This is a genomic window from Rothia mucilaginosa (assembly GCF_001061665.1).
Lineage (GTDB): Bacteria > Actinomycetota > Actinomycetes > Actinomycetales > Micrococcaceae > Rothia > Rothia mucilaginosa_A.
On record NZ_JVSP01000016.1, the window covers coordinates 1 to 230686 of the forward strand.

169 protein-coding genes, 4 tRNA genes, 1 other RNA gene, 1 pseudogene, 1 CRISPR repeat array and 1 riboswitch (1 of these 177 cut by a window edge) are annotated in these 230686 nt (G+C 61.7%); of the genes and pseudogenes, 104 read left to right on the plus strand and 71 right to left on the minus strand.

Annotated features, from left to right (window positions below; genetic code table 11):
- Together ADJ95_RS09315 and ADJ95_RS07665 are read right to left on the minus strand one after the other, a co-directional pair.
- Nucleotides 1-679: pseudogene (locus tag ADJ95_RS09315) on the minus strand (hypothetical protein); the annotation flags it as partial.
- An 8-nt stretch (nt 680-687) separates the two neighbouring features.
- Complete coding sequence (locus ADJ95_RS07665) at nt 688-1404, minus strand: DUF6318 family protein (RefSeq protein WP_049334051.1); 717 nt, start codon at nt 1402-1404, stop codon at nt 688-690.
- Between the two features lie 440 nt (nt 1405-1844).
- Between ADJ95_RS07665 and zapE the strand changes: the two genes are divergently transcribed.
- A complete protein-coding gene (gene zapE, locus ADJ95_RS07670) occupies nt 1845-2894 on the plus strand; it encodes a cell division protein ZapE (RefSeq protein WP_049334052.1) in 1050 nt (349 codons plus the stop codon).
- A 130-nt stretch (nt 2895-3024) separates the two neighbouring features.
- On the opposite strand, the gene ADJ95_RS07675 is transcribed toward zapE, so the two are convergent.
- On the minus strand, nt 3025-6174 hold the full coding sequence (locus ADJ95_RS07675; RefSeq protein ID WP_049334053.1) for a CRISPR-associated helicase/endonuclease Cas3: 3150 nt from the start codon (nt 6172-6174) through the stop codon (nt 3025-3027).
- Between the two features lie 318 nt (nt 6175-6492).
- Here ADJ95_RS07675 and casA point away from each other — a divergent pair, with 318 nt between their 5' ends.
- The 7 genes from casA (at nt 6493) to cas2e (ending at nt 12805) form a co-directional block, all read left to right on the plus strand.
- The gene (gene casA, locus ADJ95_RS07680) at nt 6493-8235 is read left to right on the plus strand and encodes a type I-E CRISPR-associated protein Cse1/CasA (protein ID WP_239662821.1); all 1743 of its coding nucleotides are present in this window, start codon (nt 6493-6495) and stop codon (nt 8233-8235) included.
- Nucleotides 8228-8842 carry a type I-E CRISPR-associated protein Cse2/CasB gene (gene casB, locus ADJ95_RS08990; RefSeq protein WP_053088821.1) on the plus strand — a complete coding sequence of 205 codons (615 nt, stop codon included), beginning with the start codon at nt 8228-8230 and terminating at the stop codon, nt 8840-8842. Before casA ends, casB begins: the two co-directional genes overlap by 8 nt.
- A 28-nt stretch (nt 8843-8870) precedes the next feature.
- Nucleotides 8871-9992 carry a type I-E CRISPR-associated protein Cas7/Cse4/CasC gene (gene cas7e / locus ADJ95_RS07690; RefSeq protein WP_049334055.1) on the plus strand — a complete coding sequence of 374 codons (1122 nt, stop codon included), beginning with the start codon at nt 8871-8873 and terminating at the stop codon, nt 9990-9992.
- Nucleotides 9992-10741, plus strand: a complete 750-nt coding sequence (cas5e, locus tag ADJ95_RS07695) for a type I-E CRISPR-associated protein Cas5/CasD (RefSeq protein WP_049334056.1) — start codon at nt 9992-9994, stop codon at nt 10739-10741. Before cas7e ends, cas5e begins: the two co-directional genes overlap by 1 nt.
- Nucleotides 10738-11418 (plus strand): type I-E CRISPR-associated protein Cas6/Cse3/CasE, encoded by a 681-nt coding sequence (gene cas6e, locus ADJ95_RS07700; protein ID WP_049334057.1) that lies wholly within the window; start codon nt 10738-10740, stop codon nt 11416-11418. Before cas5e ends, cas6e begins: the two co-directional genes overlap by 4 nt.
- Before the next feature lie 110 nt (nt 11419-11528).
- The gene (gene cas1e, locus ADJ95_RS07705; protein WP_049334058.1) at nt 11529-12470 is read left to right on the plus strand and encodes a type I-E CRISPR-associated endonuclease Cas1e; all 942 of its coding nucleotides are present in this window, start codon (nt 11529-11531) and stop codon (nt 12468-12470) included.
- Complete coding sequence (gene cas2e / locus ADJ95_RS09165; RefSeq protein ID WP_080974972.1) at nt 12467-12805, plus strand: type I-E CRISPR-associated endoribonuclease Cas2e; 339 nt, start codon at nt 12467-12469, stop codon at nt 12803-12805. The genes cas1e and cas2e overlap by 4 nt, the downstream gene beginning before the upstream one ends.
- Before the next feature lie 93 nt (nt 12806-12898).
- A CRISPR array of direct repeats spans nt 12899-15552; the repeat unit is 29 nt; unit sequence ATGTTCCCCGCGCGAGCGGGGATGAGCCG.
- 159 nt (nt 15553-15711) lie between these two features.
- On the opposite strand, the gene ADJ95_RS07710 is transcribed toward cas2e, so the two are convergent.
- Nucleotides 15712-16443, minus strand: a complete 732-nt coding sequence (locus tag ADJ95_RS07710; RefSeq protein WP_049334059.1) for a nicotinamide mononucleotide transporter family protein — start codon at nt 16441-16443, stop codon at nt 15712-15714.
- Between the two features lie 450 nt (nt 16444-16893).
- Here ADJ95_RS07710 and ADJ95_RS07715 point away from each other — a divergent pair, with 450 nt between their 5' ends.
- The 4 genes from ADJ95_RS07715 (at nt 16894) to ADJ95_RS07730 (ending at nt 24400) form a co-directional block, all read left to right on the plus strand.
- A complete protein-coding gene (locus ADJ95_RS07715) occupies nt 16894-17979 on the plus strand; it encodes an S-layer homology domain-containing protein (RefSeq protein WP_049334060.1) in 1086 nt (361 codons plus the stop codon).
- Between the two features lie 349 nt (nt 17980-18328).
- The gene (locus ADJ95_RS07720; protein ID WP_049334061.1) at nt 18329-21316 is read left to right on the plus strand and encodes a DUF5074 domain-containing protein; all 2988 of its coding nucleotides are present in this window, start codon (nt 18329-18331) and stop codon (nt 21314-21316) included.
- 557 nt (nt 21317-21873) lie between these two features.
- Nucleotides 21874-24075, plus strand: a complete 2202-nt coding sequence (locus ADJ95_RS07725) for an LPXTG cell wall anchor domain-containing protein (RefSeq protein WP_049334062.1) — start codon at nt 21874-21876, stop codon at nt 24073-24075.
- 249 nt (nt 24076-24324) lie between these two features.
- Nucleotides 24325-24400 (plus strand) — tRNA-Glu (locus ADJ95_RS07730).
- Between the two features lie 216 nt (nt 24401-24616).
- Here the strand turns inward: ADJ95_RS07730 and ADJ95_RS07735 are convergent.
- The 4 genes from ADJ95_RS07735 to msrA form a co-directional block, all read right to left on the minus strand.
- Complete coding sequence (locus ADJ95_RS07735; protein ID WP_049334063.1) at nt 24617-25444, minus strand: DUF6318 family protein; 828 nt, start codon at nt 25442-25444, stop codon at nt 24617-24619.
- 164 nt (nt 25445-25608) lie between these two features.
- Entirely contained in the window at nt 25609-26439 is an 831-nt protein-coding gene (locus ADJ95_RS07740) for a DUF6318 family protein (protein WP_049334064.1), read from the minus strand.
- 200 nt (nt 26440-26639) lie between these two features.
- The gene (locus ADJ95_RS07745) at nt 26640-27434 is read right to left on the minus strand and encodes a DUF6318 family protein (protein ID WP_342626561.1); all 795 of its coding nucleotides are present in this window, start codon (nt 27432-27434) and stop codon (nt 26640-26642) included.
- A 97-nt stretch (nt 27435-27531) separates the two neighbouring features.
- Nucleotides 27532-28053: a peptide-methionine (S)-S-oxide reductase MsrA gene (msrA, locus tag ADJ95_RS07750; RefSeq protein WP_049334065.1), complete on the minus strand. Its 522-nt coding sequence runs from the start codon at nt 28051-28053 to the stop codon at nt 27532-27534.
- A 129-nt stretch (nt 28054-28182) separates the two neighbouring features.
- On the opposite strand from msrA, the gene ADJ95_RS07755 reads away from it, so the two are divergent.
- On the plus strand, nt 28183-29115 hold the full coding sequence (locus ADJ95_RS07755; RefSeq protein WP_049334066.1) for a Nif3-like dinuclear metal center hexameric protein: 933 nt from the start codon (nt 28183-28185) through the stop codon (nt 29113-29115).
- 136 nt (nt 29116-29251) lie between these two features.
- On the opposite strand, the gene ADJ95_RS07760 is transcribed toward ADJ95_RS07755, so the two are convergent.
- The 7 genes from ADJ95_RS07760 to ADJ95_RS07790 form a co-directional block, all read right to left on the minus strand.
- The gene (locus tag ADJ95_RS07760) at nt 29252-30874 is read right to left on the minus strand and encodes an S-layer homology domain-containing protein (RefSeq protein WP_049334067.1); all 1623 of its coding nucleotides are present in this window, start codon (nt 30872-30874) and stop codon (nt 29252-29254) included.
- Between the two features lie 292 nt (nt 30875-31166).
- The gene (locus ADJ95_RS07765) at nt 31167-33116 is read right to left on the minus strand and encodes an S-layer homology domain-containing protein (RefSeq protein WP_049334068.1); all 1950 of its coding nucleotides are present in this window, start codon (nt 33114-33116) and stop codon (nt 31167-31169) included.
- A gap of 397 nt (nt 33117-33513) precedes the next feature.
- Nucleotides 33514-35625: an S-layer homology domain-containing protein gene (locus ADJ95_RS07770; RefSeq protein WP_049334069.1), complete on the minus strand. Its 2112-nt coding sequence runs from the start codon at nt 35623-35625 to the stop codon at nt 33514-33516.
- A gap of 267 nt (nt 35626-35892) precedes the next feature.
- Entirely contained in the window at nt 35893-36792 is a 900-nt protein-coding gene (locus ADJ95_RS07775; protein ID WP_049334070.1) for an S-layer homology domain-containing protein, read from the minus strand.
- A 323-nt stretch (nt 36793-37115) separates the two neighbouring features.
- Entirely contained in the window at nt 37116-38948 is a 1833-nt protein-coding gene (locus tag ADJ95_RS07780; protein WP_049334071.1) for an S-layer homology domain-containing protein, read from the minus strand.
- 398 nt (nt 38949-39346) lie between these two features.
- On the minus strand, nt 39347-40411 hold the full coding sequence (locus ADJ95_RS07785; RefSeq protein WP_049334072.1) for a twin-arginine translocation signal domain-containing protein: 1065 nt from the start codon (nt 40409-40411) through the stop codon (nt 39347-39349).
- 397 nt (nt 40412-40808) lie between these two features.
- Nucleotides 40809-41603: a YaaA family protein gene (locus tag ADJ95_RS07790; RefSeq protein ID WP_049334073.1), complete on the minus strand. Its 795-nt coding sequence runs from the start codon at nt 41601-41603 to the stop codon at nt 40809-40811.
- 115 nt (nt 41604-41718) lie between these two features.
- Between ADJ95_RS07790 and rnpB the strand changes: the two genes are divergently transcribed.
- Nucleotides 41719-42112: RNase P RNA component class A (gene rnpB / locus ADJ95_RS09000), an RNA gene on the plus strand.
- 126 nt (nt 42113-42238) lie between these two features.
- Here rnpB and def read toward each other — a convergent pair.
- From def to orn, 3 genes are all read right to left on the minus strand, one after another.
- A complete protein-coding gene (gene def / locus ADJ95_RS07795; protein WP_049334074.1) occupies nt 42239-42811 on the minus strand; it encodes a peptide deformylase in 573 nt (190 codons plus the stop codon).
- Between the two features lie 199 nt (nt 42812-43010).
- Nucleotides 43011-43083, minus strand: a tRNA-His gene (locus tag ADJ95_RS07800).
- Between the two features lie 216 nt (nt 43084-43299).
- Entirely contained in the window at nt 43300-43956 is a 657-nt protein-coding gene (gene orn, locus ADJ95_RS07805; RefSeq protein ID WP_049334075.1) for an oligoribonuclease, read from the minus strand.
- A gap of 191 nt (nt 43957-44147) precedes the next feature.
- On the opposite strand from orn, the gene mptB reads away from it, so the two are divergent.
- Both mptB and ADJ95_RS07815 read left to right on the plus strand, forming a co-directional pair.
- Nucleotides 44148-45827: a polyprenol phosphomannose-dependent alpha 1,6 mannosyltransferase MptB gene (gene mptB, locus ADJ95_RS07810; protein WP_049334076.1), complete on the plus strand. Its 1680-nt coding sequence runs from the start codon at nt 44148-44150 to the stop codon at nt 45825-45827.
- A gap of 83 nt (nt 45828-45910) precedes the next feature.
- Nucleotides 45911-45983: transfer RNA gene (locus ADJ95_RS07815), tRNA-Arg, on the plus strand.
- Between the two features lie 88 nt (nt 45984-46071).
- Here the strand turns inward: ADJ95_RS07815 and ADJ95_RS07820 are convergent.
- The gene (locus tag ADJ95_RS07820; protein ID WP_049334077.1) at nt 46072-46971 is read right to left on the minus strand and encodes an HNH endonuclease family protein; all 900 of its coding nucleotides are present in this window, start codon (nt 46969-46971) and stop codon (nt 46072-46074) included.
- 498 nt (nt 46972-47469) lie between these two features.
- On the opposite strand from ADJ95_RS07820, the gene ADJ95_RS07825 reads away from it, so the two are divergent.
- The 21 genes from ADJ95_RS07825 (at nt 47470) to trpC (ending at nt 71643) form a co-directional block, all read left to right on the plus strand.
- Nucleotides 47470-48024, plus strand: coding sequence for a single-stranded DNA-binding protein (locus tag ADJ95_RS07825; protein WP_049334078.1), 555 nt, complete (start codon nt 47470-47472; stop codon nt 48022-48024).
- A 216-nt stretch (nt 48025-48240) separates the two neighbouring features.
- On the plus strand, nt 48241-48588 hold the full coding sequence (gene rplS, locus ADJ95_RS07830) for a 50S ribosomal protein L19 (protein WP_005507488.1): 348 nt from the start codon (nt 48241-48243) through the stop codon (nt 48586-48588).
- 294 nt (nt 48589-48882) lie between these two features.
- Complete coding sequence (gene lepB / locus ADJ95_RS07835; RefSeq protein WP_049334079.1) at nt 48883-49959, plus strand: signal peptidase I; 1077 nt, start codon at nt 48883-48885, stop codon at nt 49957-49959.
- Between the two features lie 10 nt (nt 49960-49969).
- Nucleotides 49970-50818 carry a ribonuclease HII gene (locus ADJ95_RS07840; RefSeq protein WP_080974973.1) on the plus strand — a complete coding sequence of 283 codons (849 nt, stop codon included), beginning with the start codon at nt 49970-49972 and terminating at the stop codon, nt 50816-50818.
- 118 nt (nt 50819-50936) lie between these two features.
- Nucleotides 50937-51263, plus strand: coding sequence for a DUF2469 domain-containing protein (locus tag ADJ95_RS07845; protein WP_049334080.1), 327 nt, complete (start codon nt 50937-50939; stop codon nt 51261-51263).
- 338 nt (nt 51264-51601) lie between these two features.
- On the plus strand, nt 51602-51985 hold the full coding sequence (locus ADJ95_RS09325; RefSeq protein WP_049334284.1) for a YraN family protein: 384 nt from the start codon (nt 51602-51604) through the stop codon (nt 51983-51985).
- Entirely contained in the window at nt 51985-53523 is a 1539-nt protein-coding gene (locus ADJ95_RS07855) for a YifB family Mg chelatase-like AAA ATPase (protein WP_049334081.1), read from the plus strand. The genes ADJ95_RS09325 and ADJ95_RS07855 overlap by 1 nt, the downstream gene beginning before the upstream one ends.
- Nucleotides 53524-53712: 189 nt before the next feature.
- Nucleotides 53713-55476 (plus strand): DNA-processing protein DprA, encoded by a 1764-nt coding sequence (gene dprA, locus ADJ95_RS07860; protein WP_239662822.1) that lies wholly within the window; start codon nt 53713-53715, stop codon nt 55474-55476.
- Nucleotides 55477-55714: 238 nt separating this feature from the next.
- Nucleotides 55715-56785 carry a tyrosine recombinase XerC gene (locus tag ADJ95_RS07865; protein ID WP_049334082.1) on the plus strand — a complete coding sequence of 357 codons (1071 nt, stop codon included), beginning with the start codon at nt 55715-55717 and terminating at the stop codon, nt 56783-56785.
- Nucleotides 56786-57004: 219 nt separating this feature from the next.
- Nucleotides 57005-57904, plus strand: coding sequence for an ACP S-malonyltransferase (locus tag ADJ95_RS07870; protein WP_049334083.1), 900 nt, complete (start codon nt 57005-57007; stop codon nt 57902-57904).
- A gap of 79 nt (nt 57905-57983) precedes the next feature.
- Complete coding sequence (locus tag ADJ95_RS07875; RefSeq protein WP_049334084.1) at nt 57984-59009, plus strand: beta-ketoacyl-ACP synthase III; 1026 nt, start codon at nt 57984-57986, stop codon at nt 59007-59009.
- Between the two features lie 145 nt (nt 59010-59154).
- Nucleotides 59155-59397, plus strand: coding sequence for an acyl carrier protein (locus ADJ95_RS07880; protein WP_049334085.1), 243 nt, complete (start codon nt 59155-59157; stop codon nt 59395-59397).
- A gap of 181 nt (nt 59398-59578) precedes the next feature.
- Nucleotides 59579-60850 carry a beta-ketoacyl-ACP synthase II gene (fabF, locus tag ADJ95_RS07885; RefSeq protein ID WP_049334086.1) on the plus strand — a complete coding sequence of 424 codons (1272 nt, stop codon included), beginning with the start codon at nt 59579-59581 and terminating at the stop codon, nt 60848-60850.
- A gap of 315 nt (nt 60851-61165) precedes the next feature.
- Nucleotides 61166-62620 carry a hypothetical protein gene (locus ADJ95_RS07890; protein ID WP_152691726.1) on the plus strand — a complete coding sequence of 485 codons (1455 nt, stop codon included), beginning with the start codon at nt 61166-61168 and terminating at the stop codon, nt 62618-62620.
- A gap of 914 nt (nt 62621-63534) precedes the next feature.
- Nucleotides 63535-63728: riboswitch (FMN riboswitch) on the plus strand.
- Between the two features lie 248 nt (nt 63729-63976).
- Nucleotides 63977-64777, plus strand: coding sequence for a nicotinamide riboside transporter PnuC (gene pnuC / locus ADJ95_RS07895; protein WP_239662823.1), 801 nt, complete (start codon nt 63977-63979; stop codon nt 64775-64777).
- Nucleotides 64778-64794: 17 nt separating this feature from the next.
- Nucleotides 64795-66168, plus strand: a complete 1374-nt coding sequence (gene ribD, locus ADJ95_RS07900; protein ID WP_239662824.1) for a bifunctional diaminohydroxyphosphoribosylaminopyrimidine deaminase/5-amino-6-(5-phosphoribosylamino)uracil reductase RibD — start codon at nt 64795-64797, stop codon at nt 66166-66168.
- 204 nt (nt 66169-66372) lie between these two features.
- A complete protein-coding gene (ribB, locus tag ADJ95_RS07905; protein ID WP_049334088.1) occupies nt 66373-67674 on the plus strand; it encodes a 3,4-dihydroxy-2-butanone-4-phosphate synthase in 1302 nt (433 codons plus the stop codon).
- Nucleotides 67671-68429, plus strand: a complete 759-nt coding sequence (locus ADJ95_RS07910; RefSeq protein WP_141761826.1) for a GTP cyclohydrolase II — start codon at nt 67671-67673, stop codon at nt 68427-68429. The genes ribB and ADJ95_RS07910 overlap by 4 nt, the downstream gene beginning before the upstream one ends.
- 80 nt (nt 68430-68509) lie before the next feature.
- Nucleotides 68510-68983: a 6,7-dimethyl-8-ribityllumazine synthase gene (ribH, locus tag ADJ95_RS07915; RefSeq protein ID WP_049334089.1), complete on the plus strand. Its 474-nt coding sequence runs from the start codon at nt 68510-68512 to the stop codon at nt 68981-68983.
- 219 nt (nt 68984-69202) lie between these two features.
- Nucleotides 69203-70813: an anthranilate synthase component I gene (locus tag ADJ95_RS07920; protein WP_049334090.1), complete on the plus strand. Its 1611-nt coding sequence runs from the start codon at nt 69203-69205 to the stop codon at nt 70811-70813.
- A gap of 14 nt (nt 70814-70827) precedes the next feature.
- A complete protein-coding gene (gene trpC / locus ADJ95_RS07925; RefSeq protein ID WP_049334091.1) occupies nt 70828-71643 on the plus strand; it encodes an indole-3-glycerol phosphate synthase TrpC in 816 nt (271 codons plus the stop codon).
- Nucleotides 71644-72079: 436 nt separating this feature from the next.
- Here trpC and ADJ95_RS07930 read toward each other — a convergent pair whose 3' ends face one another.
- Nucleotides 72080-73552: an MFS transporter gene (locus tag ADJ95_RS07930; protein ID WP_049334092.1), complete on the minus strand. Its 1473-nt coding sequence runs from the start codon at nt 73550-73552 to the stop codon at nt 72080-72082.
- Nucleotides 73553-73727: 175 nt separating this feature from the next.
- Between ADJ95_RS07930 and ftsY the strand changes: the two genes are divergently transcribed.
- A complete protein-coding gene (ftsY, locus tag ADJ95_RS07935) occupies nt 73728-74837 on the plus strand; it encodes a signal recognition particle-docking protein FtsY (RefSeq protein WP_049334093.1) in 1110 nt (369 codons plus the stop codon).
- A gap of 112 nt (nt 74838-74949) precedes the next feature.
- Here the strand turns inward: ftsY and ADJ95_RS07940 are convergent, their stop codons facing one another.
- The gene (locus tag ADJ95_RS07940; protein WP_049334094.1) at nt 74950-75855 is read right to left on the minus strand and encodes a PIN-like domain-containing protein; all 906 of its coding nucleotides are present in this window, start codon (nt 75853-75855) and stop codon (nt 74950-74952) included.
- Between the two features lie 487 nt (nt 75856-76342).
- Here ADJ95_RS07940 and ADJ95_RS07945 point away from each other — a divergent pair, with 487 nt between their 5' ends.
- Nucleotides 76343-76957 (plus strand): ANTAR domain-containing response regulator, encoded by a 615-nt coding sequence (locus tag ADJ95_RS07945; RefSeq protein ID WP_049334095.1) that lies wholly within the window; start codon nt 76343-76345, stop codon nt 76955-76957.
- Nucleotides 76958-77254: 297 nt separating this feature from the next.
- Here the strand turns inward: ADJ95_RS07945 and ADJ95_RS07950 are convergent, their stop codons facing one another.
- From ADJ95_RS07950 to ADJ95_RS07960, 3 genes are all read right to left on the minus strand, one after another.
- Nucleotides 77255-77503 carry a hypothetical protein gene (locus ADJ95_RS07950; RefSeq protein WP_049334096.1) on the minus strand — a complete coding sequence of 83 codons (249 nt, stop codon included), beginning with the start codon at nt 77501-77503 and terminating at the stop codon, nt 77255-77257.
- Between the two features lie 53 nt (nt 77504-77556).
- Nucleotides 77557-78063 carry a PaaI family thioesterase gene (locus ADJ95_RS07955; protein WP_049334097.1) on the minus strand — a complete coding sequence of 169 codons (507 nt, stop codon included), beginning with the start codon at nt 78061-78063 and terminating at the stop codon, nt 77557-77559.
- Between the two features lie 131 nt (nt 78064-78194).
- A complete protein-coding gene (locus ADJ95_RS07960) occupies nt 78195-79472 on the minus strand; it encodes a dicarboxylate/amino acid:cation symporter (RefSeq protein WP_049334098.1) in 1278 nt (425 codons plus the stop codon).
- A gap of 368 nt (nt 79473-79840) precedes the next feature.
- Here ADJ95_RS07960 and polA point away from each other — a divergent pair, with 368 nt between their 5' ends.
- Nucleotides 79841-82849: a DNA polymerase I gene (gene polA / locus ADJ95_RS07965; protein ID WP_049334099.1), complete on the plus strand. Its 3009-nt coding sequence runs from the start codon at nt 79841-79843 to the stop codon at nt 82847-82849.
- Nucleotides 82850-83575: 726 nt separating this feature from the next.
- Nucleotides 83576-85030: a 30S ribosomal protein S1 gene (gene rpsA / locus ADJ95_RS07970; RefSeq protein WP_049334100.1), complete on the plus strand. Its 1455-nt coding sequence runs from the start codon at nt 83576-83578 to the stop codon at nt 85028-85030.
- 235 nt (nt 85031-85265) lie between these two features.
- On the opposite strand, the gene coaE is transcribed toward rpsA, so the two are convergent.
- A complete protein-coding gene (gene coaE, locus ADJ95_RS07975; protein WP_049334101.1) occupies nt 85266-85901 on the minus strand; it encodes a dephospho-CoA kinase in 636 nt (211 codons plus the stop codon).
- Nucleotides 85902-85959: 58 nt separating this feature from the next.
- Between coaE and ADJ95_RS07980 the strand changes: the two genes are divergently transcribed.
- From ADJ95_RS07980 to ADJ95_RS07995, 4 genes are all read left to right on the plus strand, one after another.
- Complete coding sequence (locus ADJ95_RS07980; protein WP_049334102.1) at nt 85960-86646, plus strand: IMPACT family protein; 687 nt, start codon at nt 85960-85962, stop codon at nt 86644-86646.
- A gap of 194 nt (nt 86647-86840) precedes the next feature.
- On the plus strand, nt 86841-88094 hold the full coding sequence (locus ADJ95_RS07985; protein WP_049334103.1) for a hypothetical protein: 1254 nt from the start codon (nt 86841-86843) through the stop codon (nt 88092-88094).
- Between the two features lie 148 nt (nt 88095-88242).
- Complete coding sequence (uvrB, locus tag ADJ95_RS07990) at nt 88243-90411, plus strand: excinuclease ABC subunit UvrB (RefSeq protein ID WP_049334104.1); 2169 nt, start codon at nt 88243-88245, stop codon at nt 90409-90411.
- A 165-nt stretch (nt 90412-90576) separates the two neighbouring features.
- A complete protein-coding gene (locus ADJ95_RS07995) occupies nt 90577-91356 on the plus strand; it encodes an ornithinee aminotransferase (RefSeq protein ID WP_239662825.1) in 780 nt (259 codons plus the stop codon).
- Between the two features lie 162 nt (nt 91357-91518).
- Here the strand turns inward: ADJ95_RS07995 and ADJ95_RS08000 are convergent, their stop codons facing one another.
- Nucleotides 91519-91980: a winged helix-turn-helix transcriptional regulator gene (locus ADJ95_RS08000; RefSeq protein ID WP_080974976.1), complete on the minus strand. Its 462-nt coding sequence runs from the start codon at nt 91978-91980 to the stop codon at nt 91519-91521.
- A 198-nt stretch (nt 91981-92178) separates the two neighbouring features.
- Between ADJ95_RS08000 and ADJ95_RS08005 the strand changes: the two genes are divergently transcribed.
- The gene (locus ADJ95_RS08005; RefSeq protein WP_049334106.1) at nt 92179-92781 is read left to right on the plus strand and encodes an NAD(P)-dependent oxidoreductase; all 603 of its coding nucleotides are present in this window, start codon (nt 92179-92181) and stop codon (nt 92779-92781) included.
- Between the two features lie 324 nt (nt 92782-93105).
- The gene (locus ADJ95_RS08010) at nt 93106-94311 is read left to right on the plus strand and encodes a TerC family protein (protein WP_049334107.1); all 1206 of its coding nucleotides are present in this window, start codon (nt 93106-93108) and stop codon (nt 94309-94311) included.
- 132 nt (nt 94312-94443) lie between these two features.
- Here ADJ95_RS08010 and ADJ95_RS08015 read toward each other — a convergent pair whose 3' ends face one another.
- Both ADJ95_RS08015 and ADJ95_RS08020 read right to left on the minus strand, forming a co-directional pair.
- Nucleotides 94444-95877 carry an alpha/beta fold hydrolase gene (locus ADJ95_RS08015; RefSeq protein WP_239662826.1) on the minus strand — a complete coding sequence of 478 codons (1434 nt, stop codon included), beginning with the start codon at nt 95875-95877 and terminating at the stop codon, nt 94444-94446.
- 75 nt (nt 95878-95952) lie between these two features.
- Nucleotides 95953-98553 carry a DEAD/DEAH box helicase gene (locus tag ADJ95_RS08020; protein ID WP_049334109.1) on the minus strand — a complete coding sequence of 867 codons (2601 nt, stop codon included), beginning with the start codon at nt 98551-98553 and terminating at the stop codon, nt 95953-95955.
- Nucleotides 98554-99009: 456 nt separating this feature from the next.
- Between ADJ95_RS08020 and ADJ95_RS08025 the strand changes: the two genes are divergently transcribed.
- The 3 genes from ADJ95_RS08025 to ADJ95_RS08035 all read left to right on the plus strand — a co-directional run bounded on the left by ADJ95_RS08025 (nt 99010) and on the right by ADJ95_RS08035 (nt 104825).
- Complete coding sequence (locus tag ADJ95_RS08025; protein ID WP_049334110.1) at nt 99010-100896, plus strand: ABC transporter transmembrane domain-containing protein; 1887 nt, start codon at nt 99010-99012, stop codon at nt 100894-100896.
- 1 nt (nt 100897) lies between these two features.
- Entirely contained in the window at nt 100898-102646 is a 1749-nt protein-coding gene (locus ADJ95_RS08030; protein WP_049334111.1) for an ABC transporter ATP-binding protein, read from the plus strand.
- A gap of 421 nt (nt 102647-103067) precedes the next feature.
- Nucleotides 103068-104825, plus strand: coding sequence for a bifunctional hydroxymethylpyrimidine kinase/phosphomethylpyrimidine kinase (locus ADJ95_RS08035; protein ID WP_080974977.1), 1758 nt, complete (start codon nt 103068-103070; stop codon nt 104823-104825).
- 430 nt (nt 104826-105255) lie between these two features.
- Here ADJ95_RS08035 and ADJ95_RS08040 read toward each other — a convergent pair whose 3' ends face one another.
- The 4 genes from ADJ95_RS08040 to ADJ95_RS08055 all read right to left on the minus strand — a co-directional run bounded on the left by ADJ95_RS08040 (nt 105256) and on the right by ADJ95_RS08055 (nt 110464).
- The gene (locus ADJ95_RS08040) at nt 105256-106029 is read right to left on the minus strand and encodes a YoaK family protein (RefSeq protein ID WP_049334113.1); all 774 of its coding nucleotides are present in this window, start codon (nt 106027-106029) and stop codon (nt 105256-105258) included.
- Between the two features lie 201 nt (nt 106030-106230).
- A complete protein-coding gene (locus ADJ95_RS08045) occupies nt 106231-107004 on the minus strand; it encodes a slipin family protein (protein WP_049334114.1) in 774 nt (257 codons plus the stop codon).
- 215 nt (nt 107005-107219) lie between these two features.
- A complete protein-coding gene (locus ADJ95_RS08050) occupies nt 107220-108050 on the minus strand; it encodes a transposase (RefSeq protein ID WP_049334115.1) in 831 nt (276 codons plus the stop codon).
- A 2-nt stretch (nt 108051-108052) separates the two neighbouring features.
- The gene (locus ADJ95_RS08055; RefSeq protein ID WP_049334116.1) at nt 108053-110464 is read right to left on the minus strand and encodes a nitric-oxide reductase large subunit; all 2412 of its coding nucleotides are present in this window, start codon (nt 110462-110464) and stop codon (nt 108053-108055) included.
- Nucleotides 110465-111063: 599 nt separating this feature from the next.
- On the opposite strand from ADJ95_RS08055, the gene ADJ95_RS08060 reads away from it, so the two are divergent.
- From ADJ95_RS08060 to ADJ95_RS08085, 6 genes are all read left to right on the plus strand, one after another.
- Nucleotides 111064-111744 carry a lysophospholipid acyltransferase family protein gene (locus ADJ95_RS08060; RefSeq protein WP_049334117.1) on the plus strand — a complete coding sequence of 227 codons (681 nt, stop codon included), beginning with the start codon at nt 111064-111066 and terminating at the stop codon, nt 111742-111744.
- Between the two features lie 122 nt (nt 111745-111866).
- A complete protein-coding gene (gene uvrC, locus ADJ95_RS08065; RefSeq protein WP_049334118.1) occupies nt 111867-113810 on the plus strand; it encodes an excinuclease ABC subunit UvrC in 1944 nt (647 codons plus the stop codon).
- A gap of 188 nt (nt 113811-113998) precedes the next feature.
- On the plus strand, nt 113999-115204 hold the full coding sequence (gene metK / locus ADJ95_RS08070; protein WP_049334119.1) for a methionine adenosyltransferase: 1206 nt from the start codon (nt 113999-114001) through the stop codon (nt 115202-115204).
- A 34-nt stretch (nt 115205-115238) separates the two neighbouring features.
- On the plus strand, nt 115239-117647 hold the full coding sequence (locus ADJ95_RS08075; protein ID WP_049334120.1) for a prepilin peptidase: 2409 nt from the start codon (nt 115239-115241) through the stop codon (nt 117645-117647).
- 63 nt (nt 117648-117710) lie between these two features.
- Entirely contained in the window at nt 117711-120101 is a 2391-nt protein-coding gene (locus tag ADJ95_RS08080) for an aconitase (protein ID WP_152691727.1), read from the plus strand.
- A gap of 321 nt (nt 120102-120422) precedes the next feature.
- The gene (locus ADJ95_RS08085; RefSeq protein WP_049334121.1) at nt 120423-120665 is read left to right on the plus strand and encodes a hypothetical protein; all 243 of its coding nucleotides are present in this window, start codon (nt 120423-120425) and stop codon (nt 120663-120665) included.
- Nucleotides 120666-120932: 267 nt separating this feature from the next.
- On the opposite strand, the gene ADJ95_RS08090 is transcribed toward ADJ95_RS08085, so the two are convergent.
- Together ADJ95_RS08090 and ADJ95_RS08095 are read right to left on the minus strand one after the other, a co-directional pair.
- Nucleotides 120933-122060, minus strand: a complete 1128-nt coding sequence (locus ADJ95_RS08090; RefSeq protein ID WP_049334122.1) for a glycosyltransferase family 4 protein — start codon at nt 122058-122060, stop codon at nt 120933-120935.
- 24 nt (nt 122061-122084) lie between these two features.
- The gene (locus ADJ95_RS08095; RefSeq protein ID WP_049334123.1) at nt 122085-123095 is read right to left on the minus strand and encodes an alpha/beta fold hydrolase; all 1011 of its coding nucleotides are present in this window, start codon (nt 123093-123095) and stop codon (nt 122085-122087) included.
- 278 nt (nt 123096-123373) lie between these two features.
- Here ADJ95_RS08095 and leuS point away from each other — a divergent pair, with 278 nt between their 5' ends.
- From leuS to ADJ95_RS08190, 19 genes are all read left to right on the plus strand, one after another.
- On the plus strand, nt 123374-125815 hold the full coding sequence (leuS, locus tag ADJ95_RS08100; protein ID WP_192830514.1) for a leucine--tRNA ligase: 2442 nt from the start codon (nt 123374-123376) through the stop codon (nt 125813-125815).
- 178 nt (nt 125816-125993) lie between these two features.
- Complete coding sequence (locus ADJ95_RS08105) at nt 125994-127016, plus strand: DegV family protein (RefSeq protein ID WP_049334125.1); 1023 nt, start codon at nt 125994-125996, stop codon at nt 127014-127016.
- Nucleotides 127017-127369: 353 nt separating this feature from the next.
- The gene (gap, locus tag ADJ95_RS08110; RefSeq protein WP_049334126.1) at nt 127370-128374 is read left to right on the plus strand and encodes a type I glyceraldehyde-3-phosphate dehydrogenase; all 1005 of its coding nucleotides are present in this window, start codon (nt 127370-127372) and stop codon (nt 128372-128374) included.
- 341 nt (nt 128375-128715) lie between these two features.
- Nucleotides 128716-129939 (plus strand): phosphoglycerate kinase, encoded by a 1224-nt coding sequence (locus tag ADJ95_RS08115; protein WP_049334127.1) that lies wholly within the window; start codon nt 128716-128718, stop codon nt 129937-129939.
- Between the two features lie 324 nt (nt 129940-130263).
- A complete protein-coding gene (locus ADJ95_RS08995; protein WP_053088823.1) occupies nt 130264-131187 on the plus strand; it encodes a DUF6318 family protein in 924 nt (307 codons plus the stop codon).
- Nucleotides 131188-131303: 116 nt separating this feature from the next.
- Entirely contained in the window at nt 131304-131930 is a 627-nt protein-coding gene (locus ADJ95_RS09045) for a DUF6318 family protein (RefSeq protein WP_065424001.1), read from the plus strand.
- Nucleotides 131927-132799, plus strand: a complete 873-nt coding sequence (locus ADJ95_RS08130) for a DUF6318 family protein (protein ID WP_152691728.1) — start codon at nt 131927-131929, stop codon at nt 132797-132799. Before ADJ95_RS09045 ends, ADJ95_RS08130 begins: the two co-directional genes overlap by 4 nt.
- 385 nt (nt 132800-133184) lie before the next feature.
- Nucleotides 133185-133775 (plus strand): DUF6318 family protein, encoded by a 591-nt coding sequence (locus tag ADJ95_RS08135; protein WP_049334130.1) that lies wholly within the window; start codon nt 133185-133187, stop codon nt 133773-133775.
- 16 nt (nt 133776-133791) lie between these two features.
- Nucleotides 133792-134643, plus strand: a complete 852-nt coding sequence (locus tag ADJ95_RS08140; RefSeq protein ID WP_049334131.1) for a DUF6318 family protein — start codon at nt 133792-133794, stop codon at nt 134641-134643.
- A 591-nt stretch (nt 134644-135234) separates the two neighbouring features.
- On the plus strand, nt 135235-135834 hold the full coding sequence (locus tag ADJ95_RS08145; RefSeq protein WP_049334132.1) for a DUF6318 family protein: 600 nt from the start codon (nt 135235-135237) through the stop codon (nt 135832-135834).
- Between the two features lie 2 nt (nt 135835-135836).
- Nucleotides 135837-136718, plus strand: coding sequence for a DUF6318 family protein (locus ADJ95_RS08150; protein ID WP_049334133.1), 882 nt, complete (start codon nt 135837-135839; stop codon nt 136716-136718).
- A gap of 70 nt (nt 136719-136788) precedes the next feature.
- Complete coding sequence (locus tag ADJ95_RS08155; RefSeq protein ID WP_049334134.1) at nt 136789-137385, plus strand: hypothetical protein; 597 nt, start codon at nt 136789-136791, stop codon at nt 137383-137385.
- Between the two features lie 243 nt (nt 137386-137628).
- Nucleotides 137629-138405 (plus strand): triose-phosphate isomerase, encoded by a 777-nt coding sequence (gene tpiA / locus ADJ95_RS08160; RefSeq protein ID WP_049334135.1) that lies wholly within the window; start codon nt 137629-137631, stop codon nt 138403-138405.
- 279 nt (nt 138406-138684) lie between these two features.
- Nucleotides 138685-139149 carry a hypothetical protein gene (locus ADJ95_RS08165; protein WP_049334136.1) on the plus strand — a complete coding sequence of 155 codons (465 nt, stop codon included), beginning with the start codon at nt 138685-138687 and terminating at the stop codon, nt 139147-139149.
- A 108-nt stretch (nt 139150-139257) separates the two neighbouring features.
- A complete protein-coding gene (secG, locus tag ADJ95_RS08170) occupies nt 139258-139515 on the plus strand; it encodes a preprotein translocase subunit SecG (protein WP_049334137.1) in 258 nt (85 codons plus the stop codon).
- 190 nt (nt 139516-139705) lie between these two features.
- On the plus strand, nt 139706-141115 hold the full coding sequence (locus ADJ95_RS08175; RefSeq protein ID WP_049334138.1) for an SWIM zinc finger family protein: 1410 nt from the start codon (nt 139706-139708) through the stop codon (nt 141113-141115).
- A 69-nt stretch (nt 141116-141184) separates the two neighbouring features.
- Nucleotides 141185-143968 (plus strand): DUF6493 family protein, encoded by a 2784-nt coding sequence (locus ADJ95_RS08180; RefSeq protein ID WP_049334139.1) that lies wholly within the window; start codon nt 141185-141187, stop codon nt 143966-143968.
- A gap of 59 nt (nt 143969-144027) precedes the next feature.
- On the plus strand, nt 144028-146949 hold the full coding sequence (locus ADJ95_RS08185; RefSeq protein ID WP_049334140.1) for a hypothetical protein: 2922 nt from the start codon (nt 144028-144030) through the stop codon (nt 146947-146949).
- A gap of 496 nt (nt 146950-147445) precedes the next feature.
- On the plus strand, nt 147446-150091 hold the full coding sequence (locus ADJ95_RS08190) for a TerD family protein (protein ID WP_049334141.1): 2646 nt from the start codon (nt 147446-147448) through the stop codon (nt 150089-150091).
- Nucleotides 150092-150185: 94 nt separating this feature from the next.
- Here ADJ95_RS08190 and ADJ95_RS08195 read toward each other — a convergent pair whose 3' ends face one another.
- The 7 genes from ADJ95_RS08195 to ADJ95_RS08225 form a co-directional block, all read right to left on the minus strand.
- On the minus strand, nt 150186-151286 hold the full coding sequence (locus ADJ95_RS08195; RefSeq protein ID WP_049334142.1) for a 6-phosphogluconolactonase: 1101 nt from the start codon (nt 151284-151286) through the stop codon (nt 150186-150188).
- Nucleotides 151279-152265 (minus strand): glucose-6-phosphate dehydrogenase assembly protein OpcA, encoded by a 987-nt coding sequence (locus tag ADJ95_RS08200; RefSeq protein ID WP_049334143.1) that lies wholly within the window; start codon nt 152263-152265, stop codon nt 151279-151281. The genes ADJ95_RS08195 and ADJ95_RS08200 overlap by 8 nt, the downstream gene beginning before the upstream one ends.
- A complete protein-coding gene (zwf, locus tag ADJ95_RS08205) occupies nt 152262-153809 on the minus strand; it encodes a glucose-6-phosphate dehydrogenase (protein WP_049334144.1) in 1548 nt (515 codons plus the stop codon). Before zwf ends, ADJ95_RS08200 begins: the two co-directional genes overlap by 4 nt.
- A 215-nt stretch (nt 153810-154024) precedes the next feature.
- A complete protein-coding gene (gene tal, locus ADJ95_RS08210) occupies nt 154025-155128 on the minus strand; it encodes a transaldolase (protein ID WP_049334145.1) in 1104 nt (367 codons plus the stop codon).
- 146 nt (nt 155129-155274) lie between these two features.
- Nucleotides 155275-157377, minus strand: coding sequence for a transketolase (gene tkt / locus ADJ95_RS08215; protein WP_049334146.1), 2103 nt, complete (start codon nt 157375-157377; stop codon nt 155275-155277).
- A gap of 728 nt (nt 157378-158105) precedes the next feature.
- A complete protein-coding gene (locus ADJ95_RS08220; protein WP_049334147.1) occupies nt 158106-158963 on the minus strand; it encodes an ABC transporter permease in 858 nt (285 codons plus the stop codon).
- Entirely contained in the window at nt 158960-160048 is a 1089-nt protein-coding gene (locus ADJ95_RS08225; protein ID WP_192830510.1) for an ABC transporter ATP-binding protein, read from the minus strand. Before ADJ95_RS08225 ends, ADJ95_RS08220 begins: the two co-directional genes overlap by 4 nt.
- Nucleotides 160049-160214: 166 nt before the next feature.
- Between ADJ95_RS08225 and ADJ95_RS08230 the strand changes: the two genes are divergently transcribed.
- The 6 genes from ADJ95_RS08230 (at nt 160215) to ADJ95_RS08255 (ending at nt 165921) form a co-directional block, all read left to right on the plus strand.
- Nucleotides 160215-161114 (plus strand): helix-turn-helix transcriptional regulator, encoded by a 900-nt coding sequence (locus ADJ95_RS08230; protein ID WP_049334149.1) that lies wholly within the window; start codon nt 160215-160217, stop codon nt 161112-161114.
- Between the two features lie 84 nt (nt 161115-161198).
- On the plus strand, nt 161199-162656 hold the full coding sequence (gene sufB, locus ADJ95_RS08235; protein ID WP_049334150.1) for a Fe-S cluster assembly protein SufB: 1458 nt from the start codon (nt 161199-161201) through the stop codon (nt 162654-162656).
- Entirely contained in the window at nt 162656-163930 is a 1275-nt protein-coding gene (sufD, locus tag ADJ95_RS08240) for a Fe-S cluster assembly protein SufD (RefSeq protein WP_049334151.1), read from the plus strand. Before sufB ends, sufD begins: the two co-directional genes overlap by 1 nt.
- A gap of 18 nt (nt 163931-163948) precedes the next feature.
- Nucleotides 163949-164707, plus strand: a complete 759-nt coding sequence (gene sufC / locus ADJ95_RS08245; RefSeq protein WP_049334152.1) for a Fe-S cluster assembly ATPase SufC — start codon at nt 163949-163951, stop codon at nt 164705-164707.
- Nucleotides 164708-164747: 40 nt separating this feature from the next.
- Nucleotides 164748-165077, plus strand: a complete 330-nt coding sequence (locus ADJ95_RS08250) for a metal-sulfur cluster assembly factor (protein WP_012903572.1) — start codon at nt 164748-164750, stop codon at nt 165075-165077.
- A gap of 274 nt (nt 165078-165351) precedes the next feature.
- On the plus strand, nt 165352-165921 hold the full coding sequence (locus ADJ95_RS08255) for an Ltp family lipoprotein (protein WP_049334153.1): 570 nt from the start codon (nt 165352-165354) through the stop codon (nt 165919-165921).
- Between the two features lie 102 nt (nt 165922-166023).
- Here ADJ95_RS08255 and ADJ95_RS08260 read toward each other — a convergent pair whose 3' ends face one another.
- On the minus strand, nt 166024-166524 hold the full coding sequence (locus tag ADJ95_RS08260) for an HD domain-containing protein (protein WP_049334154.1): 501 nt from the start codon (nt 166522-166524) through the stop codon (nt 166024-166026).
- 577 nt (nt 166525-167101) lie between these two features.
- Between ADJ95_RS08260 and ADJ95_RS08265 the strand changes: the two genes are divergently transcribed.
- Complete coding sequence (locus ADJ95_RS08265; RefSeq protein ID WP_049334155.1) at nt 167102-167956, plus strand: DUF4253 domain-containing protein; 855 nt, start codon at nt 167102-167104, stop codon at nt 167954-167956.
- Between the two features lie 104 nt (nt 167957-168060).
- Here ADJ95_RS08265 and ADJ95_RS08270 read toward each other — a convergent pair whose 3' ends face one another.
- Genes ADJ95_RS08270 through ADJ95_RS08280 form a run of 3 tightly spaced genes read right to left on the minus strand, consistent with a single transcriptional unit; the run spans nt 168061 to nt 170266 of the window.
- On the minus strand, nt 168061-168747 hold the full coding sequence (locus tag ADJ95_RS08270; RefSeq protein ID WP_049334156.1) for a CbiQ family ECF transporter T component: 687 nt from the start codon (nt 168745-168747) through the stop codon (nt 168061-168063).
- The gene (locus tag ADJ95_RS08275; RefSeq protein WP_049334157.1) at nt 168737-169618 is read right to left on the minus strand and encodes an energy-coupling factor ABC transporter ATP-binding protein; all 882 of its coding nucleotides are present in this window, start codon (nt 169616-169618) and stop codon (nt 168737-168739) included. Before ADJ95_RS08275 ends, ADJ95_RS08270 begins: the two co-directional genes overlap by 11 nt.
- 30 nt (nt 169619-169648) lie before the next feature.
- Nucleotides 169649-170266 carry a biotin transporter BioY gene (locus ADJ95_RS08280; protein WP_049334158.1) on the minus strand — a complete coding sequence of 206 codons (618 nt, stop codon included), beginning with the start codon at nt 170264-170266 and terminating at the stop codon, nt 169649-169651.
- Between the two features lie 297 nt (nt 170267-170563).
- Here ADJ95_RS08280 and abc-f point away from each other — a divergent pair, with 297 nt between their 5' ends.
- Entirely contained in the window at nt 170564-172162 is a 1599-nt protein-coding gene (abc-f, locus tag ADJ95_RS08285; protein ID WP_049334159.1) for a ribosomal protection-like ABC-F family protein, read from the plus strand.
- A gap of 743 nt (nt 172163-172905) precedes the next feature.
- On the opposite strand, the gene ADJ95_RS08290 is transcribed toward abc-f, so the two are convergent.
- Nucleotides 172906-173637 (minus strand): metal-dependent hydrolase, encoded by a 732-nt coding sequence (locus tag ADJ95_RS08290; protein ID WP_049334160.1) that lies wholly within the window; start codon nt 173635-173637, stop codon nt 172906-172908.
- 140 nt (nt 173638-173777) lie between these two features.
- Nucleotides 173778-174026 (minus strand): hypothetical protein, encoded by a 249-nt coding sequence (locus tag ADJ95_RS08295; RefSeq protein ID WP_049334161.1) that lies wholly within the window; start codon nt 174024-174026, stop codon nt 173778-173780.
- Between the two features lie 261 nt (nt 174027-174287).
- Here ADJ95_RS08295 and ADJ95_RS08300 point away from each other — a divergent pair, with 261 nt between their 5' ends.
- The 6 genes from ADJ95_RS08300 (at nt 174288) to ADJ95_RS08325 (ending at nt 179628) form a co-directional block, all read left to right on the plus strand.
- Nucleotides 174288-175004, plus strand: a complete 717-nt coding sequence (locus ADJ95_RS08300; protein ID WP_049334162.1) for a beta-ketoacyl-ACP reductase — start codon at nt 174288-174290, stop codon at nt 175002-175004.
- 165 nt (nt 175005-175169) lie between these two features.
- Complete coding sequence (locus tag ADJ95_RS08305) at nt 175170-175913, plus strand: SDR family oxidoreductase (RefSeq protein WP_049334163.1); 744 nt, start codon at nt 175170-175172, stop codon at nt 175911-175913.
- A 126-nt stretch (nt 175914-176039) separates the two neighbouring features.
- Nucleotides 176040-176828: an ABC transporter ATP-binding protein gene (locus ADJ95_RS08310; RefSeq protein ID WP_049334164.1), complete on the plus strand. Its 789-nt coding sequence runs from the start codon at nt 176040-176042 to the stop codon at nt 176826-176828.
- The gene (locus ADJ95_RS08315) at nt 176825-177700 is read left to right on the plus strand and encodes a TrmH family RNA methyltransferase (RefSeq protein WP_049334165.1); all 876 of its coding nucleotides are present in this window, start codon (nt 176825-176827) and stop codon (nt 177698-177700) included. The genes ADJ95_RS08310 and ADJ95_RS08315 overlap by 4 nt, the downstream gene beginning before the upstream one ends.
- 211 nt (nt 177701-177911) lie before the next feature.
- Nucleotides 177912-178169 (plus strand): type B 50S ribosomal protein L31, encoded by a 258-nt coding sequence (locus ADJ95_RS08320; RefSeq protein ID WP_049334166.1) that lies wholly within the window; start codon nt 177912-177914, stop codon nt 178167-178169.
- Between the two features lie 286 nt (nt 178170-178455).
- Nucleotides 178456-179628 (plus strand): LCP family protein, encoded by a 1173-nt coding sequence (locus ADJ95_RS08325; protein ID WP_049334167.1) that lies wholly within the window; start codon nt 178456-178458, stop codon nt 179626-179628.
- 223 nt (nt 179629-179851) lie between these two features.
- Here ADJ95_RS08325 and ADJ95_RS08330 read toward each other — a convergent pair whose 3' ends face one another.
- Together ADJ95_RS08330 and pepN are read right to left on the minus strand one after the other, a co-directional pair.
- Nucleotides 179852-181117: an HIRAN domain-containing protein gene (locus ADJ95_RS08330; RefSeq protein WP_049334168.1), complete on the minus strand. Its 1266-nt coding sequence runs from the start codon at nt 181115-181117 to the stop codon at nt 179852-179854.
- Nucleotides 181118-181417: 300 nt separating this feature from the next.
- Nucleotides 181418-184093: an aminopeptidase N gene (gene pepN / locus ADJ95_RS08335; protein WP_049334169.1), complete on the minus strand. Its 2676-nt coding sequence runs from the start codon at nt 184091-184093 to the stop codon at nt 181418-181420.
- Between the two features lie 250 nt (nt 184094-184343).
- Between pepN and ADJ95_RS08340 the strand changes: the two genes are divergently transcribed.
- A tRNA-Leu gene (locus ADJ95_RS08340) sits at nt 184344-184430 on the plus strand.
- Between the two features lie 153 nt (nt 184431-184583).
- Here the strand turns inward: ADJ95_RS08340 and ADJ95_RS08345 are convergent.
- Nucleotides 184584-185669 (minus strand): 2,3-butanediol dehydrogenase, encoded by a 1086-nt coding sequence (locus ADJ95_RS08345; RefSeq protein WP_049334170.1) that lies wholly within the window; start codon nt 185667-185669, stop codon nt 184584-184586.
- A 403-nt stretch (nt 185670-186072) separates the two neighbouring features.
- On the opposite strand from ADJ95_RS08345, the gene ADJ95_RS08350 reads away from it, so the two are divergent.
- From ADJ95_RS08350 to ADJ95_RS08385, 8 genes are all read left to right on the plus strand, one after another.
- Nucleotides 186073-187665: a M20 family metallopeptidase gene (locus ADJ95_RS08350; RefSeq protein ID WP_049334171.1), complete on the plus strand. Its 1593-nt coding sequence runs from the start codon at nt 186073-186075 to the stop codon at nt 187663-187665.
- Nucleotides 187666-188080: 415 nt separating this feature from the next.
- Entirely contained in the window at nt 188081-189040 is a 960-nt protein-coding gene (locus tag ADJ95_RS08355) for an L-lactate dehydrogenase (protein ID WP_049334172.1), read from the plus strand.
- A gap of 144 nt (nt 189041-189184) precedes the next feature.
- A complete protein-coding gene (locus tag ADJ95_RS08360; RefSeq protein WP_049334173.1) occupies nt 189185-189463 on the plus strand; it encodes a hypothetical protein in 279 nt (92 codons plus the stop codon).
- Between the two features lie 216 nt (nt 189464-189679).
- Nucleotides 189680-190552, plus strand: a complete 873-nt coding sequence (gene recO / locus ADJ95_RS08365) for a DNA repair protein RecO (protein ID WP_049334174.1) — start codon at nt 189680-189682, stop codon at nt 190550-190552.
- Nucleotides 190553-190634: 82 nt separating this feature from the next.
- Nucleotides 190635-191423 (plus strand): isoprenyl transferase, encoded by a 789-nt coding sequence (locus ADJ95_RS08370; RefSeq protein ID WP_049334175.1) that lies wholly within the window; start codon nt 190635-190637, stop codon nt 191421-191423.
- A gap of 92 nt (nt 191424-191515) precedes the next feature.
- The gene (locus ADJ95_RS08375; protein ID WP_049334176.1) at nt 191516-192604 is read left to right on the plus strand and encodes a quinone-dependent dihydroorotate dehydrogenase; all 1089 of its coding nucleotides are present in this window, start codon (nt 191516-191518) and stop codon (nt 192602-192604) included.
- Nucleotides 192605-193089: 485 nt separating this feature from the next.
- A complete protein-coding gene (locus ADJ95_RS09330) occupies nt 193090-194226 on the plus strand; it encodes a hypothetical protein (protein WP_160310631.1) in 1137 nt (378 codons plus the stop codon).
- Nucleotides 194227-194574: 348 nt separating this feature from the next.
- Nucleotides 194575-195231, plus strand: a complete 657-nt coding sequence (locus ADJ95_RS08385; RefSeq protein ID WP_049334178.1) for a DUF6318 family protein — start codon at nt 194575-194577, stop codon at nt 195229-195231.
- A gap of 173 nt (nt 195232-195404) precedes the next feature.
- Here ADJ95_RS08385 and ADJ95_RS08390 read toward each other — a convergent pair whose 3' ends face one another.
- Nucleotides 195405-196064 carry a DUF3043 domain-containing protein gene (locus ADJ95_RS08390; RefSeq protein WP_049334179.1) on the minus strand — a complete coding sequence of 220 codons (660 nt, stop codon included), beginning with the start codon at nt 196062-196064 and terminating at the stop codon, nt 195405-195407.
- A 136-nt stretch (nt 196065-196200) separates the two neighbouring features.
- On the opposite strand from ADJ95_RS08390, the gene ADJ95_RS08395 reads away from it, so the two are divergent.
- The 6 genes from ADJ95_RS08395 (at nt 196201) to ADJ95_RS08420 (ending at nt 202079) form a co-directional block, all read left to right on the plus strand.
- A complete protein-coding gene (locus tag ADJ95_RS08395; RefSeq protein ID WP_049334180.1) occupies nt 196201-197595 on the plus strand; it encodes a M20/M25/M40 family metallo-hydrolase in 1395 nt (464 codons plus the stop codon).
- A 291-nt stretch (nt 197596-197886) separates the two neighbouring features.
- Nucleotides 197887-198240: a HesB/IscA family protein gene (locus ADJ95_RS08400; RefSeq protein WP_044150446.1), complete on the plus strand. Its 354-nt coding sequence runs from the start codon at nt 197887-197889 to the stop codon at nt 198238-198240.
- Nucleotides 198241-198354: 114 nt separating this feature from the next.
- Nucleotides 198355-199428 (plus strand): anthranilate phosphoribosyltransferase, encoded by a 1074-nt coding sequence (trpD, locus tag ADJ95_RS08405; protein ID WP_049334181.1) that lies wholly within the window; start codon nt 198355-198357, stop codon nt 199426-199428.
- Between the two features lie 638 nt (nt 199429-200066).
- Nucleotides 200067-200516, plus strand: coding sequence for an NfeD family protein (locus tag ADJ95_RS08410; RefSeq protein ID WP_049334182.1), 450 nt, complete (start codon nt 200067-200069; stop codon nt 200514-200516).
- A gap of 79 nt (nt 200517-200595) precedes the next feature.
- On the plus strand, nt 200596-201576 hold the full coding sequence (locus tag ADJ95_RS08415) for an SPFH domain-containing protein (protein WP_049334183.1): 981 nt from the start codon (nt 200596-200598) through the stop codon (nt 201574-201576).
- A 164-nt stretch (nt 201577-201740) separates the two neighbouring features.
- Nucleotides 201741-202079 carry an RNA polymerase-binding protein RbpA gene (locus ADJ95_RS08420; RefSeq protein WP_049334184.1) on the plus strand — a complete coding sequence of 113 codons (339 nt, stop codon included), beginning with the start codon at nt 201741-201743 and terminating at the stop codon, nt 202077-202079.
- A 206-nt stretch (nt 202080-202285) separates the two neighbouring features.
- On the opposite strand, the gene ADJ95_RS08425 is transcribed toward ADJ95_RS08420, so the two are convergent.
- The 20 genes from ADJ95_RS08425 to ybeY form a co-directional block, all read right to left on the minus strand.
- Nucleotides 202286-203023, minus strand: a complete 738-nt coding sequence (locus tag ADJ95_RS08425) for a polyprenol monophosphomannose synthase (protein ID WP_049334185.1) — start codon at nt 203021-203023, stop codon at nt 202286-202288.
- Nucleotides 203024-203158: 135 nt separating this feature from the next.
- A complete protein-coding gene (locus ADJ95_RS08430) occupies nt 203159-204367 on the minus strand; it encodes an amidohydrolase (protein WP_049334186.1) in 1209 nt (402 codons plus the stop codon).
- Between the two features lie 235 nt (nt 204368-204602).
- Entirely contained in the window at nt 204603-207626 is a 3024-nt protein-coding gene (locus ADJ95_RS08435; RefSeq protein ID WP_049334187.1) for a DEAD/DEAH box helicase, read from the minus strand.
- 284 nt (nt 207627-207910) lie between these two features.
- Nucleotides 207911-208792: a twin-arginine translocase subunit TatC gene (gene tatC / locus ADJ95_RS08440; protein WP_049334188.1), complete on the minus strand. Its 882-nt coding sequence runs from the start codon at nt 208790-208792 to the stop codon at nt 207911-207913.
- 120 nt (nt 208793-208912) lie between these two features.
- Entirely contained in the window at nt 208913-209164 is a 252-nt protein-coding gene (tatA, locus tag ADJ95_RS08445; protein ID WP_049334189.1) for a Sec-independent protein translocase subunit TatA, read from the minus strand.
- 447 nt (nt 209165-209611) lie between these two features.
- Entirely contained in the window at nt 209612-211924 is a 2313-nt protein-coding gene (locus ADJ95_RS08455) for a helix-turn-helix transcriptional regulator (protein WP_049334191.1), read from the minus strand.
- Between the two features lie 227 nt (nt 211925-212151).
- Nucleotides 212152-212547, minus strand: coding sequence for an FKBP-type peptidyl-prolyl cis-trans isomerase (locus tag ADJ95_RS08460; RefSeq protein WP_049334192.1), 396 nt, complete (start codon nt 212545-212547; stop codon nt 212152-212154).
- 109 nt (nt 212548-212656) lie between these two features.
- Complete coding sequence (locus tag ADJ95_RS08465) at nt 212657-213715, minus strand: FKBP-type peptidyl-prolyl cis-trans isomerase (protein WP_049334193.1); 1059 nt, start codon at nt 213713-213715, stop codon at nt 212657-212659.
- 238 nt (nt 213716-213953) lie between these two features.
- Complete coding sequence (gene pafA / locus ADJ95_RS08470) at nt 213954-215426, minus strand: Pup--protein ligase (RefSeq protein WP_049334194.1); 1473 nt, start codon at nt 215424-215426, stop codon at nt 213954-213956.
- 29 nt (nt 215427-215455) lie between these two features.
- A complete protein-coding gene (locus ADJ95_RS08475; RefSeq protein ID WP_049334195.1) occupies nt 215456-215650 on the minus strand; it encodes a ubiquitin-like protein Pup in 195 nt (64 codons plus the stop codon).
- Nucleotides 215651-215907: 257 nt separating this feature from the next.
- On the minus strand, nt 215908-217734 hold the full coding sequence (gene dop / locus ADJ95_RS08480) for a depupylase/deamidase Dop (RefSeq protein ID WP_049334196.1): 1827 nt from the start codon (nt 217732-217734) through the stop codon (nt 215908-215910).
- Nucleotides 217735-217855: 121 nt separating this feature from the next.
- On the minus strand, nt 217856-219712 hold the full coding sequence (gene arc / locus ADJ95_RS08485; RefSeq protein ID WP_049334197.1) for a proteasome ATPase: 1857 nt from the start codon (nt 219710-219712) through the stop codon (nt 217856-217858).
- A 371-nt stretch (nt 219713-220083) separates the two neighbouring features.
- Nucleotides 220084-221196, minus strand: coding sequence for a tRNA (adenine-N1)-methyltransferase (locus tag ADJ95_RS08490; protein WP_049334198.1), 1113 nt, complete (start codon nt 221194-221196; stop codon nt 220084-220086).
- A gap of 213 nt (nt 221197-221409) precedes the next feature.
- Entirely contained in the window at nt 221410-222726 is a 1317-nt protein-coding gene (gene mshC / locus ADJ95_RS08495) for a cysteine--1-D-myo-inosityl 2-amino-2-deoxy-alpha-D-glucopyranoside ligase (RefSeq protein ID WP_049334199.1), read from the minus strand.
- 158 nt (nt 222727-222884) lie between these two features.
- Nucleotides 222885-223733 carry an undecaprenyl-diphosphate phosphatase gene (locus ADJ95_RS08500; RefSeq protein WP_049334200.1) on the minus strand — a complete coding sequence of 283 codons (849 nt, stop codon included), beginning with the start codon at nt 223731-223733 and terminating at the stop codon, nt 222885-222887.
- A gap of 164 nt (nt 223734-223897) precedes the next feature.
- A complete protein-coding gene (leuA, locus tag ADJ95_RS08505; RefSeq protein ID WP_049334201.1) occupies nt 223898-225637 on the minus strand; it encodes a 2-isopropylmalate synthase in 1740 nt (579 codons plus the stop codon).
- 436 nt (nt 225638-226073) lie between these two features.
- Nucleotides 226074-227504, minus strand: coding sequence for an LCP family protein (locus ADJ95_RS08510; protein ID WP_049334202.1), 1431 nt, complete (start codon nt 227502-227504; stop codon nt 226074-226076).
- Nucleotides 227505-227652: 148 nt separating this feature from the next.
- On the minus strand, nt 227653-228798 hold the full coding sequence (locus ADJ95_RS08515) for a GTPase Era (RefSeq protein WP_192830512.1): 1146 nt from the start codon (nt 228796-228798) through the stop codon (nt 227653-227655).
- Between the two features lie 126 nt (nt 228799-228924).
- Nucleotides 228925-230379 (minus strand): hemolysin family protein, encoded by a 1455-nt coding sequence (locus ADJ95_RS08520; protein ID WP_049334203.1) that lies wholly within the window; start codon nt 230377-230379, stop codon nt 228925-228927.
- Nucleotides 230380-230388: 9 nt separating this feature from the next.
- Nucleotides 230389-230686, minus strand: the 3' portion of a protein-coding gene (gene ybeY / locus ADJ95_RS08525) for an rRNA maturation RNase YbeY (RefSeq protein ID WP_049334204.1). Its footprint extends 224 nt past the window's final position; only the last 298 of its 522 coding nucleotides appear in the window; the start codon falls outside the window, past its right edge; the stop codon is at nt 230389-230391.

Sequence of the window (230686 nt, forward strand, 5' to 3'; positions counted from 1 at the left end):
TGGGTGCGTCGACGTAGAAGTTGACGGCTTGGTTCTTGTAGACGTTGGGGTTGTTTTCGCCGAGGCCGGTGCCGAGGTTGTAGGACTGCTTCAAAACAGGGGCCTGGATATTGGTGTTAGCGAATTGGTCCTCGATTTCTTGGAGCATTTCTTCGATAGTGGGTCCCTTGGGGGTTTCTTTGGGGTTGGTGGGGGTGAGGGTTTTAGTGTCGTTGGGTTGGCAGTATGTTGAGAACCCGGTTTTTAGGTTGTAGTTTGCAGCTTCGCCGATTGCGGGTTGTTCTAGGATGCGTATGGGTTTACCCGGACGCTGGTCCTCGGAGTAGCATTCAGCATCGCCCGCTCTGCGCGCGGCGTGGGAGGTCATATGGTAGACCTGCCCCATACCGTCAACTGTTTTAGGATGTTCTTTATCCCAGGCCTGCCGCGATGCTTCCACTGAAGTCGTGGAGGCAGTATTACCGTCTGAAATGTCTACCTGTCGAGAATGGTCAGTAGTTCTGGAACGCTTCGTGTGGTTATCTTTCGATGGGGGATTCTCCCCAGGTACTTTAATGCAATGGCCATTAGAATTTTGACTCGTACATTCAGCTGCCATTGCAATCGGAGCGCTACACGTCATATTTACTGCAAAAATAGAAGCGTACAGAATAATATTTATATTCTTAATATTCTTCATGAAGGATTTCATTTTTGCTCCACATCTTCAGAATCTACAATCTTCCAATATCCATTAGAATACGTAAACAGAAAGTAAAAAGAATCGTTTTTCGTATCCGTATTAGCATCCATTTCGAGATGCCCATCAGGATTTACATATGTAACTGTTGACCACAGGATGCGAAACTTCATTCGGTAATCTTTCTTCTGGCTATCATAAATCAGAGAACCTTCAGACTGATAAGATTCCAGCCCTCCAATAATCCATCCTCCGCGACTATAAAGAGATTCCACATATTTGTATGATTTATATTCTTCTGTTTCTTGCGCAATATATTTATAGGCATAAGAACAGTCACCGGTTTGTGTACCGTAGTTGTGGGCAACCAGCCAGTCTTCCATCATGTGAATGAGACCCTCTTCGGTTTCAGGGTACTGCGCAGGCTCGTTGCGGGGCTTCGGGACATTCTGGGCCGGGCCGTAACCGTCCGCCTTGCGGTACTCGCCATCGGGGGCTTTCGAGCCACCGGAGTAGCCTCGGGTAATGACAGGGCTCGGAGTAGCCGATGCAGAAGTAGCGTCGGATGCCGTAGCCGCCGCTGTCTCGCTCGGCGTGGCGGAAGAAGTCGAGCCTGCAGCCTCATTAGCGGCCTGCTGACCGCATGCCGCAAGCAGGCCGGTCAGGCTGAATAGTGCGCCGCCGCTCAGCAGCGCGCGGCGGGTCAAAACGGATTCAGGTCCCATTGGGTGCTCCAATCGTCGGTGATGGTGTGTATGTGCTAGTCGAGAATGTTTCTGTAGGTACGGCGACGTGCCTCGAAAGTGTTCTGGCTAGGTATTCCATGCTGTCGATGCACCGGTGCATCGCTTTGGCTCCCGAGACCACCTTACAGGATGTTTGCCATCTTTTGCAGTCTTTTGTAGTTTGTGAAGTTTAGATGTAGATATTGGAATACTTTCGCTATCAAGTAGGTCTTCGGAGTGTGTTGATTGAGAGAAGTGTTGGTTCAGAGGGTATTGGGGGAGGGGGCGAGGCAACCTCGACCTCTCAGACCTGCCAACTGCATTCGGCGCATCGCCTTACTCATAATGTGGCGGGCAACTCATGCGGCTCACGCGGGGTGTTAGGCAGTACTACACTTAAAACGAAAGTCACATCGCCGTCACTGAAGAAAAGAGTTTTTGTGCCCACCACGACCGTACATTTGACCGACCGCATCCCGCGCGTGTCTGCCGATGAGCTGCTGGCAGGTTTCCGCCCGTCAGAGCGTTTTGGAGAGGTTTCGTTCGACACCTATATCCCCGACCCGAACCAGCCTTCGCAGGCTGAAGCGGTGCAGAAGCTCAAGGATTTTGGCGACAAGATTAACGGCGGCGGCTCTGGCGGCGGCTTCTTTGGTCGACTCTTTGGCGGCAAGAAGAAGGACACCTCGAAGGCCGGCCTGTACCTTGACGGCGGTTTTGGTGTGGGTAAGACCCACCTGCTGGCTTCGCTGTGGCATTACGTGGACGGCCCGAAGGCATTCGGCACGTTCGTGGAGTACACGAACCTGGTGGGTGCGTTGACGTTCCGCAAGACGGTTGAGGCGCTGAGTGGCTACAAGCTGGTGTGCATCGACGAGTTTGAGCTGGACGACCCGGGCGATACGGTGCTCATGTCCCGCCTGATGCGTGAGCTGGCCGATGCCGGCGTGAAGCTTGTGGCGACTTCGAATACTCTGCCGGGTGCCCTGGGTGAGGGTCGCTTCGCGGCGGAGGACTTTAAGCGTGAGATTCAGGTTCTGTCCTCGCAGTTTGAGGTGCACCGCGTGGATGGTGAGGACTTCCGTCACCGTGGCCTGCCCGCCGCACCGGAGCCTGTAGCAGACGCCGAGTTTGACGCGAAGGTTGAGGAGGTGTTCGCCGGTAAGACGGTGGGCGTCGATAACTTCGCGGACCTGGTGGAGCATCTGGCGAAGGTTCACCCCTCGCGTTACCGTCAGCTGATTGACGGTCTGCAGGGTGTTGCGTGGCGTGATGTGCAGCCGATTACTGAGCAGTCGGTGGCGTTGCGTTTTGTGGTGCTGGCTGACCGCCTGTATGACAAGGACCTGCCGATTGTTTCTTCGGGTGTGCCTTTTGACAAGGTGTTTACCCCGGAGATGCTGGCCGGTGGTTACCAGAAGAAGTATTTCCGTGCGGTGTCTCGTTTGACGGCGTTGGCTCGTGAAGGCATGCTCGGCGAATCTGAGTAGCCGCCGCCTGACGCTGCGAAACCGCGCAGCGTGAACTGCGTAGGGTGAATCGCGCTGAAAAGTTTTATATGCAAAGGCCCCCGCCGGATGCTCCACGAGAGGATCCGGCGGGGGTCTTTGTTTGTCTTAGCTAGTCTTCGTTATCAAGCTTGAAGCTCTGCAGGCCTAGCTTGGTGGTGTACACCAGTTCGTAATCGCAGAGCCTGTATGAGTACACGCCTGCTTCGACCTCTTCGAAGGGCAAGATGAGCTGCCCCTCCAGCATGAATGACTTCTGCCAGTTTTCGATGCGTTCCTTTTCCAGCTGGTCGAGTGCGGCATCGAAGCGGAGCTTTCCGCCCTCGATGCGGTGGTTGGGTGCATCTGAGTATTGGTAGGGGAGTCGAATCGACGAAGCCGCAAGTTGCATGCTCTGCCAGTAAGTCGGCGGGTTATCGGCTGAAGCGTCAAAGCGGAGAGATTCAGCCTCGTCTGTGCCGTTGATGGAAGGCAAAAGCCGGTAGCTTTTAATCGCGCTCTTGGGATTGCCCGGTTGGTTCCGTTCCACAACGATTGCGATAACTTCCAGGGATGCGTCGGTGTCGCGGACCTTTGCCTCGCCGATTTGCTCGTCAGAGAATCGCCGGTCGTTGGAGTGGAGAAGGCTCTTCATGCATTTCGCCATGGTGTACTGTTCACTCCCGGGTACACAGAGCAGATAGCCTTTAGCTCGTCGCTCTGCGTGGTCTTGATTCTGCTGATAGTCCCGTTTGGCATGCTCGTAATCATTTGACCAAGCTTCCGGAATTTCACTAGACCCATTCTTCTGATAGGTCTTCTGCACCAGTGGACTGATGTCCGCAGGAATTCGAATAGGTTCACCGTCGAAGTGGGGGAGTAGCTGCGCGTAGCTGCTGAACAGAATCATCGGCTCGTAGACTGCCTTGGATCCACGCGGGAAGTCGGGTGCCTCATTGCGTGAACCGAACGTTTCAACTCCTCGTACGTAGCACACCGGCTTGCGGTATGCGGGGGTGCGTTCTGAACTGCTGCGGCTATCGTGACGGTGTAGACGTCCCATGCGCTGAAGTACCAAGTCGACCGGCGCGAAGTCGGTAACCATTACGTCAAAGTCCAGGTCAAGCGACTGTTCGATGACCTGCGTACCCACCACAATGAGGCGGTGCGGGCGCGAGGAATCCTCCCCGTCAGCTTTGCTGTAGTGTGCCTTCTTGCCGAGCTTGGAGACAAGAATTTCTTCTTGTTCGGCGCGGTGTGTGGCGGTAAAGCGAGAGTGCGTGAGGATTACGTGCTCTTCACCGAACTGTTCACTCAGGAATGCGTGCATCTCCTGGGCTCGTCCAACGGTGTTGCAGATGACTGCGGCGCATCCGTGGTCGTTAGCGAGCGATTCGAGTACGTTCAGGACGCTTTCGGGGCTGTCGTCAATGAGCTTCAGTTCGATTTCGGTTTGCTCTACGGGCTGTTCAACCTTCCATTTCTTGGGAGTTCCGTTGTCCTCGGCGGTGAGCGTGTGGATGACGGGGTAATCCAAATCAAGAGGAGAATTTTCAGTCACCGCAGGTGCTGAAGGTGCTTGAGTCTTCGTAAGATTAGCCATCATTCGAGCCATCATGTCATTATTCTTCGGTGCAGAAACAGAATCAGTTACCTTGTGCGGGTCTGCTCCAACCTTTAGGCCCTTGGCATAGCTTTCCATAAGATCATCACGAGTAGCTGACGGCAGGGTTGCCGACATGAGAATGACGGGCGCATTCACCTGACCCAGCCAGTAGAGCGCACTGGAAAGGTATTGGTTCATGTATGCGTCGTAGGCGTGAACCTCATCAATGATGATGACCTTAGACGCAAGACCGAGGTGCCGGAGCATCACATGCCGTGCTTGCAGAGCGGTCATGAGAACTTGGTCGATGGTGCACACAACGAAGCTGGAGAGGAGCCCCTTCTTGGTGCCGCTGAGCCAGCTGTGCCGAGCAAGAGACGTTCCGGGACGCAGCGTTTTTCGATTGTTTTCTTGTTTAGAGGCAGAAGACTCATCGAAAATATCTGCCTTAGAGAGCGCCTCATAGGACTTGTTGAACCGGTTTTTGGAGTGCCCCAGGAACATGGTGTGCGGCTCAAGAGGTCCGCCATGTTCTTGCGCCACATTGTTTGTCTGGTATTTCACCCATTCGATAACACGGTCAAAGAGAGCATTAGAAGTCGCCTGGGTTGGTGCCGCGAAGGCTACTCCGGTGCGACCGGTCGCCTGCGCAAGGAACTCTGCAGCGATGAGGCCAGCTTCAGTTTTACCTTGACCCATGGGCGCTTCGATGCACATCATGCCGCCGCTTTGCATGGAGCGTGCCGCTTCGACTACGACTTCCTGCATGGGGCGTAGGATTGGGTTGCTCCACCCAAAGCGGGATGCGTAGAGGTCAGCTGCAGGGGTGCCGGGGTTAGTGTCCAGCGCGGCAATCCAGCGTTGTTCAAGCCCGAGCGCCTGCCAACCGATGCGCGCTCGCTGTTCCTGTTCGGCTGAGCCGAAGGTTCCCATGGGGAAGAAATCAGGGTTTGATGCAATCCAGTCTGACATGATGACGAAACCGGTAATGCAGAACTGCACGGAGACGGGGATGGTCTGTCCGTGGTGTGCTAACTGCTGCAATGCTGAGGATGCGCCAAAACGTTCCAGAGTGATGTCGTAGAGTTCCTGCCAGGTGGCATGCCATTTGGGGGAGAGACGCTCCAAAATGACGTTGCTTAGGTCTGCTGAACTAGCGAGATATTCTGCGGGTGTGCCGTGGTGCGCGCCGGAAATGCTTGCGAGAGTTTCAGCAACTTCGCGCGGTATTCCCTCAATATTGCTGGTGAGCAGGTGAATGAGGATGCTCTGGCTGTACTTGCTGTGGGGGCATCGTAAGCCGCTAACGGGGGTTACGAGATCTTCGGGGAACTCAAAGTCCTGCTGCTCGATACGCTGACGGTACACCGCGAGGTTTTCGTCGCGTCGTGCATCGAGCTGTCCGGAGAATTCGGGGGTTGCTTTGCCCATGTCGTGGGTGGCGGCGAGCCAGCATACGAGTGCGCGTGTATCTTGCATAGAAAGGTGGAGATGTTCGCTGAATCGTTTTTGCAGACCGGGTGCGAGCCATGTATCCCAGAGCCGTGCGGCTACAGAGCCTGCATCGAACATGTGCTGAACGAGGGAGAGGCCGCGCGTGGGGGATTCCTTGTCTCCTGTTTTTGCCCAGAATGATGCCGTTTCAGGTGTTGAAAGATGCTCAGGGGTGGGTGCCATGATTCTCCTTAGACGGTAGACTAGTGCGTGCCTCGTTGCGGTGCGAGGCGTATGTTCCCCGAAGCAGACGGGGATGAGCCAGTATTTATAAAATTGGTTGATGTGGTCCCTGCGTGAGCGGGGATTCTGCTTCCATTGCGTCTGGTTTCACTCTACACCTTAAAAATATCAAAGGTATTAATAAATTGGTAGATTTACTTGACTTAACCTTCTTGGTGCTCCTATAGTGGAATTATCAAGCCACTGGAGGCCCACCAAGAGCCCCCTGACAAGGCTAAATTAATGGTCCACTCCCATTGTGGACTAGAAACCATTTTTATGACTGCTCATTCGTCACTCGACAGTGAGCTGATTTCGATGATGAAAGGAGTGAGAATGGCTAGCTTGGAAGAACCCCGCTTCAATCTTGTTGATGAAGCATGGATCCCGGTTCGACTGAAAACGGGCGAGGTTGCTGAGCTGTCACTCCATGATTTCTTCAAACGGGTGTATGAGATTGACCGAATTCAAACGGATAATCCGCTAACCGATGTTGCAATCTTGGGTGTTGCGCTCATTATCTTTGCGCGCGCCACTTTTCTTAGCGAAGGCGTTAAGACTTTTGATGGTGCGGCTCCTTGGACTCGCCAGATGCGTGAGTCCGACGCTAATAACCTGACTGCTGTTCTGGGATACCTTGAAATTTTCAAGGACCGTTTCTGGCTGGTAGGCGGTGACCGCCCCTTTATGCAGGTGCATGATTTGCACACGGCTAAGGGAGACACCAAACCCGTTAGCCGCTTGCTTTTGGACTCGGAGAGCGAGTACTTCTCGGTTCGTGCTGAAAAGACCTTGGACTCTCTGAGCTTTGCCGAGGCAGCACGCTACCTGCTGACGATTCAAGCCTGGGACTATTCCGGTATTAAATCTGGCGCAGTGGGTGACCCCCGTGTTAAGGGCGGTAAGGGCTACCCTCTGGGCGTTGGCTGGTACGGCACCACCGGTAAGGTGATTGTTCACGGTGCCAACATGATGGAAACCCTGCTGTACAGCCTCGACTATGAGCAGCTGACTGATGATGAGTCGTTTGCTCTTGACCTCCCGGTATGGGAACGTGCTGAACCTGATACCGCTGCACCCCGCGCCTATACGGGAGGGTCTGCTGCGGCTTATAAAGATGAGCCGGGTCCTGCGAGCGGCATGTGCGAGATTCTGACCTGGCAGTCACGTCGTATCCGTCTGCATCATGATGGCGAACGCGTAACTTCGGTTCTTGTTGCTAATGGCGACAAGTGGTTTGACCGTAATACCTATACTGACCCTCTGACAGGTTATCGCTACAGCAAGAATCAGTCGTCGAAGACTGAACAGGTGTGGATGCCTCAGGCTCATTCGGCTGAACGTACCTTGTGGCGTGGCGCTGATGCTCTGCTGACTCGTCTTACCCCGGAATCTGAGAAGCAGAATAAGCCTGCTCCTGTGATTCGTCAGCTGGGTTCGGGAAGGTACTTCCCGACTGATGCAGAGGTGCAGGTTCAGCTGGTAGGCGTTGAGTACGGCAACCAGAGTGCCGTGATTGAGAACATTATTTCTGACTCGATGACCATTGAGCTTTCTCTGCTGACTGATGAAGGCGTGAGCGCCTCGCAGATGGTGCGTGAAAATATTCAAGCAACCATGGACGCGGCAATTGCACTGGGACAGTTTGCGGGTAATTTGTTGCGTGCCGCAGGCAGGGAATACGAATTCCGCGCAGACGCTACCGAAGCCGTACTTAACCGTATGGAAGAGTCTTTCCGCCTCTGGCTTGCAGACCAGGGAGCTACAGAGGATATCTCCACCAAGAAGGAAGAATGGCAGCGTCTGGTGCGTACCGCCATCCAGCACGAAGCGAACATCCTTATCGATAGTGCAGGGCCCAAGGCGATGCTCGGTTTCTTCGGTAAGGACCTTTCGGGAAACGAAGTTCTTTACAGCGTTGCTCACGCAGAACGACAGCTCCATGCGCGTCTGCGTAAAATCATCCCTTTGGCTTATCAAGCCTCCACCTCTCACTCACCTCAGGAGGACACGAATGAGTGACCGTACTGCGCAGAATGACCTGCAGCAGTTTATTGCTGCAAAGGTGATGCGCCTTTACCACCAGAAGAGTAGCGGCGTTTCGTCTGCTACTGCACAGCTGGCGAAGCTTCGCCGTGGAACGGGCGAGTCGCCGTTGGCTCATCCCGAGCTTTGGGGATTCGTTCTGGAGAAGGAAGACGGTACTGAAGGTATCCCTGAAGAGTACCGTGGCAAGGGTGACCAGCCGAGTAACGCGGAGAACGCAGCATACACTGCTTTGACTCTTTTTGCCCTGCATCAGCAGTCACAGAATCAGCCCATGCATGTTGCGGGTGTTTCTTTCGGCCAGGCAGTCGGCCGTTTGGTCAGCCAGACTACTTCTTCGATGAAGAAGCGTCTTGACTCTCTGTTGACCGCGCAGACGGAGAATGCTCGCCAGCATTACCTGCGTAGCTTGATTACTCTGCTCCGTTCCGAAGGTATTGCCTTTGACTACGGCCGATTCGCCGTGGACTACATGTATCTTCTGAACCCCATGACGCGTCAGAAGGTTCTGTACCGCTGGAACCGCGACTTCTCCTACGGACTTATCCCCGTTCGCGCTGTTGCGAACAAAACCACTAAGTAACTATCACTCCTGAAAGAAGGAAAACATCATGACTATTTTCGTCGATATTCACGCCCTGCAGACCCTGCCCCCGTCGAACATTAACCGTGACGACACCGGCAGCCCTAAGTCCGCTTTCTTCGGTGGCGTTCAGCGTCAGCGTGTTTCCAGCCAGGCTTGGAAGTCCGTTATTCGCCGCGATTTTGAATCGCACCTTGACCGCTCGAAGCTGGGCGTACGTACTCGTCTGGTTGCTGACAAGGTAGTGGCGCGCATCCTGGATCTTGCACCCGAATTTGATGCTGATCAGGCTGAGAAGGCTGTCGTTGAGGCATTCAAGGCGGCAAAGATTAAGCTGGAGAAGCCGAAGAAGAAGGAAGACGAAGAAGCAGGCCGTGCTGTTTCTGGCTATTTGATTCTGCTGAGCAACCAGCAGATTGATAAGCTGGCACAGGCAATTATTGATGCTAACGGCGAGAAGCTCGTTGCTAAGGATGTTAAGGAAATCCTCGACACCAACCACAGTGTTGATATTGCTCTCTTCGGTCGTATGCTGGCAGAAGCCGCTGACTTCAATGTTGACGCCGCGTGCCAGGTAGCACACGCCCTGAGCGTTCACGGCTCTGAACCCGATTTCGATTACTACACCGCGGTGGATGACGTCGTTCGTTCTTCTGATGACGCTACCGGCGCAGGCATGATTGGCACCGTTGAGATGGCGGCAAGCACCTTCTACCGCTACGCCAACATCAACCTGGATGCACTGAACACTAACCTGGGTGATGCTTCTGCAAGCGTCGAGGCAACCCTGGCGTTTGTCCGTTCCTTCATCAACTCCATGCCTACCGGTAAGCAGAATTCTTTCGCTGCGCGTACCCTGCCTGACGCGGTTATCGTGACTGTTCGTGACGACCGCCCCATCTCCTATGTGAACGCCTTCGAGAAGGCTATTACTGAGGTTGAGGGTCGCCGTGTGGCCGCTGCTCGTGCGCTCGCATCTGAGGCTAAGAACATTGAGGAAGCGTATGGTTATGAGCCGGTCGCATCGTATGTTCTGGCTCTGGGCGACCTCAAGGAAGAACTGGCTGGTCTGGGCGAGTCTGTTTCTCTGAAGGGTCTGCTTGATTCCCTGGAGGCTCAGCTGACTGCTCTCACCTCTCAGGAGTCCTAATGCCTACCCTGCTCTTGAAGATGAGCGGGCCGTTGCAGTCATGGGGTACTCAGAGCCGTTTCCGTCGCCGTGATGCTGGTCATGAGCCGAGCAAGTCTGGCGTGATTGGAATGGTCGCTGCAGCCCTGGGGCGCTCGCGTAACGAACCGGTTGACGATTTGGCTTCGTTGAAGTTCGCGGTTCGTACGGATGCCCCGGGTACCCTGATTCGTGACTATCAGACCGCTAAGAACTGGGCTAAGAACCCGAATGGTGCGGCTTCTCTTTCGACCCGCATGTACCTTTCGGATGCTTTTTTTGTGGTGGCTCTGGAAGGTGAACGTGAACAGTTGGAGACTATCGAGTCTGCGCTGAAGAAGCCCGTATATCCTCTGTATCTTGGGCGGCGCGCATGCCCGGCTGGTTACGACCTTGTTTTGGGTATTCGTGAGGAGCCCGCCGAGGAGGCTCTGCGTTCCTTGGAATGGCAGGTGCCTGAGTATCGTCGTAAGGATTTTCCTAGCCCGGTAGCGTTGCGTATCCTGCGTGATGCGTTGCCCGGTGAGCGCGGCGATTTGGTGCGGGATATTCCGGTGAGCTTCAGCTCGGAGTACCGTCAGTACGCTGCCCGTGAGGTGGTCACTGTGGAGCCTCTGGTATTGGAGAACCCTCATGGGCGGAAGCTTCACGCTACAGCCTCCTTGAGCGAGGAAGAATCTTCCGAGAGCCCTGCCGAACCTGATTTTTTGAATGTGGTGGTGGAAGCGTGACGTATTTTTCTCGTTTCATGATTAATCCGCAGCGTCGTGGCGCGTGGAAGTTGTTGCGTAGCCCGCAGGCTATGCATGCTGCTGTGATGGCGACTTTGCCGCCGGATACGGACTATTCCGAGGGTCGCATTCTGTGGCGTTTGGATGAGTCTCAGCATGCGCCGACTTTGTATATGTTGAGTCCTGAGAAGCCTGATTTTTCGGCTCTTGTGGAGCAGGCTGGTTGGCAGACTCGCCCTGGTGAGAGCGCTCATTATGGTCGCCTGCTGGCGAAGCTGGAGAACGGCCAGGAGTGGGCTTTCCGTCTCGCCGCGAACCCGGTGAAGCGTCACACGAATAAGCAGACGGGTAAGCGAGAGGTGTTCCCGCATGTGACGGCTGAGCAGCAGCAGGCGTGGATTCGTGAGCGTGCTCCGCAGTGGGGGTTCGAAGTAATTCCCGCGGTTGAAGGTCAGGATGTTGAGGAATGCCCGATGGTTTCTTCTCGTCAGGACCTTGCGTTTGCTCGTCGTAATGCTGAAGGTAAGGTCGGTAAGGTGACTCACCGTAAGGCTCAGTTTGATGGTGCTCTTCGCATCACTGATGTTGAGCTGTTCCGTAAGTCTCTGCTCTCCGGTATGGGTAGGGGCAAGGCGTACGGTATGGGCCTTCTGACCTTGGCGCCCCTGTCCCGCTAGGTAACGCGGGTGAAGGGCGGGGGACTGTCCTGCGTGATGGTTCCCCGCCCTTCTTTATTCACTCATATTTTGTGCCGATGGTGGCACGTTGATGTTCATAGGAGAAGATCATGCAGGGGGCTGTTCCTCCGAGCTCGTCTGAGCTGTTTCGCAGTTCTGACCGTTTGAGTTTTGTGTATGTGGAGCATGCGACGATTTCCCGTGCAGATAGCGCGGTGACGTTTGTGAAGGAAGAGGGCGTGGTTCATTGTCCTGCCGCGAGCTTGAGCGCTTTGCTGTTGGGGCCGGGTACTCGTATTACTCATCAGGCGATGGCTTTGTTGGGGGAGTGCGGTACTACGGTGGTGTGGGTTGGCGAGCAGGGTGTTCGTTATTATGCGAGCGGTAAGTCTGTGGCGCGTTCTTCGCGTCTGTTGATTGCTCAGGCGAAGTTGGTGTCGAATACGCGGAGCCGTTTGGCTGTGGCGCGCATGATGTATCAGTGGCGTTTTCCTGGTGAGGATACGAGCGAGCTGACGATGCAGCAGCTGCGTGGTAGGGAAGGGGCGAGGGTGCGTTCTGTTTATAGGCAGTGGTCTGAGCGGACTGGTGTTCCGTGGGAGCGTCGTGAGTATGATCCGAATAATTTTGGTGATGGGTCGCCGATTAATCAGGCGTTGTCGGCTGCTCATGCTGCGTTGTATGGGATTGTTCATGCGGCGATTGTGTCTTTGGGGTGTGCTCCTGGGCTGGGTTTTGTGCATACGGGTCATGCTTCTTCTTTTGTGTATGACGTTGCTGATTTGTATAAGGCGGAGGTTACGATTCCTGCTGCGTTCGAGGTGGTTGCTGGCTATACGGAGGGCATGGATATTGGGTCTGTGACGCGTAGGGCGGTGCGTGACCGTATTCGTTCTGAGAAGGTGATGGAGCGGGTTGTGCGGGATATTCAGCGGCTTTTGCTGGCTGAGGAGGTTCCCGAGGAGATGCTTGATAGTACTGAGATGCTTTTGTGGGATGAATACACGGGAGGCACTGCGGCGCGTGCGAACTTTTCTGGGGATGAGTCATGATTGTGATTGTGTTGTCCGCTTGTCCGGTAAGTCTTCGTGGTGATTTGACGAAGTGGCTTTTGGAGATTAATCCTGGGGTGTTTGTGGGACGTGTGAGCGCCAGGATTCGTGAGAAGTTGTGGGCGCGTGTGCTGGAGTCGGGTGGTACTGGTCGGGCGACTATGGTGTTTCCGGCGGATAATGAGCAGCGGCTTGAGTTTCGAGTGAATAATGCGGATTGGGAGCCTGTCGATTTTGAGGGTGTGAAGCTGATTTATCGTCCGGTAGCTCGTAAAACGGTACCGAAATCTGGGTGGAGTAAGGCGAGTAGGTATCGCCGTGCTCGTCGGGGTTAGGAGTGGCTGTTTATCGTGTATCCTGGATGGGGCTCTGGCTTCAAAGTGATTCTATTTTGCTGATGTAGGGGATAAACCCCCATGTCAGCAAGTATGTTCCCCGCGCGAGCGGGGATGAGCCGTCTGCAAGGGCAGTAGGGCCAGGGGTGTTCAAATGTTCCCCGCGCGAGCGGGGATGAGCCGGAAAAGCTAGAATCTGTCGGTGTTTATGCCCGATGTTCCCCGCGCGAGCGGGGATGAGCCGTCAGCGGCGTGACATTCTCAACCCTGGGCCGCATGTTCCCCGCGCGAGCGGGGATGAGCCGGGCTCTAGCTATTCGGTTCAAGGTCAATAAGGATGTTCCCCGCGCGAGCGGGGATGAGCCTGTTACGTGTCTATTGTACTGTATGTTAGCCGTATGTTCCCCGCGCGAGCGGGGATGAGCCGGCGCAGCAGGATGCTGCCGCGGAGCTTCTGGGATGTTCCCCGCGCGAGCGGGGATGAGCCGAGTGCCGCCCGGAACGCCTGGAAGCCATGAAGATGTTCCCCGCGCGAGCGGGGATGAGCCGGAAGCGGAGGCGGCGACCGGCGCGCTGGGTGGATGTTCCCCGCGCGAGCGGGGATGAGCCGCCCTCCAGCGCCTCGTAGAGCCCCCGGTCTTCATGTTCCCCGCGCGAGCGGGGATGAGCCGAAATCGACGAACGGAACGGCTCCACGGTCGTGATGTTCCCCGCGCGAGCGGGGATGAGCCGCCACTTACCAATCTCACGCACAGAATCACCGAATGTTCCCCGCGCGAGCGGGGATGAGCCGCAATTGCTGCTGGAGGGCCAGAAATTGAACTTATGTTCCCCGCGCGAGCGGGGATGAGCCATGGTGCGGTCGGGTCTTGGTTGGGGCGGATACATGTTCCCCGCGCGAGCGGGGATGAGCCGTCGAACCGATAACCTGAACCAGGCCCATGGCCATGTTCCCCGCGCGAGCGGGGATGAGCCGACTTTAGGGGCTGGTACTACAAGGTAGGGCTAAATGTTCCCCGCGCGAGCGGGGATGAGCCGAGCTTGAGATCTTCTTTAATGAATGGAATAGCATGTTCCCCGCGCGAGCGGGGATGAGCCGACAGTAAGTCGGAAACCTTACCCCAAACCGAAATGTTCCCCGCGCGAGCGGGGATGAGCCGCGTATGACTCGACAGATTATCAAGCTCTCAAGATGTTCCCCGCGCGAGCGGGGATGAGCCGCTCTGCCACCGTGTACCGGTTCCAGTCCACGCATGTTCCCCGCGCGAGCGGGGATGAGCCGCCACGCGTCGCGGGGACACGCTTCTGCTCCAGATGTTCCCCGCGCGAGCGGGGATGAGCCGGCGACAGTGTACAACTCAATACCGGCGCTCACATGTTCCCCGCGCGAGCGGGGATGAGCCGCACAGCCCCTAACTATATTTTTGAGTTAGGGGATGTTCCCCGCGCGAGCGGGGATGAGCCGTGCAATGGCAGCTCCATTGCACGGGCCTGGATTAATGTTCCCCGCGCGAGCGGGGATGAGCCGGAAAAATCAGATGAGCATCACAGCCATCGCGGATGTTCCCCGCGCGAGCGGGGATGAGCCGCCTGAAAAGGTCCTGTACCAGCTCCCCAATGGATGTTCCCCGCGCGAGCGGGGATGAGCCGCTCCTCTCTCCATCATGCGCCCTGACCCACGAATGTTCCCCGCGCGAGCGGGGATGAGCCGGGCACTATCGACGTTATCGGCTCCGTTTTCCGATGTTCCCCGCGCGAGCGGGGATGAGCCGCAACCAGCGGAATACCGAAGAAATTCCGTCGAATGTTCCCCGCGCGAGCGGGGATGAGCCGAAGAGGGAGCTTGCTATCTTAGCCGCGCAGGAATGTTCCCCGCGCGAGCGGGGATGAGCCTAGCGACCCGTCAGCACGCGCGCCCAGCCGACAATGTTCCCCGCGCGAGCGGGGATGAGCCGCCAACGGGTCGATAGTGTCCAAAATCACGCACATGTTCCCCGCGCGAGCGGGGATGAGCCGGAAAGCATTTCCAGAGGTGTTACCGGCCCAGGATGTTCCCCGCGCGAGCGGGGATGAGCCTACAGCACGGCGTTAGTCTTGCGTCCGTCGGCAATGTTCCCCGCGCGAGCGGGGATGAGCCGGCGCCTCCACGGTAGCCGACTCAGGCGCCCACATGTTCCCCGCGCGAGCGGGGATGAGCCTAAGTTACCGACCTGCCCGCACACCCTGAACATATGTTCCCCGCGCGAGCGGGGATGAGCCGGCAAACAGCCGGACAAACCACAAACCCAAGGAATGTTCCCCGCGCGAGCGGGGATGAGCCGCCGTTCCCGTTCTTTCTCGCAAGCTTGGAGGAATGTTCCCCGCGCGAGCGGGGATGAGCCCTTGCACGACCACCTGGTGATTTCAAACCGCGTATAGTCCCCGCGCGAGCGGGGATGAGCCGGCGTCGGGGCTTCCGTCTGCCTTGTGACCCTGATGCTCCCCGTGCGAGCGGGGATGAGTCTGAGGGACGAAGCGTGCGTGCGGTGTCGTTTTGTGTTCTCCGCAGTAGCGGGGATGAGCCGAAGTGGGACGATAAGATGAAGGATATGAACGAATGTTCCCTGTGAGAGCGGGGATGAGCCGATGTTTGGCATGACTGGTACGGCGGCTTCGGAATGTTCCCCGCGCGAGCGGGGATGAGCCTTGGGCGGCCTCAAAGTCTTGGGCTGCGTCCAGATGTTCCCCGCAGTAGCGGGGATGAGTCCTATATCAAGGGCAATAATGAAAGATGCTCAACGTATTCCCCGCACTCGCGGGGCATAGGTAAGGCCCCTCGACCCGCAGCATTAAGCTACAGGTCGAGGGGCCTCCTCATGTGTTAGCGAGTAGAAAGGTCAGCACTAGAACGCTAAGGGACCCACCCCTTACGCCACCGCCGCCTCCTTGGCCGCGGTGCCGTTGCGGGTCCACAGCAGGAACGCCGCCACGCTGTTGATGATGTAGAAAATGTACTTGCCGACATTCGCGAAGTTACCCTGAGTCAGTGCCTTCACGCACTGCACGGTGTTGTACAGGGCCCAGAACTGCCACTGCATCGTCAGCTTCAACGCGTTCAGAATGTTTGCTGACAGGGAGAGGCCAAACACAACGGTCGTAATCCAGAACAGGAACGAGGTCTTGCCGCCGTAGCCAATATAGTTCGCAAGCAGTGAGAACGCGAACGAACCCGCCACAATGCCGGCGATAATCAGCCGACCCTTCGCGCCGGTCGGCGGTTCCATGGCCTTGCCACGCTCGGAGTTCTGCCACCTGCGAATCGCGAAGGTGTACACGATAAAAGTCACCGGGTAGGTGATGATCGCTGCCTTGTTACCCAGAATGTAATCAATCGTTCCAGACAGCGCCGTGTTAATAATGCCGAGCACGTTACCGATGTTCGAGAGGCGGCCGGTCAGGCGGGTGGACATCATTGAAATGCCCACGTTAATCACTGAAATAACGCCGAGGGGGATGAGGCTCGTCATCGGGCCCCAGTCAACGTACTTGGCGAGGTTGGTGTTCAGGTATCCAGACCCGATAGCGATGGCAATAACCAGTGCCACGCCGAAGAGGTCGGCGTAACGCGACTTGGCGAAGAAGATAAGTGCCTTATCCACGAAAGCTCCTTTGGGATGGGTGTGTTAGCTCGCCGTTGAGTGGTACCGCAACGGTGATAAGGTTGTAATAACTATAACTCTCGAGCCTAGAGACATGCCAAAAACACACCAAACCGGTGCTATTTGTAACGCGATTCACTTTTGAGGGGCTGTAGATTGATTCGGGGCTTGCGGGTTGAATCGGGGAGGCGGGTTGATGATTCTCACGCCCCCTAGCGTCACATAATTCGCCAAACCCTCGAATAAACTCGAACCTTAAGGTATTCTTGATAGCTGGGTCAGGAACCACGCCGGTCTCACTCACTGCGCATCCGCCCGGCACTCACCCTCCGCGTCTCACTCACGCTCAACAGGGAATCGCGTATCGGCCTCACTCACCGCACACGCTATTGCCGCGCCTCCTGCCACCCGTAGCTCACTCAACTCAAACGACAAGTGAATAGGACAATCATGCCTTTCCTCAACAATCGACTCTCACGACGATTCTTCCTGAAGGGTGCCTCCGCCGCCACCGCAGCAGGCGCCCTCGCACTGCAGGCCCAGGCTGCAAACGCAGATGAAGCCCCCAAGACCGCCGAGTCCCCGGCCGCCGCCGAGGAGACCAAGGGTCCGCGCCTCACCATCCAGCGCGCCACCATCACCGAAGACGGAATGACCGTCAGCTACACCGCGCACGGCCTGCGCGAACTCCTCACCGAAGGCACCACCCTGACCGTGCGCCACGGCTACGTGCGCGACAACTCCTTCGAAACCCTGCGCTCCTGGCCGCTCACCCCCGAATTCAACGGTGACGAAGACACCTTCAGTGGTAGCGACCAGTTCCCCATCGAACTCATTCAGCCCGAGGGTGTGGACCACGCCCTGCAGCTGGATATCTGCACCGACCCCTGGGGGCAGGAAATCGCCCACCAGGTCGCCGCACGCATCCCCGTGGTCGAAACCAAGATCCTGAAGACCTCCTTTGAAGACGTGCCCGGCAACCACCCCTACGCCGACGACATTCGCGTGGCCAACCAGAAGAAGTGGCTGCTGCCCAACCCGCAGACCGGCGCCTTCGAGCCGGACCGCGCCGTCACCCGCGAAGAGGTCATCGCCCTGCTCAACCGTGCGGCGGGTCGTCCCGGCGTGAGCGAGAACTCGGAAGTCGCACCCTACGCGGATGCGGTAGACCGCCCCGCCGCGAACGCCCTGCACTGGGCGCGCGACCGCAAGATTGCTGAACCGATCGCTAGCGGCGAGCGCATCGACCCGACTGCCCCGATCTCGCACGAGGAGCTGGCGGCGGTGCTGTACCAGTACAACACCGAGGTGCAGCTCTCCGAGCTGGAGGATGCCTTGGGCTCCCGTTTCCGCGATGTGCTGGGTGCGGGTCCGCTGCACCGTTACGTTGCGTGGGCTGGCGCGAACGATATCGTGCTGGACTCTTCGGGTGAGTTCAAGCCGACCGCCCCGACGACCCGCGCGGAGCTGGCTCGCTTCATTCGCCGCTACAAGCTGCAGAACTTGCTGTTCCCCGATTTCTCGTATGTCTCCTAATTTTTAGCTATCCCTGGCGTTGCGCGCTGGGTAGCGTGAAACCCCCGTCTTCTGGCTTTTGCTGGAGGCGGGGGTTTTGTTGTGCGGGTTTAGCGACAGGCTGTGCCTGGCACGTGAAATTTTTGCGTCATATATACCTGAAATCTTGCAAAAACCTAGGAGCTAAGTAAGTATTACCTAGAAGGTAAATTAATGATTGCCTTACTTAATACTGTGTGAAGGCTAGTTCACTCCTTGTGGGTGCACGAAACACCCGCCGCATAAGGCAGAAAAACACGGCGCCTCACCGCCCCTCAAACAGGGGAGAGGCACCCCTTCACACGCCACCCACACGATAAAGGACATACATATGAACCTCGCATCGAGCAAGGTATTCAAGGGCCTCGCCGTTGGCTCGCTGGCACTGGCAATCTCGGGCGTTGCCACCATCCCCGCATCGTTCGCTGCGGACCCCGCCCCGGCGGCAAGCCAGAGCAGCGACGCTCGCACCATTGCAGACAAGGCCATGGCGAAGATTACCCAGGGCCTGCCCGGTCAGTTCCAGGTCGCTTACTCCAAGAAGACCAACAAGATTTGGGTTGCGGGCACCGCGGACCGCGACAAGCACGTCTCCACCATCGCCCGCATTGACGCGAACTCCCTGAAGATTGAGGCCGTCGCCGAGCTGCCTATCGTCAAGAACGACAAGGGCTACCAGTACGATGCGGCCTACGGCATCACCGTTGACGACGTGGACGGCACCGTATGGGTCACCAACACCACCGACAACTCCATTTCCGTGTATGACCAGGAAACCCTGCAGCAGACCTGGACCACCGCCGGTATTGCAGAGACCGATCCGAACTGGATTGAGCACCCCCGTTCTGTGCTCGTCGACCACGAGTCCGGTAAGGCGTTCGTCACCGGCCGCTTCTTCGTCTCCGCTATCGACCTGAAGACCAAGCAGGTTGAGAAGATCCAGCTCGAGGGCGCACCCGACGGCGGCACCCGCTACATCAGCATGAACATCCTGGTTGACGGAGGTAAGCTGTACGTTCCCGAGCGTACCGGCGGTAAGATTTTCGTCGTCGACACCAAGACCTTCAAGGTGGAAAGCACCTTCGACACCAAGGGTAACGCTGAGGGTGAGGTTCGCCCCTCCGACATCGCGATTGACCACTCCCAGAACGAAATCTACGTCTCCTCCCAGGGCGTGAAGGGTGTGAACTCCGGCGTGTCCATCTACGATGCGACCACCCACGAGTTCAAGAAGTTCATCCCGGTCGGCACCCAGGCACTCGCACTGGACAACGACGAGGCGAACGACCTGGTGTATGTCTCTGACTTTGGCACCGGCAAGGTCGGCGTGATTGACGGCGGCGCAGCAGACAAGCTGATCGCCGAGGTCGCCATGAACGGCGGCAAGGCAAACGACCTGGTTGTGCTGCCCAACGGCTCCGTGGTCGCTGTGGACAAGCAGGCTGGCGCAACCGCAACCGTGCCCTACGTGCTCGATGGCACCACCGGCACCGTCAGCACCTCGGACAAGGTCACCAGCAAGCCTTCTAAGGACAAGCAGGGCAACGAGGTTCCCGCCAAGACCTCCGAGATTCAGGCGAACTCCATCCTGAAGTTCAAGGTCACCGCAACCGCGGGCGACAACTCCGAGGTCAAGCAGGTCACCCCCGAAACCCGCGAGTTCCAGGGCTACCCGGCAACCGCCACCAAGACCACCAAGGCAACCGACACCACCACCCCCTCCACCGAGGCACACCGCACCGTGGATGCATCCGGTAGCGTCGCAAATATCATTCAGGGCCTGCCCGGTCAGTTCCAGGTTGGCTACTCCAAGAAGAACCACAAGCTCTTCGTGCCCACCGTGGGTGCGCGAGGCAATCTTGCTTCCTCCCTGGCACGCGTGGATGCAGACACCCTGCAGACCGAGGCCTTCGCCGAGCTGCCCGTCAAGCAGAACGACAAGGGCCAGTACGGCTACACCTCTGCGTACGGCGTGACCGTCGATGACGTGGACGGCACCGTCTGGGTCACCAACACCACCGACAACTCCGTGGCAGTGTACGATCAGCAGACCCTCAAGCTCATCTGGACCAACGAGGGCGTGAAGGAGGGCGACCCGAACTGGATTGAGCACCCCCGTTCTGTGCTCGTCGACCACGAGTCCGGTAAAGCGTTCGTGACCGGCCGCTTCTTCGTCTCCGCAATCGACCTGAAGACCAAGCAGGTTGAAAAGATTCAGCTCGAGGGCGCGCCTGATAATGGCACCCGCTACATCAGCATGAACCTGTTCCTGGACGGCGGCAAGCTGTACGTTCCCGAGCGTACCGGCGGTAAGCTCTTCGTCGTGGACGCCAAGACCTTCAAGGTTGAGAAGACCATCCAGACTCAGGGTGAGGACTCCACGGTTGAGGTTCGCCCCTCCGACGTTGCAGTGGACCGTTCCCTGGGCGAAATCTACGTCTCCTCCCAGGGCGTGAAGGGCGTCAATTCCGGTATTTCCGTGTACGACCTGCGCACCGGCGAGTTCAAGAAGTTCGTCAAGTTCGGCACCCAGGCGCTCGCCCTGGAGCACGATGAGGATAGCGACCTGGTGTACGTGACCGACTTCGGCACCGGTAAGGTGGCGGTCTTCGATGGCCGCGCCGACGAGGTGATTGGCGAGGTCGAGATGAACGGCGCCGCCGCGAACGACGTGACCCTGCTCAAGGACGGCTCCGTGCTGGTCCTCGACAAGAAGGACCGCGACGATAAGGTCACCCTGCCCTACGTGCTCAACGGCACCACCGGAGAGATTAGCACCGCCAGCGAGTACACCACCCTGCCCGGCAAGGATCGCCAGGGTAACGACGTGCCCGCATCGGTTCAGCAGCTGAAGGCCAACTCGATTCTGAAGTTCAAGGTTGGTCTGAAGGACACCGACGAGAGCGTGGCTCCCGTGACCCTCACCCCGACCGCCCTGCAGTTCGCGGGCTACCCGACGGTGACCGGTGTGAAGGCCGATGAGTCGAAGCCGACTGACCCGAAGTCTGAGGACGCTAAGAAGGACAACTCTTCGACCCCCGCTCCCTCGCAGTCGGCCGATTCGGTCACCGACGCGAAGGATACTGCGAAGTCCGATGCAAAGACCGATAGCAAGAGCGGTTCTCGGGACGAGCTGAACCCCTCCAAGGATGGCGTGAAGGCCGACCTTTCCGGTTCCTCGCAGGCTCAGCGCGAGGGTGGCTCCTCGAAGGGTGCTCTGGCCAGCACCGGTGCGAACGGCGTGGCCGGCCTGCTGGCCGTGGGTTCGGTTGCCCTGCTGGGTGGCGCAGCCATCCTGGTTCGCCGTCGCAAGGCCTAAGCTGTAACCGCCGACTTGCCATAAGGAGGCGGTGAATAGCAGCGGTTAGCGACCGTTCCGAGCTGCTGCGTGAGGCGGGCTCCCGGCCCCGCCGCAATCGTCGAGATTGCGGCGGGGGAGGGGCCCGCCTTTTGCGTGCTATTGGGTGCGTTCGCACGAACGGAAAAGTGATGTCGTTGAGGGAAGAATAGTGCATCGGAATAATGTACCGGGTGAAGCAAATTTTTACATTAATGTGTAAATATAAGAGCTAATGAATATCAGGCTGACCAGGGTTTTTGCCTCCCGGGGAAGGTAAATCTCCCTCTAAGGGTTCAACGTTCACGTGATGCTCAAGGTAAATTCGCGGGATGCGCCCAAAAATATTGAACACACCCTCGACATAGCTTGTATTTTCCTGGGAAAACACTGAGGATAAGAGGGTAGGTAAATTTATGCATTACTTGCGCTTCTGCTCCCGCTGTCGTTGAGCGTGTCACCGCACGCTCACGAGGTGTCTCGTTAGCACCTCGACGCGGCAGTGGAGTACTTCCGTTACATCTCTACAAGGACACACATTGAACCTCACTCCTCCTTCGGGTAAGGCGCTGAAGGGTATCGTTGCTGGCTCCCTCGCGCTCGCCATTTCCGGCGCGTCCATGATTCCTGCCTCCTTCGCAGCGCAGAACACCGCGCAACCGACCACGACCCAGTCCGCTTCCTCCTCCGACGCAGAAAGCACTGAAAGCCGCGTCGTGGATGTCTCCGCATCCACCGCCCAGATTACTCAGGGCCTGCCCGGTCAGTACCAGGTGGCCTACTCGCAGGCGCACCACAAGATCTGGATGGTTGGCGTGGGTGGCAGTAGCAACCTGGCCTCCACCATCGCGCGTGTCGATGCAGACACCATGAAGATTGAAGAAGTAGCGGTCCTTCCCTTCGAATATGACGCAAACGGCCAGTTCGGCTACGTTTCTGCGTACGGTATTACCGTCGATGATGCCAACGGTACCGTGTGGGTCACCAACACGACCGACAACTCCCTCTCCGTGTTCGACCAGGAGACCATGGAGCAGATCTGGACCAGTCACGGCATGTCCCAGGCCGATCCGAACTGGATTGAGCACCCCCGCGAGGTTCGCGTGGATAACGCATCGGGCAAGGTGTTCGTGACCGGCCGCTACTACGTCTCGGCTATCGACATGAAAACCTTCGAGGTCACCAAGATTCAGCTGCAGGGTGCACCCGACGGCGGCACCCGCTACATCGGCATGAACGTGGCTATCGACGGCGACAAGCTGTATGTGCCCGAGCGCACCAGCGGCAAGCTCTTCGTGATTAACACCAAGACCCTGAAGACCGAGCAGGTCATCCAGACCCGGGGCGAGGACTCTTCGGTTGAGGTTCGCCCCTCCGATGTGTCCATCGATCACTCCCAGAATGAAATCTACGTATCCTCTCAGGGTGTGAAGGGCGTTAACTCCGGCATCTCGGTGTACGACCTGAAGACCGGTGCGTTCAAGAAGTTCGTCAAGTTCGGCACCCAGGCCCTGGCCATGGTCAACGATGAAGAGCGCGACCTCGTGTACGTCTCCGATTTCGGCACCGGTAAGATTGCCATCTTTGATGCCAAGACCGACCGCGTGATTGGCGAGGTCGAGATGAACGGCGGCAAGGCTAACGACCTGACCCTCGCCGACGACGGCTCCGTTGTGGCCGTGGACAAGCAGGACATTGAGGGTGCAACCGCCTCCGTGCCTTACGTTCTCGACCCGAAGACCGGCGACGGTTCGACCACCGACAACTACATGTCCAAGGCTCGGGTTGGCCGCGATGGCAAGACCATCCCCTCCACCCGCGAGGTTCTCAAGCCGAACTCCATCATGAAGTTCCACATCGAGCTTGCCGACGGCGAATTCACCTCGCCCGCAACGATTGTTCCTTCCAAGCTGGCCTTCCAGGGTTACCCGAAGGAAGCGCTGCCCGTGATTATCGGCCCCACCCTGAACTTCGCGGAGGGCACGATTGACATCACTCGCCCCTACACCTTCCACGTCACCGGCGCTGATTTTGATAAGCCCCCGGCCGAGGGTATTCGCCTCTTCCTGGTTAAGGACGGCGAGTGGCTTCCCGGCAACGACAAGCTGACCGACAGCGAGCTGCAGAACATCCAGAAGATCTCCACGGTTATTCCGGCCAGCGACTTCGTGTACAACGAGAAGACCGGTAAGTACTCCTTCAGCGGCACCCTGCGCGTACCGGCAAACACCTTGAAGTACGGCCAGGGCTACCTGCTCGGCACCGTGACTGCCGGTTCCGACGTTGCCATGAATCGCGACTACGATTCGGCTCGTGCGCTGATTGTTAACGACGTTCAGGAAGACGCGGATAAGGCTGATAACCGCGCCACCTCGGATGACTCGAGCAAGCCGAGCCAGCCTGCAGAGTCGCCTGCCGCCCAGCAGCAGGATAACGCTCAGTCCAAGACTGCTGACTCGAACGCCCCTGCCGCACAGGAGCAGATGGGTTCCACCGTGAAGACTCCCGCGAAGAAGAGCTCTTCGTCGCAGCCGGCCTCGAACTCTTCTTCCTCGTCTCAGTCCTCCTCTCAGTCAAAGGGCTCTAACGCTCAGGTAAATGCCTCCGCGACGAAGTCCTCGACCCAGAGCGGTTCGCTGGCTAAGACCGGCGCACAGAGCGTTCTGAGCCTGGCTGCCGTGGGCGCTTTCGTCCTGATTGCCGGCGCCACCCTGGTGGTGCTGCGTCGCCGTAAGTCCTAGCCTGTAACGGTATCTGACCGGTTCTTATCGGTCCTTCCGGATGCGCCCCGTACCGAGTGTGCGGGGCGCATCTGTATGGGGGCGCTGATGCGGGTTGGGGAAGCGGTCGGCAATATCTGTTGTGACGGCAGAAACCAACATTGGATAATGTGTGACATTTCACTTAATTTCGATTTGGTCGTTTCATAGAATCTCTGTATAGTAGTATGTGTTGTCAGGGAGACCTGATAAAAGAGATGTAAATCTCACGGCCCCATCGTATAGCGGCCTAGTACTCCGCCCTCTCACGGCGGCAACACCGGTTCAAATCCGGTTGGGGTCACCACTAGGAAAGAAGCTCTTCATCTTCGGATGAAGGGCTTCTTTGTTTATATCTGTATTCGTTAGAACTCTCTGGCTTTGCGGTGCCGCCGTGAGCCTCTCAAAGACTAAAAGCGAGAAGCCACATGTGTTTCGAAAAGCAACAAACATGGTGGCTTCTCGAAACACATGTGGCTTCTCAGCGGTATAGGGCGTAGAAACTTTACTGCGCCTGTTGAATCTACTGCGCCGAGGCCTCAGCAGAAGCGGTAGTAGCCTCCGCAGAAGCGCTCGGGCTCACCGAAGCAGCCGGCGAAGGCGAAGCGGTACCGGGAGTACGGCGCACCATACGCCAGGTGCCGTCCTGGTAATGAGCCACAACCTGGCCGGCCACCGGCTTACCCTGGTACTTGAACACATCAGCCAGGGTCTGGGTGCGGTCGTTGGTCTTGCTGTACACGCCAGCACCCTCGGCGGTATCAATCGTCATCTCGGTAGCCCAGGTGTAGTAACCGGTGCGAGTGTCCTTCGTGGGGCGATCCGCGGTCAGTGAGAAGACCAGAGGGCGCTCCGAACCAACCACCCAGCCGCTATCAGAGGCGTACATGCTCTGGAATAGCTCGGCCACCGTGGTGTAGTCACCCGTGTGGTCAATGTTCGTGAAGCGGGCACCGTCGCCGGTGAGCAACAGGTAGTTCAGGGTGGCCTGCCAGTACGCAATGAACGCGTGCAGGCCCTCAACGCTGTTCTCACGCAGCTTCGCGGGCTCCAGGGGAACCGGAACGTTCTGAGCCTTGTGCTCCTTCGTACCGGCCTCAAAGGTACCGGTCGAGGAGTAATCGGCCAGAACGACCTCGCCCTTCAGGCTGGGTCCGGGCTCAACGGTGGTCGTCGCCTCCGGAGCGGGAGCGACGGAGGCGGAAGGAGTCGTGCTTGCGCTCGAAGATGCGGTAGTCGCACTCGGCGAGGAAGACGACTCGGAAGAGTTAGAAGAGCAAGCGGCCAGCAGGGTAGCGGCCCCCATACCCAACGCAGTTAGCGCGGTACGGCGGGTGTACAGAGTAGACATAAGAATCTTTCTGAGTAATGTACGTGCATGAACAGTTAAAACCAGAATATCGCAGGCTGGTTCTCAACCCAATATGAAGATCCGATAGTGCAAAAAATGCGGCGGATGCTCGCACACTAGGCGCTAAAGCATCCGCCGATAGAGGTGCACCGTCGGGAGGCTGACTAGACGTTGAGTCCGCCGCTCTTCCCACTGCCGCTCTTCGGGCTCTTGGAACTGGGGGAGGGGGAACTGCTGGAGCTTCCGGAGCTACCGCTGTCGTCGTCGCTCGTATCTTTGGTGATAACGGTCCAGCCGCCAGACCTGTAGGTCATATCGATGTAGATGTCGTGGCTCTCCGCGGTAAAGGCGGTGTTGGAGCCCCTACCCTGCAGATAAATCTTCAGATTCTGATCGAGAAGCAAACGACCATTCCAACGGTATCGCGGGTTAGAGCCCGAGGACTTCTGGGTAGGAGTATCGGTGGAAAGCGAGATGCCCATCGGAGCATCAGAACCGTACATCCAACCGGACTTGTCCTGGTACATGGTGGAGAAACGCTGGAAAATCTCCACATAATCCTGATCGGACTTGCTCAGCGGTTCGGAGTCGCCGGTAAGCAACAAATAATTAATCGACGAAATCCAGTAGCCGAGGAAAGAGTAGATACCATCGACCGACGGGTCGTGCATGTTGCTCGGGGGGAGGGGCTTCGGCACGTTCTTGGCCTTTTCGGTTTCGGTGGCCGGAACGTAGGTGCCGTTCTTCTCGTAGTTATCGAACTTCAGGGGACCCTTGTAGGACTTACCCGAAGAAGCCGAAGCGGATGCCTTCGAAGAAGCAGACGCACTAGACGAGGAAGCCGCCGACGGAGACGAAGAAGACGAGCCCGAGGCAGAGGAATCAGCTAGGGGGCGTACCTTCGGAGCGCAGGCGCTCAGCGCGACGGTAGCCGTAGCGCCGGTGATAAATAGCGCGGTGCGTCGGGTAACGGGGGCGGAAGAAGGGCCGGTCATCGTAGCCTTTCGAAGTTTGTAGATTATCGGAAGTTGAGTGAGCCACCGCTCCTATCATACCTGTCCTTGCTGAAGGCCCCGTCATCGTGCGTCATGTATGAAATACGCCGCCGGACAGGCGCTTAAACACGAAATCCCGAAAACACAAAGTCCCCCGCACACAACCACAATAGTGCGTACGGGGGAGGGGAGAGAGGAAGTTATGCCGATGCCGAAGAAGCCGATGCGGAAGCCTCATCCTCGTGACCGGTGAGCATTACCCAGACACCATTCTTATACTCCACACCAACATACGTGCGGCCGCCCTCGCTCTTGGCAATCTTGTGGGGAGCAGAACCGTCTACGTGAGCCTTCAAATCCTGGTTGAAGGTGAGGTTGGCACTCCACGTGTACTGGTTGGGGTTCTTGGTGCTCTGACGGGGAAGATCCGCCAAAAGGCTCATCTCCATCAGGGTATCGGCACCGTAAGCCCAACCATCGTAGTCCTGGTACAGCTGAACGTACTCGTTAAACTGCTTAACGTACACATCGGCGGGATCAGCCTTCTTGAGCGGCTCAGAATCGCCGGTGAGCATCAGGTAGTTGATGGAAGCCAGCCAGAAGCCCGTAAACTCGTAGATTCCCTCGGGGCTCCGATCATTCATGTGCTCCGGGGGGAGGGGCTTCGGCACGTTCTTGGCCTTTTCGGTTTCGGTGGCCGGAACGTAGGTGCCGTTCTTCTCGTAGTTATCGAACTTCAAGGGGCCCTTGTAGGACTTGTTCGAAGACGCAGAAGCGCTGGAAGAGGCCGAGGCGCTAGAAGAAGCAGAGGCCGATGCGCTGGAAGACGCGGACTCACTTGCCGAGGCGGATTCAGAAGCCGACTCGGAAGACTTCGACAGCGGATGCACGGACTGGGCACAGGCGCTCAGCGTCACGGCGGCACCAGCACCGGCGGCCAGCAGGGCGGCGCGACGGGTCACAATGGAAGAAACAGGGAAAGGGCTGTTCATCATAGCCTCTCGGTAGAATTCATCAGAGCTGAGTGAGCTACTGTAATCATCATACCCGGGCTACCCGTTCATCCCACTCACCGTCCGTCACAAAACCGTTCTAACGGAGCAGCTGCGAGAAAGCGCGGCGAGCCTTGGCCACCTTGGGGCTCACCACAAATGTGCAATACCCCTGCGCCGGATTGAGCGCATAGTAGTTCTGGTGATAATCCTCAGCCTCATAGAACACGCTCAGGGGCTTAATCTGCGTAACAATGGGGGAGGAGTACAGCTGCTGAGCACGCGCCACCGCACGCTCAAACGCCTCACGCTGCTGCTCATCCGCGTAGAAAAGCACCGAACGGTACTGCGAACCGGTATCCGCACCCTGACGATCCCAGCTGGTCGGATCGTGGCTCGTGAAGAAAATATCCAGCACCGTATCCAGGTCAATGACCTGCGGGTCAAAGCTGAGCTTCAGCGCCTCCTGATGCCCGGTCGCACCCGAACACACCGAACGATAATCAGGGTCGGGAGTATCGCCGCCCGTGTAGCCGCACACGCTGGACTCAACGCCGCGGAACTGGCGATAGACGGCGTCCAGGCACCAGAAGCATCCACCGGCAAGAACAATTTCAGCCATAATCTCTCCTTGAACTATAAAACCACACTATCTGAAGAACACCGCCGAGCCGCATAATATTCCTGCGCTACTGCAGGCTTTGGCGTAAACCGCCACATGCCTCGCCGCGCCACCTGCCACAATAGAGGTATGACTGAAGAACTCGCAACCCCCACCCTCGCAGACGTCGTCGACGCCTTCCATACGCTCTTCCCGCCGCAGCTTGCCGCCGGCTGGGACGCCTCCGGTCTCGTCGCGGGTCGCGCCGCCGCCCCCGTACGCACCGTGCTCTTCGCCGTGGACGCGCTCGCCGCCACCGCCGAGGAAGCCGTAGCCGAAGGTGTCCAGCTGCTCATCACCCACCACCCGCTACTGCTGCGCGGCGCAAAGTTCATCCCCGACAGCACCTACAAGGGTGAGGTCCTCCACACCCTCATCGAGGGTGGATGCGGCCTGCTCGGCGCCCACACTAACGCCGATGCCGCCGTCGAGGGCGTGAACGAGGCGCTCTGTGACGCCATCGGCCTCATCGACCGTGAACCGCTCACCGAAGCGCAAACCCAGGTGCTCGACGGGCAGGAACACGCGGTAGGCACCGGCCGCCTCGGCACTCTGCCCGAAGAAATCACCCTCAAGGAGCTTGCAGAACGCCTCGCAGCGGCACTGCCCGCAACCGCCGGTGGCCTGCGCATCGCCGGACGCGCCGACCAGCCGATCCGCCGCGTCGCCCTCTGCGGTGGTGCTGGTGACTCTCTCTTCGACGCTGTGCGCGCCACCGACGCGCAGGTGTACATTACCGCCGACCTGCGCCACCACCCCGCCAGCGAATTCCGCGAAACAGCACGAGTTGACGGCAGCAACATCGCCCTGATTGACTGCTCCCACGCCGCCAGCGAATCGCTGTGGTTGCGTTCGGCGGCAAACCGCCTGTGTGCCCTGCTCGCTGAGCGCGGTTTCACCATCGAAACGAAGCTGTCTGCACTCAACAGTGACCCGTGGGACTTCACCGTCTCCACCGGCGTGGCAACCGGTCAGGACGCGCACTCGGCAAGCACCGCCGCAGCCCCCGCGTGGGAACTCTAGGGCGAGAATTCTAGGGGCGAGAACTCTAGAAGAACCCGCGCGGATTCCCTCAGCGCGTAAGAGCCCGGGCACCCCGTCTGTTGTGACGAGGTACCCGGGCTAGAACCGGCCAGGCCTACTTAGTTACCTGGCCTACTTAGTTAGCAATGCGATACAGGCCGGTAGTGATAGGGTTCAGCACACGATGCCGGTAATAAAACAACATCCACTCCAACTCAATGCGGGTCACAGCATGGTTCGGTTCAAACATGCCGGTCTCGGGAGTAATAACATTCTGCTGGGTAGCCCACAGAATCTCACGATAGAATGCGGAATCCGGCGTAACATCCGGGAATGACGAAACACCTGATACTTCCGGTGAACCAGACGCACGGTAAATCATTGCGGCAACGGTTGCATTCGTGAGACCGTCCTCCGCGTGGAATTTTCCGTCAGGTCCGCCGAAAGTAACGCCCTTTTCACGAGCCCAAATGTAGGCGGCGTAGTTCGGATCGTCCGTCTTCACATCCGGCCACGGGGAGACTGCAGGAAGGTCCACCTTGGGGCTGCCCTTCATCTCATAAAGGGCGGAAGCCAGCTCACCGCGGGTGGCAGGCTGCTTCTGTTCCTCGTCGTTCAGCGACGTCGAGAAGTACATGCGTTCCTCTACGGGAACGTATGCGTTCGTGAAACGCGGGACGCCCTCAAACTTCAAGTCCTGGTGTGCCAAAAGAACGCCGCGGTGCTCCGGGGCCAAACCCACAATCGGGGTGATGAGGGTCTTATCCGTCTGGCTGACATAGCCGTAGTCGCTCCACGCCTCAATGACGTACTGCTTGGACGGATCCAGCGTGTTCGCGGGAATCTTGAGGTTCACGAATGCGAAGCCTCCCTCCAGGCTCCTCTCGTACTCATCATCGCCGTGGATGTAATGCTTCATCTCGCTCATGACCAGGACGGGGGAACCCGTACCCTTCTCGCGGATGACGTACATCATGCCCTCGGCGCCGGGGATGTTATTCCCCACGAAGCCCTGCCCCTGAATCAGCAGTTCCTGATCCTTCGTGGGGTCCTTCAGAGCATCGTATTTCAACTTAGGTGCGAAGGTATCGGAGTGATAATCATTGGTGCTCAGACCGTGATGCGTCACAACGTTCTTGCGAGCCCAGATATCCTGAACGGTTGACTGCGGCTGGCCCTCGGGCTCGGCAAGGATGCCAACCTCGTAACGCACCTTGTCCAGGGTCATATCCGGGAAATACTCCGTGAGGGTGTAGTAACTCGGCAAAGTATTAGCCTCAACCTTCAGCGGGGTGACAAAGGTGCCGTCATCGTCAATGGTGAAGTCCTTGCCCTCTTCGAACCGCAGAAGAGTGTCGGTAATCTGCAGAGCGTTATAGGGGACGTTCTCCTCGGGTGCGATATAGATGACTACCTTGCCGTGCTGCTTGCGCCACTCCTTGGTGAAGCCGGTGCCCAGAACCGTAATTTTACTGTCCTCACCGGTGTACAGGCCGTCGCCCTCTTGCCCGATGTAGTCGCGGCCGTCCTGGTAGTAGTAATCCTCATACGTAACGGTGAAAGACGGCTCATCCGCGACATCCTGAGTTGCAGGGGTATTGGCAGCCGGTGCGTTAGCAACGGGCGCGTTTGCGGTGGGTGCAGCGTCCTGGGCCAGCACCGGGGTCATCGGCAGGACCATTGCGCTCGCCAGTACGAGCGCGCTGCAGTTCCGAGCCGCGTGGAAGAATGAAGACTTAGAGTCCGGAAGCGAGGACATGAGACATCCTTAGGGTCATTTCTCCGGGGCTGTGCGAGCTTAGCTGCAGGCCGGGAATCTACCGTCGAATCTGCGCGTGCCCTATGAGAAAAGTGGTTGAAAATCCCCCTCGGTTTCGGGGATATCCTCACCCTATCAAAGCGTTGAACGATTGTCAGGAAACACTCAAGGGATACTTGAAGGTTCTTGGAAATCTCACACAGCAGTTAGCTGATAAAAGCTGAACCCCGTGCTCCCGAACAGAAAACCATTCGGGAGCACGGGGTCATTCAGGCGGCTACGCTGAGCGAGCCTAGAAAGCCATCATCAGAACCTCCAGCTCACCGCGAGTCACCATGTGCTTGGGGTTGAACGTGCCGCTGGTACTCAGTGCAACCTTGTTCTGCCCAGCCCACGCAATCTCACGGAAGAACGCAGAACCCGGGGCCACATCGGTGTACGGGGACCAGTACTGCGCGGTGGGGGATCCAGCGGCACGGTAGGTGAATGCCGCAACGGTAGCGTTCGAAATTCCGGCATCCGCATGGAACTTACCGTCAGCCCAGCCGAAGGTAATGCCCTTCTGGCGAGCCCAAATGTAGGCGGCATAGTTCGGGTCGGTGGTCTTCACATCCGGCCAGGGAGAGGTCTCGGGGAGGTCCACCTTGGGACTACCAGCCTGAGCGTACAAAGCCGCTGTCAGCTCGCCGCGGGTAGCGCGCTCCTTGCGCTGCTCATCGGTCAGGCTGGGCTGCTTACCCTCAGTAGCGTCAGATCCCTTGAAGTTCAGGTCTTGAGAAGCCAGTAGGGTACTGCGGCCCTCGGGCGCCTTGCCCACCACAGGGCCGGCAAACTCGCCGTTCTTATAGCCGTCGTTACTCCAAACCTCCACGACGTACTTCTTCGCCGGGTCCAGAGTACTCGCCGGCACCTTCACGACGCCGCGTACCTCGCCGTTCTCGAACTCAGAAAAATGGTGATAGCGGTTATACCAAAAGATGTCACTCGTCGCCAGAACCGGGGTGTTCGAACCCTTCTCACGAATCACATACTGAACACCCCCGGAGGAGGCAAACTTACCGTAGAAGCCGGTACCCAAAAAGTAAATGCTCTGATCAGCGGCGGTGTCACCCAGAGCCTTGTACTCCACCTTGGGGGCAAACGCGCTGGAGCGGAACGCCTGAGTGTCCAGCACAGTACGATACAGCACGTTCTTACCAGCCTGCAGGTCCTCCACAGCCAGCTGGGGCTCACCCTGCATCTCGGTAAACATACCAATCTCGTAACTCACCTCGTAACGCTTCTCGTAACGCGGAATGCCGAGGAAAGGAGCGCGAGGCTTGTAGTAGCTCTGCAACGCATCGGGCTTGACCGTCAGCTGAGCGTCCAAGACGCCGTTTTCAGCAATGGTGAAGTCCTTGCCCTCCTCAAAACGGAGTAGAACATCATTGGCGGGCAGAACATCAGCGCCGTCAGGAACACCCTGAGAAGCAACAATGTAAACCACTACCTTGCCATGCTTCTCACGCCACTCCTTGGTGTAGCCCCAACCCTTCACGTGGATGGTGCCGCCCTCGGAGGTGTACAGCAGCTGTTCCTTGTTGTCGTACGAAAACTTGAACGTAGCTTTCTGCGGGGTCTTACCCGGAATATCCGCAGCCGTCGTGCCGTCAGAGCCATCGAAGTCCAGCTCCTGGGTAGCCAGCAGGGTACCGCGACTCTCGGGCGCCTGACCCACGACGGGGGTAATAAACTCGTCGCCCTCGTAGCCGTTGTTACCCCACACCTCGATAACATAATCCTTTGACTTATCCAGGGTGTTCGCCGGAATCTTCACCGTACCGTGGATGTAGCCGTCCTGGTAAGCGAAAGCCAGCTCCTTGTGGTTATATTCAATGATGTCGCTAACCACCAGAACCGAGGCGTTCAAACCCACCTCTCGCACAACAACCTGAACACCCTTCGGGGAGTTAATCTCGCCGCCGAAACCCCAACCCGAGAATTCCAGAACCTGGTCCTCATCAGTGTTCTTCAACGAGTGGTAGCCCAAGTGGGGAGTGAACTCATCAGAAGTGGCAACAGGGTTCTCACGGACGCGATCACCCGACTGAGAACTAGCCGCTGCAGTTGCAGTCGTATCTGCAGTAGCGTTCTGGGCAAGCGCTGGAGACATTGGCAGAACCATCGCGCCGGCCAGCGCCAATGCGCCGCATCCCTGCGCCGCACGGAGGAAAGAAGACTTAGAGTTCGGAAGAGCGGACATAAACATTCCTTATCGGTCATGTCCATTGCGCCGATGCAGGTTCTAAATGGGGGTGAGAAATTTCCGTCGAATCTGCGCTGGCCCAAGGAGAAAGTGGTTGAGTATCCCCGTCGGTTTCGGGGATATTCTCACCCTACCAAACCCTCAATGAGAAGTCCCGAGAACGCTCAAGGGACGAGTAAAAGTCCTGAAATTTTGTGCCTCAACGACCCTGCAAGCACTTAAAAGAGCGCAGAAAAATGGTTCAAACAACGGGTACAGAAAACGGGCACAGAAAACCCCGTGCTCCCGAACAGAAAACCATTCGGGAGCACGGGGAACCAGCGAGCTATCCGATGCGCCGCACGCGCCCTCAAGGTAAAACCCGAGGGGAGACGCGAGCGCACCGATGCGACGCTTAGCGAGCCTGGTATGCCGCGATCAGGGTGGCCAGCTCAGCCTTGGTCACCATGTGCTGAGCATCAAAAGTGCCGTTAGCGTTCAGCACCACCTTGTTCTGCTGAGCCCACAGAATCTCACGGTAGAAGGCCGAACCGGGGGTCACGTCCTTGTAGGAGGAGGTTCCCGTTACCGCAGGCGAACCCGCCGCGCGGTAGGTGAAGGCCGCAACGGTTGCGTTCGAAACGCCGGCGTCAGCGTGGAACTTGCCGTCCGACCAGCCGAAGGTGATGCCCTTCTGACGGGCCCACACGTAGGCGGGGAAGTTCGGGTCGGTGGTCTTCACATCCGGCCACGGGGAAGTCTCGGGGAGCTTCACCTCGGGGGTACCCGCCTGCACGTAGAGGGCAGCCGTGAGCTCGCCGCGGGTGGCCTTCTGATGCTGGTTCTGGTCGGGCTGCGGGGTCGGCTGAGGCTTCGGCTCGGGCTTGGGGGTCGGCTGCGGTGCCGGGTCAGGCTTCTTATCGTTGTCCTGGGCCTTGGGCAGGTTGGCGTCCCTATAACCGTTCGTGCCGTTCAGGTCCAGGTCCTGCCATGCGAGCAGGGTGCCGCGACCCTCGGTGGACTTGCCCACAACCGGCGCGAGCAGCTCGCCGTTCTCGCTGTAACCGTCGTTAGCCCAGACCTCAATCACGTACTTCTTCGAAGCATCCAGGGTGTTTGCCGGAAGATTCACGGTACCGTTCAGGTTGCCGTCACGGTAAGCCGAAGCCTGGGTGGGGTGGTCAAACTCGATAATGTCGCTGGTTGCCAGAACCGGGGTGTTCGAGCCCTTCTCACGAACCACGAACTGGACGCCCTTAACGGAGTGGATATCGCCGTTGAACCCCTGACCGCCAACGTGCAAAACCTGTGCCTTTGCAGAGTCAGCCACAGCGTTGTAGCTCAGGCGCGGCACGAACGGCTCCGGCTTCTCGCCCAGAGTGTTCAGCACCCGAGTGCTCACTACGTTCTTGCTGGTCCACAGCTCCTGGGCGGTCAGCGGCTTCTGGCCCTTCTGCTCAGCAACTACGTGAATATTGTAGCGGACGTCGTATTTCGTGCCGCCGGTCGGATCATGGAAAATGTCGTCGTCAATGAAGTAGTAGGCGGCAAGCTTGTACGCCTCAACCTTCAGATCAGCCTCGAAGGTGCCGTCATCGGCAATGGTAAAGTCCTGCCCCTCCACAAAACGCAACATATCCGAGGTCGGAATCCTGTAGCCGGAGGGCGCGTATTTTGCGGGGGCAATGTACAGCGCCACGGTGCCGTGCTGGGCACGCCACTCCTTGGTGTAGCCCGAACCCTTCACGTGAACGGTGCCGCCCTCGGTCGTGATGAGGAAGGGGTTCACGCCATCGTACTTGTAGCCGTCGAGAACGGACGCCTCAAAAGTGGTGGTCTGCTCCACTGGCTTGGGATCCGGCTCGGGCTTCTTGTCGTTGTCCTGAGCCGTGGGCAGGTTGGCGGCCTGAACGCCGTCCGAACCCTTGAAATTCAGATCCTGCCAGGCCAACAGAGTGCCGCGGCCCTCGGGGGCCTGACCCACGACGGGAGTGACGAGCTTGTCGCTGCCCTCGTAGCCGTTGTTGCCCCACACTTCGACGGTGTACTGCTTCGCCGAATCCAGGGTGTTAGCGGGAATCTTAACGTTGCCGATGAGGTACCCGTGCTGGTACCGGAACGCATACTCGGGGTCGTTGTACTCGACAATGTCGCTGATAGCCAGGACGGGGGTGTTCGAACCCTTCTCACGAATAAGAATCTGCACGCCCTTGGGGGAGTTAATATCGCCGTTGAAGTCCCAGCCGTTGAAGTGAAGATCCTGGTCCTTGGACGTATCGGTAAGGGCACTGTAGCTCCAGTGCGGGGTGAAGGCGTTGGTCTCAGCCTTCTGGTCACCGCCGGCCTTCGGGGTGTGGTCAGCCGGCAGGGAGCCGGCGGCAACGGCCGCGGGTGCTTCCGCAGTCACATTCTGAGCCAGCGCCGGGCTCATGGGAAACACCATGGCACCGGCGAGAACCAGCGAACCGCATCCTTGTGCTGCACGGGCAAAAGAAGAAGGGGCCTTAGAGTTCGGCAGAGAAGACATCATTATCCCTATCGGTTCTATTGTGTCTCGCACCGCGGTGTGCGGTACCGCGGGAAGCGGCGCGCAACATTGCGGAATACCGCACCGAAAACGGTGAGGCACCCCCGCGCGTATGGGGACGCGGGTGCGATGGGTTGGTTGGTTGTCCCCGTCGGTTTCGGGGATGATTTCACCCTACCAAACCCTCAACCGGAAATCACAGACCCGCTCAATGATGAGTTGAATGTTTCCCTTTATTTCAACCTCTAAGACCCCGTGGGCCATCGGCTACAGCGTGCGGAAGTACAGGTACAGCATCATCGCCACGCGTGCCTTCGACGTGTGCTCCGTTGGAGCGAACGCGTCGCCCTCGGACACGGTAGACACGCCGCGGCGAGACGCCCACACAATCTGGCGATAGAAGGGGGTCGAGGAAGTCACATCACTAAACGGTGAGGTGCCCGTCAGCTGAATCTTCGAGGAGCCGTCAGCACGGTGCAACAGGGCGACGGTCGAGGCGTTTGACAGGGGTGCCTCCGGGTGGAACTTGCCATCATTCCAGCCGCTCGTAATCTGCTGTTCGCGCGCCCACAGGTAGGCGTCGTAATTCGGGTCAGACTCGTCAACATCCTCGTAGGGGGAATGGTCCGGCCGAGTCACGGACGGCGAGCCCGCCAGACGATAGAAGATGCGAATCAGTTCGTCTCGTGTCACCGTATTATCCGCGCCGAAGAGAGTCTCGGAATCGGGGTCCATCACCTGCGCGCGCACGGCCCAGCGCACACCATCGTAGTAGGCAGAACCCTCGGGTACATCCTCGAAAGCGGGCTGGTAATCGGGCGAGGCAATGACCGGACGGTGTAGCTTCGTGTCGGGGGAAGAGAGGCTTAGCGAGGGGCTACCGTCCGCGGAGGCATGAAGGCTGGCCGATGTCGGGACGGTGGCATCTGCCGCCGGAGTATTCGCCTGCGAGGGATCGGCCATCGAGAGAAGGGGAGAGAACGGCAGGTACAGCACACCCGCAAGGATTACCGCGCCCACGCCCAGCTCAATGCGGCGTCGGGAAGTCGACTTCTTCCGCTGCTCGGCGGATGCGTCGGTAGAATCGACGGGGCTGAGAACCTGCGCGGACTCGTGATGATTCGGTGAAGAATTAGACGTAGCGGAACGCTTCGCGTTGCGGGACATAAATCCTCGATGTGGTTGGTGTATCGGTGTGTTTCTTGTACCGCGCTACCGCGTGTTCCCCGCCGGAAAAGGGGAATACGCGCACGGATATGCAATAGACCTAGCATAAAACCGCAGGACCCAAAATGCGAACTCAACCCGCTGAAAGGCCTTGGACATGCTGGAATACTGCCGGGGCGGTTTTATGGAAATAGGCTCAACGGTGAGAGATGAGCCAGGTGATCGGCACGGCTTCCACCCCCGCAAAAATCCGCCGGGCGGATGCGCGACGCACCTCTCGGTAACATCTGCATCCGCCCGGCAGAAGAAGGCCTTGTCAGCCCTTAGCGGCCCGCGTAGTTCATCAGGAACCCAGCCAGCTCGCCACGGCTTGCCAGAGCCGTGGGGTAGTAGTTGCTGCCCGGGAACACCTGAAGATTACGCTGCTTAGCCCAGGTAATCTCGCGGTAGAACGCCGAACCCACCTTGACGTCCGTGTACGGAGCCTGGGTGACGGTCACGCGCTTCTTGCCGTCGTAACGGTACAGGAAGGCCGCCACGGTGGCGTTCGAGACACCGGCCTCGGCGTGGAAATTACCGTCGGCCCAACCGTAGGTAATACCCTTCTGACGAGCCCAAATGTAGGCAGAGTAGTTCGGGTCGGTGGTCTTCACGTCCTTATAAGGGCTGGTCGCGGGAAGGGTGACCTTCGGCGAACCCGCCAGACGGTACAGGGCAACGGTCAGGTCGCCGCGGGTCGCGTTATCGTTCGCCCCGAACCAGGTCTTCTCGTGCGGGTCCAGGAGCTTCTTCTCGTTGGCCCACTGCACGGCCTTGTACAGTGAGTGGGTGGAGGGAACGTCGGCAAAACCGTTCTTCTGCTGCGGCGAGGTTCCGGTCAGGTTCAGGTAGGTGGCCGAGACGCGCTTGCTCTCGCCCTTGGCCGATACCACGTTCACGAAGATCGCGTAGTGGCCATCGGCCTCGAGCTGGGTTCCGTCAATCGACAGGGCAGTCTCGAAGGCACCCTGGGACACACGGTTGGCGGGGAGCACAACCTTCTGGATGGGGTCGCCGGTGGGCTGACCGTCAGCCTCGGCCGCGGAGAAGAGAACCTGGACCGAAGAACCGGCCGGAACATTGAGGTGGGAGCCCTTCACGCGAACCGTCGTGGAAGAGCCCAGATCCACCGAATCGGTGCTCAGGGTAACCGAGGGGTCTGCGTGGACGGCGTTCACGCCGGTCACCGGCACGAATGCCTGGGTGCTCAGGGCCTGCTCGTTCGCCTGGTCGTTGTCTTCCGGGACGGTGTACTCGAAGGTCTGCACCACATAGGAAGTGCCAGCCTTCAGGGTGCCCGCGGGGATGTTCAGGTTCGTGCTGAAGCGGCCGTTAACGTAGCCCATGTACTGGCCGAAGAAGGCCGAGTAGTAGGTGAACTTTGCCTCGGACTGGGCCAGCGCGGGGCCGGTCGGCTTGCCGGTGGCCGGGTCAACGGCGCGCACGGCCAGAATCAGAGACTCGTTGCCGTTGTAGGAGATGTCCTGGAATCCAGCGCCGTTCACGGTGATCGAGGTGTTTGCCGAAGCATCCACGGTCGAAGCGCTGTAGCTCAGGGTCGGGGACGAAACCGTGGGAACGGCGGCAACCTTCAACTCGGTGCGAGTCTCGCCCGCCGGAATCCAACCGTCCTGGTCGGAGTCGCGGTAGCCGAGCACCACGTCGAAGGAGGAGCCTGTTGCCTCAAAGAAGTTGGCGTCCACCGATGCGGTGAGCTTCACGGTGCCGTCCGCAGCAAAGGCGGTGGAGGGCACGTCCTGGGCGTAGTAGGGGTAGCTGCGCGGGTGATGCGGCGGGAAAGCGATGCTCTCACCCTTGGGCACGATGTAAAGACGGAAAGATTTATCGTGCACGAACTCGGGGGAGAATCCGGAGCCGTTAACGGTGATGGTGCCGCCCTTGAGGATGTCGAAGGTGCCGGAGGTGACCTGCAGGTGCTGCGTGTTCTGTGCTTCTCCCTGCTGCACGGCACCGGCTACTGCCGGGGTATTCGCCGTGGGGGCCGCCATGGCCGGGGAGAGAGGCAGGAGCATCGCGCCGGCAAGGGTGAGGGCGCAACCGCCCTTCACCATATTCTTAGAGAATACGAAACGCGGATGGCTCTGAAGTGAGGACATTGGTATCCAATCAGTTTTATCGGTGTGACGCATTGTGTGGAAGTGCGTATCAACACCGTAGCAAATAGATAAGACCTGCCGTAATCGGGGCGGTTGTGGACTTGGAAAAAGTTTCACACCAGAAGGCTGATCTTAAGCTGAAGTATAACTTTAAAAACTATGTGCATGAGGTGGAAAATATGCCTAAATATTGTGCTGATAAGCACAAACACTGAGTCGCGGGCAAAGCTCCATGCTCCAAACGGGGCAGAAAACCCACCGCACAATCGATAAAAACCAAATTATCAACTATATAAAGTTGATAAGTCTCGTCGTGCGGTGGGTTTGATAAACAATCGCAATACTAGGTATCTAGCGAAGAAAGATTAGGGAAAGGCCGGGTGAGGCCCGACCCGCCCTTAATCTCGCATATTGGCACACAGGGTATCCGCGTGCAGCATAATCAGAGCTCGCGCCCATTCCGCACGGGTGACTTCCTGGTCCGGGAAGAAATTCGCGCTCTTGTACGCGAAATTCGGGTCGATATTCGCGCGCGTATGCAACCACACGGATTCCCTAAAGAAGGGAGAACCGGGGTGCATATCCGCAGGCACCACCGGAGTGGGGTGGGTTCCTTCGGTAAGGACCGGGTACGCCTCGTTGAAGCGATATAGGAAAGCGGCCATCGTGGTGCGGCGAGCCACCGCCTCCGGATGCATCTTGCCGTCGGACCAGCCGCTCGTCAGTCCCTTCTGCACGGCCCAGATGTAGGCGGCGTACCGGGGGTCCTTCGGCGAAACATCCGGGTACGGCGAAACTGCGGGGAGAACTACCTTGGGCGAACCCACCGTGCGGTACAGCGTATCCATAAGGTCGCCGCGCGTGGCCGCGCGGTAAGGGTAGATGCGGCGGTTCTTGTCGATGAGCATCATCTTCTGCTGGCACACGGTGTATACGTCGTAGGAGTACGGATCTTCGTCTTCCAGGTCAATAATGAAAGGCGTCCGCGCGTAATCGGTATTGACGGTAACGTCAGAAACCATCGTGCGCAGAATGGTGTACTGCTTATTGTAGGGGCGCAGGGTAAGGCGAATACCGTACTTTCCCTTCGGGCCGGTCGTCATACCCGTGGGAAGAATGACCGTCTGGCGGTACACATTATCGGTATCCAAACGATTCTTCTCGAGGGAAATAAAATAGAATACTTTAAATCCCTTATCCTCGGTGTAGTTACCGATTTCAAAATAGGGAGTATATAGCCCGTTTTCAAAGATCGGTTGCAAACCGGAAACTTCGTAGGAGAGGGTAAATCCGCTGATATCAATCATTGCCTGATTGACCTGCAAATCCAGAGGAACGCTCTGAATGTCCAGGGTTGCGGCCTGTGCACCCTGCAGGGCGAGCTGGCCAGCTCCTAGCGCCCCGGCGATACCGAGGGCGGCGGTGCCCTTCAGGAAGAGGCGACGAGATGACGAGGTAGACATATCGTGTCCAATCGGTGTGTTTCTGAATGAATTGTTATACCGCCGCTAGACCTGTAGCTCGGCCATAATCCGAGCGAGACCTATCGGCGTGCAGGACGTACCGGGCTTCGATAGCGCTGAGTCGAGAGAACGCGAGGTGAATATGCAATCCCTCTCGGTGAGGGGTTAATTAATACTATAAACACATCGAATGGTTAAAGAAAACGGTGCGCTGAGTGATACCTCTGCCGTAGAGCGCATTAGGAAAGCGTCGATGAGAGGAAATGCTAAATCACGGAGAAAGAATGTTATTTCCCGCGACTCTTTTAAAGGTAAAAATTTCTTAATATTTAAATTTTTAGCCGGGCAGCACGATCGCACCGCCCGGATAAAATCACGACATAAAGCCCGCTGGGATTTATTGCCCCTCGTGCACGAGGAGGGTCAGGACACCCGCCTTACGAGCCGTGGGCAGAGCGCACTCCACCGCCCAGTCCTCGCTGACCGCCTCCAAGAATTCGGCGATACCCGCCGTGGAACCATCCAGGGGGCGCGCCGCCAATCCCGACTGAATCAGATACCGAGCAAAGAGGCCGCGGTAATGCTTCGCCATGTGTGAGACAACCTTGCGAGAACCATCGGCCGCCACACGCTCCACGCGAACCGCCAGAGTCTGCGACGGGGGAGTCACCCACGACTTCGCGTAGGCTGCAGAACGGCAATCCAGAATCAGCTGGTCCTTCGCGGTTGCCTCCAGGGCGGTGCCCAGCGCACCCTTCCAGAAGTTTGCCAGCGCACCAATCGAACCCAGCTTCACGCCCATGGACAGGCGGTAGGCGGGAATCGCATCCTCGGGGCGCAGAACACCCCACAGGGCAGAAGAAATCAGCAACGACCAGTGCGCCGCATCGCGCTCGGCGGGGGAGAAGCTCGCGTAATCCAGCGCCTCAAACAGCACGCCCGTATAGGTGCGAATCGCGGGCTGCGCCGGCTCGGACAATAGACGCGTGTTGCGCTCCACCTCGGCTTCGAGGGATGCGCCCACCTTGAGCTCCGCCAGGGCGTCGGGGCCCGAGCTGACCGCGGTCAGCTCCTCCAGGACGCTCTCACGCTCGGCCGTCAGCTCCGGAAAGGAGAGATCGGCAAAAGAAACCGGGGCGTTGCCCGTCGGGGCGGGGGTCTTACCTTCAGACGGGGGAAGAAGAATTAGCATCTACCCAGTGTACCTGGCAGGCTGTCAGCGCATCCGCGAGATTCCAGCGTACCCGCGAGACGAACCCGGTAAATAACCGCCCCGAGAGGTATGCGTATAATGAGTGGGGTGAAAACGGGCCGTCCGGGCAATCGCGAGGTACTCGGATGCTTCGAGGAAAGTCCGGGCTCCACAGCACAGGATGGTGGATAACATCCACTCGGGGTAACCCGCAGGCCAGTGCCACAGAAAGTAAACCGCCGCGGTTCGCCGCGGTAAGGGTGAAAGGGTGGTGTAAGAGACCACCAGCGGGCGCGGTGACGTGCCCGGCTAGGTAAACCCCATCCGGAGCAAGGTCAAATAGGATGCGCCATGGTAGGGTAGTGTGCCCGATCCCCGGTTCTCGGGGTGCGTATTCGGGTAGGCTGCTTGAGACGTGCGGCAACGTACGTTCTAGATAGATGATTGCCTCGAAACGCCCCTTCGGGCGGCGTTTTAGACAGAACCCGGCTCATAGGACGACCCGTTTTCACGTCACCATCCGCAGATGGTAAGCGAAGACCGCGAACGCATTTTCTAATGCGTTCGCGGTCTTCGCTTTAAAGCTTCGCGGGAGGCCCGCCCGACCTTTGGGAAGGCTCTAGGGGAGCCCGCGATTAGTGGCCGAAGGGATCGGGATCCACGCCCGGCATCCACGAGTTGCCGTCCACGGTCCAGCCTTCCTTCTTGACGACCTTCTTCATCTTGCTGGTCCACTTCTTGTTCAGGCGGTTCACGTACAGCTTGCCGTCCAGGTGGTCGGTCTCGTGCTGCATGCAGCGTGCGAACCAGCCGGTCGCCTCGAAGTGGACGGGGTTGCCGTGCTCGTCAAGACCGTTCACCGTGACCCACTCGGCGCGCTTGAGGGGGAAGCCGTAACCGGGGAAGGAGAGGCAGCCCTCTTCCTCCTCGTAGGGGTCCGGGTCAGCGGTAGAAATCTTGCCCAGGGTCAGCACCGGGTTGATGATGCAGCCGCGCGGGGGAACGCCGTCCTCGTTCTCCATCTTGTAGGTGAAGATGCGCAGGCCCACACCAATCTGCGGTGCCGCCAGACCCACGCCGTTGGATGCGTCCATGGTTTCGTACATGTCAGCCACGAGCTCCTTGAGCTCATCATTAAACTCGGTGACGGGTGCCGCGGGGCGGTGCAGAACGGGGTTGCCGTGAATAACGATGGGGCGAATAGCCACAGAATCATCCTTTGCTTGTGTTGAACGGGAACCTATCGGGTGCGCCTGCCGCATGAAGTCGCGGGGCATGCTGTTCTCGTTCGAAGGGTTGAAAATGCTGGTGTAAAAGTTTTGCTCCGGTAAACCTTGTACGGGTAAACCGAGGTGAGGGTAAAGCGAAAGGGCCGTTACGGATAACCATAACGACCCTTTCCATCGGGGTGATCGACGGGGGTTGAACCCGCGACCTCCTGGACCACAACCAGGCGCTCTGCCAACTGAGCTACGACCACCATGTGCTTCGCTTGGTTTCCCTTGCGATGTGCAACGGATACTACTGTACATGAGTTCACGAACCCTGCCAAGCTGAGATTGGGTGATGCTCGTTACAGTTTGAGATAGGGGTTGGTGGCGCCGGACGCACCCCCGGGACACCCTCGAGGGCCCGGAGGACGCGCATCCTCGGTGCACAGCTACATCGCGCTCAGGCGCCGTTGCATAGCGCTCGGCTACTGCTCGGCAGGTTCGGCGGCCTTCGCCTCCAGCTCGGCGCGCTCCGCCTCAACCTCGCGGGCAATCTTAGCGGCGGCCACGGCATCCGGACCCTGCTCCACAAAAATTGCGCGACGGTAGTACTTCAGCTCGTCAATCGAATCCTTAATATCGCCCAGCGCGCGGTGGTGACCGGTCTTCACCGGGGCGCTGTGACGGGCGGCGGGGTACCAGCGCGAAGCCAGCTCCTTAATCGTGGACACATCAATCACGCGGTAGTGCAGATGGTCCATCACCTGCGGCATGTAACGTTCCAGGAAGCGCTTATCCATGCCCACCGAGTTACCACCCAGCTGCGCCTTGCCCGCCACAGGAACATACTTCTTCACGTAGCGGAGCACCTGCTCCTGGGCGTAATCCATCGACACGCCGTTCTCGAGGTCGTCCAGCAGACCCGAGGACTCGTGCATCGAACGCACAAAGTCGTTCATGTTCTCCACCGCACCCGCGGGGGACTCGTCGCCGGGCTTAATGACGAACTCCACGCCCGAACCCAAAATGTTGAGGTCGGCATCAGTGACCAGAACACCCACCTCAATCAGGGCGTCATTGGCCACGTCGAGGCCGGTCATCTCGCAGTCAATCCATACAATACGTTCACTAGAAATACTCACACTCCAACTCTACCCTCATTCGCGCCCGCCCGCCCCTCCGCGCGTCGGAACATAGTCGGAACGTATAAGAACGCTCAGGTGTGTGCAGAGGCGGTGTCCACACCGCGCGCTCGCACCCGAATCCGCCGGGCTCCGGTGAAGCGCTCGGGTATGATAAAAGCCAAAGAGACGACGCATACAGAAAGGGAGTAATGCGCTCACTGAAAGAGCCCGCACACCGGCTCGCCGCCACCAGAGCACACGACGCACCCCTCTCACCCCGGCTGCTGGATTACGTCAATAACCACCGTCTGCGAACGCTCGTCATTGGCACCATCGGCTCAATCATGGTCACCCTGGGGTCCTACACCGTCGGATGGCTCTCGGATAGCTCCAACTTTTGGCGCTACGACCTGATTCGCGCCATCAGGTTTGACGCCGTATGGGTCATCGCCGGCATTATCCTGCTGGCCCTCGGCGCCATGATTATGTGCCGTGAATGGCTGCGCATCTACCAGAAGATGGGCGATTGGAACGAACCCAACGCCATGCGTTGGATGATTGCCGTCATCACCAGCTGGTCCCTGCCGCAGATCTTCGCCTTCACCATCTACAGCCGCGATATGTTCTCCTACTACGGTCAGGGCATGGTCATGGCGCACGGCCTCAACCCGTACAAGCACGGAGTCTCCGAAATCTCGAACTTCATGCAGAACGGTGCGGACCCCATGTGGGCGGAATCCCCGCCCCCGTATGGTCCGGTCTCCCTCAAGCTTGAAGAGTGGATTGTGCGCCTGGCAGGGGAGAATATCGACCTCTCCCTCTTCTACTTCCGCCTGCTCTCCGTGCTCGCGGTCATCGGTATTCTCTTCTACGTGGCAAAACTCGCCAAGGCACACGGCTTCAACCAGGTCCGCGCCCTCTGGCAGATCGGCCCGAACCCGCTGTTCATCGCATCGTTCATCGCCAGCGGCCACAACGACTCGCTCATGACCATGTTCATGCTCGGCGGCCTCTACTACGCCAAGCGCTACCGCGACACCCGATGGGGCGGCCCGCTCGGCGTGACCTTCGTAGCCCTCGGCGTTGCCGTCAAGCCGCTCGCCCTCGTGGTGTTGCCCTTCGTGGGTCTGCTCTGGGCGGGCAAGAACGCCTCCTGGCCGCGCAAGTTCGTGTTTTGGGCTTTCTCCGGTGTGCTCCTGCTTGCCGAAATGGCGCTCATGGGCTGGGTGACCGGACTGGAATTCGGTTGGATCAAGGCGCTTTCCACGACCGGCGGCCAGTACATCTGGTACACCCCCTTCGGCCTGGTGATTGGCGCGGCATCCCTCTTCACGCAGGGGGATACCTTCGAGGTCATTCGCAAACTCATCGAGACCGTCGGCAAGGGCATCGGTATGCTCGGAGCGGTAGCAATGGCATTCGTTGGACGCGACCGCAACATCGTGCGCCACGCCGGCCTGGCCATCCTGTTCATGCTCCTGTGTAGCCCCATGATTCAGCCGTGGTACCTGCTCTGGGCTATCCCAATGCTTGCCGCGACCGGTCTGCGCTCGCACTTTCAGCTCATGTGGTACTTCATCACTACGCTGTTCTTCATGGCCTACGGCGTGAGCGACCAGCTGAACGTTTCGCCCTATCTGCGCGATTTCAACCAGGATATGGGCCGACTTATCGCAACGGTGGTCTGCCTGGGCTACATTGTGTACCTCATGGTCCTCGACCCGGCAACCCGCCGCATGGTGTACGTGAGCTTCCGCCCCACGCAGGTGCGCCGCACCGCGATTCGCCTGTGGTGGCAGCTGTTCCCCGGCGCATCGAGCCGCCGTGCACGCCGCCGCGAGGCAAAGAAGCAGGAGCGAGAGGTGCTGACCGGCTCTACTCGGGGCTAACCCCTCGAGTGTTCCGCCCCGACGGTTCCTCTGGGCGTCCAAACGTGCGGGGAACAGCCAGGACTCGTGTACCCTAGAGGAAGGCCCCAGTAGCTCAGAGGATAGAGCAGGAGCCTTCTAATCTCTTGGTCGGGGGTTCGATTCCCTCCTGGGGCGCCGTAACGAAAACCGCCCCGCACCCTTCAACGGGGGTGCGGGGCGGTTTTCTTTATACCCTTGAGCTACCGCAAAGATGCGGGGCGCGTTACTTCTTGGTCGGGTTCGTGTCCTTGCACGAGTTGAGGGTGCGCTCCATGACCTTCTTCTCGTCGGCGGTCACCCACAGCTTGTACTTGGCCTTCACGTGCACCTGGCGAGCCACGTAGGTGCAGCGGTAGGAGGCGTTGCTCGGCAACCATTCGGAGGCATCCGCATCGGACTTCTGCTGGTTGGCCGGGCCGTCCACGGCGAGCAGGTTCTCGGGGTCGTTTGCCAGCTGGCGGCGCTGCTCGGCGCTCAGGTCCTGCGCGCCGGTCTGCCATGCGTTCGATAGGGCGACCACGTGGTCAATCTGTACGGCCGCGGAGGTCTTCTTGCCGCGCTTGAACTCGATGGTCTTACCGGTGTATGGGTCTGCAAGCGTGCCGGTAATGACGGTGCACGCGTGGGTCTTGACCTTGAAACGAATATTGGTCAGGTCGCGGCGCAGAATGTCGTCGCGGGTATTGCACTTGTTGCCGTCAACGTCATCCCAGGCGGGGCCGAACTGATCGCGGGAGTAACCGGTCTTGGGAGCCCAATCCTTCACCTGCAGCGAGGCCAGCTCGCTCTTCGCGGTGGCCAGATCCGGCGCGAGCGCGGTGGCGGGATCAACCGCCTTGTACGGGTTCTTGACCTCGGAGAGCGTCTCGGTTGCTACGTTGGCGTCATCGTCGTCGGTAGCGGAGGTCGAAGACTCCGCACCGAAGAGGCCGCCCTCGCCGTGCTTGCTCACGTAGATCATGCCGACAATCAGCAGAATGATGGCCAGGAGGGCCAGCAGGCCGTAGATGAGGCGCTTCTTCTGCGGGTCCATGGACTCGGGGAGTCTGGGTAGGTTGCGTTGAATCCGCTGAAGATCCTGCAGCGTGGGCAGGTCGTTGCTGTTCATGGGCTTTTTGCTCACGGAAACTCCGGGGGTAGCACGGTGTACTCGGTCAGGTATTGGTCAAAGCAGCGGGTCGCCGCTCCATCAAGGATAGAGGGCTTGCGGTGTAAAAGGTAACTCGCTCGCCGTGAATTAGCTCGCCTCTGCGAGGAGGGGAGCGAGGATGCGGATGGCGTCATAATTCGTTCCAATGACGGTTCCTCGCGTCGGTTTTTTGAAAAAACTACCCCAAACGTTCAAATATTTCGTCCACAGGCGGGATGATAGCGCGATAAGACCGTGAATTATCCACAGATACGCGAGGGGCGGGCACCCGGTGGCGGCGCACGCGGCACAGTAGAAGAAACCTACCCGAAGAGCCGACCGGGTAACCTGCCGGCCCAACTGGACCGAGGCTGATCAACCGGCCCAACCCAACCTGGGCGGGAGCCCGAGTGGAGGCCCCTCAACCGGTCCGGGCCAGCCGGTGCAGAGGCTTTAGCCCGGGGTTAGCCCCAAGAAATCATAGGAGATATCGTGAGCGACACCATCGTAATCCGCGGATTCACCGCATCCAACCCGACCCTGGCGGCCCTGCCGAACGGCGTGCCCGTCGTGAACTTCCGCCTGGCCAGCACACCGCGCTGGCAGGACGCTACCGGAACCTGGAAGGAGGGCACGACCAATTGGTACACCATTAAGGCCTACCGCCGCCTGGCGCAGAACATCGCCGTCTCGGTGCAGAAGGGGCAGCCGCTCGTCATTAGCGGGCGCCAGCGCATCAACCGTTGGAACCGCGAGGACGGCACGCAGGGAACTACCGTGGAGATTGACGCGCAGGGCATCGGCCACGACCTGAACTACGGCACAAGTTCCTTTGCTCGCACCGTGGAGAAGCGCGCGCTCCACGAGGACGCTCCGCTGGGCGCGCTGCCGAATACGCCGCAGGGCGCGCCGGATGCGGTATCGCATGTGCCCCAGAACGCCGAGTTGCCGAGCACGGTGACTCAGAGCGCTGGAGTGCAGGTTGCGGGAACACCGGGCGGGGGCGCGCAGGGTGGGGGAGCTCAGAGTGACGAACCCCCCTTCTAAAAGTGCTCCCCGGATGCTTGCATAAACGCGGGTGCATTGGGATAATGGAGCATTGTGTTGACATCGGGCACGCCCCTGCCGCAGGGGGAAGAGCGACCAACGATGTCAACCTTCGGGCACCAATCCTGTCCGAAGCATGAAGTTTTCTGTCCCCTGTGGGGCAGAGCAATCTGAGTCTATTTGACCTGCGGCAGATGGCTCTGGAGATCTACAACTATGCAGACTCTTGACTTCCTCGACAAGAAGTCCCTCCGTGACGACGTCCCCGCCTTCGGCCCCGGTGACACCCTGAACGTTCACGTTAAGATCGTTGAAGGTAAGAACCACCGTATCCAGGTCTTCAAGGGCTTCGTCGTTGGCCGCCAGGGTGCAGGCGTTCGCGAGACCTTCACCGTCCGCAAGGTTTCCTTCGGCGTTGGTGTTGAGCGTACCTTCCCCGTTCACTCTCCCTCCATCGAGAAGATCGAGGTTGTGACCCGCGGTGACGTCCGTCGTGCAAAGCTGTACTACATGCGCGACCGCCACGGTAAGGCTGCTCGTATCCGCGAGAAGCGCGAGTTCTAATCTTTATCGATTCAGAATTCTGTTGCAAACCGCTCCCATCCGCACCCGTGCGGAATGTGGGGCGGTTTTTGCGTATCCGGGCGAGCACCCCGAATACGGTGATGCGCTGTCCAGAAGCGGGGGAGGCGAACGGAGGAGCACTCCCGCGGCCCCTGCTGTCGGCGAGCTGTAGGGCTCGGAGGGGCTTCGCTATACGAGTCAAAGAGGCGGCGGCACGGGTGCTCTCGTTACAATAGCTAGGTACCGCCTCACTCAGGTTGGCCTACATGTCTCTCAAACGAAAGGCTCTTCAGCATGGCAGATGACAAGACGACTGCGAACAACAGCCCCTATCCCGAGGGATATAAGCCCCAATCCCGTCGCGAGCGCCGTGAGATGGAGGAGTACGCCGCGCGTCTGGCCGAAGAGAAGAAGCGTGAACAGGCCGAGCTGGCCTCCTCCGAACAGGGCGAGGAATCCCACGTAGGCGACGCTCGACCCGCCGCTGCCGAGGCGGCGAGCGCATCCGCTCAGCCCGCGGAAGCACCTGATACCAAGGGCTCGGAAGAAGAGGGCGCCGCAACCACCGCCGATAAGAGCGCCGAGAAGGACGAGGAGAAGCCCGAAGACCCCTCGACCATGACCGCCAAGGAGCGCCGCAAGGCCAAGCGCGCCGAGCAGGCCGAGCTGACCTTCGCTAAGGCCCGCGAGGAGGACCGCCTGGGCGAGTGGGCCTGGGTTCAGGTGCGTGAGGGCGGTACCGTGGTTCTTTACGCTCTGATTATTGCGTTCCTGATTAAGACCTTCCTGCTACGCGGTTTCTACATCCCCTCCGGTTCGATGGAGCAGACCCTGCAGGTCAACGACCGCGTGTTCATCAACGTGGCGGGTTCCTATTTCAATGAGCCCAAGCGCGGTGACGTCATCGTGTTCAAGGATTCGCAGGGCTGGATTCCTTCGACCCAGAAGAGCAGCAACCCCATTAAGGAAGGCCTCTCCTTCGTGGGTGTTCTGCCCGACACCTCTTCGAACTACCTGGTCAAGCGCGTTATCGGTACCCCCGGTGACGTGGTGGAGAGCGACGGCTCCGGCAAGATCAAGGTCAATGGCGTGGAGATTAACGAGCCCTACCTGTACCCGGGCAACCAGCCCTCCGAGCTGGCCTTCAAGGTGACCGTGCCCAAGGACAAGTACTTCGTGATGGGCGACCACCGCAGCAACTCTGCGGATTCCCGCTACCACATCTCTGACGGCACCGCCTTCATCTCGAAGGATGACGTTCAGGGTAACGTCTTCGTGGTGGCCTGGCCGCTGAACCACTTCGGTCTGCTGACCGACGAGAGCTCTGTGTTCTCCTCGGTTCCCTCCCCGACCTCGACCCCCGAACAGTAGGAGAGAGGCCGTGACGGTGAGCGCAAAGGCCGAGGAACCCGCAAAAGCGGAGAAATCCAAGGCCGCGAGGCCTCGGGCACCAAAGCCCGCCGCCGACCTGGAGCATGAGAAGCGGCTCTTCGAGGTGGGGGCTCGCGCGGTGGCGGGTATCGACGAGGTGGGACGCGGCTCCATGGCTGGCCCTGTCAGCGTGGGCGTCGCAATTCTTAGCCCGGACGCCACCCTTGAGGTGGGCGGGCTGATTGACTCCAAGGCCCTCTCGCCTGCGCGCCGCGAATCCATGGTCCCCGAGATTCGCCGCTGGTGCGCCGTCGAGGTGGGCCACGTGGACCCGCAGGACGTGGATGCGCTGGGCATGACCCTGTCGTTGCGGCTCGCCGCCCAGCGGGCCCTGGCCGCTCTGGCACGCCGAGGCTACCGCGCCGATGCCGCCCTACTCGATGGTAAGCACGACTGGTTCACCCCTCCGCAGGAGGACCTGTTCAGCGCGCTGGCACCGGACCCGGCGCAGGCGCGCTACGACGCTCTGCTGACCGAGGCCTGGGAAGGGGTTGGGGAACCCGCGGCTATGCCCGTGACCATGGTCATCAAGGGCGACTACAAGTGCGCCTCGATTGCGGCTGCCTCTGTGGTGGCGAAGGTTGAGCGAGACGAGCTGATGGTGGCCCTCGACGGGGTTCACCCGGGGTACGGCTGGGCGAAGAACAAGGGCTACGGCTCGGCCGCCCACCGTGAGGCAATCAGCGCGCAGGGCCCCAGCCCGATGCACCGCCTGTCCTGGTCGCTACCGGCCACCGCCGAGCAGATAGCGGCCGCGCAGCGGGCCCGCGTATTCGGGGAGAAGAGCCCCGAACGCTAGGGGAGAGCGCCGTTGAGGAGGCCTGAGTCTTGCTTGGAGCACCCCGCAATGCTGGTGAGATACCCGCTGAGAGACACCCGAGTTGCACGCGCAGCAGAGAATGACTGCAGGAGGAAGAATGAGCGCAGAAGACCTCGAAAACTACGAGACGGACGCCCAGATGGCGCTGTACCGCGAGTACAAGGACGTCATGTCGCTCTTTAGCTACGCGGTGGAAACCGACCGGCGCTTCTACCTGGCGAATCAGGTGGACGTGACCCCGCACGTGCAGGACGGCACCCTCTACTTTGAGGTGCTCATGAGCGATGTCTGGGTGTGGGATGTGTTTCGTTCCAACCGCTTTGTGAAGAAGGTGCACACCTACTCGGTGCGCGATGTGAACGTGGAGGAGCGCCTGCCCAACCAGGAATTCACGGTCCCCGAGATGCCGGATTTCAGCGCCTAGTGTTCCGGTAGCCGGTGTGTATATGACATTCCCCTCGACCGGTTTTTGAAAAAATACCCCCAAAATTTCAAAATAAGAAGCTGTGGATAACCTCCCTGACCGCGATGCGGCCGAGGTTATCCACAGTTTTTTCTTTCCGATTCCTCGGCCCGGTTCGCCTGGGCACAGTAGAAGCACGACCAAGCCATCATCTACCGTGGGAGGGAATCGTGACCCCCGAACATCAGAGCATCGCAACGCAGACAACCGCACAGGCACCCCGAACGAACGAACCTGGTGGCTCGCCCCGCAGAGGCGCGCGACGCGCCCGGAAGAACCCCGCCGCGGTCACGCGGGCCCTGCCCCGAGCTCACGGCGTCGGACGCTGGGGCGAAGAGGTGGTCAGCCGCATCCTTGAGGCGAACGGCTACCGCATCGTCGACCGCAATTGGCGACCGCCCGCCGGGCTGGAGCACGAACAGATTCGCGGCGAAATCGATATTGTCGCAATCGACCCCGACGATGAGCTCGTCTTTATCGAGGTCAAAACCCGAAGCACCGAGGACTTTGGGCACCCCTTCGCCGCCATCGACCGCGACAAGACGCGCCGCACCCGTTCACTGGCGATTCTCTGGTGCCGCCTGCGCGAGAGCCTGGACTTCGCGCGTTTTCGCATAGACGCGATTGCGGTGACCGGAACCTGCGAAACCTTTACCTTCGAACACCTGAAGGGGGTGGCGTAATGGGCTTCTCACGCACCTACTCCGTAGCCCTCGTGGGGCTGAGCGGGCACATCGTGGACGTCGAGGCCGATATCTCGCAGGGACTTCCAGGCTTCGTGCTGCTGGGACTGCCAGATACCGCCCTCAACGAATCCAAGGAGCGCGTTCGCTCCGCAGCCAAGAACACCGGAATTACCCTGACCCAGCATCGGCTCACCGTCAACCTGACCCCGGCGACCCTGCCTAAGCGCGGATCGGCCTTCGACCTGGCCATCGTGGTGGCCGCGCTGCAGGCAGAGAAGAAGCTACACCCGAGCGGGGACAGCGTGTTCCTGGGGGAGCTGGGCCTCGACGGGACGATTCGCCCGGTTCCGGGCATCCTGCCCGCCGTGAAGGCCGCGGTTGCCGCCGGGCACCGCAGGGTGATCGTCCCCGCCGAAAATGCGGAGGAGGCAGCCCTCATCCCCGGCGCACAGGTGAGCGGATTCCGCTGCCTGGCCGAGGTGTTCGCGGCTCTTGGCGCACAGACGCAGAAGCTAACATACCCGCCCGCCCCGAACCCCGAGGAGAAAGCCCTCCCCAAGAAAAACGCGGGTATTCCTTCGGACATGAGCGACGTAGCCGGTCAAGCGCAGGGCCGCTTCGCCCTGGAAATCGCGGCAGCCGGTGGACACCACATGCTCCTCACCGGCCCTCCCGGATCGGGCAAAACGATGCTGGCCGAGCGGTTGCCGAGCATCCTGCCGCCCCTGGACGACGATGCGGCGATGGAGGTGACCGCCATCCGCTCCCTCTGTTCGGCGGGTGAGGCGCTCAGCGAACTGGTACGTGAGCCTCCCTTCGAGGCCCCGCATCACAGCGCATCCGCGCCGGCAATCTTGGGAGGTGGCAGCGGTATTCCTCGGCCCGGATGCGTCTCTAAAGCACACCGCGGCGTGCTCTTTCTCGACGAGGCCCCCGAATTCAAACGCACGGTCCTCGACTCCCTGCGCCAGCCCCTCGAATCCGGGGTCGTAACCCTGGACCGTTCCACCGCATCCGCCACGTATCCCGCGCGTTTTCAGCTGATTCTGGCCGCTAACCCGTGCCCCTGCGGCATGAACGTGGGGCTCGGTACCGAGTGCACCTGCGCGCCCCGGGAGCGACGCGCCTACTTCGGGCGTCTTTCCGGGCCGCTCGTGGACCGCATCGACGTCAACGTGACGGTCCCGAAGGTCTCGTCCACGGAGCTTGTGGGAGGTCAGATAAATGAGAGCTCGGCGCAGATTCGCAAGCGCGTGCTGGCTGCCCGTGAGGCTCAGCGCGAGCGATTAGAACCCTACGGTCTGAAGACGAACGCGGAGATGAACGGCAAGATTCTGCGCGGCCCGCTGCGCCTGGACGCGAAACTCACCGGCGAGCTCAACGCCGCTGTCGACCGGGGAAACCTGACGGCGCGCGGCTACGACCGGGTGCTGCGCATCGCCTGGACGCTGGCCGACCTGGAAGGGGCCGCATACCCGAGCCGGGAACACCTGGACGTGGCCCTGTTCCTACGCCAACAGGGCCAGCTGCACTAACGCGTGGTGCAAGCTAACCAAGGGTTTTCAAGACGTGAAAATCAATGATGATAGGGGAGAACGATAATGACCTCAACCACAAACCGCCGCTCAGCCGCCACTCGTCACGGTACGAAGCGGAGTAAGGGGAACACCCGAGAGGGGACGTCACACGCCGCGACCGGAACGAAACCGAAGGGGCAAGGGTACGTGCAGGGAGAGTTTGCCCTAGAGGCAGACTTTGACCTGCGGGCCCTGACCCGCTGGCGGGCCCGGCACATCCTTTCCCTGGGGAACGAGCCCTCGCCGAGTCCCTATAGCGCCGCGCGCGAGCCGGGGTACCTCGCCGCGTGCCTCAACCCGGTGTACCTGCCCGACCCGCAGGACGGGCAAGAAGATTCGGCAGACTCCGGTACGTTGAGGGCCGACCCTTCGATGAACGCTGAGCCTTCGGCAAATGCGGAGCCCTCGGCGGTCCCTGAGCCTTCGGCGGTCGCGGGGGAGCGGGGCGCGGAGGAGACTATCGGCGACCCTCAAAAGACTGATGCAGGGGAGGAAAAATCCGGGGCTGAGAAACTCGACGGAGTTTTAACGAACGAGGAACCCGGCGGGCTACCTCCGCTCTTCAATCCTGGCCTCAGTCCCGAAGAGCTTGCCGCCGCGTGCCGCGAATACGTGCGCTGTTGCACCGCCCAGCTGATGCGCTGCGCAGAACCCGCCGATGAGCTCGTGGTTGAGGCGCTCGCCTGCCTGGGAACGCCCCTCGCGGTGTACTACCTGCTCACCGGCGAAAGGGTGCCGTCCGAGATCTGGGAGCTGGGCGAACCGGACCCGCAGATTGGTGATTTTCTACGCGGGGTCGCGGGCGACGAGAAGAGCCCCCGACTCATGACGAATACGTGCGACTACTACCGCCCTGGAGAGCATCAGATGAACCGCGATACCTTCCACGCGGAACTCGCAACCCGCCGTCTGCGCTGGCACCGCCGCATGGAACGCACCCTGGCCTCCGAGGCCCATATGGCCGCCACCTTCGGCGCGTGGCTCGTTACCCCCGCCGACCCGCTCTGGCCCGAACAGCTCCGCGACCTGGGCCCGGCCCAACCCTACGGACTGTGGTGTCTGGGGGATTCACGGCACCTGCTCGACCTCGCTAACCTGCCGAGTGCTGCCCTGGTGGGTTCGCGAGACCCCAGCATCTACGGTAGCGAGGCGACCACGCACCTGGCCGCTGAGCTCGCCCGCCGGGGGTACCTCGTGATCTCCGGGGGTGCGATGGGCATCGACATCACGGCTCATCGCGCGGCCCTCACCCACAGCACCGCTGAGCTACCCACCGTCGCATTCATGGCAGGAGGCCTGGACCGTCTCTACCCCGCTCAGAATGGCGATACGCTCAGAGACATCGTCGAGCGCGGGCTCATCATGAGCGAAGTGAGCATTGGCAACACCCCGACCCGCTGGCGTTTTCTGGAACGCAATCGCCTCATCGCGGGGCTGGCTAGGCACACGGTCGTGATTGAAGCCCGTTGGCGCTCCGGGGCGCTCAACACCGCACGCCACGCCCTCGAGATAGGTCGCCCCCTCTGGGCTGTTCCCGGGCAGATTAACTCTCCCAACTCGGTGGGCACGAACCGCCTGTTGCGCGATGGGCTCGCCCAGATTTTGACGGAGGCCGCCGACCTGTTGGAGTACGATGCCGCAGCGGGATACGAGCTCGGCGCAGAGCACGCCGGAGACTGGGACGCCGAGGAGTCGGCGGCCTCCACCGTTCTTGACGACCTTACGGAACGGCAGGGAAGGGTGTGGGACGATTTGGGTTTGCGTTCTTACCGCGGTGTGGACGATATCGCCAGCGCTCTGGGGCTGGGCGCTCGAGAGGTCATGATGGATCTTGCTCAACTGGAACGGCTGGGCCTGGCCGAGAGCAACGGCACCGGCTGGCGTAAGATGCGCCCGAAGAAGGGAGCATGAGAAGACAGCCGGGGAGAGCCCACCCCGGCTCCACCTCAACGCGGGGATGCACCTTGCCTCACCGCCAACTGGGGTTTAGGTCTCGTGTAGGCCCGTGGAGCACGCCAACGCTTAGAATGGGGAGAACCGGTTTGTGCCGCCGTTGCACCCCGACGCATCGTGCCACCCCTGGGAGGCGCGCATCGGTACCCGTCCACCGGTACTACGGCAGTTACCCAAGAGGTCGAGAGGAGACGCTATGAACCAGCCGGCGCATCCTGTGCAGTCCGACACGAGCCGGGATGCTCCCTCGACCACGCTTCCCGTTGCCTACACCCGACCGATGGAGGAACCGGAGGGCCGGGCCTCCGGCGAATCGGCAAACGGTGAATCGGCCCTGGGCGTCTCGGGTGAGGTCTTCCGCCCGGTTATCGAGCGGTTCGAACGCTTTCTGCGTTACGAAAAGCACCGTTCCGAGGAGACCATCCGATCCTACGTATCCGATCTGGAGGGGTTCTTCGGCTACGTGGCTCGTCGCGGCGTGCGGCATGTGGACAGCATCGATGCCTCCCTCATTCGCGAATGGTTCGGCTCGCTTCACCTGCGCCGTGCTGCCCGCTCGACCGTGGCCCGTCGAGGCTCGACCCTGCGAACCTTCTTCTCCTGGGCGCAGGAGGAAGAGCTCGTGCAGGCCAACCCCACGCGCGGTATGAGCACCCCCAAGCGTGAGAGCCATCTGCCGCCTGTGCTCAGCCGAGACCAGATGAGCCAGCTCATCGAAAACGTTCAGCGGCAACGGGCCGAAGACCCCCGGAACCCTCGTCTGCTACGCCTGGAAGCCGTCGTTGAGGTTCTCTACGCCTCCGGGATGCGCATCTCCGAACTCACCGGCCTGGACCTGCAGAGCATCGACCGCGTGAATAAGACGGTGCGCGTGCTGGGCAAGGGCAACAAGGAACGAGTGGTTCCGCTGGGAACCCCGGCTCTCAAAGCCCTCAACCGCTGGGTTTCCAAGGGGCGCCCGCAGTGGATTCCCGAGGGCTCGAGCGGGGTGACGGCGCTGTTCATCGGGCCTCGCGGCGGGCGGGCCAATGCCCGTCAGATTCGCGAGGACCTGACGCGCCTGCTGCGCACCGTGGAGAACACTCAGGCCTCCGGCGCGCACGTTCTGCGTCATTCCGCGGCGACCCACCTGGTCGATGGCGGTGCCGACATCCGTTCGGTGCAGGAGCTGCTGGGGCACTCATCGCTTGCGACAACGCAGATTTATACGCACGTGTCGATGCGGCGCCTGGCCGAAACCTACGCTCGTGCCCACCCCCGGGCCTAACCGACGGGGGAGAGGGCCCTGGCAATGCGTCGTTGGGCCGCCCGAGGCCGTCTCTCTATATGGGCGGGGCGCGTTCGCTCTAAGCTATACACCGTTCAACTTGCGCTGAAACTTTATGCACGGCAGTGGAACGCGGTAGCATAGGTAACAGATTATCCGAGGGTGCCGCACCCGTTGCGGCGCCGCGTACGAGTACCAAAATCAGAAAGGTCGCACCGCATGCGCGCACTCGTTTGCCCCGGTCAGGGATCCCAGAAGAAGGGCTTTCTGAGCCCCTGGCTTGAGATTGAAGGGGTGCGCGAGCACCTGGAACGACTCTCCGAGGCTGCAGGTATCGACCTGATTCACTACGGCACCGAAGCCGAAGAAGAAACCATCAAGGACACCGCCATTGCCCAGCCCCTCATCGTGGCAGCGGGTATCGTGACCGGTCGCCTCGCACTCAAAGATCTCGAGGGTGAAGAGCTCGTCTTCGCCGGACACTCCGTCGGTGAAATCACCGCCGCCGCCCTGGCCGGCGTGCTCAGCGAGGAAGACGCCATGCGCTTCGTGCGCGTGCGCGCCAACGGTATGGCGGAGGCCGCCGCAGCCTCCCCGACCGGCATGGCCGCAGTCCTCGGCGGCGTTGAAGACACCGTTCGCGAAGCCATCGCCGCAGTAGGCCTGGTGGCCGCAAACTCCAACGGCGGCGGCCAGATTGTTGCCGCAGGCCCCATTCCCGCCATCGAGGAATTTGCCGCCAACCCGCCGGCCCGCACTCGCGTGATTCCCCTGAAGGTGGCCGGCGCGTTCCACACCGAGGCCATGGCACCGGCCGTCCCCGCACTCAAGGAATTTGCGGACTCCCTCAAGGTCTCCGACCCGAACTCGCCGCTTCTGACCAACCGTGACGGCTCCGTCGTCACCTCGGGTGAAGAGTTCGTGCAGACCCTGGTTTCGCAGGTCACCAGCCCCGTGCGCTGGGACCTGTGCATGGCAACCCTGCTCGACCGTAACATCGAGGGCATTATCGAGGTGGCCCCCGCCGGCACCCTCATCGGCCTGGCCAAGCGCGCCATGCGCGGCGTCCCCGGCACCGCCATCAACACCCCCGAGGACCTCGACGCTCTCAAGGCCTAAGTACGGGCACCGACTCAGCTTCACCCCATAGACAGCAGCCCGCAGCCTGCGAGCCGCAACAGCATAAAGGATTGAATACGTGACTACCCTCAAGCAGTACGAGATCAACCGCTACTCCCGCATCCTCGGTTACGGCGCAGCCCGCGGTGATGTCATCGTCCCCAACGATGACATCGTCGAGGCCATCGACTCCTCCGACGAGTGGATTCGCCAGCGCACCGGCATCATTACTCGTCACCGCGCCAGCGAGAACCAGTCCGTCACCGACCTCGCCATCGGCGCCGCAAAGGACGCCCTGCAGTCCTCCGGCGTATCCGGCGAAGATATCGAAGCGGTCATCATCTCGACCATTTCGCACCCCTACGCAACTCCCTCCCTGGCCACCATCGTCGCTAATGCCATTGGCTCCAAGTGCCCCGCCTACGACATCTCCGCAGCCTGCGCGGGCTTCTGCTACGGCATCGCTCAGGCGGATGCACTTGTGCGCGCCGGTACCGCCAAGAACGTCCTCGTGATCGGCGTTGAAAAGCTGTCGGACTTCATCGATAACACCGAGCGCTCCATCTCCTTCCTGCTCGGTGATGGCGCGGGTGCCGCAGTGGTCGGCGTCTCCGACGAGCCCGGCATCGCCCCCACCGTCTGGGGTTCGGACGGCTCCCGCTGGCATACCGTCGGCATGACCCACTCCCTCCTCGACATTCGCAACCGCGACTTCGTTGCCAACCCCGTGCAGGAAGGCGAGAAGATTTGGCCCACCCTGCGCCAGGACGGACCCTCCGTCTTCCGCTGGGCCGTCTGGGAGATGGCCAAGGTCGCTAAGAAGGCCCTTGAAGAAGCCGGCATCACCCCCGACGAGCTCGGTGCCCTCATCCCGCACCAGGCTAACGCCCGCATCATCGACCAGATGGTCAAGACCCTCAAGCTTCCCGACACCGTCGCCGTTGCGCGCGACATCGTCGATGCCGGCAACACCTCCGCCGCATCCGTGCCGCTGGCAGCTCACCGACTGCTCAAGGAAAACCCGGAGCTTTCCGGTAAGTTCGCCCTGCAGATTGGCTTCGGCGCGGGTCTTGCCTTCGCAGCTCAGGTCGTCGTTCTTCCGTAACGGCCCCGAGCCGGATCCATGCGGATCCCCACACACTCCGAGTTGCCGCATGCGTTCACAGCGCATACACGATAAACTCGGTAATGCACGCGTACCCCCGTCCGGTGGGTGCGACGACCATCGAAATAACAAAAGGAGCCCCTGAATGGCTAACAAGGAAGAGATCCTCGCAGGTCTGGCAGAGATCGTTAACGAAGAGACCGGCGTTGAGGTTGAGGACGTTCAGCTGGACAAGTCCTTCACCGAGGACCTGGACATCGACTCCATCTCGATGATGACCATCGTCGTGAACGCCGAAGAGAAGTTCGAAGTTACCATCCCCGACGAAGAGGTCAAGAACCTCAAGACCGTTGGCGACGCAGTCGACTTCATCGCAAACGCAGCCTAAGCTGTAACGCGACCGACGCGGCGCGGGCTCTCACCGGTCCGCGCCGCATCACCATACCCCCACTGCATACTCCCGGCCCCGCGAACGTGCCCGCGCACCGAAGCTTCCCGGGGACCACAGGTTTTTATCCACACACCACCGGATAGACCACCCACAAAACCACCCAAGAGAAAGTGCCACAATGTCTCGAAAAGTGCTGGTGACCGGCCTCGGCGCAACCACCCCCATCGGCGGCGACGTCCCCACCACCTGGGCAAACGCCACCAAGGGCGTTTCCGGTGTCTCCACGATTGATCAGCCCTGGGTTCAGGAATACGACCTGCCGGTCTACATCGCCGGTCAGCTTGCCGTTGAACCCCTCGAATCCGGCCGCCTCACCAAGGTCGAAGCCAAGCGCCTCGATCCTTCGGGACAGCTCGCCCTCATCGCAGCTCGCGAGGCGTGGGAAGACGCAGGTTTCTCCGGCCCCGACGCTGAATCTGCCGAGGAAGTCGATCCCCTTCGCACCGGTGTCGCCTTCGGTACCGGTATCGGCGGTGTGTGGACCCTCCTGGACGCCTGGGATACCCTCCGCGAAAAGGGTCCCCGCCGCGTCCTGCCCATGACCGTGCCGATGCTCATGCCCAACGGCAACGCAGCCGCGGTTTCTATGAACCTCAAGGCACGCGCGGCAGCCCAGACCGTTGTCTCGGCTTGCGCATCCTCCACCGAGGCCATGCAGATTGGCGCCGAGATGATTCGTAGCGGCAAGGCCGACGTGGTTATCGTTGGCGGCTCCGAAGCTGCCATCCACCCGCTGCCCATGGCGGCATTCGCCAAGATGCAGGCGCTCTCCTCCCGTAACGATGAGCCCGAGAAGGCATCGCGTCCCTACGACGTCGACCGCGACGGTTTCGTCATGGGTGAAGGTGCAGCGGCCCTCATCCTCGAGTCCGAAGAGCACGCCAAGGCTCGCGGCGCACGCGTCTACGCAGAGCTCGCCGGTACCGGCGTCTCCGCAGACTCCTACCACATCACCGCGCCCGACCCCGCAGCGCTCGGCGCAACTCGCGCGCTGCGCGAAGCCCTCGAAGACGGCAACATCGACCCCAAGACCGTGGTGCATATTAACGCCCACGCGACCAGCACCCCCGCCGGTGACCTCCCCGAAGCAACCGCAATCCACGAAACCTTCGGCGAGCACACCAAGGACATTGCTGTCTCCGCAACGAAGTCGATGACCGGCCACCTGCTCGGTGGCGCTGGCGCTCTCGAGGCCGTGTTGACCGTTCTCGCGCTGCACCACCGCACCGCGCCCTGCACCATCAACCTTGACAACAGGGACCCGCAGATTGACCTGAACGTTGTCACCGAGGCACGCGAACTGCCCGCCGGTGAGATCGTCGCCATCTCGAACTCCTTCGGCTTCGGCGGCCACAACGCTGTCGTGGCATTCCGCTCGGTCGAAAACTAAGCATCCTGGGGCTTTTAGCTCCAGATAGACGTAACGCTCCCTCAGCTACCGTGTGTAGCGGGGGAGCGTTGCGTTTTGGGAGGGGCGGCTGGGGTGTCTCTTATCTGCCCGGGCAGCCATTTAGAGCTTCAGCGTCGCGTGTCGAAATCGCACGAATCAGTCTGCGTCATATTTCCCGCGGATACCGCGTTCAATGTCTCAACGGCATAACCTACCGGTATCCTATAGGTAAGTTATTCACCAAAACACATCACATATAGCAGTTTCAGCACCAGGGTACCCAAAACCCCATCGGACTATACACTCGAGAGCAGTATGGCTAAACATCTGAACCGGGCCGCGCCCTCCTCCACTACCTCAAACATCAGCGATCAAGCGTTGACCCCCGACGAGCCCCGCGTCTCGACGAAGAGTGCGGGGACGGCTCGGTCTACCCTCCCTGCAACGGCTGATTCCTCGGATGCTCGCCCTATTCGTCGGCTGCCCGCCTACCGCACCTGGGTCCCGGCGCTGCTGATCTGGATTCTTTCCTGCGCGGTTCACTTCGGCATCTTTGCGCTCTCCCTCTCCCGAGACCTGCAGCATCCCATGAGCAAGGTCAACCGGAACCTCGACTACCTGTCTTACCTGAACATTTGGGACGCCCTCTTCTACGAGCGTATCTATAAACACGGCTACCCCCAGGAGTTGCCCTTCCTTCCCGACGGAACGGTAAACCACAACACCTGGGCGTTCATGCCCCTGCAGTCGGTGCTCAGCGGTGGGGTATCCAATGTTTTCGGTATTGACTACCGCCTGGCGTCGGTCCTGGTGACCCTCGCTGCCGGTTGCGCGTTGTCCCTCGTGCTCTACCGCCTTTTCGTGGGTTCCCTGAACTGGAGTGCCCGAGGCGTCTTCGACACCCGCCCGCAGGCGGGGGATGAATCCCGCAACCGCCTGGCGCTGTGGGCCCTGGCCGTGTACGCCCTGAGCCCCGCAAGCCCAATCTTTGTCACCGGTTACGCTGAAGCCCTCTCGACCCTGTTCCTGGCCCTGTGCGCGTGGTGCGTGGTGCGTAACCGCTACCTTCTGCTGCTTCCCGTGGCCCTTTGCGCGGCCCTGTCCCGGCCGGTGGGTGTGCCGCTGGGTGCCTTCGTGGGTCTGTGGTGGCTCTGGTGCACGGTTGCCGACTACCGCGACCGCACCGGCGGCATCCTGCGGCTATCGCTCTCGGATGCGTGGGCTGCGTTCCGCGGCCGCCTCGGCCAGCTTCTGAGCGCCCTGGTGGTGTGCTCCTTCGCCTTCGTGCACCCTCTGCACGCCGCCCTCCGCACCGGACGCCCCGATGCGTACCTCGCGACGGAGCTGGGCTGGAGCGGTCGCAAGCCTGAAGAGGGACACCTCATCTTTATCCAGTGGGTCAAGCAATGGGACGAATACCTTGGCGGATCCCTTCCCTGGGAAATCGTGGCGCTATTCTTCGTGGCGCTCATCCTGGGCTTCTACTGGTGGATTTCGCTCAAGGGCAATCGTTCCCTGCTACACCCCGCACTGTGGCTGTGGACGGCCTGCTACGCCGGATACCTCTTCATCTTCTGGCTCCCCATTACCTCCACGCCTCGTATCATCCTGCCGATGTTTACCCTCTCCCTGCTGGTGGCCTCCTATCTGCCCAAGAGTCGCGTCTATCGCCCGGGGCTGGTCCTTCTCGGGGTGCTGGCCTCCGCTGCGTGGGTCCACATGTTCTGGGGAGGCCCGGATACCATTAGGAACATTTGGTTTATCCCCTAGAAATCTATCCCGAGAAATTTATCCCCAAGAAAGTGGGTGCTCCGTGCGCTAAATGCGGGGAGAGATGGCATACCGGTGCGCGGGGGAGTGTGGCTTCCGCGGGCTAGGGCTTGAGAGAAAACATACCGGACAACGCTTGCGGGGGAGTGCCCCCTCATCGGTGCCTGATGCACCTCGGGTTTGGGACGGCTGGGGTTTTACAGATTAAAAACGGGTGGCGTATCCGCTCCGGCACTGCAGATACGCCACCCAAACACACCACACTCCACAAGACAATGCAGAGCGCGCGGGAATAAACCATCCCGCAAGGTCCCCGCGTTCCCTGCCTCGCACCACGGTAGGCGTAGACAGAGAAGACGGGAGTATGCGACCTTCGGGGCGAGGTGCCCGTCCGGAAGATTTATAGAAGCTCCCATACCGGTTCCATCAGGTAGGAATCGGAGTGGTCGCTCCTTCCGATGGTGAAGCATTCCCGTGCGGAGTGAAGACCACAATGGCAGGAGTCAACAGCCTGCAGGAAACGCTCGGAGGAGTCCGAAAATAATCGATGCCCTCATGGAACCGGATGATCGGTGATGGGAGCTCCTGTAGATAGAATAACCTTAAAGCGCGCCTAAAGTAAACCTTCAACCAATAATTTAACCTTATTGTTATAATTCCTAGTCATCGCGTTATTGATAGTCGTTCAACACCCTCTGGGGGTTGCATAACTAGACTCCCGGAACTTTGGTCCGTTTGACGCTCTTCACCGTTATTAAATCGTGATAAATTCCATGACGCTGATGTCTAAAAGAACCTCGAGTCGCGCGCGGTCAATCGTCACGGAGCGTCAAAAAACGTCATTTTGTCACGTAATTTATTCCGGCGGCGAGAAAATATGCGCCCCGCCCGCGCTGTGGCATAATCAGAAGCGTCATCGTGCTCCGGGGTCGGTGAAATTCCGAACCGGCGGTCACAGCCCGCGAACCGTTTCGCCCGCATCGAGCAGACTCGCGTTCACCGCCCGACTATTTACGGCGGCGAACCACCGAGCACCCGAGCAGGCAGACGGCCGAACCGGTGAAAATCCGGTGCCGACAGTACAGTCTGGATGGAAGGTAGCACGAGCAGAAAACGGCAGGTCCCGCCCCTCACGGAGGTGTCTGCGACCCCACCGGCGGTACAACGCGGTGGGGGTCGTGTTCGGCGTTTCGTCGTGGCACCCCGAAGGGCCCGCAGATCTTGCCCACACACCGGAGCCGGCGCATCCACCCCGTGATGCGCCCGGAATCGATGAGTTCTGTTCCTCTCCCCGGAGCCGCCGCAGATGCGCACACAGCGCATCCGGAATACGTCCACACACGAGAGGAAAGAATCATGGACATTCTGCGGTGGCTCTTCGACGCACAGATCCACGTGGGGGATCAATCCCTCCTCGTGCGCGAAGTCCTCGGCAACGTATTCGGCCTGGCATCGGCGCTGGGCGGCATGCGACGCAAAGTATGGGCATGGCCCGTTGGAATCCTCGGCAATCTGCTGCTCCTCACCGTCTTTCTGGGCACCCTCATCGGTAGCCCCCACCCCGTGACCATGCTCGGCCAAGCGGGCCGCCAGGTCATGTTCATCGCCGTGTCCATCTGGGGTTGGTACCGTTGGCGCGCAACCCGAGCATCCGGCGGTAACGCGAGCGCGGGTGCCGCCGTCATCCCGCAATGGGCAACGAACACCGAACGCGCCGGCCTCGTCGTCGCGATGGTCGCCGGAACCCTGCTGCTCACCCCCGTCTTCCGCGCCCTCGGCTCCTACGAGCCGGTCTGGTCCGACGCCTGGATTTTCACCGGCTCCCTGCTCGCCACCTACGGCATGGCGCGCGGTTGGGTTGAATTCTGGCTCATCTGGGTGGCCGTCGACCTGGTTGGCGTGCCGCTGCTGTGGAGCGCCGGCTACTACGCGACCTCCCTCATGTACGTGTTCTACGGATGCTTCACCCTGGTCGGCTTCTTCGTCTGGTGGCGCACCCGCAACCTGGAGGTGCAGAAGGCCCGCGTGCAGACCCAATTCCCGGACGTGACCGTGGACGTTGCAGACCTGGCTTCCGCGGACTCCGTGGCGGAGTGCGAGGTCGCCACCAAGAGCAACACCGCGCAGAATGTAGCTTCGCAGAACGTAGCATCGTAGAAAGAGGCGTAAGCGAGATGACCCCCATCAGCCGCCAGCACGAGGCCCAGGGCCCGGCGGGTACCCTGCCTGAGCCCATCGCCGCCGTGCACGAGCGACCCATTCCCGAAGACACGGGCTACCTGCCCGCGACCACGCCCTCGACTGTGCCGCTTCCGCACAACGACCTGGATTACTCCGCCGCCGAGTACGGGCACCTCACCGGCGTACCCGCCGCCCGCACCCTGAACCTGCCGGGCCCCGAGCAGACCCTCAGCCACGACGAGGCGATGAGCCTGGCCCTCGACGCCGCCCGCCAGGGTATTCGCGGCGCAAACCCGCTCGTCGGAGCCGTCATCACCGACAGTGAGGGACACCTGCTGCACGTGGGCTACCACCGAGGCGCCGGTACCCCGCACGCCGAAGCCGACGCGCTCGCCGCCGCCCGTGCCGCGGGAACCGACCTCACCGGTGCCCGCATGTACGTGAGCCTGGAGCCCTGCAACCACACCGGACGCACCGGCCCCTGCTCCCACGCCGTCGCCGAGGCAGGCATCAGCGAACTCTACTACGCCTACAGCGACGACACCGAAAACGCCGCCGGAGGCGCCGCCTACCTGCGCTCGCGGGGCGTCACCGTGCACGCCATGGAGGAGTTCGCGAACGCCTCCTACCTGCTGAACGAGCGCTGGTTCATCGCCGCCGCCGAGCGTCGACCCTTCGTGACCGCCAAGAGTGCCTCCACCCTGGACGGGTTCATTGCGGCAGCTGACGGCACGAGCAAGTGGATTACCGGCCCCGCCGCGCGCATTGACGGGCACCTGATTCGTCACCGCGCCGACGCCGTCATGATTGGCACCCGCACCACCCTCATGGACGACCCGACCCTGGATGCGCGCGACGCCAATGGGGAACGCTTCGAGAAGCAGCCACTGCGCGTGGTCATGGGCAAGACCGAGATTACGGAGAACTACCGGATTCGCGGCCTCAACCCGCCCGAAGGTGTGGAGGCGGACCCGCAGAACTTCCTGCAGATTTTCACCCACGACCCGCGCGAACTGCTCGATGAGCTTTACGACCGCGGTGTGCGGCACCTCATGATTGAGGGCGGCCCCGGCATGGTCGGCCTCTTCGCCGGTGAAGACCTCATCGACGAGATGGTCTGGTACCGCGCGCCCCTCATCATGGGCCGCGGCAAAAGCGCCGTGTACCGCCTGCTCGTGGACACCCTCGCGCAGGCACCGCGCCTGCAACTGGACGACCTGGGTATGTTCCCGGCTGTGCGCGTGCTCGGCCAGGACACCGCGACGCACATGGTGCCCGAACCACGCGGCACCGCGAAGGATCCGGGGGAGCGGCGCGTGTTGCAGAAGCTGGACGCCTGCCGCGCGCCCGAACCGCGGCTGGATTAGCCCCCGTACGTGCCGGGCAAATCGGGCCCGGTAGAACTGCGTCGGTAGCTTCACTGAACGCTACCGGGTTCGCATACTGGCACGTCCCGCATCCGACTACAGGGAATATTCGAAAAATACGTATAGTTATACGTAGAGCAAACCATCGCCGCCCGTCACCCTCAACGACGACAACCGGCGGATACGGCGAGAAAAGGAAAACACATGTTTACCGGAATTATTGGCGCCCTCGGCACCGTAGAATCCATCACCCCCATCGAAGGCAGCGACGCAGCCTACCTGACCCTCAACGCCGGTGACATCGTCGCCGACCTCGAACACGGCGGCTCCCTCGCCGTCAACGGTGTATGCCTCACCGCTATCGACCTCGACCGTCTGCAGTCCGGCCAGTTCCGCGCCTACACCATGGGTGAGACTCTGCGCCGCACCAACCTCGGCGACCTGACCCCCGGCGATACCGTCAACCTGGAGCGTTGCCTGCCCGCCGGCGGCCGCTTCGACGGGCACGTGGTGCAGGGTCACGTGGATGCGGTCGGTACCCTCGCATCCGTCACCGCGCACGAGGCATGGAGCACCCTGCGCTTCACCCTGCCCGCCGAGCTGGCACCCCTGCTGGCGGAGAAGGGCTCCATCGCTGTCTCCGGCGTGTCCCTGACCGTCACCGCCGTTTCTGAGCCCGGTGAGAGCCCCGCGTGGTTTGAGGTCGGCCTGATTCCCGAAACCCTGAAGGCAACCAACCTCGGCACGCTCAAGGTCGGCGACAGCGTGAACCTCGAGACCGATGCGCTCGCCAAGTACGTGCAGCGACTGACCGCCTTCGCCGGCGCGCCTCAGACTGCTTCTGAGAAGGTTGCGCCGCGCCGCGCCGACGCCGCAAGCGTGCTCGACAGCGTGCAGACCGCGGTGGACGCCATCGCCGCCGGCCGCGCCGTGGTCGTGGTGGACGACGAGGACCGCGAGAACGAGGGCGACATCATCTTCGCCGCCGAGCACGCAACCCCCGAGCTGATGGGCTTCATGATTCGCTACACCTCCGGCGTGGTGTGCGCCCCCATGAGCAACAAGCGCGCCGACGAGATGAAGCTACCGCCCATGGTCACCAACAACGAGGATCCCAAGGGCACCGCCTACACCGTCTCCTGCGATGCGGCCTCCGGCGTGAGCACCGGCATCTCCGCGGCGGATCGCGCACGCACCGTGCAGATTCTTGCCGATGCCTCCTCCAGTCCGGCGGACATCACCCGCCCCGGCCACATCTTCCCGCTGCGCGCCGTTGACGGCGGCGTGGCTCAGCGCCCCGGCCACACTGAGGCCGCCGTGGAGCTCTCCCGCGCGGCGGGCCTATCCGGCGTGGGCGTCATCGCCGAGGTCGTGCACGACGACGGCTCCATGATGCGTTTCGATGCCCTGCGCGCCTTCGCAACCGAGCACAACCTGCCCATGATTTCCATTGAGGACCTCATCAAGTACGTGGCACAGAACGCTCCGACCGGGGAGAACGCATGAGCGGCGCGATGAACGCGGCCGAGCAGGTGACCGCGAAGGCGACGGGCCCCGAGAGCCTGAGCGCCGAGTCCCGCGCTACGGCCGCGCGTCTCGCGGAGAGCTACCGCGTCAGCCCCCTCGACATGGTGCCCAACCCCAGCCCGCTGCTGGTCGAAAGCACCGAGGAGGTTGCCGTTCCCACCCCGAACGGCCTCTTCGGTCTGCGCGCCTGGCGTTTCGCGGACGGCGCCGAGCACCTCAGCGCCCGGGCCCTCGACCGCGACGGCAACCCCGTACCCTACGAGGGCGGGGGAGCGCCCGCCGTGCGCATCCACTCCGAGTGTGCGACCGGCGATATCTTCGGCTCCTTCCGTTGCGATTGCGGACCCCAGCTGGAGAACGGCCTGCGCATTATCGGCCGCACCGGCGGGTACCTCGTCTACGTGCGCAACCACGAGGGGCGCGGCATCGGCTTGGTTAACAAGCTCCGCGCCTACGCCCTGCAGGATGCCGGGCTCGACACCCTCGACGCGAACCTGGCCCTCGGCCTGGACGGCGACATGCGCGACTACTCGCAGGCGGCGCTGATTCTGCAGGAGCTCGGCGTGCACGAAATGCGTCTGGTCACCAATAACCCCGCCAAGCAGGAGGCCCTCGAAGGCCTTGGCCTGCGCGTGACCGAGCTGATCCCGGACGAGATTCCCGCCCGAGTCGAGAACGCCCACTACCTGCACACCAAGCGGGAGCGCATGCGTCACCTGCTTGAGCGTGCCTAACCCTGCGGGCCAGCGACCCTGCGAGCCCCGGAAAACAGACACCCCACTATTTCAAGTCAACCCACCAAAAGGAGAACACCATGAGCGGCGTCGGCGCAGCAGACACCTCCCTCAACCCCGAAGACTACAAGGGCTTTAAGCTCGCCATTATCGCGGCCAGCTGGCACACCCGAGTCATGGACGGCCTGATTGACGGCGCGCAGCGCGCCGCCCGCGACGCCGGCCTTGAACCCACCCTCGTGCGCGTTCCGGGTACCTTTGAGCTGCCCGTCGCCGCAACTCGCCTCGCCGATAAGTTCGACGCCATCGTCGCGCTCGGCGTGGTGATTCGCGGCGGCACCCCGCACTTCGAGTACGTCTGCCAGGGCGCAACCGGCGGCCTGACCGACGTTTCCGTGCTGACCGGCCGCCCCATCGGCTTCGGCGTGCTCACCTGCGATAACGAGGAGCAGGCCCTGGACCGTGCAGGCCTGGAAGGCTCCACCGAGGACAAGGGCTACGAGGCGACTGCCGCCGCACTGCAGACCGCGGCAACCCTCAAGAACCTCGCCTAACGGCACGTCTACCCCGTAGCGGGGCCGCCCTCGGCGGCTTCACGGCGTTCGCGGATTGGCGCCTCCGGACCCCTTGAGGCGCGGAGGCGCCGGCCCGCATCGTCCCTGCCGCGGGCCAACACGAATCAACACCCGCGGGTAGACTGAACACAGAACCCGCCACCCACCCTGACGCATCGCGGCACCACCGGCGTCACCCCACCCCAAAGGAGTACAGTAATGCAGGATTTGGGCACCATCACCCCCTCGCGCGAAGAATTCCGCGCCCGTGCAGCCGGAACCCGCGTGATTCCCGTCCACATTAAAATCCTCGCCGACTCGCTCACCCCCATCGGCATCTACCGTTCCCTCGTACTTCAGGACGACCAGGGCGCGCCCGCCGAGGCAGCCCACGGCACCTTCCTGCTCGAATCCGCCACGATTTCCTCCGAGGGTGAGTCTGCTTCGTGGGCACGCTACTCCTTCATCGGCGCGTCTTCCCGCTCGACCCTCACCACCGTTGACGGCGCCGTCCACTGGCAGGGCCGCACCCCCGCCGGCGCACCCGTCGACGGCGACCCCGTGGAGGCCATCGCCAAGACCCTGCAGATGCTTTACACCGAGCCCGACCCCACCCTGCCGCCGCTCACCTCCGGCCTGGTTGGATACCTCGGCTGGGATGTCGTTCGCCACTGGGAGAACCTGCCCAACCCGCCCGCCGACGACGTGAAGCTGCCCGAGTTCGCGCTCAACATGGTCTCCGACATGGCCATTCACGACAACCAGGACGGCACAGTCCTGCTCGTCGCCAACGCCATTAACTTCAACGGCACCAGCGAAAACGTCGACGGTGCCTACGACGATGCCGTCGCGCGCCTGCACAGTATGCTCCGTCGCCTGCAGCGCGGCGCCTCGACCACGACCTCCATTCTCTCGGGCGTGGACGAGGTCAACCGCAAGGTTCGCGAGGACGTCACCCTCACCTGGAGCGACCAGGATTTCAAGGACATCATCGCGCGTTCCAAGAAGAACATCATCGACGGCGACGTCTTCCAGCTCGTGCTCTCGCGCCGCTTCGAGGCGCAGACCGACGCCCGCCCCCTCGACGTGTACCGCGTGCTGCGCCAGTCCAACCCCTCGCCGTACATGTACCTCTTCAACTTTGACGACGCTGAGGGAACCCCGTTCCACATTGTCGGTTCCTCTCCGGAGGCGCTCGTTACCCTCAAGCACGGCATCGCCAGCACCCACCCCATCGCCGGCTCCCGCCCGCGCGGCGCAACCCGCGAGGAGGACGTGGCCCTGGCCGAGGAACTGCTCGCCGACGAAAAGGAACGCTCCGAGCACCTCATGCTCGTCGACCTGGCACGCAACGACCTCTCGCGTATCGCCAAGCCCGGCACCGTGTCCGTCGATCAGTTCATGATTATTGAGCGTTTCAGTCACATTATGCACATTTCCTCCGCCGTCAGCGCCGAACTCGACCCGCAGTTCAGCGCCTACGACGTGCTGCGCGTCGCGTTCCCCGCCGGTACCCTCTCCGGCGCGCCCAAGCCTCGCGCGATGCAACTCATCGACGAATACGAACCCACCCGCCGCGGCGTCTACGGCGGCGTGTGCGGCTACTTCGACTTCGCCGGCAACATGGACATGGCCATCGCCATCCGCACCGCCGTGCTCAAGGAAGGCACCGCCTACGTTCAGGCCGGTGCGGGCCTCGTGATGGACTCCAACCCCGATTCCGAAGCCCTCGAAACCGTCAACAAGTCTGCCGCCCCGCTGCGCGCCGTGCTGACCGCATCCGGCCTGGCACCCCTCGACGCGGACGCGGCCGTCAACGCCGCCCAGTAACCCAAGGAGACACCATGAGCACCGTTCTCGACGACATCATCGTTGGCGTCCGCGAAGACCTCGCCGCCCGCGTACAGCAGGTTCCCCTCGAGGAGATGAAGAAGCGAGCCCTCGCCGCCGCACCCGCCCGTGACGCGCTCGCCTCCCTGCGCGGTGAGGTACCCGGCAGCGGCAACGGCTCGACCGCACGTATTATCTCCGAGGTGAAGCGCTCCTCACCTTCCAAGGGAGCCCTCGGCGAGATTCCGGACCCCGCCGCGCTCGCCGCACACTACGAGGCGGGTGGCGCCGCAGCAATCTCCGTGCTCACCGAACAGCGCCGCTTCAAGGGCTCCCTCGCAGACCTGGACGCTGTGCGCGCCGCCGTGAACATCCCCGTGCTGCGTAAGGACTTCACCGTCGACGAGTACCAGATTTGGGAGGCCCGCGCGCACGGCGCCGACCTGGTGCTGCTCATCGTCGCGGCCCTCAACGAGAAGACCCTGCGCGAGTTCCTGGAACTCACCGAGTCGCTCGGCATGAACGCCCTGGTCGAGACCCACACCCCCGAAGAGATTGAGGTCGCCCAGCGCATCGGCGCCAAGATTGTGGGCATCAACGTGCGCAACCTCAAGACCCTCGAGGTCAATAACGAGCACTACGCATCCCTCGCAGCGCACCTGCCCGACTCGGTGATTAAGGTCGCCGAGTCCGGTGTCGCCGGCATCGAGGATGTGCGAGCCTACGCCGGTGCCGGTGCGGATGCGATCCTCATCGGTGAAGCGCTGGTTCGCTCCGGCGACCCCGAAGGTACCGTGCGCGAATTCTCCCAGGTGCCCGTGACCCGCTAGCCTGTGGGTTAGTTGTTTGAGATGGCGTACCGGACGTCGCTCGCGGGGGAGTGAGGCTTCCGTGGGTTAGTTGTTTGGAGAGGTTGTACCGGACGCCGCTCGCGGGGGAGTGCCCCCTCTTCAGCGCCTGGGGGCGCTTCGAGGACGGAGCCCCCGCTTCGCGTGTCCGGTACGCCCTCTAGGTCGCCTGCCCCTCGGGTGGAGGATAGAAGGGATTGGTAGGTGGGTACCTTCTCGGGGTAGCTCGCCGCAGTCTTGGGTATATGAGGCTGGTACGTGGGTACCTTCTCCAGTTAGCTCGCCTCGGGCTGGGGTGTAGAGGTTGGCCTGGGGTCGGGCGTTGCTGCCAGCTCACCTCTCGCACACATAAAGCCGGTGCCCGGTCCCTGCCACACAGCAGGGACCGGGCACCGGCTTTTTACTTATTAGAGAGCTTTTAGCGGCCCGTGTAGTCGGCGTCCGCAATATCCTTCGGCCAACGCGCCTTCTGGAACGGAGCCCACGTGAAGGCCGCCGCCACCAGCAGCAAGCCGCTCAACACAAACGCCGGGACGAAGCCCCACGCATCCGCGATGAGACCGGCCACCAGCGGGCCCAGAATCATGCCGAAATCGCTGCACATCTGGTACACCGCCAACACCTGGCCGCCACTGCGGCGGGTGCCAATCACATCAGAAACCGCGGCCTGAATCGACGGGCCCATAAACGCCGCACCAATACCCAGGCACGCCGTCAACGAGACAAACACCCAGGCCACAGGCGCGAAGCCCATGAAAGTCACCGCAGAGCCCGAAAGCAGTAGACCGGAGAAGGCCATGACGCGGCGGCCGAAACGGTCCGAGAAACGGCCCGAGAACGTCTGCGTCAGCGCGTTACCCAGCGAGTTCGTCGCCATCGCCAACGAGGCCAGCAGAGTACCCGCCACGGCGTTCGACATGTCGCCGCCGGTCGCCAAATATGCCGCGGCCAGCGGAATAATCGAGGACTGCACGCCGAACACCGACCAGCCAATCGCCCAATTCGAAACCAGAGCGGAGCGGTAATTCGTGAACTTCAACGCGTCACGAACCGTCATCGCCGGCAGGTTGCTCCTACCCGAGGCGGCCTCGGGGTGGGCGGCCTTGTCGGAGGCGTCAGCCTGGGCCTCGGCAGGAGGGATAGCCTCGGCGGGGGAATTAGCTTCAGTCTCAGAGCGCTCGGCGCTGTCAGAAGCGGGGGAGGGAGCCTCCGAGGGCAGAGTCCCTGTGCCCTTACCCTCAGCCAGCCGCGCCGCCTCGGCAATCGCATCACGCTCGGCCTCCAGGGTCGCCTGCGACGGCATCAAGAACCACACAATCAGGCCCGCCACCAGCAACGAAAAACCGTACACGATAAACGGCGCACGCAGACCAAACGGAGCCAGGGCGCTCGCAATGACCGGGCCCAGCAGGTTGCCCAGCAGGAACGCCGTCGCGTAATAACCGGAAATACGGCCGCGCATATGGGGAGGGGAGAGACGCACCAGCAGACCCATCGCGGAGACCGTGAACATGACCGAGCCAATGCCGGCCACCGCGCGTGCGGCCAACAGCACCCAATAATCCCAGGCGAAGGCAATCATAAACGAGGTCACGGACACAATCAGCATGCCAATCGTGTACACCGGACGTTCACCGAAACGGGTAATAATCTTGCCTGCCGTCGGCGCAAACAGCAGACGCGTAATCGCCAGCGCAGACACCACCATCGTCGCCATAGTGACCGTTGCGTTAAAATTCTGCGCGTAATTCGGCAGCACCGGCGCGACCAGGCCGAAACCCACCGCAATCATGAACGAGGCAACGATCAGAACCTTCAGACCGGTCGGCACGCGGTTCGGGTTAATCGTGCGAGGGTCAAAAACGGGCGGTGTTATGGCAGGTTTCCTCATGCGCATCCTCGTGTGTGTGGGCTGATGCAGCCGCGGGGCCCCACCCCTAAACACCGGCTGCGCTCAGCTAGAAAACTTCAATAGTGTCCAGTCTACTCCGGGCCGGGCCGGGCACGCGCGTCAACTAGACCGACGAAACCTCCCAAGCCGGTAAGCTAGTAGTGTGAATGAAACGATGATGATAATCTGTGCGATTGTGCTGGGCGTACTGGTGATTGCCGGTGTGCTTTTCGCCGTTCTGCGCCGACCCAAGAAGACCGCGAACCTGCAGTCTTTGCGCCAGGAGGCGGCCGCCGCCTCCGGCGAGTCGGCACCGGAAGCTGAGAGTTCGGCACCTCGCTCCATTGAAATTGAGATGCCCGACCCCTCCGCGGGTCGCCTGGTTCGTCTGCGTGCCCGCCTGGCCCGCTCGAACAACATGCTCGGTCAGGGCCTGCTTTCCCTGCTGTCTCGCGACCGCATCGACCAGGACGTGTGGGACGAGGTTGAGGAGACCCTGCTGCTGGCTGATCTGGGTTCCGAGCCGACCACCCGCCTGGTTGAGGCCCTGCAGAAGCGCGTGCGCGTCGAGGGCACGAACAACCCCGCCGCCGTGAAGAAGATGCTTCGCGAGGAGCTCGTGAAGATTGTCGGCCCCGACATGGACCGCGAGCTGAAGACCTCCGGTAGCGACGGCAACCCCGGCGTGGTGCTGGTCGTTGGCGTGAACGGCGTGGGTAAGACCACGACCGTCGGTAAGATTGCCCGCGTGATGGTTGCGGACGGTCAGTCCCTGATTCTGGGCGCCGCCGATACCTTCCGCGCCGCCGCTTCGGAGCAGCTGACCACCTGGGGTGACCGCGTGGGCGTGAAGACGGTGCGTTCCGAGAAGGAAGGCGCCGACCCCGCTTCGGTCGCCTTTGATGCGGTTAAGACCGGCAAGGAGGAAGGCGTCGACACCGTGCTCGTGGATACCGCGGGCCGCCTGCAGAACAAGGCCGGCCTGATGGACCAGCTCGGTAAGATCAAGCGTGTGATTGAGAAGGAAGCCCCGGTGACCGAGGTGCTCCTGGTCATCGACGCGACGACCGGCCAGAACGGCATGATTCAGGCGAAGGTCTTTGGCGAGATCGTGGACGTGACCGGTATTGTGCTGACCAAGCTGGACGGCACCGCGAAGGGCGGTATCGTCGTGGCCATTCAGGAGGAGCTGGGCGTTCCCGTCAAGCTCATCGGCCTGGGCGAGGGCCCGGACGACCTGGCACCGTTCGACCCGGAAGCATTCGTGGACGCGCTGCTGGATTAACCTCCTCATACTCCACTCCGCCGAGAAGCCACATGTGTTGCGAACACATGTGGCTTCTTGCGATTATCTGTGGTGGGTGTGGCGTTGTTTGATTATTCTCAATGCCGAGGCTTTACACGGCGACGGGTTCTTCGGTGCGTACCGCATGGTAGGTGGCATTGCTGACCGTCACACCGTACTGGCGCGAAGCGAGCTTGAGGATTTCCTCCACCGTGTAAATACGGAACACGCCGCCGTCGGTGGCCTGCGCGTACTCGCGCAGCAGCTGGCGGTTGGCGAGCTGACGAATCGGTTTGCCGCTGGCAGCCGCGGCGCGCACCTCAGCGCTATTGCGCAGCCACAGGTCGCGCACCCCGGCGGTCACGAAAACGCAGTCGGTACCCTTCACCCGGGTTGAAGCCTCGGCGAGGCACTGGGTCCACAGCGCAAAATCGGCGTCAAAATTGGCGCTGGGCAGAAGCGGGTGGCCCTGTTTCGCGGCCTCTGCGAGCTGCTGATTGTAGCGTTCCGGGCTGGGGGCCGCACCCACGTGCCCGGTGAAGAGGCGGTTCAGTCGCGGCAGAATCGTGTCATCTTCGCGGCGGGCCACGTTGATGGAACCGGTGTCGGTGGTGGGCTCGAGAATCCTCATAATCTGGGCGATGGAGTGGTCCAGCTGGTGGGTGACGGAGCGCAGGGCACTCCAGGGCGAGCCCTTCTCTTCGGGGAGAGTTTCTTTGAAGGAGGCGAGGGCGGAGCGAACGCGATCGGCGGCCGCCGGTACGGGGGAGGCGCCGTCGAGGGCCGCCCAGAATTCCTTGAGTGCCTGGTGGGGGAGGAATGCGTGGCCGCGCAGCTGCGAGAAAGCACGGATGATTTCGTCGCTGGTGCGAGTGGGGTACTGGTAGAGACTGGCCAGTGCGGTGGAGTCAAAGATGACGAGGATTCCGGGGTGAATCGATGATAGAGTGGCGCGATCGAGTTCCTTGTACTCAACGAAGTCGGAGTACAGGGTTCGCGTTTGTCGGGTGATTGACATGTGTCCCCTCCGGGTATGCGGGTATGGTCGGTCAAATGCGAGTGCCGGAGAAGTCGAGGAGAATAATCCATTCCAGTTTATCGACCTCCGGGTGCAGGTGAGGGACTTTCTGGACAAATATTTGGTTTATTACTTGCGTACCTGTCGCAGACGGGTGTTATCGCAGGTCAGGGCCTTCTGGGGAAGGCTGCGAACACCTGTGAGATGGGCCGCGTGGGGTGCATTTGAGCAGGTGTGCAGGCCTGTCGCTGTCGCAGGTTTCGGCCTCGCTCTTCTGGCCATCGGAGGGAATATCACAGACCGTCCCATGAGGGTCTACTGGAAGTATAAAACAAAATATGCAATTTAGTGCAAAATGTGGACGTTGTGTTACATCTCTACAGGTCACGCCCACAGAACACACGGCAGAACCCGGGCAGTAGTAGATGAACTTTTGTCTACTCCTGTAGACTTGAGGTGATTGAAATTTAATAAAGGAGATAGAGTAATGTCAGAGCTGACCACTCAGAACCAGGCGGAGGAGCAGGCTCCGGCTCGCACCGTTGTCGTGGCAGAAGACGAGGCACTGATTCGCCTCGATATTGTCGAAATTCTGAAGGACCAGGGTTTCGATGTTGTCGCCGAGACCGATAACGGTAAGACCGCCGTCGAGCTCGCACAGAAGCACCGCCCCGACCTGGTTCTTATGGACGTGAAGATGCCGATCATGGACGGCATCACCGCTGCGGAGGAGATCGCGAAGGAACAGATCGCCCCCGTGGTCCTGCTGACTGCCTTCAGCCAGAAGGAACTCGTGGACCGCGCCGTGGACGCGGGCGCTATGGCATACGTCGTCAAGCCCTTCACCCCCAACGACCTGATCCCGGCCATCGAGGTGGCCATGAGCCGCTACGAGCAGATTCGTGCGCTCGAGAAGGAAGTGGGCACCATCCGCGACCAGTTCGAGACCCGCAAGCTGGTGGACCGCGCCAAGTCCCTGCTCATCACCAAGATGAACCTGACCGAGCCGGAAGCATTCCGCTGGATTCAGAAGACCTCCATGGACCGTCGACTGTCCATGCGCGAGGTGTCTGACACCATCATCAAGCAGCTCTCCGCTTAGCGGTTCTCATCTCGCAACTCATCGCAGAGCGATTCGGCGTACGACTTTCGCGATGTGCGAGATAACCAGGCACGAATACGTGTCAGCACCCCTTTGACCGCGCTTTTGAAGACTTCTCAACCGACGAGAAACCAGCTCGAAAGTGCACGCACGACAGGCTAAAGAGATAGGCAAACATTCGGATTTGCCGACACACACGCAAAGCATTAACAAGCGCCCCGCCCCTTACGAAGAAGCTGAGGGACGGGGCGCTTGCGTTGCCTATGACGGATTGCGCTTATGAGTCGCGGCGGGCGATTAGCGCAGGTAACGGTTGAGCTCGTCGTCGGAATCCTGCGGGCCGTTGAGCGGACGCGCGGTGGGCGAACCTGCCCAGAGCATGCCAATGGTGCCCAGCATGACGCCGAGCCACCAGAAGGATCCCGGGTTGTTAATCGCGGTCACCAGGCACACCAGCATCACGCCGATGGCGATGGGCAGAATAATGCGCTTGGCGCGCACAATCTTGGGGTAGCGCTTGAAATAGGGGGTGCGCTCGCGGGCCATGGTCGTCCTTTCGTCGGGGTCGTTCCCTCTACCTTAGCTTAGGCCTTGTTAGCTTAGGCCTTGGGGCGGGGAATGAGCATGTTCGTGATGCGCGCGGTGCAGGTGGTGCGGCCGCGCTCATCCACAATGTCGATGGTGTGGATGCACAGCGTACGTCCCAGCTTGACGGCGGTGCAGGTCGCGGTGACCACACCGGATACCGCCGGACGCACGTGGGTTGCGTTGATGTCAACACCCACGGCCACGAGGTCTTCGCCGCCGTGCACGCCGGATGCGAGCGAACCGAGGGTCTCGGCGAGCACAACGTTCGCGCCGCCGTGCAGCAGGCCGATGGGCTGGGTGTTGCCGGCGACCGGCATGGTGGCGACGGCGCGTTCGGCGGTCAGCTCCTTGAACTTGATGCCCATGGCGGGGATAAGCTCGCCCATGCCGCGGGGGAAGTAGGAGTGCAGGTGTTCGGGAATTCCGCTTTCGGTCAGCTGTGCCTTGATTTCTTCAGCGGTAAGGGTGGTGGGTGCCGCCGCCCGGACGGGTGCGTGCTGCGTGTTGTTTTCAGTCATGGTCTCCAGTGTACCCCTCGGCGTTTGGTGCTTCGGGCGGGTGGTTTTTCGTGAGCGCCCGCAGGCACGCGTCGGCCCCGCCTCCCGAACGGGGGAGACGGGGCCGAAAACGTTATGCAAGCGGGGTATGGCTAGGCGGAGATGGCCTCTGCCTTCTCGATGTCCTCGTCGCGGATTTCCTTATCGGGGTTCGTACCGCTTGCCTTGGAAATGTGCTCGGTCAGGGTTGCGATGGTCGCGTCACCGGTCACGTTGGTCGCGGTGCCCAAGGAATCCTGAGCCAGGTACAGAGCAATCATCAGGGCAATCATGGATTCATCAAAACCGAGCATGGACTGCAGTAGACCGATTGCGGTCATCACGCCGCCGCCGGGAACACCGGGAGCAGCAACCATCATCACGCCGAGCACCAGAATCATGGGAATCAGTGAACCAAAGTCGGGGTGCTGGCCGGTCATGAACAGCACTGCCACCGAGCAGGAGGTAATGGTGATCATGGAGCCGGAGAGGTGAATGGTCGCGCACAGCGGAATCGCGAAGTCCACCACGCGGGGGGAGATGCCGGCCTTCTTTGCCGAACGCACGGTCACCGGGATGGTCGCAGCCGAAGACTGGGTACCGATTGCGGTGAAGTATGCGGGCAGCATGGTCTTGAGCATCTTGAAGGGGTTGCGGTGAGAGACTGCACCAGCCACCGAGTACTGCAGGGTCAGGGTAATCCAGTGCAGAGCAAAAATCATGAGGAAGACGAAGATGAAGACCGTGAGAATCTTTGCCACCTGACCGGCGAGGGTCATGTTTGCGAACACACCCAAAATGTGCACGGGCAGCAGGGGGATAATCACGTAGCTGAGCATCTTCTCAACGATGACCTGGAAGTCCTCGAAGAGGTTCAGCATCGCACGGGTCTTCAGTGCGGTAATGCCCAGACCCAGGATGAAGGAGAGAATCAGTGCGCTCAGCACGCCCATAATCGGGGTCAGCTCGAAGGAAATGTAACCCTTGGACAGCGCGTTCTCGGGGTTGTCGAAGGAGGCGAGCTGCTGGCCCTTCAGGATGATGGGGTAGAGCAGCAGTGCGCTGGTCAGTGCCAGGAAGCCGGCAAGGATGCTGGAGAGGTACGACAGGCCCACGGTGATGCCGAGCATCTTGCCTGCACCCTGCGCGAGGGAACCGATGCCGGGCACGATGAAGCCGATAATAATCAGCGGAATCGCGAAGCTCAGGAATGCGCTGAATACGGTCGAGAAGGAGACGAAGAGCTGCACAATGAGGTCGGTGGGGATGGCCGCGCCGGTTGCGTCATTGATGCCGCTAATCATTCCGGGGGTGAAGAGACCGATGAGCACACCCGCGCCAATTGCGATGACAATCCACAGGATCAGGGGGATTTTTTTGAGTACCTTCATGGGTTCCTAAATGAGGGTTCGTTGTGTGTTGAGCGCGGGAGGTGCCCTCACGGTCCGGTGAATCCTGCCGGTGAATTCTGGGTAGAGCTCTGCCTATGAATACACGGGGTGTGGGGTTTCCTACGCTGGAGGCGATAATTAAGGTTATATATTATCCGGAAACTGTATTATTATCCACCTCATATAGTGGCTTGGGGCACAATATTTGTGAGAAAAATTGGCCAAACGCGCTTCACGGGCATTTATATATGAGGTAAAACTCTTTCCCGGCACCCTGCTATTCCGCCATATGGCACGGCGCCGGCACCTCGTGTAGCGGAGGCGACCCGCACCGAAACCCGCGGGACCGGAATCGATACACTAGAGGGGTGACTACTGCGAATAACACCCTTCTGCTCATTGACGGACACTCCCTGGCCCTACGCTCCTTCTTCGGCATCTACACCATGGCCGAAAAGACCGGCCAGCACATTTTCGTGCGTAGCGACGGCCAACACACCGAGGCCGTGCACGCCTTCCTCTCCACGCTGCTGAACATCATCAAAGATAACCAGCCCAGCCACATCGCCGTTGCCTTCGACCTGCCCGGCGGCACCTTCCGCACCGCCGAATACGGTGAATACAAGGGCGGCCGCAACGCCATCCCCGAGGCCTTTGACGGCCAGATCGACCTCATCAAGAAGATGCTCGGCGCGCTGAACATTCCCGCGCTCACCTACGAAAACTACGAGGCTGACGACATCGTCGCCACCCTGACCCGCCGCGGCACCGAAGCCGGATACAAGGTCCTCATCCTCTCGGGCGACCGCGACATCTTCCAGCTCGTCACCGACGAGGTCACCCTGCTCTACCCGGTCACCACCGGCCCCTCCAAGGGTATTCAGCGCATGGACCCCGCCGCCATCGAAAAGAAGACCAAGGTGCCCCCGCACATGTACCCCGACCTGGCCGCCCTCACCGGCGAGCAGGCCGACAACCTGCCCGGCGTACCCGGTGTGGGTCCCGGCTTCGCCGCCAAGTGGCTCGGCGAGTATGGCTCCCTGCAGGGTGTGCTCGACAACCGCGACAAGATTGGCGGCAAGAAGGGCGAGGCACTACGCGAAAACATCGACAACGTAGTGCGCAACCGCCGCCTCAACCAGCTCGTCAACGACCTCGACCTGAACGTCACCCTCGAAGACACCGCATTCACCCCCGACCTGGATGCACTCAACACCTTCTTCGATGAGGTAGAGTTCCGCACCATCCGCAAGCGTGCCGCCGACACCCTCGGCCCCATCGTGCGCGCCGCCGGTTCCGCAGGCTCTGCAGGTTCCGCCGCAGAAGCAGGGGAGGAGGGCGCCACCAAGAAGGCACCCACCGGCCCCGTCTACGCACCCATTGCCACCAGCGCACCCACCAAAAACGCAGACGCCGCAGCATTCCGCGCCTTCTGCGCCGCCGCAGCCGAAGAAAACTACGGTAGTGACGAACAGGGTGCGCCCATCGCCGTACCCGAACGCCTCGAAGGCGCCGTGACCCTCTACCCGGTCACCAACCTGCCCGTAGCGCGCCCCGCCATCGGCGACGCACCCGCCGTCAAGGTCACCAAAACCAAAATCCGCGCCGCCGAAGAAAACCCCGAACTGCTCGGCGTGCTCCTCACCAGCAAGAACACCAGCCTCTGGATCGATACCCGCACCATCGACCCGGAACTCGACGCCGCCCTCGCCGCGTGGCTCTCCGACCCCGCCGCCCGCAAAATCGTTATGGACCTGAAGATTCAGCGCAAGCTTCTTCGCTCCTACGGCTACGAACTGGCCGGCGCCGTCGAGGACCCCGCGCTGTCCTCGTACATGTGCGGCTTCATCCCCACCGCAACCCGCAAGCTCTTTTCCGAACGCATGGAAGACCTCGCCGAACGCTACCTGTGGATTCCCAAGGAACCCTACGCGCAGCTGGTCTTCCAGCCCGAGACGCGCGAAGAACCCTCCCTGTTCAGCCTGCCCGGCGAAACCGAACCGGTCGAGAACCTGCGCTACTTCACGCAGATTAGCCGCATCATCCACGAGCTTGCGCGCCTGCTGCACTACGAAATGGAAGAGCACGGCCAGCTGAAGGTCTACGAAGAAATCGAGCTGCCGCTACTGTACGTGCTCGCAGACATGGAGCAGGCCGGCATCGCCGTCTCCGATGCGCTCCTGACCGAGCTGCACGAAACCTTCTCGGCACGCGCCAACCAGGCGCAGGAATCCGCCCGAGCCATCATCGGCGGGGAGGTCGCCACCGAGGACGGTGAGGAGCCGCTGAACCTCGCCTCCGTCAAACAGCTGCAGACCGTGCTCTTTGAGACCCTCGGCCTGCCGCACACCCGCAAGATTAAGTCCGGCTACTCGACCGACGCCGAATCCGTCACCGAGCTGCTCTCCAAGATCTCGCCCGAATCCGATGGCGCAGCGTTCCTGGGGGCGCTCATCGCCTACCGCGACAACATCAAGCTCGCCCAGACCGTCGAGGGCCTGCAGAAGGCCGCCACCGAGGACGGACGCGTGCACACCACCTTCCAGCAGGGCGCCGCATCCACCGGTCGACTCTCCTCGACCGCGCCGAACCTGCAGAACATCCCGATTCGCACCGAGGAGGGCCGCCGCATCCGCGGTGCCTTCATCGTGGCTCCCGAGCCCATCGACGGCGTGGAGTACGAGGGTCTGCTCACCGCCGACTACTCGCAGATCGAAATGCGCATCATGGTGCACCTGGCCGCCGACGAGAAGCTCATCGCAGCCTACGAAGCGGGGGAGGACCTGCACCGTTACGTCGGTTCCGAAGTCTTCGGCGTAGCCCCCGAGGACGTCACCCCCGAGCAGCGCTCCAAGGTCAAGGCCATGTCCTACGGTTTGGCGTACGGCCTGTCCCGCTTCGGCCTCGCCAAGCAGCTGAACATCAGCTCCGACGAAGCAGGCGAACTGCGCACCAACTACTTCAAGCGATTCGGACGCGTGGGCCGCTTCCTGCGCGGCGTGCTCAAGCAGGCACACCAGGACGGCTACACCGAAACCATTTTCGGTCGCCGCCGCGTGCTGCCCGACCTGGACTCGCCCAACCGTGTACGCCGAGAAGCCGCCGAACGCGCCGCCCTCAACGCCCCGATTCAGGGCACCGCCGCGGACATCATCAAGATCGCCATGATTAACATTCACCGCCGCCTGCGCGAAGAGGGCCTGAAGACCCGCATGCTGCTGCAGGTGCACGACGAAATCATCCTCGAAGTCGCCACCGGTGAGCGTGAAGCCGCCGAACGCGTACTCGTCGAGGAGATGAGCGGTGCCGCCTCCCTGCGTGTTCCTCTGGATGTGCAGGTCGGCTGGGGTAAGTCCTGGCAGGAGGCGGGCCACTAGGCTCACTGCCTCTTTGGGGTTTCCGCACGGAAAGCGGTATTCGTCCTCGTTCCTACAGGGGACCCGCCCTCGCTTCGCTTCGGGCACCCTGATGTCACTTCGGACGATACCGCCTTTCCTCGCTGGGCATAGCAAGGGTTACCGAGCGGGTGCGGCCGCGTTTTCCGGATGCGCCCTCAGGGTGTCAGCCCGGACGCTCTCCGCAGCGAAGCAAGGAGGGGCGGAGCGTCCGGGTGACGGGTGCCCCTGCGTAGGCGCGGAGGAAATATGCGGCGCCCCGCCCTTCCCAACCTGAGAGGAACGAGGACGAACGCCGTACCCTCCGCAAACCCCACTGCAACCCCCCTCCGCAAACCACAACTCCAAAACCGCAAATAAGTACGGGAATTCCGGGCGCGCATCCATTGACGACACGCCCGGGATTCCCGTACACTGTTAATCGCGTGTACCAACGTACGGGTTTTTGCACCCGTTTTATGGGAATAACTTTCCGGAAAAACGAGTTATATCTTCCGTACACCCGCTGAAGCGTCTTCGCCTCGGCGGCGGTACACATTGTAAGTATCCGTCAGCTCGACGTTTCCTCACCTCGTTCAAAGGCGTTAGCGGTCCTATACCGTGCGCGCCGGGGTGAAACAGTGAGCCGATTAGCGCCTCCACTCGGGGGTGTTGAACGGTGAACCGGCGGCGTCGACCTATTAGAAATCCAATTGGAGCCCTCACTACATGAGCACCAACATCCCTCAGGTCGCAATCAACGACATCGGCGACGAGCAGGCATTCCTCGAGGCTGTCGACAAGACCATTAAGGTCTTCAACGACGGCGATCTCGTCTCCGGCCAGGTCGTCAAGATCGACCACGATGAGGTTCTGCTCGACATCGGTTACAAGACCGAAGGCGTCATCCCCTCCCGCGAGCTGTCCATCAAGCACGATATCGACCCCTCCGAGGTCGTCGAGCTCGGCTCCGAGGTTGAGGCACTCGTCCTCACCAAGGAGGACAAGGAAGGTCGCCTGATCCTCTCCAAGAAGCGCGCACAGTACGAGCGTGCATGGGGCGACATCGAGAAGATCAAGGAAAACGACGGCGTCGTCACCGGCACCGTTATCGAGGTTGTCAAGGGCGGCCTCATCCTCGACATCGGTCTGCGCGGCTTCCTGCCCGCATCCCTCGTCGAGATGCGCCGTGTCCGCGACCTCGCTCCCTACATCGGCCAGCAGCTCGAAGCTAAGATCATCGAGCTGGACAAGAACCGCAACAACGTTGTTCTGTCTCGCCGTGCATACCTGGAAGAGACCCAGTCCGCAGTCCGCTCCTCCTTCCTCAACGAGCTGGAGAAGGGTCAGGTCCGCGAGGGCGTTGTCTCCTCCATCGTCAACTTCGGTGCATTCGTGGACCTGGGTGGCGTAGACGGTCTGGTTCACGTTTCCGAGCTGTCCTGGAAGCACATCGACCACCCCTCCGAGGTTGTCGAGGTTGGCCAGCCCGTCACCGTCGAGGTTCTCGAGGTGGACCTGGATCGCGAGCGCGTCTCCCTGTCGCTCAAGGCAACCCAGGAAGATCCGTGGCAGGCCTTCGCCCGCACCCACGCTCTGGGCCAGATTGTTCCCGGCAAGGTCACCAAGCTCGTTCCCTTCGGTGCATTCGTGCGCGTTGAGGACGGCATCGAGGGCCTCGTCCACATCTCCGAGCTGGCAACCCGCCACGTTGACCTGGCTGAGCAGGTCGTCTCCGTCGGTGAAGAGGTCTTCGTCAAGATCATCGACATCGACATGGACCGCCGCCGCATCTCCCTGTCCCTCAAGCAGGCAAACGAGGGCGTTGACCCCAACGCTACCGAGTTTGACCCGGCTCTGTACGGCATGGCCGCAGAGTACGACGAGGCCGGCAACTACAAGTACCCCGAGGGCTTCGACCCCGAGGCTAACGAGTGGCTGGAAGGCTTCGACGCACAGCGCGAGGCTTGGGAAGCACAGTACGCAGAGGCACAGGCTCGCTTCGAGGCTCACAAGGTTCAGGTTGCTAAGGCTCTCGAGGCTGACGCAGAGGCTGCAGCAGCAGCTCCCGCAGCAGCTGAGCCCGCACCGACCTCCTACTCCTCCGAGGAGCCCGCTTCCGCAGGCACCCTCGCATCGGATGAGGCACTGGCTGAGCTCCGCAAGAAGCTGACCGGCAACTAATCTGCCGCTCAGATGAGCACTCATCAGGCGTAATAGCCGATAGGTAACCCCCACGTGGGGTGCCTAGAGCAGGGGAACCCCCTCATCTCCCGTTTGGGAGGTGAGGGGGTTCTTTGCGTTCCCGGTGCCCTGTTTGCTGGGGGGCGCCGCGGGTTGGGGAAGTCTTGGAAGGGTGCGCCGCGGTTTGGGGCGTGGGCCCGAGGCTGGTGTTGGGGGAAGAGTCGTTGGGCAGTCGTTAGGCGGCGGTCATCTGCTCCCAGACGGCGCGCACCTGCTCGGCGGTTTCCTCCAGCGAGCCGCCATTATCAATGATCCAGGTTGCGACCGCCTCGCGCTGCTCATCGGTGGCCTGCGCGGCGATGCGGGCGCGCGCATCCTCCTCACTCATGCCGCGCGAAGACACGAGGCGCTGCAGGCGGGTCGCCAGGGGAGTGCGCACCACGACCACGCCCTCAAAAGCGGACGGGTCGCCGGTCTCCACGAGCAGAGGAATATCCTCCAGTACCACGCCGCTAAAACCGGGTTCGGATTGCGCCTGCTCCACCAGCTGCGCGGCACGCTCACGAATGGCCGGATGCACAATCGCGTTCAGACGCAGGCGCGCCTGCTCATCATTGAACACGATACGCGCCAGGGCGGGGCGGTTGAGACGGCCGCCCTCATCGAGCAGATGCTCACCGAACTCCGCGACCGTGCGGGCGAGCACCGCCTCGCCGGGCTCCATGAGGGAGCGAGAGATAGCGTCCGCATCCACCAGGAATGCGCCCTGCTCAACGAAGAGGGAGGCGATGGTGCTCTTGCCGCTGCCGATACCGCCGGTGAGGGCGTAACGGCGCAGGGCAGTGGAGGCGGGGGAAGAAGGCTGGGACATGGACGGTGCTCCTGACGGGCTGTGCCACAATAGATAGGTACTGATCAGAGGAGGACACATGCAGGAAGAAACTCGCGCCAACCGCTACCTTGTGCCGCGCGGCGATGAGCCCTATGAGAGCCTCCTCGAAATTAAGCGTAGCGAATTTATTGGTCACATCAAGCGCGTGAGCACCGTTGAGGAGGCGCGCGCCTACATTGAGTCGGTGCGCAAGACCTACCACGATGCCCGCCACGTGTGTTCGGCGTTCGTGATTGGTGCCGACCGCGACGTGCAGCGTTCCTCCGATGACGGCGAGCCCGCCGGTACCGCGGGTGTGCCGATGATGCAGGCGCTGCTGGCGCGCCAGACCCGCGAAGACGGCACGACCGACCTCTCCGATGTGGTGGCCGTGGTCGTGCGCTACTTCGGCGGCATTAAGCTCGGTGCCGGTGGCCTGGTGCGCGCCTACACTGATGCGGTGGTGCAGACCCTGGACTCGGCGCAGTTCGACTCGCGTGAGCGTCTGCGCGTGGGTGAGGTTCCTAGCTCGCACGCGGAGGCGGGCCGCCTGGAGAACGAGATGCGCGCCGCGGGCCTGAACGTGTTGGGTACCGAGTACGGTGCGGAGGGCGCGGTCATCTCGGTGGGCGTGTTTGACCGCGCTGAGGAGCTGTCGCGTGCGGAGGAGCTGGTGGTGAGCTTGAGTTCCGGTGCGGCGAGCGTGACCTGGGGTGACACGCAGTGGGTGGATCTGCCGGTCTAGGCTGCCGGCCCCTAGATTCCCGGGCTTAGATTTCCTCCTAGATTTCCGGACTAGAGCGCCCGTGTAAAGCTCTCAAAACCCAAAAGATAGCCAAACCTTAGTTAATAGTTACTCTAACCCTAGTAATTGCCCGTCGTTGTTGATAAGGTAGAGGGAGTGCTGAAAACTCATCCAATATCTGAGGTCGTGATAGTGTGGCGCAGCAGGGCATCATCCCCAATGGAGTAGAGGAACCCGCTAACGCAATGGGAGGGGCGGCAACCCTCACCCCTCGGCAGGGGAGCGCGGGAGCTGCCGCCCAGCTTGAGCCGGCAACCGTCGCGCAGCTCCTCGACGCCTACCGTCAGCAGAACCTCGGCACCCTCCTGGGCGTGCTCACCCGCCGCCCCGGCGAGTTCGCCCGCCAGCTAGGCCGGCTCAGCCGCCTCTTCCCCCAGCACGTGGCGGCCATCGCCGAGGCCTTCGCCTCCGTGGGCCGAACGCTGCCTCTCGACGAGCTCGTGCGCCTGCACAACCGCTACTCAAACGCCGCCCGCGGGGTGGGGGAGAAGCTCAGCCTCGACAATTCGCGGGTGCTGCACCTCATCCAGACTCCGGCGCTCAACCGTGAGGGGGCCGGGCACCTGCTTATGGCCATCGAACTCTGCATGGCCGGCCGTCTGCGCGGCCTGACCGTTTCCATGCCCTCCACCGAGGCGTTTGCTCCGGCCGAACAATCCTCGAGCCTCGGCTCCTGCAACCCCGCCCTGAACGGTGCCCTCAACGCCTTTGAACCGATCGGGTGGGAGCCTTTCTCCCTAGACGGCAGCGATGTTTTGCTCGCTTCCGGCGTGCGCGATATCCCCGACGGCTACGAGCTGTCCCTCTGGCTCCTCGACGACGACTACCGATGCCGTGCCCGCGTGGAGCGAGGCGCCCCGCAGGTGTGCATGGCCAGCTTCTACGACGAGGAGCTGACCAGCCGCACCGTGGATGCCTCCGGGGTCACCGAGAACTACCGCATCGAGGAGTTTGCCGAGCTGGACTACCTGAACGCCATGGACCGGCAGGTGCGCTACGTGGCCGTGACCGCGAAAACGGGAGAACCCCTCCCAACCTCGCTGGATGTTCCTGAGCCTTCGGGCGCGGCCTCCCTGAGCCCCTTCGTGGGTGGACGCTTCGTCCTGCCCGATGTACGCACGGCAGAGGTGACCTCCGCCGGAGGCCTGCGGACCCTCACCCACAGCGGCATGCTTCCGGTCTTGCGCGCCCCCGGCCGCACCGTATGCGCGGTGATCGACCTGTACAAGCACCGCATTAACACCCCGGGGGTGGGTATTCCCGCGGGCCTGAGCGTGGAAGACGAAGAACGCACCATGCAGCTGATCCTGAGCACCCTGAACGGCTACCTGCCGCTGACGAACCGGGCGCTGATGAGCCTCGCCGGAGCCACCGTGGAGGTGCGCTAAATCCTTACCCGCGAGGTGCCCGCAGGCGCGTAGCCACCTGTGGGTAGAGGGTATCGTGGCGAGTACATTGCGCGTGATTATATTGCGCCAGTAGAAAAGGGTGACCAATCCTGGGGCGCATCGGGCGGCTTTCCCCTAGGATGGATACATGAGTTACGCACCCGAAATTAACCGCATCGTCGCCCCCTTTGAGGTGGTCAGCCCCTTCCAGCCTGCCGGTGATCAGCCGAAGGCCATCGCCGAGCTCACCGAGCGCGTGCAGAACGGTGAGAAGGACATTGTGCTGATGGGCGCTACCGGTACCGGTAAGTCCGCGACCGCAGCCTGGCTGATTGAGGCGGTGCAGCGTCCGACCCTGGTGCTCGTGCAGAATAAGACTCTCGCGGCGCAGCTGGCGAATGAGCTGCGCGAGCTGCTACCGAATAATGCGGTGGAGTACTTCGTCTCGTACTACGACTACTACCAGCCCGAGGCGTACGTGCCGCAGACCGATACCTTCATTGAGAAGGACTCCTCCATCAATGAGGAGGTGGAGCGTCTGCGCCACTCGGCGACGAACTCCCTGCTGACTCGCCGCGACGTGGTGGTGGTTGCGACCGTGTCCTGCATTTATGGTCTGGGCACGCCCGAGGAGTACGTTGAGCAGATGGTGACTCTGCGTCGTGGTGAGGCGGTTGACCGCGACGAGCTACTGCGCCGGTTCGTGGCGATGCAGTACGCGCGTAACGATATGGACTTTCACCGCGGCACGTTCCGTGTGCGCGGCGATACCGTCGAAATCATCCCCATGTACGAGGAGAACGCAATCCGCATTGAGTTCTTCGGTGATGAGATTGAGGCGATTTACACCCTGCACCCGCTGACCGGCGAGGTAATTCGCGAGGAAGAAGAAATGTACGTCTTCCCCGCAAGCCACTACGTTGCCGGTGCCGAGCGTATGGCGAAGGCCATTACCTCCATTGAGGACGAGCTGCGCGAGCGCCTGCAGACCCTCGAATCCCAGGGCAAGCTGCTGGAGGCGCAGCGTCTGCGTATGCGCACCACCTACGACCTGGAAATGATGGAGCAGATGGGCTTCTGCAACGGCATTGAGAACTACTCGCGTCATATTGATGGTCGTGCCCCCGGCAGCGCCCCGAACTGTCTGCTGGATTATTTCCCGGACGATTTCCTGCTGATTATTGACGAGTCGCATGTGACGGTTCCGCAGATTGGTGCCATGTATGAGGGCGATATGTCCCGTAAGCGCACCCTGGTGGAGCACGGTTTCCGCCTGCCGTCGGCGATGGATAACCGCCCGCTGAAGTGGGAGGAGTTCCTGGAGCGTATCGGTCAGACGATTTACCTTTCGGCGACCCCCGGTAAGTATGAGCTGTCGCAGGCTGATGGTTATGTGGAGCAGATTATTCGCCCGACCGGCCTGATTGACCCGGAGATTGTGGTCAAGCCGACCAAGGGGCAGATTGATGATTTGCTTGAAGAGATTCGCGTGCGCGTTGAGCGTGATGAGCGTGTGCTGGTCACGACCCTCACCAAGCGCATGGCGGAGGATTTGACGGAGTACCTGCTACAGCACGGCGTGAAGGTGCAGTACCTGCACTCTGACGTTGATACGTTGCGCCGTGTGGAGCTTTTGCGTGAGCTGCGCCTGGGTACTTTTGATGTGCTGGTCGGTATTAACCTGCTGCGTGAGGGCCTGGACCTGCCCGAGGTGTCCCTGGTTGCGATTCTGGATGCCGATAAGGAAGGCTTCCTACGTTCGACCACGTCGCTGATTCAGACGATTGGTCGTGCGGCGCGTAATGTGTCCGGTCAGGTGCACATGTACGCCGATAAGATTACGGATTCTATGCGCGTGGCGATTGATGAGACGAACCGCCGCCGCGAGATTCAGCAGGCGTACAACCGTGAGCACGGCATTGACCCGCAGCCTCTGCGGAAGAAGATTGCCGATATTACGGATGTTCTCGCCCGCGAGGAAGAGGACACCCGCGAGCTTCTGCAGCTGCGTAAGAGCGGTAAGAAGGGTGCCCGCACGGTGAGTGCGGGTGCGAAGACCGGTTCTGCGACCTCGTCGAAGATTGCCACGAGCACCCCGGAGTCGGAGGAGCTTCTCGCCCGTGCGGAGGCGCGCGTTCGCGCCGACGGCCTGGCCGCCGCCCCCGCCGAGGACCTGCTGGACCTCATCGAGGAAATGAACGAGCAGATGCGCCTGGCCGCGGAGAACCTGCAATTTGAGCTGGCCGCGCGTCTGCGCGACGAGCTGGCCGACCTGAAGAAGGAGCTGCGCCTCATGAAGGAGGCGGGTCACGCCTAAACCAGGTGTTCTAAGCCCGGCGTTTAGGGGCCGACGTGGGTTTTTCGCCATGAGGTAACTCATTGTTCATGAAGTTCTACTGAGTGCAGATACATGCTGTACACTATCAAGGTGTTTTACGTGTCAAATAACACCTTGATGCTTCCGAACGATAAAGAAAAAACTGTGACTATTTCTAATAGCTCTTCAGATGCACACACCACGGGAGCTCGTTCCGTTACCCGCCGCAACCTCACCCGCGGCGCGCTTTGGGCTGTGCCCGCTATTGCCGCATCCACGACGGTACCCGCATTCGCTGCTTCGGCTGATGATTGCAAGACGGTACATGGTCCGGACTTCACCCAGGTCGGTGGCTGGATGATTACCAATCCCGCCAGTGGCGCCCTGCAGTCGCGCACCAAGAACAAGCCCGTGACTGCGCCGGAGACCGGTCAGGCGTGGTGGTCCATGGAGAATGCAACCTCACCGAATCCCGCAACGATCCGCCTCATGTCCGTGTACGAGGCGACTCACGGCCCCGAGGGCGACCTCAACTTGAACTGCGGTGAGTTCGTGATGACCTACAACGTCTCCGCGTTGGAGGCGACGACCGGCACCACGCACCTGCACCCGTCCATGGACATTTACTTCTTCTCGCCCGAGGGTGAAATCATTGACCGCCAGATCTTTACCACTGACCCGACCGGCAAGGCAACCGTCATGACCCGCAACGGCAAGACTCAGACCGTTCAGGGCCAGGTCATTCCCTTCGCGTCGAGCGTGAATGATAAGGCGACCGGCATCTCCGCGCGTTTTGCGTTGCGTGGCAATACGCTCATGGAAGGCATGTACCAGTTCGAGGTGGTTATTACCGTCCCGACGATTCAGGAGAACGGCACGGTGGATACGAACAAGCAGGTGAACGCGATTGCTTTCACTCCGCCGACCTTCAACATTGTCTCCTAATTGAATGAAAAGTAGCCCTCCCCGTAATAGTTCACGGGAGGGCTACCTTTATGTGGGCTTACTGCGCGTGCTGGTCTGCGCGGTGTGATCTGTGTGTGCTGGTCTACTATGCGCCGCTCTACACTGTGTCTTTTTATGCCGCGCCTTTTTAGGCTGTGCCTTTTATATGTCGCCGTTCTCTAGTGCGGCGGCGTCATATCGCTCGCGGGCTTCGAGCACCGCCTGCATATTGTCCTGCGCCCAGTGGCGCAGGGCGGTCATCGGCTCAATGAGGGTCGTACCGAGCGCGGTCAGTTCGTAGTCCACGCGCGGCGGAATGGATGCCGTGACGCGGCGTTCCACCAGGCCGTCGCGTTCCATGGAGCGCAGGGTCTGGGTCAGGACCTTGGGGGAGACGCCCTGAATCATCGCCTTGAGCTCACCGAAGCGGGCGACGGGTTGTTCGGAGAACGCCGCAACGATGAGCGGGGTCCACCGGTCGGTGAGGTGGCGCATCACGGTGCGGGAGGGGCAAGCGTGGGCGAGAATATTGGCGGGCAGGTCGTCCTGCGGGGTGCGGGCGGCTTCTATGGTTTCTCGTGTGCCTGTGGTTTCGCGTGTGGGGGAGGTGAGCGTGGTGGTCATAGCTGCGGTCTTTTCAATCTGCTGAGGGGCTGTTTTGCTGTTTTAGGGGAGATGGTAAGGGCGTAAAAATATTTTTAAATATTTTCTCAAAGCTCTAAATAGTTACCTTGAGGTACCCGGTTTCTAATAGATACTATAAAACCATCACGCGGAACACCGCAAGAGAAACGATAGAAACCACTCCGATAGGAAGCCCTCATGAACATCGCAATCATCGGCGCAACCGGCATGGTCGGCGCACGCACCGCAGCAGAAGCAATCTCCCGCGGCCATCGGGTCGACGCCTACACCCGCTCCGGTAAGGCGCCCGAAGGCGCTACCGCCCACAGCATCGACCTTGCAGACACCACGGCACTGGTCGACATCGTCAACAATCACGACGTCACCATTGTTGCCGTCCCGGGCGGTCGCGGCACCTCCGCACGGCCGGTCATCGACGCACACCGCGCACTGATCGCGGCGGCACCCACCGGTCGCCTGCTGGTTGTTGGCGGCGCCGGCTCCCTCGAGGACGGCAACGGCAACCGCTTCGTGGACGGTGAAGGCTTCCCGGAAGATTACAAGCCCGAGGCGAAGGCATTCGCCCAGATTCTCGACGAGTACCGCGCATCCGAGGGCCTGAACTGGACCATGCTCTCCCCGGCGTTCGAAATCGCACCGGGTGAGCGCACCGGCAAGTACAACACCGCACTGGACACCCCCGCAGGCGAGTTCATTAGCGCCGAGGACTTTGCTGTCGCCCTGATTGATGAGGCGGAAGAGCCCAAGCACGCGGGCCGCCGCTTCACCGTTGCCAACTAGACAGCGCCAACTCATAGCGGCGCCAGCTAGACAGCACTAACTGACAAGCGCGTATTCATCATGCAGAACGCCGCATCCGACAGGTCAGCCCTGCCGGATGCGGTGTTTCGGCGTGCTTCGCTCTTGAAAAATCCTCCGGAGGGGCTCCTGCGCGAAAACCTCAACCTGCTGTATAATCGTTCACCGAGCAAGGGAGTATCCCACCAATCGACTCATCGTCAGCACGTTAGCCGAAGGCGCCTAACCGGGGAGTCGAGCCGACCTCCATTCAGATCGGCGGGAGAGACTTGTGGTCCTGTACGCACACCACAAGAAAGGCTCCCCATGGAAGTTACCGGGTTGCAATGGTTGGTTACTATTCTCATCATCGCTGGCCTGCTGGCCTTCGATTTCTTCGTTCACGTCCGTAAGGCGCACGAACCCACCGTCAAGGAAGCGGCCATTTGGTCGAGTATCTACATCGGCATCGCCGTGTTGTTCGGTCTGTATATCTTCGTGACGAACGGCTCCTCCGCCGCCACCGAATTCTACGCAGGCTACATCACCGAAGAAGCGCTCTCGGTCGATAACCTCTTCGTCTTCATGATCATTATGGGCACCTTCCGCGTCGCCCGTGAGAATCAGCAGAAGGTCCTGCTCTTCGGTATCGTCTTCGCGATCCTGGCGCGCGGCACCTTCATCTTCGCCGGCGCGGCAATCATTAACTCCTTCGCCTGGGTGTTCTACATCTTCGGCCTGGTTCTGCTCATGACCGCGGGTAACCTGCTCAAGGACGAACTCACCGAGGGCGACGGCGACGACGAGGCAGACAACATCATGGTTCGCCTCGCCAAGAAGTACCTGAAGACCAGCGACCACTTCGACGGCGACAAGCTCTTCACCATCGAAAACGGCAAGCGCGTCATGACCCCCATGATGCTCGTCATGGTCGCAATCGCGGGCTCCGACCTGCTCTTCGCGCTCGACTCGATTCCCGCGATCTTCGGCCTCACCCAGTCCGTCTACATTGTGTTCACTGCGACCGCGTTCTCCCTCATGGGCCTGCGCCAGCTGTACTTCCTGATTGACGGCCTGCTGGACCGCCTCGTCTACCTCTCCTACGGCCTGGCAGCCATCCTCGCGTTCATCGGCGTGAAGCTCATCCTGCACGCGATGCACGAGAACAACCTGCCGTTCATTAACCACGGCGAGTCCGTGCACGTGGTCGAAATCAGCACCGAAATGTCGCTGATGGTCATCGTGGGCGTCCTGATTATTACCGTGCTTGCCTCGCTGCTCAGCCCCAAGGGCCGCGCACTGCAGACCATTCAGCGCGTGCAGGCGCTCTCCGAGAAGTACCTGGCCCTGCCCGAGGATGCACCCGCCGCCGAGCGTGCGGACATCACCGCCCGCTGGCAGAAAGAAACCGAGAAGCTCAAGGCCATCCCGCAGAAGCTGCGTGACGAGCTCATCGAGAAGGAAGACGAGTACCACGCCCTGGTGCTGCGTGCCCGCACCGCACAGGATGCGCACGCTTCCTCCTCGAAGTAGCGTCGGGCGGCCGTAACGCCTGAGCCGCCGGGACGCTCGCGGCTCGGGCCAAGCGCCCACGCTAAAGCCCCTCACACCGGATCAACCGGGGTGAGGGGCTTTAGCTATATCAAAGATATATTCAGCGAAGAATTACTGGTTGTGAACCTCAGCCAGCATGTTCTTCAGATGGCCCAGAATGGTCAGCGAGTCGGAACCGAAGCCGTCGTGGTGGTGGGTCTTCGAGGTCCACACGTGGGTGTTGCCGACCCAGCGGGCGGTCTCCATGGAGTGCTCGAAGTCCACGTACACGTCCGGGTTGTAGGCGGCGGCCACAACGGGAACCTCGTTCTTGTGCAGCTGCTCGTGGTCGTACAGGCGACCCCAGTCCTTCTTCTCGGCCAGGATATTCGCCACCTCGGCCAGCGGACGCAGCGAGGGATCCTCCTCGTAGTACCAGGGGAAGATGTGCTCGCCGGTGAAGAGCAGACGGTCCGCATCCGGTGCGAACTCGGGACGGGAAGCCGCCACGCGAGCAGCAGACCAGTTGGTCGGAGCGGGCGAGGGGGAGATGGTGTAGCCGGGGATGCCGGGCAGAACGCCGTCGGAGGGGCCGTCAGCGTAAATGGTCTCGTGCATCAGGGCGTACAGCGGGTTCGCCTGGAAGGTCACCTCAGCACCCATAGCGGTCAGGAACTGATCGGAGAGGTGGTCGTTACCCTCGGCGAATGCGTTCTCGAGGAAGTAGTGCAGACCGCGCTCGCGCCAGCGGCCACCCAGGAAGTGACCGGCCATCTGGAAGCGGTGATCGGTCAGACGCTCACCGGTGGGCAGGTACTCCTTGTGGGTGCGCAGGTGCTCAGCAATGCGGGTAGCGAGCTCAGCGTCCTCGGGGAACCAGCTGTAGTACTCCTCAACACGTTCCTTCATGCGGTCGAAGGTGTGCTGGTAGACGTTGTCCACCGAGGTACGAATCGGCGCCAGGCCTGCGGTGATGCGGCAGTCACGCAGCGACTGCGGTGCGAAGGACAGGTACGAGAGGGTCAGGAAGCCACCGAAGGACTGGCCAATGGTGGACCAGCGCTTATCGGCGCGGTCAGCCAGCAGTACCTCGCGGATAGCCTCCGCGTCGGCGATGATGGAATCGGCGCGGAACAGCTCAGTGTACTCAGCCTGAACCTGCGGGTCGCCCACAGCGGTGATGGTGCGAGCGGACAGGGGAGAGGAGAGGCCGGTACCGCGCTGATCCAGCAGAATCACGCGGTGGGTCTTAGCCAGCTCGGCAATCCAGCCGCCGATGGAGCCGGTCTTCGGGGAACCGAAGCCGGGGCCACCCTGCAGGTACACGATGTAGGGGCGCTTATCAGCCGGGACGGTCAGGGTCTCGCTGGTGTTCACTACCTCGCGGGCGAACACGGTGATGGTCTGGTCCGCGAAACGGGAGGAGAGAGCGGCGTCCTTGCCCTTGGAGAAAATCAGACCGTGGGTCAGGGGAACCTGGAACCAGTGGTCGGTAATCTCGTAGCCGTCGTGCTTGACGACCGAACCCTTGCGGTACTCAACCTTGGGAAGCGAAGAAACGGTCAACGGTGAACCTTCTTTCAAATAAATAGATAGATACTCTGTATTCTAGCCCACTTGAGGGGAGATCCGGAGGGGCCCCTAGAACTCGCCAACGCTCAGAATCTTCAGCACCGGGTAGCCCGCCTCATCGGAAGCGGCCAGGTCTACCTCTGCGCGAATACCGAAGTCAAAGTTATCTTCGGGGTCGGCAAAGCTCTGCTGAACCTTCCACACGCCGGGGTGAGCCGCGGTATCCTCGTCCATGCTGACCAGGCGAGGCGAGCGCGCATCGGCGTCCGTGTAGATGTCGTCGTAGACGTCGAAGTAGTCGTCCATGGCGTCGGCCCAGCGGTCGGCGTCCCAGCCGCACCACTCGTCCAGGGCACCCAGGGCGCGGTCACGCTCGTCAGCGAAGAGCTCCACACGGCGGAAGAGGGCGTTGCGCACCATCACGCGGAAGGCGCGCAGGTTCTTCGTCACGGCGGGAGGCTCTTCCTCCTCGATGGAGGCGTGCTCGGCTGCAATGGTCGCGGTGTCTTCGCCGGCGGCCAGCTTCTCCCATTCGTCCACCAGGGAGGAGTCGGTCTGGCGCACCAGCTCGCCGAGCCACTCGATGATGTCGTCGAGCTCGTTGGTCACGGCAGAATCGGGGATGGTGTGGCGCAGCGCCTTGTACGCGTCAGAGAGGTAACGCAGAAGTACACCCTCGGCACGTTCCAGCGAGTAGTACTGCACGAAGTCGTTGAAACCCATCGCGCGTTCGTACATGTCACGCACAATCGACTTGGGGCGCGGCTCAAAACGAGCAACCCACGGCGCGGACTGCTTGTAGGTCGTGTACGCCTGATCAATGAGCTCCGCCAGGGGCTGCGGGTAGGTGACCTTGTCCAGCTCGTTCATGCGTTCGGTGTAGTCCACACCGTCCGCCTTCAACTGCGCCGACAGCTCGTTCTTCGCCTTGCGTTCCTGTGCGTACAGCACCTGGTTCGGCGAATCCAAGGTCGCCTCGATGAGGGAGAGCGCGTCCAGCGCGTAGCTGGGCGATTCGGGGTCGAGCAGTTCCAGTGCGGCGACCGCAAACGCGGACAGCGGCTGGTTGAGGGCAAAGTTATCCTGCAGGTCCTCGGTTAGGCGCAGGTAGGAGCCGTGCTCGTCCGGGGTGTTGGTTCGCTCAATCACGCCGCCGGTCAGCAGCTCCTTGTAGATGCCGATTGCCTTGCGCAGCAGCTCGCGGCGGCGCGCGGGGCTCTCGTGGTTGTTCTGAATGATGCGGTAGGCGGCGATGACCGGGTTCTCCGGGCGGTGCATCAGGTTCAGCAGCATCGCGTGGGTGATGTCGAAGGAGGAGGTCAGCGGCTCCGGGGCGGCTTCTACCAGCTGATCAAACGTCTTTTCAGACCAGCCAACGAAGCCCTCCGGCGCCTTCTTACGCTTGGAGGACAGCGACTGGTTAATGCGCTTGGTGTCGTCACCGAACTTCGCCTGAGCCTTCGCCAGCAGGCGCGCGTTCTCAATATCGTGCTCGGGCGCCTGAACCACCACGGTACCGGCGGTATCGAAGCCCGCGCGTCCCGCGCGTCCGGCAATCTGGTGGAACTCGCGGGCACGCAGACGGCGGCTACGGGCACCGTCGAACTTCGACAGCGCCGTAATCAGTACGGTACGGATGGGCACGTTAATGCCCACGCCCAGGGTATCGGTACCGCAGATAACCTTGAGCAGACCCTCCTGGGCCAGCTGCTCGACGAGGCGGCGGTACTTGGGCAGCATGCCGGCGTGGTGAATACCGATGCCGGCGCGGACCAGCTTGTTGAGAGCCTTGCCGAAGCCCGGGCCGAAGCGGAACTTTGCGATGAGCTCGGCGATGCGTTCCTTCTCCTCCTTCGACGCGATGGCCACCGAGAGCAGGGCGTTCGCCTGCTCAAGGGCCGCCTTTTGCGAGAAGTGCACGATGTAGACCGGGGTCTGCTTGGTCTGCACGAGCTCCTGCACCGTCTCCTGAACCGGGGTGGTGGAGTAGTAGAAGTGCAGGGGGATGGGGCGCTCGGAATGAGCCACCAGGTCGCTCTCGCGACCGGTCAGCGCCGTCATTTCCTCCTGGAAGCGGGTCGTGTCGCCCAGGGTCGCGCTCATCAGCAGGAACTGCGCCTGCGGAAGCTCCAGCAGGGGAAGCTGCCACGCCCAACCGCGCTGCGGGTCAGAGTAGAAGTGGAACTCGTCCATAATGACCTGGCAGAGGTCCGCATCCTTACCCTCGCGCAGGGCAATATTGGCGAGAATCTCCGCGGTGCAGCAGATAATGGGCGCCTCCGTGTTGATGGCGGAGTCGCCGGTAATCATGCCCACGTTCTCGGCACCAAAAATATTGATCAGGTCGAAGAACTTCTCAGACACCAGCGCCTTAATGGGGGCGGTGTAGTAGGAGCGCTGACCGGTCGCCAGGCCCGTGAAGTGCGCGGCAACAGCCACAGTGGACTTACCCGAACCGGTCGGGGTTGCCAACACCACGTTATGGCCGGCGGCGATGCTCAGGACGGCCTCGTCCTGGGCGGGGTACAGGGTCATGCCGCGGGTCGAAATCCACTCGGTGAACGCCTCATAGATTTCTTCGGCGGTGAGGGGGTTGCTCTTAAAATCGCGTCGATTGTAGTCGCCGGGATTCTCACCCAGCGAGGGAGAAAGAAAATTCAAAATACTCATGAGGATTCCAGTCTATCGGGAATAGCGCGGGCGCGGGGGCGTTATCGTTACGAGGGAACAATTGAGGTTCGCAGGACCTTCGCGGAGTGCTTGCGGGGTGTTCGCTGCATCTTTGCAGGGCGGTTCGCGGTTCCTTCGCGGGGCGTTTATAGGGCGTTCGGGAGGCGCGGTGCCGCGCTAACGCGGGAATTCCCAAAATTCGTGTAGTGTAGAACAAAGCGCTTTAAATGCAGTGATGCAGAATCCAGCGCTCAGACTTTTTCGAAGGCATGGACCTCCATGCCGCTTAGATTGCCGCGCAGATGCAGAATTCGCCGATTGACGCCGGTGCATATTGAGCGGCTGATGCATGCCCCAAAATACGTTGCATAAATGACGACACGCCCATCTATTATGCAAATAGTGTTGCGTGCCACATTGATAAAGGAATAGGGTAGGAGAAAGGAGAGACGTTGAATGACTGAATACAACGCTGACAAGGCACAAGAAGACGCTGCGCGTGATGAAGCCGCGCATGAAGAATCCATGCATAACAAAACCACGCAGGAAAAAGCCGCGCAGACAAAATCTGCACAGGAAGTAACCGCTAGCGAACAGCGCAAGGCAGAAGAGGAAGCCCTCAAAAAGCGCCTCGCCCTGCGAGTCACCGCACCCGGACACAAATACCCCTGGCACCGCTGGGCAATCCCCGTCCTCGGAGAAACTACCGCGGGTATCGGCGCAATCCTGATTCCCGTCATGGTGGGCCAATTCATTAACCAGCACATCGCCGGAAAAGCCCCCGACGCCTGGCCCATGTTCTGGGTGGTCGTCGCAGCCATCACCTTCATCGTGATCAACGAGTTCTTCGGATGGGGCACCTCCATGACCCTCAGCGCAGAACTCGGCCGCGACTGGCGCGTCTACATCAACCGACTCATGGGACGCACCCACACAACCGTTGATGCGGGCGAAGCAGTCACCGTCATGAACAAAGACGTACGACGTGTTACCAACGTCTACTTCTCCCTACCGCTGTTCGTTAACGCCATGATTATCGCGACCCTCGGTGCCGTGCAGCTCTGGCTGATCAACCCCGTCACCGCGATTGTCACCCTCATTGGTACGCTCATCGTGGTCGGCGTCATCGCCTGGTACTCGTCCTTCCTCGAATCCAAGATTGGCGAATACCGCGAGAAGGACGGCGAAGCCTCCTCACGCGCCTCCGACATCGCCACCGGTCTGCGCACCATCGCCGGCCTCGGCGCCGAAGAACAGATGCGTGAACGCTACCACCGCGGCACCGACGAAGTCTTCGACAGCTACATGCGCTACGAAAAGACGCACCGCTGGATGTTCCTCATCCGCGCGCTACTCGGCGGTGCCGTGACCCTGCTCGGCATCGGATTCGCCCTCACCGGCCACGTCGAAAACGGCCGCTGGGTATCCGACACGCCCGCCGCGTCCCTGGTGACCGTCGCCTCCATTATCGCGATGATGGGTGGCCCCATCTGGATTACCCAGAACTTCCTGACGGAATGGCGCTACGCCAAAATTGCGCTCGCCAAGGTCGCCCGCCTCGAAGGTCACGCGGGCGTGCTCCAGGGCGTGCTGAAGAGCCCGCGCACCGACGAAGAAATGGCGCAGCTGGCACGCGCCGAACAGGCAGTCGAGGCTAGCACCCTCGAGGTGCCCGTACCCGTCGCCCCCGCCGGTGCAAGCAACCCGCGCATCGTGTACGTCAACCCGCGCGACTACAACCTCACCGCGCAAGATTACGCCGAGGCGCTTGCCCGCACCCTGCGACGCGGGGGAGAGGACCTCAAGGACGCCTCCGGCCGCCGCGTGCTGCTGAGCGAACCGAACCCCATGATTTTCGCCGGAACCCTGCAGGAGCACCTGCGCCTGGGCACCGTGCCGAACCCCGACGAGGAGCTGGCACAGGCAAAAGATGAGGAGCTGCTGAAGATTACCGACTCCCGCGAAATCGCCTACCGACTGGGCGGACGCAACCCCGAAGACTACTTCGCCGCACGCATCACCAGCGAAGGTGCGAACCTCTCCGGTGGTCAGCGTCAGCGTCTGGCACTCGCCCGCGCACTCGCACAGGACGCGCAGGTGCTGATTCTGACCGAGCCGCTGAACTCCGTGGACGAACCCAGCCAGCGCTACATCTACGATGCGATGGAAACCCAGGTCGGTAGCGACCGCCTGCCCGTCGGCTACCCCGGCCTGCTGCAGGATATGGAGCAGGTCTACGTTGTCTCCACGACCGCGGAGACGACCCGCCGCATGGAACGCGACGGCTACCCCGTCGCTCAGGCAGAAAACCCCGCAACCACTCAGAATCAGGAGGTGAACTAGCATGGCAAAGCAGCTCCCCATCGAAAGCCCCGCCTACGTGGCACGCCGCATGTGGAACTACCTCGCAGCGCATAAGGGGCGAGCCCTCTACACCTTCGTCATCTACATGGTCAGCACCCTCATGGGTGCTGTGGTGCCCCTGCAGATTGGTGCCACCGTGGACGACGTGGTGGCGGGTAAGTTCGCCAGCTACCCGTGGCAGCCGATTCTGATTATTCTGGCGGCGTTCATCGTGCAGGCGATAACCCTTATGGTCTCCTCGTACAGTGCGGCCCGACTGGGTGCGCTCGTCACTCGCGACGCCAACCAGGACACCCTCGACGGCACCCTCGACCTGGACGCACGCACAGTGGAAGAAGCCGGCAGCGGCGACCTGCTCACCCGCGTGACCGACGACCTGTCCTCGGCAGCAAACGCTGTCAGCACAGACCTTCTCGGTGCAATCTACGTGGTCCTGTACTTCCTGGTTTCCACGATCTCCCTGGCGTTTGTGAGCCCCGCAATGGGTCTGATTATGCTGCCCATGATTGCCGGTCTTGCCCTCATCATGTCGAAGATGCTGCCGCTCATGGCGGCACGCAACCAGACCGCCCAGGAGCGCGTGAGCGACCTCAACAGCGTGCTGACCGAGAACATTCGCGGCACCTCCACGATCCGTGAGCTGGGCGTTCACACCGCCCGCGAGGACGCCTTCGCCGGTGAGAACAAGCGCCAGTTCGCCGCGCAGCTGGGCATGGTGCGCATCCGCCAGCTGTACTTCACCGTGGATGCCATCAACGCATGGATTCCCACGATTCTGTGCATGCTCTGGGGTGCCGCCTGCGTGGCTATCGGCTGGGCAAGCTGGGGTGCCGTGGCGACCGCCTCGGTCATGGTTTTCAGTCTGCGAACCCTCGCCGACATGCTGAACCACCACGTCAGCAGCCTGCGCATCATGCTCGTGAACATGGGCCGCGTGTTTGGTGTGGTCTCCCTGGCGAAGAAGCAGCGTGAGGAGCGCGCACAGCACCGGGCCGAGGCCTTCTCCAAGGTGTCGGATGAAGCCGTGAAGGACCCGGAGTACGCCATTGAGTGTACCGACGTCTCCTACGGCTACTCGCCCGACGCCCTTGTTCTGGAAGGCATCAACCTGAAGATTCGCCGCGGTGAGGCGCTCGCCCTGGTGGGTCGTTCCGGTTCGGGTAAAACGACTATGGCTCGCCTGATTGGTGGTTCGCTGACCGCCCTGGAAGGCACCATCACCGTGATGGGTCGCCCGGTCGGTCACGGCGACTTCCCGACCGATGCCGCCGCCGATGGCCGCCCCCGACTGCTGGTCTGCACCCAGGAGGCTCACGTCTTCTTCGGCACCCTCGCCGATAACTTCACGGTGGTCGTGTCGGATGCAACCGTCGAGCAGATGGGTGAAGCCCTGGACGCTGTCGGCGCCCGCTGGTGGCGCGACCTACCGCAGGGCATGGACACCGTTGTCAGTGGCGCGGATTCGCCTCTGACCCGCGACCAGATTCAGCAGCTGGCGCTGGCACGTATTGTGCTCGCCGACCCGCACGCCGTGATTCTGGACGAGTCCACCACCCAGCTGGAGCTTGCGGACGCAACCGAGTCCCTGCGTGCTGTGCTGGCGAACCGTGCGGTGCTGATCATTTCGCACGATGCGCGTATCGCCTCCCTGGCTGACCGCGCGGTCCTGCTGCACGAGGGCAGGATCATTGCGGAGGGCTCCCCGGCGGAGATTTTCGCCCTGACCTAAGCTATGACCTAAGTCCGGAGGATACGCCCGGCGATATGTCCAGCTGATAGTGCCCGGCACTGCGTGAAGCGGTGCCGGGCACCACTCGTTTAACGGATGGTTTCCGTACAAGGGTGCGCTGAAATCGGCGGCGGGGAGCCCTTGCAACAACGCAAGACTCAAACGAAAATTTCGGAGAGATTCACTTGTCACTCGCAAAACTTTCAGCTACTGAGAATCGTTGTGATAACCTGGCAGAGCGATATGGGGTGCCTTGAGACGCCCGCGACCCGCTAACCTGCCAAACTGACCGCCCAACGAAGGGCTACGGCACAGCGAAGAGCTAAGGCATAGTGGGCGCACGAAACGGCGTAAGAACACTCAAGGCTGAGAGAATCACCCATTGAACCTGCTCTAGTTCGAACTAGCGAAGGGATTATCGATGATGGCAGAGCAGCCTACTGCGCCCGCGTGCGCACCCACCACCAGCCCTGCACCCGGCGCGAGCGCCTCCGGAACCCCCCGGGCACCCCAGACAGCTCGGGTGCCGAGGGTTCTCTCCATTGCGGGAACCGACCCCTCCGGCGGTGCAGGTATCCAGGCGGATCTCAAGTCCATTGCCGCATCCGGCGGTTACGGCATGTGCGTGACCACCTCACTGGTCGCCCAAAACACGTGCGGGGTTCGTGAAGTATTCACCCCGCCCCTGGAATTTTTGACCGCGCAGCTTGCCGCCGTTTTTGATGATGTCACGGTTGACGCCGTGAAAATCGGCATGCTCGGCGACGCGGACACGATCCGTACGGTCCGCACCTGGCTGAGCGAGCACCCCGTGCCCGTGGTTGTGCTCGACCCGGTCATGATTGCTTCGAGCGGTGACCGCCTGCTGCAGGCGGAAGCGGAGCAGGCGCTGCGCGATCTCGTGCCGCTCGTGAATGTGATTACCCCGAACATTCCGGAGCTCGCCGTGCTCTGTGAGAAGGAGCCCGCTCAGACTTTCGATGAGGCGCACGAGCAGGCGGCGAACCTTGCTGCGGCGACCGGAACTACCGTGATTGTGAAGGGCGGCCACCTGTGTGGTCAGGACGCCGGTAACACCGCGGTCTTCCCGGACGGCACCTGCGCTCACGTGCGCACCCCGCGCCTGGACAGCCGTAATACGCACGGCACCGGATGCTCCCTGTCCTCCTCGCTGGCAACCCGCCTGGGCGTGGAGCTGCTCCAGCACACCGAAGCCGCAGAACACACTGAAGCCGCAGAGTACACCGCAGAGCAGAGCGTTCTGACCAGCGAAGACACCCACCGCGCCCTGCAGTGGAGCACCCGCTGGCTCCACGAATCCATTGCCGCAGGTGCCGGTCTGCAGGTCGGCTCCGGTGAGGGCCACGGCCCGGTGGACCACGCCGCCCGTGCCCGCCGTCTGGAGGCTGCCGCCTCCGCGTACCCGTGGCATCACCTGCTCGCCACCACCGACTCTGAGGGCAATACTCTGGACGGCACCAGCCCGGAGCGTCTGCTGCCGGTCAGCCCCGTACCCGCCGGTGAAGCCGTCGTAAAGCCCGCCGGTCCCTGGACCGCCGCCCTCTGGGCAGCCGGTGGCGAAACCTGGCACCAGATCCTGGACCTGCCCTTCGTGCGTGCCCTCGGTGACGGAACCCTCGACGAGGACCTGTTCGCCTTCTACCTGGACCAGGACGCCCTCTACCTGCGGGATTATTCGCGTGCGCTCGCGACTCTCTCGGCGCGTGCTGACACCGCTGAGGCGCAGGTGCACTGGGCCGCCGGTGCGCATGAGGCGATTGCCGCCGAATCGCAGCTGCACGAGGGCTGGCTGGCGAACCGTGCGCGTCTGGGTGGGCCCTCACCGATTACGATGGGGTACACGAATTTCCTGCGTGCCTCCGCTGCCGGTGATGATTACGTGGTCGGTGCCGCCGCTATCTTGCCCTGCTACTGGCTGTACGAAGAGGTGGGCGCTGTGCTTTCCTCGCAGAATCATGCGGACCACCCGTACGCGGAGTGGTTGAGCATGTACGGTGGCGAAGAGTTCGCCGCGGAGGTGGCGCGTAGCCTCGCGGAGGTGGAGCGTGCGTTTGAGACGGCTTCACCGGCTCAGCGTGTGCGCGCGGCGCGGGCGTACCTGTCGGCGTGCGTGTACGAGCGTGAGTTCTTTGACCAGGCGCACCGAGCATTGCGTTAGTTTGCCGGGCGCTGCGCTAGATGATAGGCGCCGATTTTTGGGCTGAATACCGCCCCGGCATGGCGTGAGATGGGTGATTGATGCTTCACTCAAGCTACCGACGGTTCGGTGGTTGTGCCGGTTATGCTTAAGGCGTCGGTGAAAACCGTTTGCGGCAGGATTCCGGCCCTCACCCAACTGGCTGATGTACCTGCCGCGCCCGCACCTCTACAGCGTGTAACCGACCAGTTTGGCCCGCCGCAACCACCTCATCCAACCCCCCCCGGCGGGCCAAATGCTTTCCTCCCGGGTTTCGGGGCTCCGTGTGAAAGCATTTCGTGTATAAATTCCGCATAGAAATATCCCGTGCAGATACTCTCATCTGCACGGGATATTTTGCTGTTCTGTTTTCTGATCTGCCGCCGTCTATAGCCGCAGTCGGAGCAAAAGTTTATGCGCTCTGCCCCTCTCGACTCTCCTTCTTCTCCGCCTGGTAGCCGAAGCAGAACGCAGTGCCGGCCACCAGCGCGGCCAGCCAGATGGAGAATACGCCGACCCACCGGTGCACAAGGGCCATGAGAAGCACTCCGGCTATAAAGGAGATGACCACGAGCGAGTAGTCGAGCGCTTTGAGTAGAGCCGCGCGGCGTCGTGCCTTCGCCTCATCTTTTGTAGCTCCGTCGGGGGTTCTCAGCGGAAGGTACAGGGAGCCGGCGGCGTACCAGGCGCTGAGCATTTTGCGCCAATTGCCGCTGGTCATGAAGAGCGAGAAGGGATTTTCGCCAATGCGCGTGTCCGCGAGGGCGTGGATCATCAGGCCGACCGTGAAGGCCAGCGCGCCCACCTGAAAGCTATTGCTCAGCGTTCTGTCCGTAAAGGGTACCGCGAAGCACACCAGCAGGAACGGCAGGAGCGTGCCAATGCGCCAGTGCCGCATCCGGGCCCGCTGCCCCAGCAGATCATGGATAAGATGCCCTCCCAGGTATCCGCAGCTGAAGAAGATGACGGAGAACCAGCGCAGGTGCACCGCATGGGGAGTATCGCGATGCAGATCGGCGATGAGCAGAATAAAGTTACCGGTCTGCGTGGCGACGAGGGCCTCGTAGCGCATGTGCGAGAAGACGTCCACCGCGCCGCCCAGGGAGGCGAGGAGTAGCGCCATGATGCGCCCGTAGCGGCGAGGCGCGGGAATACGTCCAAGAGTCTCGCGGAGGTGGTGAAGCATGCGACCGCCCTCATCTGTCGGTGGTAGGTTCTGAAGACCCAGCCGGCGGGGGCCTTCTGGTTCCATGCTACGGCATGGACGGCGGCGGTTAGCGGATCGGGGGAGGAGCCCCGCGGGCCGGCCGCCGTTAAAGCGTAGGCCCCGAGCAGCTATCTGCTCGGGGCCTACGTACTATTCGGTTTTTAGCTTAGGGGGAGGAGCCTACTTGCTTTCGCCCTTGAGCGCACCCACGAGGGGGCCGATCACGTCCATGGGCAGCGGGAAGACCACGGTCGAGTTCTGGTCGGCGCCCAGCTCCAGCAGGGTCTGCAGGTAACGCAGCTGCAGGGAAGCGGGGGACTGGCTCAGAATGTCGGATGCTTCCTTCAGCTCGCTCGAAGCCTCAAGCTCACCGCGTGCCGAAATGATCTTTGCGCGACGCTCACGCTCGGCCTCAGCCTCACGGGCCATGGCGCGCTGCATGGCCTCGGGAATCTCAACGTCCTTAATTTCGACGAGCTCAACCTGGATGCCCCAGTGCTCGGTGCGGGAGCCGATGATGGAGCGCAGGTCCTCGTTCAGGTCCTCGCGGTGTGCGAGCAGGGTGTCCAGGTCAACACGACCCAGCAGGGAACGCAGGGTGGTCTGGGCGATCTGGCTGGTGGCGATCGGGTAGTTCTCGACCTCAAGCACCGCGTTCTTGGCGTTGGTCACACGGAAGAGGACAACGGCGTTCACGCGGGCGGGAACGTTGTCCTTGGTGATGACTTCCTGCGGGGGAATGGTCAGGGTGATAACACGCATGTCAACGCGCTGCAGGGAGTCGACGAGGGGGAAGACCACGTTCAGGCCGGGCTTCAGCTCGGAACGCAGGTGGCCGAAACGGAAGGAGATACCGCGTTCATATTCGGGGATCACGCGGAACATACGAATCAGAATAAAAAGAACAATAACGGCAACTGGGATGAGGATTGTTGCCAGGGTGACGGGATCCATGGGTTTCCTTCACATCTATTCGGGATGGTTCATTCGGGGCATGTGCACCCGTCGACTGCGCCTCGTACAGACTCGACGGGAGGGTGTGTTCGGAAAGTTTGTCAGCGGCACGTGGTGCTCGCGGCGGTCCTTCCGGTGGGGAGGTTCAGGGGGTGATGCGCAATGGGCCTCCGCCCCGGCGGGGGAACGCCGGGACGGAGGGACCATCAGCATTGCTACTTCTTCGCCAGCTTCTCGGCGGCCTCAACTTCGGCCAGGTTCTGCTCCTGCAAGACCTCGTTCGTGGTCTTGTGCAGTCGCTTAACCGAGGCACCGGTACCGCTCCAGGCGGGGCGATCCGGGTCGAGGACCGAGGTGCGAACCGGCAGGGATGCATCCGCAATCATCTGCTTGCGGGCCTGCTCGGTACGGCGCTTACGCTCGTTCGAGACGCCACCCCACTTCGCGGCGAAGCGATCCATCTTCACGTTCATCGACTCTTCGGCGGTGGATGCGTGAATATGCTTCGGGTCGCCCTCGAAGTTGGCGGGGGAACGCATGAGCTTAATCGCCAGCGGGTAGGTCAGCGATAGGACGACCACCACTGCGGCTGCCTCCACCAGAAGCTCCAGGGGAGAGTGCCACACGATGGCCGCACCAATCATGACCACAACGCCCAGCAGGGAGACCGCCACGGCCAGGCCGCGGTGGAATCGTCCCGACTCGGAGTAGGGCCACTCGTCCACCTCGCGGGTGAGTTCGCGGCCATTTGCCGAGACGGTGCAGCTGTCCTTAATCGGGCAGGTGTTGCACACGCTGGGCTTAGCGCGGTAGCGCATAACGCGGTTGTCCGAGTCGAAGGCCGTGGCCCACAGCCACTGGTCTTCGGGGCAGAGCCACGCATCGCTCTCTTCGTGGTAGGTGAACCCGAAGGTTCGCGCCGCCACGACACGCTGGCTGGTGCGCTTAGCGAGAATATCGAAGCACCACCCCACGGCGACCAGGCCGAGCGCGTACACGCAGGCCAGCCACACGAAGAAAGATACTCCAGCAATCTGCTCAGGCATGGTTAGCCTCGACGATCGCTACGGTAGGGGCTGGTCTGCTCGGGCAGCTCCTCAGCAGCCTTGGCACCGGCGAACTCGGCGATACGAGCGTCGTCAACCACCTCGTACAGCGGGGGCTCGGGCAGCTCGAGGACGGTCTCCTTGGAGTTCTTGGAGAAGATCTCCTTGATACCCAGCCAAGCCAGCTTGATCAGCGGGAAGATGCCGACCAGGAAGATGACGTCACCGGGCATACGCATCCAACCCATCACGGCGGAAGCGCCGTCGTGGATGAACGCGAAGGAACGAGCCTCGTAGTAGCCTTCACCAACGGACTTGTACAGCTGAGCGATACCCAGCGGCAGCAGCGAGATGAAGGACATCCACAGCAGACCGATGTTCAGGGTCCAGAAGGAGAACTTCAGGCCCTTTTCAGGCCACTTGTTCTCGGGAACCAGGTAGCGCAGACCGAAGACCGCGAACGCGATTGCGAGCATACCGTACACACCCATCATGGAGGCGTGTGCGTGGTTTGCGGTCAGTGCGGTACCGATTTCGAAGTAGGACACGATCGGCAGGTTAATCAGGAAGCCGAACACACCAGCGCCGAGGAAGTTCCAGAAGCCCACGGCGATCAGGAACATCACGGCCCAACGGTGCGGGAAAGGCTTGGTGCGGTTGGAGTACTGGCGAGCACCCAGCTGCATGAAGCCCCATGCCTCAACGGTCAGGAAGGTCAGCGGGATAACCTCAGCTGCGGAGAAGAACGCACCGAATGCCATCTGCTCGGAGGGGGTACCGACGAAGTAGGTGTGGTGCAGGGTACCGACCACGCCACCGACGGAGTAGAGCACGGCGTCCATCATGATGATGGAGATAGCGATGCGCTCGCGGACAACGCCGAGCAGCACGAAGATGTACGCCACCATCACGGTGGTGAACAGCTCGAGGAAGTCCTCCACCCAGAGGTGAACCACCCAGAAGCGCCAGAATTCGGCGACGGTCACGTGGGTACGCTGACCTGCGAGCAGGCCGACCGCGTAGAACATGGGGATGGCCAGGCCCGAGAACAGGAACAGCCACGGCAGGGAGGTCTTCTTAGAGCCCTTCAGGCGGGCGGTGAGGGTTCGTGCGACGATCACAATCCAGATGAACATGCCCACGATGAGCAGAATCTGGAAGAATCGCGGCAGGTCCAGGAACTCCCACTGCTGCGAGAAGATGGAGTTGGTGGGGACCAGACCCTTCTGCGAGAACCATTCGTTCAGCAGCGAGCCGAGCACCACGAAGACCACGGCACCGATGAGGACGTAGGTCAGCAGACCCTGCTTCTTGGGTTCGCGGCGGGTAATCAGCGGGGCGATGAAGATACCGCCCGCCAGGAACGCGCCTGCGGTCCAGAAGAGGGAGAGCTGCAGGTGCCAGGTTCGGGATACCGTGTAGGGCAGCAGCTGGCCCATATCGATTCCGAAGAAGCCGGTGAGTTCTTCACGGTAGTGCTCGGTGAGCGCACCCACCAGAGCCTGCAGGAGGAAGAGCACCAGGATGGTTGCGAAGAGCAGGCAGGCTGCCTTCTGCGAGGGGGTCAGGCGAACTTCGTCGGGCTGGCGGAAGTCGAGGACGGGTGCCTCTTCAGCGTGCCAACCGATGGAACGGGACCAGCGGCCGTAGATGGCGAACATCAGACCCGTACCACCGATGAGGGTAATCAGGGACAGGGCCGACCAGACCATGAGGTCTGCGGTGGGCTTGTTGTCAACGTTCGGCTCGGAGGGCCAGTTGTTGGTGTAGGAGTAGGGCTGATCGGGGCGATCTGCTGCCGAGGCCCATGCGGTCCAGCCGAAGAAGGCGACGAGGTCGTGCAGTTCTTCGTCGTTCTTAATGGCGTCGGGGAACAGGCCCTGCGAGGTGTCGCCCTTCATCAGGGTGTCGCTGTAGTGCTTGAGCATGAGCTGGAAGCCCTTGGTCTCACCAGCGGACCAGGTCAGGGTCTTGGTCTGCTCATCGTACTTGTTCTCCTTGCGCCACTCGTTCTTGACGAGTTCGCGGGGGTCCTGCTTGCCCTGCTCACGATACTCCTTGATGGCGGCATCGGTGGTTAGGCGCAGGTACTCTGCAGTGTAGTCGGGGCCGAGGTAGGCACCGTGGCCGAGGACGGTTCCGTACTGCTGCAGGCCGCGTGCCTGGAAGAGTTCCTGACCGTGCAGGATCTGTTCCTGGGTTGCGATTACTTTGCCGTCGTTGCCGACAATCTTGTCGGGCATCGGCATGGAGAGTGCGTAAGTGCGCATTGCGAGGACTGCCATGATGGTGAAGCCCAGGAGCATCACAAACGCAACAGCCTGTACCCAGCCCTTACCGGCATAGGCACCGACCGTGTCTGTGCGGCGGGCAATCTTAGCTGCCTCAGCACGCGAGACGGGTTTTGTAGCCATAGTGATATGTCTCCAGTGTGCGTGGATTTGCGGTTCGAATGGGACCGACGCACATCCGCTGGAGGGCGGCTCACTGGGTAGCGAATCGTCCGGAGAGGGAGGTGCGACAGCCCACCCTTACCCTATTTTTGCATATTAAATGCGCATTTATAAAACTTTGGTGACGAGGTGTCTCAATGTGACGCCGAGGTCATTCGGGGAGGATACTCCCGGGGCGACAGCGCCCGTACATTCCGTTGTTGTTCCTCGTGTCTACCCTACCAAAATTCACTTCGTGGCAAAAACAAAGGAAAGGCTTATATGCCGCAACCTTAAATATCAACCGGCGGTAAACGCATTATTCCCGCAAAAGCCCGATGCACCCGCCGCAAAGCGCCGCCGAAGGAACCCTCCTGAACCCCGTTCGACCGGCCCCCGATAAACCCGGGAGGAACGGAGCTACGAGCGGCCCGGGGTATGGAATAATGAAATCGGTAGCGGACGCCAGCGCCCCTTATCTAACACGGTACATACGCGCAGCGGGGGAGTAGCCTCCCTCTGCACCGCGCACCCCACCGCCGGCCCGTCGTCCACCGTCGGTACAGCCTCCAGGAGTTCACATGAAGATTTATCAGGCATCCCAGAAAGCAGTCACCGGAATTCTGCGCACCGTTTTCCGCGCCCGCGTGACCGGTCTCGAGAACTTCCCCGCCACCGGCCCGGTGATTGTCGCCTCCAACCACCTCTCCTTCCTGGACTCCATCATTATTTCCGCCATGATGCCCCGCCGCGTGGCGTTCCTCGCCAAGGCCGAATACGTGAACACCCCCGGCCCGCGCGGCAAGATGATGAAGGCCTTCTTCGAGGCCGTGGACATCATTCCCGTCAACCGCGCCGACCGCTCCGAGTCGCTCAAGGCCCTCGATATCGCCCTGGAGAAGCTGAACGAAGGCAAGGTCTTCGGTATCTACCCCGAGGGCACCCGCTCCCGCGACGGCTACCTCTACCGCGGCAAGATTGGCGTGGCCTGGCTGGCACACATGACCGGTGCACCCGTCGTGCCCGTCGGCCTGATTGGCACCGACCGCCTGCAGAAGCCCGGCTCGAACATGATTTACCCGCGCCGCTTCACGATTCGCGTGGGCAAGCCGCTCTACTTTGAGAAGACCGGCGAGAAGATGAGCGGCAAGCAGCGCCGCGCCACCACCGACACGATCATGGATGAGATCGCCCAGCTGTCCGGCCAGGCGCGAAAGAACGAGTACAACGTTTCGCCCTCAGCCGCACGCGACGCCGGCTAAGCCTTCTTCCGGCGCGCACCGCGTAGACTTTAACCGCGCATCCACGCATGGGCCCGCACGCGGGGTAGGCGTAGGATGCGCGGTTTGTCGTATGTCCGCCCGCGCCCGAGGAGAAAGCACCCATGGCAGAGCCCTCCAGCTACCGCCCCGCCCCCGGAGAAATTCCCACCGACCCGGGCGTCTACCGGTTCCGTGACGCCGACGGGCGCGTCATCTACGTGGGCAAGGCCAAGAATCTGCGCAACCGCCTCAATAGCTACTTCGCCTCGCCCGAGACGCTACGACCCAAAACCTACGCGATGGTGCACACCGCCGCCAGCGTCGAGTGGACCGTGGTGGCCAGCGAGATGGAGTCCCTGCACCTGGAGTACACCTGGATCAAGGAGTACGCGCCGCGCTTCAATATCGCCTTCCGCGACGATAAGTCCTACCCGTACCTGGCCGTGACCGTCAACGACGTGTACCCGCGCGCTATGGTCACCCGCGGTGAGCGCCGCAAGGGCGTGCGCTACTTCGGCCCGTACTCGCAGGTGTGGGCCATCCGCGAAACCCTGGACGCCCTGCTGACCGTCTTCCCGGTGCGCACCTGCACGAACGGCGTGTTCCAGCGTGCCAAGAACAGCGGACGCCCCTGCCTGCTCGGCTACATCGACAAATGCTCGGCGCCCTGCGTGGGCAAAATCAGCGCCGAAGACCACCGCGAACTGGCCCGCGGCCTGACCCGCTTCATGGGTGGAGGCGCCGAGAAGTACATCGAGCTGCTGACCAAGGAGATGAAGGAAGCCGCCGCCCAGATGGACTTTGAACGCGCCGCGGTGCTCCGCGACGACATTGCGGCACTCACCAAGGCCTTCGAGCGAAACGCCGTGGTGCTCGGCTCGACCGTGGATGCCGACCTCTTCGCCTACGTCGAGGACGACCTCGAGGCATCCGTTCAGGTGTTCTTCGTGCGCGGCGGCCGAATCCGAGGCCAGCGCGGCTGGATCGTGGAAAAGGTGGACGACAGCACCGACGCGCAGCTCATCGAGCAGCTGCTCACCCGCGTGTACAGCGATATCGCGGTCAGTCTGGCCGCCCAGAAGGGTAGCGGCACCGAAAGCCTGAACAGCTACGATATTCCGCGCTCCGTGCTCGTGCCGGTGGAGCCCGAGAACAAGGAACAGCTGGCATCCTGGCTTTCGGAAGTGCGTGGCGGCCCCGTGGAAATCGCCGTTCCGCAGCGAGGCGACAAGGCCGAACTCATGAAGACCGTCACCGAAAACGCCCGCCAGGCCCTCACCCTGCACAAGAGCCGGCGCGCCGGCGACCTCACCACCCGCAGCGCCTCCCTCGTGGAGCTGCAGACGGCCCTTGAGCTTCCCGACCCGCTGCTGCGCATCGAATGTTACGACATTTCGCACGTGCAGGGTACGAACGTGGTCGCCTCCATGGTGGTCTTCGAAGACGGCATGCCCGCCAAGAAGGCCTACCGCACCTACAGCATCACCGGGGACGCCGCCCGCGACGATACCGCCAGCATGTACGACGTCATCACCCGCCGTTTCAAGCGGCACCTGGCCCAGCAGGCCGAGCGCGCCGAGGCGCCCGCGCGCTCCGGGGAGATTGACGCCTCCACCCCCGAGCCGCAGACCTTTGCCTACCCGCCGAACCTCGTGCTCGTGGACGGCGGTCCGCCCCAGGTGGCCGCCGCATCCGCCGCCCTGAGCGATTTGGGTATTACCGATGTGTACGTGGCCGGAATCGCCAAGCGCCTGGAGGAGCTGTGGCTGCCGGATGACGACTACCCGGTCGTGCTCCCGCGCACCTCGGAGGCGCTGTACCTGGTGCAGCGCATCCGCGATGAGGCGCACCGCTTCGCCATCACCTTCCACCGCTCCAAGCGAGGCAAGGCCATGGTCGCCTCCGCCCTGGACGAGATACCCGGACTGGGCGAGGTTAAGCGCGCCGCGCTCGTGAAGCATTTTGGTTCGGTGGCGCAGATTAAGCAGGCCACCGAGGAAGAGCTGACACAGGTGCCCGGCATCGGCCCGGCGCTTGCGCAGAAGATTATGGCGGCGCTGGCGTAACGCACCGATTGGGTCCCGCCGGTGGGCCCCTTGCGTGCGGGCTGCGCGTGACCGGCGTGCGAGGACCGGTGCGTGAACCCGCGAATGGGGCCCGTAACCGGCCGTCATAAACGTGTCATAATTGAAGGAAACCGTCATCATTACGAGCGCGCTACCTTTGCGTGCCCTCAACCAGTAGAGTGGAAACCGTGAGTAATAACCATCTACGCCTATTCACCAGCGAATCGGTGACTGAAGGCCATCCCGACAAAATTTGTGACCAGATTTCCGACGCAATCCTGGACGGCATAATCGCCCAGGATCCCGCAGCGAACGTTGCTGTGGAGACCATGGTGACCACCGGCCAGGTGCACGTCGCCGGTGAGGTGACCACCTCCAGCTACGTCGAGATTCCCTCCATCGTGCGTGAGACCATCCTCGATATCGGTTACGATTCCTCGACCCGCGGTTTCGACGGCGAGTTCTGCGGCGTCTCCGTCTCCATCGGCGAGCAGTCCCCGGACATTAACGCCGGCGTGTACGAGTCCCTCGAAGTTCGTCAGGGCATCGCCGCCGACGATTACGACCGCCAGGGCGCGGGCGACCAGGGCATCATGTTCGGTTACGCATCGAACGAGACCAACGTGCTGATGCCCGCCCCCATCTGGCTGGCACACCGCCTCTCCGAGCGCCTGACCAAGGTGCGCAAGGACGGCCTACTGACCGATCTGCGCCCCGACGGCAAGACCCAGGTGACCCTCGGCTACGACTCGAACAACGTGCCCGTATCCGTTGATACCGTGGTTGTTTCGAGCCAGCACACCGCCAGCTACGATCTGGCCGACCTGCGTGCCGACATTGAGAAGCATGTGATTGCCCCCGTGCTCAGCTCCGTGGACCTGGATTCCTCCAACACCAAGTTCATCGTCAACCCCGCCGGTCGCTTCGTGCAGGGTGGCCCCGTCGGTGACGCTGGCCTGACCGGCCGCAAGATCATCGTTGACACCTACGGCGGTTCCGCACGCCACGGTGGCGGTGCGTTCTCCGGTAAGGACCCCTCGAAGGTGGACCGTTCCGCAGCCTACGCTATGCGCTGGGTCGCCAAGAACATCGTGGGCGCCGGCCTCGCCGATCGCGCCGAGGTTCAGGTGGCGTACGCCATCGGCCAGGCAGCACCCGTTGGCCTGTATATCGAGACCTTCGGCACCGAGAAGGTTGACCCGCTAAAGATTGAGCGCGCCGTGCGCGAGGTCTTTGACCTGCGCCCGCTGGCCATCATTAACGATTTGGACCTGCGCCGCCCCATCTACCGCAAGACCGCGGCTCACGGTCACTTCGGCCGCACCGAGCCGGAGTTCACCTGGGAGCGCCTCAACCGCGTGGATGCACTGCGCTCGGCAGTGTCCTCCTCCTAGAACGAATTCAGCGAACGAGAGCACGATAGCGCGCGTGAGTCAGAACCGTTCTGATGAACCGAAGGTACCCGCGGGTGCTCAGCAGGAATCCCTGCAACAGCTTGACCTGTTGCAGGGATTTCCTGCTCTTCGTGATGCCCTGATTCCGGCTGCCCCGGAGCCGGTGAATGTTGCCGCCGAGTTGGAGGCGAGCGGCGTGCCGAACCCTGTGGCGCGTGTGCGCGTGGATAGCACCCTGCCGCAGGTGGACCGCACGTTTGATTACCGTGTGCCCGCCGAGCTGAGTGAGGATGCGGTGCCCGGCGCCCGCGTGCGTGTGCTGTTCAACGGCCACGAGATGACCGGCTACATTGAGGAGCGCGCGGCCACGACCGATTGGACGCGGTCCTCGCTTGCCCCGCTCAAGGGGGTGCTCTCGCGTGTGCCGGTGGTGGCGCCCGAGATTTTCAGCGTGGCGGAAGCGCTGGCCGATCGCTACGCCTCCACGGTGGCGAACGTGTTGCGCCTGGCGGTTCCTCCGCGCGTGGCCGCCCTGGATAAGAAGTACGCTCCGTTCCTGCCGGGTTACGAGCCTTCCCAGGTGGGCCCTCAAGCTCCGGTTGAGGGCGAATCTGCCGGTAACCCTTCGATTGAAGGTGAGGGTTGCGAATCTCAGGTTCAGGCTGAGGGTGGATTGGCTAAAAACTCTTTGACCGGCGGAAATAGTACTGAGACCGACCCCTACGCCTGGCTCGCTACCCCCGGCGCACCCGCGCCCTTCACCCTTGAGCCTCCCGCCCCGCTGGAGGACGCACCCGATGCCGCCGCGGTCTTCTCCGATTACGAAAACGGCCCCGAATTCATCGAGGACGTGGCCGCCGGCGTCGCGAGCCGCGCCGTCATGACCGTGCTTCCCGGCCACCTGGAACACACCTGGGCCGATGTGCTCGCCGCGGCCCTGGCCACCGCGGCAACCTCCGGGCGGGGCGCCATCGCGGTGGTTCCCACCGCCAAGAGCCTCGACCTGCTGGAGAGCGCCCTCGCGCGGGTGCTTCCCGCCGATTCCTACGCACGCCTGAGTGCCGATTCGGGCCCGCACGCGCGCTACCACGGGTTCCTCAAGGCCCGCCTGGGACGCGTGCCCGTCGTCATCGGAACCCGCGCGGCCGCCTACGCCCCGGTCGCTAACCTGGGCCTGGTCGTCTGCTGGGACGACGGCGACTCGTCGCTGCTCGAACAGCGCGCCCCCTATTGCCACGCCCGCGACGTGCTACTGTTGCGCGCCTCAGCGGAGAACGCCGCGGCGCTCTTCGCAGGGTTCACGATGAGTAGCGAGGCGGCACGCCTGGTACGCACCCGCTGGGCCACCTACCTGCGGGCTCCTCGCTCGCTCGTGCGTGAGTATTCGCCGCGCATCTTCTCGACCGGTTCGGAGTACGAGCTGGCTCGCGACCCGCTGGCTGCCGTGGCGCGCATCCCGCACCTGGCCTTCGAGCACGCCCGCCGCGCCCTGTCCCGAGGCCCGGTGCTCGTGCAGGTGGCCCGCAGCGGTTACGTGCCCTCGTTCTCGTGCGCGCGGTGCCGCATGCCAGCCCGATGCACCGTGTGCAGCGGCCCGCTTTCGCTGGCTTCCGGTTCATCGGTGCCCTCCTGTGCGTGGTGCGGCCATCTGGCCCAGCAGTGGAGGTGCCCCGAATGTGGGTTTAACCGCTGGCGTTCCTCGACGGTGGGGGCGATGCGCACGGCCGAGGAGCTGGGCCGCGCCTTCCCGAACGTCCCGGTGATTTCCTCCTCGGGCGACCACGTGCGCGCGACGGTTGGCCCGGAACCGGCCCTGGTCGTGGCGACTCCCGGGGCTGAGCCCGTGGCTTTCGGCGGTTACGCGGCGGCCCTGCTTCTGGACGCCGATAAGATGCTTTACTTCGATTCTCTGCGCGCCCCCGAGGCCGCCCTGCGTCGTTGGCTTAACGCGGCGGCCCTGGTGCGTCCGGCGGCGCTGGAGGGGACCGTGGTGACGACCGCCTCACCCTCGCCCGTGGAGCAGGCCCTCATCCGCTGGGATCCGGCCTGGTTCGCTCGTGAGGAGCTGGAGGAGCGTTCCCAGACGGGCTTGCCTCCGGCGGTGCGCACGGCCGCGGTAACCGGCGCGGAGGCTGACGTGCGCTCCTTTATGGAAATCTTCCTGGGTTCTTCGGCCCTGCCCGAGTCTGTGCGCGAGCAATCGCGGGTGGTCGGTCCGGTTCCGCTGGAACACGGCTATCTCGCCTGGTCCGAAACCCTGGAGAATGATCCGGAGGAATCCCCGGTGCGCGGGGATTGGCGCGCCCTGATCTTCTTCTCCTACGGTATTGCCCAGCAGGTGACGCACGAGTTACGCGCCACGCGCGCCACGATGGCCGCCCTCAAGAAAACCGTGGGGGAGCGGCCCGTTCAGGTGCGTTGCGATGGCTTGGACGTGCTTTAAAACCCACAGTCTTGCGGATTTATCTGCAGAAAACGCAGAGGTACAGTGCAGAAAGGGGGCGTCGTGGATCGCCAATTGGTGAAGGGCAGTTCCCTGCCCTCGGACGAGCAGCGGACCCTGCTGGGGTATGCTTCCCGGCACCCCGAGAGCACCCTGCACAGTACGGGTCGCCGGCACGACGCCGCGGTTCTGCTGATTCACGGCATCGGGTACCAGAATTTCGGTGAGACCCTGGACTACTTCGGTAAGCCGGTGGCGCACAGCCTGAAGACGCTGGCCACGATGGCGAGCGCGACCGCACCCGATACCGGTTCCGATGCCGCGGACAGCCCCGAGGAGGCGACCCGGGGGAGCATCACGCTCATCCCCGACGGCGATACTCAGCCGCCATCGGGGGAGGTGACCTCGCATAGCGAGCACCGCGAGCTGAGCTACGCGCTCACGCTGGAGTACGTGCAGGCCCCCGAGGCTCCAGAAACCCCCGAAACTCTCGAAGTTTCCGAATCTACCGAAGTACCCGAGTCCCCGGAGGACCGGGAAGCCGTCGACGAGCCGAGCGCCTCGTCGTTGCAGGCGCGTATCTCGGAGGGGCTGCGCGCTCAGGAACGACGCCTGCAGGAGCGCCTCAGCGCCTCGCATTCGAGCCGTCCGGAACGTCCGGAGCGTTCGGTGGTGCGTCGCAGCATCCTCCTTCAGGAGGGGTTCTGGCGCCCGAAGCACTATCGTCCCCTAAGAGATCACCTGCCCTGGCTGGTCTCGGTGCTGCCGCTTTTCCTCATGTTCTGTCTCTACTACGAGCGTCCGGGCCGAACCTGGACCGATCGCGCCGGGCAGCTGCTCCGGTCGATAGCGCGTTTTGTGAACGTGGCCGGTTGGCTTGTGCTGGCGGTGGTGACAATCGTGACGATGCGCGACGCCTTTGTTGCTTCCCTGAGCACGAGCCGCGGTCTGCTGACGGCGCTGGTGGCCGTGCTCAGCCTGGGTATTTTGGGTTGGGTTTTGGCTCGCCGTGCCCGCGAGCTGTGGGCGCTGGTGAAGGCGATTCCCACGCAGCTGATTCAGACGGCGACCAGCCCTGAGTCTCGGGATTTGGAGCGCATCTACGCGCGTTTGGACCGTCAGCTGGATCTGCTGGTGGCCCGTAGTGATGCCCCGGGTATTATTGCCCATTCGCAGGGCGGGTACCTGGGGTATGAGCTGCTGCGTCGCCGTGCGAAGGCCGGAAAGAAACCCCTGCGTTTCTTCTACGGGCTGGGTAACGGTGTGGTGCCGATCAGTATCATCGCCAGTGACCGCAACGACATTCCCGCTCCGATCGATAGCTCCGGCGGGTTCCGCAACCGCCTGACCCTGCTGGCCCTCGGAGCGGTAGCCGGGTTCGCCTGGGTTCAGGAGGCCCTGCTTCTGGTTGGCCCCTACGCCTCCCTGCTGCGCCACATGATGCTGATTCCGTTGACGCTGGGCGCGGCCACGGTTGTCTTCGCCGTGCTCTCGGCGCTGAAGGGCCGGGGCCGCATTGCGCAGGAGACGGGGGTGGGCTCTACCGTCTGGAATGTCTACGGCACACGTTCCCTGATTAAGTGGCTTATCCCGACACTCTTTGTGCACGGGGTATTCATGATGTTTACCTCCCTCATGCTGGTGCTTGCCTACCTGAGCGGTGAAGCGAGGGTTCCTGCGCCCACCGCATTGGGCGTGGCGTTCTGGTGCGTCGTGATGCTGGCGATAGTCGTATCGGTGCGCAGCTGCTGTCACCTGTTCGTGCGCGCCTATGCGCCCTCGCTGCACGAGATGAACGTGGCGGATCACTGTGAGATTGCGGCGCGCGGCGATAGCATCGGGCGTTCGAACATCACACAGCTGACCGATGTGAAGGTTACCTTCGCGACCCTGCCGGGGCCTTCGGTGAGTAGCCACATGCAGTATTTTGACGCCAGCTCACCGGTTCCGCTCATGCTGTCGCGCCGTTTGCTGCCGCACGTTCTACCGGCCGACACGCACCTGCTGGAGGGCGTGAACGATATCGGCGCCGAGCTCAACCGTGCCTTTGCCCGAGCTAAAAGGGTTGCGCGTGCGGTGCACTACGGCCTGTATGCGGGGTTGACCGCGCTGTTTGTGCTGCTACTGAATGCGGCGTCGCTTCTGCACGTTTCGGCGCAGGCCGGTCTGGATGTGCCGGTCCTGGACTCCGCGGGTTTTGAGTGGGCGGTGGCTGCGGCCCGGTACCTGCGTGAGCAGGTGGATTCGCCCGGCGGCGGCCTCGCTTTGTTGGCGATTCTGTTCGCGGTGGAGGTGCTGCTCGTGGTGGTGCTGTCTCCTGCGACTCAGCGTCGGTTCCAGCGGTTCATGGTGACGAAGATTGATCGCACTCTGGCGCGAGAGAGCGTCATCGGGGGAGTTGACGATGAGGCGAGCGCGGCCTCTGCGCAAGCGTGGCGTAGCCTGCATAATTAGAGCTTTAGGAAATGCTGTTGCACTCTTGACGAGTGCGGCGGCATTTCTTTTTAAGCTTCTAACGGTGGACTCAAACGGTGGGGAAAAACCGGCGGTTACCTGCCTCTCTGATGCCCCCTGATTTCCGCCTGACAACCGCGGACGTGTCCATTATGAGGTTGTTCCCTAGCGGTTCTTGAACATTGATTGGCTCTTGGGTACTTTAGAGGTATCACAACCACCACCGCGAAGAGGCATCCGGTTATCGCTGCGAACCTATTCGCCGTGTTACTCCGCGTGGCGTTTGCACTGTAGCGACGCCCTGACGAAAGGCTTTCGACGATGAGCCCGGCATACGATTACGAACCCGGATTCGGCGATTCCGCTCCCGAGCGTAGCAACGGTATCACCCACCCCAATCCCGAACTGCTTTCGGCCATGACGATGGCCCAGCGCGGTGCGGTCTGCCGCTACCTGGCGCGTTTCGCTGAGCTGGATGACGCGAAGATTATTTACGCCTACACCCACGTCAACGATCTCGTGGCGAAGGAAGAGGCCCGCACCGGTAGCTTCACCGCGGTCTAGCGGGTTTCCGTGATTTGATTTCGGGGCGGTTCGCTACACACTTCCTCCGCGCCTACGCAGGGAACCCGCCCTCGCAGAGCTCGGGCACCCTGAGGGCGCTTCCGGAAGGTGTAGCCTCGCCGCCCCCGTATTAGGGCACGGGTCACCCGGCAACCACAAACCAAATATGAGAATGCCGCCGCCACCTCCCGAGTTTCGGGGGAGTGCGGCGACATTTCTGCGTCTAACACCGTAATTTAGCGCCGCGCTGTATAAACCGCGCACGCTTTAGAGCCCGCGCACGACCTTCAGCAGCTTGAGCGCCGAGTCGCGCCAGGAGTAGCGGCGCACATCCGACAGGCCATCAATGATGATGCGCTCGCGAACGGCGGGGTCCTCCAGCGAGCGGATTGCCTTGACCCAGTCGGCGGTGTGCGCCTCCGGGGCACCGTCCACCGGTGCGAACACGGCGTGCGGCGCAATCTCACGGAAAATCAGGATGTCACTAATCACAGCGGGGCAACCGGCAGCCTGAGCCTCGACCACGGGCAGACCGTAACCCTCCTCGCGGGAGGCAGTCACCAGGGCGTGCGCCTGGCGGAGCAGCTGCTGGTACTCCTCATCGCTCACGCCGTTGTGCACCTCCACGTTCTCACCGATAAGGCGCTCGTCGGTGAGCTGCACCAGGCGCTGCGGCGGCATCTTCGACAGCAGGTGCAGGCGGTAATCCGGCAGGGAACGCATCGCCAGCAGCAGGGTTTCTACGTTCTTGTACGGCATGAACGAACCCATGTACACCAGGTGCTTGACGGGCTGCTCTTCGCGGGTGGTGGCGCGTTCCAGGGCGGTCTGGCGCGAGACCACGCTGCCGGGCTGCGGGGCGTTGGGCACCACGAACAGCGGCTTGGTGGTCAGCTCGTGCTCACGAATCAGCGAGGCGGTCGACTCAGAAACCGTCACGACCGCGTCGCCGTGGTTGAGCAGGAAGCGCTGCGGGGTGTAGGTCTTGTGGAAGAGTCGCCAGCCCACGCGCACCGGTGCGGGCAGGAACCCGGGCGGGGTCGGGTGCGAGTAATAGATCAGGTCGTGCAGGGTGAGAATCAGCTTGAACTTGCGTCCGGTGGAGCCGATGGTTTGCATGGGGGAGAACACTACGTCCGGCGCGTACTTGTTCAACTGCAGGGCGGCGGTCGGTTCGAGCGGGCCGGTGGGAGAGCAGATCTTCACGTGCGGCAAATCCGGCAGCATGTCCAGCTGACGCTCGTCGCTAATAATCATGGTCAGGTCGAGGTCGGCGGCGGCTTCGTCACCGGTGTCGATGAGGGTTTTGAGCGCGCCCAGCAGGGAGGCGGTGTAGCGGCTGATGCCGTCGTGGAAGCCGATACGGGTGTATCGGGCGTCAACCATGAGTTTCATGTTGGTTCCTTACTTCTCGTTCCCTTAGCGGTCGGCGGCGAAATCGGCGATGAGTTCCGCGGCCAGGTGCGGGGTTTCGTAGTGGATGAGGTGCCCGACTTCGGGAATCATGTCCAGGCGCTCGCGGGCGCCAGTCGAGGGGCTGCGCAGACTGCGGGAGGTCAGCGTCGCGTACATGGCGCGGGCCGTTTCGGGGGTGCCCAGGTCGTCGTCTTCGGCGACGAGCATCTGCACCGGCACCCGGATGGCGGCGGCGTATTCGGCGGCGGTGTGCGTAATGGACGCCTCGTAGGCGCTGAGCACTCCGCGGCGGGAGCCGAAGGAGCCGAAGTAGGCGGCGTGCTGACCGTTGATGAAGCGGCGCATCGCCCTATCTTTGGTGCGCATCATGACTTCGCTGGAGGCGCGGGTAATCAACTGCGAGCGCAGCAGCGGGTAGCCGATTTTTTCGGGGAGTGCCGCGCCGGCGCGGTAGTAGAGCGAGGCCAAGCGCGAGGCGACGCGCTGGCTGCCCTCGAGGGCGGGTTCGCTGATGGGGTTGATGAGTGAGAGCAGCGCGAGCGAGGCAGGGTGCGCCGCCGCGAAGGCGCTGGTGAGGATGGAACCGAAGGAGTGACCGACCACGTGTAGCGGTAGCCCGAGCGGGTTGGTGCGCTCCACAAAATCCTGCAACCAGGCCACGTACGCGTCGATGCTGTCCTCACCCGGGGCGCTTTCGGGCAGGTCACCGGAGCGGCCGAAGCCGGGCAGGTCGGGGCTGATGATGCTGACGTTCGGAATGAGCTTCAGCAGGTAGTTCGCGATGATTTCGAGGCCGTGGTGGTCGCCGCGGAAACCGTGAATGAGTAGCACGGGGTAGCACCCCTCGGGGAAGCTTCCGGAGCCCATGCCCTCGCCGTACTGCCAGTAGCGGGTCGTGACCGCCTGCGCATCCGCGCCGATGCGCGCCTCGTGACCGGTGCCGGGAATGAGCGGGCCGGGTACGCCCTCGAGAACCGAGGCGTTGGGGGAGTCCGGGGTAACGGTGGAGGTCATGGGTACCTTTCGCGGGGTCGGGTGCGGGGAGGGCAGGGTCCCACCCCTAATTTTAGGGGAGAAGCCTGAAAAGCCTCTGGAGGGCGGTGTGCGCCGGGCCCCTCGCGCATCCTCGGCTCGTCCACAGACTAATCAGCGCGGGCTCGGATCCATCCCGTCGCCGCTTTCGCGTTACACTTGGAGGGTTAAGTTTTTATCAACCTGTCTTTATTTAAGGAATCGCTGTGTCTGCTCAGGTAGAGACCGAACGCACCGAGAATGCGTACGACTTCCGCGCTATGGAAGCCAAGTGGCGCCCCTACTGGGACGAAACGAAGGTTTTCCAGCCCACCGGTGACGCCCCCAAGGGCCGCAAGTATGTGCTGGATATGTTCCCGTACCCCTCCGGTGACCTTCACATGGGTCACGCGGAGGCATTCGCCATTGGTGACATGAACGCCCGCTACTTCAAGCAGTGCGGCTACGATGTTCTGCACCCGATTGGCTGGGACTCCTTCGGCCTGCCGGCAGAGAACGCAGCCATTAAGAACGACACTCACCCCAAGGAGTGGACGTACAAGAACATCGACACCCAGGCCGAGTCGTTCAAGCGTTACGCCATTGCCGCTGACTGGAGCCGCCGTCTGCACACCTCGGACCCCGAGTACTATAAGTGGACCCAGTGGTTCTTCGAGCAGTTCTATAAGAAGGGTCTGGCGTACCGCAAGGACTCCATGGTCAACTGGTGCCCCAAGGACCAGACCGTGCTCGCTAACGAGCAGGTCGTCAACGGTGCCTGCGAGCGCTGCGGCACCACCGTGACCAAGAAGGCCCTGAACCAGTGGTACTTCAAGATCACCGACTACGCCCAGCAGCTGCTGGACGACATGGAGCAGCTGGAGGGCAAGTGGCCCGACCGCGTGCTGCTCATGCAGCGCAACTGGATTGGCCGCTCCGAGGGTGCCGAGGTACGCTTCGAGATTGAGGCCACCGAGGACCAGGCCGCCGAATCCTTCACCGTGTTCACTACCCGCCCGGACACCCTGTACGGCGCAACCTTCATCGTGGTTGCTGCGGATGCGGCGTTCGCCGAGCAGATTGTGGCCCCCGAGCAGAAGGCTGCCCTGGAGCAGTACCGCGAAGACATCAAGGCGCTGAGCGATATCGATCGTCAGTCCTCCGAGCGTGAGAAGACCGGCGTGTTCACCGGCCGCTACGCGATCAACCCGCTGACCGGCGCAAAGCTGCCCGTGTGGGCCTCCGACTACGTGCTGGCCGACTACGGTACCGGTGCGATTATGGCCGTGCCCGCGCACGACCAGCGCGACCTGGACTTCGCCCTGAAGTTTGACCTGCCCGTTGTGAAGGTTCTGGATGTTGAGGGCGCCGAGGATCCGGCCACCAGCGGTGTTGCTACCGCCGGTGACGGCGTGCTCGTGAACTCCGGCGAGCTGACCGGCCTGCCCAAGGCCGAGGCCATCGCTAAGGCCATCGAGCTGGTGGAGGCCGCCGGCACCGGTGAGGGCAAGGTTATCTACCGTCTGCGCGACTGGCTGCTCTCCCGCCAGCGCTTCTGGGGTACCCCCATCCCCGTGATTCACTGTGAGGACTGCGGCGAGGTGCTGGTTCCCGAGGATCAGCTGCCGGTTCTGCTGCCCGATAACCTGCGTGGCGAGCAGCTGGCCCCCAAGGGCCAGTCGCCCCTGGCCGCCGCCGATGACTGGGCTATCGTGCCCTGCCCGAAGTGCGGCAAGCAGGCTCGCCGCGACTCGGACACCATGGACACCTTCGTGGACTCCTCCTGGTACTTCCTGCGTTACGTTTCCCCGCATGACGATCAGGCTCCCTTCGACCCGCAGGCCATGCGCGAGTGGGGTGCCGTCGACATGTACGTGGGTGGCGTGGAGCACGCAATTCTGCACCTGCTGTACGCGCGTTTCTTCACCAAGGTTGTTCGCGACCTGGGTCTGATTCAGCACGATGAGCCCTTCAAGGCGCTCATGAACCAGGGCCAGGTGCTCAACGGCGGCAAGGCTATGTCCAAGTCGCTGGGTAACGGCGTGAACCTGGGCGAGCAGCTCGATAAGTTCGGTGTGGATGCAATCCGCACCACCATGATTTTCGCGTCCCCGCCCGAGGATGACGTGGACTGGGCCGACGTTTCCCCCGCCGGCTCGCAGAAGTTCCTGGCTCGCGCATGGCGCGTGGCTCAGGACGTCACCAGCGAACCCGGCGTGGACGCAACCGCCGGTGACCTGGAGCTGCAGAAGCTGATTGCACGCACCGTGCACGAGGTGCAGGGCCTGATTGAGGGCGGCAAGTTCAACGTGGTTGTTGCGAAGACCATGGAGCTCGTCAACGCTACCCGCAAGGCTATTGATTCCGGTGCTGGTGCGGCTGACCCGGCCGTCCGCAAGGCCGCCGAGACCATCGCCATCCTGCTCTCGCTGTACGCACCGTACACTGCCGAGGACATGTGGCACGTGCTCGGTCACGACACCCCGGTTCTGACCGCTGGCTTCCCCGAGGTTGACCCGGCCCTGCTGGTGGATGACACCGTCACCGCTATCGTTCAGATTAAGGGCAAGGTGAAGGCTCGCCTGGAGGTTGCGAAGGATATTTCCGAGCAGGAGCTTCAGGAGCTGGCCCTGGCCGATGCCGCCGTTCAGCGTGCGCTGGGTGACGCCGAGATCCGTAAGGTGATTGTGCGTGCGCCTAAGCTCGTGAACATCGTGATCTAAGTTTCTTAGATAAAGTACAAGCCCCGCTGTGGCTTCGGTTCGTTCTGCGGAACGTTCCGAAAGGCACGGCGGGGCTTTGCTGTACTGCGGTAGTGATGAGTGCCATAATGTTCAGGAAACGCTAGGAGAGGCTTCGTCGCTGAATCATTCGCTGACGAACCGGAAGAAGGGCCGGAATATGGGGCACGAGAACAACGCAAAGGATCGCATTGCCGTGGTCACCGATAGCGCCGCGGCACTGCATCCGGAGCTGGTGGAGCGGCTGAGTGCTCGCGGGAACTTTGTCGTGGTGCCCATGCCCGTTACGATTCGCACCCCCGGTGCGGAGGACCGTAGCTTGCAGGGCCTCGGCGCCGCCGAGGTGGACGAAGCCATTATGCTGGCGCATGTCATGGGGCAGACCGTGAGCACTTCCGGCCCGGCTCCTGGCGCGTTTGCTGACGTGTACGACGAGCTGGCATCGCGCGGCTTTACGCACGTGGTGTCGGTTCACCTCTCCGGCGAGCTCTCGGGCACGGTGGAGTCCGCGCGTACCGGCGCGCGCCTGAGCCGCCTGGGCGCCGAGGGTGTGAGCGTGGTGGATAGCCGCACGGTGGCCGGCGCCTACGGGTATGCGGTGCTTCGCGCCCTTGATCTGCTAGAGGAGGGCCCGAACCCCGAGCGGGTCGTGGAGTGTGTGCGGCGGGTGTGTGAGCGCGCGACCCTGTACTTTTACATCCCCACCCTGGATGCGCTGCGCCGCGGGGGTCGCGTTTCCCCGGCGCTGGCGATGGTGGGGCAGATGTTTCAGATTAAGCCCATCGGCACGATTTCCCAGGGGAAGCTCACCTACGTGGAACGGCCCCGCACGGCCGCGCGCGCCCTGGATCGGTTCGTGGAACTGACGGTGCAGGCCTGCCGCGAGCACCGTCATGCCGCCGCTCTCGACGCTTCAACGGATGCGGTCCCGGGCAGCGATACGCCCGGCGAGGTGGTCGCGGTGCATCACGTGGGTAATGCGGCGCAGGCGGTGCAGCTGTATGAGCGGGTGCAACGTCTGCTGGGGGAGGGCTCGCTGAGTCATTCCGCGGGTGCGTCCACCGGTTCTGCCTCGGGTGAGGGTTCTGTGGCGCTAAACATACCCGAGTTTTTGGTGAGTTCTCTGCCCCCGGTGCTTTCGGCCCATTCGGGGTTGGGAGCGGTTGCGATGGTCGTGTATTAGCGGTTGAAAGGGTGGTTTGTACCCTCTCATCGTGCCTTGATACGGCGGGGTTTTTCTGCGAATGGGCATCGTGTGTATTTATTGTTATTTAGACCATATCGCAACATTTTCTCGGGGTGAACACCACGTAAACCAACAGAAAACAAAGGGTTTTTCGCCTATTTTATGGGGTAACTCACAAAAAATTCTCGAATGAGCACACCAAAACACACACAAACTAGGGTAGGATTATTACCAACAACGGCGGAACGCGCCGGGCACCACAGAGCTCGGAATAATTCGGTAAGCATAATGCCCACAAGGCATCGAATTGGGCGGGTCGCCACCCAACGCACTGACAAGGAGATACTCCAGTGACTGTACGCGTAGCAATCAACGGCTTCGGCCGCATCGGCCGCACCTTCTTCCGCGCAGCTCAGACCGAGGGCGTCGGCTTCGAGATCGTCGCAATCAACGACCTCACCGATGTTGAGACCCTGGCACACCTGCTCAAGTACGACTCCATCATGGGTCGCTTCGGCGCAGAGGTCGAGGTCAAGGAAGGCGCACTGGTTGTTGACGGCAAGGAAATCAAGATCCTCGCCGAGCGCGACCCCCAGAACCTCCCCTGGAAGGACCTGGGCGTTGACGTAGTCCTCGAGTCCACCGGTTTCTTCACCGACGGCACCAAGGCAAAGGCACACCTCGAGGCCGGCGCTAAGAAGGTTATCCTCTCCGCTCCCGGTAAGAACATCGACGGCACCTTCGTTATGGGCGTGAACGACGACCAGTACGATGCAGCTAACCACCACATCGTCTCCAACGCTTCCTGCACCACCAACTGCCTCGCTCCGATGGCTAAGGTCCTGAACGACGCATTCGGCATCAAGCAGGGTCTGATGACCACCATCCACGCATACACCGCTGACCAGCGTCTGCAGGATGCACCCCACCGCGACCTGCGCCGTGCACGCGCAGCAGCCGTGAACATGGTCCCCACCTCCACCGGTGCAGCAGCAGCTGTTGGCCTGGTTCTGCCCGAGCTGAAGGGTAAGCTGGACGGCTTCGCAGTCCGCGTTCCCACCATCACCGGCTCCATCACCGACCTGACCTTCACCGCTGAGCGCGAGGTCACCGTTGAGGAAGTCAACGCAGCAGTCAAGGCAGCAGCTGAGGGCCCCCTGAAGGGCATCATCAAGTACAACGAGGATCCCATCGTGTCCAAGGACATCGAGGGTGAGCCCATCTCCACCGTCTTCGACGCACCGCTGACCAAGGTGATCGGTGACCAGGTGAAGGTTATCGCTTGGTACGACAACGAGTACGGCTACGTTTCCCGCCTCGTGAAGTTCACCAACAAGGTTGTGGCTTCCCTCTAAGCCTTCTGGGCTTCGACGCATAGCTAAGCGTCATAGAGCGTGACTAACGCATATAGTGAACCCCGGCACCACCGCTTTACGCGGGGGAGTCGGGGTTTGCTGTACCAAGGCTCTTTTGCAGGGGTCTTGAATGAAACCCTTAATGATGTATAAACATACTATTTTCTATCGCTCATTTTGAGTCAGAAATACCGTAAGGGAGTAGGGGATAGAAAGGGTGAAAATCCGCGGTATTCTGCGGAGAAACACCTTATAAAAGCTTATTTTTTAGGCTGTCAAAACCCCTATTCTTCGGTATGATTGAAACGGTATATAAACCCACCTAACCAGGAGGAAATCCCATGGCTAAGGCACTGTCCGAACTGCTCGAAGAAGGCGTCGCAGGCCGCCACGTCCTCGTTCGCTCCGACCTGAACGTACCCCTGAAGGACGGCGTCGTCACCGACGACGGCCGCGTCCGCGCATCCCTGCCCGTGATTGAGAAGCTTGCCAAGGCTGGCGCACGCGTCATCGTCACCGCACACCTGGGTCGCCCCAAGGGCAAGGTCGACCCCCAGTACTCCATCGCACCGGCGGCAGCACGCCTGGCCGAGCTCGCCTCCGTGCCCGTGAAGGTCGCCACCGACCTGGTCGGCGAGGACGCCAAGGCTAAGGCAGCAGCCCTGGCTGACGGCGAGGTCCTGGTTCTCGAGAACGTCCGCTACGACGCCCGCGAGACCTCCAAGGACGACGCAGAGCGCGGCGAATTCGCTGACGAGCTGGTCGCACTGACCGGCGAGAACGGTGCATACGTGAACGACGCATTCGGTGCGGTTCACCGTAAGCACGCTTCCGTGTACGACGTTGCTAAGCGTCTGCCCGCATACCTGGGTGACCTGGTGAAGAAGGAAGTTGACGTTCTGGCTAAGACCCTGAACGATCCCGAGCGTCCCTTCGTCGTGGTCATGGGCGGCGCTAAGGTTTCCGATAAGCTTGCCGTGATTGACAACCTGATTGGTAAGGCTGACACCATTCTGATCGGTGGCGGCATGGGTTACACCTTCGCCTACGCACACGGCTACGAGGTGGGCAAGTCCCTGCTCGAGAAGGACCAGGTTGAGAACGTTCTGCGCTACCTGAAGGAAGCCCCCGAGAAGGGTACCGAGATTGTTACCGCAGTGGACGTGGTCTGGGCTGACGACTTCTCCGCAGACGCTAACACCGAGGTTCGCCCCATTGAGGACCTGACCGGCGGCAAGCTCGGCGCAGAGGCTGAGGGCCTGGACATTGGCCCCAAGACCCGCGAGATTTTCGCTGAGAAGATTAAGGGCGCAAAGACCATCTTCTGGAACGGCCCCGTGGGCGTGTTCGAGATTGCTCCGTTCGCTGAGGGTACCCGCGCGGTGGCCGAGGCTATCGTCGAGTCTGATGCGTTCTCCATCATCGGCGGCGGCGACTCCGCTTCGGCAGTCCGTAACCTGGGCTTCAAGGACGAGCAGTTCGGCCACATCTCCACCGGTGGCGGCGCTTCCCTCGAGTACATTGAGGGTAAGACCCTGCCCGGTCTGGAGGCACTGGGCGCCTAATCCGGGTGGCCTAGCCTGACTGCGTGATTTGAGCGCAGAGTTTTAGCGTGAGACCTCTGTCAGGGCGGTATTTCGGTACCGTTCCGGCGGGGGTTTCTGCGTCCCCGGTCTATCTTTTGTGGGGAGGGGCGGTGCTGTTTCCTGGCTATTTGCTGTGGATTCCTTGGGTTTGCGGCTTGTATCGGAGGCGTGTGGAACCGACTTTAATAGACTGGGAATGTAGGGTTCCCCGCCGTTCATGGGACGACGTCTGTTGCACCCGGTGGGGGACCGCAACTCCAGAAAATACATCGCGGTATTTACGAAAGCCGTGGAGGAACACGAATGACCACGAACAATGACGGCAATTCAACCAGCCAGGCTCCTGAGCGGAACCCCGTGCAAAACCCTGGGCAGAGCCCGGAGAAGAAAAAGCGTTTTTCCCGGCGAACCCTGGGATATGCCGGTGTGGGTGTTCTGACGGCTGCGGTTATTAGCCGGTGCACGGGCTTGATTAAGACGCCGGAGGAGCTGGAAGAGGATCGTAAAAAGAAGCAGGAAGCTGAGGAGAGAGAACGGCAGGCTCAAAAAGATCGGGCTTTGGCTGCTCTTGAACCGAATCAAGAATTCGTGGGGGCAATCGATAAGTCTTATCTGTATAAGGATGTTCCTCTTGAGTACACCGCCTACGAAAGCCGCGGCGAGTTCGTACCCGCGACTGAGGAACATCCCGCGCAGAACGTGCCTTACCCTGTACCTCAACCGGAGATGTACGAATATAGTCTGCAGGGTTTTATGACCTTCATGGGGTATTTTTGTGCAGCCCTCAACTACTTCTATTACACGGGAGATACTGAGCCTCTGTCGAAGGTTGTTGAGCCGGCGGCTGTCCTTCCTGAAACAATGCTTCGCCTGTACCGAGAGAAGCGCGGATGGGTTATATCGGAACAGGACGTGTGCAAGGCGTGGATTTATTTCCCAACGAGTAGTTCGGATCGTCTATCAATATCGGAGCGGAATGGCCGGCACATTATATGGTGCTGGCTGGGGGTATCTAAAGAATCCTATACAGGCTATTTCTATATTCCGAGCATCGGTGAAAAATTATCTCTTTACGATTATCGGAGTCCTCTGGGGAGGAAGCCAAGGGACGACAGAGGGGAGAGGCTGGAAGCTGAGCACCTGAATGGCAGGTGGACCTTGTTGAATAATGACAAGGATAGGACACCGATGTACCCCGCAGATGTCCCTCATACCGGTGAATCCTAAGACCGGGTTCATAATAACTTCAGTTAGGAGACGCAAGCGGCTGCCAGTGTCCCTATTGAGCCCCACCTACAGTGGGTTTTGTTATACATCCAAAGATGAGTGTAAGGAAGAAGACAATGATAGACAGCGAAGAACTACTTAAATCATTTGTATATATGGATGATTTCGCTGGAGAGTATTCGTTAGCAACCACTCGTTTAACTGGCGAGTATATTCCGGCCAATCAGGATCATCCAGCATATTCTGCGCCTATCCCGGATTACGATTATTGGCAGCAACCAGTAACTAGCTTTGTGCGGGAGCTTTTCCATTATATCTATTATTACTCCTGTCAGAATTACATTCTTTTGACCTCTGATACACGAGGCTTAGGAGACGATCTGAGTGAGGATGAAATCTTTTTCCCGGCTATTCAAGATCTCTTCGAAGAGGGTAAAGCATGGGTAGTTACACCTGATACTAGGATTCTCAACCTGCACGTTCTCGAGGGTCGGCCGCGCATCACGAATTCGGAACAAGAGGTGACCGAGTGGAAGGTGCGATTTGATATTCATCCTGACGCGAAGGTATATCGAAAAGATACCGGAGAACTGCATCCCATCGCTAAATTTGATACGCGAAGCCTGATTCGTGAGGGATCAATACACGGCACGATGAGAACGGTGAGTGTCAAAGACAAAGGGTCAACAATCAGTTTTATCCCAGAAGGTACCAACAATGCGTCAGAGGAGAAGACATCATGAGTATCAACAGCGGTCCTAACCCATATCCCACCTCGTATTCCGAACCATATTCCCAGCTCAATTATCAGCCTGAACCTCGGAAGAACCGCCCGGTTAGCCGCCGCGTCTTTTTAGGCAGAGTGGGCGTAGGCGTTCTGGGTGCTGGGTTGCTCGTCTCCGCTGGGTATCGTGCTGGCTTGCTGGGAACGGACGAGGAGCGACGGGAGGCACGTCGACGGTTGCAGCACCAAAGATATATTGACATGGAGCCGAAGCAACAATACGACTATCAAAAGGACCTTGGGAAATCTAGTAGATTGCTCATTTACACGGCGTATGAGCGTAGCGGGCGGTATATTCCTGCAACGGAAGAACACGCGGCACAGAATGTACCCTATCCTGTATTGCATCCGGGTATGAATAAGTACACCAGGTCTGGATTATATACTTTTATTGCTTACTATTATGCGTCTCTGAAATATTTTTACCTCACGGGAGACACTGAGCCTCTTTCTAAGATAGTGAAGCCAGAGGATGTTATTGAACCTGAAATCCTCCGGTTCTACCAAGAAAAGCGCGGATGGCTTATCTGTGATGATGATATATTTAATGAGGTATCTATTAATTCTGCTTCTTTTTTCCCAGATGAGAGGTTTGAGTACACCAAGCGGAATATTTTTTATTGTAGTGTAGAATATTTTCTTCACCGGGCAGCGTATTTCTTTATTCCAGAGACGGGGGAAAAGATTCCTCTTGATCACTATGAGACCTTTGAAAGTAGTTTTTTTAGTTCATATCTAGAAAACTTGAAGGGGCGATGGGTTTTGCTTAACAATCAAGATGATTTGATGCCTCTATATCCTCCCGGTTTTCATAAAATAAGATACTAAAACGGATATGTGGGGGTTTCTGCACGCCCGCTCCACCTTGTGCGGGCAGGGTGTGGGGCTGTTTCCTGGCTATATGCTGTGGGTTCCCTGGATTCGCCGCCTGTGACAGGGATGCCTAGAGGTGGCTTTACTAGACTGGAATTGTAGAGGTTCCCGCCGCTCACCGGGCGGTATCGCAGAACGCATCCGCATGGTTGCCACTGGGGGAGCGATAAGTGCACGCACCTCTACAGACAAGCAAATACAGACAAACAAATATAGACAAGCGAACACGGACGGGTGAAGGCGCCCGGCTGTTGAACCTAGCCGTCCGCGAGCAGCCCGGAACCACCTCGGCAGTTCGTGAACTTGGCAACTCATGAATATAGATTCCAAAGGAGAAAGAATGACCGTAGACGCTCAAGCGCTCTTTGACGAAAAAGACTACACCGGAACCTACCCCTATGTTGCCGATGGCGTGATTGGACCCTACACGCCCGCAAACCGGGACCACCCCGCCTACTCGGCGCCGGCACCGGGGGTGAGGTACAGGCCGAGGCACTATGCGGCGAGGAACCTGCGCCCCTACCTGGGCTACTACTACGCCTGCCAAAACTACATGATTCTCGCCTCGGAACCTGCGGTTCTGAAGATGGACAATATCAGCGAAGAAATGTTCTTCCCCACCATTCAGGACCTCTACGAAGAAGGTAAGGGCTGGGTCATTACTCCCAACCCCCAGATTCTGACCATGAACCTTTTGGAGGGGCAGCCGCGCCTCATTGACGAGACGCTAAAAATTGTGGAATGGAATGTGCGGTTCGATATTCTTCCCGAAGTTCAGGTGTACCGCAAGGACACAAATCAGGTGTATCCCATCACCGATTTTGATACGCGCGGCCTGATTCGTGACGGCGCGATACACGGGACTCTCCACACACAATTCACGAATGAGTGGAGGCCCGTTCAGTTCATCCCAGAAAATAGTTTGAGCTAGGGGAGGGGAGAGCAACATGACGAATAACTTTGGTGGACCCGGATACGGCGGACCCGGATACAACGAGCAACGTGCGTACATGAGGGCTATGATTTCTCGCGCCAAGTTTATACGGGCTGGCGTGTTCGCCGGCGCCGCCCTCGTCGCGGTGGCTTTTGGCTGGGGCGTCAACCTGCTCAATACGATGAGCTCGGATTCCCAAGCCGATAAGAAGCGTGACCAGGAATTTGTGCGCCTGGAACCCACGGAGAAGTACGATGAGCTCCGTACCTTGGGGCCTTCCTCCGGGCCGCTCGTCTACACGGCGTTTGAGCGTAAGGGCCGCTTCATTCCTGCCACCGAGGCGCAGGCGGCGCAAAACGTGCCGTACCCGATTCAGCAGCCCGGAATGGATAACTACGACCGCGCCGGCTTGTACGCGTTTTTGGCGTACTTCTTTGCGTCAATGAATTACTTCTACCACACGGGCGACACGGAGCCTCTTTCCAAGGTCACAGACCCCGAAAAGGTGCTACATCCCGAAATTCTTCGCCTGTACAGGGAGAAGCGCGGGTGGGTTATTTCGGCTGACAAGAATGTGCTGAGCGCCAACGTTGTTGACGATCTTGTTGCGGGTGAAAAGGCTAAAAATACGAGCCGAAATATTCTGGTGAGCACCCTGTACACGACTAAGGCTACGGACCTGGCGTTTTACGTGACTGAGACGGGTGAGAAGCAGGATGTCAACAAATATTTGAGGTACCTGGGGCGTTTCTCGCTGGCTGTGGAGCATCTGCGCGGGCAGTGGGTGATTGTGGTGGACCGCGACGGCTACAGCAACCGTAACACCTACGAGCCGATCTACCCGAAGGGCTTTGGCAATCTATAGCGTCCCTGGGCCCCCTCCGGCGCGGTACTTTCGGTACCGCGCCGGAGGGGGTTTCGTGCTGGACTTTTGAGGTGGGCTCTTCGCGGTTGGCTAGGGGGGCGGAATCCGTCCTACTGAGTTCGTGTGCAGAGTGCGCGTGTGTTACCTTGAGGAGTGTGTGATTCTCACTGTCACCGAGAGGGAACACACATGCAACGAGTGTGAGCGAGGATGCTCGTTCACCGTCACATCAACTTCAACTTCCGGAAGCTAAATACATGGTTACCTTTCAGGCTCATGCCGTTCCCGTACCTTTTAAAGATGAGAGCGCTGAGGCTCTCACGATGCGGCTCAAGCATCTAACTCAGGTACGTCAGATTTTTATTCGCTAAAGGTATTTATTCGTTTAATAATCTCATTTGTTATATGAATAATGAGTGTTTTTCTTGAGCTGATTCAGTGAATATTTTAACTCTTAACAATTGAATTATTTTTTGTGTAAACCCCCGGGATGCGGCAGGTGAGATTTTCAAGGGTGAAAATATGCAAAATAGATTCATGAATTCAAATTAGCGTTAGGTAATGAGAGATATATTTTAGGAAGGGGAGGAAATGACTGTCGATCCGGAGTGGACTAAAAAATTCTTCAACCAAGAAGACTATAGGGGAGCATACCATCTTGTCGATACGGACATGATCGGAATTTACACCCCAGCAGACCAGCAGCACCCTGCATATTCTGCGCCGCCGCCAGATTACAGCTATACGTTTACTAAATTTCTAACGTCCGCTGATTTGGAATTCTATAATATCTACTATTATCAATGCCAAAACTATATGCTTTTGGCATCCGATTCGCGACGCCTCGAATATGCAATGACCGCCCAAGAAATATTCTTCCCCGCCATTCAAGATATCTTTGACGACGGAAAAGGCTGGGTCATCACCCCCAACCAACAAATCCTGACCATGCATATCCTTGAGGCGCAGCCGCGCATCCATAACGAAGAACAAAAAATCTTCGACTGGAACGTCAAATTCGACATCCTCCCCGAAGCAAAAGTCTTCCGCAAGGACACCGGGCAGCTACAACCCATCACCGAATTCGACACACGCGGACTCCTCCGCGACGGAGCAATCCACGGCACCCTGCGCTCCCGTTTCCTCGATCCCGGATGGGACATCCACTTCATCCCCGAAAAGGAGGCATAACCATGGGACCCCAACGCAAGGAACAGGAGACGAACGGAACGCTGGGTTCCTCCCCGGAAGCTCCGCCGGTATCTTCTGGTCAGCTACTCGCTCATCAGCAGGAACCGCGGAAGCTTCGTTTTTCTCGTCGTGCCCTCGCTGTAGCAGGCGTGGGCACCCTCGGTGCTCTCTTTGTCGGTCGTCAGACCGGTATCCTCGCCACCAATGAGGAAAAGCAAGAAGTTCGTCTTCTCAAGCGAGATAGGGCACTAATCGCTCTAGAACCTGAAGAGAAGTTTGATGCTGGTTACGTAGACCGTGGAAGCGCAGCCGGGTTTATGGTGTACACCGCCTACGAACGCAACGGCAGGTACGTGCCCGCCACCGAAGAGCACGCCGCCCAGAATGTGCCGTACCCCGTTCTGCAGCCGGGAATGAATGAGTATAACCGCGGTGGTTTCTATATTTTTCAGGCGTACTTTTATGCCGCCCTGAACTATTTCTACTACACCGGAGATACCAAACCGCTCTCTGAAGTGATCAATCCGGAAGAGATTATTTCCCCTGAGCTTCTTCGGCTCTACCGAGAAAACCGCGGCTGGCTTATTGCCAACCAGGATGTGTACCGTCTGCAGGTTACCACCGCCGGTATTAATGACCGCAGTAAGAATGGTCGGCAGGTATTGAGATACCAAGCAAGACGACGTATTCGCGATGAGGCCGTCTTCTACGTGCCCCAAACGGGGGAGAAGCTACCCATCGATAAGTTCTTGAAGACCGGTGAGGAAGAGTACGCTTTCCTCTGCGCGGAACACCTGCGTGGCCGTTGGGTGCTCGTGGAAGACGATAAGGACGCCACGCCGCTATACCCTCCGGGATTCTCCCTCGAAGGGCTAGAGGTATAAGAATCCACCTTCTCGGTAGCCGCACGACATCACCAGTAACCACACCACACCAACCACAACAAGGAGACATATGGAACAGCCGCCCCAGAACCCCGGCGTACCCGCACAGGGGAGCGCCGTGCAGGGTAGCCCCTTGCCGGAGAATACTGCGCAGAGCAATGCTGTACAGGAAAATACCGTGCAGAACAATGCCGCAGAAAGCACCGCGGTAGAAGCCAGCGCAGTACCTACCGCAACCACCCTCCAGAGCCCCGGACGTGAGCCCGCCGTAGCTGGCGCCGCCTCCGCAGTTCCCAGCGAAACAGTAGCGACCCAGAACGCACCCGCAGAGCCTAAGCGTATGGGCCTGTACTCGCTCATCTGCCTTCCCATCGGTGGATTCATGGCCTACTTCATCGCAGGTTCTCCTTACCTCTGGATGTACTACGCCTATTGGGAATCTTCCTCGATAGCAACGGCTACTCTCATCATTTCGTTTGTTGTTTTGCTGTGCGTCTGCTTCACCTACTGTGCTCTTGCGGCGCTCATCGTTGAGAAGATCGCTACCCGAAAACTGCCCTGGAAGCGTTCCCTCGCCATAAGTGCGCGCGCTACCGCGCTTCTTGTGATTGTTCTGACGATTGTCTTCTTCTGCTACACGTCGTACCTTCTCCGAGGTGGCTACTAACACACCGTAGACAAACACCACCGGCAGAGTACCGGCAGGGTAGAGCCCCTAAGCTCCGCCTTGCCGGTACTTCGTATTCGGGGTTCCACGCGATCAGCGAGCGCGGGGTGAGAATAGTCAATGCAAAGCATAAAAAGGTGCGGAACCGGTGAAAATATGCCGCCAACCCTCTAAAATGGAAAAGGAAAATTCCGAACAACAACCCCGCACGGCATACCGCGCGGGACAGCTAAGGAGCGAACTATGTCGCGTAAGCCCCTCATCGCAGGCAACTGGAAGATGAACCTCAACCACGCAGAGGCAGTCACCCTCGTCCAGAAGCTCGCATGGACCCTCGACGACGCAAACTTTGACTTCTCCGCAACCGAAGTTGCCGTCTTCCCGCCCTTCACCGACATCCGCTCCGTGCAGACCCTCGTCGAGGGCGACAAGCTGGACATCCTCTACGGCGGCCAGGACCTCTCCGTCCACGACTCCGGCGCATACACCGGCGAAATCTCCGGCGCATTCCTCTCCAAGCTCGGCGCAACCTTCGTGCTCGTCGGCCACTCCGAGCGCCGCACCTACCACCACGAAAGCGACGAGCTGTGCGCAGCAAAGGTCCAGGCAGCATACAAGCACGGCCTGACCCCCGTCCTCTGCGTCGGTGAGCCCCTCGAGGTCCGCGAGGCAGGCACCCACGTCGAGTACACCCTCGAGCAGCTGCGCGGCTCCATCGCTGGTCTGACCGCAGAGCAGGCAGAGACCCTGGTCGTCGCCTATGAGCCGGTCTGGGCAATCGGCACCGGCAAGGTCGCAACCGCAGAGGACGCTCAGGAAATGTCCGCAGCTATCCGCGCGGAAATCGCTAAGCTCTACTCCGCAGACGTTGCAGAGAAGGTCCGCGTTCTCTACGGCGGCTCCGTCAAGTCCTCCTCCGCACCCTCCATCATGGGTAAGGAAGACGTGGACGGTGTGCTCGTCGGCGGTGCATCCCTGCAGGCTGAAGAGTTCGCAGCAATCGCACGCTTCGACGCATAAAGCTTCGACGCATCACGGCGTTTCATAGTGTTACGGCGCTCGGCCGGGTACCCACCCGACCGGGCGCCGCGCCTTTTAACTTAACCGCGCTTCTTCACGGGTGCACCTCCGTAAGTCCGTGAGCTTCGGCAGCAAAGTGGCGGGGGAGTTGGGCTAAGGGGAGTCCCGCTAACCGGCGATGCGCGGCCGGTGGGCGATACGCCGGGACCCGTTCGCCCCTCGCCGCAAAACCCGCCCGGAACGTGCCCGCCGCACGGTTCACCCCGTACACTTAACGGCATGTTCAGCTTCGGATTCTCCCTCATCATCGCAGGCCTCATCGGCACGATGCTCTTCCTCTACATCCGCAACCGCAGGGTCAGCGCCCCGCGCCTACCCGGCAATGACGGCGGCAACCTCGGCTACGCGGGCGGCGAAGAGTACAGGGAGCCCTCACCCGAATACCAGTACTTCGAAAGCCGACGCGACGAGTTCCTCGACCGGCTCTACAGCCGCACCTCCTCTCCCGAAATCCCCGTGACCCTCACCCTGCGCGACTGGGTTGACCAGGGCTTCTACGCCGGAGGAGGCGCCTACTGGGCGGCCGCGCAGCAGTTCACCTACTACCTCATCGACGGCGGGTACGTGCGCGCCTACGACACCGAAGGCGATGAGCTCACCGCCCAGCGCGTGCTCACCGACCGGCCAGCGGCCCTGCAGCTGACCCCCAGCGAGTACCAGCGCCGCACCAACCGCGCCGCCTAAAAACCTAATCAACGTGACCGAACGGCGACGGTAGCGTATAGTTAAACCGTCTGTCTGCAATGCGAAAGCCGCAGACCCCGCCCGAAGAATGACTACAGGAAGGTCCCCATGGACGTCATCATGAACGTACTCATGGTCATTATTGCCATCACCAGCGTGATTGCAGTGCTGCTCGTGCTGCTCAACCGCGGTCAGGGCGGCGGCCTCTCCGACATGTTCGGTGGCGGTATGACCAACTCCCTGAACTCCTCCGGTATGGCGTCGAAGAACCTGATTCGCCTGACCGTGACCGTAATCGTCATCTGGGTTATCGCAGTGGTCCTGTACGGCCTGGCCCTGCGCTTCAACGGCCAGATTGTGGTCTAGTCAGAGCCTCTCATCAGAGCCCACGCCCACCCCACCGAGGGTGAGCCAATAGAGCTTCTCCCCGGCACTTCTCAACCGAGAATGTCGGGGATTTTTTATGCACCAAACGGCAATGACGAAAGCGGTAGCGGGGCGTGAATCTTTACGGCATGATAGGACGTATACACCACATACGAAAGGCAAAGAAGCCATGAGCGCCTACACCCTCGACTACACGTACACCGCTCCGTCAGCCCTCATCGACGGCGCCGACTCCCGCGCGCTCAGCCTCGCCACCAGCGGCGGCAGCACCCCCGAAGGTGCCGCCTCCCACCCGTATTTCTTCTCCGGGTTCCTCGAACGAGCAGACGTCTACGCCACCGCACTATTGGTCGTCGCCAGGGTCGCCCGCACCCGCTTCTACGTGCCGCCCAGCTCCCTCGCCGGAGCCCTACGCGCCGCAGACCCCGTCGTCACCAGCACCGCCGAAGGCCTACGCTTCGAATCCTTCAGCGCCTGCTGCGGAGTGTATGCGCGCCTCGACGTTGACTCCAGCGCACTCGACGCCAGCCACAGCGCCGTAGGCGTCACCAATGTAGACGTCAACCCGCCCCTGCGTGCCGCGCTCGCCTCCCTCCGGGCGGGGGAGCCCATCCACCTGAACGTCGGCGACGACGGGCTGCTCACCACCACCCTTGACGGCTCCGTCATGGAAGAAAAAGTGCCGCTGCCCATCCGCTGGCTCAAGGGCTTTGCAGAAACGCAGATGCTCTCATCCCGCATGAGCCCGGTGCACAGCCTGGACGCTGCCGCCGCCCGAACCTTCATCCACTCCCTGCCGCGTAACTCCAGCACCAAGGCGGTCCTGTGGGCAACCCGTGCCGTGCGTTCCCTGCGGCTCGCCACCCGCGCCACCGCCGGATCCGTATGCGTGGCGGGCCCTGAGCGTCTGCGCGTGCTTGAGCCGCTCATCCGCCACATTCAGAGCCTGGACGCGTACAGTGAGCCCGTGACCGCCGGTAACGCGCCCGTGCCCAGCGTGTGGGTGGCGCACCTGCCCGGCGCACGCCTGAGCATCGGTTTGAGCCCCGAAAAGTCACGCGGGTTCTCCGGCGAGGGGTCCGTGCTGCAGGCGCTGTCTAACCCGAACACCGCCCAGAACGCTGACATGCTCAGCGTGCTGCTCTCCTTCGAGCCGCGCATTGACGTGCCCGTCATGTCTGCCCGCGCAGGCCTGGACGAGGCGGCAACCCGTGACGCGCTCGCCCTGCTGGCTTCCTCCGGTCAAGTTGGTTTTGACGCGCATGCCGGCGAGTATTTCCACCGCCCGCTGCCGGTGCATCCGGAGGCGCTGACCGCCATGCACCCGCGCCTGGTCGGCGCGAAAAAGCTTGCCGACTCCGGCGCTATTGAGCGGATCGGGGCGGGGGAGCACGGCACCGGCGAGTACAGTGTGCGCAGCGGTGAGAACACGTACACCGTGGTGCTGCCCGCCGACCCGTACGCCGTGGAGGGGTACCTCTGCTCCTGCCCCTGGTGGTTGAAGTACCGCGGCACGCGCGGCCCCTGCAAGCACGCGCTGGCGGTCAGTATTCTCTACCGCGAACACGCCACCGGCTAGACACAGCACGCACCGCACTAAAAGACGACGCCCCAAAAGCTCGCCTCAGCTTCCTCCCGAAAGACCACCATGAGCAAACGCCCCGAAACGCACACCTTCCCCGAAGGGGTCATCACCGAGCCGCTCCCCGGTGAAGTCATCCACCCGCTCCGCAGGCAACAGAAAACCTGGAGCGACATCATGCACTTCAACCGCAACCTCGCCAACATTCTGGCGGTCGGCGGCACCCTCGAGCAGATTTACCGCCGCTGGCAGTACTTCGACATCACCACCACCCCCTACGGCTCCCAGCTCGGCAAAAATAAGCCCGGAACCGTCACGCAGGACCGCGTGAAAATCTACATTCAGACGGGCTGGTTCTCGGGCGCTGCCTCCATGCGGCTTGCCGAACTCTACGACGGCGCGGTCCTTGAGCACGACGAGGACTACTACACCGCCCTCATCAACTGTGAGTCCGACCTGATTCTTCCGCTGCTGCGCGAGGACGAACAGCTCCGTGAAGAACTCATCTGGGGTATGCTTGCCGTCGAAGGCAACCGGGACATCTCCCTCACCCAGCGCGACTCCTACAAGCCTGGACAGAAGGACAACAACCCCGGCTGGTCCTGCGCCCTCATCGAAGCCACCGAAACCGGGCTGATCAGCCGCGACCGCCTCATTGACGCGCTCCTGAGCTCCCTCATGAGCGACTTCCCGGCGTACCGGGTCGGCTGGTTCTCACGCCTGGTCACCGGACTCAAACTCACCGCCGAAGAAATCGCGGCACGTCAGAGCGAATTTCTGACGCTTTTCTCCTCGCCCATCGGCCCGAGTGTGACCCTCGGCGTGCAGCATATTCACCGCCTCTGGACCAAAAACCCGCAGGCGCTGGATGCTACCGCATTCGCCTACGCGGCACCCGCCGTATGCGCCGGAACCAAAGCAAACGCACTCAAAATCCTGACCATGCTCCAGGCGCTGTACCGGGCGGGAACCCTCGACGCTGCCGCCTGCGAAGACGCGGTCGTCATGGCGCTCAGCCACACCCACGCGCAGGTGCAGGCAGCCGCCCTCACACACCTCGAAGAATGGGTGCAGGCGGGCGCCGCAGACGATGCGAGCGCCGACGCTATCGTGTTCGCCGAACGCGCCCGCGAACTCTACTGCGATTACCGTTCCCAGCTCGATCCGCTGGTTGTGGCGCAGATTCAGGAAGAGGGCTCGCCGCTCCTCGACGAGGCTCACGGCAGGGAAGGCGAGCCGGGGAATAGCCGGGGGAACGGGGAGGAAAGCACCGCCCTGACTGAAGCTGCTGACCTTGAGGCCGCCGCCGCGGAGGCGCTCGCCGCCTCCCGCGCCGCAATCCACCGGTACTGGGACACCCCCGTGCGCCCCGTTACCGCATCTGACGTGCAAGAACGTGCCCGTGCGCTCCTGCACCATCAGGTTGCGCCCTGCGCCACCCCCGATACGCTCGATGAAGCGGAACTTCCCGAAACGCACGCCGGATGCGAGCTGGAACTGGAACTGCTCACCGCCTACCTGCTCAGCGCCGACGGCACCGCGCAGAGCCCAAACCTGCTCGAACAGCTTGTTCCTATCTGCCTGAAAAAGCTGAACCACTGGGGTTTGGAGTGGTTCGACATGCGCGCGCACATGACGGTTCTTGCCGCCGCCGGGAAGCTGCGTGAGCGCCCGAAGGCGTCGGAGATGACCCCGAAGGAAGACCCCGGTACGGTGCCGAACCTGCACACCATGTACTCCCGCCACGCCGCGTTCTTCAGCACCGGATCCAAGGATTCCCTCGGCGTGCTGCAGAGCAGGCAGAGCTACACGCCGCTTGCTACCCCTGAGCTGTTCGGCGGGTGGGTGCATCCGGATACCCTGGTGCGCCGGTACGCCAAGAACCTGGCTGATGGAGCCACCATCCTGCGCCAGGATTTCACGGCGGCGCTACTGCGTGTGCGCGTGCCGGAGGTGCTGCCTCCATACGCTACCGACGAGCAGCGACAGAACGCCCAGAGCCGCCGAGCTGAGGCGCTGACCCTGCTTGAAAGCCTCGAAGAGCAATACGTGAAGAACACTGAGGAGGAGGCCCCGCGCTCTGCTCCTACCCAGATTCGTGTGCTCCGCTCCGCACTCGACGGCACCCTCGCCACCGGGCGCGTCAACCCCTACCTGGAATCCATCACGGTATCCCAGCGGGAAAAAAGCTGGGGCCTTCAGCTGAACGGAGTGGCGCACGGTGCTTCCACCCCCGAGCTGAACGCTTTCCGCGGCCTCGCCACCGCCCACCACGACGAAGAAGGACAGTACGCCCTGCTCTACCCCTCGCGGGTAGAACCGCTGGCATACTACTGCGCCGGTAGCAATTGGTACACCTTGGACCACTCCGCCTTCGACCGCGAACTCTACCTAGCTTTGGCGGCGCACCCCGGCGCGTGGGGTCCCGCCTGCGCCTTCGTGTTTGCCGCGGGCTTCTCGGAGCAGCGCGTCGAAATTCGTTCCCTCGCCGTGGAAATCATGCACCGCGTGCTGGACGATCAGCTCAGCCTTGAGGACGCCACGGCAGGCTTCGTGGACTTTGTGCCGCTGGCGATGCTGAACCGTTGGGCGCTCGCCCTCACCGACTTTGCCCAGCTGGATGCGCGGGCGGCGGTGCGCTTCTTCGCACGCCTCATACCGCACCTGGATACCGGGGCGAACTCGCTCGGTAAGCTGCTGGGCGCCTTCAGCCAGGCGTTGGCGACTCTTGACCCTGCCACCCGTGCACAGCTCGTGGATGAGCCGCTGCGTGCCTGGTTGGGTACGCTGACCGGCTCTTCGCAGAAGGCTCGGTACGCCCGGAATATCCTCAACCAGGTGCAGGGCTAACCGCCCCGTCCCTCTAACTTGTCACAACCATTCACCATCAACTCCGAAAGCAGGTACCAATGACTGATACCGCCCAGCCGCATAACCCTAACGAGCACAGCGCAGGTGAGCGCACCCTCGAAGAGCGCCGCGCCGCCCTCAAAGCCCTCATCGCGGCAGAATCAACTGACGTGCAGGAATACCACGCCGTCATCAGCGGCGCCACTGAGGAGGAGCGTGCCTCCCTCGCCCGAACCCTCACCCCCAAGAGCGTCATCGGTAGCGACCACATTAACCGCACCCCGCTCGCCGCCTACGTTGCCGGGGCGCTCGTGCGCACCCCCGACGGCGACCCGTGGGAATACCACCGTTCCGCCGGTCGCGCCATGCGCACCCTACTCTGGGAAGGTAAACCCGACCAGCAGCTGATTAACGCGTTCCTGCTCGGCGCCACCGAACGCCCCGACGAGTGGATTCTGCGTTTCATTGAGGGCCTGCCGAACTCTTGGGCGCGCTCGAAGAAGATCTGGGAAACCTGCTACATGCTGCTTCGTGCCCGTAACCTGAGCTGCGATGCCCCCGAATACCTGGTCCTTTTCCTGCACGAGGCCCTACCCTGCGTGAAGAAGGGCAGCGCCAGTAATCACGCCCAGCTCAAGACCTTCTTCACCCGTGACATGACCCTGCTCGACCAGGAGTTTTGGGCTGTCTTCCGCACCGAAGGGGTGCTCTTCAAGGGCTACGGCAACTACATGGGCGAAAGCGCGGAACTCTGCCGCCTCATGGGCGAATACTTCGACATTCGCGACGAAATCCTGGACGCCCTGCTACGTGGCCTGACCAGCGATTTCAGCGCCTTCAACTCGGCTGCGTTCCACTCCGTCTACACCGACCTGCAACCCACCGACGCAGAAAACCGGGCCCGCTTCGCACAGCTCATGGCTGTCCTCACCGCAGAGCCCAGCGCCTCCGTCGGATTCGCTCAGACCATGTTGCAGAACGTGCTCAAAGCCTGCGCACCCGCCGCCCTGCAGAAGACCCCCGACCTACAGCCCCTCGAGCAGCTCGACCTGGAACAGCTCATCGACGCACTCGGCGCGAACCTCTACCGCACCGAAAAGAAGATTCAGCGCGGCGCCCTGCGCCTGCTCAAGCTCATTGCCACCCAGTACGCTGGCGTGAGCAAAGCCAAGCGCAAGAAGGCGCAAACCGCCGAGCAGCTGGCGCTCGCCAACTATGTTGCTGACCGCGTCCTCGAAGCCTACGAGGTGCTACCCCTGGAGTTGCGCGGTGCCGCGGAAGCCTGCCTACCCGAAGATCGTCTACCCCAGGCGGAAGAGGCGGAGGCGGCGGGCGCCTCCGTAGAGGTGCCGCCGGTGCTGTTGCCCGGTACCCCGCGCCATGAGCCGTTCACCCCCATTGCGGATCTGGACGAGTTCTGCGCCCTGCTGATCGAGGAATCGAACACCACCTCCGGCCGTGTGGCGGGGGAGAAGAGCCCCCGCGCTACTGGTGAGAACCTGGCGCGTCTTTACCACTTTGCCGCGACCGACAAGCTGGCACCGGCGGAACAGCAACAGCTTCGTACCCTGCGCAAGATTTCCAGCGAATATTACTACAACAACGTTGCGTACATGCCTGTTCTCCGCGCAGTATTGAAAGCTAACGCCGAGGCCGCGGGATACGAGTCATGGGAGCTACCCGAGCTCACGCCGCTCCTGCAGTATTCCGACCGTAGTGAGATGGTTGCACGAACTCGCCCGAGTAACGCGCTCCTGAGCAAGGAAGAGATGATACGTCTGACTATTCAGAATAAACACCATCTCTGGAATGCTGACTACAAGCCGTTGAAGGGTTACCGTGACCTCCACGAGATTTTCCGGGAACAGATGCGTGCCGTCGCCGCCGGGGGAGAGTACCACACGGAAGGACGCACGGTGCGTCTGCTGAGCGCACCACTACCCGCCCGTCAGCTTACCTACAGCGACTGGACTTATCGCACTGTTTCTGCCCTGGATATCCCCTGGAGCCTCTACTATTCCGGCCTTAATGACAGCAAGGTTGAGGAATACCGTAAAGCTAGCCAAGCGGGAGAACCCACCGGAAAATTTGTTGCCGCCGACTTTGTTCGTCATGAACCGATGTGGCAGGTCGAGAGCGATATCGTGGATACCGTGGATGAGGCGCGCGAGGCGCTGAGCCACGCAACCGCTGGCATGAGCCCCGAGGAGGCCATCGCCTACGAGGTGCTGAACACCGCGTTCATTCCCTTCACCTTTTTGCCGAATGCTTCTGAATCGTACGGCTGGCAGGGCGACTTCATGACGGCGCTTACCGAATGGGCGTCCTGGCTGCTTCAGAATAACCCGGACCTGCTCTCTGCATACTTCCTGTTTGCCGCTTCGGAGTGCATTGAGGAGAAGACCGTCACCCCCGTTCCCGTACTCATGCGCGCGCTGAGGGAGTCCACCGTGCAGGTAGGCGCCCCCTCCTGCGCCCTGCTCGGCTATGTGGCGAGCGCGAAGAACCCTGAGTACCGTCTGGCGGCGGCAGAGGCCATTGCGGCACTCTTTGAGGCGGGCCTGCTGGACGCATCCACCTTCGCGGAGACCCTGAAGTGGGCTCTGGAGGACGGGATAGTCCTTCCGAACCGCCTGGTGGCGACCCTGCGTGAGGTGTCGGCTATTAGTCCGCTGGCGGGTTGGCGTGTGCTGCAGGTTCTGCGCCTGCTGTTGCCGATGGTTGGTGGGCTGACGAAGGGCGGCGATTATGTGCGCCTGGCGGTGGAGCTTGCCGAACTGTACGGCACGCCGGTTGAGATCCCCGCCGTCCTGGAGCCGAAAATGAAGGGCTCCACGGTGCTGGCGAAGAGCCTGCGTGCCCTGGCTGCGGTGACCCCGCGCGTGACGGAGGAGGCGCTTGTCGCCCGCGAAGCCGCGCTCGCCCTGCTGGGCGGGAACACCTCGGGTGGAGGCACCTCACCGGCTGGCGCTGAAGGGTAGTTCACGGCAGGGGAGTCATAGGGGAGCACCCCGTACTGCGCTCCTATGCGCGCAACCCCGTGTACCCAACCTCGTGCACGGACCCTCGTGCACCCAACCCCACTCACCGCCCCGTGACGAAACGGTTTGACCGCCGTCACGGGGCGGGAGTACTCTATAGGTAATGGCGGATCATGAAGAGTCCTACTTTCTGAAATATCTTTTTCTTATATTTGTCGGATTCTTAGCTTCCCGCCATTTTTCTTTTAACCCCCGTTCCCGCGCGGCCGGCAGGATAAGCGACCGACAGATAAGCGGCTGATGGACAAGCACTCGGCGGATAAACACCGCCCCGGCTCCGCGATACGTAACGGTCGGCTGCTCCCCGCGAATATTTACCCCACAGGTCACCGATGACCAAACCCAGCGACAACCCGCGCCCACGCCGCTACGATAAGAACATAGCCGCACACCACCGACGGTGACAGTCGGGTGAGACCAACGGAAAGGACGACCCGTGACTACCCCCTACGACGCATCCCCCTACCTGCAGGAATCACCCTACCTCAACGAGTCCGCCTACCTTCAGGGTGAAGCCCCCGAGGGTCTCAGCCCCCTCGTGCGCCTCATCCTGATGCGCCGCTACGGCGTGTACGTCTTCACCGACCTGTACGACCCCTACTACCGCTCGAACTACTCGAGCATTAATGAGCGGCACCAGGCCGGCGTATTCGACACCGACCTGGGGCGAGTGTCCGCCCTGAGCAATTGCGGCCTGACCCTCAGCGAGGAATCCCTCGCCCAGGCGCTGAAGGTCAGCGCCAACGAATTTGCCCTGTTCTTGACCATCTGGTCCTACGAGTACGGGTACCGTCCCGGCCGCGTGTTCAGCCGCGACTTTGATCTGCGCGCCCTGGCGCTCCCCGAAGAGCAGCGCTACACCGAGCAGATCATGCACTACCTCTCCAACCCGTACTACAACCCGGACGGCACCGAGCGCATCGTTGGCGGTCTGCCCGAGAACTACGTGCCCTACGAGTGGCAGCAGCCGATGAGCCGCGCCAACTTCACGAGCATGGAACGCAATCGCCGACCCCTGCAGATGGTCAGCGGCGTGCAGAACGCCCTAATTATGGCGGGTGCACTCTACCAGCAGCTACTCGGTCAGCAGCAGGCGTACAACCAGACCGACCAGCGCGACCTTGTGGCGCTGCGCCGTTTCCTCGCCCAGCATGACGCTCTGCCGGCAGCTCGACCGGAGAACACCAGCCGCGAAAACCGCGTGTTCATCGCCGCCTGCCTGCACCCCGAAGACGCCGCGCACCTGCGCACCATGAAGGAGGCGCTCGCCCTCGCCGCCGCCTACTCGCGCCTGCGTTTCAATGGCACGGTGGGGGACCTGAGCCTGAGCATCGCACCGCGCCTGAAGCTGCGCCGCAGCGAACGCACCCGCATCGCACACCTGCTCAACCGGGTGCTGGAGGCTGACCCAGTTGGCGCCCGCTACGACAGTGCGCCCGGCGCCGAAATGTACAAGCGCCTCGTCAAGGCGATTCACCCCGGCGACTACCCGTCGCTGACCGCGCTGAGCCGCTGGGCTGACGACCTGTACCGCGGCGAGGTGTACAGCTTCGAGTCGCTGGTAGACCGCGCCTACGCAACTCGGGATGCGCAGAACGTGGCACGTCTGCTCTCGACCCGCCCCGGCGTGTTTGCACGCCAGCTGGTGCGCGCCCTGGATGCTTTCGAAGCGCCCCGCTACGGCATCGATACCGCACCGAGCCCCGGCCAGCAGATCATCTTTGACGCGTTCGCCGCCGTGGCGCCGCGCGTTTCCGCGCCCATCCTGGTGCAGATTCGCAACCTGGTGACCCTGCAGCGTAACGCGCTCGCGAATCCGCCGAAGGAACGCCCCGCCAACCCCGTGGCGGTGCAGGAGGACCGGGAGCTCGCCGACTACGCGCGCCGCAACCCGGAGGGCGTCGCCAGGGTTCAGAACATCATGCAGAACGCGGGCATTCCGAATCCGCTGGGCTCGTTCTTCGGGGATAATTCCGGGCCGGAGAACCCGATGCGTTCTATCCCGGTCGGTTCCGACCCCTCTACGAGCCAGCGTGAGGAGCGCCGCGCGGCGTCCGCTCGGAAGGCTGAGCCTGCCGCCCCGCAGCGCATGAACCTGTCCAAGACCGGCATCGCCACCATGATTCCGGCGCGCGAGTACAGCCCAGCGGTGCTTGACCTGCTGGAACGCCTGGTTGAGATTGGTCTGTCCGGCCGCCTTGCCGAGACCAGCATCTACCTGCCCGAGCAGGTGGGCGATACGATCATGCCGCTGAACACCCGCAGCGCCCGCCCCTCCCTGGACGGCATGGGCCGCTACAACACCTCCACGGTGCACCTGCCGCCCACCGGCGTGATTCGCCTCTTCTGCTTCTGGGATGAGGGCGTGGACATTGACCTGTCGCTGATGATGTTCGATGCCGAAGGCAACTACATGGACAAGATCAGCTACTGGTCGCAGACCGCTAAGAACAGCCAGGGCGCCATTTACGCGCACCACTCCGGTGACATTACGGACGGTACCGGCGGCGCCTGGGAGTACATCGACATTGAGGCACGCAAGGCGCTCAAGGCGGAGGTGTGCTACCTCGTGCCGGTGGTGCAGCTGTACTCCGGTTTCGGGGAGGCACACACCCTGGACGCGGTGAACGACCTGCAGGCGGGCTTCATGCTGGTGCCCGCCGTGGGCGTGGGTGAGGTGCACGAGGTGAGCCAGGTGCACACCAAGTTCACCTTGCGCGCTGAGAGCCGTGGCGTGTTGCCGTTTATCGTGGACCTGCAGAACCGCGACCCGTACGACATCCCGGAGGAGACTGACGCCATCGTGAAGGTGACGGACATCGGTCTTGCCCGCGGCATTAACGTGTTGCAGTCCGGCGCGAACATCACCGCCGTGCGTGAGCACTTCGACTGGGCGCAGCCCATGACGGTGCGCGAGTACCTGCGTCTGACCGGCGCGAAGCTCGCCCCGACCGCAGAGGAGGCGCAGCAGGTGCTGGAGGCGACGGTTCCCTCGCTGGCGGCACTTTACGTGGGCTTCGAGAGCGAAGCAGAGGAAGCCCAGGAACAGGAGCCGCAGAATCCTGCCGCCCCTGAGCAGTAGCGCGCGGCATAGAAAAGGGTGGAGCCCCGGATAGTCACCTATCCGGGCTCCACCCTTTTGTTGATGCAGTTCAGAACCGAACCAGAACCGAACCTTACGGGCGGTTCTCGGGAGCCAGCGACTCCTCAGTTGCAAAAATCAGGGTCTGCTTCTTACCGCGCGCACCCACCGCCGGGGTTTCCAGCAGCAGCTCCGCGTTCAGGTCCTCAGCGTCCAGCTTCGCGCCAGCCAGTAGGCGGCTGGTCGCATCCTGCTTATCCTCACCGGTGATGAGGAAGAAGACGTTGCGGGAGTTATTGATAATCGGCAGGGTCACCGACACGCGCTCAGCCGGGGGCTTCGGCGAGTCAGAAACCATCACGGTCACGGCCTTACCGCCCTCAACCGGATCCTCCGGCAGGCCGGTACCCAGCAGAACCTGCTTACGGCCCGGGAACAGGGAAGCGATGTGGCCGTCCGGGCCCATGCCCAGCAGGGTGATGTCGAAGACCGGTGCGGGCCACTGGCCACCGCCACCACCGCAGCAACCGCCGCCGCCGCATCCGCAACCACCGGCGGACTCGGCAGCCTCAGCGGCAGCGTCAAAGTCTTCGAGAGTGGTCTCTTCGAGGGACTGCTCGGGTGCGGAAGAACCACAACCGCCGCCACCACAACCACAGCCGCCGGAGCCGCCGTGTTCGTGACCTGCGCCGCCACCGTGACCGCCAGCCAGCGGCAATTCGGTTGCGCCCTCGGGCATCTGCACGCTCACAGCCGGTGCAGAACCGGCGTAATCACGCATCTCAAAGGCGTAGTGCTCAGCGGCTGCTTCCAGGCCGGTGAAAATATCGGATGGACCCATGCGGTGTACATTGCCCACAACCAGGCCGTGCGACAGCAGGGGAGCGAGTAGCGCCTCAATAGCCTGACCGTCATTACGTTCGGGGCTACGCTCGGGCACGAAACGCTCGTCCGAGAACCAGAAATGCACGCGCGACCAGTCGATATCCTTCACGCGCTCGTTCTCAGCCCACGCCTTCAAAGTGGCGATACCCATCGTGCCGCCGGTCAGCGAAATATGGGCAATCGTGCGCTCAGAGAGCACGTGCTCAATGATGTCGAGAATGCGGGTCACCGCATCCGCGGCGAGGGCCTCGCGGGTCGGGTGCGCCACCAGGACGGGGGTGGAGGAACCCATGTTCTGAATCTTAGGCATCGAACACCTCCGGGTATTCTTCGAGGTTTAGAGTGTCTTCGGGCTGGCAGGTGTCGTCCACGAGGGTGACGGTGCGCAGCGCCTGCTTCAGCACGTCGCCGTAAGTGTCGTCCGGGTCGAGGCGGCGCAGCTCCTCAGAGATGCACTCCGCCAGGGTGCGTACCGGCAGGGCAATCTGCTGATCCGGAGCGTACGGGGTGGAAATGGTCGCCACGGACACGCCGGGGCGGAACATGGTCACCGAACCGTCCTCGCGCTCAATGCTGACGCGGTACAGGCCGCGGTTTGCCGCACCGATGGTGGCCAGGTGCACGGGTGCGTTGAGCATCCAACCGAGCCAGGTACCGAGCAGAACCACGGACGGAGACTTGCCCGAACCCCACACGACTACACGGCGCACGGGGGAGGCGGGCATCTGCTCCAGGAGCGCGGCCAGCTGAGTACGCCACAGGGTGAGGCGGGTCCAAGCCAGGTCGGTGTCGCCGGCGCGGTACACCTCGGCCAGGTGAGTCAGGGTGGCCTTCGGGTCCGCCGCACGCGCAGAATCGGTGATGCGGCGCTGGGCGATGCGACCAATCGAATCCTTGGCGGGGTTCTCGGGCACCGAGTGCGGCCACCAGACCACGATGGGGGAGTCCGGCAGCAGCAGACCGGAGATTAGTGCTTCGGTCGGGCGGGATGCGCTACCCCAGCCGCGCAGAACAATCATCTCGGATGCGCCGGTGTCGCCGCCGAGGTGGATTTCGGCGTCCAGCTGGTCGGGGTCGAGCGGGTCGTGCGAGATGTGCACGATGATGCGGCTCGGATGCTCGTGGGAGGTGCGAATCGCCGCGTGCATTGCTTCGCGGGAGTGGCCCTTCTCGGCGAGCACAACGAGGGTGAGCACACGTCCGCTGCTGAGGCTGCCGTTGTTGGCGCGCAGCTGGCTCAGTTCCTTGTTGATGGCGGAAACGGTGGTGTGGTGCAGATGCGAAATCACGGGCGCCTCCAAGCGCGGTTGTCGCGTTCGAGCATTTCGTCTGCCGAACGCGGACCCCACGAACCGGACTCGTAGGGTTCGGGCTTAATGTGGTGTTCTTCCCAGTACTCTTCGAAGGGATCGAGAATCTTCCAGGAGAGCTCGACCTCTTCGTGGCGGGGGAACAGCGGCGGCTCACCGAGCAGCACGTCCAGGATGAGGCGTTCGTAGGCCTCGGGGGATTCCTCGGTGAAGGAGTGGCCGTAGCCGAAGTCCATGTTCACGTCGCGGATTTCCATCTGGGTGCCGGGAACCTTCGCGGAGAAGCGAATGGTCATGCCCTCGTCGGGCTGCACGCGAATCACGATGGCGTTCTGACCGACATGCGCGTTCTCGATTTCACCAAAGAGCGAGCGTGCGGGCTTCTTGAAAATCACGGCAATCTCGGTGACTCGACGGCCCAGACGCTTGCCGGCGCGCAGGTAGAAGGGGGTGCCTTCCCAGCGGCGGTTGGCGATGGAGAGCTTCAGCGCGGCGAAGGTTTCGGTGCGGGAATCGGCGGGAATGTCCTTCTCGTCGAAGAAGCCGTTGACGTGCTCGCCGCCCTGGTAGCCTGCGGAGTACTGTCCGACCGCGAAAGAGTTCGGCAGGTCGTCGATGCGCACGGCCTCGAGGACCTTCGCCTTTTCGGCGCGCAGGTGCTTGGCGTCCAGGCTGAGGGGCTCTTCCATTGCGGTGAGGGCGAGCAGCTGCAGCAGGTGGTTCTGAATGACGTCGCGGGCCGCACCCACGCCGTCGTAGTAGCCTGCGCGGGAGCCGATGCCGATGTCCTCGGCCATCGTGATCTGCACGTGGTCCACGTAGTGGGAGTTCCAGAGCGGCTCGAACATCTGGTTGGAGAAACGCATCGCCAGAATGTTCTGAACGGTTTCCTTACCCAGGTAGTGGTCGATGCGGAACACGGCGTCGGGCGGGAAGACCGCCTCCACGATGGAGTTCAGCTCGCGCGCGCTCTTCAGGTCGTGACCGAAGGGCTTCTCGATGACCACGCGGCGCCAACCGTCGACGGGGTTGACGGTGTCGGCATCGCGGGATGCGAGGTCGTGTTCAGCGAGCTTGGTGAGAACCTGCTCGAATGCCTTCGGGGGAATCGACAGGTAGAAGGCGTGGTTGCCGTGGGCGCCACGCTCATCGAGTTCGGCGAGGGTGCTCTTGAGCTGTTCATAGGATGCGTCGTCGTCGAAGGCACCTTCAACAAATCGCATGCCCTGCTGGAACTGGTTCCACACATCCTCACGGAAGGGGGTACGGGCGTTTGCCTCAACAGATTCACGCACGTAAGCGCGGAAGTCGTCATTGCTCCAGGGGCGGCGGCCGAAGCCGACGAGGCCGAAGCTCGGGGGGAGCAAACCGCGGTTCATGAGGTCATACACTGCCGGAAGCAGCTTCTTGCGGGCCAGGTCACCGGTTACGCCAAAGAAGACGAGCGCGGACGGCCCCGCAATGCGGGTAATGCGGCGGTCGCGAGTATCCCTGAGGGGGTTCGCTTCATGACCGTTAGTCACAATATATTCCTTTGATTGCCTTGGTTGGTTCGTGCGGCGCGCGGTTCGTACCATATCGCGCGGAGGCGATGCCGCATCGTGGAAGGTGTGTACCCAGTATTGTACCGTTTTGGGTTCGTCAGCTGGGGGCCGCCCTAATCCGTCGGATCCCACGGCGGAACCCGGCGGATTAGGGGAGTGCATCCGGCCGCCTCACGAAGGAGACGACCAACGTCTTAGCGAGCGTTGTCGAGTGCCTCGCGGACGGTCTGTAGCAGCTCTTCCCAGGAGACATCGAACTTGGACAGGCCCTCGGTCTCGAGCTTCTCGACGACCTCGGTGTAGGAGATGCCGCGCTCGGCGATGGCGTCCAGAACCTTGTTCGACTCGGAGTAGTTCGGAACGATGGTGTTGCCGGTAATCTCGCCGTGGTCGGCAACGGCGTTCAGAGTTGCCTCGGGCATAGTGTTCACGGTGTTCGGTGCCACCAGGCCGGTCACGTAGAGGGTATCGGGCAGCGAGGGGTCCTTCACGCCGGTGGAGGCCCACAGCGGACGCTGCACGTTCGCGCCGTGTGCCTGCAGGCGAGCCCAGCGCTCGGTGGAGAACATTTCCTCGAAGACCTCGTAGGCGAGGCGTGCGTTGGCCAGACCGGCCTTGCCCTTGAGCTCAAGGGCGTCGCCGCCGATAGCCTCCAGGCGGCCGTCAACCTCGGTGTCCACGCGGGAGACGAAGAAGGACGCGACCGAGTGGATGGTGGACAGGTCCTTGCCGTTCTCCAGCGCCTGCTCCAGGCCGAGCATGTAGGCGTTGATGACCTCGCGGTAGCGGGTCAGGGAGAAAATCAGGGTCACGTTCACGCTGATGCCTGCAGCCAGGGTCTCAGCGATGGGGCGCAGACCTTCCTTGGTTGCGGGGATCTTGATCATGACGTTTTCGCGGCCCACGCGCTCGTAGAGCTCACGCGCCATCTTTGCGGTGCCCTCGGCGTCGCGTGCCAGGCGGGGGTCAACCTCGATGGAGACGCGGCCGTCAAAACCGTTGGAGGACTTGTAGATGGGTTCGAACACGTCGCAGGCGTTGCGCACGTCGTCGCAGGTTGCGGCGAAGACGGCTTCCTCGACGTCGGCACCGGCGGCGGCCAGCTCACGCATCTGCTCGGCGTATGCGGCACCCTTGGAGAGCGCGCCAGCGAAGATGGTGGGGTTGGTGGTCACGCCGACCACGTTGTGGGTCTTGATGAGCTCGGCGAGGTTGCCGCTGGTCAGGCGCTCGCGGGAGAGGTCGTCAAGCCAGATGGAGACACCGGCGTCGGAAAGCTTCTGAGTGGACTCAGACATGGATAAAACCTTCGATTCTTGAATGAGGAAATGAAAAAGTATTGGAGGGACGCGATAGCGGGCCCGGGCGCCCCTCGTAGCGGGGCGCCCGGATTGTTCGCGTCGAGCCTCCCGGAACCGTTGCGTTCCGGAGGTACGAGTATCGCTTACTTGGCGGCGGCGATGGATTCCTTAGCGGCCTCCACGACGGCCTCGGCGGTCACGCCGAACTCGCGGTACAGGGTCTTCGCATCGGCGGATGCACCGAAGTGCTCGATGGACACGGCGCGGCCAGCGGTGCCGAGCAGGTCGTACCAGCTCATGGCCAGGCCAGCCTCGACGGAGACACGCGCTGCCACGGAGGAGGGCAGAACCGACTCGCGGTACTCCTCGCTCTGCTCAGCGAACCACTCGCGCGAAGGCATGGAAACCACGCGAGCCGCGATGCCCTGCTCGGCGAGGGTTGCGCGAGCCTGGACGGCCAGCTCAACCTCGGAACCGGTGGCGATCAGGATGACGTCCGGGGTGCCCTCGGTGTCAGCCATGATGTAGCCGCCGCGTGCGGTGCCCTCTGCGGAGGCGAACTTCTCGCCCTCGGCGTCGGGGTGTACATCCTCACGAGCCCAGACGGGCAGGTTCTGGCGGGAGAGCACGAGGCCCGCGGGGCGATCCGTCTTCTCCAGGATGGTGCGCCATGCGATAGCGGTTTCGTTAGCGTCCGCGGGGCGAACCACGTCGAAGCCGGGGATAGCGCGCAGAGAGGAGAGGTGCTCGATGGGCTGGTGGGTCGGGCCATCCTCGCCCACACCGATGGAGTCGTGGGTCCACACGTACAGCGAGGGAACGCCCATCAGAGCCGAGAGGCGAACCGCCGGACGCTGGTAGTCGGAGAACACGAAGAAGGTGCCCGAGAACGCGCGGGTCGGCGAGGAGAGCACGATGCCGTTCACGATCGCTGCGGCGGCCTGCTCGCGAATACCGAAGTGCAGCACGCGACCGTAGGGGTTGCCGGTCCAGTCTTCGGTGCTGCGCGATACCGGGTTGAAGGAATCCGCACCCTTGATGGTGGTCAGGTTCGAACCGGCGAGGTCGGCGGAGCCGCCCCACAGCTCGGGGAAGGTCTCGGCGATAGCGTTAATGACGGTGCCGGATGCCGCGCGGGTTGCCACGGAGGTGCCGGCCTCGAACACGGGGAAGGCGGCCTTGTAGTCGGCGGGCAGCTCGCCCGCGACCAGGCGGTTGTACAGTGCGGCGCGCTCGGGATTGGCCTTGGCCCAGGCCTCGAACTTTTCGTCCCAGGCCTTGTGAGCTGCGGCACCGCGCTCGCGCAGCTGACGGGTGTGCGCCAGGACGTTCTCCTCGATAAAGAAGCTCTTGGCGGGGTCGAAGCCGAGCACCTCCTTGGTGGCGGCAACTTCCTCGACACCGAGCTTGGAGCCGTGCACGGCGCCGGTGTTCTGCTTGTGCGGTGCGGGGTAGCCGATGATGGTGCGCAGCTCGATGAACGAGGGCTTGTCGGTGACGGCCTTCGCGCGCTCGATGGCGGTGTACAGCTCGGCGACGTCCTCGACGTACTCGCCGGTGCGGGTCCAATCCACGCGCTGAACGTCCCAGCCGTAGGACTCGTAGCGCTTGGCCACGTCCTCGGTGAAGGCGACGTCGGTGTCTTCCTCAATGGAGATGTGGTTGCGGTCCCAGACGACAATCAGGTTGCCGAGCTCCTGGTGGCCCGCGAGCGCGCTGGCTTCGGCGGTCACGCCCTCCTGCACGTCACCCTCGGAGGCGATGACGTAGATGTGGTGGTCGAAGGGGGAGGTGCCCGGGGCAGCCTCGGGGTCGAACATGCCGCGCATACGACGCTGTGCGTAGGCGAAACCAACGGCGGAGGCCAGGCCCTGGCCGAGCGGACCGGTGGTGATTTCAACACCCTTGGTGTGCTTGTACTCGGGGTGGCCGGGGGTGAGGGCACCCCAGGTGCGTAGCTCCTCCAGGTCCTTCATCTCGAGGCCGTAGCCGCCGAGGAACAGCTGGGTGTACAGGGTCAGGGAGGTGTGGCCGGGGGAGAGGATAAAGCGGTCGCGGCCTTCCCAGCGGTCGTCGGCCGGGTCCTGGTTCATGACCTTCTGGAACAGCAGGTAGGCGACCGGGGCCAGGCTCATCGCGGTGCCGGGGTGGCCGGAGCCGACCTTCTCCACGGCGTCGGCGGCAAGGATGCGGGCGGTGTCAACGGCTCGCTGATCGGTTTCTGTCCACTGGAGGTTTTCTGCCACGTGGGTGTCCTTTCGCAAGGGTGAGTGGATGCGCCAGCGGCTAGGTGCTGACGCCCTGTCCATGGGGCGTAACGGTACCCCGGGGGTGTTTATTCCGCGCGGTGCGTTCCGGCGGGTGCCCCGGAGGCTGGTTGCGTCCTTTTCGTTTAACAAGGATAGTTCACTCCGCCGCACTATCTGATGTGAGGGTGTGTACATTCACAGGGTGGAACGCCGCCCGCCTGAGAGCGCCGGGTGAGCGCACCGTTGAGGCGGTGCCGAATCGGCACGGAATCGGTGCGGCGCGGGCTTCCTTCAGCTATAAGAGATTTTGAGGGGCGGTAAAGCTCATGTTAAGGTTGAGCGGGAAGGTTGCGGACCGAGACAGTGGTTGGGTCGGTCCGCCCCTCGGTGATTAAAGCCCCTCCTCCGAACATGAACGTGATGGAGTCCAACTGTGGTGGTTGGACTCGTGGTTCGGCAGGAGGGGGCTTTCTTTTTAACCCCGAACGCCGGCTATCGGGTTTGGCTGCGCGGGTGCCTCTGAAACTCCCCATCTGCCCCGCGCCTGTTTCACGGCTTGCCCCCTACCCGCTTGCGGACTCTTGCTCGCAGCTCTTGTTGACAGCCGCACCCGGATACGGCGATGCCCCGCGGCTTTCGAATTATTCGAAAGCCGCGGGGCATCGGGTGAAGTACCGGTCGTGAAGCACCAGCCATGAAGCGCAGGTCGAAGGGGCGCAGTCAGGCTAGTCGGACCACTTGAACTTGCGCGAGGCAATCAGGCCGAGAATGACGGTCCAAACCGTCAGAACCCAGTGCGGGTCCGCCATCCACTGGTGGTGAATGAAGTTGCCGCGCAGGGCCTCGCCCAGAGCCGCCGAGGGGAACCAGGACACGATCGCGCCGTACCAATCGGGGAAGGAACTGAGCGGGAACAGCACGCCGCCCGCGCCGGCCAGAACCACCCAGGCGATGTTCACAATCGCGAGGGTCGCCTCCGCGCGCACCGTACCGGCAATCAGCAGACCCAGCGCCGTAAAGGCCGCCGCACCCAGTAGCAGGGTGAGGAAGGCTCGCGAGAGGGCGATGGCGTCCGGACGCCAACCCAGGCCGTACCCGACCACGCCCACGAGCACGAACTGGATAATCAGTACGACCACTACGGCGATGCACTTGCCCAGAATCAGGCCGTTGCGGCCCAGGGGAGTGGTCGCCAGAAAGCGAAGCACGCCGTAGCGGCGGTCGAAGCCCGTTGCGATGCCCTGGCCCGACAGCGCCGTGGAGATGACGCAGAGGGCCAGCACGCCGGGGACCGCCGCATCCATACGCGAAACCCCCACCGAGTGTGCGTAGTCATCAATTAGGCCCGTAAAGCGCAGGCCCAGAAGCGCCATGACGGGGAAGATGATGTTCAGCATCAGCTGCTCGCCGTTGCGGAGCATCGCCATCGTCTCGTAACGACCCTGCTCAATCACGCGCACGAGCGGGTAGTTCGCGCGGGGCGGGATGTACTCCTCGTCCTCGTCGATGGCGACGCCCCGGGCGGAGGTGTCCGCCGCAGCGCTCGTGCTCTGCTCGCGGTCGGTAGAAGCGGTGGGGCTCATCGAATATCACGTCCTGAAATATCGAGGAAGACGTCCTCGAGGGTCTTCGGTTCCATCTTGAGAGAAATTGGCATGAGGTAGCGTTCGGCCAGCGCCGCGGTGAAGGCCGCCAGGTGCTCCGCGCGCAGGGGACCGACGAGCTCGTACTCACCGGTCACGGCCGGGTGCTCCTCCGAGGCGGGAACGTAGGGGACCGTCTCGATGAGTTTCACACCGGCCCGCAGGTGCGCCGGGAGCAGCTCCTCGCGGCTGGGGGTGGGAGCATCCAGGGTGTAGCGCAGGCGGTTCGTGCCGTCGTTAGCGATCAGCTCGGGAACGGTGCCCTCCTGCACGGTGGCGCCGTCCTCGATGATGTACACGTAATCGGCAAGCTTCTGTGCGTCGTCAATCAGGTGCGTGGTGAGCACGATGGCCACGCCGCGCTCGCGCTGTTCGCGAATAATTTCGAATACGACGTTGCGCGATTGCGGGTCCAGGCCCGCGGAGGGCTCGTCGAGGAAGAGCACGTCCGGCTTGCCGATGAGGGCCGCCGCGAGCGCCACGCGCTGCTTCTGACCGCCCGAGAGTCGCCGAATCGTGGTGCCGTTGAACGCGTCGATACCCAGGCGGTGCGCGAGCTCTTCAACCGGGTAGGGGTCGGTGTACATGCTTGCGATGTGCTCGAGCAGCGGGATGGGGTGCATGGCGTTGGGCAGGCCGCCGTCCTGAAGCATGATGCCGACCTTGGCGCGCAGCTCGGGGTCTGCCAGGAGGGGGTTCTCGCCGAGCAGGCGCACGGTACCGCGGGTGGGCTTGAGCAGGCCCTGGGCGCAGGCGAGGGTCGTAGTCTTACCTGCGCCGTTCGCGCCGAGAAGAACCACCACTTCGCCGGGGAAGACACGCAAATTCACCCGGTTGACGGCGCGGTAGTAGCCGCTTGCGGTGAGTCGTTCGGGGTGCTTATTGCGGAACGCTCGGGAGGGCTTGAACTCTTTAATGAGGTCCTTGACGCTCAGCGCCGGTTCTTCGGCGACGGTGAGCCTGCGCGCCGTGGGGGAGGAGGCTGCCTCCTCTGAGCGGTCCGCGCGTGCGGTGGTGGTCTCCATGGGCATAACTTTCGATTTATTCGCGTGATATACCCCTATATTCTATGCACTACCTCACGTGCTCAACACATTTTTAAGACGATTAACATTCAGCTTCGGGTAAAAAAGTCAGCAAGTAGGAAGACCTAACTAGCCAAAGAAAAAACAATTAGGACATACTTTATTTGTGTATTCCGTGAACAAGACATCTCAGCGCTCCTCCGAGCGTGAGGCACAGACCCGAGGCAGCACCCGAGGTGCAGCGTCGGGCTCTTGTAGTGCTTCCACCAAAAAGTCCTCCGCGGCACGCACATCCAAGCGTAAGGCCGAGGCTGAGGAACGCACCCGGGACCGCGTGCTCCGCGGCGTTCTTAACCACGGACCGGTATCCGCTGCAAGCCTGGGGGAGCTGCTCAGCCTGACCCCCGCCGCGGTCCGCCGCCATCTGGACGCCCTCGAATCAAGCAACATGATCGAGGTCGCCCCCATTAAGAAGCACGGCGCGGGTGCCGGACGCCCGGCCCGCCGCTATGTGATTGCCCCGCAGGGGCACGAGCGGCTCGGCAACGACTACCTGCTCATCGCGCGTAACGCCCTGCAGATGCTACGCGATACCGTCGGCGACGGGGCGCTGGAGGCCTTCGCCTCCGCCCGCGCGGCCGAGATGGAGGCGCGCTACCGCCCGGTGGTGGAAGCCGCCGGAGACAACGTGGCCGCCCGAGCTAAGGCGCTCGCCGAGGCCATGAGCAGGGACGGTTTCGTGGCCACCGCGCAGGTGACCGAACCTCCCGTGGGTCGTAGCGTGCCGGAGCACTTCCTCGCGAGTATCCAGCTGTGCCAGGGCCACTGCCCGGTTCGCGACCTGGCCGAAGACTTCCAGGTCTTCTGTGAGCAGGAGACCGGGATTATTTCTGATCTTCTGGGCGTTGATGTTCGCAGGCTCTCCACGATGGCCTCGGGCGCGCACGTGTGCACCACGCACGTGCCGCTGAACCGAGAGACCGTGGCGGAGAACGCGAAGTCGACGAAACCAGCCACGCCGACCGAGCCCGATGACGGCACGCCGGCTGAGAAGCCGAGCGTCTAGCCGGCGGCTCGAACCCCAAGGACTACCGCGCCTGCATCCGGCAGGTGGCGGAGAGAATGTAATAACCATCGAAGAAAGGCCGTAATGACTGAGAAAGTTGGGCAGAACGCCAACGATACCGTCATTTCAGAGATCCTGGAGATGAACCCCGAACTCGAGGGCATTGGTAACTACGAGTACGGTTGGGCAGACTCCGACGAAGCAGGCCAGGTAGCAAAGCGCGGCCTGGACGAGGACGTCGTGCGTGACATCTCCGCGAAGAAGAACGAACCCCAGTGGATGCTGGACATGCGTCTGAAGGCGCTGAAGTTCTTCGAGCGTAAGCCCATGCCCACCTGGGGTGCGGATCTTTCCGAAATCGACTTCGACAACATCAAGTACTTCGTGCGTTCGACCGAGGGCCAGGCGGCTTCTTGGGACGAACTGCCCGAGGATATTCGCACCACCTACGAGCGCCTGGGCATTCCCGAGGCGGAGCGTAACTCCCTCGTCGCGGGTGTGGCTGCACAGTACGAGTCCGAGGTCGTGTACCACCAGATCCGTGAGGACCTGGAGAAGCAGGGCGTGATCTTTGTCGACACCGACACCGGTCTGCGCGAATACCCCGAACTGTTCAAGGAATACTTCGGCTCCATCATCCCGATTGGTGACAACAAGTTCTCCGCACTGAATACCGCCGTATGGTCCGGTGGCTCCTTCGTGTACGTTCCCCCGGGAGTTCACGTTGAGATCCCGCTGCAGGCGTACTTCCGCATTAACACTGAGAACATGGGCCAGTTCGAACGCACCCTGATTATTGCGGACGAAGACTCCTACGTTCACTACATTGAGGGCTGCACCGCCCCCATCTACAAGTCCGACTCCCTGCACTCCGCAGTGGTTGAGATTGTGCTGAAGAAGAACGCCCGCGTTCGCTACACCACGATTCAGAACTGGTCGAACAACGTCTACAACCTGGTGACCAAGCGTGCGGTTGCGCACGAGGGTGCCACCATGGAATGGGTGGACGGCAACATCGGTTCGAAGGTCACCCAGAAGTACCCCGCCGTCTACATGGTTGGCGAGCACGCCAAGGGTGAGACCCTGTCCATCGCGTTCGCTGGCGAGGGTCAGCACCAGGACACCGGTTCGAAGATGGTTCACATTGCACCGAACACCTCCTCGACCATCGTGTCGAAGTCCGTGGCACGTAACGGTGGCCGCAGCGCATACCGTGGCCTGGTTCAGGTTCGTGAGGGTGCTAAGCACTCCAAGTCCTCCGTGGTCTGTGACGCACTGCTGGTGGACACCATCTCCCGCTCCGACACCTACCCCTACGTGGATGTCCGCGAGGACGATGTGACCATGGGTCACGAGGCGACGGTTTCCCGCGTCTCTGAAGACCAGCTGTTCTACCTGATGCAGCGTGGCCTGAGCGAAGAAGAAGCAATGGCGATGATCGTTCGCGGCTTCGTTGAGCCTATTGCCCGCGAGCTGCCGATGGAGTACGCACTCGAACTGAACCGCCTGATCGAACTTCAGATGGAAGGATCTGTGGGCTAATGCCGACCAACGAAGAAACTCTGGGTTACCACTCCCCGATCATCCCCGGTATGGACCAGGAGGGCGAGAAGCTCGCCACCGAGTTCGCCCACGATGACACCCTGTACCGTGCCACCGAGGCACACCACCAGGGCTCCAACCCGAACAACATCCAGAAGGTGCTGGAGGCATCCCGCGCCGAGCGTAAGACCTCCTACAACGTGGAGGACTTCGCTCCGCTGACCGGCCGTGAAGAGGATTGGCGCTTCACCCCGCTGAAGCGTCTGGGTGGCCTGCACCTGGAGAAGCTGACCGGCACCGCACCGGCACCGAAGGTGACCGCACCCGAGCAGGTCAAGGTTGAGACCGTCTCCCGCGAGGACGAGCGCATCGGCTCCGCCGGTGTTCCCGAGGATCGCGTGGCGGCTAACGCCTGGTCCAGCTTCTCCGAGGCAACCGTGGTGACCATCCCCGCCGAGGCCGAGCTGTCCGAGCACGTTGAGATTGATATCGACGGCACCGGCAACGAGCCCGCCGCCCAGCACATCGTGATTGAGGCTAAGCCCTTCTCGAAGGCCGTCGTGGTCATCCGCCACACCGGCTCCACCGTGCTCGCACAGAACATCGAGTTCGTGGTGGACGACGAGGCTGAGCTGAACGTCGTGTCCGTCCAGCAGTGGGCTGACGACGCCATCCACACCTCCGCACAGTACGCTAAGCTGGGCCGCAACTCCCGCTTCAAGCACGTGGTGGTTTCCCTCGGTGGCGACCTGGTGCGCGTGACCCCCTCGACCAAGTTCACCGCCCCCGGCGCCGAGACCGAAATGTACGGCCTGTACTTCGTGGATGCCGGCCAGCACATTGAGTCCCGCCTGTTCGTGGACCACTCCGTGCCCAACTGCAAGTCCCGCGTGACATACAAGGGCGCGCTGCAGGGTAAGGGTGCACACTCGGTGTGGGTTGGCGACGTTCTGATTGGTAAGGACGCTGAAGGCACCGACACCTACGAGCTGAACCGTAACCTGCTGCTGGAAGTTGGCCCCCGCGCCGACTCCGTGCCGAACCTGGAGATTGAGACCGGCCTGATTGAGGGCGCCGGTCACGCATCCACCACCGGCCAGCTCGATGAGCAGCACCTGTGGTACCTGCAGGCTCGCGGTATTCCGGAGGCTGAGGCCCGCCGTCTGGTGGTGCGCGGCTTCCTGAACGAGGTCATTCAGCAGATTCGCGTTCCCGAACTTGAAGAGCAGCTCACCGAGGCCCTTGAGGCAGAGCTCGCACTCAGCAACAACTAAGCTTTACCAGGAGAAATAATGTCTACTCTTGAAATCAAGGACCTTCACGTCTCGGTCATCCTCGATGACGAAACCACCAAGCCCATCCTCAAGGGCGTTAACCTGACCATCAACTCGGGCGAGATTCACGCCATCATGGGCCCCAACGGTTCCGGTAAGTCCACCCTGGCTTCGACCATCGCCGGCCACCCCAAGTACCAGGTTGATTCCGGCCAGATTCTGCTGGACGGCCAGGACATCACCGAGATGAGCGTTGACGAGCGTGCCCGCGCCGGCCTCTTCCTCGCAATGCAGTACCCGGTTGAGATTCCCGGCGTGACCATGTCGAACTTCCTGCGCTCCGCAAAGACCGCAGTGGACGGCAAGGCTCCCTCCCTGCGTACCTGGACCAAGGACGTTAAGGAAGCCATGAAGAACCTGGAGATTGATCCCGACTTCATCTCCCGTAACGTGAACGAGGGCTTCTCCGGTGGTGAGAAGAAGCGCCACGAGATTCTGCAGCTCGAGCTGCTCAAGCCCAAGTTCGCCATTCTCGACGAGACCGACTCCGGCCTGGACGTCGACGCTCTGAAGATCGTGTCCGAGGGCGTGAACCGCGCTCACGAGGCTAACGACATGGGCGTCATGCTAATTACCCACTACACCCGCATTCTGCGCTACATCAAGCCGCAGTTCGTGCACGTGTTCGTGGACGGCAAGATGGTTGACCAGGGCGGCCCCGAGCTGGCTGACCGCCTGGAAGAAGAGGGCTACGTTTCTTACGTGGGTAAGAAGTAAGCTTCTTCTCCTTATCGGATTCTGATAGAAAGATAGAACTATGACTGAGACTGTGCAGGTTCGTGTTCCTCAGGAAGAAATTGAGGAAGCCCTCAAGGAGGTCATTGACCCGGAGCTCGGCGTCAATATTGTTGACCTTGGTCTGCTCTACGGTCTGCGCTGGGACGAGGACGGAACCCTCATTCTGGACCTGACTCTGACCACCGCGGCGTGCCCGCTGCAGGAGGTTATTGAGGAGCAGGTTCAGAGCAACCTGGAGAACCTGGTTGATTCTTGGCGTGTGAACTGGGTTTGGATGCCGCCGTGGGGCCCGGAGCGTATTACTGAGGACGGCCGCGATATGATGCGCGCGCTGGGCTTCAACATCTAAGCTCCTAGACGCTGAATAGACACCCGCCGGGTGCGGAGAGTATAGACTCTCCGCACCCGGCGGGTGTTTTTATGTTGTTAAAAATTAGGGCAAAGACCTAGCGCTATGTTTTGTAGGCTGAGGATTATGCGGTGACAACAAGGATAGATTTTTTATTGATAATTAGGACAATTTGACTGGGGGGGGGGTCCAAGTATGATTCCTTGTGGATCATACACTCACGTCATACTAGGCTCCTCATGCAACGGCCGCTTGAGGACGCCGAAAGGAAATCATGGCACAAAAGATTATCGCCGCTGACGGTTCTGTCTACGTTAAGAAGAAGCCCTTCTACCTCCGTTGGTGGTTCATCACTCTCGTTATTCTTGTTCTTCTTGGTGGTTGCGCTTCGGTGATGGGTGGTGGCTCCAGCAAGTCTACGAGCGCTTCTTCATCTTCGGCGGCTGCCGATTCTTCTGTCGTTGCTGAAGCTTCTCAGGAATCTGGCGGTGAATCTTCCTCTGCAGGCGCGGCAGAACCCAACACGAAGCAGAACGATAACAACGTTCCCACCGAATATAAGTCTGCTTTGAAGAAGGCTGAATCGTACTCTCGCACCATGCACATGTCTAAGCAGGGTATCTATAACCAGCTCACCAGCGAATTTGAGAAGTTCAGCCCCGAGGCGGCCCAGTACGCTGTGGACAACGTGAAGGCTGACTGGAACGCAAATGCCCTGGAGAAGGCTAAGAGCTACCAGAAGACGATGAGCATGTCTCCCGAGGCAATTCGTTCTCAGCTGACTTCTTCGGTTGAAGGATTCACTGAGGAAGAGGCCGATTACGCAGTCTCCCATCTGAACTAATTCAACAGATAATTTAGAAGCCGCCCGGTGCGTGGATACAGTATCCACACACCGGGCGGCTTTGTTATGCATCTGAGATGCTATTCGCCGCGGCTAGACAGGTTACTCGTTCAGGCCCAGAAGCTCCAGCGAGTGCTCGTACTTGATGTGCAGGCAGGAGCGGGTCGGCTCGTCCAGCTTTGCCAGACGGTGCGGGTCCAGGTTGTCCATGATGTCGGCGCGCTTCACCAGGCGGGCCAAATCGTTGGCGCGCACGCGTCCCAGGTACGAAACGCGCGACTCACCGGGGCGGCGGGTCAGCGCCTCGACGGCGTCCACAATCTGAGGGGAGAAGTAGCGAGCCAGGTAGGGCAGCGACACTCCGGTATCTTCCACCGTGTCATGCAGCAGGGCGACAATCTGTACCTCAGCCTTCAGCTCCTCCAGGGAAGTGTCGGGAGAGGTCGAGGATGCCATCTCAGAAACGAGCTTGCGTGCCCCCAGGGCAACACGACGAGGGTGAGAGATGTAAGGCCAGCCGTTGCGGTCCGTCTGCCCCTCATGCGCCTTATCAGCGATGCTGTCTGCCAGGCGAATCATCTCTTTATAGTAGCTATTCGTCACGAGAACCTCCGTTGGTTACGACTCGATCAATTGACGCTACCGGCTATACAAACCGAGGTATAGATAGCTGGTACCCCTACTGTACGGCACCCTGTCAAATACCACCAGAGAAACGCCATAAGAGCGCGTAAATACGTAAATATGACGGGCTAGCCGGGAGGATCGGGAAGCTTATCGCCCGCACCTGACGTTGGGTATCATTCCAGGGAAGATGCGCTCGAGGGCGGGAGGCGCTGTGTGCGAAATTTGCGAGCGCTCGGGAACGAACGCGGGCACGGGGTCGGACGGCCCAACCGGGCGCCGGCTCAGTCCCGCTCGGTAGGCCCCCGCGATGGGGGAGCACGACCCGCCCTTTCGTCTCAGCAGCTGACCAAAAAATTCCAAACTTTTTTCGGAAGATTTGTTCGCCGAAACCGCCCAATACAACGAACGTTTAGACCCGTTTGGACCTCACCGATAGCAGCTCATCAAACGAAAAAAACGCGCGATTCGGAGGGGTGCTCCGGGGCACTAAAAACCCCCTTTTTTCCCCGGAAATAAGCGCTAAACTTGGGGTAACCAAACATCGGAGAACACCATGGCAGAGCTCTACGAGCGCTTCGTCGCCCTGTATCCCTACCCCCACGAGCGAATCCGCCACGGCGCCCCACGAGCCGAACTCAACCGGCGATACCTCGAACACCTCTACGAGGGCAAGAATAAGGGAATAACCCCCATCGTGGTTGCCCTTGACTCCACCCTGCTCGGGACCATTGAGAACAACGTATCCATACGCACCTCAACACCCGTCGGGGAGATTACTGCCGACACGATTCAGCAGTACGCGGTTGGGCTCCTCGTGGCCCAGCACGAACACCTGCGACAGGTTGGCGTGGAGCGGGCCGCGCACGAGGCTTTCCGGAGCCTCAACGAGACCACCTACCTGAACGTCTACCGGCACCTCATGGAACACGGTGAGCTCAGCGAGGAAGACCTCAACGCACCGCTGGACGCGGAATACCCCTTCGAGCTGACCGCCGGGGTCCTCAATGAGAAGGTCAAGGCCACCGATATCGAGCGGGCCTCCGAACTTCTCATCGTGGACATGCCGGTTCAGGTTGCTTCCGACGTCTTCGCGTACTTCCCCTTCGGCGGCTGGGACGTCAGCCCCGCCCCCGAAACCATGCTGGCCATCGCCCGCTACTGGCTGGAACGCGACGACGCCTACCCGGCGGTCATCGCGGCCGAATTCATCGAGTTCTACACGCCGGTTCCCGTGACCACCCGCCGCGACACCGAGATTCTGGCGGTCGAGCACACGATGGTCTCCTCGGCAATGCCGGTGCGCGTCTACCGCGGCTTCGACAAGCTCGTGGAGGCGCTCTACGGCCAGCACGACTGGTACCTGTGGTGGGAGCAGCTCCCGGCGGCAGTGGTCGTCGAGACGCCCTAAAGGCGGCTGAACTCAACCCGCGGTAAAAGCGTAAGGGCGGGGTGACTCTTCACCCCGCCCTTACTCTCTGCGCGGGTTTACCGTGCGTCACCGCCCCAATCCGCCTATTTCAGCTCGTCCACACGACGCGCCCGCAAAGCCCGAGCGGTCGCCGTCGCGTAATCCACCGCCTGCACCACCCAGGGAATCAGCAGGCGCCAATACATGCGGCGCGGAAGGTTACGCGCCACCGCCGCCCGCTGCAGGGCACCCCAGCGGTCCACGAGCGCCGGGATGGAACGAATCATGAGGGCAATCAGCAACCCCAGACGCTCGGGCGAAAGACCCATAAAACGCAGGGGCGAGCACAGCCGCACAAAACCGTCAATCAGAACCGGCAGGGGAGTACTCACCAGCAGAGTACGGGAAGCGTAGAAGGCCGTCAGCATGGTCGCGATGGCATCCGCACCGGAAGCGTATTGGCCCGTCAGCACGTAGTAGGCGGCCATAATCAGCAGCAATAGCGCCAGCGTTCGGACCACCAGCCACAGCTGGGAGGCGGACACTCCAGCCCACAGCGCGCACAGCGTGGCCGCAGCCAAAGCCACCAGCGCCACCTGCCAGCCGGTCACCGCCAGCACAATGAACAACCCAAAGAAAAGCGTTCCCTTGAACCACAGCGGCGCCCGATGCACCGGCGTGTTCAGCGGCTGGTAGAAACCCACCAGCAGGGTGCCGGGGTTGAAGCCAGACCCCCGGGAGGCGGGGCGAGGATTCACACGGGGGTTCGCGCGCGGCGTGTTAGCGCTCATGCGCGCCTCCCGCTGAATCCGTACCTTCGGCTGCCCCCTCATTCGGGAACCCCTCGGCACACCACAGCCGGTACCGCTGCACCATCTGCGCCGCATCCCCCCGGGCGAGCAGGCACCCGTCGTGAATGATTACGGCTTCATCGCAGGACGCCGCCAAATCCAGATCGTGCGTGCTGAGCACCAGCATCTGGTCCAGGGACTCCAAGTGCTTCAGTAACCGCGCCCGGTTCCGCAGATCCAGCAGGGTAGTCGGCTCATCCAGCAGAAGGATCTGCGGGCCAGCCGCAAGAACGCTGGTGAGGGCCACCAGCTGCTTTTCGCCTCCCGAGAGGGTGAAGACGCTCTGGTTCTCCAGCCGCTCGAGGCCGCGCTCGCGCAGGAGCTCACGAACCCGCTCGCGGCGCTGCTCGCCGTTGAGCGCGGTTCTCTCAACGGCCGCGGCGCGGCGCAGGCTCAGGTCAATATCTTCTGCGACGGTGGGCATGATGAGCTGCGCCTCCGGCTGAGCGAAGAGCATCCCCACGCCCTCGAAAGCGCCCTGCGAGCCGATACCGTTGGAGCCGCGGCTCGGCGCCTGCAAGGTGTCCACGCCGTTGACGCGCACAATGCCCTCGTCCGGGTGGGTGAGCCCGTTAAAAAGCCCCAGCAGGGTCGATTTGCCGCTACCGTTGAGGCCCAGCACCGCGGTGCGCTTCGCGGTGAAGCGCAGGCTCACGCTCTTGAGGATACGGCGATGCCCGCCTTCGGGCAGTTCGGTGAAAACACTCACCGACTCGAGCTCGAGGGCGGGCATGCTAGTGGAGGCGCTATCCGCCTGCTCGCCCTGCACGGTCTGCGGTGTACTCTGGCGCGGGGAGCGGCGGAAAAACATAGCTTCCTCTCGGGTGGTTTGGAGGCATCTCTAACGCTGGGTGGAAGTCAGGGACGGGAAGGCGCGGCGCACCGACAAACCGACCAGAACCGCGATGACGGACTTCACCAGATCCCAGGGGACGAATACCATTGCCGCGTTGAACGCGGCGATAAAACTCATGTGGGCGTTCACCATCATACCGGCGATGCCGCAGGCGGTCAGAACCACAAAACCGCAGAAGTTTGCCAGCAGGGCCATGAGGAAAGTAGCACCGACCGAGCGGGTGTTACGGGTGAACAGGTATGCGAGGGTGCCGGCAATGGCGGCGAAGGGCAGGAAGCCCAGCAGGTAGCCGGCACTCGGGGATGCGAGCGAACCCAGGCCTGCGCCGCCCTTCGCGAAGATGGGCAGGCCGGCGAAGCCAACCAGCAGGTACAGCGCCACGGCGGCGGTGGCGCGCTTGCCGCCGAGTACCTGGGCGGTGATGTAAATACCGAGGGTCTGGAAGGTGAAGGGAACGGCAATGCCGCCGAGGGTCATTGCGGGCATGATGGCCAGGGCGGCGATGAGGGCCGCGAAGACGGCGATGAGGGAAAGGTCGGTGGCGACCGAGCTGCGGGCGGCGTCGTTGCGGCGCGGCGCGGATTCGCGCGTGGGTTCGGACATCGGCGTGTGCTCCTTTGGATGCGGATTTGGTGGTCGGCTCGGGGGGGGAAGAGAGAGAGCCGGAGGGATCGGTTCGCACGGCGTCGCTGCGCGGCGTGAAACGTCCCAGCAGAACATTACCATTGAACAGTGTTCGATAGGTATCCTACACCCGTCACCACAGAAATAAAAGTAAACCCACATGCACGCACGGCATCCCTGCACTAAAATTGATGGGGTGCTCGCCCGACGGTTCTCCTCTTGGGAATCGGCCCGGAGCACCAACACCACGCAGACCGTCCCACCCGAAAGACACCCATGATTGCCGTACAGAACCTTGAACTGCGCGCCGGCGCGCGCCTGCTGATGGAAGACGTCACCTTCCGCATCGACAAGGGCGACAAGATCGGCCTGGTGGGCCGCAACGGCGCCGGCAAGACCACCATGACCAAGGTACTGGCCGGACTCACTCTGCCCGCGGACGGCACCGTCACCCGCAGCGGCGAGATTGGCTACCTGCCGCAGGACCCCAAGGTGGACGACATGAGCCAGCTGGCCCGTGACCGCATCCTCTCGGCTCGCGGCCTGGACGGCGTGGCCCGCAAGATGCGTCAGGCCCAGGAAGACATGGCCAGCGAGGACGAGGCGGTGCGCGCCAAGGGCCTGCGCCGCTACGACCGTCTCGAGGCAGAGTTTATTGCCGGCGGTGGGTACGCCGCCGAGTCCGAGGCCGCGGTCATCACCTCCAACCTGGACCTGCCCGAGCGCGTGCTCTCCCAGCCGCTATCGACCCTTTCGGGCGGTCAGCGTCGCCGCGTGGAGCTGGCGCGCATCCTCTTCTCGAACGCGGACACCATGCTGCTGGACGAACCGACCAACCACCTGGATGCCGACTCGATCATGTGGCTGCGGGACTTCCTCAAGAACTTCTCGGGTGGCCTGCTGGTCATCAGCCACGACGTGGACCTCATGGAGCTCGTCGTCAACCGCGTCTTTTACCTGGACGCCAACCGCTGCGTGATTGACCAGTACAACATGGGCTGGAAGAACTACCTGGCCCAGCGCGAGCAGGACGAACACCGCCGCAAGCGCGAGCGCGCCAACGCCCAGAAGAAGGCGAGCGCCCTCATGGAGCAGGCGAATAAGATGCGAGCCAAGGCCACGAAGGCCGCTGCCGCCCAGCAGATGATTAAGCGTGCCGAGAAGCTTCTGCGTGGCCTGGAGGAGGAGCGTCAGGTGGACAAGGTGGCGGCAATCCGTTTCCCGGATCCGGCCCCCTGCGGCAAGACCCCGCTTTCGGCGGAGGGTTTGTCGAAGTCTTACGGCTCGCTCGAGATTTTCACGGGCGTTGACCTGGCCATCGACCGCGGCTCCCGTGTGGTGGTGCTGGGCCTGAACGGTGCGGGTAAGACCACGCTGCTGCGCATGCTTGCCGGCACGACGAAGCCCGATACCGGCGAGGTCATCTACGGTCACGGCGCGAAGCTGGGATACTTTGCCCAGGAGCACGAGATTCTGGATGGCGACCGGACCGTATTCGAGAACATGAAGTCCGCGGCGCCCGACCTGGATGACACCCGAGTGCGCACGATTCTGGGTTCCTTCCTCTTCTCGGGGGATGACGTGGATAAGCCGGCCGGCGTTCTCTCCGGTGGCGAGAAGACCCGTCTTGCCCTGGCGACGCTCGTGGCCTCGAGCGCGAACGTGCTGCTGCTGGATGAGCCGACCAACAACCTCGACCCGGCCTCCCGCGAGGAGATTTTGCATGCGCTGAAGGCGTACCAGGGGGCAATCGTCATGGTTTCGCACGATGAGGGTGCGGTGGAGGCGCTCAACCCCGAGCGCGTGCTGCTTCTGCCGGATGCGGTGGAGGACCTCTGGTCGAAGGAGTACCAGGACCTCATCTCGCTGGCCTAAAACGTAATTCGCCAGCATAAAGGTAAGGAGGCTCCGGCGCCGTATGGTGCCGGGGCCTCTTTCGTGTCTCTTCTGGAGTTACCTTCTCGAATATCACGAAAAAATGTGACCTGACCCGTGGGTTTGCATTGTTTTCTGGTCGTATATGCCTATATTGCTCATTAGTGCATTGGGTTTGTGGGTGGAACCTTATGAATCACAGGTACTATTTGACGAAAAAACAATGTTGCCTTGTGGGTTTTTAGATTTCAAAGAAACGTTTTCACCCGAGATATTCGAGCGTACGTGTGGGGTTTTTGAATTTTTCGTGTGTGCCTACTGACATTGTGGGATTTTTGGTAGAAACACAACATCCTTCGGGTATAGACTGGAGTTGTTCCCGCTGATGCGAGGACGCACAAGCGAATCTAAAGCTCGTCACCATCGACGAGCTGACGCGGGGGAGAGGAAACTCCCGCCCGCTCATGAATGGAGAACACCAATGCACAACACTGAATTCGAGAAGTACCCCACCTCCGGTGAAGAGAACGTTGAGGTTGACGTCTTCTGGCCCATCCAGGACGCTTAGTCTCTTAGCCCGACAGGTTCGGGATGATTATTGCGAGGCACCCCGCCGCTTCCTAGTGAAGTGACGGGGTGCCTTCGTGTTTTGGGGTGGTTATATATTCTGCCGCCGAGCTGCTGCGGGGTCGCTTTGTCCTCGGGATGTTGGCTCGTGAAAATCTATCCGTGAGGATGCGGTGCTACTTTACGGCGTGGACGCCCAGTCCAAACGTTTGAAGCGGGTACTCCACGAATCCCATCATGGCGGCGGCGTACCATCCAATGTAGATGCTCAACGCGAGGGTCAGGGCCTTTTCGCGTACGCTGCCGGCGTCCCCCAGGATGGGCAGTGCCATGTAGCCGCTCTTCTTCCACAGGGGCGAGGCCACTAGCGGTTTAATGACGATGGGGTAGAGGGGGAGCAGGCCCCGGGTGGTGAGCAGATCGCCGATGAGGTGAATCGTGGCGCCCACCGAGAAGGCCCAGGGGAGGAGCGTGAGCGAATCCGTCGTGTAGGCGGCATAGCCCAGCGCGATGGCGCCAATCCATCCACCCGGGGCTCCCAGAACCCGCAGGGCCAGGCCTCCCGAGAAAGCGGCCAGGAGGAGCGAGGCCCACGGGATGCCGTTGTAGCTAATGCTTGCACTGAAGTACGCGATGGCCCAGAAGGCCATCAGGCCCAGAATGGAGTGGGTGCCCTTGCGGTGACCGCCGCTCACGGCCCCCACGATGCGTGCCACCCACCGCGAAACGGGCGGGATGGAATTTGCGATACTGCCGTTGTGATGGTCAATGTCCGGCAGCATGCCGGCCCCGGCGCACGCCAGGGTCGTGACAACGAGCGTGGGAGTGTCCGGAACCTGCACAACTCCCGTCTCGACCAGGGCCAACCAGCCGGCGGCGGCGCTGACGGTGTGCGAGTATCCCATCATGGGGGTTGCCTCCTGGAGTGCTGGTGGGCGCTGGGGGTGCGTGGAGAGTACCTCAATCTAAAGCTATTAGAACAAATATAGCATAAATCGAAAGTAGTTTCGATTGAGGGCTGGTCCCTTCGCCGAGCCCTTTCCGCCGGCTACTCGGAGGAGTCCGCCATGGAGCCATCGAAGGGTAGCGTCTGCTTCCAGAACTCGCGCTCGCGCAGGTAGTTCTCCAACCAACCCACGTGCTCCGAGCAGGCCAGCCAAATCTTTCGACGCTCGGGGGTGTGCACCTTGGGGTTGTTCCACAGCAGCTGGAACTCCGCCGCCTGCCGGCACCCCTTACGCGAGCACTTCGCGTACTCGGGCTGCGCATCCTGCGAGAGCGAACCCAGAAGATCCATGATTCCCAATCCTTTCACGAACGGTACGGGCGCCTCCGCCGCGGAGGCACCATGAGTTAGTCTACGCGCGGGCGCAGCGTGTATAAAGGGCGTTCTCGAGGCGCGATAGGGTAGTGACGGGGGAGCGAGCGCGGTGTAGCCTGCGGCACCTCGAGCGTAAAACGCGGTAAAATAGGCTTCGACTGTCCATCCGTCCACACCCCGGCCGCGGAGCCGCTGCATCGGCGCCGACCGCGAGGGGTCGACTCACCAAGGAAGCTCATGAGCGAAAACACTCCCAAGACCGTCCTGGTCACCGGCGGTAACCGAGGCATCGGCTACGAAATCGCCAAGGAATTCCAGGCATCGGGCCACAACGTCTGCATCACCTACCGCAGCGGCGAGGCTCCCGAAGAATTTTTCGCCGTCAAGGCGGATGTGCGCGACGCCGACAGCATTAACGAAGCTTTCAAGGCCATCGAGGCGGAATACGGCCCCGTTGAGGTGCTGGTTGCCAACGCCGGCATTACCCGCGACATGCTCCTGATGCGCATGAAGGAAGCCGACTTCACCGACGTGATTGACACGAACCTCACCGGCTCGTTCCGCGTGGTGCAGCGCGCCATCAAGGGTATGCTCAAGCTCAAGCGCGGCCGCATCATCCTCATCTCCTCCGTGGTGGGCCTATACGGTTCGCCCGGCCAGGTCAACTACTCCGCCTCCAAGGCGGCACTGGTCGGCATGGCCCGCTCCATCACCCGCGAGCTGGGCGGCCGCAACATCACCGCGAACGTGGTGGCACCGGGCTTCATCAACACCGCCATGACCGATGTTCTGCCCGAGGAAACCAAGAAGAACTACCTCGCCTCCATCCCGGCCGGCCGCTTCGCAGAGGCCGAAGAGGTTGCACGCGTGGTCCGCTGGCTCGCCTCCGACGAGGCAAACTACATCTCCGGCGCCGTCATCCCCGTGGACGGCGGCCTGGGCATGGGCCACTAAAACCCGCAAAGACTGCATCCCGGCGGGTGCGGCGGTACGACTACCGCCCGCCCGTCGCGCGGTCCGCCGCATTCGCCGCCTGCGTGCGCGGGCCGCGCCACAAGACATCGACGTTGCACGCAACGTTAGACACCATCGTTGAACAACACAAAGGACGTACACCGAATGGCACAGCTGACCGGCAAGACCATCATCATCACCGGCTCCTCCCGAGGCGTCGGCGCAGACACCGCACAGATTCTCGCCGCCGAAGGCGCCAACATCGTCGTGAACTACCGTTCCAAGGCACCGCGCGCCAACAAGATCGTCAAGGCCATCGAAGAGGCCGGCGGCAAGGCCGTCGCCGTGCAGGCTGACGTGACCAAGGCCGAGGATCTGCAGACCCTCGTCAACACCGCCGTCGAGACCTTTGGCTCCCTGGACTACCTGATTCTGAACGCCTCGGGCGGCATGGAGACCGGCATGGGCGAGGACTACGCAATGCGCCTGAACCGCGACGCCCAGCTGAACCTGGCACGCCTGGCCGCAGAGAAGATGCCCGAAGGCGGACGCATCGTCTTCGTGACCAGCCATCAGGCGCACTTCATCCGCGAGGTCGAGACCATGGACGAGTACCAGCCCGTCGCTGAGTCCAAGCGCGCCGGCGAAGACGCCCTGATTGCCGAGATTCCTGCCCTCTCCGAGAAGGGTATCTCCCTGGTCGTGGTCTCCGCCGACATGATTGAAGGTACCGTCACCGCAACCCTGCTCAACCGCCTGCACCCGGGCGCCATCGAGCAGCGCCGCGAGACCGCGGGCAAGCTCTACACCGTCAACGAGTTCGCCCACGAAATCGCGAAGATGGTTACCGCAGACGTCGAGACCGGCCACGTTGAGCTGGTCGGCGGCGCACGCGGCTTCATCGACTAAAGACTCCCGCCGCGGCGGCACCCAACGCAGGGTGCCGCCGCGCACCTCCTCACCCGCGCCACCCGTCACCGGATGGTGCGGGGGAGCGAGGCATCACCCACCCGCCAATTCACTGGAAGAAGAACCATGAGCACCGTACTCAACCTGCAGAACGTTTCCGTCGTCCGCGGCGGCCGCAAAATCCTCAACGACGTTTCCTGGACCGTGAACGAAGGTGAACGCTGGGTCGTGCTGGGTCCCAACGGCGCCGGTAAATCCACCCTGCTCTCCGTCGCGGCGGCCCGCCTGCACCCCACCAGCGGCGAGGTTGAGATTCTTGACGAGACCCTCGGCGCGGTCGACGTTTTCGAGCTGCGCCCGCGCATCGGCCTGTCCTCCGGCGCCTCCGCAACCCAGATTCCCGCCACCGAGAAGGTCTCCGACGTAGTCGTCACCGCCGCATACGCCGTTTCCGGCCGCTGGAACGAAGAATACGACGTCATGGACGACGAGCGCGCCACCGAGCTGCTGGCCGAGTGGGGCGTCGACACCCTTGCCGACCGCACCTTCGGCTCCCTCTCCGACGGCGAGCGCAAGCGCGCCCTCATCGCCCGCGCCCTCATGACCGACCCCGAACTGCTGCTGCTGGACGAGCCCGGCTCGGGCATGGACATCTCCGGCCGCGAGGACCTCGTGGAGCGACTGACCGCCCTGGCCGCAGACCCCTACGCACCGGCCACCGTGCTCATTACCCACCACCTCGAGGAGATTCCCTCCGGCTTCACCCACGCCCTGATGATTCGCGACGGCGGCGTGGTTGCGGCCGGTCCGATTCTCTCCACCATCACCGAGGCCAACCTCGCCGCAACCTATGACATGGACCTGGCCCTGACCGTGACCTCGTCGGGTCGCTTCTCGGCCTTCAAGCGCGCATGAGTCGAGGCCCCAAGCAGCTGACCGCCGAGCAGATTGCCGAGCGCGCCGAACGCGTCTACGCAATCGAGTCGGTCACGCCCCTGGATCAGGCCCCCGAGCAGCAGCTGCGGTACTACACGCAGCTGACCGATGTGAAGCTGCGTAGCGCCCTGGAACCGCAGTGGGGGATTTACATTGCCGAATCCTCCAAGGTGATTCGTCGGGCGCTCGCGGCCGGTCATCAGCCTGTCTCCTTCCTCATGAGTGAGAAATGGGCTGATGACCTGGCGGACGTCCTGCGGGAACACCCGGGCACCCCCGCCTACGTGGGTAGTGAGGAGCAGCTGGAGCAGGTGACCGGCTTTCACCTGCACCGCGGCGCACTCGCGGCAATGGCCCGCCCGGCGCCTCAGCCCCTGCAGGAGCTACTGAACGGGGCGCGTCGCGTAGCCATTCTAGAAGACATCGTGGACCATACGAACGTGGGCGCGATTTTCCGTTCGGCGGCGGCCCTGGATGTGGACGCCGTGCTGGTCACCCCGCGATGCGCCGACCCGCTGTATCGCAGGTCGATTCGCGTGTCGATGGGTACCGTATTCCAGGTTCCGTGGGCCCGGCTGCAGTCCTGGCCGACCGACCTGCAGACCCTGCACGAGCTGGGTTTCAGGAGCGCCGCCATGGCCCTGGAGGAGGACTCCCTGGGCCTGGATGAGCTGGCCGCCCGCGGCGATGAAAAGCTTGCGCTCATCCTGGGCACCGAGGGGCACGGTCTTTCGCCGCGCACCCTGGCGGCCTGCAACGATACCGTGATGATTCCCATGTCCCACGGCGTAGATTCGCTGAATGTGGCCGCGGCGAGCGCCGTCGCCTTCTGGGAGACGCGCCCGCGCTAGGGGCCGGTCGAACGCGGCGGGAAATCGCTACGTGATTGGCCGCGGCGCTGGGATTTAAACCCTAAAGGTGGTACCCTTAACGGGTTGTGCTCGCCCATGCGGGTGCAATGGTGATGCGCTCTCAAGTTTTCTCGACAGCCGCACATCGAAAAACCTACTCCATCTATATAAGGGCTACTGGCAAAATCCAGTAGCAGAAGAAGGTAAATCAATGAAGGCAGATATCCACCCGGAATACAAGCCGGTTCTGTTCCGCGACCTCGCATCCGGCAAGGTCTTCCTGACCCGTTCCACCCGCACCTCCGACAAGGTTGAGAAGTGGGAAGACGGCAACGAGTACCCGATCATCGAGGTTGAAATCTCGTCTGAGTCGCACCCGTTCTACACCGGTAAGCAGCGCATCATGGACTCCGCAGGTCGCGTCGAGCGCTTCAACGCACGCTTTGCAAACTTCGGCAAGAAGGCTTAATTCTTCCCGAAAGATTGCGCCGTATAGCGTTATAAAGGCCCCGCTTCCCTTGGCTTTCAAGGGGGGCGGGGTTTTTTCGCTAGAACGTGAGGAACGCTGTACTGCCACGGGCGGGATAGGGTGCCCGCTACACAGCTGACAGCGCTACAATGGGAAAGTATTTTGCGAGGCGTGCACACACCGCCCTTCACTAGCACCGATGATGCTCCGGCTGTCGCGTCACCGGGAATTACGGCGAAATGGGCGTTGCCTTCTCGCCTATCACCACTTCAAACAAAGGATAATAATGAGCGACGAACACTCTGAACCGTCGCAGAAGAAGAAATGGATTAAGCGTACCCTGCTGATTCTGCTGATTCTTCTGCTGGTTATCGCCCTCGGCGTTGGCTTCTTCCTATGGCGTGCCGGCCATACCTGGGATAGCCAGACCGAGAAATTTGATTCCATCACCAAGGTGGATGAAGACCAAGCCAAGATTAAAGAGAAGCTTGGCGAGGCAAAGCCACTGAACGTTTCCGAGCTGCAGGCACCGAAGGTCACCAACCAGAATGGCTCTTCCTCTGGAGAGGGTGCCGAGGCCGCGCTGGCCGCTAACGCGAGCGAGCATGATAAGAACGGCGACGGTATTCTCGATGACGGCTACAGCTACGACGTCGTGAAGGGACCGGGCCAGAACATCCTGCTGCTCGGTAGTGATACTCGTTCCGGTTCTGAGGCTGCTCTGGTGAGTGGTTCTCGTGCGGACACCATCATGCTGATGCACATCCCGGCTGACGGCAAGGGTGTGTACATCATCTCGATTATGCGTGATACCTGGGTGAACATCCCCGGCTACGGTCCCGCAAAGATTAACGCGGCGCTGAACTACGGCGGTATCTCTCTGCAGGTGGCAACCGTTGAGAACCTGGTGGGTGTCAAGATCGACCACGTGGCTGAGATTGAATTTGAGGGCTTCAAGTCCCTGGTTAACGCTGTTGGCGGCGTGGACGTTCAGGTTCCCTTCGCGTTCACCAGTAACGTCTGGACTTTTACCCCCGGTGTGATGCACATGAACGGTAGCGCGGCGCTGACCTTCGTGCGTGAACGTTACTCTTTCGCTGATGGTGACTATCAGCGTGTTCGTAACCAGCGTGCATTCCTGCGTGGTCTGTACAGCACGATGAAGGCTAAGGGCGCGCTGAGCAATGTTGCTTCTTTCCAGTCTGCTGTTGAGTCTCTTGCTGGTTACATGCGTGTGGACTCCGGTCTGAACGCAATGCAGATTGCTCAGCTTGCGGCTCCGGTGCTGACCAGCGGTGACACCTCGATGCACATGACGACCCTGCCGAACGCCGGCCCGGGTTGGTCGTACGATGGCCAGTCCATCGTTCTGGTTAACCAGGCGGCAAATGCTCAGCTGGCAAACGCGCTGCAGCACGATACGATGGATCAGTTCATGGCTACCTACGGCCAGGACTAACCTCTCCTTACCCGGTGCGGGTTTAGGAACGAGGGCGGCCCCCTCACCGAAAGGTGAAGGGGCCGCCCTCTGCTATACCCGAGCTGAACCGTTTCGTGGGTTTCCCGATAGTGCACCCACCGCGGATGGAGTGGAAGATTCTTCTGGAAAGTTGAACACACAAAGAGAGCGTCAGAGCCCGGCGGCGTGCCGTTCTCTGACGTTCTCTTAAACGGGGGGAGGACTACACCGAGGTGGTGGAGGAGTCCTGCGCGGATTCGTACTCCTCCTCGTCCGCCTCCTCTTCGATGTACTCTTCGTCCTCGTAAATGTCGTACTCGTCGGCCCGGCGACCGAAGTAGAAGGCCACCGCAGCCACGGCACCACCCATGATTGCAATCAGGATACCGAGAATCGGGGTCCAGAGCATCGAAATTAGGCCGGCCAGCAGAACCGCCAGGCCAGCACCCTTGACCAGGTTCAGCAGTCGCTCACGTTCCGAGGGCTCGTAGTATTCCTCTTCCTCCAGAGTGTACTCAATCACCGGCTTCTCGGCGACCGGCTCATCAGCAGACGGCTCGGATGCTGAGGAACCACCGGTCAGGGAGCTGATAAACCCGCGGCGCTTCTTCGGCGCCTGAGCCGCAGTCTCGGCGCGGTGTCGCTCACCCTCGCTCGGCACGTAGGCTGCGGGTACCTCGTACTCTTCACCGGCCGGCAGCAGAGCCGGAACATTATTGGGCAGAGTCTCGTACCATTCCTGCGGAATGTCGACCGGGCGTGCAGCCTGAACGGTCAGCGACAGCTCCAGAGTGTTACCACGAATCGTACCCCAGGCGCTTGTGAGGCGATCGTGCTCAAAGGCATAGCGAATCACGGGGGCCAGCTGTTCAGACATCTGGGTGCTCAGGCGACCCACCAGCTTGCGATCGTGACGCACCTCCACGCTATCGACCACACGACCGTCGGAGGTCTTCAGCTGGTTAGCCTCCAGGGTCAGAATCACGCGACCCTCACCGCTGGGCGGCAAAATGCTGTGCAGGTATTCGGAGTGCTCCTTCTCGTCCAGAACCTTCATGGACGGTCCCTGGGGGAGCAGAGTGGCACGGGTGGGCGCATCGTTGAGGGGAAACAATGAACCGGGTGCGGACAGGGAGAGCACACCGGAGCTCTTCACGCGCATGTCACCGTTCTCGGTGCGAACGGCCACGGCGGAGAGCTGCAGATGCGCAATCGGCTCGTACCCGGAGGCAACCACGCGGGTGATGGGCTCCCAATAGGCCGCCGAATCGGCAGCGCTCATGCGACCGACCTTGAACTCGTCAATATAGACGGCAATGCTATTCGGCTCGTAGGGGTTATCAGGCTCGGGGACGAGTCGCGCTTCACCGTACCAGATGCGTTCACGGTCGATGTGCAGTTCCTCAAAAACTTGGAGGGTTTCCGCTTCATAGTAATCGTCGGTGACAATTTCGACGCTACCGCGATCACCGAGTGCGTAGTCGACCACTGAAAACTCCTTCTGATCCGTGTCTAAATGAGCTGATACCTAGTCCATTCTCTCATGGTTTACGGGCGTACAGCTTACATATGCGGGTGACGTTTATCTGTCTTTTCTTCCGGCTCTCTTCCGGCCTACGCGGTGCGGCATCCCTGCCGAGTAACCTTCTTTCGCGCATCGCGCTGCGCCGGGACGCGCAAGACGCCGCTCGGCACGTTCCCGGAAATCTACCAGGAGCGTGCCGAGCGGCGGTTCATCATTGCGGGACGCTATGGCCCGCATCCTAAGCGTAAGCGCTTAGCTTGGCTACTACTTAGCCTGCAGGGAGGCGTTGAACTTCTGAGCCAGAATCGAACGGTGGCCGTGATCCTGAGCCTCCAGCACCAGGCGGCGCAGAGCCGAGGGAGCCTCGGGGTTTGCCTCCAGCCACTGCTGAGCCAGCTTGACCGACGGGTTGTCGTCCACGCCGAGGCCCTCGGTTGAACCGGTGTTGTACGGAGCCTTCGGGTACAGGCCGCGCACAATACGCGAAGCCATACCAATCGAGCGGGACTCCCACACGCCCAGCAGGGCCTCAAAGTAGGGGCCGTAGTACTGCTCGCGCAGCTCCACCGGGCCGCGCACGTAACCATTAATGGTCGAGGCCAGAGCATCGTTCGACAGCGACTCGTCGTCCATGATGGTCTTGTACGCGGCAGCCTTGCGCTCGGCGTTCGGCAGAGCGGCCACTGCGTACGCGTAACCGTTCGAGGAAATCGAGGAGGGGCTGTACTTGGAGGCACGCTCCAGCTCCTCCACGGTGACCAGGTTGCGGCTTGCGAGCGCACCCAGGGCGCTCCAACCCAGGTTCTGGTCGTAGGGGATGCCGGTCGCATCGGCGATATCGCCGGTGGTGTCCTCGAACGCACCGCGGGCAATGTCACGGCAGAGCTCCTCGCCCTTGGTGGCGTTGGTCGAGACCGAGATCAGGCCGCGCAGCAGGATCAGCTGCTCGTCCGAACCGGGCTTAGCCTGAGCCAGGGCGGCGGAGAATGCGTCGTAGAGGGCGTCGTAGAGGCGTTCGCGGCCGGTGGGTGCCGAGAAGGTGGCGATGGCGACCTGCGAGTTGTTGACCATGGTGCCCAGCAGGGATGCGCTGGGTTCCTTGGAGACATTGCGGACAACCGCATCCACGTAGGTGGTGACGGGCAGGCGGGCGTCGCGGACGTTCTCCCAGAGGGATCCCCAGATGAGGCCGCGGGAGAGCGCGGATTCGAGGGTGGAGACGCCCTCGATGGCGGCCTGCAGGCCGTCTTCGTCGGTCAGGGCGACCTTGGCGTAGGTGTGGTCCTCTGCGTTGAGCATGAGCAGGTCGGCCTCGCCCACGAGCTTCTTCTGCTCATCGGTCAGCTCCACACGGTACTCGGAGACGGGCTCTGCCGGGTACTCGAGGGAGAGCACGCCGGTGGAGATGAGCTTGCCGTCGGTCAGCGCGAAGGTTTCCAGCTTTGCCACGTGGGGGCGGCCCAGACCTGCGGGCTGCTGTGCGGGCAGTTCCTGGGTGAGGATCAGGTCGGTGAGCTGACCGTTTTCGCCGTAGACGCGCTTGGTGCCCAGTGCGGACACGCCGGAGGTCTGCAGCCATGCGTTAGCCCATGCCTGCATGTCGCGGCCGGAGACTTCGTTGAGTACCTGCAGGAAGTCGTTCAGGGAGGTGTTGCCCCATTCGAAGCGCTTGAAGTACACGCGGGCGGCTTCGATGAAGGTGTCGAAGCCAACGTAGGCGACCAGTTGCTTGAGGACCGAGGCGCCCTTGGCGTAGGTGATGCCGTCGAAGTTCTGTGCTGCGGCTTCCAGGTGGGGGATATCAGCCACGATGGGGTGGGTGGTGGGCAGCTGGTCCTGCATGTAGGCCCAGGCCTTGCGGTTGTTAGCGAAGGTGACCCACGCATCCTCGAAGTGGTTAGCTTCCTTGGCACCCAGGGTACCCATGAAGTCTGCGAAGGACTCCTTGAGCCACAGGTCGTCCCACCACTTCATGGTGACCAGGTCGCCGAACCACATGTGCGCCATCTCGTGGCAGATGGTGTTGGTGCGACCCTCCAGGTCGTCCTCGGTAGCGCCGGAAACGAAGATGTAGTCCTCGGTGAAGGTGACCAGGCCGGGGTTCTCCATGGCGCCGATATTGTATTCGGGCACGAAGGCCTGCTCGTACTTGGGGTACGGGTAGGGGTAGTCGAAGAGGTCCTGGAAGAAGTCCAGGCCGTTCTCGGTGACCTTGAAGATGTGGTCGTAGTCGAAGTGCGGCTTCAGGGACTGGCGGCAGTAGGCGACCAGGGGAATGTCACCGCTGTTGACCTTGCTCTTGGGCTTGTAGGTGGTGGTTGCGGTGAAGTACTCGCCGGCCAGGATTGCGGTGATGTAGGTGGAAATCTTTGCGGTGGGGGCGAAGACGCGCTTGGAGATGGAGTCGTCGGAGGGGTCGGTCACCTGCGACTCGAGCACGGCGTTGGAGCTAACGACCCAGTCCTTGGGTGCGGTGATGCGGAAGTTGAAGACGGCCTTCAGGTCGGGCTGCTCGAAGTTGGGGAAGACGCGGCGGCAGTCGGAGGGCTCGTACTGGGTGTACAGGTACACGCGACCGTCGGAGGGGTCGAAGTAGCGGTGCAGGCCCTCGCCGGAGCGGGAGTAGTAGGAGCGGCCGTGGATGGTCAGCACGTTATCGGCCTTCAGGTTGGCCAGACGGATGCGTGCGCCGTCAACGACTTCGTCCAGCTTCAGCTCGACACCGTTGAGCTTGATGGAGTCAATGCTGTGGTGAATGTAGTCGATGAAGGTTTCTGCGCCGGGGGTGTTGCAGGAGAAACGGACGGTGGTTGCGGTGGGGTAGGACTCGAATTCGGGGTCCTTGGCGTTCGTCAGGTCGACGTGTACGTCGTAGCTATCAACGCTGATAAGAGCCGAACGTTCTGCGGCTTCTTCGCGGGAGAGGTTCTCGTTGTTCATAGTTCCTTATTCTAATCGTTCCTGAAAGAAATCTGGGAGTTTGCGGGCCGTTCCCGTCATATAACCTCAGCGGAGTAGGGGACGTGAGGGTATTCTGGCGGATGCGTACGGCTCCTAATCACTCGCGAACCTTCCGCACAATAGTGTGATGCATAACATGCTTTCTTGATTTGCGGAGATCCCCGAAAGTCCGTATAGTATTACGTGTTGCTTCGAACGGCACCGCAAGGAAAACGTTCGAGAGTCACCTGCGCGGGTGGCGGAATAGGCAGACGCGCTAGCTTGAGGTGCTAGTCCTCGCATTTAGAGGGTGGGGGTTCAAGTCCCCCCTCGCGCACAGATAATCCCCGGTTCTTCGGAACCGGGGATTTTTGTATGCCCGGTAAAAAGTACACAAAAAAGTAGCGGGGCGAGGCTCCATGAGGAACCCCGCCCCGCTATCTAGTTCACCCCGCTAGTGCAGGGCTAGAAACTCGCTGAGCGAACCGTATTACTCGGCCAGGCGCTCCGGGTCGGTGGTGACCAGAATCTTCACAGCGGTCTCGTTGTGGTGAATCAGGGTGTCGAAGCCCTTGTCAATCAGGTCCTCCACAGCAATCTTGCCGGTGATGAAGGGCTTGAGGTCAATCTTGCCGGACTCAACCAGCTTGATGGTCTCGGGGTGGGAGTTCACGTAAGCGATGGTGCCGCGGATATCGATCTCCTTGAGCACAATCTTCTGAACATCCAGGGAAGCAGGCTTACCCCAAATAGAGACGATGACGACCTTGCCGGTGGGCTTGAGGGCATCCAGAATCAGGTCCAGAGCGGGCTGAACGGAGGTGCACTCGAAAGCGATGTCGGCGCCACGGCCGTCGGTCAGCTTGTGAATCTCGGCCAGAACGTCGGTCTCAGCGGGGGAGAAAGCGTAGTCGGCAACGCCGGAGTCCAGAGCCTTCTGGCGGCGCAGGGAGGACAGCTCGGAGATGATGACCTTAGCGCCCTTAGCCTTCAGTACGGCGGAGGTCAGCAGACCGATGGGGCCGGCACCGGTGACCAGTGCGTATGCGCCCTCTTCGAACTCGCCTGCACGCTCAACAGCGTGGTAGCCAACGCTCAGGGGCTCAATCAGTGCAGCCTCGTCCAGGGGAATGTTGTTAGGAATCTTGTGAACCCAGCGGCGCTTGACAGCGACCTTCTCGGACAGGCCGCCACCGCGACCTGCCAGACCGATGAAGTTCATGTCCTTGGACAGGTGGTAGTCCTTGGACTCGGGGCCGGTGTAGACGTCATCAGCAATGATGTAGGGCTCGACGACGACGTGGTCGCCGACCTTCAGGTCGTCAACGCCCTCGCCCAGGGCCTCAACAACACCGGAGAATTCGTGGCCGAGGGTCACGGGGGAGTCCTCACCGGAAATCGGGTGGGGGTGGCCATGCTTGGGGCAGAAGATGGGGCCGTCCAGGTATTCGTGCAGGTCGGTACCGCAAATGCCGCACCAGGCGACCTTAATCAGAACCTCGCCCGCAGCGGCTTCGGGTGCGGGGATGTCTTCAATGCGGATGTCGTGGCGGTCGTAGAAGCGTGCTGCCTTCATGGGATGGAGCTCCTTAAACGTATTAAAACGTGGTTGTGGCGTCTCACGGCGGTGTGCATCTGCCAGGTAGTTACCATCGGGTTCTGCCGTGGTGAGCGGTAGAATGACGGTGCGCGCTCGCGAGGTCGAAAAGGGGACAACCTGCGGATGCGTTCACCGAGATAGTGAACTTTCCTGCCGACATGCTCATCGCAACGCCGGTTGTAGGAGGGCGGTAGGATTACCGCTCCCACTGCTTAACGCTACTCCTGTGAGACGCAGAAAACTAGGCGACATACAAAAAATCTTTTATGTGACGCACATTTCTTCATAAAGTTATCTTGACCTACCGAATAGGGTTACTTCGACCCTTCATGTGCGGGTTGGCTAGCGTAGGTGATGCGCGCACGGTAGCGTAGAGTCCATGAGCACGAACCCCGCAAGCACTCCCGAAAATCCCGCCGCACCCGAGACTAAAACTACGCTTGGAGCGGAACCCTCTCGCCCCGAACAGCCAGCCCCCACCGTGCACCGCTACACCGCCCCGGACGCCGACCGCCAGCGCGGCAGCGAGTACGCCGAGGTACTCGCCTACGAGACGCAACAGCGCAAGAACGCCGCCGACCGCCGCATCGGCAGAGGCAAACACCACACCGGTCACCACGGAGAACCCGACGGCGGAGGCTCTCTGCCCGGCCCGCACCCCAAGAAACGCCCGAGCAATCGCCACGGCAAACCTTTCGGTCATCGCCTCGACCACGACTGCGGCCTGGACGATACCCGCCGTGCCCTCGCGGACTCCATCGCCAACCGCGCCAGCGATCTCACCGAAATTCTTCGGGCGATCCACGCGCATCCCGAAACCGCCTACCGCGAGCGCTTCGCCTCATCCACGCTCGTCGAGGCAGTCCGCAGCGCGCACCCGGACCTCACCGTCACCCACCCCGCCTTCGGAATCGACACCGCCTTCGCGGTCGAGCTGACCAGCGCCGACTACGACCCCGAAAAGCACCGCACCATTGCGATTCTCTCCGAGTACGACGCGCTACCGGGCATCGGGCACGGCTGTGGCCACAATGTTATCGCCACCGCCGGCCTCGGAGCGTTCCTCGCCCTGACGGATGCGCTCGCGGCCACCCCGGATGCCTTCAGCGGGCGGGTACTCTACTACGGCACTCCCGCCGAGGAGTCCGAAGCCGGCAAGGAGCTCATGGCCCGCGCCGGCGCCTTCGACTCTGTGGATGCCGCAATCATGGTGCACCCCTACTTCATGGACGTGGCGGACCAGGCGTGGCTGGGCCGCCGCGAATGTCGCGTCACCTACACCGGCGTGAGCGCGCACGCCTCCTCGCATCCCTTCATGGGACGCAACGCGCTGGATGCGGCCAGCCTCGCCTACCAGGGGCTCGGCCTGCTGCGCCAGCAGATTCCCGGGTCCGACCGCATCCACGCGATTATTGACCGCGGGGGAGAAGCACCGAACCTGATTCCCGCCACCGCGAGCCTGCACATTAATATCCGCTCCAAGCACGCCCCCACCCTGCGAGCGCTCTCGCGCCGGGTTGAGGAGGTGTTGCGCGGTGCCGCCCTCATGGCCGGGGTTTCCGCTGAGGTGACCTGGGATGGCTCGCCCATGACCATGCCCGTGCGCACCAACGGGCCGCTACTGAAGCGGTGGGTGGCCTCCCAGCGTGCCGTGGGTCGGCACCCGTACCCGCCCGGGACCGTGAGCGATACCCTGGCGGCCTCTACGGATTTCGGTAACGTGAGCCTGCGCGTGCCCGGTATTCATCCGCTCATCGGCATCGCGCCGGAAGGCACCGGCATGCACACCGAGCAGTTCGCGGTCGCGGCCAATACCCCCGAGGCTGTGGCCGGCGCACTGGATGCAGCCTTCGGCCTGGCGTTTGTGGCGGTGGATTACCTAGTGGATGACGAGCTGGCCCGCGCGGTGCGCACCCATTTTGAGGAGGCCGGCGGCGCCGTGGATGTGGAGGGCTACTTCGCCGGGCAGTAGTCGCGTGCCGTGGTCTTCGGGGCCGTATTGGGGTTTCCGGCCCCCGCGGGTTTGTCGGGGTTCGCGCTCGCACCGCTCGGGGGCAAGATACCCAAGTGACCCAACCGGCAGATGTGAGATTGCTCAAAAGGTCAGAACCGCATTATTTGGTTTTATGAGCGAAAAACATCCCCGCACGCTCATAAAGTCACCATGACCCATCAGAAAAGACAAATTAACCCCACACAAAACGCAGATTCTTCGGCATAATAGAACATAACGAAGCGAGGCACCGGGAAACACCTCACCTCGGCCACACGTGCACCCCGCACTGTGCGCGGTGCAACAGAACCCCGAGGCACACACCCCGCTTCGCCATCCCGCGAGAAAACACTCGCACAGCACAGATAACTCTCACGAAAGAGGGCATACAGCAATGAACGGTGTCAACACCCCCACCAAGCTCGGCGTCATCGGTGCAGGCGGCGTCGGTAGCGCAACCGCATATGCAGCAATGGTTCGCGGTTCCGCCGATGAAATCGTCCTGTACGACATCGACGGCAAGCGCGCTCACGCAGAGGCACTCGACATCGCCCACGGCGCAATGTTCGCTCACGAGGCAACCGTCACCGGCGGCGACGATATCGAGCTGCTGCGCGATTGCGACATGATTATCATCACCGCAGGTGCCCGCCAGAAGCCGGGCCAGCCCCGCCTCGAACTGGCCGGCGCAAACGTTGCCATCCTCGAGAAGCTGCTGCCGAACGTGCTTTCCGTGGCCCCCAACGCCATCATCATGCTCGTCACCAACCCCTGCGACGTGCTGACCGTCGTGACCCAGAAGATTACCGGCCTGCCCGCCAACCGTGTGCTCTCCTCCGGTACCGTGCTCGACTCCTCCCGTCTGCGCTGGCTGATCGCAAACAAGGCCGGCGTCTCCATCAAGAGCGTTCACGCGAACGTCGTTGGTGAGCACGGCGACTCCGAGTTCCCCGTCTGGTCCGCAGCCAACATCGGCATGGTCCCCCTGACCGAGTGGGAGCAGGACGGCAAGCAGCTCTTCACCGAAGAGGTCCGCACCGAGCTGGCCACCGAGGCTATGCGCGCAGCCTACAAGGTTATCGAGGGTAAGGGCTCCACCAACTACGCCATCGGTATCTCCGGTGCACGTATCGCCGAGGCATTCCTCGGCGGCCAGAACGCAGTGCTGCCCGTCTCCACCACCATCGCAGGCGAGCTCTACGGCTTCAAGGACGTTGCACTGTCCCTGCCCACCATCGTCAACCGCGAGGGTATCCAGCGCGTTCTGCCGGTTCCCATGAACGAGGCTGAGATGGCACAGCTGAAGGCATCCGCTGAGGCAATCCGCGCCTCGGCCGCATCGCTGGGCTTCTAACAGCTAGACCCGGGGCCATCGCCCCATGAGAGCCCGCCGCATCCGTCACAGTACATGACCGGATGCGGCGGGCTCAGTCTATGGGGTCGTAACGTATGACGGGCGAAAACACGCCACGCTCCCGTAGGTAGTAGAATAAAGAGCATGAGCACTGATCCTCGCACTGAACTCACCCGCCTCCTCGACGCGCTGGAGGCCCACCTGTCCGCCGTGATTGAACGCAACGGCGAGCACGACCCCGCCATCGATGAGGCCTACGTAGAAATTGCCAACGCCTTCGAGGCTTACGAAGACGCCCTCTTCGAGGCCTACGAAGAGGTCACCCCCCTGAGCGTGTACGGTGATGACGAGGAAGACGATCTCGAGGAAATCCTCGACGACGAAGACGACATCGACGACGACGATATCGAGTACGAGGACTAATACACCTCACCATACGTTCCGACCCCTGATCGCCACCCCCACGCGGGGTGATGCGGCAGGGGTCGAACCGTACCCGGTGCACCCGCATGCGGCGCGACGGACACCGCAGATACCGCAGCCGCAGATGTCGCACGCACCCCGCGGGGGAACCACCGCGCACCCGTCAGAACCCGCAGAACGACAGCCAGCGAACAACTCTCGAGAACGGAGACACCCGTGAGCGAACCCCGCACCTGGCGCGATGCCGCCCTCATCCTCCGCACTCAAAAACTCGGCGAAACCGACCGCATCATCATCATGCTCACCCGCGACGGCGGAATCACCCACGCCGTCGCCAAGGCCGTGCGCAAACCCACCTCCAAGTTCGGCGGACGACTCGAACCGTTCATGCACACCGACCTTTCCTTCAGCCGCGGCCGCACCAACCTGCACACCATCACCCAGGCCGCAACCCTGCACGCCTACACCGGCCCCATCATGGCCGACTACGCCGCGTACACCTGCGCCTCCACCATCGCCGAACTCGCCGAAGACCTCACCCAAAACAACGCCGGAACCACCGAACTGTACACGCTCACCCACGGGGCATTCGCAACCCTAGCCCACGCGCAGCACACCCCCCAGCGCGTGCTCACCCGCTACCTGGCCCGCGCCATGGACCGCTCCGGCTGGCCCCTCATCGGCGAGCGATGCACCCGATGCGGCACCCCACTTACGCCCGAAGCCACGGCTCGGGAGGGCACGGCGGAAGCCCCGGGCCGATACCTTGCCTTCCACACCGCCCACACCTACGGCCAGTACACCGTCCTCTGCCCGAAGTGCGCCCCCGCCACCGATGCGCCCCTCACCGCTCTCACGGCCGAAGACCTGGCCTACGCGCTCGCCGCCGCCAGCCCCAACCCGAGCGCCTGGGAAACCATCGACGCCGCACCCCGCGGAACCGCCGATAAAATCCTCAAACTCTACCTCGCCACCACCCAAAATCTGCTGGAGCACCCTCTCAAAACCCTCGGGGCGCTCGAGGCGGAAACCCCCCGCAAAATAAACCCCGAAGCGCCCGCCCATGCGCGCCGTGCCACGGTAAAATAGCTAACAGCACGCCAGGTTTATATCTGGCGCATATCTAGGCAAACGACCCCGGGGGAGAACCCGCCAGGGAAGAAAGGCACACATGGCACGCACCCAGCCCGTACCCCCGCCCCCGCACCCCACCGGGGCAACCCCGCCTCCCATCCCGAAGAAGTTCATCCCCCAGCACGTCGCCGTCGTCATGGACGGCAACGGGCGCTGGGCCAACGAACGCGGCCTGCCCCGCACCGAGGGCCACCGCGCCGGCGAGGCCGCCCTGCTGGATGTCGTCGCGGGCGCCATCGAAATGGGCATCCCGTACGTGACCGCCTACGCCTTCTCCACCGAAAACTGGAAGCGCTCACCCAGCGAGGTTGCGTTCATCATGCGTTTCTCCACCGAGGTGCTGCAGCGCCAGCTGGCAACCCTCAAGACCTGGGGTGTGCGCATCCGCTGGGCCGGTCGCCGACCCAAGCTATGGAAGAGCGTCATCGAAGAGCTCGAGCTCTGCGAGCGCGAAACCATCGACAACACCGTCTGCACCCTCACCATGTGCGTGAACTACGGCGGCCGCGCAGAAATCGCCGACGCGGCCGCAGCCATCGCGGCAGACGCAGCCGCGGGCAAGCTCAAGCCCGGCAGCATCACCGAAAAGACCATCCAAAAGTACCTGGACGAACCTGACCTGCCCGACGTTGACCTGTTCCTGCGTTCCTCCGGTGAGCAGCGCATCTCAAACTTCCTGCTCTGGCAGAGCGCCTACGCCGAGTTCGTCTTCATGAACGTGCTCTGGCCCGACGTCGACCGCCGCACCCTCTGGGAAGCCGTCGAAGAGTACGCGCGCCGCGACCGCCGCTACGGGGGCGCAGTCGACGCCATCGCCGCCGAGTAGGCCGACCACTAAGCCCAGGCGTTAGCGCCCTAACGCGACGACCCGGTTCGCCGCCCACAAACCACCCACACCTCCAACACTAGGGAGAACAAATGCGCATCTACCCGACCTTCTTCAACATCTTCTTCAAGGGCATGGACCCCGAGAAGGCACACCACATCGGCTTCTGGGGCGTGCAGACCCTGCGTAACGTCGGCATCACCCGCGCGCTGCGCAAGTACTTCCAGCCCGCACCCGAACTGGCAACCACCGTCATGGGCATCACCTTCCCCTCGCCCTTCGGCCTGGCCGCGGGCTTCGACAAGGGCGGTAAGGGCATTGCCGCGCTGGCTGGTATCGGCTTCGGCCACGTCGAGATCGGCACCATCACCGGTCAGGCGCAGCCCGGCAACCCGCAGCCGCGCCTCTTCCGCCTCGTCGAAGATAAGGCCGTCATCAACCGCATGGGCTTCAACAATGACGGCGCCGCAGCGGCAGGCCCGCGCGTAGCCGCCGCCCGCGCAGACCTCGAAACCGAATACCGCGGCGCCGTACGCCCGGTTATCGGCGTGAACATCGGCAAGACCAAGGTCGTTGAGCTCGAGAACGCTATCGACGACTACCTGATTTCTACCCGCACCCTGGCACCGCAGGCAGATTACCTGGTTGTCAACGTCTCCTCCCCGAACACCCCCGGCCTGCGCACCCTGCAGGCTATCGAGTCGCTGCGCCCGCTGCTCACCGCCGTGCGCGAGGAGGCAGACCGCGTCAGCCCCAACCGCCACGTACCCCTCACCGTCAAGATCGCACCCGACCTGGTCGACGAGGACATCATCGAGGTGGCGGCCCTGGCCAAGGAGCTGAAGCTGGACGGCATCATCGCCACCAACACCACCATCGCCCGCGAAGGCCTGGGCCTGACCAGCGATATGACCAAGGTCAAGGAAATCGGTGCCGGCGGCCTCTCCGGCGCGCCGCTGAAGCCCCGCTCCCTCGAGGTGCTGCGCCTGCTCAAGCGCGAAATCGGCGACGACCTGGCCATCATCTCCGTCGGCGGCGTGACCACCGCCGAGGACGTGCAGGAACGCCTGGACGCTGGCGCCGACCTGGTGCAGGGCTACACCGCCTTCCTGTACGAGGGCCCGCTCTGGGCGGCACACATTAACCGTGGCCTGGTGAAGCTGCGCCGCGCTCGCCGCTAAAAGGTTTGCAGGCGGGAGCGTTATGCTTCCCGGCGCGCTGACATGGCGTGTTGACTTGGCGTGCTGAAAGGGGGCACCGTTCTCTACCCGTAGGGGGTGGATGCGGTGCCCCTTTTGTGTGCGCCCTCTATTCCGCCGAAAAACCAGTTGTACTTTAGTGAAATGGTGCCCAAAGGCACCGGAAAATAGTTCTCTCTCCATGCTGACCTGTCATCGACAGTTCATCGAGAAGCTGCATACACTCCTGGCGTAAAACAATCGAGGTTGCCGACAGATGAACTAGCGGTTTCGTAGCCTTGAATTAAATGTTAAAAAAGTTTTCTCGACAGAGAAAGTATAGCCATATCATATCAGGAGCGCATATAATTGATGCAGATATTATCAAAGGACAAGGAGGTTTTATAAGGCTAAAATTCGTGATTAGATTAAACTTATTTTGATTTTTGAGACAAAAGGAAACAATTATGTGTTTTAAAGATTCTAAGTTGACCACAAATGCTGCTAAGAAGGACATCGTCTACTGGTCATTGGAAAAGCTAGACGATCTTCTGATTCCCGATGAGAAGCAGTATTGGGATAAATCGGCAGGCGCATCTTTATCTGCCTCTCCTACTAGTGTTGGTGTTAGTGCTAATGCTAGTGTTAATTCAAAAAAAGGAAAAATGTCACTCCGCGAAAAACTGACCGAAGCTGGTAAATTCCTCAAGAAGCAGAATAATCTGTGTTATGAAGATAATCCGCAAGCTCATTCCTACCTGCTCATTCGTTTGGTAGCTTCCGCCGGGACAATGTGGCCTTGGAGCGGGTATAAGGAAGGAATGGAAAATACTGCCTGGTGGGTAGGCGAAGGTAAAGATGTCACAGTGCTGGCTTATGGAAGTTTGAAGAATCTTCGGCAGGGGAGAGATCCAGATCCAGAACGTAAGTCAGAGTCTGATACGAGTACCTGGTACCCGTCTGTTATCACAACGGGCTATGACCTGATCAACGGTATCAAAGTTAACAGCGGTGAAGAAGAAGTGCCTGAAGGACTTGAAGTTCGAGCTCCGCTTGAGGAATGTTTTAATGGCGGTCTATTTGCAAGAGACGCACCTCCACTTGAAGGCCCTGGCATCTACGAAATGCTCCTTCGAGTTGATGGCGTGGATAAGGATACTCACAAGAGCGGGGCCGTATCTAAAAAGCCTATTGTGTATGGTAGTCCTATATGGGTAGCGCGAGCTTTAACACCTGCTCCTGGTGTGTATAAGTTGCACCAAGAACAACACCCTAACCCTGTAGGTATTCGGATTCAAGATATGACGTACGAGATGACGGGATATGCTCCTGGAGAAGGTTTGAAGGGGAATCTGAAGGGGAGCGAAATAGCTGGTAGCGGGCTCGATGCATACGGTGTCTGGGATGGAAAATCATGGATTAAGACTTACTGGGGCCGGGGTATTTATAGGATGGCTATCGATAATTCTGCAGATGTTCCTGAAACTCCACAAGGCTCTCCTAGCCTTACGGACGCGGTTAGCCTTGGTATTCCATTGAACTTGCGGAAGAAATTCTTCAAACGCTGGGAATGGGATAAAGCCCCTCTCCCATCGCGAGAACCGATTCCGGTGATTATAGGTTAGGCGCAGGGGCGCCCTAGTGCCGAAATCCCACCACCTCTTCCAGGTTTGTACGTAAATTTTTTATGCCAATAAGCTGCGCGTTTGCCCAGATAACCACCACTGGTGGCTCTGGTAGGTGCGCGGCTTTTCGGCTTTTAAAGGAATCGGAGTAAATTTCGCTTCTCGTGTGGGGCCCTTTCTACGCTAATCTGCTCAGAAGCCACATGTGTTTCGAAAAGCTACCAAATAGTAGCTTCTCGAAACACATGTGGCTTCTGAGCGTTTAAGATGTCTGCTCGCGCATAATGGAGATAAGCGGGAGACCCTGCTCTATAACGATGTGCACTACAACGATGTGGAGGACCACCCATGACCCCCAACGCGCTGAACCGCCGCTCAATACTGACCGGAGGCTCGCTCCTCGGCCTCAGCACCCTACTTGCCGCCTGCATGCCGCACGACATCACAACTGCTGGAGACGGATCCACCGCCTCCAGCACACCTGCCACCAACAGTAGCTCAAGCAACAGCGCCGGCAACAACGCTAGCAACGGCGAATACCGCAAAGCAGACGCCAAAGGCCCCGCCCAGAACGTCCCCAAACCCAACGCCCCCGAAGACGGCTACCGGGCAAAGACCCCCGAGGGCATCCTCAAAACCATGGATGCCTGGAACCAGTGGGCCAACTACGGCGTCCAAACCGGCGACTACAGCAAAGCCCGCGAATTCCTCTCCACCTCAAACGACGGAGAACTCAAAATCTACCGCGAAATAGAAGCACTCTACCAGCGCGGCGGATGGGTCATCGACGGCATCGAACACTTCGAACCCGAAGGCATACCCTGGAGCGACGACGGCCAAACCTACTACCTGAAAACCAGCCACGAATGGGACAAACACACCGAGGTGGAACCCGACGGCCGCCAAGAAACCTGGAGTAGCGACAAGGAAGAAGAAATCTACATCTTCGCCCTCGAACACCGCGATGGCAGGTGGCAGATCCTCTACTCCCGAATCGAAGCCTAACCGTACCGGCGTCTAGCCGCAATACATTCGCCTAGAAGCCACATGTGTTTCGAAAAGCCACCAAAGAAGTTGCTTCTCGAAACACATGTGGCTTCTCGCGCAAGAACATAAAAATTAGGGGAGAGGCCTGAACCTTCAGGACCTCTCCCCAAGCACCTATAAGGCACTAACGATTAGCGCGGGTACTCGCCGTACTTCACCATCGGAACCGGACGGCGCCAACGACGAACCATCATCACACGGTTAAAGGTGTACATACCACCACCGCGCTGAACCTCGCCAAATTTAGCAATCAGCTTCTTCTTCAGACCACGCCACAGAATGAAATAATCAATCACCCACAGCAGTATCGCGGCATACATCGCGTACACAGAACCGTAATAAATCGAAACGCCAACCTCGGACGACCCCGAAACACCCTGACCGATCCAGCCGCCAACCAGCAGAACCAACAGAACAATCAGCATGAAATCGCCCAGGTTACGGCGCGCATCCACGTAATCACGGATGTAACGACGCTGCGGACCCTGATCCACAAGAGGCAAGAAACGCTGATCACCGCCACGCAACGCCTCATTCTGACGAGCACGAAGCTTAGCGTTATCCTCACGCTCACGACGACGAAGCTCAGCACGCGCCTCACGATCATTCGCAAGCGCATGATCACCGCCGCCCACCAAAGGCTTACGACGAGCCGCCTCCCGCTCCTTACGCGAAGGAGTCGGACGGCCCTTCTTCGGGGTAAACTTCGGATCAACCGGAGCCTGCGGCTCCTCTACAACCTGCGGCTGAGCAGCTTCAGTCTCAGCCTTCTTATTCTTACGACCAAACACCCTCCCATCATACCCGACACACACAGATACACCCCCTCCACAACAAAACCACGTCAGAGCCTGAAACACCACAGCCCCACCCCACCGCAAGACCCCGAATAACACACCCCCACACCCCGCGATGTAAGGTAGAAACATGACTACTGAATTCACCCACCACAGCGCCCTCAACGACGCAATCAACGAACGATTCGAAGCCACCCTACAAACCCTCACCGACCTCGTCGCCATTCCCTCCATCGCCTGGGAATCCCACGACCTCACCCAGGTCGACCGCAGTGCAGAAGCAGTCGCCGCACTCGCCCGCAAGGCAGGCTTCGACAACGCACGCATCGAACGCGCCACCTACACCACCGCCGACGGCACCGAAAAGCAGGGCATGCCCGCCGTCATCGCCCAGCGCCCCGCCGCCGAAGGCTACCCGACCATCCTGCTCTACGCCCACCACGACGTACAGCCCGCCGGCAACCTCGACCTCTGGGACACCGAACCCTTCGTCGCCACCCGCAAGGGCGACCGCCTCTACGGCCGCGGCGCAGCAGACGACAAAGCAGGCATCCTCGTACACCTCGCCGCGCTCGCAGCCATCAACGAAACCCTCGGCGATGACTTCAAACTCGGCGTGAAACTCTTCATCGAAGGCGAAGAAGAAGCAGGCTCACCCTCCTTCGTCTCCTTCCTCAACACCTACCGCGACGAACTATCCGCCGACTACATCATCGTCGCAGACTCCGCCAACTGGCGCGCCGGCGTACCCGCACTCACCACCAGCCTGCGCGGCGTCGCATCCGGCGACATCGAAGTACGCGTCGGCAGCCACGCCATCCACTCCGGCATGTTCGGCGGCCCCATGCTCGACGCACACACCCTCATGGCACAGCTCCTCGCAACCCTGCACGACGCCACCGGTGCCGTAGCCGTCGAAGGCCTACACCGAGCCCCCGAACCCGAACTCGAATACGCCGAAGCAGACTTCCGCAACGACTCCGGAATCCTCGACTCAGTACCCCTTGCAGGCACCGGAACCGTCGCCTCCCGCCTGTGGACCCAGCCGGCCATCTCCGTCATCGGCATGGACATCCCCAGCATCGCAACCTCCTCCAACACCCTGGCAGTCCTCTCCCGAGCACGCATCAGCACCCGCCTAGCACCCGGCGACACCCCCGAAAACGCACACCGCGCACTCGCCGAGCACATCAAGGCCCACGCACCCCACGGCGCCGAGGTCAGCTACACCGCCGTGGATTCCGGCATGCCCTTCTCGACCGAGGTGGACGCAGACGGTGCGCAGACCGCCCTCGACGCAATGCGCGCCGCCTGGGACCTGGAACCCGTACAGACCGGCATGGGCGGCTCCATTCCGTTCATCGCCGACCTGAAGCAGACCTTCCCGCAGGCACAGATTCTGGTCACCGGTGTGGAAGACCCCGACACCCGCGCCCACAGCGCCAACGAGTCCCTCTACATCCCGGACTTCAAGAACGCAATCCTTGCGGAGGCGCTACTGCTCAGCGCACTCGGCGCTCGCTAAACGCGCTCGCTGACCAGCACCCACTCGGTTAGAAAGTTTCAGGAAGCGCGGGGGAGAAACATCCACAAAAAGTGGGGGAGAAAGGTCACAAACCCCAACCCCCACTTTTTCGGTATCCTAGAAGCAGAATTATTTGTCAAGCCCCCACACCAACACTCACGCCCCCGGCGAACTATGCACACCCTAGGTTGTACATCAAACACCCGGGCGCGTATCGTGAAGGCTAAAACACCCACACGCGGCGCACACGCGGCGCACACGGGCAACCAACAAAACAAAAGGACAACACCAATGAGTGCAACCACCATCGAACTGCCGACCCACGGCGTCAACCTCACCGAAGTAGCACAGACCAAGGTCCGCACCCTCCTCGAACAGGAAGGCCGCACCGACCTGCGCCTGCGCATCGCCGTCCAGCCCGGCGGCTGCTCCGGCCTCATCTACCAGCTCTACTTCGACGAGCGCGTCCTCGACGGCGACGCAGTCCGCGACTTCGACGGCGTAGAGGTCATCGTCGATAAGATGAGCGCACCCTACCTCGACGGCTCCACCATCGACTTCGAAGACACCATCGAAAAGCAGGGCTTCTCCATCGACAACCCCAACGCAGCAGGCTCCTGCGCATGCGGTGACTCCTTCCACTAAACCGAAGACACCCCGGCGCTAAGCACCACCAAGGTACATCACGCCTAGTAAACCCCCGTCTCGCATACTGCACCCAACCGTGCAGATACGCGACGGGGGTTTTACACTTAAAACATGACTACGCACGAAATCACCTGGAAATACATCCTCAACCAGCTCATCAAACACCAAAACCTCACCGACACCGAAGTCGCCTGGGCCATGGACCAAATCATGACCGGCCAAACCGAACAGCCGATCCTCGCGTCCTTCCTCACCGCACTACACTCCAAGGGCGAAACCCCCGAAGAGCTCGGCGCTCTCGCAGCCGGCATGATCGCCAAAGCCGAGACCGTCGACATCGACCCCCACGCCGTAGACATCGTCGGCACCGGCGGCGACCAGCAAAACACCGTCAACATCTCCACCATGGCCGCCCTCGTCATCGCAGGCACCGGCGCCACCGTTGTCAAGCACGGCAACCGCGCCTCCACCTCCAAATCCGGCTCCGCAGACGTCCTCGAAGCCCTCGGAATCCGCCTCGACATGCCCATTCCCGCCGTCGCCGAGTGCGCTCGCGAGACCGGCATCACGTTCCTGTTTGCCATGACCTTCCACCCGGCCATGCGCCACGTGGGCCCGACCCGCCGCCTGCTGGGTATTCCGACCGCGTTCAACTACCTGGGCCCCATGACCAACCCGGCCCGCGTGAAGTCCTCGGCAATTGGCGTGGCAAACCCGGTCATGGCTGAGAAGATGGCTCACGTCTTCGCCGAGCGCGGCGATCACGCCCTGATTTTCCGTGGTGATGACGGCCTGGATGAGCTGACCATCGCCACCACGAGCCGCCTGTGGGAGGCCGTAGACGGCGAACTGACCGAGTACCGTTTTGACCCGACCGAGTACGGTCTGCAGAACGCACCACTGGAGCAGTTGCGTGGCGGCGACGCCGAGTACAACGCGGGCGTTTTCCGTGCAATTTTGGCGGGGGAGGGCGAGGCCCCGAAGAGCCCGCTGCGCGCCATTCACGACGCTGTGGTGATGAACGCTGCCGCTGGCCTGGTCGCGTACCGCCCGACCAACGGCGAAAGCTTTGAGACCCGCTTCACGCAGGCTTTGGCTGATGCACGCGAATCTATTGCATCCGGTGCAGCAGAGCGTGTGCTCAATGCCTGGGTAGAGTTCAGCGAGAAGCATGCGGAGGACTAGAGAATCAGTAGCCAGAGGTGAGAGCCTCAGAGGCTGATTTCAAGAAGCCGGGCTGAGAAGAGCTAGGAGCTCTGGAGGTCGAAAGCTCTAGAAATCCTCTAGAAATCGATAGATAGCAGGCACCCGAGACGAACAGAGTGCACCGAAGGGTGCGGGGTCTCGGGTGCCTGTCGTTTACCGGGATGCGCCGCAGGGCGTGAACGGTCAGGCGTTCGAACGCATAGCTGCTGCGGATTGAGGAAGCTGAAGCGCGCGGAGTTCAGAGCAGTGGACGAGAACAGCGTAGTCGCACCACGAGGAGCACGGGCTCAATTTGCATCGGTCAGAGCGTGCCAGCCAGAGCGTAGAAAGCACCGGTGAGCATCCGGTGGGGTAGTGAAAAATAGGTCTACTTTACATAATGTATATTATCGGCTTTTTAGGGAGATTGATGAATACTCGATTCTGCCTTGTTGAACGCCGTCTTAACACTCGATGTATTCACCCGCATTTTCCGTCATAACCCATCCCCGCAGGCGCCCCACCTGACATAATGGGCGTAGGCCGCCGAGACATTGATGACTCAGAACCCGGTACGTCCGAGACGTGTTGAGTTCACACCCGCGCGGCACACATTCCGAAACTCCGAAGGAGGAAACATGGATTGGCTCTTCGAGACACCCTGGACGCTCTGGGTTGTTCTCGCCCTCGCCTTCGCCGTTATTGAGATGCTCAGCCTCGACCTGTTCTTTCTCATGCTGGCGATCAGTGCAGGCATTACCGCGGCAATATCGCCCTTCGTGGATAACATGCTCATCCGAACCGTTATTTTCGTAGTGATCTGCCTGATTCTGGTTCTTGGCCTGCGCCCGCCGCTACTCAAGAAGCTCAATCGGTCGGCCGGTAACACCGCCACCAATGTCGAGGCGCTCATCGGGTCTGAGGTGCGCATCACTCAAGATGTTACTAGTGAAAGCGGTTTGGTTGTACTGGCTGGCGATACGTGGACGGCGCGTACCGTATCCGGAACGCTACCCGCGGGAAGCCTCGCGAAGGTCAGGTCCATTGATGGTGCCACCGCAATCGTAGAGCCTCTCCCCCACAGCTAATACCCACCTGAATACCGGCTCTAGAAGCAGATTCAGATACTCAAAAACACGCCATATAACACACCGATAAGGAGAAATAATGCCTATCAGCCTTATTCTGACGGTCCTACTCATCATCTTCGTGCTGACGATGCTGGCCAAGACCGTGCGCGTCATTCCGCAGGGACGAGCCGGCATCGTCGAACGACTGGGTAAGTTCCGCGCCGTTCTCAAGCCCGGCCTGCACATCGTCATCCCCGTGGTTGACCGCGTGCTACCCCTCATCGACCTGCGCGAACAGGTGGTTTCCTTCCCCTCGCAGTCCGTGATTACCGAAGATAACCTCGTGGTCGGCATCGACACCGTCGTGTACTTCCAGGTCACCGACCCCCAGGCCGCAACCTACGAAATCACCAACTACATTCGCGCCGTGGACGAGCTGACCAGCGCAACCCTGCGTAACGTCGTTGGCGGCCTGAACCTGGAGCAGACCCTCACCTCCCGCGATCAGATTAACGCGGAGCTGCGCGGCGTGCTCGACTCCACCACCGGCCGCTGGGGCCTGCGCGTCTCCCGCGTGGATATCAAGGAAATTCAGCCTCCGGTGTCCATCCAGGACTCCATGGAGAAGCAGATGCGCGCTGAGCGTGACCGCCGCGCAGCAATCCTCACCGCAGAAGGCCAGAAGCAGTCTGACATTCTGACCGCCGAGGGTGAATCCCGCGCCGCCATCCTGCGTGCTGAGGGTGAAAAGCAGGCACAGATTCTGCGTGCAGAGGGCGACGCACAGTCCGCCATCCTGCGCGCAAATGGCGAGGCCGAGGCCGTGCAGAAGGTCTTCGCCGCCATCCACGAGGCCAACCCCAGCCAGCAGCTTCTCACCTACCAGTACCTGCAGACCCTGCCCAAGCTCGCCGAAGGCGACGCCAACAAGCTCTGGTTCATCCCGACCGAGCTCGGCGATGCACTGCGCGGCCTCGGCAACGCATTCGGCACCCTGCCCGCATCCGACCTTGCGGATGCACCCGCAAAGTCCTCCGCCCCGAAGGCCGAGGGTCAGAGCTACGGCATCAACAGCTAGCAGGCACCTAAAAAATTCATAGGGTTCAACCCCTGCACAGTGGGCGGGCGGAGACTATTACCGATATAATGGATGTTTTGTAAACGTTCGAGGGAATAGCTCTCCCCCGCCCAACGTTATACCTGAAGCGCCGCCCGGCGCACACGACGGACACTGGAGGAAAAATGAGCGATCGTAGCCTGCGCGGTATGCGCCTGGGTTCCCAGTCGATGGAAACCGAATCGAACGTGCAGCCGGCACCCCGCCAGCGCGTCGAGTACCGCACCGCAGACGGTGACCGTGTTTTCGTGACTTTCGCGGCCGAGGCAGAGATTCCCCCGGTCTGGACCGCAAAGTCCGGCAAGGAGGCATTCCTGGTCAACGGTGATTCCACCGCCAACGCCGAGGATGAGAAGCCTGCACGTACCCACTGGGACATGCTCATGGAGCGTCGCAGCATTGAAGAGCTGGAGAAGACCCTGGAGGAGCGCCTGGAGTACTACCGCAACCACTTCGCGGTCTAAGGAACGTCTAGATACGTTAGGGGGCCTTTCAGCGGCATGTGAGCCGCCGAAAGGCCCCTTTTGTGTACCCCGGATGCCTTCCTGCCCGTTCATGTGCGAGAGGCGTTAGGGGCTCTCAGAGGATTCCAACAGAAAGGGGCCGGGGCGGATGCTCGTAATGCGCATCCGCCCCGGCCCCTCATATGAGGTTGGGTTATGACCCGGGACTACTTCTTGCCCAGGGCCTTCTTCAGCTTCTCCGCGTGGCTCTTCAGGCCCCAGCGGGTCACCTTCGACATCGAATCGAAGATGATGTTGCCGTCCATCTTCGAAGCGCCCACCTCGCGCTCAACGAAGGTAATGGGCACCTCGACAATCTTCAGGCCGGCCTGCTCCGAACGCCACGCCAAATCCACCTGGAACACGTAGCCCTTCGAGTCAATACCGTCAAGGTTCAGGCGCTGCAGAGCCTCACGGCGGTACGCACGGAAACCAGCGGTAATGTCCTTGATGGAAGTGCCCAGCACCATGCGGGTGTACAGGTTAGCGCCGCGCGAGAGAATCTGGCGGTGAACCGGCCAGTTCTTGGTCTTGCCGCCGGGCACGTAACGCGAACCAATAGCCAGGTCAGCGCCCGCCTCAACGGCGCGCACCAGGGAGGGCAGCTGCTCGGGCTGGTGGGAGCAGTCAGCGTCCATCTCAATCAGAATCTCGTAGCCTGCCTCAAGACCCCAGTCAAAGCCCGCCAGGTAGGCGCCGCCCAGGCCGTCCTTAACGGTGCGGTGCAGAACGTGAATCTGAGGGTCCTTTGCCGAGAGCTCATCAGCGATCTGGCCGGTGCCATCGGGGCTGTTATCATCCACCACGAGAATATCTACCTCGGGAGCTGCCTTGCGAAGACGCTCCACCACAACCGGTAGGTTCTCCTTTTCGTTATACGTCGGGATGACAGTCAGAACGCGCATAATACTCTCTCACGTGTGCATATAAAACGGGCAGTGTAGATTCCCAGTATACCGGTTAACTATGTGAGCGACGGTGCGCAATGGGGCATCTGGGCATTTCATTTCCTGTAAAAGGTGGTGGACTAGCCGAAAAAATCATTTACTTTCAGTGTAAATAGACTCAAGAATGGGTAGGGGCGAGTCGTCGTCCAGGACCGGAAGCAGCGGAATCCGGGCGCGCGGATCGGTGCTCCACGAGGCAACGCGCGAATCCGGAGCCTGAACCATCAGCGCCTCCACACGCCAGCGCGTTACGAAGGCCGGGGTATCCGGTGCCAGCTGGCCCATAAACGGGTTCTCCTCATGCGCCAGACGGTACACGCCGCGGGTCAGCGCCGCAAACGCGCTACGCGCAGACACGCCGTGCTCATCGTTCACCAGCGCGCGCACCAGGGCCCACGCACCCGGCGCAAACAGCTGGGTATCGGAACCCAACGCAATCGAGGTGCCCGCAGCGTTCGCGCGGCGCGCAACCGAAGCCACCGACTCCTGGCCCTCTCCCCCGGCGGCCAACGTGGCCAGCGCCTGCACAGCCTCATCGTCCTCGTCAGACTCCGGCTCGCACACGCTCAAACCCAGGTGCACGCGGCCCTCGGCCAGCTTCTGCAACCACTCATCGCTAATGGGATCCTGAGCCGTGCTGTACGCCGCGTCCAGGCGAATCGGAAGCCACGGGCGCTCCCCGCGAATCGACAGGGCGGCCTCTGCGGCGGCGGCAAAACCTTCGGAAGCGTCAATCGACAGAACCAGCGCGGCATCCTCGGCCACCTGGGCGTAGCGCTCCGCCAGCCCCGCGGGAACGTGGATGCCCGTCAACGACAGACCCGGTAGCGCGCGCGGGCCCTCGGTCAGCGGACGCAGCGCCTTAATCGCGCTCACCAGCTCCTCAAGGTCGACGCCCGCCCGCTCACGGCCCTTAACCCGCGGGCCCGAAGCATCAAGAATCAGACGGATATCCGCCGGGCCGTGCTCCTCGATGTTGTGGCGCAGGGCCGACACCAGATCCGCCGCGTCATCCATGGAAGCCAGCAGGGTGTGGGTGTGGTAACCCACGGCGCGGTAGACGTCCAGGTACTCGAGAATCTCGACGGGCTCCTTACCGCCCACCGGCGCCAGGGCGCGAGCAAAAGCGGGAGTCAGCAGGGCCCCATCGAGCTCCACCACCTCGGTGGACTCATCGGCAATCGAATGAGCACCCGCATCAGAACCAACCCAGCGAACGACGCCGTCCTCCGTCAAAAGAGCCGTGGCATAGGGGTCGACGGGGCTGTACACGCTACCGTCCACAAAAATACGGGTAGACATTAGAATCCTTTCGCCATTGAGGTGCACTGAAAGCGCGCAGGAGGGCGGGCACTTCAATTGTGCTCGCGCAGCTCAGCTGAGCGTCTCATTTGAGTATAGAAGCACCCCCGCTGCCTGCGATAGTTCGTGCGCCCTTAGATGATGCAGAACGAAACGCAGTAGCGGGGGTAGTGGCCCGAGCTGGTCGGGCGCGGTGTAGCACTATGTACGGTGTAGCACTCTGTGAAGGCGCGGGTTAGACGTCGAGTGCGACCACGCCGCGGCGTACCGCCTCGATGGCCTCCTCGCAGCGAGCGCGGATGACCGGGTCCAGGGAGCGGATGTGCGCGATCTGGTCCAGGGCGTCCAGTACCTGCTTGGCCCAGCGTACGAAGTCGCCGGCGGCGAGGCCGGTGTCTTCGATGGCTTTTGCGAGGTGGGCGCCGTTTGCCCAGGCGTACATGGGTTCGACCAGGCCGAAGTCGCAGGCGGGGGTTAGGTCGACCTTGAACTGTTCTTCTGAAGCGTTGAGGTCGGCGAGGCGCTGCGTGATGGTGGCGATGGGTGCGCGCAGGGAGGGGTGCGGGTAGTGCGCCAGGTACTCTACCGCGTCGCGTTTGCCCTGGTAGGTCAGTGCGGCGACGGTTGCGGCGATGGCGGCGGGCTCCAGTCCGTCGAGGAAGTGCGCGTCTAGGCACAGGGCGGTGAGTAGGTCGCGTTCGCCGTAGATGCGGCGTAGGGCCTGGCCGCCGGTGGTTAGCGACAGTTCGCCGTTTTCGGTGCGTTCGACGTAGCCGTAGCTTTCCAGCAGGCGTGCGATGCGGTTGAAGACCTGGGCGATTGTGTTGGTGCGGCGGGCGATTTGGCGGCGCAACCCTTCGGTTTCGGAGTTGAGTTTCTGCCAGCGTTCGGCCCAGCGCATGTGGTTTGCGCGGTCGGAGCAGCCGTGGCACGGGTGGTTGCGTAGCTGAGCCTGTAGAGCCTCCAGCTGTGCGTCAATGCTGTTCTGACGAGCAGGGATGTTCTGCTGTGCGAGCGCACGCGGGGCGCGGCCGTCGTAGAGTGCCTGACGCATGCGGCTTGCGGTGTCGCGGCGTTCCTTGGGGGTTTTGAGGCTCAGGCGCTTGGGGATTTTGATGCGTGAGACCGGTTCGATGGCGCCTTCGAAGTCGCGGGTTGAGGCGGTGCGCTGGTGCGCGTCCTCGGTGACGATGCCGATGCGGGGGTCGGCGTGCGAGTCGGAGCGGGTGATGACGACCGCGTAGCCGCGGGAGCGGCCGTGCGGGATGTAGATGATGTCGCCGGGCAACAGCTGCTGGATGCTGTGGTGTGCCTGCGCGCGGGCGTGGCGTTCGTTGCTCTTGGAGGCTTTCTTCTCCAGTTCGGCGATTTGGCGGCTGAGCTGGATGTATTCGGTGAAGTCGCCGAGGTGGCATGCCATTGCTTCGCGGTAGCCTTCCAGGGCGTTTTCGTTTTTGCGTACGCGGGAGGCGATGCCCACGACCGACTTGTCGGCCTGGAACTGTGCGAAGGAGGATTCGAGGATTTTGCGGGTGCGTTCGGCGCCGTAGGAGGCGATGAGGTTTGCCGCCATGTTGTAGGTGGGGCGGAATGAGGAGTTCAGCGGGTAGGTGCGGGTTGAGGCGAGGGTTGCCACGTGTTCCGGGGACAGGCCGGGGCGCCATATGACGACCGCGTGGCCTTCGATGTCGATGCCGCGGCGGCCGGCGCGTCCGGTCAGCTGGGTGTATTCGCCGGGGGTGATGTCCACGTGGGATTCGCCGTTGTACTTGGTGAGCTTTTCCAGGATGACGGTGCGTGCGGGCATGTTGATGCCCAGCGCGAGGGTTTCGGTGGCGAAGACCAGCTTGACCAGGCCCTGGGTGAAGAGAGCCTCCACGACCTCCTTGAAGAGGGGTAGCAGGCCAGCGTGGTGTGCCGCGATACCGCGAATCAGCCCGTCGCGCCATTCGTAGTAGCCGAGGGTGTTCAGGTCGCGGGTGTCCAGGTGTGCCGTGGCCTCCGCAATGTAGGCGCGGATGGTCTGCTGCTGTTCGGGGGTGGTGAGCGTAATGTCGGCTGCCACGCACTGGCTGACCGCGCCGTCGCATCCGGCGCGGGAGAAGATGAAGCAGATGGCGGGCAGTAGACCCTGCTTGTCGAGGGCGCGGACCATTTCGGGGCGGGTGATGCGCTGGGGGCGCAGCGGTGCCTGTTCGCCGCGCTCACCGTCTGAGTAGCGGCGCGTGCGGTCTGAGCGGCCGCGCTCGCCGCTGCTGAAGGTTTCGTTGAGCCAGCCTTCGCGGCGGTGGCGGAAGCGTTCACGCTTGCCGCCGTAGCGGCCGCGTCCCGGGCCGGAACGGAAGCCGGGGCGTAGTGCCTTCAGCTGCGGGTTCAGGCGCAGGCCGGCCAGCAGAGGGTTGGCGCCCGCCTCTACGGATGCGCCGCGCTGCTTGGCCTTCTGCGTCTTCTTTGCCTGTTTGCGGGAGAGCTGCTCCTCCGGCTCCTGGTTTTTGCCGTTTTTGCCGTGTGCCGAGTTGTCCTCGGGCACGAAGAGGTCTACCACGCGGTGGCCGACCATCATGTGCTGCCACAGGGGCACCGGGCGGTGCTCGGAGACGATGACGTCCGTGCCGCCGCGCACCGTGTCCAGCCAGGCTCCGAACTCCTCGACGTTCGACACCGTAGCCGACAGGGAGATGACGTTCACGTGCTCGGGAAGGTGAATAATCGCCTCTTCCCACACCGCGCCGCGGAAACGGTCCGCCAGGTAGTGCACCTCGTCCATGACCACGTACCCCAGGCCGTTCAGGGTGGTGGAGTTGGCGTAGAGCATGTTGCGCAGCACCTCGGTGGTCATCACGACCACGGGGGCTTCGGTGTTGATGCTCGTGTCGCCGGTCAGCAGGCCCACGTAGTCCTCGCCGTACGCGCGCACGAAATCGTGGTACTTCTGGTTGCTCAGCGCCTTGATCGGGGTCGTGTAGAACGCCTTCATGCCGCGGCGTAGCGCCAGGTAGATGCCGAACTCGCCCACGATGGTCTTACCCGCGCCCGTGGGGGCGGCCACGAGGACGGAGCGGTCCGCCTCCACCGCGGCACACGCCTGACGCTGAAAGTCGTCCAGCGGGAAATCCAAGGAGGCCTCAAACGCGCCCAGGGCGCTCTTGGCGTATGCGGAGCGTTCGCGGGATGCGGCGTACGCGGCGGCGTAGTCGGTGCCGGGGTGCTCGTCAGAGGGGTGTGCGTCGGATGCGTGCTGTGCGTGGTGCTTAGTCATGGTACATCCAGTGTAGCGGCTGGCCTGCCGGCGCTCGGCTCGAAGCGGCGGCTTCCGGCCGATATCAGGTACGGGCGAACACATAGGTGAAAACACGTGGCACGCGGCGGCTCGAGCCCGACCGCGAGCGCATCCGGCGCGTCTTCTGAGCCTTGAAATCTTGGGCCTTGAAATCTTCCGGTCGGTGCGTGCTGGCGGGTACGCGGAAAGGGCGGGGCGCAGAGGTGAATCTGTGCCCCGCCCTTTCAGCGAGTACCCGTGATGTGGTGTTCCGTCAGGAACGTTTAGGAGGTTTTTTCTTCGTCGAAGTAGCCCATCTTGGCCAGGTCTTCGGCGCTGGTTGCGGTGTTCAGGGTTGCTTCGTCTGCGCCCTGCGCCAGCTTGGCGAGCTTGCGGTCGCGGCGCTTGTCGTTGAACATGCAGATGCCGATGGCCGCGAAGAAGAAGATGAGCAGCGGCGCCATGAGGACGAACATCATCATGATGTCACTACCGGGTGCGGTCAGTGCCGCGATGACTGCGACGAGGACGACGACCCAGCGCCAGGACTTCAGGATGGTCTTGCCTCGGATCAGGCCGAGCATGTTGATGCCGACGAGAATGACGGGGATGATGAAGGCGCAGGAGAAGGTGACGACGAACTTCAGGATGAAGGAGATGTACACGCCGGCGTCAATGTAGTTACTTTCGTTGACGGGGGTGAACTTCAGCAGTGCGTAGACGACGCCGGGGAGGGTGAAGTACGAGATGGCCACACCGCAGCCGAAGGCGAAGATGGCTGCGGTGAGGAAACCCGCGAGGTACTTCTTTTCCTTGGTGTGTAGCGCCGGTAGCAGGAATCGCAGCGCCTGGTAGAGCCAGACGGGGGACGCAATCACCATGCCGATGTACATACCAACTTTGAGCAGCTGGTCGAAGGGGGATGCAACGCTACCGTAGTTCAGGTTGGCGTTGCGGCCGGTTTCTGCGTTGATCTGCTGCAGGGGTGCGGAGATCATTTCGATGAAGGGCTGGTAGAGGAAGACCGTGCCGATGATGGCCGCGATGATGGTCGCGATGGCCGCCTTGATGAAGCGGTCGCGAAATTCGCGTAGGTGTTCCTTGAGTTCCATGCGCGCTTCAGGGTTGAGTTTGCGGTTGCGCACGTCCTGGTCGGGTGTTGCCACGGGGTGTCCTCTGGGTGTCTGTGCCTATGGTTGGCTGAGGGGTTTGGGGGCGGTGCCGCAAAACCCGTGCCGGCCGGTGGGCGGGCACGGGTTTGGGGCGTGGTGTGTTGAGACCGTTGGTTACTTGGTTTCGGTCTTACCGTTGTCTACGACCTCGCCGGTGACGACCTCTTCACCGTTCTCTGCCTTGGTGGCGTCCTTCTTGGGGTCGCTCTTGGCGTCGTTCTTGAGGCCTTCGACCTCGGTCTTGAAGATGCGCATGGACTGGCCGAGGCTACGTGCCATGCCGGGGAGCTTGGGGGCGCCGAAGAGCAGGACGACGAGGAGGATAACGACAATGATGGTTGCCGGGTGGCTGAAAATCTGGCCCATGATGTGCCTTTCTGGTTAGAGCAGGTCTCCGATGTTTTGAGGTTGGCCGAGTCGATCTCGTCGGGAGACCCGTCGCTTGATCCGCTCAGACCTGCGTGTCTGTTTGCCTTGTTCGTAGTTATTGTATGCCTCGGTGATGGGTGTGAATACCCCGAGGGTGGTGTCTCGCGGGAGTTTTCGAGTGGCGTTTGCTTGCGCGGTGTCGAATTGTCCCTCGATTGACTCGACCCAGGTAACGGTTTCGTCGAGTAGCGTGAAACCGCGAGTGAGTGCTTTGTAGGTGAACCATGCCAAGTAGAGGAGCGAGCAGATGATGAGCGCGCCCCATAGCAAAATCCAGAACCACCAAGACATGGGAACCATTATACAAGTTTTGAGGTGTTGTTTTGGTGGGGTGTTGATGTGTTCTGGGGGTTTTAGTCGTGTTTTTGCGGATGGGTGTAGGGTCTAGTTTTCTCTGGGCGAAGCGGGGTTGGCGTTGGCGAGGGCGGTGAGGTGCTCGAGGAGGGCGGCGCGCAGGTGCGCGGGCCCGGTGATTTCGAGGGATCCGCGGTGTGCAATGACGGTGTCGATGATGTTCTTATCCCCGGCGCCAGCGATGTTGTTGTAGTGCACGCGGACGTGGGTGGTTTTGGTGCCTTTTCGGGCGTGCTCGGCGCTGCGGCGCTTGTAGGTTGCGGTGAGGTTTTCGAGGGTTTCGCCGCCGGGGGTGTGGTCGGTGGGGTGGATGCGCAGATCGACGCTGGGGTTGGTGGTGGTTTTGTGCTGCTTGGCGTGCCAGTCGTTGACGGTGCTGTCGTGGTTGGGGCCGATGTAGTGCGGCTGTGCTTCGCCTGCGGGCGCGTAGCTGCTGATGCGGGTGAGGCGGAAGTTGCGCCAGAAGACAGGTTCGACGGGGGTGGGCTCGGCGCTGGTGGAATTGGTGGAGGCGCTCTCCCCCGCCGCGCTCGCGGGCTTCACGTTCTCAGCGGCAGGGCTCTCAGACAGCGTAGCGAGGTGGCGTGCCTCGCTGGCGCGGCACCACGCGTGCAGGTAGAGGCGGTCGCGGTGCAGGGTGAGCGCCACCGGGTCGACGACGCGTTCCGCATCGCGGGTGCCGTAGGTGATGGTGAGGGCGCGTCCGCTGGCGAGGGCGGCGCGCGCCTCCTGCAGCCGGGGGTCCTCGGGTGCGAAGAGCAGGTGCTTCGCGTAGTCGGTGGTGCGCGGGTAGGCCTCCGCGAGCGCGGCGAGGATCGCGGCCGGTCGCGGGTCGCCCGAGTACATCAGGTCGGCTGCGGAGAGCGTGAAGACGAGGATGGCCAGCTCGGTGTCGGTGAGGCGGGTGTAGTTGAGCAGGGTGAGGGATGCGGCGCCATCGCTGAATTCGGGGAGCAGGTTGAGACGGGCGGGGTTGGCTGCGTCGGGATCCTTAGCCTCAGAGTAGAAGGGTACCTCGTCGAATTCGTCGTAGATGGCGTTGATAATTTTGTCGAGCTTGGCTGCGTTGTTGTTGTCGACGCGGTAGAGGGGGTTGAGCTTGTTGAGGGGCATGGGCGTCTCGCCGTGGACGTCGGCCCAGCGGTCGGCGCGGTGCAGCGCGAGGATGAGGTCGTCGAGATCGTCGAGGGCGTCGTTGCGGGAACGCTGGGTTGTGGGGAACCACTTGGCGGGGGTTTCGGGTTCGCCGGTGTGCAGGGCGATGAGCTCACGCAAAAGTTCCCGCTGGGCGGCGTGGCTGTCCTGCTGGCGGCCGGTCAGGGTCTTGCCGGATGCGGGGTTCGCGTCGTGGTGCGGCTGGATGAGCCAGCCGGCGCAGGTGGCGTCGATGGCGCTGTCTACGGCGCCATAGGAGGGCACGGTGAAGGGTGCGGCGGGGTCCTCGGCACCGGGGTTGGGGTCGAGGACGGCGAGGGTCTCTTCGTAGCCGCTGATTTTCTTGAGGCGGGTGCGGGCCTCGTAGGCGGGGTTGATGGGTGCGGGGTCGATGCTTGAGAACACGTCGAGGCTTCGGATGCGGTCGGTGCGGTAAGTGTAGGTCTTGCGCTCTTCGGGGGTTTTGTCGCCGAGGGGAAAGTGCGCGACGAGATACCAGGAGCCGTAGCTGTAGATGAGGCCGGCAACGCTGACCTTCTCGTAGGTTTTGATGTCTCCACCGCTGCCCTGATAAGTGAAGTTGAGGGTCTTGCGCTGCGCGTAGGCGGTGAAGAGCTCGTAGAGGTGCGGGTCGTCGCTGAAGTGCAGGCGCTGGATGTGCTCGCGGTAGGCGTGCAGGTCGCGGGCGCGCTGCTTGACGGTTTTGGTGAGGGGCGGCTGGTTGTCCCGTTTGATCTCTTCGATTCGGGTGACGTTAGCCGCGGTGAGCGCCTCGTCGGTGAGGTGCTCGCTCGTGAGCGCAATCTTGCGCAGGATGCGGTAGGCCTCGTCCTGCAGTTCGGTACCTTCCCAGCCGCGCAGCTCGGCGTTGAGGAGGCGGAATTCTTCGGCGGTGGGGTTCCACGCGGTCAGCGAGTCGGGGGCTTCTGCGTTGAGGCGGTAGCGTCCGGAGGTGTCGGTGGTGAAGTGGGTGATGCGCGCGCCGGCGTCGCGCAGGGTCTGCTTGGCGCGTTCGAAGGCGCGTTCGCTCGCCTCGGAGAGCGCGGCCCCCGGGGCGGAGGTCTTGATGCCCAGGAGGCTGAGGAACTCGTCGCGGCTGATGCCGTTGCGGCGGGTGGCTTCGTCGGGCGCCTCGGCGACGGTGGCGAGGCGGTTCAGGGTCATGAAAAGCTGAGCTGCGGTGGACATGGTTCCATCATACCGTCTGTGTTCCGCGGCACTCGTTGAGCGTGCGGGAAGGTTACGGGAGGGATACGGAAGAGCCGTAGGAAGGGCGAGCCGGTATAGAAAGTCCACCGGCACGCGCCATCAACACGCATCCCCGGTGCGCAAAAGCCCGGCGCCTCTCCCACAATCGGGAGAAAGCACCGGGCTACGCGTCTTTTACGCAAGAAGCGTGAGAACCTGGCTAGTCCTTAGCGAACGTCGAGCAGGTCCACCACGAAAATCAGGGACTCGCCGGGCTTAATGACCGAACCCGCGCCGCGGTCACCGTAGGCCATGTCGGCGGGAATCTCCAGGCGACGACGGCCGCCGACCTTCATGCCGAGCAGACCTTCATCCCAGCCGCGGATAACCTGGCCAACGCCAACCTGGAAGGGCAGCGGCTCGCCGCGGTTCCAGGAAGCGTCGAACTCCTCGCCGGTAGAGAAGGCCACGCCGACGTAGTGGGTGAGCACGCGGGAACCGGGAACGACCTCGGCGCCGGTGCCCTCAATCAGGTCGGTGATGACCAGCTCGGTGGGGGCGTCGCCCTCGGGGAAATCGATTTCGGGCTTTTCGCGGTCGAGCTTACGCTGGCCGAAAGACATGGTGGTCTCCTTTGATTGATTCGAAGTGATTCGAAATGGTGGGGTGCGCTCGCCGCCCATCTCATGTGGGCGGCGAGCGCGGTTGAAAACGTGGGTAGCGTTCCCGGGTTTACTGCGCGGTAGCCGAGGGCGCCGGGGTTGCGGTGGCCGCATCCGTGGAGGCGCCCGAAGCCGATGCGGAGGCGGCGGCGGCGGAAGCGGCCTGAGCCCGTTGCAGGGTCTGCGGGTTCTCCTCGGCGCCCAGGATATCCACGACGAACACGAGGGTGCCGGTCGGGGTGGAACCGTTGGCGGACTCGTTGCCGTACGCCTGGTCTGCCGGGATAATCAGCTCAACGCGGGAGCCGACCTTCTTGCCGGTCAGGCCGGCGGTCCAGCCCTTAATAACGCCCTGCAGGGACAGCGCCGCGGGGATCTTCTCGTAGTTGCCGTCGAAGACCTTGCCGTCGGAGTACTGCACACCGAGGTAGCGCACGTAGATGGTGTCGGTAGCCTTCACCTCGGGGCCGGTGCCCTCGATGAGGGTCTTAGCGGTCAGCTCGGTGACGTCCTGCTTGGTGTCGGGCAGCTTGATTTCAGCCTTGCCGGTGGACTCGTCCAGGGTGAAGGAGGGCAGGGACGGGTCGGCGGGCTGAGCGGTGCCGGTGGCGTACTTGGGTAGCTTAGCCTTGACGGTGTACACCTCAACGTTGGTTGCGGTACCCGGGGACGCGGTCGAGGCGGTGGGCGTGCCGGAGGCGGTGCGCTGCTGCAGGATGTTGGTGCTGTAGGAGAAGGAGCCGCCAACCTTGATCTCCTTGAGCTTCTCGTACACCTCGGGGGCTGCCTGCTTGAGCTGGTCGTTGATGGGCAGCAGAATCGGTTCGCTGGAGTAGGTGGAACCGGCCACCTTGCCGTTAGCACCGTTGAACACGGCCGCCTCGACGAGCACGAAATCGCCATCGTTAATGGAGTCGCCGTTACCGGTCTCAATCACGTGCGCGGTGGGGGTGGATGCGGCGAAGGGGGTCGCGAAGGACACCTCGGGCTCCGCGGTGGCGCTCTTGAGGGTGTACTTGACGCCGGAGAGGTCATCGTTGGGACCGGCCTTGGGGGCGCAGGCGCTGAGAGCGAGCGCAAGGGCGACGCCTCCGACGCCGATATAGGTTAGGGGTGAGCGTTTGGTCATGATATATCCTCTGGTCGTGTGCGCGCCGGATAATGCGCGCGCCTTCAGAATAGTTTACAGGTACGGGGTCTGGGCGGTCTCATGCTACCGTCCGCGGCTGTGGGCAGGCTGTGCGCGGACGGAGTATCCGCAGGGTTGAAGCGTGTCTGCGAGGTTGGGGGCGTTCGCCGGAGCAAACGCCCCCTCACGTATTTCCCGAGCAGAGTTCGTCTGGCAGGGCTTGCCTAGCAGGGCTTGCCTAGCAGGGCGGCGGGAAAGCCGCCTCGCGGTGCTGACGCGCCTTGCCTTCCAGCAGGGTCAGTACCTCCTGCAGGCCCTCGCTGTCGGTCGCGAACGGGTCCTTGCACACCAGCGTGTGCTGCGGGTACGCGTTGAGCTTCAGATGCACCCAATCGACGGTGAACTGCTCCCCCGCCGCAACCGCCGCGTTAATGAAGCGCGAGCGCTGGGTGGCGCGGGTTGCCGGTGGCTCGGTCTTCGCGGCCTCTGCGGCGCCCTCGGGCAGGATGCGCTTGACCGCACCGCGGCGAACCAGGGCGTGGAAGACGCTACGGTCCGGATCGATGTCGTGGTACGCCAAATCCAACTGGCGGATGCGGGGGCTCGCATAATCGGCAGGCTGGCCGGCCGCGCGGGCACGGGCAATGTACGCATCCAGCAGCTTCTTCTTGATGGCCCAGTCGATTTCGGTGTCGATGCCGCTGTAGTCGCCGGATTCGATAGCATCCAGGGTGCGCTGCCACAGGTCCAGGGCGTATTCCACGTGGTGGTGATGCGCGCCGTACTGCTGCACGTACTGGCGTGCCGCATCCAGGTAGTGACGCTGAACGCTCAACGCCGTGTAGTGCTTACCGTCCGTGGTTTCGAAGGTTGCGGTGCCGGTCAGATCGTGGCTGATAGCGCGCAGAGCCGCCGGAACAGACACAATATCCAGGCTCGTGACCGGGAAGCGATCCTCGAGCATGCGCAGCACCAGGTCGGTGCTGGCAATCTTCAGCAGCACGGTCGGCTCGGCCATGTTCGAGTCGCCGTTGATGACGTGCATGCGACGGAACTTCGAGGCGTCGGCGTGCGGCTCGTCACGGGTGTTAATGAGCGGGCGAGCGCGGGAGGTTGAGGTCGATGCCGCCTCCCAGATGTGGTCGGCACGCTGGGAGAACGAGTACGAGGGCACGCCCGTGCTGGAGGCCGGGTCGGTCGAACCGGGCATCGGGCCGCCATTCGGGTGGGTCTTACCGGCGCCGACCAGAATCTGGCGGGTCACCAGGAACGGCACGAGCTGCTTAATCAGGTCGTTGAACTGCAGTTTGCGGCTAATCAGGTAGTTCTCGTGGCTGCCGTAGGAGTTGCCCGCCGAATCCACGTTGTTCTTGAACAGGTACAGTTCGCCGTCAAGGGGGCGGCCCTCGGAACCTGCGAGCAGGCGCTTGCGGGCGGTGCGCGCCAGGTCGGCGAAGAGCAGCTCGCCGGCGCGTTCCTGTGCGAGCAGCTCGTCGATGCTGCTACATTCGGCGGAGGCGTATTCGGGGTGCGAGCCGACGTCCAGGTAGAGGCGGCCGCCGTTGGGCAGGAAGACGTTCGTCGAACGCCACTGGTCCAGTACGGGCTTGAAGAGGGCGGCGGCGGATTCTTCGATGCTCAGCCGGCCCATGCCGTGCGGGACGTAGCTGAGCCCGAATTCGCTCTCAATGCCGAAAATGCGGTGTTCCATGATGATGACCCGGCGCGCAGGTGCGTCGGTTACTCGCCGCCCTTCTGGACGAAGCCGGTCACGAAGTCCTCGGCGTTCTCGGCCAGCAGGCCATCGATTTCGTCGAGCAGGTCGTCAACCTCGCTCACGTCAGAAACCACGTGGGAGGCGGCGAGGGTCAGTTCCTGCTCCTGCTCGGCGGCGGTGGTTTCGGTCTGCTGCGCGTTAATGCGTTCGCGGCTCATGGTTCTCTCCTTGAGGTTGGTTAGGTTAGTTAGTTTGGTTAGTTGGGTTTGGTTAGTCGGTCTGTGGCGGAGGCGGTGGTGCCGGTCGGCGCGGGTTGCGTTCCCGCGCCGGATGCACCGGATGCACCGCCTCAGTGGGTTTTGTGGTTTTCACCCTTCCGAATGGGGGTATCAGCCCCGGGACGGAATGTGAGTTCATGTGGGTTTGGGGCTGAAACGCCCCGCGTCGGGCCCAAACCCCGACACTGCCCCGCGCCCTAGCGCAGGCCGTTCAGCAGCGCATCCGAGTGGTTTGCCTCCTCCAGCAGCGGCTCCACCTCGGCGGCACCGTAGCGGGTCGGCTCCATCATCGTAAAGCGAGTCAGCTCCTTCGAATAGCGGCCACGGCACGAAACCGTATCCCAGTTAATACCCAGAATCTCCTCGGGCCAGCGGGACATCAGCGTGCCGCGCAAAAACGCGCGAGTCTCACGCGGCGGCTCAGACACCGCACGCTCCACCTGCTCCGCAGAGAACAGCGTGCGCATGCGCCCGCGCGCCACCAGACGATGGTACAGGCTCTTCGACGGATCAATATCAGCGTACTGCAAATCCAGCGCCTTCAGCTTCGGGTTCGCGTAATCCACGCCCTTCTCAACGTAGCCGCGCACCAGCGCGTACTTCGCCACCCAATCCAGGCGGTCCGCCAGCGAGAGCGGGTTGGTCTCCAGGGCGTCCAGCACCTCGCCCCACAGGTCGAGAATCTGCGCGGTCGCCGAATCCACACCCGCCGGGTTCGACTCCTCGTGCGCGCGGGACGCCTCGTAGTAGGCGCGCTGAATCTGCAGGGCGCTCGCCGAATCGCTCGTCGACACCGGGTTCGGCAAGGTCGCCGAAGAAGGAGCCAGCGGCAGCTGCGCCGACAGCGACAGGTCGTGGCTGACCGCGTGCATCGCCGCCACCGGGTCGGACAGGCGCACACCCGGCAGCACCGGGTGCTGCTCGCTGTGCGACTCAATCAGGTTCATGACCAGCGCCGCAGTGCCGAACTTCAACAGGTTCGAGTAGTGCGAGAGGTTCGCATCCGCCGGAATCACGTGCAGGCGGCGGTACTTCGACTCGTCCGCGTGCGGCTCGTCGCGCGTGTTCACAATCGGGCGGCGAATCGTGGTCTCTAGACCAATCGTGCGCTCAAAGAAATCGGCGCGCGAACTAATCTGGAAGCCAGGAACCTCACCGTGCGTGCCGATACCCACGCGGCCCGCACCCGTGAAAATCGCGCGCGTGGCGAAGAACGGCAGGAGCGCATCCGCCACCTGCTCGAACGGAACCTCGCGGCTAATCAGGTAGTTCTCGTGCGCGCCGTAGGACTGACCCTTCGAATCGGTGTTGTTCTTGTACAGCTTCACCTGCGGCAGGTCCTCGGCGTGCTTGCCCAGCTCCACGAGCGCCTGGTAGGCCAGCGCGTCACCGGCGGCATCGTACAGCACCGCGTCGGCGGGGGTCAGAACCTCGGGCGACGAATACTCCGGATGCGCGTGGTCCACGTACAGGCGCGCACCGTTGGGCAGGATCGCGTTCATCGTCACGCGGTCCCAATCCAGACGCTCCGGGAAACCACCGCGGCCGTGCACGCCGGCGAGCGCATCCAGGGCGCTGCGCGGCTCGGCGGGTTCGCCCGGTGCCTGCACGCCCGCCTCGCGCATAATCTCCAGGGCGATGTCCTGGCTGGTCAGCTCGGTGCGGGTGTGGGTCATCTGGCTCGAGTGCGCGGTGGAGGCGTCCTGCACCCGGCCGAAGGCGTCGCGCAGGGGCGACTCGGACTCCCCCAGCCACTGGCCCTCGGGTGCAGCGGGGGCGCTGGGTTCGGTCGAGTAGTTCTCGGCTTGGCGGGCCTCCTCGGCGACGAGCTCGGCGGCCAGGGCGCGGCGTTGCAGCTGCTCGCGGAAGGCCTCGCCGCGGCGGAAGGCGAGCTTGGCGTAGGTGTTGACCACCAGTGCGGACAGCACGGTCGGGTTGGTGCCCGGCGCGGAGGGTGCGATGACGCCGTATTCGGTTTCGGCGCCCATGATGCGGTGCACGCCGTAGCTGGGTGTGGAGTTCATGGGGTTCTCCTGAAGGGTTCCTATATAAATTCTGGACCTGCGGTAATGCCGGTCGTGTCGCGGGATAAGCGCTCGGTGAGTGCCGGATGAGCGCGACCCGGCTCATGCTTGTAAAGGCGGTTTAGCGGGCCGGTTCCACCGACACGAGGCGGCCGCGCACACCGGCGACGGTGAGCGCATCCTCGATATCGGGCAGAGGCGGCAAATCCACCTGGTCCTCAAACTCGGCGCGCACCGCCTCCAGCAGGTGGCGGGTACCGATACCCACACCGGCCGCGCCGTTTACCTCGGCCGCACCGGAAGCACCGGCGGCGGTCAGCGCCTGCAGCTGCTCCTTAATTGCGGCCTTCTTCGCGCGGTCCACAATATTGCGAATCACCGCACCCGAGGCGAAGTCGCCGCGGTAGAGCGTGTGCGTGGAGAGGTGGCCGGTCGCGGCGTTCGAAGAGCCCACAATCATGGAGGAATCCACGGTCGCCACGGCGTACGCGGTGGAGGGGGTACGCGCGTACAGCTGGCCCGTTGCGGCGGCAATCATCGAGGTCAGGGCGGCGCGGACGGATCCGGCGGCGGCCACCTCCGCGGCGTCTAGCGGCAGGTCCTCGGTCAGGTACAGGCCGAAGATTTCGGCGGCACCGGCGGCGTCCGGGCGGTTAATGCGAATCTTCAGGTCCAGGCGGCCAGGGCGCATCACGGCGGCGTCGATGAGGTCCTCACGGTTGGTCGCGCCAATCACGATGACGTTCTGTAGCGACTCCACGCCGTCGATTTCGGCCAGCAGCTGCGGCACGATGGTCGTCTCAATATCGGAGGAACGGCCCGAACCGCGCATGCGGAACAGCGACTCCATCTCGTCGAAGAACACGACGACCGGGTGACCGGCCTCGGCCTTCTCGCGGGCGGCCACGAAAATATCGCGAATCTGGCGCTCGGTTTCGCCCACGAACTTATCGAGCAGCTCGGGGCCCTTAATGTTCAGGAAGTAGCCGCGGGTATTCGACCCCGGGTTCAGCGCGGCGGCGCGGGCGGCCAGGGAGTTCGCCACGGCCTTAGCAATCATGGTCTTACCATTACCGGGAGGGCCGTAGAGCAGAATACCCTTGGGCGGTGCCAGGTGGTAGCGCTCGAAAATCTCGGGGTGCAGGTAGGGCAGCTCCACCGCGTCGCGAATCTGCTCGATCTGCGCGCCCAGGCCACCGATCTGGCTGTAGGTGACGTCCGGGATTTCCTCAAGCACGAGCTCCTGCGAGCGGGAGGCGGGCACCTGCGAGGTAATCATGCGGGTGCGCGTATCGAGGGTCACCGCGTCGCCGGTGCGCAACTGCTCAACATCCAGGGAACCGGCCACGCGCGCCACCTGCTGGGCGCCCGAGGAGGTATCGACCAGCACGCGCTCGCCGTCGAGCACCTCGCGCACGGTCACCACGTCGCCAAAGGGCTCGGTGTCCAGGGCGACCACGGCCTCGGACTTGTCGTTGAGGAGCACCGTCATGCCGGGGGTGAGGGTGGACAGGTCAATCAGCGGGGACACCGGAATACGCATGAGGCGGCCGCCAACCTGCACGTCCAGGTAGGTGTCAATCTCGGCGGGGGTCTTATCGTCGGCAACCTGCTCGTAGGTCATGGTCTGGCCCTCGTGCACGGCCATCACAATCGCCGAGTTCAGCGGCGGCATGACGTTCTGCGAGAGGGAGGCGCGCAGGCGCTCCACCTGGTAGCGCATGCTGGTGATGGCCTCGACGAGCTTGCGGTTCTTCTCCCCCGCGCCGCGAATCTGTCGGCTCATATTATCGCGGGTTGCCTCGGCGGCGGTGAGGCGACGCAGCACGGCGTCGTACTCCTGCGCGCTGACCGGCTGGGAACCGGGCAGGGAGGTCGAACCGAACGCGGCGGAGTAGTGCGGTGCGGCGGATGCGGCACTGTGTGCGGTGCCGTGCTGCGGGGTTCCGTTGCGGTCTGCGGATTCGTGGGGGGTCACGGTCTCTCCTATGCGTGTCCGGGCGGGTCGGGTTGTTGCTGGCGGGCCCTTCGGCTGCCTCGATGCGCGGGCTCCGTCAGGGCCGCGCCGAGGACGGGGTTGGTACTTTCAGTCTATCGAGAACGCGCGGCTCGGCCGGGGTTCGGGGCGCCAAATTCTCTGCGGGCTCACATGCTGACCCGGCAGTTCTCAGCTATTCCCCGCTCATCCCGGCGGTTTTAGATTTTTCCGGCGGGTCGGGGCGCATGCCCCGGCGTTTCAATGTTCAGAGGGTTGGCCGGGGGCGGCGTGCGCGGCGGCTCGAGAACAAAACCTGCGGGCGCTCCGCGGGGGCACCGGCTGATACCCGTGCCCCCGCGTGCCCGTATGAATTATTCAGCGGCCTCGGCGTCCTGCGCGGCCTCAGTGCTCTGCGTAGCCTCGGCGGTCTTCTCAGGCTCCAGGCCGTTTTGCGCGGTACCGTTTTGTTCCAGCGCAATCTCGTTCGCGCGGGCGGCGTGCGCGGCAAGGTTCTTCGCATCGCGGGCTGCGCGGCGAATCTTCTTGTCGGTCACCTCGCGCTCACCCACGTTCATGGGAATCCACGCGTTCATATCCTCTTCAGAGAAGTCAGTCTTGGAGGCGCGACGCTTCGGCGCCAGGCGCACCGCACCGTCAGCCAGGCGGCGAGCCACAATCAGGAACGCGGTGTGTGCAACCATGCGGTGGTCGGGGCGGACCGCCAGGCCCTCCACGTGCCAGCCGCGCACAATGGTCTCGTCGCACTCGGGTTCGGTGAAGCGGCCGTCCAGGCGCATGCCCTCAACCAGGCGGGACATCTGGGTCACGGTCGCAACGTAGCAGATGAGCACGCCGCCGGGTGCGAGCGCCTCCGCAACAGCGTCCAGGCATTCCCAGGGTGCGAGCATGTCGAGTACGACGCGGTCGACGCTGCCGGGCTCTTCGACCTGCGGCAGGGTGTCCTGCAGGTCGCCGATGCTCAGCTTCCACGCCGGGTGGGGGCCACCGAACATGGTCTCAATGTTGCCGCGGGCGACGTCGGCGAACTCTTCACGACGCTCGAAGGAGTGCACGCATCCGTAGTCGCCGACCGCACGCAGCAGGGCGATGGACAGTGCACCGGAGCCAACGCCGGCCTCAACGACGCGCGCGCCGGGGAAGATGTCTGCCTTGACGATGATCTGGGCGGCGTCCTTGGGGTAGACGACGGCCGCGCCGCGCGGCATGGAGAGCACGAAGTCTTTGTAGAGGGGGCGCAGCGCCTGGTAGAGGATGCCGTGGGTGTTGGCGATGACGGTGCCTTCGGGTGCGCCGATGAGGTCGTCGTGCTTGAGGAAGCCCTTGTGAGAGTGGTATTCGCCGCCTTCGGCGAGGGTGATGGTGGTGATGCGGCCGCGTTCGTCAGTGATTTGGACGCGCTCGCCGGGGCGGAAGGGGCCGCGGCGGTTGATTGCGCCGGTGGGGGTGGGGGTGCCGCTGCTCACGGGGTGGTTCTCCTCGGGTGGGTCTGTGCTGACGGGCTGGGTCCTCTCGGCGGGGAGAGCGTTTCCAGCAAAAAATCTCTACCCATTCTACCGGAGGTTACGGCGTGCACGGAGTGAACACAGAAAAGCGCGAGGGGCGGCGCCACGGCCGTATGCCGTAGCGCCGCTCCCCCGCGCTGTCTCGTCCTAGCCGGGCGTTGCTATAGAAGCCGTTTAGAGGACCACGCCCAGGCGTGCCGCCAGGATGTCACGCACCAGCGCGCCACCGCCGACGGTGGTGTCCGCCAGAGCCTTCACGGCCCACGCATCCACGGCAGCCAGTGCCGCCGGTGCGTTCAGGTCCTCGCTGAGCGCCTCACGCACAGCGGCCAGCAGCTCAACCGCTGCCTCATCGGTGACGCCTTCGGAACCCTCGCGGCCTTCAGCCACCGACACCGCGTGGCGGTAGGTGTCCAGGCGGGCCTTCGCGTGCTCCAGCAGCTCATCAGTCCAGAACCAGTCCGAACGGTAGTGCTGACCCATAATCGCCAGGCGAATCGCGTTCGCGTCCTCACCGGCGGCGCGCAGGCGCGAAACCAGCACCAGGTTGCCGCGGGACTTGCTCATCTTGTGGCCGTCCAAACCGACCATGCCGGTGTGCGCGTAATGCTTCGCGTGCGGGCGTGCAGACACAGCCCACGAATGGCCCGCGCCCAGGTCGTGGTGCGGGAAGGTCAGGTCGTTACCGCCGGCCTGAACGGTCAGCGAACCGTCCACGAACTGGCGGGCAATCATCGTGCACTCGATGTGCCAGCCCGGGCGGCCCGCGCCCAGCTCGCCGGCGTCCCAGCTCGGCTCGCCCTCGCGCTTGACGCGCCACAGCAGCGGATCCAGCGCATCACGCTTGCCGGGGCGGTTCGGGTCGCCGCCGCGCTCAGCAAAAATCTCGAGCATTTCGTCGCGGCTCAGGTGCGATACCTCGCCCGGTGCCCACGAGTAGCCCTCGGCGTTGGCCGGTAGCGCGCGCACGGCCTGCAGGTCCAGGTACACGTCACCGGCGGGCTGCTCAACGCCCTGCTCATCGGTGTAGCCGGGCACGCGGTACGCCAGGCCGCGGCGGTACAGGTCCTCAATCAGCGGGAACAGCCACTCGATAGACTCCACAACGCCCACGTAGTGAGCCGGCGGAATCACGTTCAGCGCCTTCATGTCGGTGCGGAACAGCTCGGTCTGGTCCTCAGCCAGCTCACGCCAATCAACGTTCGTCGCGGTCGCACGCTCAAGCAGCGGGTCGTCCACGTCGGTCACGTTCTGCACGTAGGTGACCGGCACGCCCGCATCCAGCCAGGCGCGGTGCAGCAGGTCAAAAGCCACATAGGTGGAGGCGTGACCCATATGCGTCGCGTCGTACGGGGTGATACCGCAAACGTACAGGCTCGCCGCCTTGTCCTCCTGAACCTGAACAATCTCACCGGCAGAAGTATCAAAAATACGCGGCAACGCGGCCTGACCGGGCAGAGTCACAGAGGCGGGGGCATCCCAAGCTCGCATGGGTTTCCTTTCTGTAAAAACGCCCACAACCGGTGGACGCGCCACACCCGCCGCCCAACCTCAGGGCATGCGGATGCCAAAAAATCTACTCCAATAAGAATACCCGCCCGTGAGAAACTCACGGACGGGTATGTCATATCACGCTGAGGGCTAAAGCCTTAGAAGGCCGAAGAAGTTGCGTTTAGCACGCCGGTACCCAGACCAACAAAAATCAGGATACCCAGGGCGATGCGGTACCAGATGAAGATGCCGTAAGACTTCGACGACACGTACTTCAGGAACCAGCCAATCATCAGGTAGCCCACCACAAACGCGACCAGAGTAGCCACAATCGTTGAAGGAATACCGTAGAAGCCGGTGGCCTCCTCGCCGGTGACCACCTTGAAGGTCTTGTACAGACCGGACATGAACACGGCGGGCATGGCCAGAAGGAACGAGTAACGCGCCGCAGCCTCACGGGTGTAGCCCATGAACAGACCCGCGGTAATCGTACCGCCCGAACGGGAAACACCCGGGATCAGTGCCAGCGCCTGCGCGCAACCGTACAGCAGGCCGTGACGGAACGTCAGGTCCTTCAGCTCACGCTGCTCGCGGCCAAAACGGTCCGCAAGACCCAGGAACACGGCGAACACAATCAGCATGGTCGCCACAATCCACAGGCTACGGAACTGGGTGTCAATGTAGTCTTCCAGCAGCAGACCCAGAACGCCGATGGGCAGGGAGCCAATAATAATCAGCCAACCCATGCGGGCGTCCGGATCGTTACGCGGCACGCGGCCGGCAAGAGCACCAAACCACGCCTTCACAATGCGCACAATATCGCGCCAGAAGAAGATCAGAACCGCGGTCTCAGTGCCCAGCTGGGTGATCGCGGTGAACGCGGCACCCGGGTCGGCCTTCTCCGGCAGAATCTGGCCAACAATGTTCAGATGCGCCGATGACGAAATCGGCAGAAACTCTGTCAGGCCCTGAACGAAGCCCAAAATAATCGCTTGAATCCATTCCACGCCTTCAAGGATACAGCAGGGGTACGGCGACGGGGCGGTCCGCGGAGGGTGATATATCACCTCCGCAAACCGCCCCGTCCACACCGCGGAACGCCGCCGAGCGAGTCAAACGCGCCTATCCGCGCCGGACGCGCTCCCCCGCCCTCGCGGAAAACTCGTGTAGCTTAGGCGTCGCGCAGCGCACGGTTCACGGCCGAAATCATGGCCTTCAGAGCCGCACGGGTCGTCGAATTGTCTACGCCAATACCCCACAGCACGCGCGAATCTACGGCGGCCTCAACGTAGCAGGCCGCGTTCGCGGTCGAGGAGGAAGACATCGTGTGCTCGGAGTAATCCATCACGCGAATATCCACGCCCTCACCCGAGAGGATGTTCTGCAGAGCATCCACCGGGCCGGTACCCGATGCGGTGCGGTTGTAGGTGTGACCGTTAATGTTCAGGGCCACGCGCAGGGTGGTCGCACCGGTATCGGCCGAATCAATGTTGATCGACTCGATACGGTACTTACCCCAGCGCTTCTCGGAATCGGTGGCGGGCAGGTACTCGTCCGCGAAGATATCCCACAGCTTCTTGCTGGTCATCTCGCCGCCCTCGGCGTCGGTGCGAGCCTGAACAATCTTCGAGAACTCCACCTGCGCACGGCGCGGCAGGTCCAGGCCGTGATCCTGCTTGAGTAGGTAGGCCATACCGCCCTTACCGGACTGCGAGTTCACGCGAATAATAGCCTCGTAGGTGCGGCCCAAATCGCGCGGGTCGATCGGCAGGTACGGGACCTCCCAGTAAACCTCATCCACGCTCTTGCCGGCCTCGGCGGCGGTGCGTTCCAGGGCCTCGAAGCCCTTCTTGATGGCGTCCTGGTGCGAACCCGAGAACGCGGTGAAGACCAGGTCGCCGCCGTACGGGGAACGCTCGTGCACCTTTAGCTGGTTGCAGTACTCAACGGTCTTGCGGATACCGTCAATGTCCGAGAAATCAATCTGCGGGTCAATGCCCTGGGTGTACAGGTTCAGGCCCAGGGTCACCAGGTCGACGTTACCGGTGCGCTCGCCGTTACCGAACAGGCAGCCCTCGATGCGGTCCGCGCCAGCCAGGTAGCCCAGCTCGGCGGCGGCCACGCCGGTGCCGCGGTCGTTGTGCGGGTGCAGCGAGAGAACGATGTGCTCGCGGTGGTTCAGGTTGCGGTCCATCCACTCCACCGAGTCGGCGTACACGTTCGGGGTGGCCATCTCGACGGTTGCGGGTAGGTTCACGATCAGCTCGCGGCCGTTCTGACCAATCTCCAGCTCGTCGGCCACGGCGTTGACCACGCGGGCCGCGTACTCCAGCTCGGTGCCGGTGAAGGACTCGGGCGAGTACTCGTAGATAATCTTCGTATCGGAAATCATCTGCTCTTCGTACTTGCGGCACAGGCGCGCACCCTGCAGGGCGATGTCGAGCACGCCCTCCTGATCCTGGTGGAACACCACGCGGCGCTGCAGCACGGAGGTTGAGTTGTAGAAGTGCACGATGGCCTGCGGTGCGCCCTCGATGGCCTCGAAGGTGCGGGCAATCAGGTGCTCGCGGGCCTGCACCAGAACCTGAATGGTCACGTCCGAAGGAATGTGGCCGTCCTCGATGAGGGTGCGCACAAAGTCGAAGTCGGTCTGCGAGGCGGAGGGGAAGCCCACCTCAATCTCCTTGTAGCCCATCTTGACCAGCAGCTTGAACATGGCCAGCTTGCGGTCGGTGTCCATGGGGTCAATCAGCGCCTGGTTGCCGTCGCGCAGGTCCACGGCGCACCAGCGCGGTGCCTTCTCCATGACCTTGTCCGGCCAGGTGCGGTCGGGAAGGTCGACAACAATCTGCTCGTGGAAGGGGCGGTACTTGTGTACCGGCATGGGGCTGGGCTTCTGGTGGTTTTTCATGATGAATTTCCTGTGGGTTGGTCCGTCTCGTGCAGCCTGCATCGGGGCCTGTGCTGTGCCCGGGTATCGGTTCCCGAGCCGTCGTCATCAAGGCGGTGCATCGTATCGATGCTGGTGAGATGCCGCGTCAAAAAGCCGGAACGGTCGCGGCAGGTTCTAGCGTGCCCCGTTCCGGCGAATAAGCAGCAGGTTTACTGCGGTGCGGTGCGCGCCGCTCATGCTCTCACCGTAAGTGGTCATGCCTCCACGCTATCACAGCCCGCGAAAGATTACCGCCGGCGCGGCCGGGCCCGTCCATCATCTGGAAGAACACGAGGTCGACGACTACGCCCGCACGCGGTCATACGCCCGGGCATACGAAAGGGGGCGCACCCACCGCAATGGCGGATGCGCCCCCCTTTCACTCACCGGAGACAACCCCGTAGGGTACGAACCCCTAGAAGGCGAAGGCGGTCTGGCACTTGTTCTGGTCGGCGGTCTGGCCGCTCGCGTTACCCGCGATGGCCGCCTCCTGCTTCTCCATAGCCTCGCCCGAGGGGAAGTCGGTACCGATCGTCACCGACACGCCCTGAACCTCTTCGGTTGCCACCACGCGGGTGACGTTCAGCTTGCCGGCAATCTCCTGGGCCTCAGCCTCGTAACCGGTCGAGTAGAACACCGTGGTGAAGTTCGTCGGAGTAGCCGAAGTACCCGGAGTAACATTCGTGTAGCCCAAACCCTCAATCACCGAGGCGATCGTGGCGGAACGGCCCTCCAGGCCGGTCGCGTTGTACACGCTCACCGGTGCCTCACGATTCAGCTGAACCGCCGGGGCGGATTCTGCGGGCTTTTCCTCTTCCTTCAGCGACTTGTCATCGCGCAGACGCTGGAAGACATTATTGGCCGCTTCGGAAACCTGCAGTCGGTTCGAGTCCTGGGCCCACGGCTCGGTCGGCACGGTCGCGAACACCACGTTCGACAGGTCCACACCACCGAGGGTTGCGCCCACACCAATCAGGGTGCCGATATTGCCCAGGCCCTTGTCAACGGTCACGTTCTGGGTAATCGCCTCGGCGATACTTGCCAGGCGGCCCGGGTTCGACAGGGTTCCTTCGCTCTTGACCTTGCGCAGCAGCGAGGCCATAAAGCCCTGCTGAGCCTGAATACGACCGATATCGGAACCATCCGAGAAGCCGTGACGGCTACGCAGGAACGCAAGAGCCTGCTCACCCTCAACGGTGGAAGTACCCGCGGGAAGCTTCAGGCCGCTGTACTCGTCATCAATCGGAGCGTCCACACAAACCTGAACGCCGCCAACAACCTTCGACAACTCCTTCACAGCGTTGAAGTCAACCAGCATAAAGTGGTCGATGTTCACACCGGTCAGCTTGCTAATGGTCGCCACGGTGCAGCCCGCACCGCCGCGAGAGAGCGACTCGTTGATCTGAACGTTATCCTCGGCCGGGTAGACGGTGCCGTTATCCGGGTCGGTGCACTGCGGTACCGAAACCATTAGGTCGCGGGGGAAGGACAGCACGCTCACGTTCTTGCGGTCCTTGCTAATCTGCAGGAGCATCATGACGTCCGCGCGAGCCTCAGAATTGCGGTCCTCCTCGTCACCGTAGGCGCCGTTATTGCCTTTGCGGGTGTCGGAGCCGATGATGAGGATGTCCAGCGCGCCGTTCTCCAGGCCGTCCTTATAGTTACTGATGTTCAGCTCCTGCGTGTGCAGGTTATTGCGCATACGCAGGGCGAATACGCCGCCGAAGCCAACAACGATGACGAGCATGCAGGCCGTCAGCAGGGCAATCCAGCGATTACGTTTCGAGGTCATCACCGAGGTGCGCATATGGCGCCCGGTGCTTCGTAGGCGAGGTGCCTGGGGCATACCTATTCTCTTTCTGCCGGTGAGCAAGTATTTTCTCAGAGTAACATTCTTCGCTATGAGCGCCGAAAAGAAAAGGGGCGCACGTCACCCGAAAGACGCGGACTAGGCGGCGTTCTCCGGGTGACCGACCCCCTCTCGGGCGGCTGGCCTAGAAGCCCAGACGGTTCAGGGCGCGGGGGTCAGACTGCCACTCCTTAGCAACCTTCACGTGGATGTTCAGGTACACGCGGGTGCCGAGCATTGCCTCAATCTGCTCGCGGGCCTTCGTACCAATCTTGCGCAGGTTCGAGCCGCCCTTACCGATGATGATGTACTTCTGCGACTCACGCTCCACGTACAGGTTCACGTGCACGTCCAGCAGCGGGTTATCCGCCGGGCGGCCCTCACGGAATTCCATCTCCTCAACGGTCACGGCAATCGAGTGGGGCAGCTCCTCGCGGGCACCCTCCAGGGCGGCCTCGCGCACCAGCTCGGCGATGAGGGTTGCCTCGGGCTCATCGGTCAGCTCACCCTCCGGGTACAGCGGCGGGGAGAGCGGAACGTACTGCGCCAGCAGGTCGGCGACCGCATCCACCTGGAAATGCTGAATCGCGGACACCGGGATGATGGCCGCCCAGCCGCCCTTGCCGTCTACGGGCATCGGCTCGGAGATTTCGCCGGCGCGGCGCTGTGCTGCCGGGCCGGAGCCCTTCGCGAAGGGGGTCGAGGCGTTCTTACCTCCTTTGCCGCCCTTCTTCTGGGCGCGGTGGGCCGCACGCTTCTCGCGCTGTGCACGCTCGGCGCTCATGATCTCCTCGCCGAGGGCCTCGACGGCCAGCAGCTGTTCGCGCAGCTCGTCGGAGTTCACGGTATCGGCCTTGGTCACAATCGCGACGACCGGCTTGTTGCTCGAAGCCACCAGCTGCGAGGCGATGTAGCGGTCACCCGGGCCGATCTTCTCGTTTGCCGGAATGCAGAAGCCCAGCACATCCACCTGCGAGAGGGTGCCGGCCACCAGGTCGTTCAGGCGCTCACCCAGCAGAGTGCGGGGGCGGTGAATACCCGGGGTGTCCACCAGAATCAGCTGGTACTCGTCCTTGTGCACAATACCGCGAATCGTGTGGCGGGTCGTCTGCGGACGGTTCGAGGTGATAGCCACCTTCTGGCCAACCATAGCGTTCGTCAGAGTGGACTTACCCGCATTCGGACGGCCCACCAGCGACGCGAAACCCGAACGGAAATCCTTCGGGTAGGTCGGCAGCGGGGTGCTCAAGTCCAGAGTGCTCAAATCGAGCGGGGTGTACTCCTGGTCCATTGTGTTTCTCCTTATCAAACCCCGTGCGGGGTGTGTGGGGTGTCAGCCTCATCTGCCTGCGCCTTCGGGGCGGCGGCGGGCTGGCTCAAAGGGTGTATGGGATGATGCGGTATCTACGTTCGATATTTAGCGGTTGCCGTGCTTGTCGGTGGCAGGTTCAGCCTCTGCGGTATCTCCCGGAAGGTTCGGATGCGCATGCGGCTCAGCCACAGCGGGCGGCTCGGTATCCACGGTGAGAAGGTCAGCAACCTCAGCAGAATGAGCCTCTGAGGAACCCTCAGCGTTCTCCTGCTCATCACGAGGCGGCTCGTACCAGGCCTGCAGCATATCCACCTGGTGGCGGCGGCCCGACGAACCAATCGCACGAATATGAATACCGTCAATCTCAATCTCAGAACCAACAATCGGTACCATACCCAGGTGCTTGGCGAGCAGGCCGCCGACCGTGTCGACGTCCTCATCCTCCAGGTCGATACCGAAAATCTCGCCGAGCTCATCAATACCCAGACGAGCCGACAGACGGAACGTGCCGTCATCGTTCAGCGTGTACTCGGGGCGCTCGTGGTCGTACTCGTCAGAGATATCGCCGACCAGCTCCTCAATCAGGTCCTCCAGAGTAACCAGACCGGCGGTTCCGCCGTACTCATCAACCACAATCGCTACGTGCGTGGACTCGCGCTGCATATCGCGCAGCAGGTCCATGGCGCGCTTCGTCTCGGGTTCGAATCGGGCCGGGCGCATGATCTCCACCAGGGTCGGCATGGGGGTACCCTCGGGGGCCTCGGAGTGCAGAATGTAGGTGCGCATCGAATCCTTGAGGTAGAGAATACCCAGGATCTCGTCGCTCGAATCGCCAATCACCGGCATGCGGGAGTAGCCCGAACGCAGGAACAGGCTCAGCGCCTCGCGCAGCGGCACGTCGCGACCCACGGTGAGCATATCGGTGCGGGGCACCATGAGCGAGCGGATGCGCAGGTCGTCCATCTCGAACACGGACTGCACCATCTGCGCCTCGTCGTCCTCGATGGTCTCGGCGTCGGAGGCTCGCTCCAAGAACTCGCGCAGCTCCTCTTCCTCGAACACGCCAGCGGGGGCCTCTGCCTCGCGGGCCGGGGCGATGCGCGTCGCGAGGTGATCGAGCAGGCCGGTCACGGGGGTCAGCAGCTTCGACAGGTAATGCACCGGGCGGGCCAGCATGCGAATCGACGAAACCGGGCGGTTGCGCCCCGCGGAGCGCGCCAGCACGTGTAGCACCGGGTAGCCGACGAAGGCAACCAACACGAGGGTCAGGAACGCCGCGAGGACCTGAACGCCCACGAGCTCCAGCCAGAAAGTCATGGTTGCTAGCACCGCGGCCGCCGCCGCGATGAGGCGGGTCAGGCGTAGCGGGTGCGTGTACACCTCGGAGTCACCGTTGAGGGTGCGCTGCAGAACGTGTGCGCCGAGCGTGCCGGGATGCGCCTCCACGGCTTCTTCCGCCTCGTTGTGTGGCAGGTACGTGAATGCGGTTTCGGCAATTGCGGCCACCACCGTGAAGCTGAGCGCCACGACAGCCAGCAGAATCGAGATGAAAATACCCATGCCGCTCCCCTAGTGTCGAGTTTCGACCGGTGCGGGTCGGCCCAGGAACTCTTCGAGAATCGAACGCTGAATACCGAACATTTCGGCTTCCTCTTCGGCGGTTCCGTGGTCGTAGCCGAGGCAGTGCAGAATACCGTGGGTGGTGAGCAGGCACAGCTCATCCAGGGTGCTGTGGCCCGCATCCGCGCCCTGACGTGCGGCAACGGGCGGGCAGAGGATGATGTCGCCGAGCATGCCACTGGAGGGGTTTTCGGGGGTTCCCGGTTCCAGCTCGTCCATGGGGAAGCTCATCACGTCGGTGGGGCCG

Bases quoted from the DNA above. Each gene is read 5' to 3' on its own strand.
- ribB (WP_049334088.1), top strand. From the start codon at position 66,373: ATGTTTACCGGAATTATTGGCGCCCTCGGCACCGTAGAATCCATCACC.
- abc-f (WP_049334159.1), top strand. From the start codon at position 170,564: ATGATTGCCGTACAGAACCTTGAACTGCGCGCCGGCGCGCGCCTGCTG.
- coaE (WP_049334101.1), bottom strand. From the start codon at position 85,901: ATGTCCCAGCCTTCTTCCCCCGCCTCCACTGCCCTGCGCCGTTACGCC.
- ADJ95_RS08410 (WP_049334182.1), top strand. From the start codon at position 200,067: ATGGATTGGCTCTTCGAGACACCCTGGACGCTCTGGGTTGTTCTCGCC.
- leuS (WP_192830514.1), top strand. From the start codon at position 123,374: ATGGAAGCCAAGTGGCGCCCCTACTGGGACGAAACGAAGGTTTTCCAG.
- ADJ95_RS07775 (WP_049334070.1), bottom strand. From the start codon at position 36,792: ATGTCCCGCAACGCGAAGCGTTCCGCTACGTCTAATTCTTCACCGAAT.
- ADJ95_RS07720 (WP_049334061.1), top strand. From the start codon at position 18,329: ATGAACCTCGCATCGAGCAAGGTATTCAAGGGCCTCGCCGTTGGCTCG.
- ADJ95_RS07745 (WP_342626561.1), bottom strand. From the start codon at position 27,434: ATGATGAACAGCCCTTTCCCTGTTTCTTCCATTGTGACCCGTCGCGCC.
- cas1e (WP_049334058.1), top strand. From the start codon at position 11,529: ATGCAGGGGGCTGTTCCTCCGAGCTCGTCTGAGCTGTTTCGCAGTTCT.
- ADJ95_RS08395 (WP_049334180.1), top strand. From the start codon at position 196,201: ATGACTACTGAATTCACCCACCACAGCGCCCTCAACGACGCAATCAAC.
- ADJ95_RS08275 (WP_049334157.1), bottom strand. From the start codon at position 169,618: ATGTTTTTCCGCCGCTCCCCGCGCCAGAGTACACCGCAGACCGTGCAG.
- ADJ95_RS07770 (WP_049334069.1), bottom strand. From the start codon at position 35,625: ATGTCTTCTCTGCCGAACTCTAAGGCCCCTTCTTCTTTTGCCCGTGCA.
- ADJ95_RS07785 (WP_049334072.1), bottom strand. From the start codon at position 40,411: ATGTCTACCTCGTCATCTCGTCGCCTCTTCCTGAAGGGCACCGCCGCC.
- secG (WP_049334137.1), top strand. From the start codon at position 139,258: ATGGACGTCATCATGAACGTACTCATGGTCATTATTGCCATCACCAGC.
- ADJ95_RS08055 (WP_049334116.1), bottom strand. From the start codon at position 110,464: ATGGCTACAAAACCCGTCTCGCGTGCTGAGGCAGCTAAGATTGCCCGC.
- ADJ95_RS08005 (WP_049334106.1), top strand. From the start codon at position 92,179: ATGAACATCGCAATCATCGGCGCAACCGGCATGGTCGGCGCACGCACC.
- trpD (WP_049334181.1), top strand. From the start codon at position 198,355: ATGACTACGCACGAAATCACCTGGAAATACATCCTCAACCAGCTCATC.
- ADJ95_RS08300 (WP_049334162.1), top strand. From the start codon at position 174,288: ATGAGCGAAAACACTCCCAAGACCGTCCTGGTCACCGGCGGTAACCGA.
- ADJ95_RS08035 (WP_080974977.1), top strand. From the start codon at position 103,068: ATGATGGCAGAGCAGCCTACTGCGCCCGCGTGCGCACCCACCACCAGC.
- ADJ95_RS08250 (WP_012903572.1), top strand. From the start codon at position 164,748: ATGACTGAGACTGTGCAGGTTCGTGTTCCTCAGGAAGAAATTGAGGAA.
- ADJ95_RS08150 (WP_049334133.1), top strand. From the start codon at position 135,837: ATGGGACCCCAACGCAAGGAACAGGAGACGAACGGAACGCTGGGTTCC.
- ADJ95_RS08265 (WP_049334155.1), top strand. From the start codon at position 167,102: ATGGCAGAGCTCTACGAGCGCTTCGTCGCCCTGTATCCCTACCCCCAC.
- ADJ95_RS08045 (WP_049334114.1), bottom strand. From the start codon at position 107,004: ATGGATCCCGTCACCCTGGCAACAATCCTCATCCCAGTTGCCGTTATT.
- ADJ95_RS07780 (WP_049334071.1), bottom strand. From the start codon at position 38,948: ATGTCCTCACTTCAGAGCCATCCGCGTTTCGTATTCTCTAAGAATATG.
- ADJ95_RS08180 (WP_049334139.1), top strand. From the start codon at position 141,185: ATGAGCAAACGCCCCGAAACGCACACCTTCCCCGAAGGGGTCATCACC.
- ADJ95_RS07980 (WP_049334102.1), top strand. From the start codon at position 85,960: ATGCAGGAAGAAACTCGCGCCAACCGCTACCTTGTGCCGCGCGGCGAT.
- ADJ95_RS08085 (WP_049334121.1), top strand. From the start codon at position 120,423: ATGAGCCCGGCATACGATTACGAACCCGGATTCGGCGATTCCGCTCCC.
- ADJ95_RS07790 (WP_049334073.1), bottom strand. From the start codon at position 41,603: ATGCTAATTCTTCTTCCCCCGTCTGAAGGTAAGACCCCCGCCCCGACG.
- ADJ95_RS08360 (WP_049334173.1), top strand. From the start codon at position 189,185: ATGAGCACTGATCCTCGCACTGAACTCACCCGCCTCCTCGACGCGCTG.
- ADJ95_RS08315 (WP_049334165.1), top strand. From the start codon at position 176,825: ATGAGTCGAGGCCCCAAGCAGCTGACCGCCGAGCAGATTGCCGAGCGC.
- ADJ95_RS08415 (WP_049334183.1), top strand. From the start codon at position 200,596: ATGCCTATCAGCCTTATTCTGACGGTCCTACTCATCATCTTCGTGCTG.
- ADJ95_RS08030 (WP_049334111.1), top strand. From the start codon at position 100,898: ATGGCAAAGCAGCTCCCCATCGAAAGCCCCGCCTACGTGGCACGCCGC.
- cas5e (WP_049334056.1), top strand. From the start codon at position 9,992: ATGCCTACCCTGCTCTTGAAGATGAGCGGGCCGTTGCAGTCATGGGGT.
- ADJ95_RS07955 (WP_049334097.1), bottom strand. From the start codon at position 78,063: ATGACTGAAAACAACACGCAGCACGCACCCGTCCGGGCGGCGGCACCC.
- ftsY (WP_049334093.1), top strand. From the start codon at position 73,728: ATGATGATAATCTGTGCGATTGTGCTGGGCGTACTGGTGATTGCCGGT.
- ADJ95_RS07735 (WP_049334063.1), bottom strand. From the start codon at position 25,444: ATGTCTACTCTGTACACCCGCCGTACCGCGCTAACTGCGTTGGGTATG.
- ADJ95_RS08420 (WP_049334184.1), top strand. From the start codon at position 201,741: ATGAGCGATCGTAGCCTGCGCGGTATGCGCCTGGGTTCCCAGTCGATG.
- dop (WP_049334196.1), bottom strand. From the start codon at position 217,734: ATGAACTCCACACCCAGCTACGGCGTGCACCGCATCATGGGCGCCGAA.
- leuA (WP_049334201.1), bottom strand. From the start codon at position 225,637: ATGAAAAACCACCAGAAGCCCAGCCCCATGCCGGTACACAAGTACCGC.
- ADJ95_RS07855 (WP_049334081.1), top strand. From the start codon at position 51,985: ATGGGCTTCTCACGCACCTACTCCGTAGCCCTCGTGGGGCTGAGCGGG.
- ADJ95_RS08400 (WP_044150446.1), top strand. From the start codon at position 197,887: ATGAGTGCAACCACCATCGAACTGCCGACCCACGGCGTCAACCTCACC.
- mshC (WP_049334199.1), bottom strand. From the start codon at position 222,726: ATGCGAGCTTGGGATGCCCCCGCCTCTGTGACTCTGCCCGGTCAGGCC.
- ADJ95_RS08515 (WP_192830512.1), bottom strand. From the start codon at position 228,798: ATGGACCAGGAGTACACCCCGCTCGATTTGAGCACTCTGGACTTGAGC.
- ADJ95_RS08345 (WP_049334170.1), bottom strand. From the start codon at position 185,669: ATGAAGGCAGCACGCTTCTACGACCGCCACGACATCCGCATTGAAGAC.
- ADJ95_RS08425 (WP_049334185.1), bottom strand. From the start codon at position 203,023: ATGCGCGTTCTGACTGTCATCCCGACGTATAACGAAAAGGAGAACCTA.
- ADJ95_RS08465 (WP_049334193.1), bottom strand. From the start codon at position 213,715: ATGACCAAACGCTCACCCCTAACCTATATCGGCGTCGGAGGCGTCGCC.
- pepN (WP_049334169.1), bottom strand. From the start codon at position 184,093: ATGAACAACGAGAACCTCTCCCGCGAAGAAGCCGCAGAACGTTCGGCT.
- ADJ95_RS08355 (WP_049334172.1), top strand. From the start codon at position 188,081: ATGAACGGTGTCAACACCCCCACCAAGCTCGGCGTCATCGGTGCAGGC.
- ADJ95_RS08020 (WP_049334109.1), bottom strand. From the start codon at position 98,553: ATGAGTATTTTGAATTTTCTTTCTCCCTCGCTGGGTGAGAATCCCGGC.
- tal (WP_049334145.1), bottom strand. From the start codon at position 155,128: ATGTCTGAGTCCACTCAGAAGCTTTCCGACGCCGGTGTCTCCATCTGG.
- ADJ95_RS08320 (WP_049334166.1), top strand. From the start codon at position 177,912: ATGAAGGCAGATATCCACCCGGAATACAAGCCGGTTCTGTTCCGCGAC.
- sufB (WP_049334150.1), top strand. From the start codon at position 161,199: ATGACTGAGAAAGTTGGGCAGAACGCCAACGATACCGTCATTTCAGAG.
- ADJ95_RS08270 (WP_049334156.1), bottom strand. From the start codon at position 168,747: ATGAGCGCTAACACGCCGCGCGCGAACCCCCGTGTGAATCCTCGCCCC.
- trpC (WP_049334091.1), top strand. From the start codon at position 70,828: ATGAGCACCGTTCTCGACGACATCATCGTTGGCGTCCGCGAAGACCTC.
- fabF (WP_049334086.1), top strand. From the start codon at position 59,579: ATGTCTCGAAAAGTGCTGGTGACCGGCCTCGGCGCAACCACCCCCATC.
- ADJ95_RS08350 (WP_049334171.1), top strand. From the start codon at position 186,073: ATGAGCACGAACCCCGCAAGCACTCCCGAAAATCCCGCCGCACCCGAG.
- ADJ95_RS08105 (WP_049334125.1), top strand. From the start codon at position 125,994: ATGGGGCACGAGAACAACGCAAAGGATCGCATTGCCGTGGTCACCGAT.
- ADJ95_RS08520 (WP_049334203.1), bottom strand. From the start codon at position 230,379: ATGGGTATTTTCATCTCGATTCTGCTGGCTGTCGTGGCGCTCAGCTTC.
- ADJ95_RS08325 (WP_049334167.1), top strand. From the start codon at position 178,456: ATGAGCGACGAACACTCTGAACCGTCGCAGAAGAAGAAATGGATTAAG.
- ADJ95_RS08435 (WP_049334187.1), bottom strand. From the start codon at position 207,626: ATGACTAAGCACCACGCACAGCACGCATCCGACGCACACCCCTCTGAC.
- ADJ95_RS08025 (WP_049334110.1), top strand. From the start codon at position 99,010: ATGACTGAATACAACGCTGACAAGGCACAAGAAGACGCTGCGCGTGAT.
- ADJ95_RS07760 (WP_049334067.1), bottom strand. From the start codon at position 30,874: ATGTCCTCGCTTCCGGACTCTAAGTCTTCATTCTTCCACGCGGCTCGG.
- uvrC (WP_049334118.1), top strand. From the start codon at position 111,867: ATGGCAGAGCCCTCCAGCTACCGCCCCGCCCCCGGAGAAATTCCCACC.
- cas2e (WP_080974972.1), top strand. From the start codon at position 12,467: ATGATTGTGATTGTGTTGTCCGCTTGTCCGGTAAGTCTTCGTGGTGAT.
- ADJ95_RS08385 (WP_049334178.1), top strand. From the start codon at position 194,575: ATGACCCCCAACGCGCTGAACCGCCGCTCAATACTGACCGGAGGCTCG.
- ADJ95_RS08225 (WP_192830510.1), bottom strand. From the start codon at position 160,048: ATGGAGACCACCACCGCACGCGCGGACCGCTCAGAGGAGGCAGCCTCC.
- ADJ95_RS07870 (WP_049334083.1), top strand. From the start codon at position 57,005: ATGCGCGCACTCGTTTGCCCCGGTCAGGGATCCCAGAAGAAGGGCTTT.
- ADJ95_RS08510 (WP_049334202.1), bottom strand. From the start codon at position 227,504: ATGCCCCAGGCACCTCGCCTACGAAGCACCGGGCGCCATATGCGCACC.
- ADJ95_RS08195 (WP_049334142.1), bottom strand. From the start codon at position 151,286: ATGCCTAAGATTCAGAACATGGGTTCCTCCACCCCCGTCCTGGTGGCG.
- ADJ95_RS08475 (WP_049334195.1), bottom strand. From the start codon at position 215,650: ATGAGCCGCGAACGCATTAACGCGCAGCAGACCGAAACCACCGCCGCC.
- ribD (WP_239662824.1), top strand. From the start codon at position 64,795: ATGACCCCCATCAGCCGCCAGCACGAGGCCCAGGGCCCGGCGGGTACC.
- ADJ95_RS07740 (WP_049334064.1), bottom strand. From the start codon at position 26,439: ATGACCGGCCCTTCTTCCGCCCCCGTTACCCGACGCACCGCGCTATTT.
- ADJ95_RS08375 (WP_049334176.1), top strand. From the start codon at position 191,516: ATGCGCATCTACCCGACCTTCTTCAACATCTTCTTCAAGGGCATGGAC.
- ADJ95_RS08095 (WP_049334123.1), bottom strand. From the start codon at position 123,095: ATGACCTCCACCGTTACCCCGGACTCCCCCAACGCCTCGGTTCTCGAG.
- ADJ95_RS08220 (WP_049334147.1), bottom strand. From the start codon at position 158,963: ATGAGCCCCACCGCTTCTACCGACCGCGAGCAGAGCACGAGCGCTGCG.
- ADJ95_RS07910 (WP_141761826.1), top strand. From the start codon at position 67,671: ATGAGCGGCGCGATGAACGCGGCCGAGCAGGTGACCGCGAAGGCGACG.
- sufD (WP_049334151.1), top strand. From the start codon at position 162,656: ATGCCGACCAACGAAGAAACTCTGGGTTACCACTCCCCGATCATCCCC.
- ADJ95_RS08430 (WP_049334186.1), bottom strand. From the start codon at position 204,367: ATGTCTACCCGTATTTTTGTGGACGGTAGCGTGTACAGCCCCGTCGAC.
- ADJ95_RS07665 (WP_049334051.1), bottom strand. From the start codon at position 1,404: ATGGGACCTGAATCCGTTTTGACCCGCCGCGCGCTGCTGAGCGGCGGC.
- ADJ95_RS07940 (WP_049334094.1), bottom strand. From the start codon at position 75,855: ATGTCAATCACCCGACAAACGCGAACCCTGTACTCCGACTTCGTTGAG.
- ADJ95_RS08050 (WP_049334115.1), bottom strand. From the start codon at position 108,050: ATGCCTGAGCAGATTGCTGGAGTATCTTTCTTCGTGTGGCTGGCCTGC.
- ADJ95_RS08305 (WP_049334163.1), top strand. From the start codon at position 175,170: ATGGCACAGCTGACCGGCAAGACCATCATCATCACCGGCTCCTCCCGA.
- rplS (WP_005507488.1), top strand. From the start codon at position 48,241: ATGCAGACTCTTGACTTCCTCGACAAGAAGTCCCTCCGTGACGACGTC.
- rpsA (WP_049334100.1), top strand. From the start codon at position 83,576: ATGAGCACCAACATCCCTCAGGTCGCAATCAACGACATCGGCGACGAG.
- ADJ95_RS08140 (WP_049334131.1), top strand. From the start codon at position 133,792: ATGACGAATAACTTTGGTGGACCCGGATACGGCGGACCCGGATACAAC.
- ribH (WP_049334089.1), top strand. From the start codon at position 68,510: ATGAGCGGCGTCGGCGCAGCAGACACCTCCCTCAACCCCGAAGACTAC.
- ADJ95_RS07755 (WP_049334066.1), top strand. From the start codon at position 28,183: ATGACTGAAGAACTCGCAACCCCCACCCTCGCAGACGTCGTCGACGCC.
- ADJ95_RS07845 (WP_049334080.1), top strand. From the start codon at position 50,937: ATGAGCGCAGAAGACCTCGAAAACTACGAGACGGACGCCCAGATGGCG.
- ADJ95_RS08135 (WP_049334130.1), top strand. From the start codon at position 133,185: ATGACCGTAGACGCTCAAGCGCTCTTTGACGAAAAAGACTACACCGGA.
- ADJ95_RS07675 (WP_049334053.1), bottom strand. From the start codon at position 6,174: ATGGCACCCACCCCTGAGCATCTTTCAACACCTGAAACGGCATCATTC.
- ADJ95_RS08130 (WP_152691728.1), top strand. From the start codon at position 131,927: ATGAGTATCAACAGCGGTCCTAACCCATATCCCACCTCGTATTCCGAA.
- ADJ95_RS08115 (WP_049334127.1), top strand. From the start codon at position 128,716: ATGGCTAAGGCACTGTCCGAACTGCTCGAAGAAGGCGTCGCAGGCCGC.
- ADJ95_RS08310 (WP_049334164.1), top strand. From the start codon at position 176,040: ATGAGCACCGTACTCAACCTGCAGAACGTTTCCGTCGTCCGCGGCGGC.
- ADJ95_RS07950 (WP_049334096.1), bottom strand. From the start codon at position 77,503: ATGGCCCGCGAGCGCACCCCCTATTTCAAGCGCTACCCCAAGATTGTG.
- ADJ95_RS08995 (WP_053088823.1), top strand. From the start codon at position 130,264: ATGACCACGAACAATGACGGCAATTCAACCAGCCAGGCTCCTGAGCGG.
- ADJ95_RS08010 (WP_049334107.1), top strand. From the start codon at position 93,106: ATGGAAGTTACCGGGTTGCAATGGTTGGTTACTATTCTCATCATCGCT.
- sufC (WP_049334152.1), top strand. From the start codon at position 163,949: ATGTCTACTCTTGAAATCAAGGACCTTCACGTCTCGGTCATCCTCGAT.
- ADJ95_RS07715 (WP_049334060.1), top strand. From the start codon at position 16,894: ATGCCTTTCCTCAACAATCGACTCTCACGACGATTCTTCCTGAAGGGT.
- ADJ95_RS08165 (WP_049334136.1), top strand. From the start codon at position 138,685: ATGTTCAGCTTCGGATTCTCCCTCATCATCGCAGGCCTCATCGGCACG.
- ADJ95_RS09045 (WP_065424001.1), top strand. From the start codon at position 131,304: ATGATAGACAGCGAAGAACTACTTAAATCATTTGTATATATGGATGAT.
- ADJ95_RS07930 (WP_049334092.1), bottom strand. From the start codon at position 73,552: ATGAGGAAACCTGCCATAACACCGCCCGTTTTTGACCCTCGCACGATT.
- ADJ95_RS08370 (WP_049334175.1), top strand. From the start codon at position 190,635: ATGGCACGCACCCAGCCCGTACCCCCGCCCCCGCACCCCACCGGGGCA.
- mptB (WP_049334076.1), top strand. From the start codon at position 44,148: ATGCGCTCACTGAAAGAGCCCGCACACCGGCTCGCCGCCACCAGAGCA.
- ADJ95_RS07865 (WP_049334082.1), top strand. From the start codon at position 55,715: ATGAACCAGCCGGCGCATCCTGTGCAGTCCGACACGAGCCGGGATGCT.
- ADJ95_RS07765 (WP_049334068.1), bottom strand. From the start codon at position 33,116: ATGTCCGCTCTTCCGAACTCTAAGTCTTCTTTCCTCCGTGCGGCGCAG.
- casB (WP_053088821.1), top strand. From the start codon at position 8,228: ATGAGTGACCGTACTGCGCAGAATGACCTGCAGCAGTTTATTGCTGCA.
- pnuC (WP_239662823.1), top strand. From the start codon at position 63,977: ATGGACATTCTGCGGTGGCTCTTCGACGCACAGATCCACGTGGGGGAT.
- ADJ95_RS08090 (WP_049334122.1), bottom strand. From the start codon at position 122,060: ATGAAACTCATGGTTGACGCCCGATACACCCGTATCGGCTTCCACGAC.
- ADJ95_RS07960 (WP_049334098.1), bottom strand. From the start codon at position 79,472: ATGAAGGTACTCAAAAAAATCCCCCTGATCCTGTGGATTGTCATCGCA.
- ADJ95_RS07890 (WP_152691726.1), top strand. From the start codon at position 61,166: ATGGCTAAACATCTGAACCGGGCCGCGCCCTCCTCCACTACCTCAAAC.
- ADJ95_RS08155 (WP_049334134.1), top strand. From the start codon at position 136,789: ATGGAACAGCCGCCCCAGAACCCCGGCGTACCCGCACAGGGGAGCGCC.
- lepB (WP_049334079.1), top strand. From the start codon at position 48,883: ATGGCAGATGACAAGACGACTGCGAACAACAGCCCCTATCCCGAGGGA.
- uvrB (WP_049334104.1), top strand. From the start codon at position 88,243: ATGAGTTACGCACCCGAAATTAACCGCATCGTCGCCCCCTTTGAGGTG.
- ADJ95_RS08145 (WP_049334132.1), top strand. From the start codon at position 135,235: ATGACTGTCGATCCGGAGTGGACTAAAAAATTCTTCAACCAAGAAGAC.
- ADJ95_RS07880 (WP_049334085.1), top strand. From the start codon at position 59,155: ATGGCTAACAAGGAAGAGATCCTCGCAGGTCTGGCAGAGATCGTTAAC.
- ADJ95_RS08295 (WP_049334161.1), bottom strand. From the start codon at position 174,026: ATGGATCTTCTGGGTTCGCTCTCGCAGGATGCGCAGCCCGAGTACGCG.
- ADJ95_RS08290 (WP_049334160.1), bottom strand. From the start codon at position 173,637: ATGATGGGATACTCGCACACCGTCAGCGCCGCCGCCGGCTGGTTGGCC.
- casA (WP_239662821.1), top strand. From the start codon at position 6,493: ATGACTGCTCATTCGTCACTCGACAGTGAGCTGATTTCGATGATGAAA.
- ADJ95_RS08255 (WP_049334153.1), top strand. From the start codon at position 165,352: ATGGCACAAAAGATTATCGCCGCTGACGGTTCTGTCTACGTTAAGAAG.
- ADJ95_RS07920 (WP_049334090.1), top strand. From the start codon at position 69,203: ATGCAGGATTTGGGCACCATCACCCCCTCGCGCGAAGAATTCCGCGCC.
- cas7e (WP_049334055.1), top strand. From the start codon at position 8,871: ATGACTATTTTCGTCGATATTCACGCCCTGCAGACCCTGCCCCCGTCG.
- pafA (WP_049334194.1), bottom strand. From the start codon at position 215,426: ATGGAACACCGCATTTTCGGCATTGAGAGCGAATTCGGGCTCAGCTAC.
- ADJ95_RS08060 (WP_049334117.1), top strand. From the start codon at position 111,064: ATGAAGATTTATCAGGCATCCCAGAAAGCAGTCACCGGAATTCTGCGC.
- ADJ95_RS08040 (WP_049334113.1), bottom strand. From the start codon at position 106,029: ATGCTTCACCACCTCCGCGAGACTCTTGGACGTATTCCCGCGCCTCGC.
- msrA (WP_049334065.1), bottom strand. From the start codon at position 28,053: ATGGCTGAAATTGTTCTTGCCGGTGGATGCTTCTGGTGCCTGGACGCC.
- ADJ95_RS08455 (WP_049334191.1), bottom strand. From the start codon at position 211,924: ATGTCCACCGCAGCTCAGCTTTTCATGACCCTGAACCGCCTCGCCACC.
- ADJ95_RS08185 (WP_049334140.1), top strand. From the start codon at position 144,028: ATGACTGATACCGCCCAGCCGCATAACCCTAACGAGCACAGCGCAGGT.
- ADJ95_RS08175 (WP_049334138.1), top strand. From the start codon at position 139,706: ATGAGCGCCTACACCCTCGACTACACGTACACCGCTCCGTCAGCCCTC.
- ADJ95_RS08280 (WP_049334158.1), bottom strand. From the start codon at position 170,266: ATGTCCGAACCCACGCGCGAATCCGCGCCGCGCCGCAACGACGCCGCC.
- ADJ95_RS07945 (WP_049334095.1), top strand. From the start codon at position 76,343: ATGTCAGAGCTGACCACTCAGAACCAGGCGGAGGAGCAGGCTCCGGCT.
- ADJ95_RS08460 (WP_049334192.1), bottom strand. From the start codon at position 212,547: ATGTCTTTCGGCCAGCGTAAGCTCGACCGCGAAAAGCCCGAAATCGAT.
- tatA (WP_049334189.1), bottom strand. From the start codon at position 209,164: ATGGGCCAGATTTTCAGCCACCCGGCAACCATCATTGTCGTTATCCTC.
- tpiA (WP_049334135.1), top strand. From the start codon at position 137,629: ATGTCGCGTAAGCCCCTCATCGCAGGCAACTGGAAGATGAACCTCAAC.
- ADJ95_RS08000 (WP_080974976.1), bottom strand. From the start codon at position 91,980: ATGACCACCACGCTCACCTCCCCCACACGCGAAACCACAGGCACACGA.